General features: G+C 44.8%; 193 protein-coding genes, 2 tRNA genes, 1 other RNA gene and 1 riboswitch (2 of these 197 cut by a window edge). Of the genes, 70 read left to right on the top strand and 126 right to left on the bottom strand.

Annotated elements, in window-relative coordinates:
• On the top strand, nt 1–1,094 hold the 3' portion of the coding sequence (gene ppx / locus H2O73_RS08335; protein WP_182108380.1) for an exopolyphosphatase. Its footprint begins 412 nt before the window's first position; 1,094 of the gene's 1,506 nt are visible here — the last part of the coding sequence; the start codon falls outside the window, past its left edge; it ends in the stop codon at nt 1,092–1,094.
• Between the two features lie 52 nt (nt 1,095–1,146).
• Here the strand turns inward: ppx and H2O73_RS08330 are convergent, their stop codons facing one another.
• Genes H2O73_RS08330 through phoB form a run of 3 tightly spaced genes read right to left on the bottom strand, consistent with a single transcriptional unit; the run spans nt 1,147 to nt 4,138 of the window.
• Nucleotides 1,147–2,118, bottom strand: a complete 972-nt coding sequence (locus H2O73_RS08330) for a PstS family phosphate ABC transporter substrate-binding protein (RefSeq protein ID WP_182108379.1) — start codon at nt 2,116–2,118, stop codon at nt 1,147–1,149.
• Complete coding sequence (gene phoR / locus H2O73_RS08325) at nt 2,118–3,416, bottom strand: phosphate regulon sensor histidine kinase PhoR (RefSeq protein ID WP_182108378.1); 1,299 nt, start codon at nt 3,414–3,416, stop codon at nt 2,118–2,120. The genes H2O73_RS08330 and phoR overlap by 1 nt, the downstream gene beginning before the upstream one ends.
• Nucleotides 3,417–3,448: 32 nt before the next feature.
• Entirely contained in the window at nt 3,449–4,138 is a 690-nt protein-coding gene (phoB, locus tag H2O73_RS08320; RefSeq protein ID WP_075710071.1) for a phosphate regulon transcriptional regulator PhoB, read from the bottom strand.
• A gap of 269 nt (nt 4,139–4,407) precedes the next feature.
• Here phoB and rdgC point away from each other — a divergent pair, with 269 nt between their 5' ends.
• The 3 genes from rdgC (at nt 4,408) to H2O73_RS08305 (ending at nt 7,154) form a co-directional block, all read left to right on the top strand.
• Nucleotides 4,408–5,322 (top strand): recombination-associated protein RdgC, encoded by a 915-nt coding sequence (rdgC, locus tag H2O73_RS08315; RefSeq protein WP_182108377.1) that lies wholly within the window; start codon nt 4,408–4,410, stop codon nt 5,320–5,322.
• A 156-nt stretch (nt 5,323–5,478) separates the two neighbouring features.
• Nucleotides 5,479–6,897 (top strand): prephenate-dependent tRNA uridine(34) hydroxylase TrhP, encoded by a 1,419-nt coding sequence (gene trhP, locus H2O73_RS08310; RefSeq protein ID WP_182108376.1) that lies wholly within the window; start codon nt 5,479–5,481, stop codon nt 6,895–6,897.
• A 2-nt stretch (nt 6,898–6,899) separates the two neighbouring features.
• A complete protein-coding gene (locus tag H2O73_RS08305) occupies nt 6,900–7,154 on the top strand; it encodes a YfhL family 4Fe-4S dicluster ferredoxin (RefSeq protein ID WP_182108375.1) in 255 nt (84 codons plus the stop codon).
• A gap of 43 nt (nt 7,155–7,197) precedes the next feature.
• Here H2O73_RS08305 and H2O73_RS08300 read toward each other — a convergent pair whose 3' ends face one another.
• From H2O73_RS08300 to queA, 8 genes are all read right to left on the bottom strand, one after another.
• Nucleotides 7,198–7,506, bottom strand: a complete 309-nt coding sequence (locus tag H2O73_RS08300; RefSeq protein WP_182108374.1) for a hypothetical protein — start codon at nt 7,504–7,506, stop codon at nt 7,198–7,200.
• 292 nt (nt 7,507–7,798) lie between these two features.
• Nucleotides 7,799–8,659, bottom strand: a complete 861-nt coding sequence (gene mepA / locus H2O73_RS08295; RefSeq protein WP_182108373.1) for a penicillin-insensitive murein endopeptidase — start codon at nt 8,657–8,659, stop codon at nt 7,799–7,801.
• A 44-nt stretch (nt 8,660–8,703) separates the two neighbouring features.
• Nucleotides 8,704–9,036 (bottom strand): DUF1904 domain-containing protein, encoded by a 333-nt coding sequence (locus tag H2O73_RS08290; protein ID WP_182108372.1) that lies wholly within the window; start codon nt 9,034–9,036, stop codon nt 8,704–8,706.
• Nucleotides 9,037–9,177: 141 nt separating this feature from the next.
• Nucleotides 9,178–10,125: a protein translocase subunit SecF gene (gene secF / locus H2O73_RS08285; RefSeq protein ID WP_182108371.1), complete on the bottom strand. Its 948-nt coding sequence runs from the start codon at nt 10,123–10,125 to the stop codon at nt 9,178–9,180.
• A 14-nt stretch (nt 10,126–10,139) separates the two neighbouring features.
• The gene (gene secD, locus H2O73_RS08280) at nt 10,140–11,996 is read right to left on the bottom strand and encodes a protein translocase subunit SecD (protein ID WP_182108370.1); all 1,857 of its coding nucleotides are present in this window, start codon (nt 11,994–11,996) and stop codon (nt 10,140–10,142) included.
• Nucleotides 11,997–12,016: 20 nt separating this feature from the next.
• On the bottom strand, nt 12,017–12,343 hold the full coding sequence (yajC, locus tag H2O73_RS08275; RefSeq protein ID WP_182108369.1) for a preprotein translocase subunit YajC: 327 nt from the start codon (nt 12,341–12,343) through the stop codon (nt 12,017–12,019).
• A gap of 194 nt (nt 12,344–12,537) precedes the next feature.
• Nucleotides 12,538–13,671 carry a tRNA guanosine(34) transglycosylase Tgt gene (gene tgt, locus H2O73_RS08270; protein WP_182108368.1) on the bottom strand — a complete coding sequence of 378 codons (1,134 nt, stop codon included), beginning with the start codon at nt 13,669–13,671 and terminating at the stop codon, nt 12,538–12,540.
• 165 nt (nt 13,672–13,836) lie between these two features.
• Nucleotides 13,837–14,889: a tRNA preQ1(34) S-adenosylmethionine ribosyltransferase-isomerase QueA gene (gene queA / locus H2O73_RS08265; RefSeq protein ID WP_182108367.1), complete on the bottom strand. Its 1,053-nt coding sequence runs from the start codon at nt 14,887–14,889 to the stop codon at nt 13,837–13,839.
• A gap of 281 nt (nt 14,890–15,170) precedes the next feature.
• Between queA and H2O73_RS08260 the strand changes: the two genes are divergently transcribed.
• The gene (locus H2O73_RS08260; RefSeq protein ID WP_182108366.1) at nt 15,171–17,111 is read left to right on the top strand and encodes a HAMP domain-containing methyl-accepting chemotaxis protein; all 1,941 of its coding nucleotides are present in this window, start codon (nt 15,171–15,173) and stop codon (nt 17,109–17,111) included.
• Between the two features lie 241 nt (nt 17,112–17,352).
• On the top strand, nt 17,353–17,796 hold the full coding sequence (locus tag H2O73_RS08255) for a CBS domain-containing protein (RefSeq protein WP_182108365.1): 444 nt from the start codon (nt 17,353–17,355) through the stop codon (nt 17,794–17,796).
• 154 nt (nt 17,797–17,950) lie between these two features.
• Here the strand turns inward: H2O73_RS08255 and aceA are convergent, their stop codons facing one another.
• The 3 genes from aceA to H2O73_RS08240 all read right to left on the bottom strand — a co-directional run bounded on the left by aceA (nt 17,951) and on the right by H2O73_RS08240 (nt 22,487).
• Nucleotides 17,951–19,261 (bottom strand): isocitrate lyase, encoded by a 1,311-nt coding sequence (gene aceA, locus H2O73_RS08250; protein ID WP_182108364.1) that lies wholly within the window; start codon nt 19,259–19,261, stop codon nt 17,951–17,953.
• Nucleotides 19,262–19,360: 99 nt separating this feature from the next.
• Nucleotides 19,361–20,998 (bottom strand): malate synthase A, encoded by a 1,638-nt coding sequence (gene aceB / locus H2O73_RS08245; protein ID WP_182108401.1) that lies wholly within the window; start codon nt 20,996–20,998, stop codon nt 19,361–19,363.
• A gap of 583 nt (nt 20,999–21,581) precedes the next feature.
• A complete protein-coding gene (locus H2O73_RS08240; protein WP_182108363.1) occupies nt 21,582–22,487 on the bottom strand; it encodes a hydrogen peroxide-inducible genes activator in 906 nt (301 codons plus the stop codon).
• Between the two features lie 199 nt (nt 22,488–22,686).
• On the opposite strand from H2O73_RS08240, the gene H2O73_RS08235 reads away from it, so the two are divergent.
• The 5 genes from H2O73_RS08235 (at nt 22,687) to mltC (ending at nt 28,095) form a co-directional block, all read left to right on the top strand.
• Entirely contained in the window at nt 22,687–23,295 is a 609-nt protein-coding gene (locus H2O73_RS08235) for a peroxiredoxin C (RefSeq protein ID WP_182108362.1), read from the top strand.
• A gap of 288 nt (nt 23,296–23,583) precedes the next feature.
• A riboswitch (Fluoride riboswitch) is annotated at nt 23,584–23,659 on the top strand.
• 189 nt (nt 23,660–23,848) lie between these two features.
• Nucleotides 23,849–24,541, top strand: a complete 693-nt coding sequence (locus H2O73_RS08230; RefSeq protein WP_182108361.1) for an iron-sulfur cluster assembly scaffold protein — start codon at nt 23,849–23,851, stop codon at nt 24,539–24,541.
• A gap of 16 nt (nt 24,542–24,557) precedes the next feature.
• Nucleotides 24,558–25,550 (top strand): GGGtGRT protein, encoded by a 993-nt coding sequence (locus tag H2O73_RS08225; RefSeq protein WP_182108360.1) that lies wholly within the window; start codon nt 24,558–24,560, stop codon nt 25,548–25,550.
• Nucleotides 25,551–25,792: 242 nt separating this feature from the next.
• Nucleotides 25,793–26,824 carry a 2,3,4,5-tetrahydropyridine-2,6-dicarboxylate N-succinyltransferase gene (gene dapD / locus H2O73_RS08220; protein WP_182108359.1) on the top strand — a complete coding sequence of 344 codons (1,032 nt, stop codon included), beginning with the start codon at nt 25,793–25,795 and terminating at the stop codon, nt 26,822–26,824.
• 161 nt (nt 26,825–26,985) lie between these two features.
• Complete coding sequence (gene mltC, locus H2O73_RS08215; protein ID WP_182108358.1) at nt 26,986–28,095, top strand: membrane-bound lytic murein transglycosylase MltC; 1,110 nt, start codon at nt 26,986–26,988, stop codon at nt 28,093–28,095.
• 196 nt (nt 28,096–28,291) lie between these two features.
• Here mltC and H2O73_RS08210 read toward each other — a convergent pair whose 3' ends face one another.
• Nucleotides 28,292–29,476, bottom strand: a complete 1,185-nt coding sequence (locus H2O73_RS08210) for an NnrS family protein (protein ID WP_182108357.1) — start codon at nt 29,474–29,476, stop codon at nt 28,292–28,294.
• 384 nt (nt 29,477–29,860) lie between these two features.
• Between H2O73_RS08210 and H2O73_RS08205 the strand changes: the two genes are divergently transcribed.
• The 3 genes from H2O73_RS08205 to H2O73_RS08195 all read left to right on the top strand — a co-directional run bounded on the left by H2O73_RS08205 (nt 29,861) and on the right by H2O73_RS08195 (nt 32,695).
• Complete coding sequence (locus tag H2O73_RS08205; protein ID WP_182108356.1) at nt 29,861–30,415, top strand: gamma-glutamylcyclotransferase family protein; 555 nt, start codon at nt 29,861–29,863, stop codon at nt 30,413–30,415.
• 144 nt (nt 30,416–30,559) lie between these two features.
• Nucleotides 30,560–31,903 carry an MATE family efflux transporter gene (locus tag H2O73_RS08200; RefSeq protein WP_182108355.1) on the top strand — a complete coding sequence of 448 codons (1,344 nt, stop codon included), beginning with the start codon at nt 30,560–30,562 and terminating at the stop codon, nt 31,901–31,903.
• A gap of 126 nt (nt 31,904–32,029) precedes the next feature.
• Nucleotides 32,030–32,695, top strand: coding sequence for a hypothetical protein (locus H2O73_RS08195; protein WP_182108354.1), 666 nt, complete (start codon nt 32,030–32,032; stop codon nt 32,693–32,695).
• Nucleotides 32,696–32,747: 52 nt separating this feature from the next.
• Here H2O73_RS08195 and H2O73_RS08190 read toward each other — a convergent pair whose 3' ends face one another.
• Nucleotides 32,748–33,671 carry a LysR family transcriptional regulator gene (locus H2O73_RS08190; protein WP_182108353.1) on the bottom strand — a complete coding sequence of 308 codons (924 nt, stop codon included), beginning with the start codon at nt 33,669–33,671 and terminating at the stop codon, nt 32,748–32,750.
• Nucleotides 33,672–33,788: 117 nt separating this feature from the next.
• On the opposite strand from H2O73_RS08190, the gene chrA reads away from it, so the two are divergent.
• A complete protein-coding gene (chrA, locus tag H2O73_RS08185) occupies nt 33,789–34,931 on the top strand; it encodes a chromate efflux transporter (RefSeq protein WP_182108352.1) in 1,143 nt (380 codons plus the stop codon).
• A 51-nt stretch (nt 34,932–34,982) separates the two neighbouring features.
• Here the strand turns inward: chrA and H2O73_RS08180 are convergent, their stop codons facing one another.
• The 14 genes from H2O73_RS08180 to H2O73_RS08115 are packed head-to-tail and all read right to left on the bottom strand — an operon-like array spanning nt 34,983 to nt 47,468.
• Nucleotides 34,983–35,999 carry a tetratricopeptide repeat protein gene (locus tag H2O73_RS08180; RefSeq protein WP_182108351.1) on the bottom strand — a complete coding sequence of 339 codons (1,017 nt, stop codon included), beginning with the start codon at nt 35,997–35,999 and terminating at the stop codon, nt 34,983–34,985.
• A 30-nt stretch (nt 36,000–36,029) separates the two neighbouring features.
• Nucleotides 36,030–36,974, bottom strand: coding sequence for a type II secretion system F family protein (locus tag H2O73_RS08175; protein ID WP_182108350.1), 945 nt, complete (start codon nt 36,972–36,974; stop codon nt 36,030–36,032).
• 3 nt (nt 36,975–36,977) lie between these two features.
• Nucleotides 36,978–37,946, bottom strand: a complete 969-nt coding sequence (locus H2O73_RS08170; protein ID WP_182108349.1) for a type II secretion system F family protein — start codon at nt 37,944–37,946, stop codon at nt 36,978–36,980.
• A gap of 11 nt (nt 37,947–37,957) precedes the next feature.
• Nucleotides 37,958–39,379, bottom strand: a complete 1,422-nt coding sequence (locus H2O73_RS08165) for a TadA family conjugal transfer-associated ATPase (RefSeq protein ID WP_182108348.1) — start codon at nt 39,377–39,379, stop codon at nt 37,958–37,960.
• Between the two features lie 12 nt (nt 39,380–39,391).
• The gene (locus H2O73_RS08160; RefSeq protein ID WP_182108347.1) at nt 39,392–40,603 is read right to left on the bottom strand and encodes an AAA family ATPase; all 1,212 of its coding nucleotides are present in this window, start codon (nt 40,601–40,603) and stop codon (nt 39,392–39,394) included.
• 12 nt (nt 40,604–40,615) lie between these two features.
• Nucleotides 40,616–41,146, bottom strand: coding sequence for a TadE/TadG family type IV pilus assembly protein (locus H2O73_RS08155; protein ID WP_438696043.1), 531 nt, complete (start codon nt 41,144–41,146; stop codon nt 40,616–40,618).
• Complete coding sequence (locus tag H2O73_RS08150) at nt 41,143–41,622, bottom strand: TadE/TadG family type IV pilus assembly protein (protein WP_182108346.1); 480 nt, start codon at nt 41,620–41,622, stop codon at nt 41,143–41,145. Before H2O73_RS08150 ends, H2O73_RS08155 begins: the two co-directional genes overlap by 4 nt.
• 1 nt (nt 41,623) lies before the next feature.
• Nucleotides 41,624–42,952 carry a TadE/TadG family type IV pilus assembly protein gene (locus H2O73_RS08145; protein ID WP_182108345.1) on the bottom strand — a complete coding sequence of 443 codons (1,329 nt, stop codon included), beginning with the start codon at nt 42,950–42,952 and terminating at the stop codon, nt 41,624–41,626.
• A 21-nt stretch (nt 42,953–42,973) separates the two neighbouring features.
• Entirely contained in the window at nt 42,974–43,201 is a 228-nt protein-coding gene (locus tag H2O73_RS08140) for a hypothetical protein (protein WP_182108344.1), read from the bottom strand.
• A 9-nt stretch (nt 43,202–43,210) separates the two neighbouring features.
• Nucleotides 43,211–44,677 (bottom strand): type II and III secretion system protein family protein, encoded by a 1,467-nt coding sequence (locus H2O73_RS08135; protein WP_182108343.1) that lies wholly within the window; start codon nt 44,675–44,677, stop codon nt 43,211–43,213.
• A 7-nt stretch (nt 44,678–44,684) separates the two neighbouring features.
• Nucleotides 44,685–45,434 (bottom strand): Flp pilus assembly protein CpaB, encoded by a 750-nt coding sequence (gene cpaB / locus H2O73_RS08130; protein WP_182108342.1) that lies wholly within the window; start codon nt 45,432–45,434, stop codon nt 44,685–44,687.
• 17 nt (nt 45,435–45,451) lie between these two features.
• Nucleotides 45,452–46,762, bottom strand: coding sequence for a DUF8689 domain-containing protein (locus H2O73_RS08125; RefSeq protein ID WP_182108341.1), 1,311 nt, complete (start codon nt 46,760–46,762; stop codon nt 45,452–45,454).
• A 9-nt stretch (nt 46,763–46,771) separates the two neighbouring features.
• Nucleotides 46,772–47,272, bottom strand: coding sequence for an A24 family peptidase (locus H2O73_RS08120; protein ID WP_220457510.1), 501 nt, complete (start codon nt 47,270–47,272; stop codon nt 46,772–46,774).
• Between the two features lie 10 nt (nt 47,273–47,282).
• Entirely contained in the window at nt 47,283–47,468 is a 186-nt protein-coding gene (locus H2O73_RS08115) for a Flp family type IVb pilin (RefSeq protein WP_182108340.1), read from the bottom strand.
• Nucleotides 47,469–47,779: 311 nt separating this feature from the next.
• Between H2O73_RS08115 and H2O73_RS08110 the strand changes: the two genes are divergently transcribed.
• The gene (locus H2O73_RS08110; protein WP_182108339.1) at nt 47,780–48,496 is read left to right on the top strand and encodes a helix-turn-helix transcriptional regulator; all 717 of its coding nucleotides are present in this window, start codon (nt 47,780–47,782) and stop codon (nt 48,494–48,496) included.
• A gap of 177 nt (nt 48,497–48,673) precedes the next feature.
• Nucleotides 48,674–50,371 (top strand): AMP-binding protein, encoded by a 1,698-nt coding sequence (locus H2O73_RS08105; RefSeq protein WP_182108338.1) that lies wholly within the window; start codon nt 48,674–48,676, stop codon nt 50,369–50,371.
• A gap of 127 nt (nt 50,372–50,498) precedes the next feature.
• On the opposite strand, the gene H2O73_RS08100 is transcribed toward H2O73_RS08105, so the two are convergent.
• From H2O73_RS08100 to radA, 4 genes are all read right to left on the bottom strand, one after another.
• Nucleotides 50,499–51,623, bottom strand: coding sequence for a phosphatase PAP2 family protein (locus H2O73_RS08100; protein WP_246335866.1), 1,125 nt, complete (start codon nt 51,621–51,623; stop codon nt 50,499–50,501).
• 206 nt (nt 51,624–51,829) lie between these two features.
• Nucleotides 51,830–53,917, bottom strand: a complete 2,088-nt coding sequence (gene fusA, locus H2O73_RS08095; RefSeq protein WP_182108337.1) for an elongation factor G — start codon at nt 53,915–53,917, stop codon at nt 51,830–51,832.
• Nucleotides 53,918–54,519: 602 nt separating this feature from the next.
• Entirely contained in the window at nt 54,520–56,133 is a 1,614-nt protein-coding gene (locus H2O73_RS08090; RefSeq protein WP_182108336.1) for a GGDEF domain-containing protein, read from the bottom strand.
• 106 nt (nt 56,134–56,239) lie between these two features.
• On the bottom strand, nt 56,240–57,619 hold the full coding sequence (gene radA, locus H2O73_RS08085; protein WP_182108335.1) for a DNA repair protein RadA: 1,380 nt from the start codon (nt 57,617–57,619) through the stop codon (nt 56,240–56,242).
• 135 nt (nt 57,620–57,754) lie between these two features.
• Here radA and H2O73_RS08080 point away from each other — a divergent pair, with 135 nt between their 5' ends.
• Entirely contained in the window at nt 57,755–60,097 is a 2,343-nt protein-coding gene (locus H2O73_RS08080; RefSeq protein WP_182108334.1) for a PilZ domain-containing protein, read from the top strand.
• A gap of 89 nt (nt 60,098–60,186) precedes the next feature.
• Here the strand turns inward: H2O73_RS08080 and serB are convergent, their stop codons facing one another.
• On the bottom strand, nt 60,187–61,167 hold the full coding sequence (gene serB / locus H2O73_RS08075; RefSeq protein WP_182108333.1) for a phosphoserine phosphatase: 981 nt from the start codon (nt 61,165–61,167) through the stop codon (nt 60,187–60,189).
• Nucleotides 61,168–61,319: 152 nt separating this feature from the next.
• On the opposite strand from serB, the gene H2O73_RS08070 reads away from it, so the two are divergent.
• Nucleotides 61,320–61,922, top strand: a complete 603-nt coding sequence (locus H2O73_RS08070; RefSeq protein WP_182108332.1) for a YtjB family periplasmic protein — start codon at nt 61,320–61,322, stop codon at nt 61,920–61,922.
• A 52-nt stretch (nt 61,923–61,974) separates the two neighbouring features.
• Here H2O73_RS08070 and deoD read toward each other — a convergent pair whose 3' ends face one another.
• The 6 genes from deoD to H2O73_RS08040 all read right to left on the bottom strand — a co-directional run bounded on the left by deoD (nt 61,975) and on the right by H2O73_RS08040 (nt 69,059).
• The gene (gene deoD / locus H2O73_RS08065) at nt 61,975–62,694 is read right to left on the bottom strand and encodes a purine-nucleoside phosphorylase (RefSeq protein ID WP_038865914.1); all 720 of its coding nucleotides are present in this window, start codon (nt 62,692–62,694) and stop codon (nt 61,975–61,977) included.
• 62 nt (nt 62,695–62,756) lie between these two features.
• Nucleotides 62,757–63,977 (bottom strand): phosphopentomutase, encoded by a 1,221-nt coding sequence (locus H2O73_RS08060; RefSeq protein ID WP_182108331.1) that lies wholly within the window; start codon nt 63,975–63,977, stop codon nt 62,757–62,759.
• Between the two features lie 58 nt (nt 63,978–64,035).
• Nucleotides 64,036–65,364 carry a thymidine phosphorylase gene (deoA, locus tag H2O73_RS08055; protein WP_182108330.1) on the bottom strand — a complete coding sequence of 443 codons (1,329 nt, stop codon included), beginning with the start codon at nt 65,362–65,364 and terminating at the stop codon, nt 64,036–64,038.
• A 123-nt stretch (nt 65,365–65,487) separates the two neighbouring features.
• Nucleotides 65,488–66,267 carry a deoxyribose-phosphate aldolase gene (deoC, locus tag H2O73_RS08050; protein ID WP_182108329.1) on the bottom strand — a complete coding sequence of 260 codons (780 nt, stop codon included), beginning with the start codon at nt 66,265–66,267 and terminating at the stop codon, nt 65,488–65,490.
• Nucleotides 66,268–66,797: 530 nt separating this feature from the next.
• Nucleotides 66,798–68,081, bottom strand: a complete 1,284-nt coding sequence (locus H2O73_RS08045; RefSeq protein ID WP_182108328.1) for a NupC/NupG family nucleoside CNT transporter — start codon at nt 68,079–68,081, stop codon at nt 66,798–66,800.
• A gap of 207 nt (nt 68,082–68,288) precedes the next feature.
• The gene (locus H2O73_RS08040; RefSeq protein WP_182108327.1) at nt 68,289–69,059 is read right to left on the bottom strand and encodes a TatD family hydrolase; all 771 of its coding nucleotides are present in this window, start codon (nt 69,057–69,059) and stop codon (nt 68,289–68,291) included.
• A gap of 324 nt (nt 69,060–69,383) precedes the next feature.
• Between H2O73_RS08040 and H2O73_RS08035 the strand changes: the two genes are divergently transcribed.
• The 4 genes from H2O73_RS08035 to H2O73_RS08020 all read left to right on the top strand — a co-directional run bounded on the left by H2O73_RS08035 (nt 69,384) and on the right by H2O73_RS08020 (nt 74,145).
• Nucleotides 69,384–70,379: a BMP family lipoprotein gene (locus tag H2O73_RS08035; RefSeq protein WP_368737154.1), complete on the top strand. Its 996-nt coding sequence runs from the start codon at nt 69,384–69,386 to the stop codon at nt 70,377–70,379.
• A 114-nt stretch (nt 70,380–70,493) separates the two neighbouring features.
• The gene (locus tag H2O73_RS08030; protein ID WP_182108326.1) at nt 70,494–72,053 is read left to right on the top strand and encodes an ABC transporter ATP-binding protein; all 1,560 of its coding nucleotides are present in this window, start codon (nt 70,494–70,496) and stop codon (nt 72,051–72,053) included.
• The gene (locus H2O73_RS08025) at nt 72,053–73,177 is read left to right on the top strand and encodes an ABC transporter permease (RefSeq protein WP_182108325.1); all 1,125 of its coding nucleotides are present in this window, start codon (nt 72,053–72,055) and stop codon (nt 73,175–73,177) included. Before H2O73_RS08030 ends, H2O73_RS08025 begins: the two co-directional genes overlap by 1 nt.
• A gap of 2 nt (nt 73,178–73,179) precedes the next feature.
• Nucleotides 73,180–74,145, top strand: coding sequence for an ABC transporter permease (locus H2O73_RS08020; protein WP_182108324.1), 966 nt, complete (start codon nt 73,180–73,182; stop codon nt 74,143–74,145).
• Nucleotides 74,146–74,166: 21 nt separating this feature from the next.
• Here the strand turns inward: H2O73_RS08020 and H2O73_RS08015 are convergent, their stop codons facing one another.
• The 3 genes from H2O73_RS08015 to H2O73_RS08005 all read right to left on the bottom strand — a co-directional run bounded on the left by H2O73_RS08015 (nt 74,167) and on the right by H2O73_RS08005 (nt 76,696).
• Complete coding sequence (locus H2O73_RS08015) at nt 74,167–74,313, bottom strand: DUF5363 family protein (RefSeq protein WP_182108323.1); 147 nt, start codon at nt 74,311–74,313, stop codon at nt 74,167–74,169.
• A gap of 71 nt (nt 74,314–74,384) precedes the next feature.
• The gene (gene yaaA / locus H2O73_RS08010; RefSeq protein ID WP_182108322.1) at nt 74,385–75,158 is read right to left on the bottom strand and encodes a peroxide stress protein YaaA; all 774 of its coding nucleotides are present in this window, start codon (nt 75,156–75,158) and stop codon (nt 74,385–74,387) included.
• A gap of 101 nt (nt 75,159–75,259) precedes the next feature.
• Nucleotides 75,260–76,696, bottom strand: coding sequence for an alanine/glycine:cation symporter family protein (locus tag H2O73_RS08005; RefSeq protein WP_182108321.1), 1,437 nt, complete (start codon nt 76,694–76,696; stop codon nt 75,260–75,262).
• A 693-nt stretch (nt 76,697–77,389) separates the two neighbouring features.
• On the opposite strand from H2O73_RS08005, the gene H2O73_RS08000 reads away from it, so the two are divergent.
• Nucleotides 77,390–77,572 carry a DUF3545 family protein gene (locus H2O73_RS08000; RefSeq protein ID WP_182108320.1) on the top strand — a complete coding sequence of 61 codons (183 nt, stop codon included), beginning with the start codon at nt 77,390–77,392 and terminating at the stop codon, nt 77,570–77,572.
• A gap of 47 nt (nt 77,573–77,619) precedes the next feature.
• Here the strand turns inward: H2O73_RS08000 and H2O73_RS07995 are convergent, their stop codons facing one another.
• From H2O73_RS07995 to nfo, 3 genes are all read right to left on the bottom strand, one after another.
• Entirely contained in the window at nt 77,620–78,171 is a 552-nt protein-coding gene (locus H2O73_RS07995) for a hemerythrin domain-containing protein (protein ID WP_182108319.1), read from the bottom strand.
• 149 nt (nt 78,172–78,320) lie between these two features.
• A complete protein-coding gene (gene ung, locus H2O73_RS07990) occupies nt 78,321–79,007 on the bottom strand; it encodes a uracil-DNA glycosylase (RefSeq protein ID WP_182108318.1) in 687 nt (228 codons plus the stop codon).
• 313 nt (nt 79,008–79,320) lie between these two features.
• The gene (nfo, locus tag H2O73_RS07985; protein WP_438696042.1) at nt 79,321–80,202 is read right to left on the bottom strand and encodes a deoxyribonuclease IV; all 882 of its coding nucleotides are present in this window, start codon (nt 80,200–80,202) and stop codon (nt 79,321–79,323) included.
• Nucleotides 80,203–80,535: 333 nt separating this feature from the next.
• Between nfo and grcA the strand changes: the two genes are divergently transcribed.
• On the top strand, nt 80,536–80,913 hold the full coding sequence (grcA, locus tag H2O73_RS07980; RefSeq protein WP_182108316.1) for an autonomous glycyl radical cofactor GrcA: 378 nt from the start codon (nt 80,536–80,538) through the stop codon (nt 80,911–80,913).
• Between the two features lie 106 nt (nt 80,914–81,019).
• Here grcA and H2O73_RS07975 read toward each other — a convergent pair whose 3' ends face one another.
• The 6 genes from H2O73_RS07975 to secA all read right to left on the bottom strand — a co-directional run bounded on the left by H2O73_RS07975 (nt 81,020) and on the right by secA (nt 91,165).
• A complete protein-coding gene (locus tag H2O73_RS07975) occupies nt 81,020–81,802 on the bottom strand; it encodes a TSUP family transporter (RefSeq protein ID WP_182108315.1) in 783 nt (260 codons plus the stop codon).
• Between the two features lie 123 nt (nt 81,803–81,925).
• Nucleotides 81,926–85,156 (bottom strand): carbamoyl-phosphate synthase large subunit, encoded by a 3,231-nt coding sequence (gene carB, locus H2O73_RS07970; protein WP_182108314.1) that lies wholly within the window; start codon nt 85,154–85,156, stop codon nt 81,926–81,928.
• 16 nt (nt 85,157–85,172) lie between these two features.
• Entirely contained in the window at nt 85,173–86,312 is a 1,140-nt protein-coding gene (carA, locus tag H2O73_RS07965; RefSeq protein ID WP_182108313.1) for a glutamine-hydrolyzing carbamoyl-phosphate synthase small subunit, read from the bottom strand.
• A gap of 526 nt (nt 86,313–86,838) precedes the next feature.
• Entirely contained in the window at nt 86,839–87,648 is an 810-nt protein-coding gene (gene dapB, locus H2O73_RS07960) for a 4-hydroxy-tetrahydrodipicolinate reductase (protein WP_182108312.1), read from the bottom strand.
• Nucleotides 87,649–87,763: 115 nt separating this feature from the next.
• Entirely contained in the window at nt 87,764–88,162 is a 399-nt protein-coding gene (mutT, locus tag H2O73_RS07955) for an 8-oxo-dGTP diphosphatase MutT (RefSeq protein WP_182108311.1), read from the bottom strand.
• Nucleotides 88,163–88,432: 270 nt separating this feature from the next.
• Entirely contained in the window at nt 88,433–91,165 is a 2,733-nt protein-coding gene (gene secA, locus H2O73_RS07950; RefSeq protein WP_182108310.1) for a preprotein translocase subunit SecA, read from the bottom strand.
• Between the two features lie 322 nt (nt 91,166–91,487).
• On the opposite strand from secA, the gene H2O73_RS07945 reads away from it, so the two are divergent.
• Entirely contained in the window at nt 91,488–91,946 is a 459-nt protein-coding gene (locus H2O73_RS07945; RefSeq protein WP_182108309.1) for a DUF721 domain-containing protein, read from the top strand.
• A gap of 42 nt (nt 91,947–91,988) precedes the next feature.
• Here the strand turns inward: H2O73_RS07945 and lpxC are convergent, their stop codons facing one another.
• The 16 genes from lpxC to rsmI form a co-directional block, all read right to left on the bottom strand.
• Nucleotides 91,989–92,906 (bottom strand): UDP-3-O-acyl-N-acetylglucosamine deacetylase, encoded by a 918-nt coding sequence (gene lpxC / locus H2O73_RS07940; RefSeq protein ID WP_182108308.1) that lies wholly within the window; start codon nt 92,904–92,906, stop codon nt 91,989–91,991.
• A gap of 95 nt (nt 92,907–93,001) precedes the next feature.
• Nucleotides 93,002–94,228 carry a cell division protein FtsZ gene (gene ftsZ, locus H2O73_RS07935; RefSeq protein WP_182108307.1) on the bottom strand — a complete coding sequence of 409 codons (1,227 nt, stop codon included), beginning with the start codon at nt 94,226–94,228 and terminating at the stop codon, nt 93,002–93,004.
• A 30-nt stretch (nt 94,229–94,258) separates the two neighbouring features.
• Nucleotides 94,259–95,521: a cell division protein FtsA gene (gene ftsA, locus H2O73_RS07930; protein ID WP_182108306.1), complete on the bottom strand. Its 1,263-nt coding sequence runs from the start codon at nt 95,519–95,521 to the stop codon at nt 94,259–94,261.
• Nucleotides 95,505–96,296: a cell division protein FtsQ/DivIB gene (locus tag H2O73_RS07925; protein WP_182108305.1), complete on the bottom strand. Its 792-nt coding sequence runs from the start codon at nt 96,294–96,296 to the stop codon at nt 95,505–95,507. Before H2O73_RS07925 ends, ftsA begins: the two co-directional genes overlap by 17 nt.
• A gap of 174 nt (nt 96,297–96,470) precedes the next feature.
• Nucleotides 96,471–97,928 (bottom strand): UDP-N-acetylmuramate--L-alanine ligase, encoded by a 1,458-nt coding sequence (gene murC / locus H2O73_RS07920; protein ID WP_182108304.1) that lies wholly within the window; start codon nt 97,926–97,928, stop codon nt 96,471–96,473.
• A gap of 11 nt (nt 97,929–97,939) precedes the next feature.
• The gene (gene murG / locus H2O73_RS07915; protein ID WP_182108303.1) at nt 97,940–99,001 is read right to left on the bottom strand and encodes an undecaprenyldiphospho-muramoylpentapeptide beta-N-acetylglucosaminyltransferase; all 1,062 of its coding nucleotides are present in this window, start codon (nt 98,999–99,001) and stop codon (nt 97,940–97,942) included.
• Nucleotides 98,988–100,181 (bottom strand): cell division protein FtsW, encoded by a 1,194-nt coding sequence (gene ftsW, locus H2O73_RS07910; protein ID WP_182108302.1) that lies wholly within the window; start codon nt 100,179–100,181, stop codon nt 98,988–98,990. Before ftsW ends, murG begins: the two co-directional genes overlap by 14 nt.
• 37 nt (nt 100,182–100,218) lie before the next feature.
• Nucleotides 100,219–101,535, bottom strand: coding sequence for a UDP-N-acetylmuramoyl-L-alanine--D-glutamate ligase (gene murD, locus H2O73_RS07905; protein ID WP_182108396.1), 1,317 nt, complete (start codon nt 101,533–101,535; stop codon nt 100,219–100,221).
• A 19-nt stretch (nt 101,536–101,554) separates the two neighbouring features.
• Nucleotides 101,555–102,637 (bottom strand): phospho-N-acetylmuramoyl-pentapeptide-transferase, encoded by a 1,083-nt coding sequence (gene mraY, locus H2O73_RS07900; RefSeq protein WP_182108301.1) that lies wholly within the window; start codon nt 102,635–102,637, stop codon nt 101,555–101,557.
• On the bottom strand, nt 102,634–103,992 hold the full coding sequence (gene murF / locus H2O73_RS07895) for a UDP-N-acetylmuramoyl-tripeptide--D-alanyl-D-alanine ligase (RefSeq protein ID WP_182108300.1): 1,359 nt from the start codon (nt 103,990–103,992) through the stop codon (nt 102,634–102,636). The genes mraY and murF overlap by 4 nt, the downstream gene beginning before the upstream one ends.
• Nucleotides 103,992–105,470, bottom strand: a complete 1,479-nt coding sequence (murE, locus tag H2O73_RS07890; RefSeq protein WP_182108299.1) for a UDP-N-acetylmuramoyl-L-alanyl-D-glutamate--2,6-diaminopimelate ligase — start codon at nt 105,468–105,470, stop codon at nt 103,992–103,994. Before murE ends, murF begins: the two co-directional genes overlap by 1 nt.
• Nucleotides 105,471–105,491: 21 nt before the next feature.
• Entirely contained in the window at nt 105,492–107,216 is a 1,725-nt protein-coding gene (locus H2O73_RS07885) for a penicillin-binding transpeptidase domain-containing protein (protein ID WP_182108298.1), read from the bottom strand.
• Nucleotides 107,213–107,530 carry a cell division protein FtsL gene (gene ftsL / locus H2O73_RS07880; RefSeq protein WP_438696044.1) on the bottom strand — a complete coding sequence of 106 codons (318 nt, stop codon included), beginning with the start codon at nt 107,528–107,530 and terminating at the stop codon, nt 107,213–107,215. The genes H2O73_RS07885 and ftsL overlap by 4 nt, the downstream gene beginning before the upstream one ends.
• 6 nt (nt 107,531–107,536) lie before the next feature.
• A complete protein-coding gene (gene rsmH / locus H2O73_RS07875) occupies nt 107,537–108,487 on the bottom strand; it encodes a 16S rRNA (cytosine(1402)-N(4))-methyltransferase RsmH (protein ID WP_182108296.1) in 951 nt (316 codons plus the stop codon).
• 471 nt (nt 108,488–108,958) lie between these two features.
• Nucleotides 108,959–109,340, bottom strand: an RNA gene (gene rnpB / locus H2O73_RS07870) — RNase P RNA component class A.
• A gap of 96 nt (nt 109,341–109,436) precedes the next feature.
• A complete protein-coding gene (gene rsmI / locus H2O73_RS07865) occupies nt 109,437–110,300 on the bottom strand; it encodes a 16S rRNA (cytidine(1402)-2'-O)-methyltransferase (RefSeq protein WP_182108295.1) in 864 nt (287 codons plus the stop codon).
• Nucleotides 110,301–110,364: 64 nt separating this feature from the next.
• Between rsmI and H2O73_RS07860 the strand changes: the two genes are divergently transcribed.
• From H2O73_RS07860 to H2O73_RS07845, 4 genes are read left to right on the top strand one after another with little or no spacing between them, the layout of a single operon-like run.
• Nucleotides 110,365–112,188, top strand: a complete 1,824-nt coding sequence (locus tag H2O73_RS07860; protein ID WP_182108294.1) for a penicillin-binding protein activator — start codon at nt 110,365–110,367, stop codon at nt 112,186–112,188.
• The gene (locus tag H2O73_RS07855) at nt 112,163–112,531 is read left to right on the top strand and encodes a YraN family protein (protein WP_182108293.1); all 369 of its coding nucleotides are present in this window, start codon (nt 112,163–112,165) and stop codon (nt 112,529–112,531) included. Before H2O73_RS07860 ends, H2O73_RS07855 begins: the two co-directional genes overlap by 26 nt.
• A gap of 3 nt (nt 112,532–112,534) precedes the next feature.
• Nucleotides 112,535–113,125: a phosphoheptose isomerase gene (locus H2O73_RS07850; RefSeq protein ID WP_182108292.1), complete on the top strand. Its 591-nt coding sequence runs from the start codon at nt 112,535–112,537 to the stop codon at nt 113,123–113,125.
• 4 nt (nt 113,126–113,129) lie between these two features.
• On the top strand, nt 113,130–113,699 hold the full coding sequence (locus H2O73_RS07845) for a BON domain-containing protein (protein WP_182108291.1): 570 nt from the start codon (nt 113,130–113,132) through the stop codon (nt 113,697–113,699).
• 76 nt (nt 113,700–113,775) lie between these two features.
• Here H2O73_RS07845 and sspB read toward each other — a convergent pair whose 3' ends face one another.
• From sspB to zapE, 8 genes are all read right to left on the bottom strand, one after another.
• Nucleotides 113,776–114,261: a ClpXP protease specificity-enhancing factor gene (sspB, locus tag H2O73_RS07840; RefSeq protein ID WP_182108290.1), complete on the bottom strand. Its 486-nt coding sequence runs from the start codon at nt 114,259–114,261 to the stop codon at nt 113,776–113,778.
• Nucleotides 114,261–114,896 (bottom strand): stringent starvation protein SspA, encoded by a 636-nt coding sequence (gene sspA, locus H2O73_RS07835; RefSeq protein ID WP_182108289.1) that lies wholly within the window; start codon nt 114,894–114,896, stop codon nt 114,261–114,263. The genes sspB and sspA overlap by 1 nt, the downstream gene beginning before the upstream one ends.
• Nucleotides 114,897–114,994: 98 nt before the next feature.
• On the bottom strand, nt 114,995–115,732 hold the full coding sequence (locus H2O73_RS07830) for a cytochrome c1 (protein WP_182108288.1): 738 nt from the start codon (nt 115,730–115,732) through the stop codon (nt 114,995–114,997).
• On the bottom strand, nt 115,729–116,994 hold the full coding sequence (locus tag H2O73_RS07825; protein WP_182108287.1) for a cytochrome b: 1,266 nt from the start codon (nt 116,992–116,994) through the stop codon (nt 115,729–115,731). Before H2O73_RS07825 ends, H2O73_RS07830 begins: the two co-directional genes overlap by 4 nt.
• Nucleotides 116,994–117,587, bottom strand: a complete 594-nt coding sequence (gene petA / locus H2O73_RS07820; protein WP_182108286.1) for a ubiquinol-cytochrome c reductase iron-sulfur subunit — start codon at nt 117,585–117,587, stop codon at nt 116,994–116,996. Before petA ends, H2O73_RS07825 begins: the two co-directional genes overlap by 1 nt.
• Nucleotides 117,588–117,910: 323 nt before the next feature.
• Nucleotides 117,911–118,303, bottom strand: coding sequence for a 30S ribosomal protein S9 (rpsI, locus tag H2O73_RS07815; RefSeq protein WP_005594049.1), 393 nt, complete (start codon nt 118,301–118,303; stop codon nt 117,911–117,913).
• Nucleotides 118,304–118,317: 14 nt separating this feature from the next.
• The gene (rplM, locus tag H2O73_RS07810; RefSeq protein ID WP_182108285.1) at nt 118,318–118,746 is read right to left on the bottom strand and encodes a 50S ribosomal protein L13; all 429 of its coding nucleotides are present in this window, start codon (nt 118,744–118,746) and stop codon (nt 118,318–118,320) included.
• A gap of 247 nt (nt 118,747–118,993) precedes the next feature.
• Complete coding sequence (zapE, locus tag H2O73_RS07805; RefSeq protein ID WP_182108395.1) at nt 118,994–120,097, bottom strand: cell division protein ZapE; 1,104 nt, start codon at nt 120,095–120,097, stop codon at nt 118,994–118,996.
• 192 nt (nt 120,098–120,289) lie between these two features.
• On the opposite strand from zapE, the gene zapG reads away from it, so the two are divergent.
• From zapG to degS, 3 genes are all read left to right on the top strand, one after another.
• Nucleotides 120,290–120,733 (top strand): Z-ring associated protein ZapG, encoded by a 444-nt coding sequence (gene zapG, locus H2O73_RS07800; protein WP_182108284.1) that lies wholly within the window; start codon nt 120,290–120,292, stop codon nt 120,731–120,733.
• A 166-nt stretch (nt 120,734–120,899) separates the two neighbouring features.
• Nucleotides 120,900–122,267, top strand: coding sequence for a DegQ family serine endoprotease (locus tag H2O73_RS07795; protein ID WP_182108283.1), 1,368 nt, complete (start codon nt 120,900–120,902; stop codon nt 122,265–122,267).
• A gap of 110 nt (nt 122,268–122,377) precedes the next feature.
• Nucleotides 122,378–123,442 carry an outer membrane-stress sensor serine endopeptidase DegS gene (gene degS, locus H2O73_RS07790; RefSeq protein WP_182108282.1) on the top strand — a complete coding sequence of 355 codons (1,065 nt, stop codon included), beginning with the start codon at nt 122,378–122,380 and terminating at the stop codon, nt 123,440–123,442.
• A 70-nt stretch (nt 123,443–123,512) separates the two neighbouring features.
• Here the strand turns inward: degS and parC are convergent, their stop codons facing one another.
• From parC to nudF, 6 genes are all read right to left on the bottom strand, one after another.
• Complete coding sequence (parC, locus tag H2O73_RS07785; protein WP_182108281.1) at nt 123,513–125,798, bottom strand: DNA topoisomerase IV subunit A; 2,286 nt, start codon at nt 125,796–125,798, stop codon at nt 123,513–123,515.
• A 3-nt stretch (nt 125,799–125,801) separates the two neighbouring features.
• Nucleotides 125,802–127,682 carry a DNA topoisomerase IV subunit B gene (gene parE, locus H2O73_RS07780; RefSeq protein WP_182108280.1) on the bottom strand — a complete coding sequence of 627 codons (1,881 nt, stop codon included), beginning with the start codon at nt 127,680–127,682 and terminating at the stop codon, nt 125,802–125,804.
• Nucleotides 127,683–127,941: 259 nt separating this feature from the next.
• A complete protein-coding gene (gene yqiA, locus H2O73_RS07775; protein WP_182108279.1) occupies nt 127,942–128,523 on the bottom strand; it encodes an esterase YqiA in 582 nt (193 codons plus the stop codon).
• A gap of 67 nt (nt 128,524–128,590) precedes the next feature.
• On the bottom strand, nt 128,591–129,412 hold the full coding sequence (gene cpdA, locus H2O73_RS07770) for a 3',5'-cyclic-AMP phosphodiesterase (RefSeq protein WP_182108278.1): 822 nt from the start codon (nt 129,410–129,412) through the stop codon (nt 128,591–128,593).
• Between the two features lie 9 nt (nt 129,413–129,421).
• Nucleotides 129,422–129,862: a DUF1249 family protein gene (locus tag H2O73_RS07765; RefSeq protein WP_182108277.1), complete on the bottom strand. Its 441-nt coding sequence runs from the start codon at nt 129,860–129,862 to the stop codon at nt 129,422–129,424.
• A complete protein-coding gene (gene nudF, locus H2O73_RS07760) occupies nt 129,850–130,479 on the bottom strand; it encodes an ADP-ribose diphosphatase (protein ID WP_182108276.1) in 630 nt (209 codons plus the stop codon). The genes H2O73_RS07765 and nudF overlap by 13 nt, the downstream gene beginning before the upstream one ends.
• 233 nt (nt 130,480–130,712) lie before the next feature.
• Here nudF and tolC point away from each other — a divergent pair, with 233 nt between their 5' ends.
• On the top strand, nt 130,713–132,023 hold the full coding sequence (gene tolC, locus H2O73_RS07755; protein WP_182108275.1) for an outer membrane channel protein TolC: 1,311 nt from the start codon (nt 130,713–130,715) through the stop codon (nt 132,021–132,023).
• A gap of 67 nt (nt 132,024–132,090) precedes the next feature.
• Here tolC and truB read toward each other — a convergent pair whose 3' ends face one another.
• The 12 genes from truB to rlmE form a co-directional block, all read right to left on the bottom strand.
• The gene (gene truB, locus H2O73_RS07750; RefSeq protein WP_182108274.1) at nt 132,091–133,047 is read right to left on the bottom strand and encodes a tRNA pseudouridine(55) synthase TruB; all 957 of its coding nucleotides are present in this window, start codon (nt 133,045–133,047) and stop codon (nt 132,091–132,093) included.
• Complete coding sequence (rbfA, locus tag H2O73_RS07745) at nt 133,047–133,442, bottom strand: 30S ribosome-binding factor RbfA (protein ID WP_182108273.1); 396 nt, start codon at nt 133,440–133,442, stop codon at nt 133,047–133,049. The genes truB and rbfA overlap by 1 nt, the downstream gene beginning before the upstream one ends.
• Before the next feature lie 110 nt (nt 133,443–133,552).
• Complete coding sequence (gene infB / locus H2O73_RS07740; protein WP_182108272.1) at nt 133,553–136,246, bottom strand: translation initiation factor IF-2; 2,694 nt, start codon at nt 136,244–136,246, stop codon at nt 133,553–133,555.
• A gap of 20 nt (nt 136,247–136,266) precedes the next feature.
• Nucleotides 136,267–137,754, bottom strand: a complete 1,488-nt coding sequence (gene nusA / locus H2O73_RS07735; RefSeq protein WP_182108271.1) for a transcription termination factor NusA — start codon at nt 137,752–137,754, stop codon at nt 136,267–136,269.
• 34 nt (nt 137,755–137,788) lie between these two features.
• A complete protein-coding gene (gene rimP, locus H2O73_RS07730) occupies nt 137,789–138,244 on the bottom strand; it encodes a ribosome maturation factor RimP (RefSeq protein ID WP_182108270.1) in 456 nt (151 codons plus the stop codon).
• A 210-nt stretch (nt 138,245–138,454) separates the two neighbouring features.
• A tRNA-Met gene (locus H2O73_RS07725) sits at nt 138,455–138,531 on the bottom strand.
• A 56-nt stretch (nt 138,532–138,587) separates the two neighbouring features.
• Nucleotides 138,588–138,671 (bottom strand) — tRNA-Leu (locus H2O73_RS07720).
• Nucleotides 138,672–138,682: 11 nt separating this feature from the next.
• Entirely contained in the window at nt 138,683–139,021 is a 339-nt protein-coding gene (gene secG, locus H2O73_RS07715; protein WP_182108269.1) for a preprotein translocase subunit SecG, read from the bottom strand.
• Nucleotides 139,022–139,268: 247 nt separating this feature from the next.
• On the bottom strand, nt 139,269–140,609 hold the full coding sequence (gene glmM / locus H2O73_RS07710; RefSeq protein WP_182108267.1) for a phosphoglucosamine mutase: 1,341 nt from the start codon (nt 140,607–140,609) through the stop codon (nt 139,269–139,271).
• Nucleotides 140,610–140,629: 20 nt separating this feature from the next.
• Nucleotides 140,630–141,460: a dihydropteroate synthase gene (gene folP / locus H2O73_RS07705; protein WP_182108394.1), complete on the bottom strand. Its 831-nt coding sequence runs from the start codon at nt 141,458–141,460 to the stop codon at nt 140,630–140,632.
• 51 nt (nt 141,461–141,511) lie between these two features.
• The gene (gene ftsH / locus H2O73_RS07700; RefSeq protein WP_182108265.1) at nt 141,512–143,491 is read right to left on the bottom strand and encodes an ATP-dependent zinc metalloprotease FtsH; all 1,980 of its coding nucleotides are present in this window, start codon (nt 143,489–143,491) and stop codon (nt 141,512–141,514) included.
• 107 nt (nt 143,492–143,598) lie between these two features.
• Entirely contained in the window at nt 143,599–144,228 is a 630-nt protein-coding gene (gene rlmE / locus H2O73_RS07695) for a 23S rRNA (uridine(2552)-2'-O)-methyltransferase RlmE (protein WP_182108263.1), read from the bottom strand.
• 139 nt (nt 144,229–144,367) lie between these two features.
• Here rlmE and yhbY point away from each other — a divergent pair, with 139 nt between their 5' ends.
• On the top strand, nt 144,368–144,664 hold the full coding sequence (gene yhbY / locus H2O73_RS07690) for a ribosome assembly RNA-binding protein YhbY (protein ID WP_182108262.1): 297 nt from the start codon (nt 144,368–144,370) through the stop codon (nt 144,662–144,664).
• A gap of 64 nt (nt 144,665–144,728) precedes the next feature.
• Here the strand turns inward: yhbY and greA are convergent, their stop codons facing one another.
• Nucleotides 144,729–145,202 (bottom strand): transcription elongation factor GreA, encoded by a 474-nt coding sequence (greA, locus tag H2O73_RS07685; protein ID WP_182108393.1) that lies wholly within the window; start codon nt 145,200–145,202, stop codon nt 144,729–144,731.
• Nucleotides 145,203–145,728: 526 nt separating this feature from the next.
• Here greA and H2O73_RS07680 point away from each other — a divergent pair.
• Nucleotides 145,729–146,790 carry a porin gene (locus H2O73_RS07680; RefSeq protein ID WP_182108260.1) on the top strand — a complete coding sequence of 354 codons (1,062 nt, stop codon included), beginning with the start codon at nt 145,729–145,731 and terminating at the stop codon, nt 146,788–146,790.
• A gap of 101 nt (nt 146,791–146,891) precedes the next feature.
• Nucleotides 146,892–148,319 (top strand): serine-type D-Ala-D-Ala carboxypeptidase, encoded by a 1,428-nt coding sequence (dacB, locus tag H2O73_RS07675; protein WP_182108258.1) that lies wholly within the window; start codon nt 146,892–146,894, stop codon nt 148,317–148,319.
• Here dacB and H2O73_RS07670 read toward each other — a convergent pair.
• Nucleotides 148,298–149,143 (bottom strand): magnesium transporter, encoded by an 846-nt coding sequence (locus H2O73_RS07670; protein WP_182108256.1) that lies wholly within the window; start codon nt 149,141–149,143, stop codon nt 148,298–148,300. The two genes, dacB and H2O73_RS07670, sit on opposite strands and share 22 nt — an antisense overlap.
• Nucleotides 149,144–149,548: 405 nt before the next feature.
• The gene (gene tyrS, locus H2O73_RS07665; RefSeq protein WP_182108254.1) at nt 149,549–150,736 is read right to left on the bottom strand and encodes a tyrosine--tRNA ligase; all 1,188 of its coding nucleotides are present in this window, start codon (nt 150,734–150,736) and stop codon (nt 149,549–149,551) included.
• A 128-nt stretch (nt 150,737–150,864) separates the two neighbouring features.
• Between tyrS and shyC the strand changes: the two genes are divergently transcribed.
• The gene (gene shyC, locus H2O73_RS07660; RefSeq protein ID WP_182108252.1) at nt 150,865–152,151 is read left to right on the top strand and encodes a peptidoglycan DD-endopeptidase ShyC; all 1,287 of its coding nucleotides are present in this window, start codon (nt 150,865–150,867) and stop codon (nt 152,149–152,151) included.
• 54 nt (nt 152,152–152,205) lie between these two features.
• Here the strand turns inward: shyC and H2O73_RS07655 are convergent, their stop codons facing one another.
• The 3 genes from H2O73_RS07655 to erpA all read right to left on the bottom strand — a co-directional run bounded on the left by H2O73_RS07655 (nt 152,206) and on the right by erpA (nt 157,048).
• Nucleotides 152,206–155,328, bottom strand: coding sequence for an efflux RND transporter permease subunit (locus H2O73_RS07655; RefSeq protein ID WP_182108250.1), 3,123 nt, complete (start codon nt 155,326–155,328; stop codon nt 152,206–152,208).
• 8 nt (nt 155,329–155,336) lie between these two features.
• Nucleotides 155,337–156,443 carry an efflux RND transporter periplasmic adaptor subunit gene (locus H2O73_RS07650; protein ID WP_182108248.1) on the bottom strand — a complete coding sequence of 369 codons (1,107 nt, stop codon included), beginning with the start codon at nt 156,441–156,443 and terminating at the stop codon, nt 155,337–155,339.
• Between the two features lie 263 nt (nt 156,444–156,706).
• Nucleotides 156,707–157,048: an iron-sulfur cluster insertion protein ErpA gene (gene erpA, locus H2O73_RS07645; RefSeq protein ID WP_182108246.1), complete on the bottom strand. Its 342-nt coding sequence runs from the start codon at nt 157,046–157,048 to the stop codon at nt 156,707–156,709.
• A gap of 290 nt (nt 157,049–157,338) precedes the next feature.
• Between erpA and hemL the strand changes: the two genes are divergently transcribed.
• The 16 genes from hemL to H2O73_RS07565 all read left to right on the top strand — a co-directional run bounded on the left by hemL (nt 157,339) and on the right by H2O73_RS07565 (nt 180,814).
• Nucleotides 157,339–158,631, top strand: a complete 1,293-nt coding sequence (hemL, locus tag H2O73_RS07640; protein ID WP_182108244.1) for a glutamate-1-semialdehyde 2,1-aminomutase — start codon at nt 157,339–157,341, stop codon at nt 158,629–158,631.
• A gap of 240 nt (nt 158,632–158,871) precedes the next feature.
• On the top strand, nt 158,872–159,957 hold the full coding sequence (locus H2O73_RS07635) for an AI-2E family transporter (protein ID WP_182108242.1): 1,086 nt from the start codon (nt 158,872–158,874) through the stop codon (nt 159,955–159,957).
• 59 nt (nt 159,958–160,016) lie between these two features.
• Entirely contained in the window at nt 160,017–161,039 is a 1,023-nt protein-coding gene (rsmC, locus tag H2O73_RS07630; protein WP_182108240.1) for a 16S rRNA (guanine(1207)-N(2))-methyltransferase RsmC, read from the top strand.
• Between the two features lie 175 nt (nt 161,040–161,214).
• Nucleotides 161,215–164,619: an ATP-binding protein gene (locus tag H2O73_RS07625; RefSeq protein ID WP_438696041.1), complete on the top strand. Its 3,405-nt coding sequence runs from the start codon at nt 161,215–161,217 to the stop codon at nt 164,617–164,619.
• Between the two features lie 639 nt (nt 164,620–165,258).
• On the top strand, nt 165,259–166,941 hold the full coding sequence (locus tag H2O73_RS07620; RefSeq protein WP_182108236.1) for an ABC transporter substrate-binding protein: 1,683 nt from the start codon (nt 165,259–165,261) through the stop codon (nt 166,939–166,941).
• 171 nt (nt 166,942–167,112) lie between these two features.
• A complete protein-coding gene (locus H2O73_RS07615) occupies nt 167,113–168,099 on the top strand; it encodes an ABC transporter permease (protein WP_182108234.1) in 987 nt (328 codons plus the stop codon).
• A gap of 2 nt (nt 168,100–168,101) precedes the next feature.
• Entirely contained in the window at nt 168,102–169,127 is a 1,026-nt protein-coding gene (locus tag H2O73_RS07610; RefSeq protein ID WP_182108232.1) for an ABC transporter permease, read from the top strand.
• A gap of 2 nt (nt 169,128–169,129) precedes the next feature.
• Nucleotides 169,130–170,113, top strand: a complete 984-nt coding sequence (locus H2O73_RS07605; RefSeq protein ID WP_182108230.1) for an ABC transporter ATP-binding protein — start codon at nt 169,130–169,132, stop codon at nt 170,111–170,113.
• Between the two features lie 41 nt (nt 170,114–170,154).
• Entirely contained in the window at nt 170,155–171,150 is a 996-nt protein-coding gene (locus tag H2O73_RS07600; protein ID WP_182108228.1) for an ABC transporter ATP-binding protein, read from the top strand.
• Nucleotides 171,151–171,230: 80 nt separating this feature from the next.
• Complete coding sequence (locus H2O73_RS07595) at nt 171,231–172,949, top strand: glycoside hydrolase family 9 protein (RefSeq protein ID WP_182108226.1); 1,719 nt, start codon at nt 171,231–171,233, stop codon at nt 172,947–172,949.
• A gap of 4 nt (nt 172,950–172,953) precedes the next feature.
• Nucleotides 172,954–173,829 carry a glucosamine kinase nucleotide-binding domain-containing protein gene (locus tag H2O73_RS07590; protein ID WP_182108224.1) on the top strand — a complete coding sequence of 292 codons (876 nt, stop codon included), beginning with the start codon at nt 172,954–172,956 and terminating at the stop codon, nt 173,827–173,829.
• A gap of 12 nt (nt 173,830–173,841) precedes the next feature.
• Complete coding sequence (locus H2O73_RS07585; protein WP_182108222.1) at nt 173,842–175,761, top strand: beta-N-acetylhexosaminidase; 1,920 nt, start codon at nt 173,842–173,844, stop codon at nt 175,759–175,761.
• A 98-nt stretch (nt 175,762–175,859) separates the two neighbouring features.
• Entirely contained in the window at nt 175,860–178,268 is a 2,409-nt protein-coding gene (locus tag H2O73_RS07580; RefSeq protein ID WP_182108221.1) for a glycoside hydrolase family 94 protein, read from the top strand.
• A 48-nt stretch (nt 178,269–178,316) separates the two neighbouring features.
• Complete coding sequence (locus H2O73_RS07575) at nt 178,317–179,729, top strand: phosphoglucomutase/phosphomannomutase family protein (RefSeq protein ID WP_182108219.1); 1,413 nt, start codon at nt 178,317–178,319, stop codon at nt 179,727–179,729.
• A gap of 157 nt (nt 179,730–179,886) precedes the next feature.
• The gene (locus H2O73_RS07570) at nt 179,887–180,447 is read left to right on the top strand and encodes a DJ-1/PfpI family protein (protein ID WP_182108217.1); all 561 of its coding nucleotides are present in this window, start codon (nt 179,887–179,889) and stop codon (nt 180,445–180,447) included.
• Between the two features lie 82 nt (nt 180,448–180,529).
• Entirely contained in the window at nt 180,530–180,814 is a 285-nt protein-coding gene (locus tag H2O73_RS07565) for a ribbon-helix-helix domain-containing protein (protein ID WP_182108215.1), read from the top strand.
• Here the strand turns inward: H2O73_RS07565 and H2O73_RS07560 are convergent.
• The 7 genes from H2O73_RS07560 to H2O73_RS07530 all read right to left on the bottom strand — a co-directional run bounded on the left by H2O73_RS07560 (nt 180,811) and on the right by H2O73_RS07530 (nt 187,257).
• Nucleotides 180,811–181,842 carry an ABC transporter ATP-binding protein gene (locus H2O73_RS07560; RefSeq protein ID WP_182108213.1) on the bottom strand — a complete coding sequence of 344 codons (1,032 nt, stop codon included), beginning with the start codon at nt 181,840–181,842 and terminating at the stop codon, nt 180,811–180,813. The two genes, H2O73_RS07565 and H2O73_RS07560, sit on opposite strands and share 4 nt — an antisense overlap.
• On the bottom strand, nt 181,842–183,467 hold the full coding sequence (locus H2O73_RS07555; RefSeq protein ID WP_182108211.1) for an ABC transporter permease: 1,626 nt from the start codon (nt 183,465–183,467) through the stop codon (nt 181,842–181,844). The genes H2O73_RS07560 and H2O73_RS07555 overlap by 1 nt, the downstream gene beginning before the upstream one ends.
• Nucleotides 183,468–183,565: 98 nt before the next feature.
• Nucleotides 183,566–184,579 (bottom strand): Fe(3+) ABC transporter substrate-binding protein, encoded by a 1,014-nt coding sequence (locus tag H2O73_RS07550; RefSeq protein ID WP_182108209.1) that lies wholly within the window; start codon nt 184,577–184,579, stop codon nt 183,566–183,568.
• Between the two features lie 140 nt (nt 184,580–184,719).
• Nucleotides 184,720–185,949 carry an ammonium transporter gene (locus tag H2O73_RS07545; protein WP_182108207.1) on the bottom strand — a complete coding sequence of 410 codons (1,230 nt, stop codon included), beginning with the start codon at nt 185,947–185,949 and terminating at the stop codon, nt 184,720–184,722.
• 23 nt (nt 185,950–185,972) lie between these two features.
• The gene (gene glnK / locus H2O73_RS07540; protein ID WP_182108205.1) at nt 185,973–186,311 is read right to left on the bottom strand and encodes a P-II family nitrogen regulator; all 339 of its coding nucleotides are present in this window, start codon (nt 186,309–186,311) and stop codon (nt 185,973–185,975) included.
• Nucleotides 186,312–186,487: 176 nt separating this feature from the next.
• Nucleotides 186,488–186,859, bottom strand: a complete 372-nt coding sequence (locus tag H2O73_RS07535) for a YacL family protein (protein WP_182108202.1) — start codon at nt 186,857–186,859, stop codon at nt 186,488–186,490.
• Between the two features lie 50 nt (nt 186,860–186,909).
• Nucleotides 186,910–187,257 carry a DUF4156 domain-containing protein gene (locus tag H2O73_RS07530; protein ID WP_182108200.1) on the bottom strand — a complete coding sequence of 116 codons (348 nt, stop codon included), beginning with the start codon at nt 187,255–187,257 and terminating at the stop codon, nt 186,910–186,912.
• A gap of 191 nt (nt 187,258–187,448) precedes the next feature.
• Between H2O73_RS07530 and H2O73_RS07525 the strand changes: the two genes are divergently transcribed.
• The 3 genes from H2O73_RS07525 to H2O73_RS07515 all read left to right on the top strand — a co-directional run bounded on the left by H2O73_RS07525 (nt 187,449) and on the right by H2O73_RS07515 (nt 191,150).
• Entirely contained in the window at nt 187,449–188,600 is a 1,152-nt protein-coding gene (locus H2O73_RS07525; RefSeq protein ID WP_182108198.1) for a sugar diacid recognition domain-containing protein, read from the top strand.
• A gap of 133 nt (nt 188,601–188,733) precedes the next feature.
• Nucleotides 188,734–189,999, top strand: a complete 1,266-nt coding sequence (locus H2O73_RS07520; RefSeq protein WP_182108196.1) for a GntP family permease — start codon at nt 188,734–188,736, stop codon at nt 189,997–189,999.
• 17 nt (nt 190,000–190,016) lie between these two features.
• Nucleotides 190,017–191,150 (top strand): glycerate kinase, encoded by a 1,134-nt coding sequence (locus H2O73_RS07515; RefSeq protein WP_182108194.1) that lies wholly within the window; start codon nt 190,017–190,019, stop codon nt 191,148–191,150.
• A 133-nt stretch (nt 191,151–191,283) separates the two neighbouring features.
• Here the strand turns inward: H2O73_RS07515 and acnB are convergent, their stop codons facing one another.
• The 4 genes from acnB to hrpB all read right to left on the bottom strand — a co-directional run bounded on the left by acnB (nt 191,284) and on the right by hrpB (nt 201,352).
• A complete protein-coding gene (acnB, locus tag H2O73_RS07510; protein WP_182108192.1) occupies nt 191,284–193,872 on the bottom strand; it encodes a bifunctional aconitate hydratase 2/2-methylisocitrate dehydratase in 2,589 nt (862 codons plus the stop codon).
• Between the two features lie 287 nt (nt 193,873–194,159).
• A complete protein-coding gene (locus H2O73_RS07505; protein WP_182108190.1) occupies nt 194,160–196,454 on the bottom strand; it encodes a patatin-like phospholipase family protein in 2,295 nt (764 codons plus the stop codon).
• Between the two features lie 42 nt (nt 196,455–196,496).
• On the bottom strand, nt 196,497–198,857 hold the full coding sequence (mrcB, locus tag H2O73_RS07500; RefSeq protein WP_182108188.1) for a penicillin-binding protein 1B: 2,361 nt from the start codon (nt 198,855–198,857) through the stop codon (nt 196,497–196,499).
• 2 nt (nt 198,858–198,859) lie between these two features.
• Nucleotides 198,860–201,352 (bottom strand): ATP-dependent helicase HrpB, encoded by a 2,493-nt coding sequence (gene hrpB / locus H2O73_RS07495; RefSeq protein WP_182108186.1) that lies wholly within the window; start codon nt 201,350–201,352, stop codon nt 198,860–198,862.
• 27 nt (nt 201,353–201,379) lie between these two features.
• Between hrpB and sfsA the strand changes: the two genes are divergently transcribed.
• From sfsA to panC, 7 genes are all read left to right on the top strand, one after another.
• Nucleotides 201,380–202,099 (top strand): DNA/RNA nuclease SfsA, encoded by a 720-nt coding sequence (gene sfsA / locus H2O73_RS07490; RefSeq protein ID WP_182108184.1) that lies wholly within the window; start codon nt 201,380–201,382, stop codon nt 202,097–202,099.
• Between the two features lie 132 nt (nt 202,100–202,231).
• On the top strand, nt 202,232–202,678 hold the full coding sequence (dksA, locus tag H2O73_RS07485; protein WP_182108182.1) for an RNA polymerase-binding protein DksA: 447 nt from the start codon (nt 202,232–202,234) through the stop codon (nt 202,676–202,678).
• A gap of 86 nt (nt 202,679–202,764) precedes the next feature.
• Nucleotides 202,765–203,658: a tRNA glutamyl-Q(34) synthetase GluQRS gene (gene gluQRS / locus H2O73_RS07480; RefSeq protein WP_182108180.1), complete on the top strand. Its 894-nt coding sequence runs from the start codon at nt 202,765–202,767 to the stop codon at nt 203,656–203,658.
• A gap of 87 nt (nt 203,659–203,745) precedes the next feature.
• Complete coding sequence (gene pcnB, locus H2O73_RS07475; protein WP_182108178.1) at nt 203,746–205,122, top strand: polynucleotide adenylyltransferase PcnB; 1,377 nt, start codon at nt 203,746–203,748, stop codon at nt 205,120–205,122.
• A complete protein-coding gene (folK, locus tag H2O73_RS07470; RefSeq protein WP_182108176.1) occupies nt 205,119–205,604 on the top strand; it encodes a 2-amino-4-hydroxy-6-hydroxymethyldihydropteridine diphosphokinase in 486 nt (161 codons plus the stop codon). Before pcnB ends, folK begins: the two co-directional genes overlap by 4 nt.
• Before the next feature lie 23 nt (nt 205,605–205,627).
• On the top strand, nt 205,628–206,422 hold the full coding sequence (gene panB / locus H2O73_RS07465) for a 3-methyl-2-oxobutanoate hydroxymethyltransferase (protein WP_182108174.1): 795 nt from the start codon (nt 205,628–205,630) through the stop codon (nt 206,420–206,422).
• Nucleotides 206,423–206,433: 11 nt separating this feature from the next.
• On the top strand, nt 206,434–207,336 hold the full coding sequence (gene panC, locus H2O73_RS07460) for a pantoate--beta-alanine ligase (protein ID WP_182108172.1): 903 nt from the start codon (nt 206,434–206,436) through the stop codon (nt 207,334–207,336).
• 77 nt (nt 207,337–207,413) lie between these two features.
• Here the strand turns inward: panC and H2O73_RS07455 are convergent, their stop codons facing one another.
• From H2O73_RS07455 to H2O73_RS07445, 3 genes are all read right to left on the bottom strand, one after another.
• Nucleotides 207,414–208,184: an ABC transporter permease gene (locus H2O73_RS07455; protein WP_182108170.1), complete on the bottom strand. Its 771-nt coding sequence runs from the start codon at nt 208,182–208,184 to the stop codon at nt 207,414–207,416.
• Nucleotides 208,184–209,110, bottom strand: coding sequence for an ABC transporter ATP-binding protein (locus tag H2O73_RS07450; RefSeq protein ID WP_182108168.1), 927 nt, complete (start codon nt 209,108–209,110; stop codon nt 208,184–208,186). The genes H2O73_RS07455 and H2O73_RS07450 overlap by 1 nt, the downstream gene beginning before the upstream one ends.
• Nucleotides 209,111–209,316: 206 nt before the next feature.
• Nucleotides 209,317–210,987 carry a SulP family inorganic anion transporter gene (locus H2O73_RS07445; protein ID WP_182108392.1) on the bottom strand — a complete coding sequence of 557 codons (1,671 nt, stop codon included), beginning with the start codon at nt 210,985–210,987 and terminating at the stop codon, nt 209,317–209,319.
• A gap of 246 nt (nt 210,988–211,233) precedes the next feature.
• On the opposite strand from H2O73_RS07445, the gene can reads away from it, so the two are divergent.
• Nucleotides 211,234–211,902 carry a carbonate dehydratase gene (gene can, locus H2O73_RS07440; RefSeq protein WP_182108166.1) on the top strand — a complete coding sequence of 223 codons (669 nt, stop codon included), beginning with the start codon at nt 211,234–211,236 and terminating at the stop codon, nt 211,900–211,902.
• Between the two features lie 59 nt (nt 211,903–211,961).
• On the opposite strand, the gene hpt is transcribed toward can, so the two are convergent.
• Nucleotides 211,962–212,492, bottom strand: coding sequence for a hypoxanthine phosphoribosyltransferase (gene hpt / locus H2O73_RS07435; protein ID WP_182108164.1), 531 nt, complete (start codon nt 212,490–212,492; stop codon nt 211,962–211,964).
• Nucleotides 212,493–212,893: 401 nt separating this feature from the next.
• Here hpt and H2O73_RS07430 point away from each other — a divergent pair, with 401 nt between their 5' ends.
• Entirely contained in the window at nt 212,894–213,511 is a 618-nt protein-coding gene (locus H2O73_RS07430) for a LuxR/HapR/OpaR family quorum-sensing transcriptional regulator (protein ID WP_182108162.1), read from the top strand.
• A gap of 101 nt (nt 213,512–213,612) precedes the next feature.
• On the opposite strand, the gene lpdA is transcribed toward H2O73_RS07430, so the two are convergent.
• From lpdA to xerD, 7 genes are all read right to left on the bottom strand, one after another.
• Nucleotides 213,613–215,043 (bottom strand): dihydrolipoyl dehydrogenase, encoded by a 1,431-nt coding sequence (gene lpdA, locus H2O73_RS07425; protein WP_182108160.1) that lies wholly within the window; start codon nt 215,041–215,043, stop codon nt 213,613–213,615.
• Nucleotides 215,044–215,311: 268 nt separating this feature from the next.
• Nucleotides 215,312–217,195 carry a pyruvate dehydrogenase complex dihydrolipoyllysine-residue acetyltransferase gene (gene aceF, locus H2O73_RS07420; protein WP_182108158.1) on the bottom strand — a complete coding sequence of 628 codons (1,884 nt, stop codon included), beginning with the start codon at nt 217,193–217,195 and terminating at the stop codon, nt 215,312–215,314.
• A gap of 30 nt (nt 217,196–217,225) precedes the next feature.
• Nucleotides 217,226–219,889, bottom strand: a complete 2,664-nt coding sequence (aceE, locus tag H2O73_RS07415) for a pyruvate dehydrogenase (acetyl-transferring), homodimeric type (protein WP_182108156.1) — start codon at nt 219,887–219,889, stop codon at nt 217,226–217,228.
• Nucleotides 219,890–219,920: 31 nt separating this feature from the next.
• Entirely contained in the window at nt 219,921–220,685 is a 765-nt protein-coding gene (gene pdhR, locus H2O73_RS07410; RefSeq protein WP_182108154.1) for a pyruvate dehydrogenase complex transcriptional repressor PdhR, read from the bottom strand.
• A gap of 398 nt (nt 220,686–221,083) precedes the next feature.
• A complete protein-coding gene (recJ, locus tag H2O73_RS07405) occupies nt 221,084–222,823 on the bottom strand; it encodes a single-stranded-DNA-specific exonuclease RecJ (protein WP_182108152.1) in 1,740 nt (579 codons plus the stop codon).
• Between the two features lie 41 nt (nt 222,824–222,864).
• Nucleotides 222,865–223,611 (bottom strand): bifunctional protein-disulfide isomerase/oxidoreductase DsbC, encoded by a 747-nt coding sequence (dsbC, locus tag H2O73_RS07400; protein ID WP_182108150.1) that lies wholly within the window; start codon nt 223,609–223,611, stop codon nt 222,865–222,867.
• 34 nt (nt 223,612–223,645) lie between these two features.
• Nucleotides 223,646–224,542 carry a site-specific tyrosine recombinase XerD gene (gene xerD, locus H2O73_RS07395; protein WP_182108391.1) on the bottom strand — a complete coding sequence of 299 codons (897 nt, stop codon included), beginning with the start codon at nt 224,540–224,542 and terminating at the stop codon, nt 223,646–223,648.
• Between the two features lie 168 nt (nt 224,543–224,710).
• Between xerD and fldB the strand changes: the two genes are divergently transcribed.
• A complete protein-coding gene (fldB, locus tag H2O73_RS07390; protein ID WP_182108390.1) occupies nt 224,711–225,232 on the top strand; it encodes a flavodoxin FldB in 522 nt (173 codons plus the stop codon).
• A gap of 52 nt (nt 225,233–225,284) precedes the next feature.
• Here the strand turns inward: fldB and ampD are convergent, their stop codons facing one another.
• Entirely contained in the window at nt 225,285–225,830 is a 546-nt protein-coding gene (gene ampD, locus H2O73_RS07385) for a 1,6-anhydro-N-acetylmuramyl-L-alanine amidase AmpD (RefSeq protein WP_182108142.1), read from the bottom strand.
• Between the two features lie 133 nt (nt 225,831–225,963).
• On the opposite strand from ampD, the gene nadC reads away from it, so the two are divergent.
• Entirely contained in the window at nt 225,964–226,851 is an 888-nt protein-coding gene (gene nadC / locus H2O73_RS07380) for a carboxylating nicotinate-nucleotide diphosphorylase (RefSeq protein WP_182108140.1), read from the top strand.
• A 146-nt stretch (nt 226,852–226,997) separates the two neighbouring features.
• Entirely contained in the window at nt 226,998–227,120 is a 123-nt protein-coding gene (locus H2O73_RS07375; RefSeq protein WP_182108138.1) for a lipoprotein, read from the top strand.
• Nucleotides 227,121–227,199: 79 nt separating this feature from the next.
• Here H2O73_RS07375 and lptG read toward each other — a convergent pair whose 3' ends face one another.
• Together lptG and lptF are read right to left on the bottom strand one after the other, a co-directional pair.
• Complete coding sequence (gene lptG, locus H2O73_RS07370; protein ID WP_182108136.1) at nt 227,200–228,270, bottom strand: LPS export ABC transporter permease LptG; 1,071 nt, start codon at nt 228,268–228,270, stop codon at nt 227,200–227,202.
• A 3-nt stretch (nt 228,271–228,273) separates the two neighbouring features.
• Nucleotides 228,274–229,374: an LPS export ABC transporter permease LptF gene (gene lptF, locus H2O73_RS07365; protein WP_182108134.1), complete on the bottom strand. Its 1,101-nt coding sequence runs from the start codon at nt 229,372–229,374 to the stop codon at nt 228,274–228,276.
• A 194-nt stretch (nt 229,375–229,568) separates the two neighbouring features.
• On the opposite strand from lptF, the gene pepA reads away from it, so the two are divergent.
• Nucleotides 229,569–230,686, top strand: partial view of a leucyl aminopeptidase gene (gene pepA / locus H2O73_RS07360; RefSeq protein WP_182108132.1) — the 5' portion only. It continues 391 nt past the right edge of the window; only the first 1,118 of its 1,509 coding nucleotides appear in the window; the start codon lies at nt 229,569–229,571; the stop codon falls past the right edge of the window.

The following is a 230,686-nucleotide window of genomic DNA, read 5'->3' as shown; positions in this document are numbered from 1 at the left end:
TCGTCGATATTGGTGGTGGTAGTACTGAGATCATCTATGGCAAGGGCTTTGAACCGGAATTGGTCAACAGCAAACAGATGGGGTGTGTTAGCTTTACTCAGCGCTACTTTACCAATGGCAAGCTCTCCAATAAGAATTTCACTAACGCTATTTTAGCTGCCGAACAAAAACTGGAATCGCTGGCTCATCGCTATCGTAAAAAAGGTTGGTCTATTGCGTATGGCTCTTCGGGAACGATAAAAGCCATTCGTGAAGTACTGATCGGATTGGGCTACGAAGACGGCATCATTACCGCCAAACGTCTGCACACTCTGATCGACAAACTGTGTCAGTGGCAACATATCGAACAAATTGAACTGACAGGTTTAACTGAAGAACGTAAGCCAGTGTTTGCTGCCGGTGTGGCTATCATCTACGCGATATTTCTTGATCTAAAAATCAGCGAAATGCACTACTCCGAAGGCGCCCTACGAGAAGGGTTACTCTATGAAATGGAAGAGCGCTTTAAACGTTCGGATATTCGCATGAGAACCACAGAAAACTTGGCAAATAAACACCGAGTTGATTTGGAACACGCCGCCCGAGTAAAAGAACAAGCCAGCGAGTTGCTCGACCAAGTACATAAGAAACTCGGTATTAAAGCGAAATCGGAACTGTTTGACCTGCTTGAGTGGAGTGCTCTACTGCATGAAACGGGGCTAAGTATCAGCTTAAAAGCGTTTCATCGTCATTCCGCTTATATCTTACGCCACACTAACATGCCCGGCTTTAACGTCGAACAACAGCGAGTTCTGTCCACCTTGGCTCGCTTTCAGCGTAAAGCTCTCAAGCTAAATGAGATGGAAGAGTTTTCGCTATACAAGAAGAAACATCTCGTAGGGCTGATTCGCATTCTTCGTTTAGCCATTTTGCTCAACGGACAACGAAATGATGAACCACTACCGCACTTGACATTAAAAGTAGACGATGAAGATAAGTGGACACTTACCTGCAAAGAGCGCAACTGGCTAGAGAATAACAAACTGCTCGATGCCGACCTGCAAACAGAGCAAGCCTATTGGCAAAGTGCTGAGTGGCAATTGCATTTCAGCTAATTGAGTACCACCCTACCACATTAAAGAGATCAACGGCGCGTATTCCGCGCCTTTAGTTTTGTACTTTGATGCCCACTTTGGCTAACTCTTGCAAAGCAATTTGTGGTGAAATGGCAACATAACCATCTTTTTCCACCAGACTCTGCCCCTGCTCAGAATAGATAAAGCGAATAAACTCACGTTCCAGAGGTGACAGTGACTTACTCGGGTGCTTGTTTATATAGACATATAAGTAGCGTGATAGTGGGTACTTACCTGATAAGATATTCTCTCGGGTTGGTTCCACATAATGATTGCCTGTTTTCGCTATCGGTATGCGTTTCACCCCCGATACTTGGTAGCCTACCCCTGAATAGCCAATCGTATTAATGGATGAAGCAACAGATTGAACCACCGATGCTGATCCCGGTTGCTCATTGACATTATTTTGGAAATCACCACCACACAGCGCATTTTTCTTAAAGTAGCCATAAGTACCCGAAACCGAGTTACGACCAAACATTTGGATTGAACGCTTCGCCCATAAGTAGTCTAACCCCAGCTCAGCCCAAGTGCGTACAGGCTGCGTTGCACCACAACGTAGGGTGGCAGAGAAAATACTGTCGAGCTCAACAAAGTTCATGCCTTTCACGGGATTGTCTTGATGAACAAAAATACCAATCGCGTCAATTGCGACTCGTAGTGCGGTTGGCTTGTAGCCATGGGCACGTTCAAATGCTTCAATTTCACTGTTACGCATTGGACGGCTCATCGGTCCAAACTGTGCCGTTTGTTCCGTCAATGCCGGCGGTGCCGTTGAAGAACCGGAGGCTTGCACTTGACCATTTACACCCGGATAGAGCTGCTTAAACTCTTCCACCCACAAGGTTGTCATACCCGCTAACGTATCAGACCCCACACTGGTTAGTGCGCCACTAATCCCCGGCACTTTGTTATACGGACGAAACGACTCTTCCGCACTTGCCTGCGGAGCAGCAAACCCAAGCAATAATGAAACGATGACGAATCCAATCTTTGTTGTCATTATTTCACCACCAGTCGCTCGGGAAGAGTGAAGGTAAACTTACTGCCTACGCCGACTTTACTGGTAATCTCAAGGTGCGAGTCATGGTGAGTCAACGCGTGTTTCACAATCGCCAAACCTAAACCACTACCACCGGTATCACGTGAGCGCGCTTTATCGACTCGGTAGAAGCGCTCAGTTAGGCGATGCAAGTGTTGCGGCTCAATCCCTTCCCCGCTGTCTTCAACCGACAAACAGGCGCCTTGAGGCGTCAAATACCAACGAACATTCACTTTAGCCCCAGCAGGAGTGTATTTCACCGCGTTATAAACCAGGTTTGAAATGGCACTGCGCAGTTGGTCGTCATCACCCAAGACCAACAAAGATTCGTCAACATCAAATTTGAGTCGATGGTTTTGTTCACCACTTAAACTGACCGCTTCTTTTTCCAACACTTCCAGCATGGCTGGCACATTGACCACTTCATCCAGTTCATGCATTGGGGCGGCTTCAATTTTTGATAATGTCAGCAGTTGGTTAACTAGGCTATTCATCCGGTTCAACTGCTCGGTCATCACACCATGAGCACGGCTCCACATCGGACCGACAAGCATGTCTGGGTCTTCTGTCATTTCCAGATAGCCTTGTAACACCGTCATCGGTGTACGCAATTCATGTGAGACATTGGCAAAGAAGTTACGGCGCATACCTTCAAGCTGTTTAAGCTGCGTCACGTCACGTACCACCATCAAGTGTTCACCTTCGGTATAAGGCACAATACGCAGTTCGAGCATGCGTTCTACATTGAGTGGCGAGCGCATCTCAAGCGGCTCTGAATAATCTTGTTTGGTTAGGTATTTGATGAAATCCGGCGTGCGGATCAAATTGGAGATCGGCTGACCAGAGTCATCAGGCCAACGGAAGCCTAACAGGTGCTGAGCAAGCTTATTACACCAAACAATGTTGCCTTCGCCACGAAATACCACCACCGCATCGGGTAATGACTCGGCACCATTGCGGAATCGGCGAATTAGGTTGGTGAGTTCTTTGCGTTTTTTTCGCTGGCGCTGTTGCAGGCGATAGATGCCATTAAACAGCTCTTCCCAGTTGCCCGTACCAGCAGGTGGAGTCAGGCGCTTTTCATCCCACAACCACGCCGAAAAACGCATCTGGTTATGTAAATGCCATACAAGCTGCAAAGCCGTGGCAGCTAAAAGCAACCACGGCATATATCCGAAGATCCATCCAACAATCACCCAAGGGGTGTAAAAAAAGGCCAGCTCCCAGGCCAGCCTTTTCCAAGTTAACCTTTCAACCACTTACTTCTCCATAGAACGTTAAGCATGGGGTGTTAAGCTTTGGTTGAGAAACGATAGCCAGCACCACGAACGGTTTGGATCAGTTTATCATGACCTTCCATTTCCAGTGCTTTGCGTAAGCGACGAATGTGAACATCAACGGTACGGTCTTCAACATACACGTTAGTTCCCCAAACATTATTCAGCAATTGCTCGCGGCTGTAGACTCGCTCTTGATGCGTCATAAAGAAATGCAGCATCTTAAACTCGGTTGGCCCCATATCTAATGGTTGATCATTTGCCGTCACACGGTGTGAAACTGGGTCCAATTTCAAGCCTTGAACATCAATAACATCTTCAAGTGCCGTTGGCGTAACACGACGGATCACCGCTTTTAAGCGAGCTACCAACTCTTTTGGCGAGAATGGCTTCGTGATGTAATCGTCTGCGCCCACTTCGAGTCCACGAACTTTGTCTTCTTCTTCACCGCGTGCTGTTAACATCACAACCGGAATATTGCGCGTTAACTCTTCACGTTTCATGTGCTTAATGAAATTGATCCCGCTGCCACCTGGTAGCATCCAGTCCAGCAATACAAGATCTGGGAAGGGTTCAGCTAGTTTAGTTACCGCAGTATCATAATCTTCTGCTTCAACTGCTTGGTAACCTTTTTGCTCAAGAACAAAACACAACATTTCGCGGATTGGTGCTTCGTCTTCAACAACTAGAATCCTTCTAGACATAATAATTAACCTTTTTCGTTAAGCTTGACAAAAAGGGAGGAGCCACGCCCCCCGATGCATAAGCATTATTACTAGCAATTATGACACTTTTGTGACCTTTGCAAACAAATTTTCATAGAACTTTCTTACGACTTTGCTTGAAATTCAATCAATAAACGCTAGCGATTCACTCATCGATGACGACTCGATTCATATTTTTCACTTCCCGACAGACAAGTGAATAAAATTTGCTAAGATAGTCGCCTTCAATGTCTGAGTAGAGAAAGAGTATGTGGTTCAAAAACTGTCTGGTATATCGCGTTAACCGAGAGATCGAATTCAAAGCCGACCAACTAGAACAGCAACTGGCTGAGTTCCGTTTTACGCCTTGTGGCAGCCAAGATAAGCAAAAATTTGGTTGGGTATCAGCGATGGGGCGACACGGTGACATGATGACTCATGTCTCTGAAAACCATATCCTTATCTGTGCTAAGAAAGAAGAAAAAATGCTGCCAGCTTCTGTGATCAAAGAATCACTCAATGCCAAGGTTGATGCATTAGAAGTACAAGAAGGTCGTCCACTGAAGAAAAAAGAAAAGGACAACCTTAAAGACGACATCATTATGGATCTTCTGCCACGTGCCTTTAGCCGTAGCAACCACACTTATGTACTGATCATGCCAAAACAAGGCTTTATTCTGGTTGATGCAAGCAGCTACAAGAAAGCAGAAGATGTATTAGCATTGCTAAGAAAAACAATGGGTAGCCTACCTGTTGTACCAGCTATTGCAGAAAATGCTGTTGAGCTAACATTAACCGAATGGGTTAAGACGGGTAATACTCCGGCTGGCTTCAACATGCTTGATGAAGCTGAGCTAAAGTCAGTGCTTGAAGAAGGCGGTGTGATCCGTTGTAAAAAGCAAGAACTGACAGCTGACGAAATCCGCAGCCACATTGAAGCCGACAAACTGGTGACTAAGCTTGCGCTGAACTGGCAAGATCGTATCGAATTTATTCTGGCAGAAGACAACAGTATCAAGCGCCTTAAATTCTCAGATGAGCTTAAAGATCAAAACGATGATATTCCACGTGAAGACCAAGCAGCCCGTTTTGATGCCGATTTCTCGCTAATGTGCGGCGAACTAAGTGCCTTCCTACCAAACTTATATGAAGCACTCGGTGGTTTACCACACCCTAACGCTTAATGATATTGACTCAAAGCCCTCTTCGGAGGGCTTTTTAATTACTGCCGTTCTCCGAGTTTTTCCTAGTCACTCGTCACATTTTGGCGTAAAATTTGCGCCCCTATTCCATCAGGTGGAATTGGACTGACTTGAGATCAGATAACAGAGAATTGAGCAATGACAACAGAGAAAGTATTCGTACCCGAGCTACTATCACCAGCAGGTAGCCTTAAAAATATGCGTTACGCATTCGCTTACGGCGCAGATGCAGTATACGCGGGTCAACCTCGCTATAGCCTACGCGTTCGTAACAATGAATTTAACCACGAGAACCTACAAATCGGTATCGATGAAGCGCATGCCCTAGGCAAAAAGCTTTACGTGGTATGTAACATTCAGCCGCACAACTCAAAACTTAAAACCTTCATCCGTGATCTAAAACCTGTGGTTGAAATGGGTCCTGATGCACTGATCATGTCTGACCCTGGTCTGATCATGATGGTTCGTGAAGCTTTCCCTGATATGGCAATTCACCTATCCGTTCAAGCAAACGCAGTAAACTGGGCAACCGTTAAGTTCTGGGCAGCGAATGGCGTTGAGCGTGTGATCGTATCTCGCGAGCTTTCTCTGGAAGAAATCGAAGAAATCCGAGAGCACTGTCCTGAAACAGAACTTGAAGTGTTCGTTCACGGTGCACTTTGCATGGCGTACTCTGGTCGTTGTCTGCTGTCTGGCTACATCAACAAGCGTGACCCTAACCAAGGTACGTGTACCAACGCATGCCGTTGGGAATACAAAGTTGAAGAAGGTAAAGAGAACGACGCAGGTCAAATCGTCGAAGCCTCTGAACCTGTTGTGGCGTTTGATCCAAACGAAGCACAAGCAATTGAAGTGGCAGATGAGCGTCCTGAGACGACCATCGGTCGCGGCAAACCAATTGATGACGTAGTACTGCTTTCTGAAGCACACCGCCCTGAAGAAAAAATGGCGGCATTTGAAGATGAGCACGGTACCTACATCATGAACTCAAAAGATCTACGTGCAATCCAACACGTAGAGCGCCTGACTAAGATGGGTGTTCACTCACTGAAAATCGAAGGTCGTACTAAGTCATTCTACTACTGTGCACGTACCGCTCAGGTTTACCGTAAAGCTATTGACGATGCTGTAGCGGGTAAACCATTTGATGAGAGCCTAATGGGCACTCTAGAGAGCCTAGCGCACCGTGGTTACACTGAAGGCTTCCTACGTCGTCATACACATGACACATACCAAAACTACGACTACGGTTACTCAGTATCAGACGCACAGCAGTTCGTCGGTGAATTCACTGGTAAGCGCCGTGGCGATCTGGTTGAAGTTGAAGTGAAAAACAAATTCGTTGTTGGTGACAGCTTAGAGCTAATGACACCAAAAGGTAACGTAAACTTCACGCTAGAGATGATGGAAAACCGCAAATCTGAAGTAATTGATGATGCGAAAGGTAATGGCCACTTTGTCTTTATCCCTGTTCCACAAGATATGGATTTAGAATACGGTCTACTGATGCGCAACCTTAACGACGGTCAGGATACTCGTAACCCAACGGGCAAATAATCATGGCGTTATTGATTACAGATAAGTGCATCAACTGCGATATGTGCGACCCAGAATGCCCGAATGGTGCAATCTCAATGGGTAGCAGCATTTTCGAAATCGATCCTAATCTATGTACTGAATGTAAAGGGCACTATGACAAACCAACTTGTCAGTCAGTTTGCCCAATTACCAAGTGTATTATCACTGACCCAAATCACGTTGAAACTGATGAAGAGCTGCTAGAAAAGTTCGTCATCATTCAAGGTTTAGCTTAAAACGAAAGGCTCATCGATTGATGAGCCTTTTTTCTGTTTGACCTTAGCCAGATTTGATAATGGGGAAGATATTACAATACAGCTCTTTCTCAAACTGATACTCCAAGTGCTCTCGCCAATTAACCGCTTTACCTATTGGGACCAAATAAAAGGTCTCACGAGAGGTATCGGTAACAAATGCTATTCCATGTGCCATCAACTCGTAATGCACATCATGAACAAATCCAGGGTCTAACCTTTGCCTTCCAGTAAGATGATTTACCTCCTCACGGGAAATCGTTACTGATTCTGTAGCACTGCTAAATCTCAGCTTTAGCCACTCGGCAAAATCTTTTGCACATACCATAGTCATGGGAGTGTCCTTGCTTTCTATATCATAGGAGGTAAGCCAAGCATCCTATTTTATTATTTACACCCAAGTGCCTAGTACTATGAGGCGGTATATGGGCATACACGTCAATTCACCAACTGTTATTATCATTTTTAAAATTTGATCTCGTGGTTGCGGGAATATTCAGTTAACGCATCTAGATACATATCCATCAACCTACCTTTTAAATCTAGGTGAGGATAAGATTATTCTCCAGCCAGCACGCATCAAAACTCACAGCAGAAATGATGACTAATAAGGCTAGATAAAAAAATTAACGTGTTTGATCAACAAGCTGAGTGCATAGTTGCGGCAGGATTTTTTTTGGTTTTGGCTTCACTTTGGCAATCGATACAGGGCGATTTTCATCTTTAGCTTTGGCTCGGTACGCTTTAACGTCGGGTTTTGGGCGCCAACTGGCAACCTCCATTCCACAGCCATCCCCTTTTGGAGGCGGACTCTGCTCAACACAACTGCTCTCACCATCAGGGCAATGCAAACGAACATGCATATGATAGTTATGCCCCCACCATGGTCTGATTTTACGCAGCCAAGCTCTATCACCACCTTCAAGGTTACACAGCTTTTCTTTGATAAGTGGATGAACAAATATCCGTGCTACCTCTTCATCTTGCGCAGCCATTTTCATTAGACCGAAGTGACGACTATCCCAATGACTAGGAATTAATGTATAAGCCGACATATTGACTAAGCTTTTTGGTGTTGGCACTTTTAGAGCTGCGTCAGAAAGTTTGGCGTCAGCTAAACGGAGCCATATATCGACATCCAGACCAGTTTGGTGACTACTGTGCCCAGATGAAAATCGACCACCTTGCGGCAATGACATATCACCAATAAGAAGATGAGTTCGTAGATCTTGCTGAGCTTGAGCGGATAAACGTTGGACAAACGCTATAGTATTTGGGTGTGCATAATAACGCTGGTTCTGGCTGCGCAGTACTTGATAGCCATAACCTTTGAGGGGCAGCGCCTTGGCGCCAAATAGACAGCCATTGGCATAACTGCCAATGGCTTCTGGTGCGAGCCGATTCGGTTGTGAAAAAGACTCCCACGGTGAAGAAAGCGATGAAAATGAGACAAGAGATAGAGTGATAGCTAACCATGTCATCTTCATTGCTTCACCTCAATTTATTCGTGCATTGCGTGGTGATACTCGGCTTAGTAATGCTCAGCGTTATCGTAGTAGCCGCTTGCATTCAGAGCGGTAAAAATAACCGCAACGTTAACATCTTCACCCATCACACCACGGACTTGTTCAGTCAAGATTTTAGCTACGGCATCTTGCTTCTCTTGTCCACGATCAAACCACAATACCTCAACGAATGGGTAAGCAGCGCTCACTTCACCTTCATGATAAAACGTAGTGTAAACATACTCAAAAGTGAAATCTTCACGAGGGCAATCCATGTATGGTTGCAGTGCATCGATCAGAGGTTTTGATAATGTTTGTACCGTTTGAGGTTCAACTGCTCTAAAACGAAAATGTGGCATCTTTTGTTTCCTAATTATGGTTATGTTTTTACTTATCGCTATGATACCCATTTGCTAGGCAAAGGGTACAGCCAAACTCATACTGCTGTCGCAGAGAGATAAAAAAGCCGCTGATATCAGCGGCTTTTTTCGTTTAAATGCTTATGGCATCTCGTCGAACTCTGCACCCTCTTTTTCTACTTGAGGTGGCATTAAATGTTCTCTGGTAATACCCAACTTCCACGCCAGCGCCGAAGCCACGTAGATAGATGAGTAAGTACCAACGGTGATACCAAGTAACAATGCGGTCGCGAAACCGTGGATCATTGCGCCGCCTTGAGCAAACAATGCGATCACCACGAATAGCGTTGTTCCCGAAGTAATCAAAGTACGGCTCAATGTTTGAGTAATCGCACTATCGATGATCTCTGCAGGTCCACCTTTACGCATACGGCGGAAGTTTTCACGAATACGGTCGAAAACAACGATGGTATCGTTGAGCGAGTAACCGACAACGGTCAATAGTGCCGCAACGATAGTCAGATCAACTTCAATCTTCATCACTGAAAATACACCCAGCGTAATGATGATATCGTGCGCCAGTGCTAATACTGCACCCGCGGCTAGACGCCATTCAAAACGTACTGATACGTAGATCAGAATACAGATTAGTGACACAAGAATTGCCAAGCCGCCCGCTTCTGTCAGTTCGTCACCCACATTTGGACCAACGAACTCAATACGACGCATCTCAACTTCTTTACCCGTGCCATCTTTGATTGCTGAAATAATTTGGTTGCCTAATGTCTCACCTGAAATATCTTCACGTGGACTTAAGCGCACCATCACATCACGAGCACTACCAAAGTTTTGTACAATCGCATCACCAAAGCCATTTGCTTCTAATGATGTACGGATTTCATCAAGTTGAGCCGGTTGCTCAAAACCCACTTCAATTAAAGTACCGCCAGTAAAATCTAGACCCCAGTTCAACCAGTTAGTTGAAAGAGTATAGAACGACGCACCAATCATCAGCAGCGAGAACATAAAGGCAAATTTTGACCAACGTAAAAAGCCGATCGTTTTTTCTGCTTTTAGAATCTGAAACATATTAATTCCTAGCCTTAGATCGACAATTTATCAACGCGCTTACCACCATAAAGCAGGTTAACCACACAACGGGTACCTATGATTGCAGTAAACATCGAAGTCAAAATACCAATAGATAACGTTACCGCGAAGCCTTTCACCGCACCCGTACCTACTGCAAATAGAATAATTGCAGTCATCAGAGTGGTAATGTTGGCATCGGCGATGGTGCTAAATGCATTGGCATAACCTTGGTGAATGGCTTGTTGTGGCGAACGCCCTTCAAGCAACTCTTCTCGAATACGTTCAAAGATAAGTACATTGGCATCAACCGCCATACCGACCGTCAAAACAATACCGGCAATACCTGGTAAGGTCATCGTCGCCCCCGGAATCATCGACATAATACCGATAATCAACACAAGGTTTGACATCAGAGCTAGGTTCGCAATCAAGCCAAATTTACGGTAGTAAACTGCCGTGAAGAGCATAACTGCCAACATACCCCAAATACACGCCTGAATACCCATATCGATATTCTGTTGACCCATAGATGGACCTATCGTACGTTCTTCTACAATCGAGATTGGCGCTATTAGTGCACCAGCACGAAGTAGCAACGCAAGGTTGTGTGCTTCAGCCGTTGAATCAATACCAGTAATACGGAAGTTACGACCTAGCGCAGATTGAATCGTTGCTTGGTTGATCACTTCTTCATGCTTAGACAAGATAACTTTGCCTTCAGCTGTCTTGCGACCACTGTCTTTGTATTCAGCAAATACCGTTGCCATTAACTGACCGATATTTTTCTTCGAGAATGCCGACATCTTGTTACCACCTTCGCTATCCAGCGTGATGTTAACTTGAGGGCGACCATATTCATCCACGCTTGAGCTTGCATCCGTGATGCTTGCACCGCTTAAGATGATACGTTTCTTCAGAACAACGGGACGACCGTCTGTGTCGAGTTTAATTTCAGAACCCGCTGGCGCGCGACCATTTGCCGCCGCTGCAAGATCCGCTTTAGAATCGACTTCGCGGAATTCTAGCGTTGCCGTAGCACCTAGAATTTCTTTAGCGCGAGCAGTGTCTTGAACACCAGGCAACTCAACCACAATGCGGCTAGCGCCTTGACGTTGAACCAATGGTTCAGCAACACCTAACTCGTTCACACGGTTACGAAGAATGGAAATGTTCTGCTCAACAGCGTAGTTACGAATCTCTTGCAGACGTTGCTCTGTGAATGATGCACTTAGCGCAAAACGACCATTGCTATCAGATTCGGTAAACACCATATCTGGGTGATTCTTTTCAAGTAACGTTTTTGCTTGTGCCAGTTGCTCTTCATTACGAAGTAACACTTCTACTGCATCTTTACCTGAAGGACGAATAGCTCGGTAGCGAATTTTGTCTTCACGCAGTTCACTGCGGAAAGCTTCTTCCTGCTGACCGACCAACTTCTCCATTGCCGCGTCCATATCCACTTCCATCAAGAAGTGAACACCACCACGTAAATCAAGACCCAATTTCATTGGTGAAGCACCAATCGCTTCGAGCCAGTTTGGAGTAGCTGGTGCAAGGTTAAGCGCCACGATAGTATCTTTACCGAGGGCTTCACTGACCACGTCACGCGCACTGATTTGAGTATCAGTGTTGTTGAAACGTACAAGAATCGATCCATTCTCTAAAGCAATGGATTTAAAGGAGAGGCTCTGTTTATCAAGAGCTTGAGTGACAGAATCCAGCGTAGCCATATCTACAGAGGCGCCGCGCGCCCCTGTAACTTGAATTGCCGGATCTTCACCGTAGAGATTTGGAAGTGCATACAATGCCGCGATAGCGATGGTAAACATCACCATCAAGTACTTCCATAACGGATAACGGTTTAGCACAGCGAGGATCCTTTAGCTGTCTATAGAGATTTCAGTGTACCTTTTGGTAGCACTGCTGATACGAAGTCTTTCTTGATAACTACTTCGTTGTTCGCATTAAGCTCGATAGTGATGTAGTCGTTCTCTTCTGCGATTTTAGTGATCTTACCAACCAAACCACCGCTTGTTAGAACTTCATCACCTTTGCCCATTGAAGCCATTAGGTTTTTGTGCTCTTTAACGCGCTTAGATTGTGGACGGTAGATCATGAAGTAGAAGATCACTGCGAACATCGCTAGCATGATAATCATTTCGAAACCGCCACCTGCTGGTGCTTCTGCTGCTGCGTGAGCTTGAGAAATAAACATGAAAAAATCCTCTATTATATTTTTGATTATCCAACAAATTGGGCTTTCGCTTTTTATATTCAAGCATGCATATCTCTATTAGAGATCGCACTCTCAAAAATATCGAGCTTTTGCTTATTTGTTAGGCTGATATGTCGATTAACAGACCAGCCATTAATAAAAGCCTTAGGTAATAACCTAAGGCTTAAATCTGATTACTGTTTGCCTAGTGGCGGCACTTCGCGGTTGCGGCGAGCATAAAACTCTTCCACAAACTGTTCGAAGCGATCTTCGTCAATCGCCTTACGAATGCTTTCCATCAAACGTTGGTAGTAACGTAGGTTGTGGATAGTATTTAGGCGTGCACCTAGGATTTCGTTACAACGATCCAAATGGTGTAGGTACGACTTAGAGTAATGCTTACAAGTGTAACAGTCACAATGCGGATCTAATGGTGTTGTATCTGTTTTATGTGTCGCATTACGGATCTTGATCACACCGCCGGTCACAAACAGGTGTCCATTACGTGCATTACGCGTTGGCATTACGCAGTCAAACATGTCGATACCACGACGTACACCTTCTACTAAATCTTCCGGTTTGCCAACACCCATTAAGTAACGAGGTTTGTCTTGAGGAAGTTGCGGACAAGTGTGCTCTAGCACGCGGTGCATGTCTTCTTTAGGTTCACCAACTGCTAGACCACCAACGGCATAACCGTCAAAGCCAATTTCAGTTAGACCTTTTACCGAAACATCACGTAGGTCTTCATAAACACCACCTTGAACGATACCAAATAGGTTGTTCTGGTTCTCTAGCTTATCAAAGTGATCGCGTGAGCGTTGTGCCCAACGTAGAGACATCTCCATTGATTTCTTGGCTTCATCGTGTGTCGCTGGGTATGGCGTACACTCGTCGAAGATCATAACGATGTCAGAACCTAGGTCTTTTTGGATTTCCATCGACTTTTCTGCGTCCATGAAAATCTTGTCACCGTTTACAGGGTTGCGAAAATGCACACCTTCTTCAGTGATTTTACGAATATCACCAAGGCTAAATACTTGGAAGCCGCCTGAATCGGTCAAGATAGGACCTTGCCAGTTCATGAAATCATGCAAGTCACCGTGCATTTTCATCACTTCTTGACCAGGGCGTAACCATAGGTGGAAAGTGTTACCTAGCAGAATCTCTGCACCGGTCTCTTTCACTTCTTCTGGTGTCATACCTTTTACCGTACCGTAGGTACCAACAGGCATAAATGCTGGAGTCTGAACACTGCCGCGCTCAAACGTTAGCTGACCACGACGTGCATTGCCGTTAGTCTTTTTTAAATCAAATTTTAACTTCACGAAGCCTCCAATGTCAGAGAAACAGTCTGACTTTGATGTCGGGCATTAAGCCCAATAAGGAGCGGTCGCACATTCCCTGCGAGATATGAGAAGTTGCCTTCTCATCCCTAGCCTACTGCTAGCACTCGTAAACTTTTAAAACTGCTATTCAAGCATAAGACAGCGCTAAACTGTCTTTTTCTCAATAAACATAGAATCACCGTATGAGAAGAAACGGTAGTTATTCTCTACCGCATGCTGATACGCATTCATCGTATTCTCATAACCTGCAAACGCACTGACTAACATAATCAGCGTCGATTCAGGCAGGTGGAAGTTAGTGATCAAACAATCCACTAACTGATATTCGTAACCTGGGAAAATAAATATTTCAGTGTCACCAAAGAAAGGCGCAAATTCAGTGCCTTTTTTCAACGCATCTTGCGCTGCACTCTCTAGCGAACGTACCGACGTCGTCCCCACAGCAATCACTCGACCACCGCGAGCTTTGGTTGCTTTGATTGCCTCAACGACGTCTTGCGTCACTTCAACATATTCTGCGTGCATGTGGTGATCATGGATATTGTCGACTTTCACGGGTTGGAAAGTACCCGCACCCACATGCAGTGTAACGTAAGCCAGCTCTGCGCCTTTGGCTTTAATCTTTTCAAGCAGCACTTCATCAAAATGCAAACCTGCTGTTGGCGCAGCGACTGCACCCGGCTTTTGGTTATAAACCGTTTGGTAACGCTCTTTATCTGCGTCTTCATCAGGACGGTCAATATAAGGCGGTAAAGGCATGTGACCAATTTGCTCTAGGATCTCTAGAACGGTTAGGTCTGAATCAAATTTCAATTCAAACAATGCATCGTGACGTGCAACCATTTGTGCAGAAAACTCGTCGTTTTCACCAAGAATAATGGTAGAACCCGGTTTTGGTGATTTAGAACAGCGGACATGCGCGAGAATGCTTTTCTCATCCAGCATACGCTCCACCAGCACTTCAAGCTTACCGCCAGACTCTTTACGACCAAACATACGAGCGGGAATCACTCGGGTATTGTTAAACACCACTAAGTCACCAGCTTCAATATGGTTTAAGACATCATTAAATGTGCCGTCAACTAGTTCACCGCTATTGCCATTGAGTTGCAATAAACGACTCGAGGTACGCTCCGGTTGCGGATAACGTGCAATTAATTCATCAGGAAGGTCGAAATGGAAATCAGATACTTGCATGTCTTTGGTCTTAAATCGAGTTAACAATAGGGGTCACGAAGCTTTTCGCAGCCGACTAGTATATGTCGAGAAGGCGCAATAGCAAGGAGAGATGTTGTAATCAAATTTGATCAACGAGCAATTACTCTCACTTTATCGAGTTCAATAGAAAATTAAATTGTAAAACGGTAGCACTGACGCTCGCTTTGTAACAAAATATTGCAACTATTAATAAGAATAATAATAACGATAGCTATTTTTAATGGTTAGCCATCACAATATTATTAAGGTAGATGATCAATATGACATTAAAACAGCAGCTCACGTATGGTTTTGGAAGCATCATACTATTGCTACTAATAACCAGTGCTATCTCGATATTTCGTTTCAGCGATACCAGCCAAGGTTTTCACTCCTATCGCAACCTCGCACTTGCTAGCGTCAACAGTGGCAGAATCCAAGCCAACTTGCTCGACGCACGCCTCGCGGTAAATAAATACATAAAAAAACAAGAACGTACGACGTTAAACACCTTTGATGATCGCATCAAATCAACACTTAGCTTGATCGAACAGACTGAGCACTTAGATCTCAAAGATACACATACGCGAGAATTCAAAGCAATAAAACAACAAATTAATCAGTACCAAGCGACATTTCAAAGCGTTATGGAACTGATCAAGCAGCGCAATGCATTAGTCAGCCAAGATCTCGATCCAAATGGCTCTACCATGCGTGAAACCCTATCATCAATGATGACAGTCGCACACAACTCAGGCGATACCGAGCTGGCACTCTATGCCAGTGAGTTACAAGAAAGCGTCCTCACCGCCCGTCTGTACGCCAACAAATTTTTGATTAACAACGCAGCTTCCGACGCAGAAGCAACTCAAAAAGAGTTTGCTCATATTAGACAGAGAGAAACAGCACTAAAAACATACCTTGTTACGACAGCACAAAAAGAGCAATTCACTCAATACCAGCAAGCTTTCACCGCCTACAGCCAGGCATTTGACCGTATCTCTGCGACAATCAACAAGCGCAATCAACTCATCAGCGCTCAGTTGGACGTGATTGGAGCTCAAGCTGCTCAAGCTGTTGAAAACATCAAGTTAACCACCAAAAAAGAACAAGATACCGTTGGTCCTAACATGGTTCAGCAACTTAGCAGTGCCGAAACCATCATTCTTTGGTTAGCGTCAATTGCAACCTTAATTGCCCTTGCGGTTGCATCATTCATCTACCGCAATATCAACCGTGTAGTGGGCGGTGAACCGACCGAAATTCAGCAACTGGTGCAAGATGTTTCAAAAGGCGATCTATCAACCGATATAAAAATTACCGGTAAAGAGAGTGGTATTTACGCCAACATTTTAGAAATGCGCGCTGAACTACGTCGCATCATTGAAGGCTTCCACACTATCTCAGAAAGTGTTTCTTCAGCCTCTGTTGAACTGGCAGCGGTCATGACACAAACCGAAGCGAATGCCCAACAAGAACTTAGCCAAGTTGAACAGATTGCAACGGCAATCAATGAGCTTTCAAGCACCGCAAGTGAAGTAAGCCATAACGCTTCATCGGCAGAACAGGCGGCAACAGGCGCTACAGACAGTGTGCAAAGTGGACAAACCGCGCTGCGCTCATCGGATGAAGTCTCACGTGACGTTGAGCACTCAATTGAAGAAACGAATAACATTGTTAACCAACTTAGAGAATACTCAATTGAAATCGGTACCGTGGTTGAAGTAATCAATGGCATCTCAGAACAAACCAATTTGCTCGCGCTAAATGCAGCGATAGAAGCGGCCCGCGCTGGTGAGCAAGGACGTGGCTTTGCCGTCGTTGCCGATGAAGTGCGCTCTCTAGCTGCAAAAACTCAGCAGTCTACAGTGGACATACAAGAGATCATTTCTCGCTTGCAAACTCAAGCAGAAGAAGCGAATAAGTTTATGGCGACCAACATGACCTTAGTGGAAGGCTCGCGAAGCATTAGTCAACAACTTGGTGATTCATTCGTGGCCATTGCTCATTCTGTTTCACTGATTTCTGATATGAATACTCAGGTAGCGACAGCCTCTGAAGAACAATCAAGTGTGACTCAAGATATTTCACAAAATGTCAGTTTAACCTTTGATATCGTCAATCAGAATGTGACGGGAATTCAAGAGAGCCAAAAGGCGAGTGAGGAACTATCAAACCTTGCTGCAGAGCAAAAACATTTACTTAATTTCTTTAAGTTGTAAGCCTCACTATTAGAGCAAAACACTCATCTTTTCTGGTGAGTGTTTTGCTTTCAAATCAATACCACCGCGCCCCTATTCCTTTGAAAAATTTACTTACCTTTAACGCGATTTATTTTGATTAGAAAATTGGGACGGCTCCCAAAATAATGCGTCAATTACTCCTATAGTATTAAGAGAGATTACTGAATTTTAGCTATTAGCTTTGCGGTAATAATCTGCGCAAATAACTAGGGAGGTTGCCATGATCAAAGTCGAAGATATGATGACTCGTAACCCGCATACATTGTTACGTTCTCACCAACTTGTCGATGCAAAACACACCATGGAAGCATTAGACATTCGCCATATTCCAATCGTTGATGGTGACCGACATTTACTCGGTATCATTACTCAACGCGATGTACTCGCAGCACAAGACTCAACCCTGCATGAAGTACAAGAAGAACAATCCTTCACCCTCAACACCCCCATTTACGAAGTGATGTGCACTAACGTCATGAGTGTGACACCAAAAGCAGGCTTAAAAGAAACCGCGCTCTATATGCAAAAACATAAAGTCGGTTGTTTACCTGTGGTCGATAAAGGTCGATTGGTTGGCATTATTACCAATAGTGATTTTGTCTCTATTGCTATTAGCTTATTGGAACTACAAGAGGAAGTAGAACCGGAAGAGATGGAAGACTAAACAAAAAAAAGAGCGGCCCGAGCCGCTCAAAGAACATCAAAATTATGCCTAAATTTATATCTCTATCCTAGGGGTGTATTAGGAACAGAAATGACATCTCGTTAAGTGATTGTATACGTCCGACTCGAACAATCACCTAACTAGATTTGTTTGACTAGAACTGGTCTTCTTCTGTAGAACCAGTTAGAGCCGTTACTGATGATTTACCACCTTGAATAGTGTTAGTCATCTTATCGAAGTAACCAGTACCCACCTCTTGTTGGTGCGCAACGAAAGTGTAACCCTTCTCTGCCGCTTCGAATTCTGGACGTTGAACTTTCTCAACATAGTGACGCATACCTTCGCCTTGTGCGTAAGCATGTGCCAGTTCAAACATGTTGAACCACATGTTGTGAATACCTGCCAGAGTAATGAACTGGTATTTGTAGCCCATGTTCGCTAGCTCTTGCTGGAATTTTGCGATGGTTTCAGAATCTAGATTCTTCTCCCAGTTAAACGATGGCGAGCAGTTGTACGCCAATAGCTGATCTGGGTACTCCGCATGAATTGCTTCAGCAAACTTACGCGCTTCCTCCAGACAAGGGGTTGCAGTTTCACACCAAATAAGGTCTGCGTATGGTGCGTAAGCTAGACCACGAGAGATAGCTTGGTCGATACCTGCGCGAACGCGGTAGAAACCTTCTTGTGTACGCTCACCTTCGATGAAGTCTTTATCATACGGGTCACAATCTGATGTTAGTAGGTCAGCTGCGTTCGCATCGGTACGAGCGATAACTAGCGTTGTTGTGCCTGAAACATCCGCAGCAAGGCGCGCTGCTACCAGTTTTTGAACCGCTTCTTGAGTTGGTACAAGTACTTTACCACCCATGTGACCACATTTTTTCACTGACGCTAATTGGTCTTCAAAGTGAACACCTGCAGCGCCCGCTTCAATCATAGACTTCATTAGCTCGTATGCGTTTAGCACACCACCAAAGCCTGCTTCTGCATCAGCTACGATAGGTAGGAAGTAATCAATACCACCTTCGTCTTCTGGAGATTTACCGCCAGACCATTGAATTTGGTCAGCACGACGGAATGAGTTGTTAATACGCTTAACTACCGATGGTACTGAGTCAACTGGGTACAGAGACTGATCTGGGTACATGGTTGAAGCAGTATTGTTATCTGCAGCCACCTGCCAGCCTGACAAGTAAATCGCTTCGATACCTGCTTTTGCTTGCTGTACTGCTTGACCACCCGTTAGTGCACCAAGGCAGTTCACGTAGCCTTTCTTAGAGCTGCCATTGACCAAGCCCCAAAGTTTATCAGCACCACGTTGAGCGATAGTGTTTGCAGGCACCATAGAGCCACGCAGTTCTACAACTTCATCAGCAGTATAAGGACGTTTTACATTGTTCCAGCGTGGGTTGGTTGCCCAATCTTTTTCAAGAGCTTCGATTTGTTGGCGTCGAGTAAGTGTCATCGGTCTATCCCTCATTTAATGCGCGTTGCGCTTTTTATCTTTGCTGGTGGTACATCCATATCCACCAGTATTCCTTCACGTTATTTGTTCGTTACGGCACTAGTCTAAGTAGTCGTAACCTGGAATGGTTAAGAAGTTAGTTAGCTCATCACTGGTGGTTAACTCTGCCATCAACTTAGCCGCTTCTGTAAAGCGCCCAGCTTGATAACGAGCTTCTCCCACCTCTTGCTTCACTACTTCGATCTCTTCTGATAGGTATTGCTCAAACAAGGCTTTAGTCACCACTTGCCCATTATCTAGGTCTTTACCGTGTTGAATCCATTGCCATATTGACGCACGGGAGATTTCAGCTGTTGCCGCATCTTCCATTAAGCCGTAAATCGGTACACAACCGTTGCCTGAGATCCAAGCTTCGATGTATTGCAGCGCAACACGGATATTATGTCGCATGCCTTGCTCAGTACGTTCACCCGTACAAGGGGCGAGCAGTTCTTCAGCAGTAATCGGCGCATCATCGGCTCGGCTCACATCCAATTGGTTGGTTCGCTCACCCAGAACATTGCTAAATACATCTATGGCAGTGTCTGCAAGTCCTGGATGAGCTACCCAAGTACCATCATGACCATTGTTAGCTTCCAATGATTTATCGTTATAAATTTTATCGAGTACTTTTTGGTTTTCTACTGGGTCTTTAGCCGGAATAAACGCAGCCATCCCACCCATAGCAAACGCACCACGCTTGTGACAAGTACGAACTAATAGTCTTGAGTAAGCATTAAGAAACGGTTTTTCCATCGTTACAACTTGGCGATCAGGCAGCACGCGGTCTTGATGTTTTTTCAATGTCTTAATGTAACTGAAGATGTAATCCCAGCGACCACAGTTCAGACCGACAATATGCTCTTTCAGTGAGAACAGAATTTCATCCATTTCGAATACAGCAGGTAATGTCTCAATCAAAACCGTCGCTTTGATCGTGCCGGTATTTAAACCAAAGTAATCTTCCGTAAAGTGGAATACTTCACTCCACCACTTCGCCTCATGGTGAGACTGCAACTTAGGTATATAGAAGTAAGGACCACTGCCTTTCTTCAATAGGGCTTGATAGTTGTTATAGAAATAGAGCGCGAAGTCGAACAGAGCACCAGGGATGATCTGGTTATTAAAAGTGACGTGTTTTTCTTTGAGATGTAGCCCACGAACACGACAGATCAGTACCGCTGGATCTTCGGCCAGTTCATAATGCTTGCCATTGCCTGGATTGGTATAGCTAATCGTGCCACGAATTGCATCACGCAAGTTCACTTGACCATCTAATACCTTCTCCCACGCTGGTGACATTGAATCTTCAAAGTCAGCCATGAACACTTTCACATTCGCATTTAACGCATTGATGACCATTTTACGATCCGTCGGACCGGTAATTTCTACACGACGGTCCTGAAGATCACTTGGAATACCAAGGATTTTCCAACTACCTTCGCGGATATCCTGCGTCTCTGGCAAAAAGTCTGGTAGCACTCCTGCATCAATACTTGCTTGTTTTTGTTCTCGTGCCGCGAGCAACCCTTCAATTCTTGGCGCAAATTGCTCACACAGTAATGCGAGAAAAGTTTGCGCTTCCGCAGGGTAAATCGCTTGATGTTGTGGGGCCACCTCACCAGTGGTCTTTAACAAGGATAGAGTTTCTTGGGCTTCCTTGGTTGATTGTGTTTTATCAGGCGTTTGAGCAAGCATGGTTTCTTCCTTTAAATCTGTCACCGTAATTACATTTGTAACTTACAGACGACATTTCCATTTGTATTTCCGACATTCTAAGACGACTTCGACTGCGCTCTTAGGCTCTACAATTGATGATTTGGTTGCTGAAATCAATCTAGACATAAGTCTTACTGAGCCTTTATTTAAATTACCTCAGCAGAGTTATTAGAAAAAGGGGGGAAGTGAAGTTTGAAGTTTTATTCGGTAGTGGAAAAACGGATACCCAACCACCTCAAAGTGTTACTGGTTACGTAATTTAATTTCAGTGTAATTTGGGGTGTAAATTTTATTCAAACACACGTTTGAATAATGACATGACTAGTTTTAATCTTTTAACTCAAGCAGTTAAGTGAAGTATCAAATAGAAATTCAAACAGCGATGGAAATTTTATATGTAAAATTAACAATGTGAAATTCCACAATTTCATGAAATCTTCAAAAATTAATTGCTGTAAAATTTTACAAGTTAAAGTTGACCATTAGAATAAAAAACTAAAAAACGCACCAGAAGCAGTGCGTTTAAGTGTCATATGTGCGATTCGTCGGCTAATACTTATTGCTAAAGTAACTCTGATACCACATCAGCCAACTGATTAAATGTGTTAACTCGTGAAGAACTTGGTCGCCAAACCAACCCAATATGTCGATGGGCCTGCTGACCTGGTGGATCGACGACCACTAAATTCTGATTATCAATCAAGCCATGATCAATCGCCATTTGCGGAATAAAGGTGGTACCCAAACCATTCGCCACCATTTGCACTAAGGTATGCAGGCTCGTCGCGGAGAATGGGTTTATCTTCTCTTTAGCGGTCAGTTGACACGCAGATACGGCGTGCTCAGTTAAACAGTGCTCTCTCTCTAATAGAAAAACAAATTCATCAGGTAAGTCGGCGTAACGGATCGGCACCTTAATCGCTTCGGCTTGATTACGGCTAATGATCATACGAAACGGATCACTACCAACAATCTTACTGTCCATACCGTCTATTTCTACGGGTAAAGCTAAAATAAGCACATCAAGCTCACCGTGGCGCAAAGCCGCTAAAAGGTTCGTGGTTGTATCTTCCCGCAGTAACATATTCAAACTAGGAAAGCGTTGGTTAACCTCTTGCACTAAATCACACAGCAAAAAAGGGGCAATAGTCGGAATACAGCCCACTTTGAGTTGCCCTTCCATATCTCCGCCTTGGCAAAGCAGACCGAGTTCAACTAAATCTTGACCTTTTGCCAATAAATCTCGCCCTTGCTGCACCACTAGCTCTCCCGCATGGGTAAAAACCAGTGGGCTCTTTTTGTCTTTCTTTTCATACAGAGGGCAACCAATCAACTCTTCAAGGTTTTGGATACCTTTACTTAATGTCGACTGGCTTACAAAGCACTTCTCTGCCGCATCACTAAAGTGGCGAGTTTCATGCAAAGTGACTAAATAATGCAGTTGCTTAAGGCTGGGCCATTTATTCATAGTTTTATCGTTACCTTTTGCTCAGGCAGTGATCGAATCAGCAGAATCAAATCTTATCGCTTTTTTCGATTAACTTAATCTATTTATTTCGCTTTTTTCAATACTACAATCTGTACTATAGTTTGTCTCGTACAAACACGGACTGAATCGAAACAGAGTTTATCGATTCGGAACTAACCATATATTTAGGAGCAAAAAAATGGTACTAGTTGGTCGTCAAGCCCCTGACTTTACTGCAGCAGCTGTTCTAGGTAACGGCGAAATCGTTGATAGCTTCAACTTTGCAGAATTCACTAAAGGTAAGAAAGCGGTTGTTTTCTTCTACCCACTAGATTTCACTTTCGTTTGCCCATCAGAGCTGATCGCTTTTGACAACCGTTTTGAAGATTTCAAAGCAAAAGGCGTTGAAGTAATCGGTGTTTCTATCGATTCACAGTTCTCTCACAACGCATGGCGTAACACGCCGGTTGAGAACGGCGGTATCGGTCAAGTTAAATACCCTCTTGTTGCTGACGTTAAGCACGAAGTATGTAAAGCATACGACGTAGAGCACCCAGAAGCTGGCGTTGCTTTCCGTGGTTCTTTCCTAATCGACGAAGATGGTCTTGTACGTCACCAAGTAGTGAATGACCTACCACTAGGTCGTAATATTGATGAAATGCTACGTATGGTTGACGCTCTAAACTTCCACCAGAAACACGGTGAAGTATGCCCAGCACAATGGGAAGAAGGCAAAGCAGGTATGGACGCATCACCTAAAGGTGTAGCAGCGTTCCTATCTGAGCACTCTGCTGACCTAGCTAAGTAATTTAGCCAGCGACGCAAAACCGAGTTAAGTAATTAACTCGCTATTACCCCCGCTCAACGGGTAATCGGTTGGACAAATAAAGCATAAGCGCGAAAAAGCGCAGCGCCAATCAGTAATAGTAAAGTCTCAAGTAAAAGCCCGATGTATCGCATCGGGCTTTTTTATTTCTACTGAACTAAGCATATTGAGGTTACTTGGTTATATATTGATTTCCACATAGCGCCATTCGTTTTTAGATCAATACGGTCTATAAAAGCCATTGTAGATCACACTTTATCGGCGCTATGATGCTTTCACGGTGATGGGGTTCCACCTTAACCTTTGGGTTAAAACCGCAACAATAGCTGATGACTCCTACAGAAACGAAAACAGGTCTGCCTGTTGGATCGGCTATTTATAAATAGCTGAACGAGTTCTGTAGTGATCAAGCTAACTCTCCTCCAACCCCACCTGTTTTCTCAACATCAAAAAGATATCCAGCGACTGGCTTATCCAAAAGCGAATCGCCTGTTGTGCCTACTACGGCATAGATTTCTTATACTGGGAAAACATTATGCAATACTCACACGAAATCCAATCTATGTGCCCTATTCAACGGGGTGCTCTCCATGCTTCAGCACCTATTCCTATTGAAGGGGCAATGGTCAGCCCTAAAGATGTGATTGCAATTTCTGGTTTAAGCCATGGCGTGGGGGCGTGCGCACCGCAGCAAGGCGCGGCAAAACTCACCTTGAATGTTAAACACGGCATCATCGAAGAGGCGTTAATTGAAACCATTGGCTGCTCGGGTATGACCCAATCGGCTGCAATGGCGGCTGAGATCCTCACTGGTAAAACCATTCTTGAAGCACTCAATACCGACTTAGTCTGTGATGCAATAAACGTCGCGATGCGTGAGATTTTCTTGCAGTTTGTTTATGGTCGTAGCCAATCTGCCTTCTCTGAAGGTGGGCTAGAAATTGGCGCTGCATTGGAAGATTTAGGGCAAACTCAGCGCAGCCAAGTGGGCACAAGCTATGCCACCAAAGCCAAAGGCGTCCGCTATATGGAACTGGCAGAAGGCTACGTGACTCAACTGGCATTAGACGACAACAGAGAAGTAATTGGTTATCAATATCTCAATTTAGGCAAGATGATGAAAGCCATCAATGAAGGCGTGCCCGCAGACCAAGCAGCCATAGCGGCAACTGGTACTTACGGTCGCTTCGATGAAGCCATCACTACCATCAATCCACGCCAAGCTTAATTTGAGGAGAAGCCAAATGAACACTCAATATACCCCAGCCATCACTCAACTACTTAATGAAATGCAGCTTACTTCTCTTCAACAGGCACAACACTACTGTTTGGAACATGGTATCGATGCCAAAGCCTTAGTGCTTGATACCCAACCCATCGCATTTGAAAGCGCTGCTGACGCTTACGCTCTCGGTACCGCACTGGCTATTTATCGCCAAGCACGTAGCGCTGAACAAGCCGCGCATATCATTGGCGAGGGTTTACAAGCGGTCACTAAAGCTGGCAGTGTTGCAGAACAGCGCCAAGTAGGTTTAGGTCATGGTGCACTTGCCGCTAGACTACTCAATGAAGAGAGCCAATGCTTCGCCTTTCTTGCTGGACATGAATCCTTTGCCGCCGCCGAAGGGGCTATCAAAATTGCACTTAACGTCAATAAGTCTCGTCGTTCACCATTAAAAGTGATCCTAAATGGTTTAGGTAAAGATGCGGCATATCTTATCTCACGCATCAACGGGTTTACTTACGTTCGCACTCAATTTGACTATCAAACCGGAGAGTTGCATGAAGTAGAACGTCGTCGATTTTCCCAAGGTGTGAGAGGCGAGATTCTTTGTTACGGCGCTGACGATGTTCGCGAAGGGGTTGCTATTATGCACCGTGAGCAAGTTGACGTCAGTATTACTGGGAACTCCACTAACCCTACTCGATTCCAGCACCCTGTGGCTGGCATTTATAAAACTGAGCGGATCCGTCAGGGTCACCCTTATTTCTCGGTCGCCTCTGGCGGTGGCACAGGCAGAACATTGCACCCTGACAATGTCGCAGCAGGTCCAGCGTCTTATGGCATGACCGATACTCTAGGTCGAATGCACGCCGACGCACAGTTTGCTGGCAGCTCTTCAGTCCCTGCGCATGTTGCCATGATGGGCTTTATCGGCATGGGCAATAACCCAATGGTGGGGGCAACAGTGGCGCTGGCTGTAGCCGTTGGAGAGTTGAATCGAGCAAAAGCTTAACTCTTGTTTTCATCTCTATATGGAGAGCCTTCATTGGCTCTGCATATAGACTTTTTCTGCGATTGATTAAACCTCTAATCGGACAAAACTATCGCTATTCAGACAAAGCGTATCCTTCTACGGACTTTCTTGTTTATATCTCTTTTCACTGTTCCTTAGTGTCATTATGATGCTCATACAAATTCCAAGTTCTTGCTATTGAATCGGCGAGGATCAAAAAGACTCAACAGATGGAGATGACTATGGCTTTCTTTTCCCTAGCATTTGGTACTGCAACAAAAAACCGTGATGGCAAAATCATTGAAGCATTTTTCCCACACCCAGCGCTTAACCCTACAGACGCAGTTGTTAATGCGCTAGCTGCAGTAGCAGGCTATGAGCAAGGTAACCAAGCAATTGAAATCTCTGCTGAGCAAAGTGCCGAACTTGCGGCAGTTTTTGCTGCTAATGGGGATGCTGCTAACGCATCTTTTGCAGCGAAAGCAGCGGAGTCAGCACAGCCACTTGTACTGGTTATCCTAGCAACGGATGAGCAACCTCAATCTGTTGCCGAAGGTTTCCTAAAATTACAGCTGATCTCTAACCGCCTAGTGAAGCCTCATGGCACAGTACTAGATGGTATCTTCGGTCTACTGCACAATATCGCTTGGACTAACGAAGGTCCTATTGATCTACCTGAGCTGGCTGAGCGCCAAATCGAAGCGCGTCTTGCAGGTCGTGCGCTAAGCGTTGATTGCGTCGACAAATTCCCGAAAATGGTGGACTACGTTGTACCAACTGGCGTTCGTATTGCTGATACTTCTCGTGTACGTCTTGGTGCGCACGTGGGTGAAGGCACAACGGTTATGCATGAAGGCTTTATCAACTTTAACGCCGGTACCACAGGTGTGAGCATGGTTGAAGGTCGTATTTCTGCGGGTGTGGTTGTCGGTAACGGTTCAGACATCGGCGGTGGTGCCTCTATCATGGGTACACTATCTGGTGGCGGTAAAGTGGTTGTCTCTATTGGTGAAAACTCACTACTAGGCGCAAACGCAGGCCTTGGCTTCCCAATGGGTGACCGTTGTACGATTGAATCAGGTCTATATGTAACCGCTGGCTCTAAAGTGCGCATGCTTGATTCACAAGGCAACGAAGTCGAAATGGCGAAAGCTCGCGACCTTGCTGGCGTCTCTGATCTGCTGTTCCGTCGCAACTCTGTGACTGGTCAAATTGAATGTTTGGCAAACAAGAGCGCGGTTGAACTCAACGCTGAACTACACAAAAACAACTAATATTGCTGCCAAGCTAAATTAGATTGAGATCCCTACACTTCGGTGTGGGGATTTTTATTATTACCATAGAAAAATTTAATTATCACAACCCCTCTGCGCTACTTATTATCAACCCGCTTAACGTTACCAATAACCTAGGGTCTGATAACCAAATCATTACAATGAAAAAATTCACCTATTTGCTGCTTGCGCTGCTTGGAGGATGCTCCCTTTCTCCTGAACAAGATTCATCTTGCTACTGCCCAGCGACACCACCATCGGTTGTCGCTCCATCGACCAACAACCAACAGAGCATCAACCAGCTATTAGCTTATGTCGCCAAACTGGCGAAAGACCGCTGGGGTGAAGATGAATTCGTGGAAGCCGGTAAACATCGCTATGTTAAGTACCTTGACGGCTACAATACTCGTGCTCATATCGATTTTGATGCGGGTAAGATTTATGTCTCGACCATCTCTCAGACTCAACCAGAACAAAAGCTACAAAAAGCGATCGTACAAACGTTATTGATGCCAGCGGATCCTGCCCATGCTGAACTATTTAGTGACAAAGAAGCGATACTGCGTGGCAAGCCTTTCTTGCTAGGTCAAGTTTTGGATCATGAAGGTAAACCGATTGAGTGGGAATGGCGTGCCAATCGATATTCAAACTATTTAATTGAGAATGCTCTGCGCACCAAACCGATTAAACGCGGGCAGGCTCACTACGTTGAAATCACCATGGTGAATGATCACCTAGAGCAACGGGAATACCAATACGCTGGGCTTATTCGTGATGCTGCAAAGCGTTACGATATACCTGAAGATTTGATCTACTCGATCATCAAAACTGAAAGTAGCTTTAACCCTTACGCGGTGAGCCACGCTGGTGCCTATGGCTTGATGCAGGTGATCCCAAAAACCGCAGGGGCTGACGTATTTAACTTAGTGAAGAAAAAGCCGGGCATTCCAACCAAAGAGTATTTGTTTGATCCCGCCAATAACATTGATACCGGTGCCGCTTACTTCTACATCCTTAAGAATCGCTACTTAAGGGAAGTAAAGCACCCAACCTCAATGCATTTCAGTATGATTTCAGCCTACAACGGCGGAACGGGTGGCGTATTGTCAGCTTTTGATAGCGATCGCAAGCGTGCAATGGTGAAGTTAAACAATTCGACACCAAGACAGGTATACGACACATTAACCACTAAGCACCCTAAAGGGGAAGCTCGTCGATATTTGCAAAAAGTACTCTACTTCCAGAAAGATTTTAATCTCGGCAACATTTAATCTTTCTTGGCACTCTAGCCAAGAAACTTGGAGGTACAGGTAGGCGGCAAGTAAGAAAGCCCCTGAGCATAGGTGAACTATGTGATTGCGGCGCACGACCACAGCCAACACCGCTGCAATTTCAAGTATGACGGGTATAGAAATACAAAAGGCTTGGCGCAATGCCAAGCCTTGATTGTATTAGAAGGGGGAAATATCAACCCGGATGACCGTCGACTCGAGGGGTAACGAGCATATAACCAAACTTGGCAATAAACAGCGCAAATGCCAATGCCCACAACCCCGCGCTGATATCAATCATCAGCAACATTTGCGCAGGGAACATGGCAACCCCAAAGCTACGTATCAATGCCGCCAAGATTATCATGGCAAAGGCTAAGCCCATTTTTGGTCCTTGATAGATAGCGCGCCCAGTATGCCCCATCGTCACACGAGCTATCATTGCCAATATCACACCACTTAACGCACCAATCGCAAATAAGTGAATCATATTGTGCTGAGCAAAAGCGTTTTGCCATAAGCCACGCACCAACAAACTGGCTGGAATACACAAATACGCCGCATGCAGTGACCACACTAAAGGCTCACTCACGGTTTTCCATGGCTGCCAACGAACCACTCGGATTAACTGCGCAGCCCCGGCAATAACCATCAACCAAGAACCCAGTTGATCCATCGCTAATGGGAAAAAGCTCAAAAGAAACAGTGCCACCAACGGTAAGTTAGCCAACCACTCTAACCACATCAAGGGTTGCGGCTTTTCAAAATTAAACCGTCTTGCGGTAAAGAACGGAATGACTCGCCCACCCATAACAGAGAGTAGCAAAGTAAACCACCAAAGCATGGCTTGCCATACTGCAAGCGCAGGAAACGGAGGCATACCTTTAACACAAGCGTAGCTGGCAAAGTTAGCGATAATAGCCAACACGAATAGCGGTACAAAAAAGAGGTTTTTATACCCTTTTGCCTTAATGACTCGCCATGCAATTTCATAAGCAGCAACGGCTAAGAAAAGTGCATCAATGATAGAGATTAGCCAAAGTGGTACGGGTGTCCAGAGCAGCAAGCGCGGTGTCAACCAGAGCACCACAATGGCTAAAAGTCGATAATTTTTGGTGCCATTGATTCCCGTCCAATTTTGCACCGCAGTAAGCACAAAACCGACAACAATGGCCATAGCAAAACCAAACAGCATTTCGTGTACATGCCACCATAATGCAGGCACGCTCAACGCTTGTGGTTGACCAGAATTAAACATCCAAACCCAAAGAGGAATAGCAATAAAGGCATAAATAGCACCCAAAAAGAAGAAAGGGCGAAAACCAAGGCGCAAAATAGCGGGTATTTTTTCTTCAACCCGCTTGTCAGTAATATTGAGCACTAAAAAACTCCTATAGTGGTATCCATTATTACACTGCATCTTTCATGCCAAACAAAAATACACTACATATCAATAAATTAAATTGATAAAACAATAAAAAGAAGTCAATGTGACACATTTAAAATCAAGTCATTATGACCCAATAGGATCCAAATGACTTATAACTCATTGCGATATTGCTAAACAGAAAGCACTTTGGCGAAATTGAGATAAGTCGATATCATTACGCCATGACTCATGGCTTGAAGCTTCAAGAAAGAGCTTAACGATAAGTGTGTGCATCCCATCAGTATAGATGAACACTATGCTAGGGAAATAAAGCATCTACAACATCACTGTAATGCCCAATAGAACGACATAATATTCATTAGTAAGAGTAGCAATATGACACAATATATCTTTGGTTACGGCAGCTTAATGAACTCAGCATCTCGCCAATTGACCGGTCAAACATCCGCTGCAACACCCGCTGTGGCGCATGGTCTATGCCGATACTGGGGCAAAGTTGATGAAAGTTATATTCTGGCACCCTTGGTTGTAACCAAAGGCGATGGTCTGGTGAATGGTGTATTGCTACAGGTCGACGACACGCACTTGGTTGAATTTGATCGACGTGAACGGGGTTATACGCGCATTGCGATCGCTCATCCCCAATTGGACAGCGATCTCTCACTGGATGAACAAGACCAGGTGTGGATTTACGTTACCGAACAAGCAACACCTCCCTGTTCAATGAGCCCTATCGTACAAACCTATGTCGATACTGTCTTAACTGGCTGCTTAGAAGTGTCTGAGCACTTTGCTAAACAGTTTATTGAACACACGATTGGCTGGCATCATCCATTCGAAAATGACCGTGATAAACCGAAATACAGTAATTTGGCTGGGGTGACGTCGGCACATCAACTGAAAATCGATCAACTGCTCGCCAATCGCTAAATAACGTTGTGTAAAAAGTAGCAAATCACAACATCAGTACGATTTATCACTAAGTAAGAAAAAGCCTATACGCTCACTTTTTCATCGATATAATAGCCCACCTTTTTTAGGGCTATTATATCTAACTGCTGAGCACTCACCGACATGTCATCACTCCCGAACGCAATTGATAAGCGCATGAACATTTTTGCGCTAACTTGGCCTCTGTTTATCGAGATCATGTTGCGCACCGCCTTAAATACTAGTGATGTATTCATGTTAAGTGGCTATTCAGATAAAGCCGTTTCTGCTGTTGGCGTTATTACCCAAATCTCTTTCTTTTTGATCATCATTTCCTCGATGGTTAGCAGCGGAACTGGCATCTTAATCGCCCAATATAATGGTTCAAACCGTGAAGACGAATCCACATATGTCGCGGTAGCAAGCATCATTATGTCTGCCATTGTCGGGATATTTTTAAGCCTTTTTGCCGTCTCTGCCGCCTACTTTTTACTGCCGTATTACGGCTTAGAAGCTCAGGTTGAAAACTATGCTCAGCAATACCTCTTCATCAGTGGGTCGATGACATTCAATGTCACCATGGGGATTGTGCTAACCACCATCTTGCGTAGCCATGGCTACTCTCGTTCACCAATGGTGATCAACCTAATTGCTGGCGTGCTCAACATTACAGGTAACTATATTGCTTTGTATCAGCCTTTTGGCTTGCCTGTATATGGCGTACAAGGTGTGGCTATTGCGACTGTCACCAGCCAGTTATTCAGCACCTTGATGCTGTGTTGCAAACTGCGCAGCACGGATATTCGCGTTCCTCTATCCAATTGGAAAACGGTTCCTCGTGCTACCTATCAGCGTATTATGCGCATAGGCATGATGAACGCGGGGGAAATGCTCTCTTACAACCTCGCTCAACTGACTATCATCTACTTCATCGTACAAATGGGAACCGCATCTTTAGCCGCATTCACCTACGCACAAAACATTGCCCGCATTTCCTTTGCTTTTGCTCTAGCCATTGGACAAGGCAGCCAAATTCAAACGGGTTATTTTATCGGTCGTGGTTTGATTGATGCGATATTGATCCGAGTACAAAAATACTTTGTGGTCGGTTTCATCGTGACTAACATTGTCACCATCACCATTTTCCTATTGAGCGATAACATTATTCCGCTCTTTACCGATCAACCTGAAATTGCAGCACTAACCGCCAGTTTAATAACTGGTTCTATCCTTCTTGAAGCCGGACGAGTCTTCAACTTAATCTTTATCTCAGCACTCAAAGCGGCTGGTGATATTAAATTCCCAGTAAAAATGGGCATCCTAAGCATGTGGGGGATAGGCGTGGTATTTAGCTACTTGCTTGGTGTTCATTGGGGTTATGGTGTATTCGGTGCATGGATGGCTATCGCAATGGATGAATGGTTTCGTGGCGTAATTATGGCGAGACGTTGGCGCAGCAAAGTATGGACTCGTTATCAACTCACTTAGTTTTACATATGAATCTAAGTGCTTTCCATTAATTGCACACCGTTCAATTGATGACATTTTTCTGACAACAAATCGTTTTTCAGCTCATAAACTGAGCAGCACATTGTTACAAAATCTGATGCTGCTATGAAAACGACAACCTATACCAATCAAGAGAGCCTAGGCTACGAATTTTCACTCCAACGTTCTGCCTCGGAAATCATTTTAAAACGTAGCTTAACCGCGTTGATTGGCGTGGCTATCTGCTTACTAGTCAATGTTGCATTGCGCCTTGATTATATTGTGTTGGGGAACCAAGTAGGGGAACTCTCGATTACTGAGGGATTAGAACAGTTGATGCTTGTGCTCTCCGCGGGTTCTTTCTTCTACCTAGCAAAGCGACAAACAAAACTAAAGCACGCCGCCACGCTGATGGGAGCATTTTTCTTAGTGATGTTAATTCGTGAAAATGACGCTTTTTTTGACTACATCGTACACGGTTTTTGGGTCTATCCAGCATTAGCGGTCACCTTTGCCGCCATCACCTATGCCGTTCGCAACGGCAAACAGACACTCGACCAACTTGCCGTAATCCTCAGCAGTTCTTATATGAACATGCTGGTTTTGGGCTTGATCATGTTGCTGGTTTTTTCTCGATTATTTGGCATGGGCAGTTTTTGGCAAGGTGTTATGGCTGAGCATTACGTTCGCGATGTAAAAAACATTGTCGAGGAAGGCTCTGAGCTGTTGGCTTACTGCATCATCGCCTTTTCTTCCTTTAAGATTTTGCGTAGTTTTAAAACCCAGCACTAATTTTTCACCAAGCATATTGTCGCGCTACCAAGCCATCGGCATTGTTAGCGCGCTATTTTGTAACTATCACCCCTTGCACCAACTCACGTAACCAGACATTTTTATCTTCACTATTGCGGCTGGTATGCCAGAGCATCGCTATATCAAAATCGGCGACGGGCACTGGAGGTTCAAACGTTGTTAAGTGGTCATCAAAGCCTTCAGCAAGTGCCATCTTCTCCGGGACAATAGCAATCAAACGACGCTGATTAAGTAAACTCCGAATGGTCAGGAAATTGCGTGATGCCACCGTTACTCGGCGAGATAAACCATGCTCTGCTAATTTCTTATCTACTTGGGTGGTTAAGCTGCCATCCGGGCTCACTAACGCTTGCTCGATTCCCGCAAACACTTCTTTGGTCAGCTCAGACTTCAAAGCAAGCATGCGCGGATCAGCAAGACAAACATGCTTCTCGGTATAAAGATAATGGCTTTCAAACTCATCATCTAACGCCGGCATACTGCCAATGACAAGATCAAGTTTCTCTTGTTCTGTTAAAGCCACATAGTTACTGCGATTAACATTGATAAAACTGATTTGGGCATTCGGTGCTTGCTCGCGGATGCTATCGTAAATTGCCGGAGCAAAAATAAATTCCGCGTAATCCGTTAAACCAATTCGACACACCCCTGAATAATTGGTCGGGTCAAAATGCGCCTTGGTCAGTAGATTATGCGTAATCGCATCTAATAACTGACTAATGGTTGGGGCGATATGGTGGGCATGCTCCGTCGGATCCATCCTATGCCCCTTGCGCACAAACAGCGGATCATCCAACAATAGGCGTAAACGCGCCAAGCTATGGCTCATTGCCGATTGGCTAACGAAACTTTTCTCAGCCGCAATACTGACACTACGGTAGCGATACAGATAAGAAAAGGTCACTAACAAATTTAAGTCGATGTTGCGCCATTGAAGATCTTCAGAACCTGCCATGTTTAATCCCATTTGATTCATAAATAAAATTAAAACTATCAATTTGAATCATCTTACTCTTTTTTTTACTCTAGAGGCAGCAACAAGCAGTAATGAAATTAGAAGGACATGACTCTGATGCTCGCAATTTTTAAAACCTTTTTCTGGTTAGGCTGGATAAGCTTTGGCGGACCTGCGGCGCATATTGGCTATTTTCGCCAAACTTTCGTCGAAAAACTCAATTGGCTCGATGACAGTGAGTACGCACAAATTGTCGCGCTTAGCCAGTTCTTGCCCGGTCCAGGCTCAAGCCAAGTGGGGTTTGCACTTGGTTATAAACGTGGCGGCTTAACAGGTGCTTGCGCTGCTTTTATCGGCTTTACCCTACCCTCGGTAATGATCATGGTATTGCTGGCTGTCGTTTCAAGCCAACTCACTGAAACCACCGCATTCCAAAGCATTGTTCACGGGTTAAAGCTACTAGCCGTTGTAGTGGTTGCGGATGCAACATGGGGAATGTACAAAAACTTCTGTAAAAATACGCTTTCTGTCAGTCTCTGCTTGATCACGGCAATTGCTTTACTGACACTACCCAGTATTGCCACGCAAATGGTGGTACTCGTCATTGCCGCACTTATTGGTGCTAAGTACCTAAAAGGGGAAACTCCAACGGATCCCAAACCATTTAAGCCAACTGTTTTACCGCTGGCACTATTTGTTGCCATCCTCGTCGGCTTACCTCTGATTGCACACCTTACGCCAACGTTGGGGTTATTTAATGACTTTTTCCAAGCGGGTAGCCTAGTGTTTGGTGGTGGTCATGTGGTTTTACCGCTGCTGCAAACAATTGTGGGAGACCAACTTAGCCAAGATACATTCTTAACCGGATACGCAGCCGCGCAAGCCGTACCGGGTCCCATGTTTACTTTTGCTACCTATATTGGCTACGAACTACAACCTAACGCACCAATAGTTGGCGCGCTAGTTGCCACTGTCGCGGTGTTTTTACCTGGCTTCTTATTGCTACTCGGGGTATTAAAAAACTGGCAATCATTGGCGCAAAAGCCTCAGGTAGCGGGTGCAGTTAGTGGTGTAAATGCCGCCGTAGTCGGTTTACTGGTTTCAGCACTTTACCAACCTGTATTTACCAGTGCGGTAATGAACCCATTTGATGTCGCACTGGTTTTGGTTGGATTCTACTTAATGAAGCAACTCAAGCTGCCTATTATCTGGATGGTGATTACCTTCATTATCGCGGGTTTAGTCAACGGCATGCTTTAAAGAGCAACACCAAACTAAAAAGAGACGCTTGATGCGTCTCTTTTTTACTTGCTACTGAACAGTAATTGATGAGGTTGATCCACCTTCTCTCACCATGGATAGCGCGCGCTCTAAGTTTTTGTTCGCCACTTCATAGTAAGACGGGTTTTTATCAATCGCTTGCTGCAAATATGGGATAGCCTGTTCGGCTTTCCCCTGCAAAATCAGGAAATAGCCGACATTATTGAGTGCTTCAGGCATCGAAAGATGACGACTAAAGACATTCAATGCTTGGCGTACTTGATCTTGTGCTAAATAGATAAGCGCGAGATTATTGAGCGCCTTTTCACTATTGTTGTCACGCTTAAGCGCCGCTTTGGTGTAGACCGATGCCTTAGGGTAATCTTGTGACATATAGTACGAATAGCCCAGATTAATCAGCGCATCCATATTACCGTTATCAATTTCAATAGCATCGACAAATAGAGATTGAGCTATTTCATGTTGCCCTTGCACATCATAAAGCACACCTAAGCCATTGTAGGCTCCGTCAGGTGACATATCATCGTATTTCAGTTGTGAGATCTGCTCAATACTCAAGGTTTCTTTGCTTAGATTTGGCGTCGCTCCCATGCGAATCAAATCCGCATTAATCGCTTTAATAAAGTAACTCATCCCCTCATCAGTGCGCCCACTACGACTATACAACGACCCCAGCTCTTCCAAAGCGCCAACATTGTCTGGGTTCTCTTGCAACGAGGCTTTGAAAGCTCGCTCTGCTAACTCAAAATCTGGTTTTGATAGATGGATTTTGCCGACGGTATAGAGCGTTTTGTCTTTGTATTGTGCCTTAGCAAAGCTCAGTGAACGTAAATACTCATATAAAGCTAAGTCGATATCTTTGTTAGCTAATGCCATGTCTCCGCGAGCAAGGGCTTCCTCCTCATTTTTTGGTGGTTCAGCATTGGTTAAACTTTCTATCGGCTTACCTGCATACAGAGAATTATTAAATTCATCGGTATTATCTGATGCTGCGCAGCCAGATAGTAAAGCAATGGTTAGCGCTATCGTTTTAATTTTAATCCACATAATCTTCCCTACCTTCTGCCTTGCTTCGCCCTATTTGGCAAACGCATCCATCAATGAAATTAATGCTGGTCCAATTGCTACAATGAAAAAGCACGGCCATATACACAACACCATCGGAAACATCATTTTTACAGGCATTTTAGCGGCCACCTCTTCTGCGGCTTGGTATCGCTTGTCTCGATAATCCTCGGTGTATTCTCGTAGCGACTGCACTAAGCTCCCCCCTATGCGAGAGGCATGGCTAAGCATACTAACCAAACCACTTATCTCATCAATCCCTGTACGTACCACTAGCTCTCGCAGGGCTTCGGGCATGGTCTTACCTGCCTGAATTTTCACACAAACGGTGTCCAGCTCATCCGCAAGCTCAGGATGAGATATCACTAACTCATCTGCCACGCGTCGAAGAGCAGCGTTGAACCCTAGACCTGACTCAGTACACACCACCAGCAAATCCAACATATCGGGGATACCTGAACGAATCTGAGCTTGGCGTTTTTTCACCATCCGACTCAACAGGTAATCAGGGAGAAACAACCCAACCCCTACAGCAAGACATAGGTAAGCATAGACATACTCAGAATCAGGCGCAGTCAAGTAAACCAATGTGGCGACGATTAAACCCAAAATTGTTGTGACAAATTTGATTGAGTAGAACAGTGTTAGCGCGTTGTTTTGATGGTAACCAGCATGCATTAAGTGATGACGTGCTGTTTGGCGTTCTTTCTCATTTTTGGGGGACATGATCGGCGCGGCGAAAGACTCTAGCGTATCGACCATTTTATTGGAACTCGGCACACTTTCCTTACTATCCCCAGTGATCTGCATCAACCGACGTCGCAATGGTGAGTTAATGCCCATGATGATTGAACCGACGGTTAACACAACTAAAATGGTGGTCACCAACACTAACAGCATAATTAGCATTTCTTGAGTGATGCTAATGTTATTGACCCAATCGAGTAGCTCTTCCATATATTACACCTCGATATTCACTATCTTACGAATCCACAGCGTGCCGATAGCCAAAGCGATCATACCCGCGCCAATCATTTTCAACCCTCGAGGATCTGAATGGAGTGCTTGAATATAGCCAGGATTAATTAAATAAATAATGGCATACATACCAAATGGGGCGAGAACCAGTACCCAAGCCGACATACGTGATTCAGCGGAAATGGTTCGAATTTTTCGTGTTAACTTGAAGCGAGCACGCAATATGCGCGAGAGTTTGTCGAGGTTCTCAGTTAGATTACCCCCTGTCTCTTTCTGTAGCAGCACCGCACTTGAGAATGCCAACATTGAAACCGTTGGTGTTCGCTCTGACATCTGCATAATCGCTAAGCGTAAGTCATAACCATAATTAAGTAGGTTATAGGTATTAAGAAATTCAGGTCCAAGTGGTGCCGGCATTTCTTGCCCCACTTCATAAAAGGCATGATTCAGTGGTTGCCCGGCTTGCAGTACTCGTTTGATGATATCTAGCGCTTCTGGCAGTTGCTCTTCAAACGCCTGTAAACGGTCGTTTATCAATTTCTGGATAACAAAATACTCAATCACCCAAACAACAAACATCACCCCAATACTGAGATACCAGATCTGATTTAACAGCAGCAATATCAACAAGAAAGCAAGACCAGCTAATAGCGATAAAAACAGAAACTTACTAAAACCAACGTTGATGCCCGCCAAATCCAATTTCTTTTTAACACTTTCAAAAAATGGGAAACGAATCAGCCATTTCTCTAAAGGAGTAAGATCTTTTAATGCATTCTCACGCAGTAAATTGACACTCTCATCATCGATATTCTTGTGGCTCTCGCGCAGTCTTTTCATCAACTGCTTATGACGAATTTTTTTACCAACTGATGGCAGAATTAACGCTTGGCTTATTAAAAAAACCGAGACAAAAAGCAATATAAAAAACAGCGGCATCTGACTTTGCATAATGGACTCCTTTAAGGTTTCTCATTGAACAATTCAAACGGCACATCTAAGCCACGTTTTATCAATTGGTCATGGCAGCTTGGGACAATCCCGGTCGCGACGTATCGACCAATCACATTGCCATGCTCATCAACCCCTTGACGTTTGAAAGAAAAGATTTCTGACATGGTGATGATTTCACCTTCCATACCGTTAATCTCTTGCACGCTCACCATGCGGCGCTTACCATCTTCTTGTCGATCCATTTGCACCACCAGATGAATCGCTGAGGCAATTTGCGCACGTAAGTTCTTAGTCGAAATGTTCCACCCCGCCATTGAGAACATATTTTCAATTCGGCTTAATGCATCTCTGGGGGTATTAGCGTGAATAGTGGCAAGAGAGCCATCGTGACCGGTATTCATCGCAGATAACATATCCACCGCTTCACTACCACGAACCTCACCCACTACAATGCGATCAGGGCGCATACGCAGCGAGTTTTTCACCAGTTCACGCTGAGTAATCTCACCTTTGCCTTCAATGTTGGCAGGGCGAGTTTCCAAACGAATAATATGCGGTTGTTGCAACTGCAATTCTGCCGAGTCTTCGATGGTGACAATGCGTTGGTCACTAGGTATAAAGCTAGAGAGAATATTGAGCGTGGTGGTTTTACCTGAACCCGTACCGCCGGAAATAAGAATATTCATTTCACCCACAACCGCCGCATTTAAGAAGCGTGCCATTGGTTCCGTGAGAGAGCCTAACTCAAGTAAGTTATCCATACTTAAACGCTCTACCGCAAAACGTCGAATCGACACCGAAGGACCATCAATCGCTAAGGGTGGAATAATGGCATTGAATCGCGAGCCATCTTTCAAGCGCGCATCGACCATGGGTGAAGATTCATCAATACGTCGCCCAACTTGGCTAACAATACGGTCAATAATATTCCGCAAGTGGCGATTGTCTAAAAAGGTATGCGGTGTGCGTTCTAATTTACCAAAGCGTTCGACATAAATATTTTTGGGACCATTAACCAAAATATCCGAAATCGTACCATCGTCTAGTAGCGGCTCGAGTGGCCCTAAACCAAACACTTCATCTTCAATTTGCTTGATAATTCTCACTCGAGCTTCGGAGCTTAGTGGGTGTGTTTTATCGTCGCTGATTAAGCGAATTATTGCCTCACGTAGCTCTTCACGACCTCGCTCTTCTTGCAACTGAGAAAGCACACCCAGATCAAGCGTATCCAGTAGCTTCTTGTGAAAGTAATGTTTTATTTCTTGTTCTTGTTCAAGTTGCTTTGCTTGCTCTGCAATGATTTTTAATTTGGCATCCATTGGCGACAAATTTTCGGTCTTTTTGATCTCTACTTGGCTAAGCACCTCTGGCTCTTGGCTTGGCTGAACATCCTGTAGGTTCTGACTGACGTTTTTGCGTTTAAAAAACATAGCTATCCCTCATTAACTAAAAAGTTTGCCAAACCAACCTTTGGTCTCTTCCTTAGGTATTTCAATTTTGTGCGACAGATCCTCTAATGATGTTTTTATCGCACTACTTTTCTTTGCTTGTACTATTGGGCTACCTAAGTTGGCGCATTCCATGGCCAGCTGAAAGTTGTTTGGAACCAGCAGTACCGATTTCCCCTCTAGCGTTTCTTCGATATCTTTTAGTGAAATCGGGGCTTTTTTCTCATAGCGGTTAACGATTAAATCAAGTTGCTCACTTTTCAAACCATAGTCGAACTCTAAACTTCTTACTAACTCAGTTGCATGCTTTACTGACGTAATATTTTGCTGGAGAACCAAATACACATGGGTGGCTGGTGAGACAATCTGTTGAAATGTATGCTCAATACCACGCGACATATCGATAACAATATGGCTGTAATATTGGCGAAGAACCGGAAGCAATTTGCTTACTTGGCTAGCAAGCTTATAGTTTTCTTGCCTAGAGTCAGGGCTAAAGCTTAGGCAACTCAAGCCCGACGAATGTTTGTAAACCAACCCTTCTAATGACAATTCATCCAAGTCGCCCAGCGCGTTGATCACATCATTAATGCTGTATTTCGGGCGGCTATTAAGGTAATCCGCAACGTCACTAAACTGTCGATCAAGATCAACCAGCAACACGTTCCCTTGCGAGTATGACGCTAACTCAACGGCCGTATTCGCCGCTAAAGTCGTGGCTCCAGCCCCCCCTTTGGTATTAATGAACAAGGTTAGACTGCCCATTTTTCTCGCCGCTACCTTATCTTCAGCTGTCACCTTGAGCATAGGGTAAAGCTCACCAAATTCTGCCGTTTGTGAAAAGTAATCAGACGCGCCTAACCGCAATGCCATTTTCAATGAAGCCGTATCATTCTCTTCACCAAAAACGATCAAGGTACTGTTTTCATTCGCAAGGTGTTTATTTGAAGAAAAAACATGAGCTACTTTTTGTGCCCATCCATCGCCAACCTCAATATAAACCAGGTCGGGAGCCGGTTTATTTTCCAACATATCGGACGCAAAATGGGCGAGCTCAATCCATTCAATATTGATATTAATGCAATCAGACAACACCTTATCGATGTGTTGTTTGAATGGCGAACTCGCATAAACGACCCACAATGTTAAATTGGTTTTGAGCGTTTGATAGCTTTTCTTCTCTTCTATATTCACGGGCTTTAGCATCACGCTACTCCTTTAGCAATCGGTCCTAACATCACCAGTGGATGTCGCCTGTCTTAAAATACCAAGGCTCTCTGCAGGCAAAATAGTTTCAAACGATGGGGTATTACCCGTAATGCTTAATAACGTTGAGAGCACAACAAAGTTGTAGTTGTAGTTAATCGCACGAGCTTGTACATAACGAACTTGGTCAAATTGAGCTTGTAAAGTGGCACTATCTGCTGGTGGGGTGGTCAGAAAACCAGATACATCGACAGCTTCCCCATCAGCATCCAAATATGAGATCTCTATATTGTCAGCGGTAAAACCGGCTGGGTATAAAGCGGTTAGAGACCCAAGTTGAGGAATGTCATCTCGATCACTGATATGGCATACCGCGGCTAGACGTGCAGCACGACGCGTCACTTCATTGACCATTTGAGTGGAATAAAAGTAGGCAGCAAATTCAAGTATCGCGAACAACAACAATAAGACCGTGGTGGCAATGATAATAAACTCCACCTGAGTCACCCCTTTTTGTCGCTTAGTCATCATGGAATGTTTCATGGGGACGTCCTCATTTTTGCCGCAGCATCAAAAGAAAATGCCAACGAGGTATCGGTGAATGGCAACTCCGAAAAGAATGGGGTATAGGTGAATGAGGCATTGAGTGTCACCTCTTTGGTTGCTGGCGTTGGAGAAACAAGCGATACATTCTCCAAGTTGAGGAAATCTAAAATTGGTTCAGCCGTATCAGAAATTGTCGGTTTGCCATACACCACGATATTTTTGATTTTTTCCTCATCCGCTATCGACCCAAAATCTAACGTGCCGTAAGTGTCTACCACGGCGTAGCGAGCGCCATTTTGCAATGCCTTATTCACTTGAGTGTATTGAATCAAGGCTTGACCAACATCAATGACCAGTACAGCAAGCATCAATAGAACAGGTAGCGTGATAATAAATTCCAGCGCAGCGAGCCCCTGCTGTTTACGGCGGGTATTCGCTAGCGACACGGCGGTGATCTTTGTATTAATGTTCATATCACGATGCCCCACTAAACGGGTCTTTATACAATTGAATGCGATACAAACCGGCATCTTCTGGCTCGAGACCTGTTGACCCATTATTGATTAAGCAATCAAAAAGAAATTGACCAAACACTGAACTATTCCCAGACTGTCCGACACTCTGCAGTAAGAAGAAACAACCAAAGCCAAGTACGTCATAAGTCGTTTTCCCGCCGGCATCCGTGCAATCAACAATGGGGATACGCAATATTCTTCGACCACTGGAGCCGCTCTCAGGTAAGTAACTGCCTTGGTCACAAATACCGCCCCCGTCTGGGTCTTGGCAACTTGCTAGTTGTTCCACGTAATTGCTGTAGTAAAAGTTACCCGCATAGCTCTCTCCCTCTTCCGCTCGTGTGCTTGGCTCTTTAACGTATTTATCTGGCGGAACAGTGCCGTCATCCTTCATTGGACCTTGGAATTTATTAAGACGAGTGTTCAAACCTTGGGCTACTGGACCAATACTGTTACCCGGCTTGGTTAATACTGTTTCACCAACAGCCGCACAACCATTGTAGGCTCCGGCTAAAGCCTGACGGACGAGAGCAGCACCACCGCCTCCGCCACCATTTCCGTTGCCATTGCCATTGCCATTTCCACCTGAATCAGCAACTTGACCGAAGTCGAGCAGATGGAAATTCCCTGGTCCCATCTCTGTGCTACCTTGCGAACCAATTTTCAGCTCATGTATTTGATCGGCTGAATTATCCGCAGTGTTGAGAATATCTATCCCTTCTTGCTGGTAACCCCAAGCATCATCCGCATCTCCTAATGGGTTGCCACACATGGCAATTGGTGTGATATTACAAACCTCACTGATCGCCGCACTTCTTCCCGCTACCGCACTCGCCGAGACATCTTTTCCAAATCCGAATATATGGCTTAAAAACTGTTGTAGTTCGATATCTTGCACTAAAACTCTGACATAAATATCATCATCACCTGCCGGAGGTGAGAATGCGCCAGCAAGGGAAAAGGATTCCAAATCAGATGAGAAGGTAACCGTGGTTGACTCATCACTTATCGCTAGCTCACCATTGCCGGATTCCCCAATAAAGCTTGTTAACGTAGCCCTTGCGGCCGCCTCGGCTAACGACACATCACCGGTTTCATCCGCCACCACCGCCGCAGACAACGCGGCTGAATCAACCGCATTTTGCAATCGTGTTTTATTTAAAACTTGGTGGTTAAGATCGATACTGAACCCCGCCATCCCTAATAGAAACAACATGACTAAACTGACTAGCACCAAGGTAATACCTTGCTGTTTCCTTCTTGGTGTTTTTTGATTGAGAACTAACATAGTCCCTCCCAAGTGAATCTATCACTTGCGTTTTTTTGCTACACCAGCGCTAGGGTATCCTTTAAGGCTAGTTTGTGAGCGCGGTCCATGTCCTTCTGGCACATATCCCAAGTTCTCTTGCGATGCATTAGGGTTGTAGGTTTGCTCTGCTCTCAACTGGCTTACGGTGATGCCAAGCTCTGGGTCATTCGCGCAGCCGACAAGGCTTAACGAGATGAAAATCATGCTTATTGTGATTGTGCTTTTCATTTTCGTCTCCTATAGACTGTGCCCAAATTTACCCTCTGAGCCACCTTCAGCCGAACCAAATTCCATGGTGTCATTGTTATTATTTTGCGTATTTGCAGGTAATTTATACTTATCAAAATCCAAGCGAGCCCCCTGACCAAGCAGGTAGAATTCCACATCATTAGGACTAACAAAGCCGTCAGTTGGCAAAGTGATATTGCGGCGATCTATCGGCTTCGCGAGTCTAGGTGTGACTAGAATCACCAGCTCAGTTTCACCAGAGGTATACTCTTCTGATTTAAACAATTGCCCAAGTACTGGGACATCGGATAAGCCTGGAATACCGTCCGATACGTTGCGGGCATTTTCACTTAACAAACCGGCAATACCGATGGTTTGTCCATCCGCAAGTTCAAGAGTACTACCCGCACTACGCTTAGTGATTGGTGGAACAAAAAACGTCGCATTAACGTCACTCGGGTTATAAGTCAGTACCCCTGAGTTCGCCACTTCACTCACATCAACCATCATTTGCAGATTAATTTTCTGGTCACTTAACACGTAAGGAATAAAATCAAGCGATACACCAAACTCTTTGTAATCGATAGTAATTCCATCTTCGTTTGGTACTGGAATCGGGAACTCGCCCCCAGCCAAAAATTCTGCTTTTGTACCACTTAGTGCGGTTAAACTTGGCTCTGCTAGTATTTTGGCCACACCATTTTGCTTGGCGATATCGAGGGCAAACGTGAACAGTGTATTGCTATCAACAAACGAACCTAAGAAACCAAAATTATCCACTGATGGTACATTGAGTATAGGGCCGATATCGGTAATACCTGCGCCTGTCGTTGTCGCCCCCCAGGTAAAATCGCCACTTTGCTGGAAGAAATGGAAATTGGAATCAAAACGACGAACTAAAGAGCGTTGAACCTCAGCGACCGTCACCTCAAGTGTGACTTGTTGTGCTCCACCGATATTCAGTAAATTGATCACAGAACTTTTTTCAATTTGCTCATCTTTTCCATCATCATTTTCATCTGCCGACTCACCCAGTGAAAACGTTTCGGCTAGCTTAATCGCGGTCTCCATATTCTGTTGGCTACTGACCAAGCCTTTAAGCACAATTTTGTCTTGTGAGCTGTGTACTTCTATCCGCTCATTGGGCATAAATTGGTGAAGCTTTGCTTTTAAGCTATTGATATCGTGGGTTACTTCCACATTGAATGACTCAATAATCCGACCGCGAGAATCCCAGACAGTTATGTTGGTGGTCCCGAGTCGCTTACCTATAAGAAACAGTTCGTTAGAGCGCAAAATAACCATATCAACCACAGCAGGATCACCTAAGGTCACTTTCTTCGCTTTACCCGATATCATCAGTTGTGTTGACTGATGATGCGGAACGCTCACTACCTTGCCAGATTGCGCCGTCGCTGCCTGGGCAGAAAAGCTAAGCAAAAGCAGCGGATATAACAGAAATATTATTGTTTTCATAAGTCACCTAATTGCTCACTCGGACTTTCGATGTCTGAGCTCCTTTAATTACGGTCACACTTGGCGCTGGAGCTCTGCGTTTTGCAACAACTGGCTTGTCCACTTCATGTGGATTACGTAGAGCAAGTTGAATATCACCTTTACTATTTTCAGTAAGTAACTTCTCTGCTTCTTTCGGTGTTACTTCTAAAGTAACTGCGCGCACAATCACGGGTTTGTTGTCTTTCGTTTTTGCGGTTTGGTCGACGGCGAGTACCTTAATATTTTTCAATACTGTCCTCGTGTTTGCACCGCCCCGAGAGCTAATTGTATTAAGCACATCCACTTTGTTTCCTGGTAATAGGAAACCAGCCACACCGACAACATCGTTAACACGAATGGTCACTGCACGTTTATTTTCAGGAATTAGCGCCGCTAATGTGGCACCTTCACCCTTTACGGCTATGCGATTGGGGCTAATTAACTCCCCAGCATAAATAGTGTTGGCGACTATTTTACCTACGGCTTCTTCAGGAGATTTCAGTGTTGTCTCATCAATCCAATCCACTTCCATTTGCTTAGTAGAAAAGTGCTTTTCTTGTAAAATCGTTCCTGGTTCCAATACATTGGCAGCAATCAGTACTGGGTGGCGCTCAACTTCTTCTAACTCAACGGTCGGTTGAGATTGAGTATCCATCCAACTTTTTGCTACATAAACTGCACCTAACCCAAAAACCACTGATAGGAGCAATAACATTAAAATCTGACTTCGGCTCATAAGGCGAAATCTCCCTGTCAATCAATGGTGAAATATAATCCCCAAGCACTACGCAATATCATTGGAGACACTAATCTCTCTTGTTCATCAAACACTAATATATCTCGACTAATTCCAAGTAAATCTTTGGGTAAACAAGGATAAAACTCGACTTGGCGGTCGCGATGAAGCTCAAACAGCACATCAAAAAAACCGTCACATAGCTCAAGCTGCTTTTCTTTAGCAACGGCATTCCACAATTCGATATAGTCCGACTCATCTAGAGGGTTAAACTCAATTTTGTAGCCAATACGTCGTAAAAATGCAGGGTCTGCGATAGAACTTGGCGGCAAATTTGATGAGAAGGCGAGCGTTAAGTAAAAAGGCACACTGATTTGTTGACCATTAGGCAAACTTAAATGATCGACCATGTACTCCATGGGGACTATCCAACGATTGAGTAGCGCTTCCACGGGCATACTTTGCCTACCCAAATCATCAATAACCAAAATGCCATTATTAGCCATCATCTGCAGTGGTGCGTTCCAAACACGGTTATGCTCATTCTGATTGACCTCCAACATCTCCATGGTCAATTCACCGCCCACTTGAATGTTTGGTCGCTCACAAAGCACCCAGCGTTTATCGTAATGGCTCTCCAAACTGGCAAACTTCTGACTGTGATTGTCATCCAATCGACGGTGATGTTGAGCAGAAAAAACACGGATGATGTTGCCATCGGCATACACTGCGTATGGAATAAAAACGGAAGTGCTTAACGCATTGAGTACTTTAGAAGCAACAAAGCTTTTACCTGTACCAGCATGCCCATAAAGAAGTAATGCACGACCAGAGTTAATCGCAGGACCTAATATCGGCACTAAATGATGAGAACCATAAACATCAGCTAAAGCTCGATTTACATCACTGCGGGTAATAGGTTGCACTCGAATATCTTGCGCTTGTATCACGTCGATGTATTCACTCAAAGCGATAGGGAGCGGTCCTAAATACGCATCTTTGTGGTAAGCCGTATCCGCTTCTGAAATACCTAGTTCGGTTAATCCATAGCGAACATCGGAATAGACACTGCTGGAAAAATCAGTTGTTGGCTGATAAACCGCCACTAAATTTCGATTTCTTAATTGCACTAACGCATCTTCAACGATATGTGACACCACTGCCAAACGCTGTGTTAATTCGATCAAATCGCTCTTAGGGTAGGCATATAAGAACTTAAGTAATAGGTTCTCAACAACCACCGCAGGAATACCTAATGCTTTACTATTTGCCGGTACTTTAGGAGGTGAAATTTGCGGCACCAGTTCATTTTTTAACGATGATCCCATCTAATCCCCCTAATAAAAGTAGTTGTAACTTGCTAGCCCTATCACCACTGCTGGAGCAAAAGGAATAACCAATCGAGTTTGATGTTGAAACTTAAAACTCACTCTTTGGTAGTAGTAGCTCTTAATGTTGTGTTGCCAAGAGATGCCTGATAAAGCTAGAAACTGAACCAAGTAAAAACAGCCAATTACGCCACCAGCTAAAATGATGCAAGCCGAGGCTCCTGCGAGTTTATCCATCCCAAGCCAGAGCCCAACAACAAACAGCAACTTCACATCCCCTGCGGCCATTGCTCGCTTCCAGTAAAAGAGAAGCGAAACAATGAAAGCAAGCAACCCACCCAATAAGTGATCCATCCACTGTTCAATGCCGTACAAGAAAATATGGCAAATGGTAATAATCAATAACAGTAAAACCATCTTATTGGGGATTCGGTGCCTCTGTGCATCAGAGACACCAATCGCCAGAAGTAAGCCCCAAAAAGCAAAAATGAATGTACTGTATATCGCCATAATCTATTGGTTACTCTGTTGGCTCTATGGAACCAATCTCACTCGCAACGTCGGTAAATTTATCAGCCAACGCTTGCCAAAAACCAATCGATAATAATGCTGCAACGATGAGTGCCGCACCCAAGATGTACTCCAAAAGGGTTAAACCTTCTTCGTCTTCAATAAACTTTTGGATTTCATTGCGTATTGCTTTCATATCCCTGTCCCTCAATTAATTTGACATTTTCCTCACATTCTGTTCATCAAAACGGAAATGCTAATTAACTGTAGGACACCAAGAAATTCTACAGTTAGGACTTTCTTGCCAACCGATTGCACTTTTTTGCTGACACGATAAACACCCCTGTCAAGCAAATAAGATCACACTTTTCGGGAACTTTACTAGACTTGTTATAAATAGCGTCTGTTGAACTATTCAATTAGACACCTAAAATAATAACTACAACAAACGATCCACTATCGTCAGTAATGGTTAGGAGGAAATAATAAGAATTTAGGAGAGTGGGGATGAGAGAAAATCTAGCCACGGTACACTGGCTTGGAGCACCACTACGACATTGCTCCCCTTATTTTGTTAGCATGATTGAAAAGCACTTCAATGTGATTGATTGTCAGCAAGATATTGCAATCCTGAGTGAAAAAACGATTCGATATTGTTTCTTTTTTTACCGACCGCAATACGCACAGTGCTTAAATAGCGCCATTATGATGTGCCAAAACCTTGATAAACAGTTGATTGTTATTCATGCCAACGATGTGAATAGTGATCTTTTATCCAACCCTGTTGTTGTCGAGCGCTATCAACTTAACCCGCGTAGCGCACAAGAATGGCTAAACAAAATCGAGATTCGTTTTTTCTTAGATCTTGCTTCACACCCAAGCTTGCGTTCTTTTCAAGGTCATATCGATCTGGATATTAGCCCTGCGCTGCTATACGTTTCTGAAAATATTCAAACCGAAATTCGCGAAGAAGAAGCCGCAGCACTTTGCCACTACTCAGTGACTTATTTTTCAAAAATTTTTAGTAAGAAAGTCGGTATGTGCTTTAGAGATTATGTCATCCATCAACGGATCGGTATGGCTAAGCGCATGTTGACCCTCAATGAACACACTAAAATTGCTTATATTGCCTATCTATGTGGCTACCAAGATGTCTCTTATTTCTCTCGTATATTCAAAAAGAAAACAGGAGCGACGCCTGGCGCATATCGACAAAATTACTAAGTCACAATTCTTCGCGATAATGCTCCCTAAATGATTACCACCATGCTAAAGTTAACAATGTGTTAACAAATAATTTCTCTTTATGCTTTGATACTGTGGTACACATGGTCTTGCTCTCCACCTTGTTGTATGTATTGAAAATTCGAGGGAATATCATTAATAACAGGGAGTTAACCAATGAATCAGCCTCGCGAGTTGAAAATAAAAGGATGTACCTTACCACCACCTAACGAAATGATTTTAAAATGGGCCGCAGAACGCCCAAATGAAATCTATTTGAAGCAAATCATCAACCGACAATTTGTCGAATACACCTATGCTGAAGTCGCCGACAAAGCACTTCGCCTCGTCACGGCGCTACGTGGGTTGGGTATTCAACCTGGCGACAAAGTCGCACTTATATCAAAAAATTGTGCTGAGTGGTTTATATGCGATATTGCGATGATGCTCGGTGATTACATTAGCGTTCCGGTCTTTCCGACGGCAGGTGTAGACACAATAGAACACTGCATTACCCATAGCGGCAGTAAGGTATTAATTGGTGGTAAGCTTGATGATGCCACAGCAACTGAACAAATTATCGATAAGTACAGTGATCTAATCACGATAAGCTTGGCTTACGATAGCGCACCGAATAACTGCCAGTATCAGTTCAATCAGCTCATTGAAAATTCAGAACCTAGCCAAGAGCGACCAATCCACTACGACGACAAATTGATGTCGATTGTTTATACCTCCGGTACTTCTGGTTTACCAAAAGGGGCGATGCTTACTTACGGGGCTTTTTCATGGTCAGCACAACAGTTGATCAACCACATTGGCATCGAATATGGCGACCGTCTTTTCTCTTACTTACCACTGGCTCACATCACTGAACGAGTCTATATCTTTGGCTCTTCTATTATGGGTGGGGTGCAAACTGCATTCCCAGAATCGCTGGATACCTTTATTGAAGATGTGAAAATGCAGCGCCCAACGCTCTTTATCTCTGTACCACGCTTATGGACGTTATTCCAACAGCGTATTCAAGATAAATTGCCACCGAAAAAACTCAATCTTCTACTCAAAATTCCATTTGTGAACACTTTAATTAAGAAGAAATTAGCGGATGGTCTCGGGCTTGATCAAGCGCGCGTTCTTGGCTGCGGCTCGGCCCCCGTCTCACCAGCTTTGCTTCAGTGGTATCACAGCGTCGGACTTAACATTACCGAAGCTTGGGGGATGACCGAATCTTTTGCTTACAGCACGCTCAACTACCCCTTCCGCGCCGATAAGATTGGCAGCGTCGGTAATGCCGGTCCAGGAATTGAGCTAAAAATAGCCAGTGATGAAGAAATCATGGTGCGAGGTAAAGGGTTGTTTTCTGGCTACTACAAAAATGATCAAGCAACACAAGAGACCTTTGACGATGAAGGTTGGCTACATACTGGCGATATCGGCTTTTTAGATGATGAAGGCTATCTCACCATTCAAGGTCGTAAAAAAGACACCTTTAAGTCAGCCAAAGGGAAATTTGTTGCGCCCGTTCCGATTGAGAAAAAACTATTTGAATATAGCCGAGTAGAGATGATGTGTTTGATTGGTTCAGGTCTTCCTGCGCCAATTCTTCTGGTTGTACCGCATGACTTCCCTAACTTTGATCGAGAGCGTTATGAACGTACCACTCAAAGAGTCGTGACAAGAATGAACCAAGACCTCGAATCTCATGAGCAAATCAAAGGGGTGTTGATGATTAAAGACCCTTGGAGTATTGAGAATGGCATTCTAACCCCTACCCTAAAAATCAAACGTCATGTGTTAGAAAAAAATTACCATGATATCGGGGCTAACTGGCCTAAAAATCAGCTAGTCGTCTGGGAAGACGATCTAAAATAAATGGCTATGGCTGAAGTTTAGCCAACGCTAGCTTTAGAAATATTTTAAATAATAAGGTCAAAGTAATCCTCCTTACTTTGACCTTATTTCCATAAAACTATTTTTTACATCGGCAATGCAAACCCATCTATTTAACGTTACTTTGCACTATTTCGTTAGGTTGCCAGGTTTTATCGGTAATAATCTTAGATAGTTTCCAAATCATGATGGTAAGTACCACACTGACTAAACCGTCAATGAAATAATGCCAAGCTAATGACACAGAGCCGACAAGAATAAATAACCCATAAACATAAAATGCATAGCCTAAGTAACGATTAACAGCATGCATACTTAAGGCCATCAACATCGCCATGGATACATGCAGACTTGGCATTGCTGATATTCCACTACCCAGCATTCCTTTATTACTTCTATACGACTCCCACAATAAATCTTGTGTATTTAATGCCCATACACCGGAATAACCGTGTGAATTTAACCAATCATGCTGCTGCTGTAGTAGCAACATCAATTGATCATAATGTTGATTGCCGATATCAACTCGTGCAACAAAAGCAGGACCAGCACTTGATAGCATCGTCGCCAGAACCATACCTAGTATGGACCAGCATAATATCCAGCTAATGAGAAAGCGGCGTCTTAACTTAGATTGTGGTGCGAGTAAAAAGTAGCAAAGTATTATCCACTTAAGGAAAAACCACATGTTGTAGCAAATATTGGTAAACAGAGTAAAAAAAGGCTTATCAAACCAAGAGTGGACTATTTTCCAAGGAGCTTGACCAACAAAAAGCCACTCATCTATTTCATAAAAAAGCAGATCGAATTGAAAAGGTTTGACCAAAGGAATCATTGCTTTAGCGGTAGTAAAACTAGATAGGAATAGACTAAGGGCGGTTAATAATACAAAAGCAGCAATAATTTTCGCACGACAGTGATAAATTTGCTTAATTTTGTTCCAGTAACATAACAGTGGTCGTCGTTCTCTATTTTTAATCAGTACAAAATAATACACCGTCGCAGCAAGTACGATGGTAAGAACAACAACATATTGCATAGTATTGACGTAAGCAAAAAGTGATAACTTGGCATTATAACCGTAGCTCTTTGCATAAAGGGTGACTATTAAACAAGTCATACTGATCATTAAATAGATAATTCGATCATGCCAAATATGCGCGACGATTGGCTTTGTTTCCTTTTTTAATAGTTCAGAAAACTGGCTTACCCTTTTAGTCAATATGAGCAACATGTTACCTCTCGACTATTTAGCTTATGCATTTCTGCTTACATAAAATCATAATGTATGAATGATTTTATGACAAATAAAGAGGTCAATTAGATTTTCTCGCTTTCAACGAGCCAACGAATCATCGCTGACGGATTGATTGGTAAATTAAATATATAAAAAAGCCCCGCTATCGCGAGGCTTTTTTTATTAAGCAATTAACTTAAGAATTACTTCTTAGCGTTACGCTCTTTAACTTCTGCAATCACTGTCTCTGCAACGTTGTTTGGACATGCTGAGTAGTGAGAGAATTCCATAGAGAACTGACCACGGCCAGAAGTCATAGTACGTAGAGTACCGATGTAACCAAACATTTCTGAAAGTGGTACATCACCCTTGATACGTACGCCAGTAGTACCAGCTTGTTGGTCTTTGATCATACCACGACGACGGTTAAGGTCACCGATTACATCACCAACGTGGTCATCTGGAGTGAACACGTCAACTTTCATGATTGGCTCAAGAAGTTGCGCGCCAGCTTTAGGCATAGACTGACGGAATGCGCCTTTAGCAGCGATTTCGTAAGCGATAGCTGAAGAGTCAACTGCGTGGAAGCCACCGTCGAATAGTTCAACTTCTACGTCTAGAGTAGGGAAGCCAGCTAGAACACCGTTGTCCATCATGCTAGCGAAGCCTTTCTCTACTGCAGGCCAGAATTCTTTAGGTACGTTACCACCAACTACTACAGAGCGGAACGTGAAGCCTGAGTTAGGCTCACCTGGTTTGATACGGTAGTCGATCTTACCGAACTGACCTGAACCACCAGACTGTTTCTTATGCGTGTAGCTATCTTCAACTGCTTGAGTGATAGTTTCACGGTAAGCAACCTGTGGAGCACCTACTTCTAGCTCAACGCCGTAAGTACGCTTCAGGATATCAACTTTGATGTCTAGGTGAAGTTCGCCCATACCTTTAAGGATGGTTTCGCCTGAATCTTCGTCAGTTTCAACTTGGAAAGATGGATCTTCTGCAACCATTTTACCGATCGCGATACCCATTTTCTCAGAACCGTTTTTATCTTTAGGCTTAACAGCGATAGAGATTACTGGTTCTGGGAAGATCATTGGCTCAAGAGTTACTTCGTGCTTAGGATCACATAGAGTGTGACCAGTCTTCACGTTCTTCATACCAACAACAGCGATGATGTCACCAGCTTGTGCTGAATCGATCTCGTTACGGTCGTTCGCGTGCATCTCAACCATACGGCCGATACGCTCAGTTTTACCAGTTGCTGAGTTAAGGATCGTGTCACCTTTCTTCAGTTTACCAGAATAGATACGGATGAACGTTAGTGCACCGAAACGGTCGTCCATGATTTTGAACGCTAGCGCTTTTAGTGGCTCATCTACTGATACAAGTGCGAATTCGCCAGTTGGTTCACCAGTTTCTGAATCTGTTAGTGGTTGAGGATCTACTTCTGTTGGAGAAGGTAGGTAATCAACTACTGCGTCAAGAATAAGCTGGATGCCTTTGTTCTTGTACGCTGAACCACAGTAAGTTGGGAAGAACGCTAGATCACGAGTACCTTTACGGATACAACGCTTGATGTCTTCTAGAGAAGGCTCTTCACCTTCCATGTAAGCCATCATTAGCTCATCGTCTTGCTCAACTGCAGTTTCGATTAGCATTTCACGGTATTCAGCCGCTTGATCTACTAGATCAGCAGGAATATCTTCTACTGAGTAGTTTTCTGGAAGACCAGAGTCATCCCAGATGTAAGCTTTTTGGCTTAGTACGTCAACAACACCACAGAAGTCATCTTCGATACCGATTGGTAGAGTCATAACTAGTGGAGTAGCACCTAGAACGTTTTGTACTTGGTCAACAACTTTGAAGAAGTCAGCACCCATACGGTCTAGTTTGTTAACGAAGATTAGACGAGATACGTGAGACTCGTCAGCGTAACGCCAGTTAGTTTCTGACTGAGGTTCAACACCGCCAGAACCACAGAATACACCGATACCACCGTCTAGTACTTTTAGAGAACGGTAAACTTCGATTGTGAAGTCAACGTGTCCAGGAGTATCGATGATGTTTAGGCGGTGATCGTTCCAGAAACAAGTAGTAGCTGCAGACTGGATTGTGATACCACGTTCAGCTTCCTGCTCCATGAAGTCAGTAGTAGTTGAACCGTCGTGTGTATCACCGATCTTGTGGATTTTACCAGTTAGCTTAAGGATACGCTCTGTAGAGGTAGTTTTACCCGCGTCTACGTGAGCAAAAATACCAATGTTTCTGTATTTTGATAAATCAGTCATTGTCTTACTCTGTTAATAAGGTATAAAGTGCGCGCAGAGTATATCATATTCTGTCAAGACTGATACCCTTGCGTGCTGTTGTATGAAAAAAAATGTTTCGCCCTCTTTGACCCAGTCAAAGAATAGCTAATTTTACCCAATTTGACTTAAAAACACTCAGAATTTAAGCCCTATTGCTTCTCAAGTAATGCGGAGTTTTAATCTTAATCCGAGTCAGAAAAAGGACCAGTGGTAAGGCTTGGCTATCGCAAATGTTCTGCAGTTACAACGCGAAAAACGTCGTTCACTATTCAGTAAAGTAATAAAACTCACCAATAAAAACCGCTCAATTTGAGATAGACTCTTTCTTCCTATATCTGCCAATTTCCAGCAAAAGATAAGTGCAAGTACACCTACCGCCATTCATTTTTAATCGAGATGGCGAGAGTATGAGCTAACAGAGTTTGGAGTTCAATCTTTAACAGCAAGCGAAATAGTAACTATCTGCTCTTTTTGCATTAACCGATGCTGTGATTGCCGATAGATCTTAGCGAAATAGCGAAATCATTGAGCTTTATAACCCACTCAAGCAATTACGCCGTTAGAGTTGGTTTTAATTCATATTAGGATGTCACTGCTTTCTTGCGTTTTTTATTGCTGTACATATCTTCATCAGCGGCTTGTATCGCTTGATGATACTGCAAGTATTCGCCAAATTTGGCACGACCAAAACTCACTCCTACATGAACATCAAAAATGAGTTTAAGCTCAGATTCAATGTAGTAAATAGCTTCGACAACCTGCTGCTCCAAATCATTGTCTAAAATAATGCCAAATTCGTCGCCAGAGATTCGATACAACCGGCAACGGTTTGGCAAAGCTGCGAGCATTTTTTGGCTGAAGAGTCTAAGCAGTTTATCGCCCATGTCATGACCGTAACTATCATTGCAAAGCTTTAAACCATCCAGATCGATATAAATAAAACTGTTTTGCTTACCAACTTCAAGTAAATGCTTTTCCATAGCATATCGATTCGGTAAGCGTGTCAAAGGATCGGTTTGCGCAATACTGAGCATTTCTTTCGCCTGCTTAAGTGCACGGGATTTATCCGCTTCAAGTATCACCATTTGATAAGCAATAACAAATGAAAGCAGCAACACTTCGCACACCACTGCCAACAAACCAATGTGAGACATATAAATAGTCTGCAGACCTTGTATCTGTTCTTGGGAAATCGCTATACCACCCAAGACAACAAAGCCAACATTCGCCAATAGATAGAGCTGAGCAATCGTACGACCTTGGAAACTGAATCGAAGCCCTACAGTGATACCATAGAGAAGAAATACACCAACAGAGAGTCGATTGAACTCATTTTGATAATGAGGAAACCAGATGGATGCAATCAACACAGAGGTAAATACAGTCAGTATCCCGACACCGATATACCAGAGAATGGCATTTTTTGTACGCGATACTTGCAACAATGACATGACAAAAACAATGTAGGCGATATTGGAAAAAAGAATAGGCCAGCTTGCCCCACCAAACCAACGTAAACCAAACAGATCAGCAGCAACTAACAGAGACGTACTGTTAAACAGTAAATTACCCAAGATGAACAGGGCGTAAGTTAAGTCAATGAGACTCGCTCTCACCATAGATAAGACTAGGTAATAAAAAAACAGCGCAGTCAAAATTCCTAACCCAATTAAGGTGATTGAGTTTCCCACTCTTAACTGACTAATGTACTTTGATTTCTCAATGATAAAGGGTGTAGGTGGAGCGATATTAAACTGAGATGTCTGGTAGGTAATTAATGTGTACTGACCTTGCCCTAAGCGGATATTTTGTCCATTGCGCAGAAAATACTCACTAGGCTCGGTACGTAGCATTCCGCCTTGGCGTAAGGTAACGAGCTTGTCGTTACGATCAAAAAGCAAATGCTTATACTCCCCAACTAGAGTGGAATTACGAAAATCTATGACGTATTCGTCTGCCACTTGGGTTTTAAATTTGAGTACGCTGATTTGCTCGCCACCCGTCAAAGAGAACTTTTTTTGGGGTGTCAGTGTTTGTAGGTACATCGGCAACGATGTCCCTACAGACCAATGCTTGCCTGTATACCAAGCGATGTTCTGATCAGTGGCATGCCCTTCAAGCTCATGACCACTAACCAAGCTAGAAAAAGTGAGTGCCGCTAGCACAACCAACGTCACCCAATATCGTAACAACATATCCCTTTGCAGTACGCCGTGGTGATTTAGCCACTATTATGCAACAGCTCATTACGGTTGTATAATTTTACGCCAACTTTCGTTACATATTTGTTCGATTTCTTATTTATAGTTCATCAAAAGCTTCTATCGCTTCCGAAAGCTTCTTCACGCCATGGATTTGCATCCCTTCAATACCACCTTTAGGCATATTCGCAGCCGGAACAATCGCTTTCTTGAAACCATGTTTGAAGGCTTCATTTAGCCGCTCTTGTCCACTTGGGACCGGCCGAATCTCCCCTGCCAAACCAACCTCACCAAAGACCACAACATCTTTTGGTAATGGACGATCTCGAAAACTCGACAATAGAGCCATCACTAAGGCTAGATCGGCGCTGGTCTCTGTGACCTTTACACCACCGACAACATTTACAAAAACGTCTTGATCGGCCATTTGTAGACCGCCATGTTTATGCAGTACGGCAAGCAATAACGATAATCGGTTTTGCTCTAAGCCCACCGCCACTCGTCTTGGATTTGCCAACTGTGAGTAATCAACCAAAGCTTGTATCTCAACCAATAACGGGCGAGTCCCTTCCCATACCACCATTACCGAGCTACCAGAGGTCTCTTCTTCTCCGCGGGAAAGAAATATTGCTGAAGGGTTGCTGACTTCACGTAATCCTTGCCCCGTCATAGCAAACACACCTAATTCATTCACCGCACCAAAACGGTTTTTGTGGCTGCGCAATGTGCGGAATCGGCTATCAGTTCCGCCATCAAGCAAAACTGAACAGTCAATAATGTGCTCCAGCACTTTAGGACCTGCTAAGGTGCCATCTTTGGTGACATGGCCAACCATAAAGACGGAGACATTATTCTGTTTAGCATAGCGAGTTAATGCCGTGGCGGATTCACGCACCTGAGCCACTGTCCCCGGAGACGATTGAACGTCTGAAACATGCATCACCTGAATAGAGTCAATAACCATGATCTTAGGCTGCTCTTTTTCAGCAATCTGACAGATACGGTCGACGTTTGTTTCAGACAGCATCTTTAAATTGTCTTTCGGCAAACCTAAACGAGATGCACGCATCGCCACTTGTTGTAATGACTCTTCACCAGTGACATATAACGTCGGCATTTGAGCGGAAAGTAGACACATAGTCTGGAGTAGTAAAGTCGATTTACCCGCACCAGGGCTACCACCAATTAAGATTGCTGCTCCAGGGACAATACCGCCGCCTAACACTCGATCTAGCTCTTTAAAGCCACTACTAAAGCGAGGCACTTCTTGTAGATCAATATCAGCAAGTGTCTGAACTTGGCTTTCTGCCCCTGACCCAGCATAGCCAGCAAGACGTTCATTTCTAGCCGCGGCAGGTGATGCCGCTAACCGAACTTCACTAATCGTATTCCATGCGCCGCAGGCACTACACTGCCCTTGCCAGCGGGGAAAGTCTGCACCGCAATCATTGCAAACATATGCGCGTTTTGCTTTTGCCATGTAACCTCAATTGAATTTTGTGATGGTGGCAGCTTAATAAGCCGAGTTATGGGCTTGATTCGCCGTAACATATCACTAAAGATCTATTAATCAAGGCCGATATGATTATGACTAGGTAGGACACGCCAAAAAAGCATGCAGCAAACTGAAATTCTCTCCATCGCTGAAAGACTCATTCCCGTTTATAACACGGGCGATTTCGAGCTCCTGCTATCTAAGCTTACCGATGGCGAACCTCCATCACTAAAGATTTTAGTTAAGATGGAGTTGAAGCGTTTGATGTCACCTTGCTATCGCTCTATCGATTTGCGAGGTCGCGTGAAAGGAGAGTGTCGAGAGTACGAACTAGATGGCATTCTCCACTGGTTCGATGATGTTGCATTCAATACCTACCATAAAAATGTACGCAAGTTTAATGGCTATACAGAGGGCGTATTTGACGCATTAAGTAATACTCGTAATAGCTTTAAAGTCATGAACCAAAAAGGTAAGCCACAAGGCGCAGACCTCACCAATACCTCGATCAATTTTTTTGCTGAACCCATCGTGATGGGGTATGACTTAAAGCGTAAAGAAAACCGCCTCAAGCTCTCCACTCAAATCGCGATCCTTCTTGCCAATGATCAGCATGTGCATGGTGTAACGGTTGATGTTTCTCCATCGGGCGGTAAGTTCAAGGTGCCATCGGCATTTGATTACAAGCTTGGTGAAATCATTACTGTGCAGTTTTCAGAGCTGGCGCGCTCAAGCAACATACCGGGCATATCCAATTCAATTTGCTACCGTATTGTTGGTATTGATGAATCGATTGAGAATGATGCGATCAATTTTCTTCGTGTCATCAAAATTGATGATGCGGTATTAATCGACGATATCATGACGCACTGCTTGCAAAATGATGCGCAAAGAGCACGCCATGACAACCAAGATAAGGTCATACGTGCCCGCTCTCGTGGTTACGAACATAACCATCTAAAACATACCTGTAACTTACCTATATTCTTTAGCGGCAATGAACTCAAGCTCGTCTTGATGACAGAGAATAATCAAAACATTTGGCAATATTGGAATGATGAACGTAATCAACTTACCTTAGCCAATTTGTTTAGCCCTGAACGAATGGCACAGCTCACCCAGCCGGGTATTCGCGGAAGCAACAGCGTCCTTTATTCCTTCAAGCATCAGCATAATGGTAAAGATCTCTTCTTCTCGATGATGATCCCTGAAGCTAATCGCGAGTTACGCCAATTGTTCTGGCATATTGGAGCGCGCAAAGAGAGCTGGAAAGTATTTCGCGTTTCCGTGTTTGAGTTATCCGCTGAAGAGCGCGATCTTTTTAGTGTCGATTCAGCAGAGTCTCAAGAACTCACCAAAGATTTAACGCACTTTGCTATGTTGCAAGAGATCTCTGATGTATGTTCGGGTAAAGATTACTTGCTCAGTGAAAAACCAAGACTCAATAGCTCTGAACTAAACCAATTCCGCCACAAGCGCAACTGTACTCACGTGCCTGTCAGTTTGTATTTTGATGCGCAAAATCGCCGCAAAGAGCCTCGCTATCAATTTCGTTCACCGCTTTTTCTTACCGCCGGTGATCAGCAAGCATCTGGGACGACATTAGATATTTCTAAGCATGGTCTTTATGTGGCATTAAGTTCTGCCATTGATCTTAAAGCTGGAGATTTATGCACCATCAATTTCAACGAATTGCAATTGTATGATAAGTCTCTGCCGCTAAACTGCGTCCCTTACAAAGTGATCCGTATTAGCCCAGGAGGCAAACGGGTCCAATTGGTCATTGATAACAATGTTCAAACACTCAAAACCATGACCTTCTTTGGTAGTTTAATTGAACACAACCAAAACAAGTTGATCGCCAAGCAAGAGACACTGCCAAGTCACGATATGTTGGAAAACCTCCACAATATCTTACTCGACAAGATGATCAGCACGCCGCTGTTTATTGAGAAGAAGGGAGCAAACCTCAAACCTAAAGTGATTGGGGTTAACTACCCATTGCCACCTTATCTCACCTTGTTTGCCAAGATGGGGCAAAACAATCGGTTTTCACTTGAAACCATCTATAAAGGTCGGACTACCACCCTGCTCGCGGCACCGATGAAACGCATTGAAGGTGCTCAGCCTCAAGCGCAAGAGTTGTATATCTCCGCAATTAAGTTCGGGACACGGTTACAAACGTTAGAAGTCAAATTGTGTTCAGAGTTCGAATCGACTAAAGAGCGGATCGACTTCATTAAAAAGAGCCAAAATATGGGCGAGTTCCATTCATTGCGTATCTGCTCCACACCCGTTTTTGACCCTATCACCGCTTTGTTACGCAAAGATCTTGAAGAGTTAAGCAGCATTAGCATGCATCAAGCTCGCAGCTTAGAGAAAGAGATCTGCACTGTAGTTGGATACAGTGAATTAATTGATGTTACCGAAGAGGTGCTGATCCGTTTGGAACTGACCCAGTAAAACTTTGATAATAAAATTAGACAGTAAAACACAGGCACAAAAAAACGAGCTAGGCTCGTTTTTTTTATCTTTCAACTGACTAAGCCCAATTATGGCAATGGTTTAAAACTGATCTTTTGCTGCTTAATCAGTTGCGCAGAAAGAATACATAACACCCCACCCAAACCAATATAACGCACCGAAGTTTGCGCCAGCTTTTCTACTTTTGGTTTCGCATGATAAGCGATACCTAAACCCGCAGCGCCCATCATGACTAAGTCATTCGCTCCATCACCAACCGCGACCGTATTGTGTGGCTCAATCTGGTAATGTTCGGCCAATTGCAACAGAATATCCGCTTTAGTTTGCGCGCCAACCACATCACCAATGACTTTGCCTGTTAGCTTGCCATCAACAATCTCCAATTGGTTCGATTGAGCATGGTCAAGATCAAGCATCTGTTTTAAGTGATCAGAGAAATAAGTGAATCCGCCGGAAGCAATTGCTGTTTTCCAGCCAAATTGATGCAGTGTTGCCACCAGTTCTGGTAAGTCAGGCATTAATGGTAGAGATTGGCGAACTTGTTCTAAAATCGCTTCATCAGCCCCCGCCAATTTACCGACTCGCTGGCGTAAACTCTGCTCAAAATCTAACTCGCCTTGCATCGCACGCTCAGTGACCGCAGAGACTTCTTCTCCTACACCTGCCAGTTTGGCAATCTCATCAATACACTCAATTTGAATCGCCGTGGAGTCCATATCCATCACGATCAAACCCGGCTTGGTTAAATCTGGGAACTCACGCAAAGGCGCATAATCGAGTTCAAGCGCTTGTAAGATCTCTTCTAGTTGTTCGCTAAGTTCTCCCGCCATTAACGCAACTTCGTATGAACCCACTTTCCACACATCAACGATGGTATTGAACTCACCAGTAAAGAAATCGATATCTTCAAATTGCTTAGCGCTTAGGTAATGACCAAAGACGATCCATCCTGCTTTAGTTCGATCAAAATTGGTGGAAGTTTGCGTCTCAGGCAGACGGTTAAGTAGCGTCGTATGACGTCTTATCGCTAATTTTTTCAACATATCCATGTAAAATATTCCTATTAAAGTTGCTTCCAAGTTACCCTATTGCAATTTGGTAGCGCAAGTCTCAATATGCGCACTGTACGCGATAAATTTAGATTTATACCCATTTATCACTACCATAAAAGGGTGTAGTCGTTAGGTATTAGAAGGTAATTATGGACTCTTCTTTGTTTTCATTTCGAATGGCGATGCGTGTGCTGGCAATCCTTTCTTTGCTTGCTGGCGGTGCCATGATAGCGGTTAACAGTGTCAAAATTACCAAGGGTAATGAGCAAATCCAAGCCAACCAGCTTGAAACGTTAACCAAAGTACTGATCTCACAAACATCACTTTCTGCAGGTTCAATGATTGCAGAAGCGGATCAAGAACGCTTGCTCAATCTAACCAACCAACTGGCGAAGGATAATCTGGTATTCGATGCCACCATTTATGATGCAGAAGGGATTCGATTAGCGTCAAGCGACAAAGCAAAATCGGTTCGAGAGATCTTGGGCTTAGATACGCCATTAGAGACCGCGCGTATTGGACGTCAGCAATTGGTTGAACCGATTGTGCATGACAATACGATTGTCGGTTTTATTCGCGTTACCTTTGAAACAGGAAAACTGACGGCATTTTCTGACCATTACTACCGTAAAAGCGATCGCTATATGTATTCAATGGTTGGGGTGAGTTTTATCGCCGGTTTCTTACTGGCGTTTATTATCCGCCGCAAGCCGCAGAAGAAAGGTGAAAACCTACTACTGAAAAACGTATAAGCAAAAAAAACCTCAGTTTAAAACTGAGGTTTTTTCATTTAAGGAGAAGAGATTACTCTTCATCACCTAATAGAACTGAGTCTAATGCGATTAGCATCATGTCGTTAAACGTGTTTTGACGCTCTTCTGAAGTCGTTTGCTCACCGGTTTTGATGTGGTCAGAAACAGTACAGATAGTCAGTGCTTTTGCACCATACTCAGCAGCAACACCGTAGATACCAGCCGCTTCCATTTCAACACCAACGATACCGTATTTGTCCATTACGTCGAACATTTCTGGATCTGGCGTGTAGAACAATTCAGCAGAAAATAGGTTGCCCACTTTTACGTCAACGCCACGTGCTTTTGCTGCTTCTTCAGCGGCACGTACCATTTTGTAGTCAGCGATTGCAGCAAAGTCATGGCCTTTGAAGCGGATGCGGTTTACTTTAGAGTCAGTACAAGCACCCATGCCGATCACTACGTCGCGTACTTTGATGTCTTCGTTCACAGCACCACAGCTACCCACGCGAATCACTTTCTTCACGCCGAAGTCTTTGATTAGCTCAGTTACGTAGATAGAGCATGAAGGAATACCCATGCCGTGACCCATTACAGAGATTTTACGACCTTTGTAAGTGCCTGTGTAACCAAACATATTACGAACATCACATACTTGAACTACGTCTTCTAGGAAGGTTTCAGCAATGTATTTAGCACGTAGCGGGTCACCCGGCATTAGTACGACATCTGCAAAAGCGCCCATTTCAGCGTTAATATGTGGAGTTGCCATCGTGTTTTCCTTTTCAAAATAGTAGAAAGGCGTTACGGCTATCCGCAACGCCATTAAGTAATTTACAAGAAGCTCTTACCGTAATCCATTGGAGATGTAGCAAAATATCCTGCTAACGTCTGACCAATATCAGCAAACGATTCACGCAAGCCTAATGAACCAGCAGGGATCTTTTGCCCATAAACCAACACAGGGATATGTTCACGAGTATGATCCGTACCTGGCCATGTTGGGTCACAACCATGGTCTGCCGTTAAGATCAAAATGTCATCTTCTTGCATTAATTCTAGTACTTCGTTGATGCGACCATCGAAGTATTCTAAAGCTGCAGCGTAGCCAGCGACGTCACGACGGTGTCCGTAAGCTGAGTCAAAATCAACGAAGTTAGTGAAGACGATGGTGTTATCACCAGCGGCTTGAATTTGCTCTAACGTTGCTTCAAACAGTGCAGGGATTCCCGTTGCTTTCACTTTCTTAGTGATACCACAGTTGGCATAAATATCGGCAATCTTACCAATAGAGACCACTTCACCTTGCTTCTCTTCAGCAAGCTTTTGCAACACAGTCGTTGCCGGTGGTTCAACCGAAAGATCGCGGCGATTACCTGTACGTTCAAACTGACCTTTACCCGGACCAATAAATGGACGCGCAATCACTCGACCAATGTTGTAGTCAGCCAATTCTTCACGTGCGATTTGACAAAGTTCTAGCAAACGATCGAGACCAAAGGTCTCTTCATGGCATGCAATTTGGAATACTGAGTCAGCAGAGGTATAGAAAATCGGCAAACCCGTTCTCATATGCTCTTCGCCTAAATCATCCAACACTTGCGTACCCGAAGCGTGACAGTTACCTAGGTAATCTTCTAAGCCAGCACGCGCTAAAATGCGGTCTGTCAGCTCTTTAGGGAAACTATTGGTTTTATCGGTAAAGTAACCCCAATCAAACAATACTGGCACACCGGCGATTTCCCAGTGACCAGACGGAGTGTCTTTACCTGAAGATAGCTCAGCGGCGTGACCGTAAGCACCAATGATTTCAGCGTCAGCATCCAAACCCGGAGCAAAGCGACCTGTTGACTCTTTGTGTGCCATTGCCAAACCCAGTTTCGATAGGTTTGGTAGCGTAAGTGGACCACTGCGCTTATCGTTATCCGCTAAGCCTTTGTCACACTGATCTGCAATATGACCGAGTGTGTCCGAACCTACATCACCAAATTTATCAGCATCAGCGGTTTCGCCAATACCAAATGAGTCTAGGACTAAAATAAATGCTCTTTTCATTACTCATACCTCAGACCCACTTGGCTGTTATTATTACGTTAAGCAGGTCGTATTAAAATTAAACGTCTTCGGCGCGAATTTGGCAGTATACATTTGGTGTTGGCGTGTAATCGCCACCAATGATAATCGCTTTACGCAGCGCTGTTGCGGCTTCTTGCCATTGCTCTTCACTACGAGCGTGGATAACGGCTAGTGGCTTGTTCTCATCGGCTACCTCGCCTAAGCGGATAAAGCCATCAAAACCTACTGCATAGTCAATTGCATCTGTCGCTACTCGGCGACCGCCACCCATAGAAACCACCGCCATGCCAATAGCACGAGTATCCATCGCTGAAACCAAGCCACTTTGCTCGGCAAAAACCGGTTTAACGATTGGTGCTGTTTCTAAATAGTTGTCGTAGTTTGCAATGAAATCCGCAGGGCCACCCAGACCGGCAACCATTTTGCCGAAACACTCAGCAGCTTTGCCATTATCAAGCACTTCCATTAACTTCGCGTTTGCTTCGTCAGTGTCTTTGGCTAACTTGCCAAGTACCAGCATTTCAGCACAAGATGCTAGCGTCACTTCAAGTAAACGAGGGTTACGGTATTCACCTGTCAGGAAGCGAACCGCTTCACGTACTTCAACGGCATTACCTGCAGATGAAGCCAATACTTGGTTCATGTCAGTTAGAATTGCCGTGGTCTTAGTACCTGCGCCATTGGCAACAGCTACTATCGATTTTGCTAGCTCTTCAGACGCTTCATAAGTTGGCATAAATGCGCCAGAGCCTACTTTTACGTCCATCACTAATGACTCAAGACCTGCTGCCAATTTCTTAGATAAAATAGAAGCCGTGATCAGTGAGATGTTGTCGACTGTAGCTGTGATATCACGCGTTGCATAAACACGTTTATCCGCTGGCGCTAAGTCACCCGTTTGACCGATAATCGCCACACCAGCATCTTTGGTCACTTGACCAAACACTTCATTGGTTGGGGTAATATTGTAGCCTGGAATCGATTCCAGTTTGTCTAGCGTACCACCAGTATGTCCAAGACCTCGACCAGAAATCATTGGTACAAAGCCACCGCACGCCGCAACCATAGGACCGAGCATTAGTGATGTCACATCACCCACGCCGCCTGTCGAATGCTTATCAACGATTGGACCAGCAAAATTCATATGGCTCCAATCAATCACCATGCCTGAATCACGCATTGCACACGTTAAGGCAATACGCTCTGGCATCGACATTTCATTGAAGAAAATAGTCATCGCAAACGCCGCGATCTGACCTTCTGAGACAGTGTTGTTGGCAACGCCTTGAATAAAAAAGTTAATTTCGTCAGCGGTAAGCTCTTCGCCATCACGCTTTTTACGAATGATCTCTTGAGGTAAATACATTAGATCCTCCCATACTCTAAAGAGTAAGGTTGTAGGGTAAAGAGGTAGAGATTGAAGTGGTGGCTAGCACCACTTCATCAAACAGACAGAATTTTCACGCCATCTTCACGTATGGTGAAGATATTAATATGCTGTTGGGTCAGCTTTCTCGTCTGTTACTTCTAATGTATTCAGAAGGCTAGTTAGTAGGCTTGATGCACCAAAACGGTAATGACGAGCGTCAACCCAGTTATCACCAAGAATATCATCCGCCATTGCTAAGTAAGCTGCTGCATCTTCAGCGGTACGTACACCACCAGCTGGTTTGAAACCAACCGTTTCTGCAACGCCCATGTCACGAATAACTTCAAGCATCATACGTGCGTATTCAGGTGTTGCGTTTACTGGCACTTTACCCGTAGAAGTTTTAATGAAGTCTGCACCCGCTTCAATACAGATTTGCGATGCTTTCTTGATTAGCGCTTCTTCTTTAAGTTCACCAGTTTCGATGATTACTTTTAGTAGTACGCCTTCGCTACACGCTGCTTTACATTGCTTAACTAGCTCAAGACCAACGTTCTCATCGCCTGCGATAAGCGCACGATATGGGAATACTACGTCTACTTCGTCTGCACCGTATGCAACAGCAGCTTTTGTTTCCGCTACTGCGATATCGATATCATCGTTACCGTGAGGGAAGTTTGTTACCGTTGCAATACGTACTTCAGGTGTACCTTGCTCGCGAAGTGTCTTCTTAGCAATAGGAATAAAGCGAGGGTAAATACAGATTGCAGCCGTGTTGCCTACTGCTGTTTTCGCATCATGACAAAGTGAAATTACTTTCGCATCTGTATCGTCGTCATTTAACGTCGTTAGGTCCATCAGTTGAAGTGCACGTAACGCTGCTGCTTTTAAATCGCTCATTTCTATCTCCGATCAATATTCAAAAATGTGACTGCTTCTCTTGCTCTCTGATTATAGGCAAAGAAGACAGTTATTAATGAACGGACTTGGTTCCTTGAAGACTCGGTGGCAAACAGCGAATTTGCCCCAATTGCTTTCCTTGTCACCGCACAGTACCAGTTTGGCCTATGGCACAACAATCTATGATTGCGGTGTCTTTAATAGCATAGAAAACAGCGCGAGGCATGTTCAATATGCTGAGTCAGGTAATTCATTTACCCAATAGTGAGAATTAATCGCGAAGTTGCACGCAATTTAATCCAAAGTCTATCTATGGTTATTACCTTATAAAGAAACCCCTCAAAACTGTAGTTGCAAATAGAGCGCAAACGGTTTGTATCTCAAAAAACATCTTGCTCAGCCTCTTTAGTATCTACTGTACGCAATGCGCTAACAGTTAAGGGCTGGCAAAAACAAAAAATGCCCCGCAGCAAACTAGTGCTACAGGGCATATATTCAATTGGCGTCTATAAATTAAAAGCCGAATCTATTTAAAATGCCGCAAGGCTTAAACAGAAGCCTGCAATTGTCGCTGCCATAAGGTTAGACAACGTACCAGCAAGAACAGCTTTGATACCCATGCGAGCGATATCATGACGGCGGTTTGGAGCCAAGCTACCTAGACCACCTAGTAGAATCGCAATTGAAGATAGGTTTGCGAAACCACATAGTGCAAATGAGATGATCGCAGTTGTCTTCTCAGACATCACTAGACCAGTCGCTTCAATGATTTGCGCATTCTCACCAATGTATGGCGTGAAGTTTAGGTACGCTACGAATTCATTGATTACCAGTTTTTGACCGATAAATGAACCAGCCACGATAGCTTCATCCCATGGAACACCGATTAGGAATGCCAGTGGTGAGAATAGGTAACCAAGAATTAGCTGTAGTGTTAGTTCTGGCATACCGAACCAATCACCAATACCACCTAGCATACCGTTCACTAGAGCAATTAGACCTACGAATGCGATTAGCATTGCACCTACGTTCAGTGCTAGTTGTAGACCAGATGCTGCACCACCTGCTGCTGCGTCAATAACGTTTGCAGGTTTGTCGTCACCACCGTCCATTGCCTCTTCGAAATCTTCGTGAGGCGTGTCAGTTTCAGGGTGAAGAATTTTAGCGAATAGTAGACCACCCGGTGCTGCCATGAATGATGCGGCAACTAGGTACTCTAGAGGTACACCCATAGATGCGTAACCCGCTAGTACACCACCAGCTACTGATGCCAAACCACCACACATTACTGCAAATAGCTCAGACTGTGTCATCTTTGGAACAAACGGACGAACCACTAGAGGCGCTTCAGTTTGACCAACGAAAATGTTAGCTGCTGCAGACATAGACTCGGCGCGAGAGGTACCCAGTGCTTTTTGTAGACCACCACCAAGGATTCTAATAACCCATTGCATGGCGCCGATGTAGTAAAGAACTGAAATTAGCGCAGAGAAGAAAATCAGTGTTGGAAGTACACGGAATGCGAAGATAAAGCCGCCGCCGCCAAATACTTCGAACATCTTGTCAGAAACAAGACCACCGAATAGGAAAGAGATACCATCGTTACCGTAGTTGATAACGTTAGATACACCTTGAGAGAAACCGTTTAACAGGTCACGACCCCAAGGCACGTAAAGAACAAATGCACCAAGTGCAAATTGGATAGCGAATGCGCCACCCACAGTTCTAAAGTTGATAGCTTTACGGTTATTTGAGAATGCAAATGCAATAGCAAGAAGCACTACCATACCGACTAGGCTCATAAACAGGCTCATAGTTTATGACTTCCTTATATTATTTGTTGGCGTGTTACAAAATGGAGCTCAAAAGCGCTGTGGATTATACTTATCGAACCAATTTAAAATAGTACCCAACTCGCACTTTTTACTAAGCAACACATCTTGTACATTTACTAATGAGACATTAATCACAAAACGCAACCGATTAAATGGCGAAGTTAACAAAAATAGCACTTTTCAACCTCATAATTTAAACAATAATTTTGATGATTTTTCTATCATTAGGGTAATCGTTTGCTCCGGTTCGTTTCGCAGCAATATAAAAGAAGATAGAACATTTTTTACGAACTTGGGTTGATTCGGCTCTCCTTGATAACCATAAAGTGGCATATCTGGTGAGTCCGTTTCCAAAATGAGCTTATCAAGTGGTAATCGAGCAACGGCATCTCGAGTTTTTCTCGCTCGTTCGTAAGTGATGGAGCCCCCTACCCCAATATATAAACCTTGTTTAATATATTGCATCCCTAGTTCATAACTACCCGTAAAACCATGTAATACCCCTCCTTTTGGTAAAGGGTATTGCTTTAATAACTGCAACAATTCTTGGTGCGCTTTTCGTACGTGAAACAGAACAGGCAACTCATAGCGCTGGGCTAACTTTAGTTGCTCAGTCAATACTTCTATTTGCAGCCTCTGCTCATCTTTTCCGTGATAAAAATCGAGCCCACATTCACCAATCGCAATGCAATCTTCACCTTGATCTAACCTTATTTTCATCAACTCAAGCTGGTCACGGCTCTCAGCAGAGACAAACCATGGATGAATCCCCATAGCCCACTCCACCATCGGGTGCTCATGCGCATATTGCTGAATAAGATTCCAGTTATTCGCATCGACTCCAGGTACGATTATTCGCTCAACACCCGCTTTACGCGCTTGCTGCAAAGCCGTATCAATTCCAATGCCTTTTTGCACCATCAAGTCCAAATGACAATGCGTATCAAACAAGCACATAAGCACTTTTACCTCTATAACAATACCACCACCCACTCATAACAAATGCGTACATCACAATTATGATCATGGCATTACCCACGGTAACGTTTTCCCTTGATCTAGCTCACATTTTCACACAAGAGAGTGGTGTTAAAAAAATCAAGCAAACGATAAAATGCTCGATTGATAGACGGTGCAAATATAGCTACCGCCAATCCTGCAGACAAAAGTCTGACCTTATTTACTCTACGTAGCGAAACATTGATTCTCACAAATGTTAATAAAAAGTGAAAACAGAGCCGCTACTTTCATGTCGCATTTTGCACTACTAAGGATTTGATAGTGAAAAACCAAATTTTGAAACTCTCTACTCTGGCTCTTGCCATGTCGTCATTCAGTGTTTTCGCCGCGAAGCCAGCTGTAGTCTACGACACCGCGGGCAAGTTTGATAAATCATTCAACGAAGCGGTTTACCAAAATGGCGTGAAGAAATTCAATGCGGACAAGGGTGTTACTGTACGCGAATTTGAACCTCAAAACGAAGCGCAGCGCGAGCAAGGTCTACGTCGCCTAGCAAGCCGTGGCTTCTCTCCTATCGTAGCAGTTGGCTTCAACATGTCTTCTGCGGTAGAGAAAGTGGCAACAGAATACCCAGACATTCAATTTACTATTATCGACTCTGTAGTAGATAAGCCAAACGTACAGTCAATCGTATTCAAAGAGCACGAAGGTTCTTTCCTTGTAGGTGCACTAGCAGCAAAAGCGTCTGCCAATGGTAAAGTCGGTTTCGTTGGCGGTATGGATATTCCTCTTATCCGTAAATTTGAATGTGGTTACCGTCAAGGTGCTAAGTATGCAAACCCAAATGTTGAGACTTTCCTAAACATGACAGGTTCAACACCAGCTGCATTTGCTGACCCAGCAAAAGGTTCTGAGCTAGCAAAATCTCAATTCTCTAAAGGTGTTGACGTAATCTACGCAGCCGCTGGCGGTACAGGTATGGGTGTATACCAAGCAGCGAAAGATGCGGGCAAATTTGCCATTGGTGTTGATGCAAACCAAAACCACCTACAACCTGGCACAATGCTGACTTCAATGGTTAAAAAGGTAGGTGTTGCAGCTTACAACTCATGGGATCAAGCAGAAAAAGGCTCTTGGAGTGCTGGTATCAAAGTTCTAGGTCTGAAAGAAGGCGCTGTTGAATGGGCTTACGATGAGTACAACAAAGATCTTGTTTCAGCTGAAGACCGCGCTTACTTGGAAAAAATCCAAGCAGACATCGTAAGCGGTAAAGTTGCTGTACATGATTACATGTCTAACAACTCATGTGACATCTAAACCTATCTGTGACGCACAAAACCAGCACTGTTTAAGTGCTGGTTACATTGCAACACGATAAACGCCGCTGCTGCTGTAGTAGCGGCGTACTGTTATCTAAAAAGGCTTTATCCTGTGACACAAACTATTGCGATAGAACTAAACAGTATCGATAAACGATTTGGCTCGGTTCATGCCAACCGCAACATCGATTTGAAAGTCCCGACAGGCACAATTCACGGCATTATCGGTGAAAATGGGGCAGGTAAATCAACTCTAATGAGTATTATTTACGGCTTCTATCATGCAGACTCAGGCACGATGACGGTCAACGGCGCACCTTATAAACCCAATAATTCTCAAGATGCAATTCGCTCTGGAATCGGTATGGTTCACCAACACTTTATGTTGGTTGAAACTTTTACTGTCCTTGAAAATATCATTCTTGGCGCAGAAGAAGGTTGGAAGCTTGATGATACGCTATCAAAAGCGCGTCAAAAGCTCGAGGAGCTCGCTAAAGATTATGGGCTTGATGTTCCCTTAGATACCCCCGTTGGACGTCTACCTGTTGGTTTACAGCAGCGTGTTGAAATACTAAAAGCACTCTATCGCGGCGCTAAGATTCTGATCTTAGATGAGCCGACCGGTGTGCTTACCCCACAGGAAGCTGATCACTTATTCCGAATTCTCGATAAATTAAGAGAGCAAGGCACTACGGTGATGATCATCACCCACAAGCTACGTGAAGTATTGGCTATTACTGACAATATCTCCGTGATGCGCCAAGGTGCAATGGTTTCTCATGTTGTAACCGCAGAAACTGACAAAGAACAACTGGCTGAATTAATGGTTGGACGTAAAGTTCGACTCAAAGTCGACAAACAACCGGCACAACCAAAGAAAGAACTCATCACAGTTAAAGATCTACAGTACTTCGACCAATCCGGTGTAGAGCGTATTAAGAAGGTGAACTTCTCTGTTCGCCAAGGTGAAGTTGTCGGCATTGCTGGCGTTTCCGGCAATGGACAATCTGAAATTCTTAGCCTACTGTCTGGCATTATTGCACCAAGCTCAGGTTCTATCGAACTTAATGGTCGCGAAATTTCACCACAGTCGCCACTCGATCCGCAGCAAATACGAGCTATCGGCGTAAGCCATATTCCAGAAGATCGCCACAAACAAGGTTTGGTGAATAAATTCTCTGCGAAAGAGGCCTTCATTCTAGGTCATCAACATCTTAGCCAATACAACCAAGGTTTCTTGCAGAACAAAAAAGCGATTGAAGAAGCTTGCCAATCCAGTATGGATAAGTGGGATGTACGCCCTAACGACCCATCATTGAAAACCGCGAACTTCTCCGGTGGTAACCAGCAAAAACTGGTCATCGCCCGCGAAATGGAACAGGACCCAGATGTACTGCTTGTTGGTCAACCGACCCGAGGTGTCGATATCGGTGCAATTGAATATATCCACCAGCAAATCATCTGTGCCCGAGATGCAGACAAAGCGGTATTGCTTGTCTCTGTTGAACTGGATGAGATCTTAGCGCTTGCTGACCGTATTTTGGTGATGTTTGACGGCATCATTGTTGGCGAAGTTCCCGCAGCGCAAGCGGATGAGAAAACCTTAGGCTTGATGATGGCAAACATTCTCCCTGATCACCTTAAACAACCTGATACGCAAGGAGCGCAATAATGAGTCAAGCGAAAGTACCCGCTTGGGTAACCATGGCGCTGCTGCCTGCAATCAACGTATTGGTTGCGTTTCTTGTTTCAGCACTACTGTTTATCTACATTGACATCAACCCTGTTGATGCAGCAAAAGTGATGTGGACCGGAGCATTTGGTTATGCTGAAGGTCTTGGCTACACCTTGTATTACGCCACAGGTTTTGTCTTTACGGGGCTTGCCGTAGCAGTCGCCTTCCACGCTGGTCTGTTTAATATCGGTGGTGAAGGTCAAGCGTATATTGGTGGTCTAGGTGTTGGTCTTGTCTGTTTAACACTTGGGGAATACGTTCCTTGGTGGATCGCCTTTCCTGTCGCCATTGTTGTTGGTGGTGCTTTTGGTGCGGCATGGGCGTTTATCCCTGCTTACTTACAAGCGAAACGTGGTTCACATATCGTAATCACCACCATTATGTTTAACTTCATTGCGTCTTCGCTAATGGCTTACCTTCTGGTTGATATCCTTAAACCTGATAACACCATGGCAACTGAAAGCCGCGTATTTGCGGTCAGCAGCTGGCTACCAAAGATGCACGAAATCCTCGCGATATTTGGTATTGAAAGCGCGCCTAGCCCACTCAATTTGAGCTTTGTTTTCGCCCTACTTTGCTGTGTGTTTGTCTGGTTACTCATGTGGAATTCACGCTGGGGTTATGAAATCCGTTCTGTGGGTGCAAACCCAACGGCTGCCGGCTATGCGGGTATCAAATACGTCAAAGTAATCGTTCTCACCATGTTGATATCAGGCATGCTAGCGGGCTTCTTTGGCTTAAACGTACTGCAAGGTGAGCTACACCAAATCAAACTCAACTTTGTTGAAGGCTTCGGCTTTACCGGTATTGCCGTGGCGCTTATGGGGCGTAATCACCCAATTGGCGTACTACTCGCCAGTCTACTGTTTGGTTTCTTATACCAAGGTGGCGCTGAACTGAGCTTTGAATACGGTGTTGACCGTAATATCGTCGTTGTTTTGCAAGGACTGGTTATTCTATTCTCTGGTGCATTAGAACATATGTTCCGACCTCATCTAGAACGCGCATACCTCAAGCTTGCTGCTAAAAAGCCACAACAACCAGCTGAGCAAGGAGTCTGAGCATGTTTGAAACGATAATCTTAATGCTGGATGCAACGCTACGTGTTGCGACACCATTGATCCTTGCGGCCTTAGCTGGCATGTTCTGTGAGCGTGCTGGTATTGTCAACATCGCCCTAGAGGGTAAGCTGCTTGCCTCGGCATTCACAGGTGCGGCTATGGCGCATGTGACAGGCTCAGCTTGGCTTGGTCTCTTCGCTGGTATTGGTATTTCAGTACTGCTTTCATTGCTGCATGGTTTTGCTGCTATCACTCACCGCGGAGATCAAGTGGTCAGTGGTATGGCGATCAATATTCTTGCCGCTGGATTAACCGTTACCTTAGGGCGCCACTGGTTCCATCAAGGCGGACAAACACCTGCGCTATCCGGTGATGCACGTTTTGCCCCAATCAACCTTCCAGGAGCAGAAGCGCTGAGCGATGTCCCTGTGATTGGTCTGCTTTACTCGGAACTGATCAGCGGTCACTCAATTTTGATTTACATGCTCGTGGTAATCGTACCGGCAACTTGGTATTTACTGTTTAAGACGCGCTTCGGCTTGCGTTTACGCGCCGTTGGTGAATCCCCTTCAGCCGTCGATACTGCGGGTATTTCGGTTGCCAAAGTACGTTACTCAGCCGTGATCATTTGTGGTGTATTAGTCGGTATTGGTGGGGTTTACTTGTCTGTCGCACAAACTGCACAGTTCATTCCAAACATGAGTGCAGGTAAAGGCTACATGGCATTGGCGGCACTTATTTTTGGTAAGTGGCGTCCATTCACCGCAATGTGGGCATGTTTACTGTTTGGTTTCCTTGATGCGCTAGCAATTCGCATGCAAGGGGTGACGATTGGCGACTTCCCAATTCCAGTTCAAGCGATTGAAGCGGTCCCTTACATCCTGACTGTCTTCCTACTGGCTGGCTTTATTGGCAAAGCCGTTGCACCGAAAGCTATCGGTGTCCCTTACAGTAAAGAACGCGAATAAAAAGCAAAAGGGAGTGATAATTCACTCCCTTTCTTCTTTCACCGGTTGGTCTTTGTTTTCTGGATCAGAGCGATAAGCTACACAGCTGCGCTTTTGCTCCGGTGTCAGCCCCATGGATTGACACCATGCATCGTACTTAGCGACCAACGCTTTAATCCATGCCCACATACGCCATCCCTCGAAAATCGAGCCCTCAAGTCAGCGAGGCGACTTGAGCAACTCTTACATTGTTCTGCTACTTACTGCTCTTCGCGTTTGAACATCAACTCAGTTGGTGATGATTCCTCTTCGACAAAGTAGTAACCCGCCATATCAAACTGCGTCAAATCGGCCACACTACTAATGCGTTTTTCAATAATATAGCGCGCCATCATACCGCGTGCTTTTTTCGCATAAAAACTGATCACCTTATATTGACCGTTCTTACAATCTTTAAAGATCGGAGTGATGACCTGAGCGTCGAGTGCTTTGGGTTTGACTGCTTTGAAATACTCATTGGATGCTAAGTTGATCAATACATTGTCGCCTTGCTCTGCAATGGCTTGATTCAATTTATCGGTGATCACATTGCCCCAAAATTGGTAAAGGTTGCTGCCTTTATCATTCGCAAGCTTAGTGCCCATTTCTAAGCGATATGGCTGCATCAAATCGAGCGGTTTTAGCAAGCCGTACAAACCTGACAACATGCGCAAATGTTGTTGCGCGTACGCCAAATCCTCATCCGTTAGCGTTTCCGCCTCTAAACCCGTGTATACATCGCCCTTAAAGGCGAGAATAGCTTGGCGAGCGTTTTCTTGAGTAAAGGTTTCACTCCACTCTTGAAAGCGCCCTGCGTTCAAATCAGCGATTTTATCGCTCACCTTCATCAAACTTGCAATATCTGCAGGCGTCAACTTGCGGCAAACGTCGATCAACTGTTTTGAGTACTCAATCAGCTCTGGTTGAGTGTGCTTTTCAGTGGTAAGAGGCGACTCGTAATCTAGAGTCTTTGCAGGAGAAACAACGATCAGCATGACTTTACTCTATCCTTATAGATTTTTTAATAGAGTACAAAAAAAGCCATGCATTGTCTGCATGGCTTGATTGATTAGTTCAATAGCTGTAAACGATGACGTTACTCTTCCGTCTTCTTACTGTTGTACCAAATACCATCTTCTAACTGAGATTTCAGTTCAGGGTAGTCATTGGCATCAAACGTTGGCAACTTACCTTCTTTCAACTGACGGTTGTAGTCGTTTGCAAGTTTGATCACTGTACCTGACAGCAAAATAATTGCGACTAAGTTGACAATCGCCATCATACCCATTGATACATCAGCCAAAGACCAAACAACAGGTAATGACGCTAGAGCACCAAACATAACCATACCTAAAACGACGATGCGGAAAATGCCTAAGCCCGCTTTGTGGTTATGTTCAAGGAACAACAAGTTCGTTTCAGCGTATGAGTAGTTGGCAATAATCGAAGTAAAAGCAAAGAAGAAGATTGCTACAGCGACAAAAATACTGCCCCACTCACCAACTTGAGAGCTTAAAGCCGCTTGAGTTAGCTCAATACCGGTTAGCTCGCCACCAGGTACAAACTCACCTGACATTAGAATAATCGCCACTGTTGCTGAACAGATAACGATGGTATCCATAAATACACCTAGCATTTGCACGTAACCTTGCGATGCAGGGTGTGGCGGATAAGGTGTAGCTGATGCCGCGGCGTTTGGCGCAGAACCCATACCGGCCTCGTTCGAGAACAGACCGCGCTTGATACCATTAATCATCGCTTGGGCAATTGCATAACCCAAACCACCGGCTGCTGCTTCTTGGAAGCCAAATGCGCTCTTAACGATCAGCGTAAGGATTGCTGGTAGTTTCTCAATGTTTGAGAACATAACGAATAGAGCCAGCGCTAAATAAGCCAGCGCCATCACTGGAACAATCAACTCGGCAACGCGCGCAATACGCTTAATACCACCAAAAATGATGATCGCCGAAAGGACGACAACAGCAGCACCAACGTACTTGTCTTCCCACCCAAACGCAGTGTGCATTGCGTTAGCAATTGAGTTCGCCTGTACAGCATTGAACACAAGGCCAAAAGCGATAATCAAGAAGATTGAGAAAAGCACGCCCATCCAACGCATGCCCAGACCTTTCTCCATGTAGTAGGCTGGACCACCGCGGTAATTGCCATCGTCATCTTTTGTTTTGTATAGCTGTGCTAGTGTGCTTTCTGCGAATGCGGTTGCCATACCCAACATGGCAATCAGCCACATCCAGAAAATCGCGCCAGGACCACCAGCCGTCAGCGCCACTGCTACACCGGCCATGTTACCGGTACCTACACGTGCAGCAAGACTGGTACAAAGTGCTTGGAAAGAAGATATACCTGCTTTGTCTGCTTTACGGCTGTTCTTAAGAACAGAAAACATATGACCGAAATGACGGAACTGAATGAAACCAAGTCGGATTGTAAAGTACACGCCCACACCGACTAAAAGATAAACAAGAATAGACCCCCAGAGCAGGTCATTCATTAAATTAATTAAATCTGTCATAACATCCTCAAAGTGAGTTTCGCCAATCCCTGCGTCCCTGCCATCCATCTAGTTGCGTACTAAGTGTCAATATAATTCTTAGTAGTTATGTTTTAATTTTTAGCAACTGAGACATGTAAAACTCGCTTCGTGCTTCCCTTTTACGTATCGACGTATTTTTTGACGGAGCGGATAATGCAGTGAAGCATGGTAAAAATCAATATGCATCAACATGCATTGTTATGTTATTTTTTACTATAAACTCACCATCGATTAACACAATTCAAGACAGTGAATTAACATATTTGTCTCATGGCTATTAACCATTAACAACAACCCACCCTTACCATCATATTGGTGGCACCTACTTTGAAACACACTGCAATCCCTTGTTGGATCTAGCAATTATGGACACATTGCGCCTAACTTAAGCCTATCTGCTGCGTACATTCGATAATATGCTCAGTTCAAAGCGATTCGCTTGAGAGGGGAAGCAATTTAAAACAGCCAGTTAACATCAAAAATAGACAACAATAGCGAAATTAACATTACTGAACGGTCATTTTTTATTCTTTTGTTACCCATAAAAAGCTAACTGGAGCACAAAAAAAATAAAAAATTCATTGGATCGCAACAAATGAGAAATCAATCATAGATAGGCTTTTATCTCGATGGTATTAAACAGAAGATAACAGCGTAGAACAGAGGTAGCATATGGATGGCTTGAACTTTGACGATATGATTGAGATGAATTTCTCCAGAGGGCGCTCAACAAGAACAAAACCGGTAAAACGTAAATGGCGCGAAATAGAAGCAATTAATGACCGACGTCGATTAGAGAAAGAACTACGAGATATGGATATTGGTCTCGACAGCTTAGACGATTTAGAACTATAGAAAAAAGAGGCGATTACGCCTCTTTTTTATTTTCAGCAACCAATGTTCTAAGTGATCTCATTATCGGTTTCACGCACACGCTGCGCGAGCTGAGCATAACGTTCGGCTATCGTATCGCCAAAAACTGGATCGTCATCGTCATGAGAGAATAATAACTCAACTTGCTGCCAATCTTGCACCGTGAAACGCTCACATATCATAGGCAGAATGCGTCGCTCTTCAAACTCAAGATGTTCACGTTGTGCTTTAATGAACTCTTGCAATTGCTCAATGAATATTTGGTGAGGAACCACCGCGTCTTGCAAAATCATTTCAACGGTATTTTGAAATGAGCGTGTTTTACACCCTAACAGCTTATGTTCGAACTCCAAGTTCTCCATTTCATCTTTCTCACCATAATTTTCTTGGTAATAGTGATAAAGGATATCTTCTTTAGGGTGATGAGAGTTCTCTGAATGTTCAGATAAGTAGTCAACCACCTCTTTAATCAAGCTGTAATTAACGGGTTGCTCTTGCTTCAACCGCTCAACTTTCTCCGCCAAAATAGCAAGCAGCCTGACCATATAGCCATGCTCACGCCTGATTCTTTCAATCATCATTGCGTCTCTCCTTAAACACACACTCTAAGTAAGTGTATATAAGAATAGAGTGAAAGGCTTGGAGTGTGTTCAAGAAAAACGAATAAATATTAAACACTTTTCAATCAATGGAGTTGCCTACTTGATCATCTATACGACGTAATATCGGCTTACTCAATCGTTGCAGCTAATGCCCAATCAATTGCAGTTACCCCTTGTTTCTCAAGTAATTGATTCGCTTGAGAGAAGTGTTTACAACCAAGAAAGCCTCTGTGCGCTGACAGCGGGGATGGATGCGGTGCAGTTAACACATAGTGCTTGTCACGGTCGATAAAACGCCCTTTCTTCTGAGCGTGCGCACCCCAAAGCAGAAAGACGACACCAGAGCGATGTTGATTGATCGCCTCTATGACTTTATCGGTATAGGTTTCCCAGCCCGTGGTTTTCGCATGGGAATGCGCTTTACCTTGCTCAACAGTCAATACCGTATTGAGCAACAATACCCCTTGTTCAGCCCAATGCTGTAAATAACCGTGTTGGGGGATCTCAAAACCCGCAATGTCTTGCGCCAACTCTTTGTACATGTTCACTAAAGAGGGTGGCGTCTTAATACCAGGTAAAACAGAAAAACATAAACCATGAGCTTGATTGGGACCGTGGTATGGGTCTTGCCCTAGAATCACCACTTTAATTTGATGAAACTCGGTGGCACGAAAGGCATTAAATACATCGGCAATAGGAGGAAAAATCGTTTTACCGCTGGCACGTTCATGCTCAACGTAAGCGAGCGTTTGTTGATAATACTCTTGTTGCTCTTCACTTCCGATTACATCTTGCCAAGTCAGCGTCGAGTTCATGCTTTGTTCCTTCTACTATATAGCCAATATCTGGTTCAATTCATTGTCGCAAAAACCAGTAGAGGAACAAAGCCATAGTTTGAGGGGGTAGATTGAATTAACTCCGTTGCGGTGTTCGATAATGCCCCTGCCCTGTAACATGACGATTAGGCACTGGCATACGGACAGAACGTGAAGAACTTACTTGGCTAGAGCGTAATTTAAACATGGCAGCACCTTCTATATTGGAGAAACTCACTTAAGCTTCACAATGGAAGCTTTACAATAATTCCTCTTGAAAGATTAGTGCCACCTTAGCTCTCTTCAAACTCAGTTATGCATTTTCACGTAAAACCTGTTGATGAAAAGCACGTAACTGATTGATTTCCTCTTTCCACTTTTCAGGCTCAATTGTTTCTAAAATCAGAGGCATACCATCAAACATTGCCTGTTTGGCTATGTACTCAAAACAGCTCCAGCCTATTTCACCTTTACCCAATGCATGATGCCTATCAACGCGACTACCTAACGCAGATTTAGAGTCATTAATGTGCATTGCTCTTAAATAGTGCATTCCAACAACACGATCAAATTCAGCAAACGTTGCCTCACAAGCCTCAGTACTCGATAGATCATAACCTGCAGCAAAGGTGTGGCAGGTATCTAAGCAAACACCAACTCGACTTTTGTCTTCGACCTGGGCAATGATTTCTGCTAGATGTTCAAACTTCCAGCCCAAATTTGAACCTTGGCCAGCGGTATTCTCAATCACGGCAATCACTTCGGGAACCGCTTGGTGCGCCAAGTTGATTGACTGTGCAATTTTTGCCAAACACTCTTGTTCTGAAATTTTGTTTAAGTGGCTACCTGGGTGAAAGTTCAATAACGTCAAACCCAGTTGATGGCAACGTTCCATCTCATCAATAAACGCAGCGCGTGATTTCTCCAGCTTCTCTTCTTCTGGAGCGCCTAAGTTAATCAAATAGGAATCGTGCGGTAGAATTTGCTCAGCGGTAAATCCGAGCATTTTGCAGTTTGCTTTAAAGGCGCTAATGGTTTTTGCTTCCAGCGGTTTTGCTGCCCATTGACGCTGATTTTTGGTGAACAGTGCAAATGCATTGGCGCCAATCTCGCGCGCTCTCATTGGCGCTTGGTCTACCCCACCTGCGGCAGATACATGCGCACCAATATACTTAATTTGTGATCTATCACTCATTGTCATTTAACCACTTTTTCTCTTTCAGTTTGCCAACCTAAACACAAGAAGTTAGCCCAATTAATCACCACAAAAACGACCATTTTGTCGTAAATTTACAACAAAATGTCGATTTAACTATTTTTGAATCTATAAAATAAATTGTAATTCTTAGTTTTTAAAGGCTTTATTGATTTAACTCAATAAAATCACCTTCAGAAAATTAAGGTTTTTAGTTGTAATTTGACCTAAATCAATATTATTATAATGGATATTAGCTATATAATACTTAGCTCAACAAAAAACTGAAAAATAACACCATTAAATCCACTCATTGTGGAAAAGGAGAAAGTTATGATCCAAGGTATTCAAATTACTAAAGCAGCTAACGACGACCTACTAAACTCAATCTGGTTACTAGACGGTGAGAAAAACGAAGCACGTTGTGTTGCGGCTTCTGCTGGCTACCAAGCTGACCAAGTTGTAGCAATCAACGAGCTAGGTGAATACGAGAGCCGTGAAGTGGCAATCGAAATGGCTCCACGCATTGAAGGTGGTCAACACCTAAACGTAAACGTACTACGTCGTGAAACTCTAGAAGACGCAGTTGCTCACCCAGAGAACTACCCACAGCTAACTATCCGTGTATCAGGCTACGCTGTGCGTTTTAACTCTCTAACGACAGAGCAGCAACGCGACGTTATCGCACGTACTTTCACTGAGTCTCTATAATTCATCTCGTTTTAACGAGGTCAATTTGACCCTATTTAAGAAAGCAGGCTTTGGCCTGCTTTTTTTATCTCTACGTTCAACACCGCTAGTCCTGATCACGCATTAATCAATTAAACCACAACACAATCGTATCTTGATGCTGCTGCCAAAGCAGCTTAATTGCCATCACCATCGACATAGTGATCACTAAAGGACGAACCCACTTCTGCCCTTTACTTACCACCACTTTTGCGCCCATTCGAGCGCCAATGAAACCGCCAACGGCCATGACTAAGCCAATCTCCCAAACCGGAAGTCCCGCGAGTATAAAAAACAGTAGCGCAGCAATATTAGAGGTAAAATTGAGCACTTTTGTTCTCGCAGTCGCATCCACTAAGGAAAAGTGTCCAATCGCCACAAAACAAACCGTAAAGATAGACCCCGTACCCGGACCAAAAAAACCATCATAGAAACCAACTCCACCACCAACAGAGAGTGCGAAAGCCGCTTCAGACAGTTTGCTTTCACCTTGATCGGCTTTGGTTGTTGGGGCTAATAAAAAATAGAGCGAAATAGCAATTAGAAGTAGGGGAATTAAACTGGTGAGTACACTGGCATCAACATACTGTACCGCCTCAGCACCAATCGCAGAGCCGACAAAAGTACATACAATCGCCAATCGCATCTCTTTAAGGCTGACGATACCACTTCTTACGAAATACCATGACGCTGAAAAGCTACCGAACGAGCTTTGCAGCTTATTGGTCGCTAACGCTTGAGTTGGACTCATACCTGAAGCGAGTAACGCAGGCAGAGTCAACAAACCTCCCCCGCCAGCCATTGCATCAATAAAGCCCGCGGCACCTGCAACAAAAAACAGCGCCAGTAATAGTTCGAATGTCACTTCCATGAGAGATACTTAAATAAGAGATACTTAAAATGAGTTGGTCGCTCAGTATGGCATGATTAGAGACTGATTTTGATAAAAAAAGCCCGCTCAATTTGAGCGGGCTTTTTATCAACAGTGTCGCTATTACGCTAAATTTGCTTTCACTTTCGCGTGCAGCTCTTGAACTGACGTTACTGAGCTTTTCGCATCTGCCGTATGCGCCATACAAGTCGCAAACGCTGCGTTCAACGTGGTGGTGTAGTTTACTTTCTCAGCCAAAGCGCCACGACGAAGAACTTTCGAATCTTCAATCGCTTGACGACCTGATGCCGTGTTAACAATGTAGGTGTATTCATTGTTCTTGATTCGGTCAAGAATATGAGGACGACCTTCATGTACCTTATTCACGAGACGAGGGTTAATGCCCGCTTCACCAAGGATAACCGCTGTACCGTGTGTTGCATCTAACTGGTAGCCAAGTTTGGTTAGCTTAGATGCTAGGTCAACAACGCGCTGCTTATCACCTTCACGTACAGAAAGCAGTGCACGACCACCTTCTGGATAGACGCTACCACAACCAAGTTCCGCCTTCGCATACGCTTCAGCAAATGTTGCACCCACACCCATAACTTCACCAGTAGAGCGCATTTCAGGACCTAATAGAGGGTCAACTCCTGGGAACTTATTGAATGGCAATACCACTTCTTTTACTGAGTAGTAAGGCGGGATAATCTCTTTAGTAAAGCCTTGCGACTCTAGAGATTGACCTGCCATGACACGAGCAGCGATTTTCGCCAGTGGAGCACCCGTTGCTTTCGACACGAATGGAACCGTACGTGCAGCTCGAGGGTTGACTTCAATCAGGTAAACTTCGTTATCTTTCACTGCAAACTGTGTATTCATCAATCCACGAACACCCAACTCAAATGCTAGCTTCTCAACTTGCTCACGCATTTTGTCTTGGATTTCTTGGCTTAATGTATAAGCAGGAAGCGAACATGCCGAGTCACCTGAGTGAACACCCGCTTGCTCGATATGCTCCATGATACCGCCGATAACCACACGCTCACCGTCACAAATAGCGTCGACATCAACTTCAGTTGCGTCGTCTAGGAAACGGTCTAGCAAGACTGGTGATTCATTCGACACGCTAACGGCTTCATTGAAGTAGCGACGTAAATCTTGCTCGTCGTATACGATTTCCATCGCACGACCACCCAACACGTATGAAGGGCGAACAACCAATGGGAAACCAATGTCTTTTGATTTCTCAATCGCTTGTTCCATTGTTGTTACTGTCGCGTTTTCTGGTTGCAATAAGCCTAAACGCTCAACCGCCGCTTGGAAACGCTCACGGTCTTCAGCACGGTCGATTGCATCAGGACTAGTACCAATAATTGGCACACCAGCCGCTTCAAGTGCACGCGCCAATTTCAGTGGCGTTTGACCACCGTATTGAACGATAACGCCTTTTGGCTTCTCAACGCGAGCAATAGCAAGTACATCTTCAAGTGTTACTGGCTCAAAGTAGAGACGGTCAGAGGTGTCGTAGTCAGTTGATACAGTTTCTGGGTTACAGTTAACCATGATGGTTTCGTAACCGTCTTCGCGTAGCGCTAGTGATGCGTGTACACAACAGTAGTCAAATTCGATACCTTGACCGATACGGTTTGGACCACCGCCCAATACCATGATCTTGTCTCTATCTGTTGGGTTCGCTTCACACTCTTCATCGTAGGTTGAGTACATGTACGCTGTATCAGAAGAGAACTCAGCTGCACAGGTATCAACACGTTTATACACTGGGTGAATATCGAATTGGTCACGTAGGCGACGAATTTCACTTTCAGAAACACCAAGCAACTTAGATAAACGAGCATCAGCGAAACCTTTACGCTTCATCTGACGAAGAACATCTTGGGTTAAGCCAGCAAAACCGCCCGCTTTCACTTGCTCTTCAAGTTTGACGATATCTTCAATTTGAATCAGGAACCAACGGTCGATGTTAGTTAAGTTGAAGACTCCATCTACTGACATGCCAGCACGGAATGCGTCGGCAATGTACCAAATTCGCTCTGCACCTGCTTCTTTTAGCTCGTGACGAATCTTAGTCAGCGCATCTGGCGAGTCTAGATCGACCATTTCATCGAAACCATTTGAACCAACTTCCAAGCCACGTAGTGCTTTTTGTAGTGATTCTTGTTGGTTACGACCAATCGCCATCACTTCACCTACCGACTTCATTTGAGTCGTTAGACGGTCGTTAGCACCAGCAAATTTCTCGAAGTTAAAACGAGGAATCTTAGTCACAACGTAATCGATAGTCGGCTCAAACGATGCTGGCGTTGCACCGCCCGTGATGTCGTTTTGTAACTCATCAAGTGTAAAACCTACGGCTAATTTCGCTGCAATCTTCGCGATTGGGAAACCTGTCGCTTTTGATGCTAAAGCTGAAGAGCGAGATACACGTGGGTTCATCTCGATGATAACCATACGGCCATCTTTCGGGTTAATACCAAACTGTACGTTCGAACCACCCGTTTCAACACCAATTTCACGTAGGACCGCTAGCGACGCATTACGCATCAGCTGGTACTCTTTATCTGTCAGTGTTTGAGCGGGTGCAACGGTGATTGAGTCACCAGTGTGAATGCCCATTGGGTCAAAGTTTTCAATCGCACAAACGATGATGCAGTTGTCGTTTTTGTCACGAACCACTTCCATCTCGTACTCTTTCCAACCAATCAATGATTCATCGATAAGCAGTTCGTTGGTCGGAGATAAGTCCAGACCACGACGACAGATTTCTTCAAATTCTTCTTTGTTGTATGCGATACCGCCACCAGTACCACCCATGGTGAACGAAGGGCGAATGATACAAGGGAAGCCAACCATTTCGAGAACTTTGTAAGCTTCTTCCATGCTTTTCGCAGTATCAGCCGTTGGACATGCCAGACCAATCGATTTCATCGCTTTATCGAAGCGAGAACGGTCTTCCGCTTTATCAATAGCGTCAGCAGTTGCGCCGATCATTTCAACACCAAACTCTGCTAATACACCATGGCGTTCAAGGTCAAGCGCACAGTTCAATGCCGTTTGACCACCCATGGTAGGCAATACCGCATCTGGACGCTCTTTTTCAATGATCTTACGTACCACTTCCCATTGGATTGGCTCGATGTAAGTTGCATCCGCCATTTCTGGGTCAGTCATAATAGTGGCAGGGTTCGAGTTCACTAGAATAACTCGGTAACCTTCTTCACGCAGTGCTTTACATGCTTGTGCGCCAGAGTAGTCAAACTCACATGCCTGACCGATAACGATCGGACCAGCACCTAGAATAAGAATACTTTGAATGTCAGTACGTTTTGGCATTATCTACTACTCCGAATTAAGCGCTGTGTTTTTTAATTAGTTCGATAAAGTGGTCAAATAGCGGTGCCGCGTCTGTTGGACCAGGGCTCGCTTCTGGGTGACCTTGGAAGCTAAATGCTGGCTTGTCAGTGCGGTGGATACCTTGCAATGATCCGTCAAATAGCGATACGTGAGTAGCACGTAGGTTTTCCGGTAATGTTGCTTCATCCGCCGCGAAACCGTGGTTTTGAGAAGTAATCATTACAACATTACGATCTAAATCTTTTACTGGGTGGTTTGCACCATGGTGACCAAATTTCATCTTCACTGTCTCAGCACCTGATGCTAGAGCGAGGATTTGGTGACCAAGACAGATACCAAAAATTGGTAAGCCTTTTTCTAGGAATACTTTGGTCGCTTCAATGGCGTAAGTACAAGGTGCAGGGTCTCCTGGTCCGTTAGACAAGAAAACACCATCAGGATTAAGCGCGAGCACTTCTTCTGCTGAGGTTTCAGCAGGAACAACCGTTAAGCGGCAACCGCGGTCAACCAGCATTCGTAAGATGTTACGCTTGGCACCGAAGTCGTAAGCAACAACGTGGTATGGCAGTTCGCTGTCATCCTTCGCTTCAGGAAGTGCACCTTCAAGCGTCCACGAACCTTGTTTCCATTGATACGCTTCTTTTGTTGTAACTTCTTTCGCAAGGTCCATACCTTTTAAGCCAGGGAATTCTTTCGCTTTTGCTAACGCCAGTGCTTCATCGAGGTTGTTACCTGCGACGATACAGCCATTCTGGGCGCCTTTTTCACGAAGAATACGAGTGAGCTTACGAGTATCAATGTCTGCGATGCCGACAATGTTTTGCGATTTTAAGTAATCAGAAAGGGATTGTTCGTTACGGAAATTAGAAGCGATAAGAGGGAGATCGCGAATCACAAGGCCTTGAGCATGAATTGAAGAAGATTCTTCGTCTTCGGAATTGGTTCCGGTATTGCCTATGTGAGGGTAAGTGAGTGTAACAATTTGTTGGGAATAGGAAGGATCAGTGAGGATTTCTTGGTACCCCGTCATCGAGGTATTAAAAACGACTTCACCAACGGAAATACCATCTGAACCAATGGACACTCCGCGGAACACTGTCCCATCTTCCAGGACTAACAGTGCTAATTTACTCAAGACAACCTCCAGAATAAAAATGCATAAAAAATAAATTAATTTGCAACTTTGCCTTCCATTTCGCAATAAAAACGCGTTTTTTGGTCTTACAGACAAATTGGCGTAATTCTAAAGACGCTGACGGAAAGTGTCAACATTGATAATAAAATAAAATGCATTTTTTGAAAGATTAACCAGCAAACCAGTCAAAAAGCCTAAAATCATAACTTTAATCGTCGTTGTAACTGTGAATTTGAAGACATAGTTCGATTAAGATAAAAATAACTCCAACAAAAGCACAAAAAAACAAAACACCCTAAAGCAAACGTTACACCTATAAGATTAAGTGAGTTTTATAGAGTTATACTGTAATTTCCAATCAAAACAACTAAAATACACAGTTTAAATAAGGGTTATTGGCTTTGCTAGGAGAGATAAAATAGAAAGGTATATATGGCAGATAAAGAAAGCGCCAGCCTTGGCTGACGCATAAATATCTATTTTGGCTTATTGAGGAGCTCAATAAACTTTATGTGCAATTTGATGATTAAAGTTCGTTTAATCCTAACACATCCGTCATAGAGTAGAAGCCTGGCTGTTTGTTATTTAGCCACACTGCAGCCTTAACCGCACCATTGGCAAAAGTCATACGATCAGTTGCTTTATGAGTAATTTCAACTCGCTCACCAATATCAGCAAACATCGCGGTGTGCTCGCCCACAATATCACCAGCACGAATCGTAGCAAAGCCAATCTCATCTTTGGTACGCTCACCTGTGATGCCCTCACGCGCATAAACAGCGACATCACTCAGTTTGTTACCCATTGCTCCTGCAATCGCCTCACCCATACCAATAGCCGTACCGGAAGGGGCATCAACTTTATGGCGATGATGCGCTTCGACGATTTCAACATCACAGTAGTCACCCATAACTTTCGCTGCTTTTTCAAGCAACTTAAACACGAGGTTAACGCCTACTGAGTAATTTGGCGCCATCACTACAGGTACTTCTTTCGCAATCTCATCAATCAACTGGCGCTCTTGCTCAGTAAAGCCCGTCGTACCAATAACAATGCTCTTACCGTGAGCTTTACAAAGCTCTAGGTTCGCTAAAGTGCTAGTCGGTGCTGTGAAATCAATAATGACATCAAAGCTATCAACTGCTTTCGCTAGGTTATCAGTTAGAACAACTTCCAATTTTCCTTCACCACACAACTCACCAATGTCGACACCGACTAAAGATGATTCAGGGCGCTCAGAACCAGCTCCCATCTGAGAGTCAGGGTTAAGCTGAGTTGCCTTAACTAAATTACGGCCCATACGACCGGCTGCTCCTGCGACTGCAATTCTAACCATTGCGAGATTTCTCCATTGTTATGCAACAAGGCGGGAAGATCCTGCCTTGTAAAAACGATCTTCGCGTCTAAACTACCAATAAACGCTTGGACTGGCTAGTATTTTGCGACATTGATCATAAAAACTCTCTGATCACGCGCTGTAAAATCGGCACATTGGCTTCGGGAAATGCGTAGTTATCTAGCTCACTGATAACCACCCATTTTCCTTGCTGTCCCTCGCGTCCAAAGGGTTCACCGTTAAATTGGGTAACTAAGATGAAATCAAATTTTAGTGATTTATCTGGATAATCATACTCAAGATGTTCAAAAGGAGATTGTTGCGTCACTTGAATACCAATCTCTTCTTCTAGCTCTCGTACCATTGCTTGCTCAGTACTTTCCCCTGGCTCAACTTTACCACCGGGAAACTCCCAAAACCCACCTTTATGTTTATCATCTGGGCGCTTAGTAATAAAAATCTGCGACTTATCCTGATTAAAAATCACCGCCGCTACGATATGAATTCTTTTCACCGTTTCCGTTCTCTTCAAATTGCTTGCTCTCTAGAGAGTCCAATCCACTACGATTTTCCTACTCCGCATACACTTCAACTCATGAATGACAAAGACCAAACTCAAATTTTACTTAAAAAAAGAGCCGCCTAAGCGACTCTCTTTATTTTATTAACTTGGTTAGAAGCTAAGTTGTGTGGTTTGAGTGCCAGGAGATGACGCGCAGTTTACAACCGTAAATGAGCATCATCGACGCAGTAATCAAGCGACACAACGATGATTCCAACAAAGTTAGGCAATCTTACCGTGACACTGCTTGTACTTCTTACCGCTACCACATGGACATGGCTCATTACGACCCACTTTACGCTCATCACGCACGACTGGTTGCTGAGTTGCATCTGCGACGCTCTCCTCACCATCCGCTAGCTGGTTTTCTGCTGTTGCGTGTTGTGCTTTCGCATGGCGAGCCGCTTCTTCAGCTTGAGCTACGCGCTTCGCTTCCATACGTTCAACTTCTTCTTGTTGCTGAACACGGACACGAGATAGCACGGTAACAACATCTGTTTTTAGTGACTCTAGAAGACCTTGGAACAATTCAAACGACTCACGTTTGTACTCTTGTTTCGGGTTCTTTTGAGCATAACCGCGTAGATGAATACCTTGGCGCAGGTGGTCCATCGCTGCTAGATGTTCTTTCCAAAGCGTATCAAGCGTTTGTAGCATGACTGATTTCTCGAAGTTGCGTAGTACTTGCTCACCCACTACCGCTTCTTTCGCTTTGTATACTTCCAATGCTTGAGTAAGAATCTTCTCACGCAACGCTTCTTCATATAGCTTGTCGTCAGCTTCTAACCACTCTTTCACTGGTGCGTCGATGTCAAAGTCATTCTTCAGACGATCTTGCAGACCGCTGGTATCCCACATTTCTTCTAGAGATTGTGGTGGAATGTATTCATCAATAATCGCGTTCAGTACGTCATCACGGTTCTGCTCAATCATTTCACTGATGTCTTCAACGCTCATCAGTTCATCACGTAGCTCGTAAACCACTTTACGCTGGTCATTCGCCACATCATCGTATTCAAGTAGCTGTTTACGAATATCGAAGTTGCGACCTTCAACTTTACGTTGTGCTTTTTCAATTGAACGAGAAAGCATTTTCGATTCAATCGCTTCGCCTTCATCCATACCGCTTTGAATTAGGCTTGCCATGCGTTCTGAAGTAAAGATACGCAATAATGCGTCTTCCATCGATAGGTAGAAACGAGATGAACCCGCATCACCCTGACGACCAGAACGACCACGTAACTGGTTATCGATTCGACGAGATTCGTGGCGCTCAGTACCAATGATATGCAGACCACCTGAAGCAAGAACTTGGTCATGAACCACTTTCCATTCCGCTTTGATCTGATCAACTTGCTCTTTTGATGGGTTGTCTAGCTGCTCAACTTTTGCCTGCCAGCTACCACCCAACACGATATCAGTACCACGACCTGCCATGTTAGTCGCAATCGTTACCGAACCAGGCATACCCGCTTCGGCAACAATTTCAGCTTCTTTTTCATGGAATTTCGCATTCAATACGTTGTGCTTAATTTTTGCTTGTTGAAGAGCATTAGAAAGCAACTCAGACTTTTCAATTGAAACGGTACCAACAAGGATTGGCTGACCTTGTTCTACGCGCTGTTTGATGTCTTCAATGATGGCAGCAAATTTTTCTGGCTCTGTACGGTACACCATATCTGGCATATCGTTACGCACCATTGGTTTGTTGGTTGGGACTACCACTGTTTCCAAACCATAAATCGATTGGAATTCGAATGCTTCAGTGTCGGCAGTACCTGTCATACCTGACAGTTTTTCGTATAAACGGAAGTAGTTCTGGAAAGTGATCGATGCCAGAGTTTGGTTCTCATTCTGGATCTTAACGCCTTCTTTCGCTTCTACCGCTTGGTGTAAACCTTCTGACCATCGACGACCTGGCATAGTACGACCAGTGTGTTCATCAACGATAACGACTTCGCCTTGCTCATTAACGATGTAGTCAACGTTAATCTCAAATAGAACGTGAGCACGAAGTGCTGCGTTTACATGGTGCAATAGGCTAATGTTCGTTGGTGAGTAAAGCGTATCACCCTCTTCCATTAGACCATTTTTGATCATTAGCTCTTCAACAAACTCTTGACCTGTTTCGGTTAAGTAAACTTGTTTAGATTTCTCATCAACCGTGTAGTGACCATCACCACGATACTCTTCTGAGTCTTCCTGATCTTGCTTTTGCAGCAATGGAATTAGAGTGTTGATGCGAGTGTATAGATCTGAGCTATCTTCAGCCGGACCAGAAATAATTAGCGGGGTACGAGCTTCATCGATAAGGATCGAGTCAACCTCATCCACAACAGCAAAGAAACGATGCTGTTGAACACGGTCTTCCGGACGGAATGCCATGTTATCACGCAGGTAATCAAAGCCGAATTCGTTGTTAGTACCGTAAAGAATGTCTGCTTGGTAAGCTTCTTTTTTCTCTTGTGGTGGCATGTTTGGTACGTTAACACCAACACTCATACCTAAGAATTCAAACAGTGGGCGGTTTGTTTCCGCATCACGCTTAGCTAGGTAGTCGTTCACCGTTACAATGTGAACACCTTTACCTGGTAGAGCGTTTAAATAAGCTGGTAGTGTTGCGGTAAGAGTTTTACCTTCACCTGTACGCATTTCCGCGATTTGACCCGCGTTCAGTACCATACCACCAATAAGCTGTACGTCGAAGTGGCGCATGCCGTACACACGTTTAGAGGCTTCACGTACCGTAGCAAATGCTTCTGGTAGTAGCTTATCAAGGGTTTCACCCCCTTCTAGACGTTGACGGAATTCGACCGTTTTTGCTTTTAGTTCTTCATCAGATAGAGCTTCAAACGTTGGCTCGTAATTATTGATTTCTTTTACAATCTTCTTCAGGCGACGCAATGTTCTGTCGTTGCGACTGCCAATTACCTTTGTCAGTAGCTTGGTTATCATCTTGTATGAATCTCTCTATCAGTCGATCGGGCACGATCTCTACTTAATGCCTGCAGTCTCTTTCAGTTTTAAACTAAGAATACTGTGTTAAATCATTAAACACAGATATTGTGGTGAGAACTTAGATTTTCAAGGCATTAGTGTTTATTTATAGCCGTGTAGTGTAAGGATTTTTGCCGCAAACAACCAATCTCTTCGCAAATTGTTTGAAGCACTTGTGATTTTTTGTCATCGAATGGCGTAACTTTATCCACAGAAAAGACTATTCGTTGCTTTAACGGTTAGCTAAAATGAAATTGAACCTGAATTTAAAGGCACTGTAATGCGCGATCATCGCCCAACTTTAAGTAACGACATTATCTCAGACTCACGCTTAGCCAACTTGCAAAAGCATGCGCAGGAGATCATGACGATCAACCAGTTGTTAAAAACGATCTTGCCAACAAACATGGTCGATCATTGCCGGGCGGCAAATCTGCGTGACAACCAACTGGTGCTCGAAGTGGCTAGTGCCGCGATCAAAATGAAGATCAATTATGATCGACTCAATATTCTTAGCCAACTTCGATTACAAGGGTTTGCCCGTATAATCGCGATCGAGGTGCAGATTAATCCTGAACTCTATCGAACTAGCACGCCGAAAAAGAGTAAACCCGCAAAGCCCCGCGATCCTATTTCAGATACTGCGGCTGAATACCTTAAAGCCGTAGCTGAAAATGCGCCGCCAAAAATCAAAGCCAGATTAGAAAGGCTCGCTTCAATGGCAAACAAGAAGACATAAAAAAACCAGGCAATGCCTGGTTTTTTTTAATTCGGATGTCGCTTACGCAAGAACCATATTTGGATCTGCAAAGGCAACTGGAGATGTCTGTTCTTCTTCGAACGTAACCCATTCCCATGCTTCTTGGTCAGCCAATACTGAGCGCAGTAATTGGTTATTTAGACCATGACCTGATTTAAATGCACGGAACTCACCAATAATAGGGTGGCCACACATATAAAGATCGCCAATCGCGTCTAATACTTTGTGAGTAACAAACTCATTTTCAAAGCGCAGACCTTCTTCATTCAAAATGCGGTAATCATCCAACACAATTGCGTTGTCAAAACTGCCACCTAGAACGAGGTTTTGCGATTGTAAGTACTCGATATCACGCATAAAGCCAAAAGTACGTGCACGTGAAATTTCTTTCACGAAACCTTTGGATGAGAAGTCGAACACTAAGCGTTGTTCATCAGATTCAATCGCTGGGTGGTTAAATTCAATCTCAAAATCCATTCGGAAACCGTTAAAAGGCTTAAACTCAGCCCATTTATCGCCATCTTCAAAGCGAACTGGTTTCTTGATTCGGATAAAGCGTTTTGCTGCATTTTGCTCTTCAACGCCCGCTTGTTGTAACAAGAAGACGAATGGGCTAGCGCTGCCATCCATAATAGGAATTTCTGGTGCGTCCACTTCAACAATAATATTGTCGATACCCATGCCAGCAAGTGCAGCATTTAAGTGTTCTACCGTTGAGATACGAATACCTTGATCATTCACAAGTGCGGTACAAAGCATTGTGTCACGAACAGATTCTGGGTCTGCCGGAAAATCGACAGGTGGATTTACGTCAGTACGACGGTAAATAACACCTGTATTTGTAGCTGCTGGGCGAAGAGTCAAAGTTACTTTACGACCAGAGTGTAAGCCTACACCCGTCGTTTTCACTATTTCTTTCAGAGTACGTTGTCTGATCATCTACTTGCCTCAGTAATGGTGCTACAAATCGCGGTCGATGTAATCATCGGTCGCGCATCGTATCACATTTTAGAACCATGTCAAATTTTGACGCTTTAATCAGCCTGGCGACGAAGGAAAGCTGGGATATCTAAATAGCCATCTTTCTCTACTTTTGGCGCCGTGCTTTGACCTGAGCCATTGCTTGCTGATGTAGATTGAGTTGCCGGTTGAGAAGTCACTTGTGGTTTCTCTTGCAATGTCTGTGCCGGTTTCTCTTCTACTTTTACCGCTGCTGGTTGCTGTGTTGCAACTTGTGACTGAGGTTGTGCCACTGGTGCAACTTTTGCCTTTCCACCTGCAACCAAAGTAATGTCAGGTTTTTTCTCGTTGCCGATACCTGTCGCTACAACTGTTACACGGATTTCGTCCGCCATATCAGGGTCAAGTGAAGTACCAATAACTACAGTCGCATTGTCTGAAGCAAACGCTTTAACTGTATTACCGACAGTTTCAAACTCATCAAGACGCATATCTAGACCTGCAGTGATGTTAACAAGAACACCACGAGCACCAGCAAGATCGATATCTTCTAGAAGTGGGCTTGAGATTGCCATCTCTGCCGCTTCTTCAGCACGGTCTTCGCCTTTCGCGACACCGCTACCCATCATTGCGTGACCCATCTCTGACATTACAGTACGAACGTCGGCAAAGTCGACGTTGATCATGCCAGGACGAGTAATCAATTCAGCAATACCTTGTACTGCATTCTTTAATACGTCGTTCGCGCTAGCGAAAGCTTCAAGTAGCGTAATACCGCGACCCAATACTTTCAGTAACTTTTCGTTTGGAATAGTAATTAAAGAGTCAACATGCTTAGAAAGCTCTTCAATACCTTGTTCCGCAAACGCCATACGCTTCTTACCTTCGAAGCTAAATGGTTTTGTTACAACAGCAACGGTTAGAATACCAAGCTCTTTTGCAACTTCAGCGATAACTGGTGCTGCACCTGTACCAGTGCCACCACCCATACCAGCTGCGATAAACACCATATCGGCGCCACAAATTGATTCTTTAATTCTTTCGCGATCTTCGAGAGCAGCGTCACGTCCCACTTGTGGGTTTGCACCGGCACCAAGACCTTTTGTCATGTCGCCACCAATTTGGATGACGCTATTTACGCTAGTTTTGCGTAGTGCTTGTGCATCAGTGTTAATGCTGATGAATTCAACACCTTCAATGGACTCACGTACCATGTGTTCAACGGCGTTACCGCCACCGCCACCAACCCCAACGACTTTAATTACCGCATCGTCAGACATTTCCATCATCGGTTCAAACATGTGTTATCTCCGTTTTTCCTGCTGCTCAGGTTAAAACTCTTTTTGTATCCAGTTACGCAAGCGATCAAATAACGAACTTACCGGCTGACGCTTTGGCTCGTTATATTCAGTATCTTCGTTTATCTGACTGTCTCTTGCATAATGAAGTAAACCAACTGCCGTAGAATGATACGGCTCTTTAACGTAATCAGTTAAGCCACTCACCTCTAAAGGCTTGCCAACTCTTACTTGATTGCGGAAAACACGTTCCGCACATTCTACCAAACCTTCAATGCGCGCGGCACCACCGGTTAAAACGACACCAGCAGCGAGATGGTGTTTTATGCCATCTTCACGCAATTTTTCTTGTACGGTATCGATGGTCTGGTTAACTAAGCCCATAAGTTCAGTATATCTCGGCTCAATCACTTCCGACAAAGTTTGTCGTTGTAAACTGCGCGATGGACGTCCACCGACACTTGGGACGTTAACCGTATCATCTTTACTGACTAGCTCACTAAGAGCACAGCCAAATTTTACTTTGATCTCTTCAGCATCACTGACAGGCGTACCAAAAGCGAATGCAATATCACTCGTTACTGCATTGCCAGCATAAGAAAATACTTCTGTATGCCTCAATGCACCACCGGTCCAGATTGAGACATCCATTGTGCCCGCGCCGATATCAACGACACACACACCTAGCTCTCGCTCATCTTCAGTGATCACCGCGTTGCTCGCTGCCAACCCTGAATAAACCAAATGTTCTACTGTTAAGCCACAACGCTCAACAGCCTTAATAATGTTTCTTGCCATATCATTGTGACAAGAGATTAAGTGCACACTCACTTCCATGCGCACTCCTGATAAACCTAGCGGATTTTTAATCCCTTCTTGGTAATCAATTGTAAATTCTTGCGGAATTACGTGAAGAATGCGCTGCTCATCACCAATTTTAATTGATTTTGCAGTATGAATCGCGCGATCCATATCTTCTTGAGAGACTTCTTCATCAGAAATAGTTCCCATTCCTTTTTCTATGCGGCTCGCAATATGTCGCCCTGAAATAGAAATGAAGACATTACGAATCTGACATTCCGCCATCAGCTCCGCTTGATCTACAGCTCTTTGCACCGATTTCACAACGGACTCAAGATCGTTTACGCCACCCTTATCCATACCACGTGATGGACTGGTACCGGCGCCAATAATGTTGATTTGACCGTCAGGTAGTATTTCACCTACCAATGCTGATACGGTGGCAGTGCCTATATCAAGACCAACAATAATGTTGTCATCAGCGGTCTTCGTCATCTGTACTCTCTTGTTCTGACTCTTGTCCAGGGAACCAACCAACTGCGGCTCCCGTATCGTATCTGAGGTCGATGTAACTGACTCGTTGAGCGTCACTACCTAGGCTATTGTACAATGAGATGAAACGATTAATTCGCTCATCCAGTGATTCTTTGCCTAACTCTAATCGAATGCCGTTATCGAGAATAATTTGCCATGCTCGTCGATCATTGAGTACCAACGAAGTAATGGTTAAACCTAGTGGTTCAAATAACTGGTCAATTTTCTGCCAAGTTTGCAATACTTCAATGCTGGTGCCTTCAGGACCATAGAGCTTAACACGCTCGCCTTTTAGCTTGCCTAAATCACCATCAAATACCTGACCGCTGTCATCCAGCATCGCGTCACCATTCCAAATGGCTTTGGCGTGATGCTCGGTTAAAAATACTTTAACGGTATCTGGCCACTGTTTGCGAATAGAGACATGGGAAACCCATGGAATCTGCTCAATCGCATCCTGCAGCGCGTCGACGTCTTGTGACATAAACGTTCCCACATGTTCTAGTGTGGAAAATGCGCGCTGTACATCCAGTGCGGTGACATACTCGAGCTCACCCTGTAAGACAAGTTTGGACAAAGGAAGACGTTGATCGTCCCACATCCAAGAGATGGTAGAAACGAGAAGTGAGCCAATTAAGACAATCACCATAAAAAAGAATCCACCTCCGATAAGGTGCTTTTTAATGGTAGGAAAGTCTCGCAAACGACGGTCTTCGCTAAAAGTTGTACTAATCAAAGTCCGTTGCCCTTGTTATATGCTCGCAATTCTTATTTCTATCCTTTCGTATAGGCTAAAGCAATCACTATAACCGTCGGATTATACTGGGGTCGTTCAAAGTATCAAACCTTGAAAGTAATAAATATTTTTTTTAACACGAGAAATGCGCTAAATCTTCAAAAAACACACAATTTAGCTCTGCATTTTCTCGATGTTTAACTCTAAGGCAGCTAATTGCTTGGCGATTTTACCGACATCACCAGCTCCTTGCGTTAAAACAAGGTCACCGTCTTGTAATACATTCGCCAATACCGCAGGCAACGTGGTGCTATCAGGCACAAAAATTGGATCCAATTTACCACGGCTACGAATCGTTCGACATAAAGCACGACCATCAGCCCCTGCGATCGGTTTTTCGCCCGCCGCGTAGACATCCAACATAATTAGAACGTCAACTTGTTCCAATACATTGGCGAAGTCATCATACAAGTCTCGAGTACGACTGTATCGGTGCGGTTGGAAAATCATCACCAGTCGTTTGTCGTCCCAACCACTTCTTGCCGCTTGGATGGTAACGCCAACTTCAGTTGGGTGGTGTCCGTAATCGTCCACTAGCATCGCTTGGCCATTACCCGTTTCAAACTCACCTAAATGGTCAAAACGACGCCCTGTACCTTGAGTACCTAACATCGCACTTAGGATCGCTTCGTCAGCGATATCATCTTCTGTCGCTACCGCGATTGCTGCCGATGCGTTAAGTGCGTTATGGCGACCTGGGATATTCAGCGTGATGTCTAAGTTGGCACGACCTTGGCGTACAACAGTAAACTTACCTTGCTGACCATTTTGATGGTAATTCTCGATTCGCACGTCAGCATCTTCAGAGAAACCATAGGTGATCACTTGGCGGCTAATTCGTGGGATAAGCTCACGAACAACCGGATCATCAATACACACGATCGCTTGACCATAGAAAGGCAAGTTATGCAAAAAGTCGATAAACGTCTGCTTAAGCGTTTCAAAGTCACCACCATAGGTATCCATGTGATCCGCTTCGATATTAGTCACAATACTAACCATAGGTTGCAGATGTAAGAATGACGCATCACTCTCATCAGCCTCTGCGATAAGAATACGGCTTGAACCCAAACGTGCATTGGTACCAGCGCTTTTCACCAAACCGCCATTGACAAACGTTGGATCAAGACCAGCTTCTGAATAAATCTGTGTGACCAGTGCTGTGGTGGTAGTTTTACCATGCGTACCAGCAACAGCAATACCATGACGAAAACGCATCAGCTCAGCGAGCATCTCCGCACGACGAACCACCGGAATACGCGCTTCTCGCGCAGCTTTCACTTCAGGGTTTTGCTCATTAATCGCCGTAGAGACGACAACAACGCTTGCTTGCTCGATATTTTCAGCTTGATGTCCAATAAAGACTTTAGCGCCCTTTTCGGTCAATCGTTCAGTAACGGCATTTTCTGCAATATCAGAACCGGTAATTTGGTAACCTTCATTAAGCAGTACTTCAGCGATACCGCTCATACCCGCACCACCAATACCGATGAAGTGGATAGACTTAACGCGGCGCATTTCAGGCACCATAGCTCGAATCTGAGCCAAATCTTGTGTGTGTTTAATGGTCATTGTCTGTCTCGTTATTTGGTTAGAGCAACGATAGCGTCGGCAACGACACGATCCGCTTCTAACTTAGCAGCACTTCTCGCTTTAATCGCCATTTGTTGCAATTGGCTACGATCCAACGACTGGATCTCATTAACCAATTTCTCGACGGTCAGCTCTGGCTGCTCAATCATTTTTGCTGCCCCACACTCTACCAGATGGTCAGCATTTAAGGCTTGTTGTCTGTCTTTATGCATGAACGGAATGAAGATAGCGCCCACCCCTGCTGCAGAAACCTCTGAAACCGTCAACGCACCAGAGCGACATACCAATAGGTCTGCCCACTCATATGCGGCGGCGACATCATCGATAAATTCGACAGCTTCCGCTTGTGTCACTTGTTGTGCTTGGTAAGCCTCAGCCACTTCTTGTTGGTTGTTCTTACCCGCTTGATGACGAACTTGATAGTTGTCGCCCAATTGCGCCATTACCGTTGGCATCGTCTGGTTTAAGATGCGAGCACCTTGACTGCCACCCATCACCAAAATACGAATCGGTCCTTGGCGCTGCGCAAATCGCAGATCTGGGTCTGCTAAGGTCGTTACGTCTTCACGCACTGGGTTACCCACGACATCAGCATTAGGGAATGCACCAGGGAATGCTTGAAACACTTTTTTAGCGATTTTTGATAACCATTGATTGGTTAGACCTGCAACGGCGTTTTGCTCATGCAGAACCACTGGAATACCCAATGACCATGCCGCAATACCACCCGGACCGCTAACGTAACCACCCATACCAAGTACCGCATCAGGTTGCCATGCTTTCATATGTGCTCTGGCTTGAAAAATCGCGTTGACGATTTTGAACGGAGCAGCAAGCAAACGGCTAATACCTTGCCCGCGTAAGCCTTTAACTTTGATAAAGTCGATTTCAATGCCGTGTTTAGGTACTAATTCAGCTTCCATCCTATCCGCTGTGCCTAACCAACGAATTTGCCAACCTTGTTGCTGTAGCTTCTTAGCAACCGCTAGCCCTGGGAAAACGTGCCCACCAGTACCACCAGCCATTACCATCAAACGTTTATTGTTGTTCATCTTCTGTATTCTTTTCTCGTTGTTGTGCCTTGAGACGGCACTCATGATCGATGCGCAATAAAATCGAAACGGCAACCGACATAACAATCAAACTGGAACCACCGTAACTGATCAGCGGCAAGGTCAAACCTTTGGTGGGTACAATACCTGCTGCTGCACCGACATTCACTAAGGTCTGAAACGCAAACCAAATACCAATACCGAATGCAAGATAACCGCCGAAAAACTCATCGCTCTCAAATGCTTTGCGACCAATAAAAATCGCTTTCAGTACTAGGCTGAAAATCAACATCAATACTAGCACCACGCCAACAAAGCCTAACTCCTCTGCCAATACGGCAAAAACAAAGTCAGTATGTGCCTCTGGAAGATAAGCCAATTTTTGAATCGAGTTGCCTAGCCCTTGTCCAAACCAATCACCACGACCAAACGCCATCAATGATTGAGTTAGCTGATAGCCGCTACCAAATGGGTTTTCCCACGGATCAAGAAACGAAGTCACACGCTTCATTCGGTATGGCTCGGCTAAAATCAAACCAATTACCGCGCCGATACCAACGACCACCAAAGCGAGAAACTGCGTCAACTTCGCGCCGGCAATAAACAGCATGCCAAACAAGGTGACCAACATTACAATCACGGTGCCTAAATCTGGCTGGAACAATAACAATACCGCCAGTGTACCAAACACCAAAATCGGCTTGAAAAAACCGCCAAAGAACGTGGCGCGAACTTCATCTTGCTTGCGGACCAAATAGCCAGACATAAAGATAAACAGTGACAGTTTTGCCACTTCGGCTGGCTGTAGGTTAAACAAGCCAAGAGGGATCCAACGGGATGCACCGTTAACCGATTTGCCCCCCACCAGTACAACAATCAATAGGAATATAGCTACGCCCAATAATAACGAGCTGTACTGAAACCAACGTTTAGTCGGCACTTGCAAGATCACCGCCGCAGTAGAGATCGCCAAAATAAGGAAGATGGCATGACGGAACATAAAGTGAAACGGTTGCCCCGTAAGACGGTAACTGATTGGAAACGAAGCCGATGTCACCATCACCAGACCGGTTAACATCAAACCGAGCGATATCCACACTAATTGACGATCAAAGAGCGCTTCAGGAGCTGGCTTGGTAAACCACTGTTTTAAATTGGCGAAGCTTTCTCGCAACGGCATCGTTTTGTTTTATCTCTTATAATATGGGTAAATAATGCTAGGCAAACTGCTGTGCCAGCTCGGCAAAAGCATCGCCGCGAGCCATAAAGTTATTAAATTGGTCAAAGCTAGCACAAGCAGGTGAAAGCAACACCATATCACCACTTTTCAACTGTGGAGATGCCCAATTAACGATTTCTTGCATGGTATCAAAGCGTTTTGCCGAAGGGTGCAAAGGCATAAACTGATCGCCATCTTCACCGAAACAACATAATTGAACGTTCAAACACGCCAGTGCTGGTAACAGCTCACTAAAATCAGCACCTTTACCGTTGCCACCGACCAGCAAATATAACTTACCTGCTAGGCTCAAACCTGATAATGCCGCCAACGTACTGGCGACATTGGTCGCTTTCGAATCATTGACCCACTTAATACCTTGATTATCGGCAACAACTTGGCAGCGATGTGTCAGACCAGCGTAAGATTTCATTGCATCAAGCCCTGCATGGACATTAATGCCCGCTTCCACCAGCAAAGCAATCACCACTAAGGCATTCGCTACGTTGTGGCGTCCTACAAGGCTTAATTGCTCAACGGCTAGAATTCTTTCACCATCAAAGCTGAGATACTCTTTACCATCAAACTCTGTCACGCAAGCTTTTGCCATACGTTGAGTAGAGAACTCAACCAGTGAGTGTTCTGCGTCAGGGTAGGTTTCGCTATCATCAGCATTAACGACACACGCTTTGGCGTGATCAAAAATGCGCAGTTTAGCTTGGCGATAATCTGCCATGCCTTGATAACGATCCATATGGTCTTCTGACAAGTTTAAAAACGCTGCCGCCACTAAAGGTAGTGAGGACGTCGTTTCAAGCTGGAAGCTCGATAGCTCTAATACGTATAAGTCAGCATCTAACTCAAGCAGATCTAATGCTGGCACACCGATGTTTCCACCAACGCCCACATTTAAGCCTGCCGCAGTAGCAACAACACCGGTTAAATCGGTCACGGTGCTCTTACCGTTCGAACCGGTAATAGCAATAACTGGCTTGTCTACTTGCCATGCAAAAAGCTCGATATCACCAACCACTGCAATACCAGCGGCTAATACTTGTTGGATCTCAGGCGTCGCCAAGGCGATACCTGGATTGGTGACGACCAAATCGGCGTCAGTTAACCAATCATTTCGCCAACCACCAGCATGCAGCTCTACATCTGATGGCAATTGTTCTGACCCCGGCGGATTCTCACGGGTATCTATCACCTTCACCTGTAAATCAACAGGTAAGCGCATCAGATGCTTAACAACAGAGAGCCCGGTGATACCGAGCCCTACAACCACAACTTTCTCAATACCTTGCCAATGCTGCATGGTCATGGTGTGTATTTCCTTAACGTACTTTCAGCGTCGCAAGACCGATAAGAACAAGAACAATAGAGATGATCCAAAAACGCACAATAACGCGAGGTTCTGGCCAACCTTTTAACTCATAGTGATGGTGAATCGGTGCCATGCGGAAAATACGTTGCCCACGCAGCTTGTATGAACCTACCTGCAAGATAACCGACAAGGTTTCCATTACAAAAACACCGCCCATAATCACTAATACAAATTCTTGACGAACCAAGACTGCGATCGTACCTAGCGCGCCACCTAAAGCTAACGAACCAACATCGCCCATAAAGACTTGAGCTGGGTAGGTGTTAAACCATAAGAAACCAAGACCGGCACCAACAATAGCGGTGCAAACCACCACAAGCTCAGAGGCATAAGGTACGTGAGGAATATGTAAGTAACTGGCAAATTGAACGTTGCCGGTTGCCCATGCAATAGCAGCAAAACCAGCCGCCACCAGCACAGTTGGCATGATTGCTAAGCCATCAAGACCATCCGTTAGGTTTACCGCGTTACTGGTACCAACAATAACAAAGTAAGTCAGTACGATGTACATCAAGCCTAGTTGAGGCATTACTTCCTTGAAGAAAGGCACCACTAGCTGGGTTGCACTGGTATCATGACCGTGAGCATAAAGTGCAAATGCCACCACTAATGCAATGACCGACTGCCAGAAGTACTTCCAGCGCGCAATCAAGCCATCAGTATTCTTACGTACAACTTTGCGATAATCATCGACAAAACCGACGGTGCCGTATCCACCGAGGACAAAAATCACCGCCCATACATAAGGGTTGCTCAAATCAGCCCATAACAAAACGGTAATGATGATCGCCGCAAGGATCATCACGCCACCCATGGTTGGGGTACCGCGTTTACTGAAATGAGATTCAGGACCTTCGTTACGAACCACTTGACCAATCTGTAACATTTGCAGACGACGGATCATTCGAGGTCCCATCCACAATGAAATACCCAGTGCAGTTAAAACGCTGACGATCGCACGAAACGACAGGTATTCAAACAGACGGAAAAATGAGAAATATGGCTGTAGCAGCTCTGCAAGCCAAATAATCATGAATAGATCTCCTTCAACGCAGTTGCAATTTTACTCATACCTGCGCTATTCGCGCCTTTTACTAGCAGAGTGTGGGGAGCAGAATGATTAGGCAACTGCTGTACAATAAATTCAATCATGCTGTCATGTGAGGCAAAGTGTTTACCCTGACAAACTTCGCTGATCACTTTCGCATCAGCGCCATACGTCAGTACTTGCTCGAAATTAAGTGGGGCTGCATGTTCCCCGACTTGACGATGAAGTTCAAGACTTTGATCACCTAACTCTGCCATATTGCCCAAAATAAGCCAGCGAGTGCCGCTAAATCCAGCTAACAGATCCGCTGCAGCCTTCATGGCAGGAACACTCGCATTATAGCTATCGTCAATTAGCTTTAGAGTATCGCTTAGTTCGACAACTTCCACTCGACCTTTCACTTTTGATAAGTGAACCAAACCTGAGGCTATCATTGTGAGATCTGCCCCCAGTTCTACCGCTAATGCCGTCGCCGCTAATGCATTGGCAACGTTATGTCGACCGATGATCCCCAACTGGATATTTTGACTACCAATCGGACTATGCAGTGTAAAATTAGCTTCTCCCGACTCATTCACCGAAATGTTATCGGCATAGTAGTCAGCACTGGCATCTTGTGTAGAAAACGTCTTTACCTGTTTATCTGCAAGGGCGGCTTGCCAATGCTCACCGCCATGGCTCTCCAAATTCACAATCGCCACGCCTGCGGGTTTTAGACCTTGGTAAATCTCACCTTTGGCTTGTTTGACACCATCGATGGAACCAAAACCCTCTAGATGCGCTGCCGCAACGTTATTGACTAGCGCGACATCCGGTTTCACCAGCTCAGAAGTGTAAGCAATCTCACCGATATGATTGGCACCCAGTTCAATCACTGCATAATCATCACTTAAGGTTGAACGCAGCAGAGTTAAAGGTACACCAATATCATTGTTAAAATTACCCGCGGTAAACAGCACTTGTCCTTGTTGCGACATGATACTGGCAACCATCTCTTTCACCGTCGTTTTACCGCAACTACCGGTAATGGCAACGGTCGGTGTCGCACACTGTTGATGGATGTAAGCCCCTAACTGACCTAACGCCAATTTACTCTCTTCAACCACTAACTGCGGAATATCGAGTTCAAGCACACGGGAGACGAGTAACGCAGAAGCGCCCGCCTCAACCGCTTGATAAGCAAAATCGTGCGCGTCAAATCGCTCACCGACTAGGGCAACAAATAGCGCACCTGATTCAATATTTCGCGTGTCAGTGGAAACATGAGTAATTTGGCAATCTTGTCCAATCAGCTCAGCATCAAGTACATTTGCAAGCTGGCTTAATGTCACTGCAATCATCACATTAATCCTAATAATTGTTGAGCCGATTCACGATCTGAATAATGAATGGTTTCATTGGCAAGAACTTGATAATCCTCATGCCCTTTGCCCGCCAATAAAATAATATCTTGAGCATCAGCATGCGCAATTGCGTATTGCAGCGCTTTAAAGCGATCGTGCTCTACTACTGCGTTTTGCGCAGAGTGCATGCCTGCCAACATATCTTTGACGATTTCAGCCGAATCTTCACTGCGAGGGTTGTCATCCGACAAAATCACATGATCGGCCAAACGCTCACCAATTTCAGCCATCATAGGGCGCTTACCCTTGTCGCGGTCACCACCACAGCCAAAAATAACCCATAGTTGACCTTGGCAATGTACGCGTAAGGCTTGCAGTGCTTTTTCTAATGCATCTGGCGTGTGAGCGTAATCAACAACCACTTTGGCTTTACCATGATTGGCAAACAACTCCATCCGCCCTAATACAGGGACAAGTTTCGGTGCCGTTTCAAGCAGTAGCTGCTTATCGAATCCGAGCGCTAGAAGCGTAGTAAGGGCAAGCATCACATTAGAAGCATTAAACTCACCGATCAAAGCAGCATGGAATTGACCGGTACCAAACATGCCATCAAATTCAATATCAATACCTTGCTCTGAATAGCGAACTTGTTTTGCCCATACCGAATGAGGGGTGTTTTGCTCTTGCAGTGAAACCGCAATGGCGTTATCTAGCTTAGTAAACCACTTCGCACCAACCGTATCATCGACGTTTATAATCGCACGCTGACAAACATGTTGAGTAAACAGGGTGAATTTTGCCTCAGCGTACTCTTCCATCGTGCCATGGTAATCAAGGTGATCACGGCTTAAGTTCGTAAAAACGCCTGCTGCAAATGGAAGCGCTTTTACTCGCCCTTGTACCAACCCATGAGAAGAGACCTCCAGGGCGGTATATTGAGCGCCTTGTTCGGCAAGCTCTGCAATGGTGCGTTGTACATCGACCGCATTACCCGTGGTATTTGCCGCTGGCAGAAGATCATTTAAAAAACCGTTACCCGTGGTGCCCATCACCGCCGCACGGTAATTGACCAACTCTAACCATTGAGCAATCAACTGAGTGATCGTGGTTTTACCGTTGGTCCCTGTTACACCAATCAACTGGTTGTTGTGTTGCGCGTAAAGTCGACCCGCAAGTTGAGAAAGGAGTTCTCCTAAGTCAGTGAGGTAAAAAATCGCGACGTCATCTTGCAGCTCTACTAACCCATGCGGTTTCGCTTGGCATGCTTGTGCAATAATCGCGTTGGCACCTTGGTGGATCGCAGAATCAATAAATTGGCGACCATCGATAGCGTGCCCTTTTATCGCCACAAATGTGGTTCCGGATACCACTTTTCTGCTATCGAGTTCTAACTGTTGAACTGCAATTTCAGCAAAAGCTTGGCTTACATCTAGCCAAGGCGCGAGTAATTCTTTCATTGTGAGGCTTAACGACATTTAAACGATCTCACTCTATTTCTACTTAAATTTGTTTTCATCAGGAGCAATGTTCAGAATTTGCAATGTTCCTTTCATGATCTCTGCAAATACAGGACCCGCTACAGAACCACCGTAGTAGTTGTCACCTTGCGGCTCATTGACAATCACCACCAAAGCCACTCGAGGGTCGCTCGCTGGCGCCACCCCAGCAGTATAGGCAAAGTACTCATCGCCATAACCACCGGCAATCGCTTTTCGTGATGTCCCTGTTTTTGCCGCAACGCGATAACCTGGAACGGCTGCTTTTGTCGCAGTACCGCCTGGCTGGGTTACTGTTTCGAGCATTGCCAGCACCATGCGGGCGTATTTCTCGTCAATCACCTGACGAGAGAAATCCTGTTGATTGTTTTCAATAATATGAACTGGCTGATACTCACCATAGTTACCCAAGGTGGCATACGCATGCGCCAATTGTAATGGGGTAATCGTTAAGCCATAACCGAATGAAAGCGTCGCAATTTCAAACTGTGACCAGCGGCGGCGATTAGGGAAAATACCTTCGGTCTCCCCGACTAAGTTCAAGCCAGAACGTTGACCAAAGCCAACGGAACTATACATACCAAGCAAGGCTTCCAGCGGCATCTGCAATGCCAATTTGGTCACACCGATGTTACTCGATTTTTTCAAAATCGTGGTTAAATCCGCTTTACCTACCTTAGAGGTATCTCGAACACGGCTGCCGCCAATTTGCATGATGCCATTACCGGTGTCGATAACCGTATTCTCATCCGCCACACCATTTTCTAAGGCTGCAAGCACCACAAAAGGCTTAATGGTTGAGCCTGGTTCAAATGCATCGGTAATGACGCGGTTACGCATTTTCGCTGATTGTAGATCGTCACGATTGTTGGGGTTATAAGATGGCGCATTCACCATTGCCAATACCGCCCCCGTTTTTACATCTAGCACCACGGCAGAACCTGACGTTGCACGGTAGTCGGCAACGGCTTGTTTTATCGCGCGGTAAGCAATAGATTGAACTCGCTGGTCAATGGTGAGCGTTAACGGTTTGCCCTCTTCTCGCTCTTCTAGGGCGATATTTTCAACCACTTTTCCGTAGCGATCTTTACGTATAATGCGTTTACCTGCTTCGCCGGTAAGCCATTTATCGTAGCTTCTTTCAACCCCTTCTAAACCATGACCATCAATACCCGTCACACCCACTAAGTGCGCACTAACCTCTCCGGCCGGATAGTAACGACGTGATTCAGGCTTAAGACCAACACCCGCCAATTTCAGCTCGCGAATGTAATTCGCCATCGCAGGGCTAACCTGACGCTGCAAGTAAATAAAGCGACGAGACTTATTGTTATTAATTTTGTCTAGCATCTGTTGACGATCTAAGCCCAGAACGTCTGCTAGCGCATGCCAACGATCGACATCACCTAAACCTTCTTTTTTGAAAATGGTGACGGGATCAGCCCAGACAGCTTCCACTGGTACACTCACCGCCAGTGGCTCACCACTACGATCAGAGATAATACCGCGCGCTGAATAGAGGGTTTTAGCACGAATAGAGCGCATATCACCTTGCTTGATCAGGTTGTCTGGCTCAACAATTTGGATATAACCAATTCTCGCTACTAACGCGGCAAAAATAAGAAAAACGAAGAAAATGACGAGATAAAAGCGCCAACGAATCAATTGCGGCGGCTCGGTAGTTGCGGGTTTGGCTACTGGTTTGACTTTTTTTTCAGAACTCATGGTAAATCAATCACCACTTCTTTATCAGAATCAGGGCGCTTCATTTCTAACTCTTGTTTTGCCACCGCTTGTACTCGGCTATGCTCAGCCAGCGCCGTTTCTTCCAACAGTAGGTTGCGCCACTCATCATCAAGACGTTCCCGTTCCACTAAGGCTTGATCTTTGTCTGTGATAGCTGAACGAGTAAGGTGGGTAGTAAAAACCACAGCCATTGCACTGGCAAAAATCAGCAGCAACATCCCCAAAGGAACGCGTCCTATGGTAATCAAGTCGAGTCCAATCAATTTTGCAAGGTTGGGTGTGGTTTTGTTCATCATTGACTATAGTTTTTCTGCAATGCGCAACACTGAGCTACGAGAGCGCGTGTTCACTTCCACTTCGTCTTGGCTTGGCTTAATGGCTTTACCGATCGCTTTTAGGTTGGCACTGCCCATCGCTTTGATTTGCGCTTCAGTCAAAGGAATACCATGTGGCACTTCAGGACCTTTGCTTTCTTTGCGAATAAAACGCTTCACCATGCGATCTTCCAACGAATGGAAACTGATCACTGATAAACGACCTTCAGGAGCGAGAATGCTTGCAGCACCTTTTAATGCCGTATCAATCTCTTCCAATTCGCTGTTGATATAAATACGAAACGCTTGAAATGAACGTGTGGCTGGATGCTTTTTCTCTTTGAAGCTTTTTGGCGCCGCATCAGAGATCAATTTTGCTAGTTGACCTGTGCGGGTCAATGGTTCATTTTCTTCGTTTTCACGGTAAGCAACAATGGCTTTGGCGATACGGCGAGCGTGTTTGTCTTCACCAAACTCACGAATAACCCAAGTGATGTCATCCAAATCCGCTTCCATTAACCATTGCGACACAGAGATGCCTGAAGTTGGATCCATACGCATATCGAGCGGACCATCTTTCATAAAGCTAAAGCCGCGCTCTGCATCATCAAGTTGCGGTGAAGAAACACCTAGGTCGAATAGAACGCCATCAACTTGACCAACTAAACCGTGCTGTTCAGCATATGTCGCAATACCTGAAAACGGACCATGGACAATAGTAAAGCGAGGGTCATTAATTTTCTTTGCTTCTTCAATGGCTTGAGGATCGCGGTCAATACTAAAAAGGCGACCATTCTCACCCAGCTTAGATAAGATTGTACGGCTGTGACCGCCGCGACCAAATGTGCCATCGATGTAGGTACCATCAGGTTTGATCGCCAATCCATCGATTGATTCATTTAGTAATACAGATATGTGTTTAAAAGCTTCTGTCATAGTTATCTCATCTAGCTAGCGTATGGATACGCGCTCACTCTCAGTGTACTTATTTCACCACGTAGCGCCACCTTACAAAAGGCGGCATCACGTGATATTGCGCTAAGTTTATTGCTTACGAAATAATTTTCGTCAATATAAAGCAAAAAACCCATTATAACGAAAGCGTCACAATGGGTCTCGAAAAGGTGTTGCTGCACAATAAACCAATATTCAGCCCGTTTATTGACAACATTCAGAAAAAACGCCCAACAGTAAGACTCGAGCATTTCTTCTATCAGTATGAACAAACCACCACCGTTCAAGTGCGAAGGAGGTTACCATACCTCGCCTGTATGGGTAAATGTTCGCTTTAGCTAATCTCCAACAATGGTCATTGAGACACTAGATGAAGCAGCAAAACGGCGCTAGTTTTTTTGCTTCAGGATCACAAAGGCCTCACATAAATGCGAGGCCTTGTGAATCCAAAAGGATGAGAGCCGACACATAAGCCGGGTTCTGTTCCGCTTGCGCGGCGGTAGCCATTCGTCTAGGCCAGCAATCGCTCACTGGCTCGAGCAACCTACCCGCCTCCTTACGCGAGCAACGCAATGTGGAGGCCTATTTGGTCTTGCTCCGGGTGGAGTTTACCTTGCAACGAACTGTTGCCAGTCGTCCGGTGCGCTCTTACCGCACCCTTTCACCCTTACCTGATCCCTTGCGGGCCATCGGCGGTCTTCTCTCTGCTGCACTTGTCGTAGGCTTGCGCCCCCCAGGCGTTACCTGGCACCCTGCTCTATGGAGCCCGGACTTTCCTCCCCTTTGTCAGTCTCCCTAAGGACATCAACAAAGCAGCGACTACCCAGTCAGCTCCGGAGCGGATTGTATAGAGTTCTCCCAACAGTGTCTAGGAAGATCACACAATCTGCTGTAATTGATATTCAACCGCTCAATTTACCAACAACTTAGATTAATCTAAGTTCTCTAAGCCCCACTTATAAAGTGCATTTTTCTTCAAGTTATAAATTTCTGCGGTTAGAGCTGCCGCTTTTTTCAATGGTAGTTCTTTGCTCATGATTGCTAAAGAACGCGTGGCTTCATCAGGTAATGAATCGTCTGCAACTTCACGATGACCATGAACCAGCAATACCATTTCACCACGCTGTTGGTTATCATCAGACTTAACCCACTCAACCAATTCACCTAACGGTAACCCTTGAAAAGTTTCAAATGTCTTGGTTAATTCGCGGGCAAGTACCACTTCACGCTCAGGACCAAGAATGTCGAGCATATCGTCTAAAGAGTCTAAAATACGATGAGGTGACTCATAAAAGATACAAGTACGCTCTACTTTGGCAATTTCTAACAACTTATCTTTTCTTGCCTTGCTCTTTGGTGGTAAAAAGCCTTCAAAGCTAAAACGGTCCGACGGCAGACCTGCTGCACTTAGAGCAGTAATGACGGCACAAGCACCAGGTAACGGAACAACTTTGACTCCAGCTTGACGACATTGTGAAACGAGATGGTATCCTGGATCACTAATCAGTGGAGTACCAGCATCTGATACCAATGCAATAGATTGACCTGACAATAATTTTTCAACCAAAAACTGGGCTTTTTGCTGCTCATTATGATCATGCAATGGAAAGGTTTTGGTCGAAATATTAAAGTGAGCTAAAAGCTTACCAGTATGACGAGTATCTTCCGCAGCAATGAGATCGACACTTTTTAGAACGTCAATGGCACGCAGGGTAATATCACCTAAATTGCCAATTGGTGTTGGAACAATAAAGAGAGTTGGGATCTGTGCAGGTAAGGTTTTGTTATCTGTCATTTGTTTAGCATCACTTCAACGATTAATATAGACATAATCTTATACGGAATTTAACGAAGAACTCATGGCCATAAATAACCACAAGCGACTAAGTGTACCACGCTTACTGACTCCTGTAGCCCTCGCGGTCGTTTTAGCAGCGTGTTCATCTACCTCATCGACGTCAAAATCTGTCGATATCACGCTCGATCCGACTCAGTCTGTGACCAATTACCTAATGCGAGCAGACAGCAGTGAAGGCAGCCTACAAAGTGATTGGTTGATCATGGCGTTAAAAGCCGCCGTTGAAGCAAATGACATGAATCAGGCGGAACGACTAATTACTCGCCTTTCTCGTCAACCACTGACTGACATACAACAGGCAGAGTGGCAATTAGCCCGTGCAAGCCTACTGTATAATAATCAGCAATTTGACCAAGCTAGCGAATTACTGAACTTTCGCCCTACTTGGCGTTTAGCCAACGAACAGTGGAAAGACTACCACCAGTTACGTGCTGATATTTTTGCAAAACAGCAAAACTACTTTGCTGCTGCACGCGAGTTATCTCAGCTATCTGAGTTTGAAGATAAATCTCAGCAAGCTTTTCTTGCTCAGGCTATTTGGGAAAACTTATCTCAATACCCTGAAGCGGAAATCACTCAATTTACCACCACAGCCAACGAAGCTGAGTTTGATGGTTGGTTACAGTTAGCTATCTACCAAGCCACATTAGCCAACAACATTCCGCAACTAAAAAACACTTTAGAGCAGTGGCTGACGGAAAACCCGTCTCACCCTGCGGCGCTTTACACTCCACAATCGATCCAAGATATCTTAGCGCTTGAGATCACTAAACCGGTGAATACCGCACTATTGCTGCCTTTATCTGGCAAGTTTGCCAAGCAGGCACAATTGATCCGCGATGGCTTTATCTTGCAGATGATGAACGATAAAGAGCGCGATCCTAACGCGACCTTGACGGTTATCGATACCAACATCACCGATCCTGCAGGTTTGCAACAGACATTTATTGAAAAGAATATCGACTTTGTTGTTGGTCCATTAATCAAAAATAACATCGTCAATTTGCAACAAGCGCAAACTTATACGGGCAGTCCTTTGCCGATGCTAGCGCTGAATATTCCTGATGAGATTCAACCAGGCACTAATATCTGTTACCTCGCTCTTTCTCCAGAGCAAGAGGTTGCCCAAGCAGCGAAACACTTATTCAAAGAAGGCTACCGCTATCCATTGATTCTTGCCCCACAAGGCAAGTTAGGTCAGCGCGTAGCAGAAGCCTTTGAACAAGAATGGAAAAAATACAGCAGTAATAAAGTGGCAGTAAATCTGTTTACGGATAAACGTCAGCTGCAACGCAATATCAACTCTGCATTTGGTCTGCAAGATAGCCAGCAGCACATCGCGCAGATGGAATCGCTACTTGGTATTCCATTAGAGAGCCAACCGCGTAGCCGACGTGATGTTGATGCGGTCTATATTGTCGCTGGCAGCAGTGAACTCACACTGATCAAGCCGTTTATTGAGGTGGCAATTAACCCGGATACCAACCCACCGAAATTGTTCTCAAATTCGCGCAGCAATAGTGGTCGTCAGCAATACGAAGACCTTACCGGTGTGATGTACAGTGATATCCCACTGCTGATTCAACCAAACTCTGCGATTGAAGCGCAAATGACACAGATGTGGCCAAAAGGCTCAAATGCAGAAAAACGCCTGCAAGCACTTGGGATGGACGCTTATCTACTCATGGAGCAACTGCCACAAATGAAAGTAATTCATGGTGCGACAGTATCTGGTAATACGGGTGTACTCAGCATTGATGATCATTGTGTTGTACAACGAGAGATCAGCTGGGCTGAACATGGCACTGCTGAGCAAACTCAGTAAAGGGCTTTTTTTTGAGTCCCAAGCAGAAAAATATCTTGCTGCTTGCGGACTCAAACTAATTGGGCGAAACTTTCGCACCAAAGGTGGCGAGATCGATCTCATCATGCGTGACAAAGAGTCGATCATCTTTGTCGAAGTGCGCTACCGACAGAATAAACAATATGGACACGCTGCCGAAACGATTACTTTTAGCAAACAAAAACGTATAGTAAAAGCAGCCAATATCTGGCTACTAAAGCAAGGCTTGTCTATTCACTCAACTGATATTCGTTTCGACGTTATTGCTATTCACCAAAATGGCGAACAAGTCGAATGGATAAAAAACGCTATTACACAAGGATAACTGATGCTCGAAAGCATTAAAGAGAGCTTCACTGAAAGCATTCAAATCCAAATCGCTGCTGCAGAAGCGTTACCTGATGCGATAACACACGCAGCGCAAGCGATGGTTTCTAGCTTACTCAACGGTAATAAAATCCTATGTTGTGGTAACGGTGGCTCCTCATCCAATGCGCAGCAGTATGTTTCCTGCTTGCTTAACCGTTTCGAAACAGAACGCCCAAGCCTACCAGCGATGGCGCTGACCTCGGATAATACCACCCTGACAGCGGTCGCAAATGACTACCACTACGAGCAAATTTTTTCCAAGCAAGTACGTGCCTTTGGTCAGCCTGGTGATATTTTATTGGCCATTTCAACCAGTGGTAACAGCAAAAACATCATTAAAGCGATGGAGGCTGCCGTTACTCGCGATATGACTATTATTGCCTTAACCGGTAAAGACGGTGGTGAAATGGCTGGACTACTGGGTGAGCATGATGTCGAAATTCGTATTCCATCTCACAGAACGGCAAGAATTCACGAAGTACACATGGTGACGTTACACTGCTTATGTGATTTGATAGATCAGGTTCTATTCCCAGCACACGAAGAGTAACCCAATGAAATTTGTTAAAGCCCTATTTGTTAGCCTTATTCTGCTTTCTACTACCGGATGTGCAGGCTTGTTCGTCGCTGGTGCAGCAACCACTGTCAATATCGTCACTGATACACGCACAACCAAAGAGATTTGGAATGACAGTAACATCGAATTTGAAGTTGCCGGTCTAACAAACAAAGCACCTTATAAAGGTCATGTACGCATCACAGCAAGCTCTTACAAGGGAATTGTGGTGTTAATGGGGCAATCCAGTACCGAACAATTGCTGAATGAGTTCGAGCAGCAAGCTCGTCAGGTTTCCGGAGTCACACAAATTCATAACCAAGTGCGCATCAAGCAACCACTATCTCTCGGTGAGATCAGCCATGACAGCTGGATTACCACTAAGGTTAAATCAGCTTTAGTTACCGACGATGATCTTAGCGCTATCAAAATCAAAGTCATTACCGAAGATGGTGAGGTGTTTTTGCTTGGCTACGTATCTCGCCAGCATGCTGACCAAGCCGCAGAAATCACACGTAATATTTCAGGCGTGAAGCAAGTTATCAAAGCATTTCAATACGGCGATTAATCCATAAATCACCGGCAACAAAAAAGCAGCGTTTTCACGCTGCTTTTTTTAATCTCGTTTAGCAAATCACATATCGTTATTTAACTACGCGAAGGCTTGGACGCCCTTTAGGTCTTGGTGGCTCATCATCAGGAAAGGATGACTCTTCAACAGTCTCTTCCGCCAAAGATAAACCAGCACTTTCCTCAACTTCTTCAATAAAGCCCTCATCAGACTCATCAAAAGAGCCCATGTATGCCTCTTCTTCATCAAACATAGTACCAGCACCATTTTCACGGGCATAGATTGCTTGAACAGCATATAGAGGAACAATAACAGTATGAGGTCGACCACTAAAACGAGCACTAAAAGTAACTTCGTCATCGCCCAGTTGTAGATTACCAACCGCACGAGGAGCCACATTAAGAATGATTTGTCCGTCTTGAACAAATTCTTGTGGTACTCGTACACCTGGTAATGTTGCAGCAACAACCAGGTGAGGCGTCAAATCATTATCCACCAGCCACTCATAAAATGCGCGCAGCAAATATGGTCGGCGTGGTGTCATGTTTGATATATCCATTAGCGCATTAAACGCATTTCGCGTTCAGCTTCTGTCAAAGAAGCTAAGAATGAATCACGCTCGAATACACGGTTCATGTAAATTTTAAGCTCTTTAGAACCTGGACCTACTAGTTCGATACCAAGTTGCGGTAAACGCCATAGTAGCGGAGCTAGGTAGCAGTCAATTAGGCTGAACTCTTCGCTCATAAAGTATTCAAACTCAGCAAAAACAGGACCAAGAGTAAGTAAATCGTTACGTAGTTTGTTACGTGCAGCATCTGACTCTTCAGCTGTACCGTTAACCACTTTCTCTGCTAGTGAGTACCAGTTCTTTTCAATACGGTAGATCATTAGACGACTGTTACCACGAGCAACTGGGTAAACAGGCATTAGAGGTGGATGAGGGAATCGCTCGTCTAGGTACTCCATGATGATTTTTGAATCATATAGAGCAAGCTCACGGTCAACTAGCGTTGGAACAGTTTTGTACGGGTTTAACTCAATCAATTCCGCAGGCAAGTTTGCTTCATCAACTAGCTCAACCTCAACGCTTACGCCCTTTTCAGCGAGCACGATTCGTACCTGATGGCTATACATATCAGATGCACTTGAAAACAGAGTCATTACGGAACGTTTATTGGCAGCTACAGCCATGGAGCCCTCCAGCATACTTACAGAAATAAAAAACAATGGAGGCTAAGCCTCCATTGTAAACAGTTGAATATGGTTTTTAGCACGCCATGATAGCACAATTAATGCACATCACGCCAATACTCTTTCTTAAGCAGCACAACCACGATAGTAAGGATGACCAAGAAGCCCATCACCCACCAACCTAAGCTGTGGCGTTCTAGCTTCACAGGGTCACCAGAATACTCAAGGAAATTAACCAAATCACGCACTGCTTGGTCATATTCTTCCGAGTTTAGTTCACCTGAACCGTTAGTCTCCGTGGCAACAACCACTTGTTTCTCGTTGCCATCCACTATTTGGGTTTCAAAAACAGCCGTAGGAATACCCTGCAACTCTTCAAGAACATGCGGCATACCCACACTTGGGAACACAACATTGTTTACGCCAAACGGTCTTGCTGGATCTTCATAGAAAGAACGTAAATACGTGTATAGCCAATCGGTACCACGAACACGTGCGACCAATGTTAAGTCAGGAGCCGGACCACCAAACCATTTTGCAGCGGATTGATCAGGAATAGCGTTTTCCATCAAATCACCCACTTTCGCGCTTGGGTCAAAGATTAAGCTCTCTTTCATCAGCTCCACTGGGATACCAATGTCACGCGCAACACGCTCATAACGTTGGTATTGAGCAGAGTGACAACCGAAACAGTAGTTCATGAATAACTTAGCACCATTTTGCAGTGATGCCTGATCGGTTAAATCATTATTGGCTTTATCTAAAGGTACGTTTGCTCCTGCTGCCATCGCCAAAGATGGCAACATTGCAAATAAAACTAAAATCCACTTTTTCATTTGAATGTCACCCTCTCTGGTAATGGTTTCGTCGCCTCATTCTTGCTGTAGAAGAACAGCAATACGAAGAACATGAAGTAACCTAAGCTAAAGATTTGCGCTAATAGCGTATATAGAGATGTCGCTGGAAGCGCACCCAGAATACCTAACGCAACAAAGCAGATGGTGAATTGAATGATATTAAATAAGTGGAACTTACTACGGTAGCGGTAAGAACGAACTTTACAACGGTCTAGCCATGGCAGAACGAAAAGCACCGCAATCGACGCACCCATAGCAATAACACCAAGCAACTTGTCAGGAACAGCACGCAAAATTGCATAGAATGGCGTGAAGTACCAAACAGGCGCAATGTGCTCTGGTGTTTTAAGTGGGTTTGCCGCTTCAAAGTTTGGTGGCTCAAGGAAATAGCCGCCCATCTCTGGGTTAAAGAACAGTACGTAACAGAATAAGAATAAGAAGCCTGCGACACCAACCAAGTCTTTCACCGTACCGTATGGGTGGAACGGGATAGAATCAATAACGTCATACTTCTTCGTATAGTAGTCATGGAACTTAAATTGCGTTTGGTAATCGTCACCCATGCTACCTTTAGGCAGTTTGGTTTCAATACCATCAGGGTTATTTGAACCCACTTCATGCAGCGCCAATACGTGCAGCACGATAAGCAGTAGTAACACAATTGGTAGCGCAATAACGTGTAGAGCAAAGAAGCGGTTTAGCGTTGCGCCAGAAATAACGTAATCACCACGAATCCATAGTGTTAAGTCATCACCAATAACCGGAATCGCACCAAATAGTGAAATGATTACCTGAGCACCCCAGTAAGACATTTGCCCCCAAGGTAATAGGTAACCCATGAATGCTTCAGCCATCAACACGAGGAAGATCAGCATCCCAAATAGCCACAGTAGTTCACGCGGCTTTTGATAAGAACCGTAGATTAATCCACGGAACATATGCAGATAAATCACCACGAAAAATGCAGAAGCACCAGTTGAGTGCATATAACGCAACAACCAACCATACTCCACATCACGCATGATGTATTCAACAGAGGCAAACGCACCTTCTCCAGAAGGCACGTAGTTCATCGTCAGCCAAATACCGGTAAGTATTTGGTTAACCAGCACCAACATTGCAAGCGAGCCGAACAAATACCAAAAGTTGAAGTTCTTTGGCATCGGATACTCAGAAAGATGCTTCTTGTACGCATTCATTGCAGGTAAGCGTTTTTCTACCCAATCAAGTAGAGCTTGCATTATGCCTCCCCTTCTTCATCAACACCGATCATGATCTTGGCGTCACTTAAGTACATATGCTTAGGCACAACCAAGTTTAGTGGCGCTGGAACACCTTGAAAAACGCGTCCAGCCATGTCGAATTTAGAGCCGTGGCACGGGCAGAAGAACCCAGATTTAACACCTTGAACCTGTTCATTAAAACTGTCAGGCAAATAAGTTGGTGAACAGCCAAGGTGAGTACAGATACCAACGGCAACAAAGTACTCAGGTTTAATCGAACGGTAGGCATTCTGTGCGTATACAGGTTGCTGTTCCGCTCCAGACTCAGGGTCACGAAGTTGTCCATCAAGTTCTTTTAATGTATCAACGACGGTTTGTGCGCGACGGACAACCCATACAGGTTTGCCTCGCCACTCCACTCGCACCATTTGCCCTTCTTCCAGCTTGCTGATATCAACTTCAACTGGGGCTCCTGCTGCTTTTGCTTTCTCACTTGGGTTCCAAGATTTTATAAAAGGCACGGCAACCGCTGCAGCTCCTAAACCACCAACAACAGCTGTTGTTGCAGTTAAGAAGCGTCTACGACCGTTATTTAAAGGCGCATTGCTCATCCAAACATTCTCCCATTTGCTCCCTATGGATTGTTGTTATTCCCTACCAAAGAGCATGGCTAACAAATTGAGTTTTGTTGTATTTATTTGATGGCAAATGATAATTAAAACCTTACTTTTTAACAAGGTAAAGCTACTTATTTGTAACATTTATGGATACAAACGCTAAAGTCGTCACAAAAGCAGAACATTGATAAAAAGAGTATTTTGAAGTTAAGAGAGATAAAGAGAATTATTATGCGCAGAAAAACAAAAAGCCTGGCATAAGCCAGGCTTTTGAAACCACGTCCAGTATAACTGGAAGCGAAATCTTTGAAAAAAGATTAACGCTTAGAGAACTGTGGTTTACGACGTGCTTTACGTAGACCAACTTTCTTACGTTCAACGCAACGAGCGTCACGAGTAACGTAACCAGCTGCACGTAGAGCAGGACGGAAAGACTCATCGTATTCCATCAGAGCGCGTGTGATACCGTGACGGATCGCACCAGCTTGACCAGAAATACCGCCACCTTTAACAGTAACGTATAGGTCTAGTTTCTCAGTTAGTTCAACTAGCTCAAGAGGCTGTTTAACAACCATGCGAGAAGTTGGACGACCGAAGTATTCATCAAGGCTACGCTTGTTGATTACGATGTTGCCAGTACCCGGTTTGATAAAAACACGTGCAGCTGAGCTTTTGCGACGGCCAGTGCCGTAGTATTGATTCTCTGCCATTTCGAAATCCCCGATTAGATGTCTAGTACTTGTGGTTGTTGAGCAACATGGTTGTGCTCAGCACCAGCGTAAACTTTAAGCTTACGGTACATAGCACGGCCTAGAGGACCACGTGGCAACATACCTTTAACAGCAAGTTCAAGAACCATCTCTGGTTTACGATCGATCAACTTTTCAAAAGTGATTGATTTAAGACCACCAGGGAACTCAGAGTGACGGTAATACACTTTACCTTTAGCCTTGTTACCAGTTACAGTAACTTTCTCAGCGTTGATAACGATGATGTAATCACCAGTGTCAACGTGAGGAGTGTATTCAGCTTTGTGTTTGCCACGTAGGCGAGATGCAATTTCACTTGCTAGACGGCCAAGAGTTTTACCTTCAGCGTCTACAACATACCAGTCGCGTTTTACAGTTTCTGGTTTAGCAACGAAAGTTTTCATGCTAATAATAACCCGTTAAATTAAGATTAAACTTTACAGGAGTACCCATTGTACTCCCACACTGTCTAAGAGCCCAGTCATCACCCCTTCGAGCGGTTGGCACTCTCGACCATAATTTCGAATCGCTTCGATATTAGGTCTGCAGTAACGGTGGGTCGCAGGATTATAGAGAAGTGAGCTGAAAAAATCATCTCTTTTTTTTAATTAAAATCCCACTTTTTAAATCTATTGATTGATTAATTCCCTTCTACGCCAAATGCTCAAGGGCTAAATAGTCATGACTTTGCATCTCAGTTAAGCGCGATATACAACGTTTAAACTCAAACTCAAGCTGACCATTAGTATAAAGTGCCTCAAGAGCCACTTCCGATGAGATAATCAACTTTACATTCCGCTCATAGAACTCATCCACTAAGGCAATAAAACGACGCGCTGCATCGTCTATTGTTCTATCCATTTGGATAACCTCAGAAAGCAAAACGGTATGATAGATACGTGAAAGCTCTATATAGTCATTTTGGCTGCGTGCAGTTTGACACAGTTGCTCAAACGTTGCGTGCAGAACGCCATCAGATGCTTTTTCCACCTTTAATTGACGATGGTTTATTTCAATTTGCGTATGCAGCGCTTTGCCTTCTCCAACCAGTTGTTGGTAATAGCGCTGCATGTTGTCTTGGGCAGCTTGGTCTAGTGGATAATGGTAAATCTCGGCTTGCTCTAACGTTCGTAATCGATAATCAATGCCGCTATCGACATTCATCACCAAGCAATTCTCTTCTATTAATTTAATTGCTGGTAAGAAACGTGCTCGCTGTAGACCATTACGGTAAAGATCATGCGGCGGAATGTTTGACGTTGCGACAAGAATGACGCCTCGTTGAAACAGCGCTTGGAATAAAGTCCCCAAAATCATCGCATCGGTAATATCCGAGACAAAAAATTCATCAAAGCAGATAATCTCTGCTTCTTGCTTAAATTTATCAGCGACGATATCCAACGGATCGCTTTCATCCCCCATCGCATTTAGCTCATCATGAACTCGCAGCATAAAACGATGAAAGTGAACGCGCATTTTCTTATTAGTTGGAAGTGCATCAAAAAAAGTATCCATTAAATATGTTTTGCCACGCCCAACTCCGCCCCAAAAATAGAGACCTTTAGGTGCTTGAGGCTGTACTTCTTTTTTGCCAAACCAACTCTTCCACCTAGGTTGTACATCGATGGGGGTTTGTAGGTAATCAATATATTGATGATAGAGGGTATCGAGGGCTTCGACGGCTTGTAGCTGAGCATCATCTTGCTGAAAGTCATGCAGCTCAATATCCGCTCGGTATTTTTGTAATGGTGTCATAACTAGACCTTTCATTGACCACTGTGCCTAGATATCCAATCACTCTGCTCTATAATAGTTTTTGCGCAGTTTCGCTGGATAGGGTCACACGCATTTTTCTTTATTGGTTTAATTTCTCATAGTACCATGTCATTAGAGCATGTGTAACCACTTGGTAAACAACATGTAAAAACAAAATAATAAGGAGCAATTATGCCTTGGATTTATGCCCTTGTAGGTCTGCTTGCTGGCGCAGTGATTGGATTCATTATTTCTCGCCTTACAGCACCTAATTACAAAAAACAAAAAAACATCTACAAAGACTTAGAAACCGCTAAGTTCCAACTTGAGCAGCAAAAACAAGAACTAACGGATCACTTTGCGCAGAGTGCAGAAATGCTCGATTCACTGGGTAAAGAATACACCAAGCTTTATCAACATATGGCTAAGACCTCTTCTGAGCTGCTACCAAACATGCCTGAGCAAGACAATCCATTCGCACAAAAGGTCGCAGAGCACAACACCGCGCAACACGCTGATGATTCTTTAGAAGATGCACCAAAGGATTACGCGTCAGGTGCGACTGGTCTACTGCGAGAAGAGAAAAAAGAGTACCTTGATTCTCCTGGCGACGTTTCGGAGAAAAAAGCGTCGTAAACGAATAAAACATCTTTGTTGTGAACTAAGTCTTTTTTTTCGAGTCATATCTCCCATAAGTAACTGCTGTCCTACTATTTTTCATATCAATAGTAGGACAGTGATGAGCGAGCCTACCTGTAGCGTATGCCGCTCATAGCGTTTTTCACTTTATAGGAGTTATTCGATGAAAAAACCTTTGCTTGCCTTAACCGCCCTATCTTTAAGCTTAAGTTCTATCATCACGCCTCTGCCAGTACTTGCAGCCATGCCAGTATCCGTGGGTGGAGAACAATTACCTAGCCTTGCACCTATGTTAGAAAAGGTGACTCCAGCGGTCGTCAGTATTGATGTGGAAGGCACCCAAGTTTCACGCCAGCGTATCCCTGAGCAGTTTCGTTTTTTCTTTGGTCCAGACTTCCCAGCCGAGCAACTTCAAGAGCGTCCTTTTAGAGGGCTTGGTTCTGGTGTTGTTGTCGACGCCGATAAGGGACACATTGTGACCAACTATCATGTCATTAAGGGCGCAGAAAAAATTCGCGTCAAACTGCATGACGGGCGTGAATATGACGCAGAGTTAATTGGCGGTGATGAAATGTCAGACATTGCACTGCTGAAACTCGAAGAAGCAAAAAACCTAACTCAAATCGTCTTAGCTGATTCCGATAAATTGCGCGTGGGTGATTTCACCGTCGCGATAGGCAATCCGTTCGGACTTGGGCAAACCGTCACTTCTGGTATTGTATCGGCGCTCGGTCGTAGCGGTTTAAACATCGAAAACTTTGAAAACTTCATTCAAACTGATGCAGCGATCAACAGCGGTAACTCCGGCGGTGCGTTGGTCAACTTAAACGGTGAGTTGATTGGTATCAATACGGCTATTTTAGGACCAAATGGTGGCAACGTTGGGATCGGCTTCGCCATCCCCGCCAATATGATGAAGAACCTAACGGAACAGATCCTCGAATTTGGTGAAGTAAAACGCGGTATGCTCGGCGTCCAAGGTGGTGAAGTGACTTCAGAACTCGCGGAAGCACTCGGCTATGAATCCAGTAAAGGCGCATTTGTTAGCCAAGTGATGCCTGACAGTGCCGCTGAAAAAGCCGGGTTAGAAGCGGGAGATATTATCGTTTCGGTGAATGGTAAGTCCATCAGCTCTTTCCATGAGTTACGCGCAAAAATCGGTACGCTTGGCGCCGGTAAAGAGATCGAGTTAGGTGTGCTGCGTGATGGCAAAGAAAAAAGTTTCGATGTCATACTGGGTGAACAAACCAATGTGAAGACCACCGCAGATAAACTCCATGATGGCTTAGCGGGTGCGGAACTCACCAATACTAACGCCAACGAAAAAGTCCAGGGTGTTAGAGTCTCTTCTGTCGAAAAAGGCTCGGCTGCCGAAGGCTACCAACTGCAGAAAGGTGACATCATTATTGGTGTAAATCGTCAGCGAGTGAAAAATCTTGCGGAGTTTAGAGCCGTTGTCGAAAATTACTCGGGTGTTCTTGCGCTTAACATCCAGCGCGGCGAACGTACCCTCTACCTAGTTGTCCGTTAATTAACCAAAACGCGATATGGATTAAAAAGGACAGCGGAGATGTTCGCTGTCCTTTTTATATAATGCTATCCTTCTGATTTTATTCTATCTGTGAATTGTTTGAGGAAGATATGCTCAATTTTATTTTGCGCTCAGTTGGGCTCGGTCTGGCGACTGCAGCACTGCTATTACTAGCAGTTCCGTCACTGCGCACAAACCTACTTCCAGAAAACATTACTAAACCGATTAGCGATTTAACCTCTCTACAGCTTTCTTTCAACGAAGCCGTTCGTAAAGCCGCCCCTGCGGTTGTTAACATATACAGTCGTAAGTACACCGAAGAAGATCGCTCTAAGCTGCTAACCCAAGGCTTGGGTTCCGGCGTTATTGTCAGCGAAAAAGGCTACATTATTACCAACTACCACGTCGTTGCTCAGGCTGACCAAATCATTGTTGCCTTGCAAGATGGTCGTGTCGCAGCGGCTCAACTGGTGGGTAAAGATCGTCGCACTGATATCGCCATTTTACGTGTTGAAGGGTCTAACTTGCCCGTCATCCCACTCAACCAAGATTACAAAGCCAAAGTTGGTGATGTGGTACTCGCGATAGGCAACCCTTATAACCTCGGACAAACCACTACATTTGGTATCATTTCTGCCACTGGTCGCTCTTCAATTAGTGCTGATGGTCGACAGGCTTTCATCCAAACGGATGCCGCCATCAACGAAGGCAACTCTGGCGGTGCATTGGTCAATACTCAAGGTGAATTAGTCGGTATCAATACCGCTTCTTTCCAGCAAGCCACTGATCTTGAAACCTATGGTATCTCTTTTGCGATTCCTTACTCACTTGCCGATCTGATCATGGAAAAAATCATTGCTGATGGACGAGTTATTCGCGGCTACATTGGCGTTGATGGACAAGATATTACCTCGGTTACTGCTAGGTTATTAGGCAATGAGCATCTAGGTGGTATTGTCGTTCTAGGTGTAGATCCAAATGGTCCTGCTGCAGAGGCTGGGTTCCAAGTTCAAGATATCATTTTGAAGATTGACGGGCAGAAAATTAATGGTCGACACAGTGTGATGGAGATTGTGACGGAACTGCGTCCGGGCACTAAAGTGGATGTTCTGGTGCTTCGTAAAGGTGAAGAGTTAAACCTACCAGTAACCATTGCTGAAGATACTCGCGAGTAACATAGATACCTCCTTGGTTGCATCAATCTGTTATTGATAAAAAAATCCCAGCCACGTGGCTGGGTTTTTTTTAGTCTAATGATTCACTAGCGTCATCACTTGGCTCATCATTTGAGTCGATCTCAATCCGAGTCACTCGCTGAAGACCTCTTGGTAGCAAGGCACCTCGACGCCCACGCTCACCGCGGAAGTTCTCTAAATCCGACGGTTTCAAGCCCAGCTTACGCTTACCTGCGTATAACGTTACCGAACAATGTTGCGGTATCGACATAAGATGAGAGACAATTTCTTCACGCTCTTTGGCTTTCGCCGCAGGAATGTTGATGATCTTATTACCTTTACCTTTACCCAGTTGCGGTAGTTCCTTAATAGGGAACAACAACATACGCCCTTGGTTGGTAATAGCGAGAATCTCGTCACTGTCCAAATCTCGGATCGTTTGCGGCGTGATCACCTCTGAGTTTTGAGGAAGAGAAACCAGAGCTTTACCACTGCGGTTCTTCGACAACAGTTCGCTGCCTTTACACACAAACCCATAACCGGCATCAGAACCGATGAGCCATAGCTGATCATCTTCACCCATCACCACTTGGCGAACTGAGGTGCCAGGTGCAACGTTTAAGCGCCCGGTAATTGGTTCACCTTGGCTACGTGCAGACGGAAGTGAGTGTGATTCCAGCGAGTAGCTTCGACCATCACTACCTAAAAATACCGCTTGTTGGTTACTCTTACCACGCGCATGAGCGAGGTAATTATCACCCGATTTGTAGCTTAAGCTTTCGGCGTCAACGTCATGCCCTTTGGCATGGCGAATCCAACCTTTCTCAGATAGCACCACTGTGATTGGCTCACTCGGCACTAAATCACGCTCAGTGAGTGCTTTTGCTTCTGCACGCTCAATCAGTGGTGAACGACGATCATCGCCATACTTTTCTGCGTCAGCTTGGATCTCTTTCTTCATCAAAGTATTGAGACGACGCTCAGAGCCAAGGAGTTTTTCTAGCTTCTCACGCTCTTTTTCCAACTCATCTTGCTCACCGCGAATTTTCATTTCTTCCAATTTCGCAAGGTGACGAAGTTTTGTATCTAAGATTGCATCGGCTTGAATATCGGTAATACCAAAGCGAGCGATCAGTACTGCTTTCGGATCATCTTCAGTACGGATAATCTCAATCACTTCATCTAAGTTAAGGTAAGCAACAAGTAAGCCTTCTAAGATGTGCAAGCGAGCAAGCACTTTATCCAAACGATATTGTAGACGGCGAGTAACCGTTGAACGACGGAACTCTATCCACTCTGACAGTATCTGTACCAAACCTTTAACTTGTGGTCGATTATTCAAACCGATCATATTCAAGTTAACGCGGAAGCTTTTTTCAAGATCCGTTGAAGCAAACAGGTGGTTCATCAACTGATCGCAATCAATGCGGTTCGAACGCGGCACAATAACGATACGCGTCGGATTTTCGTGATCCGATTCATCACGAAGATCATCAACCATTGGTAGCTTCTTAGCTCGCATTTGGTTGGCAATCTGCTCAAGCAATTTCGCTCCTGACACTTGGTGCGGTAAAGCAGTAATCACTAGATCACTGCCTTCTTTGTGCCACACAGCGCGCATTTTGATGCTGCCACGACCAGTACGGTAGATCTTCTCAATTTCCGCCTGTGGTGACGTAATCTCAGCTTCTGTCGGGTAATCAGGACCTTTAACAAACTGCATCACATCTGACAATTCCGCTTTCGGGTTGTCGAGCATGTGAATCGCTGCTTCCGCTACTTCGCGTACGTTATGTGGCGGAATGTCGGTAGCCATACCAACCGCGATACCAGTGATGCCATTAAGCAAAATGTGCGGCAAACGTGCTGGCAACATTTGTGGCTCTTTCATTGTGCCATCAAAGTTTGGCTGCCAATCGACCGTTCCTTGACCAAGTTCACCAAGCAATACTTCCGCAAACTTCGACAGTTTTGCTTCGGTATAACGCATCGCAGCGAATGATTTAGGATCGTCTGGCGCACCCCAGTTACCTTGACCATCGACCAATGGGTAACGGTAAGAGAACGGCTGTGCCATCAACACCATGGCTTCATAACAGGCAGAATCACCGTGTGGGTGATACTTACCCAACACGTCACCAACGGTACGTGCTGATTTTTTATATTTTGCTGATGCCGAAAGACCAAGCTCTGACATTGCATAAATGATACGACGTTGAACCGGTTTTAAGCCGTCACCAATATATGGCAAAGCTCGGTCCATAATTACGTACATTGAATAGTTTAGATAAGCGTCTTCAGTGAACTTGCGCATTGGCAACTGTTCAACGCCATCATAGGTAATATCTGTAGACATCCGTTAAACCTCTGCCATATCGCCGTTGCTTTGTAACCATGCGCGACGATCGTCTGAACGCTTCTTACCCAGCAACATATCCATCATTTCCATGGTGGCTTCGTTGTCATCAATCGTTAGCTGAACCAAGCGACGGGTATTAGGATCCATCGTTGTTTCGCGTAGCTGCAGTGGGTTCATCTCACCCAGACCTTTGAATCGCTGCACGTTGATTTTGGCTTTTTTCTTCGATAGGCGCTCTAGTACACCCTCTTTTTCGTCGTCATCAAGGGCATAGAACACTTCTTTGCCACAGTCGATACGATACAGAGGTGGCATCGCGACATAAATATGCCCAGCTTCAACCAAGGTGCGGAAATGGCGGGTGAATAGCGCACACAGTAGCGTGGCAATGTGAAGACCATCCGAGTCCGCATCGGCAAGGATACAGATTTTACCGTAACGCAAACCTTCTAGGTCATCGCTGTCAGGGTCAATACCCAAGGCAACCGAAATATCGTGAACTTCTTGCGATGCCAGCACTTGATCGGCGGCGACTTCCCAAGTGTTCAAGATCTTACCACGCAGTGGCATCACTGCTTGGAATTCACGATCACGCGCTTGCTTAGCCGAACCGCCTGCTGAGTCCCCTTCGACAAAGAAGATTTCAGTGCGGTTTAAATCTTGTACCGAGCAGTCAGTGAGTTTCCCCGGTAGCGCAGGGCCTGAGGCTACTTTTTTACGCACCACTTTTTTGCTCGCGCGCATACGGCGGTGAGCATTAGCAATACAGACTTCTGCTAATTGTTCTGCTAGTTGTGGTTTTTCATTTAGCCATAAGCTAAAGACATCTTTCACCACACCCGAAACAAATGCCGCGGTTTGACGAGATGAAAGGCGCTCTTTGGTTTGACCTGCAAACTGAGGATCTTGCATCTTGACTGATAGTACGTATGAACAGCGGTCAAAGACATCATCACCGGTTAGCTTCACGCCGCGAGGTAGTAAGTTGCGGAACTCACAAAATTCTCGCATGGCGTCTAACAAGCCCTGACGAAGACCATTCACATGCGTACCGCCTTGAGCGGTTGGGATCAAGTTAACGTAACTCTCGGTGATCATCTCACCGCCTTCAGGCTGCCAAATAACCGCCCAATTCGCCGCTTCTGTTTCAGCAGAAAACTCACCGGTAAACGGCGCTTCAGGTAAAACTGGGTAACCTTTCACCCCTTCCGCTAAGTAATCAGTTAAGCCATCTTCATAAAACCAACGATGATCTTGATTGTTTACTTTATCGGTAAAGGTAATTTCTAAGCCCGGACACAGTACCGCTTTCGCGCGCAGGTTGTTGACCAGTCGCGTAACAGAGAAATTCGGTGAATCAAAGTAGCTAGTGTCAGGCCAAAAGTGAACGCTGGTGCCTTTATTGCGGCGACCACAGGTACCTGTAACAGTCAGTTCTTCAACTTTGTTACCGTGCTCAAAGGCCATTTCATAGATTTGGCCATCACGACGCACAGTCACTTCAACGCGTTTTGAAAGGGCGTTAACTACTGAGATGCCCACGCCGTGCAAGCCACCTGAGAACTGGTAGTTTTTATTAGAAAATTTGCCACCGGCATGCAGCTTACAAAAAATCAGTTCCACACCTGAGATTTTTTCTTCAGGGTGAATATCAACAGGCATGCCTCGACCATCATCAATAACTTCTAAAGATTGGTCTGCATGCAGAATCACTTGTACCTTAGAGGCATGTCCGGCGAGCGCTTCATCGACACTGTTATCGATGACTTCTTGGCCCAAATGGTTTGGACGCGCTGTATCCGTATACATCCCTGGTCGGCGACGTACTGGCTCCAAGCCATTAAGAACCTCAATGGCTCCAGCATTATATTGTTCAGTCATAATACGGAAATTCGTTATAGAAATTGAATTGGTTACTAGGTAGAGCGCTTAATATGCAAGGATGGTCGAGGAAAAAACTTCACTCAATCGCTGATTATCTAAGCGTCTTACAACTACAATAGTACAGGGTCAACATAGTCTGGAAGAGACTTGTTTATGTCAAGCGAGATACGTAAGTAACGAGTAAATTTATGACTCTTCCCTCAATGAACGGCAATTTTTTGAGCAACTCGCCGATAAGAAGAAATCACTTTTCGAGCTATAAGGATAAAAACTCGACGATCTGTTTTGGGTAGCGTTCGAAGTCGACAAAACTGTGATCACCACCTTGTTCTACGGTTTGTTTTGCCAATGCAAACTTTGCCACCGCTTGGCGATAATCTAAAACTTCATCTTCCGTTTGTTGCAGCAGCCAAAAATCGATTGGATTGAGTAACTGCGGTACATCTAACGCTCTTAACTCATCAACATGATGGGCTTCAAGAATATAGCGTTCATGAGTATACGGGTTTTCTTGTTCACCTAAGTAATCAAGTAACAACTCGTAGGGTTTAACCGCTGGGTTAACAAGCACCGCTTTAAAGCCAAATTGAGCATTAAGCCAGGTCGACATATAGCCACCCAATGAGCTTCCTACCAAGCCAATTTGATAATCATCCTTATACTGGTTGACTAAATCGAGTAATAACTTAGACGCCTGTTGTGGAAAACAAGGAAGCTGAGGGACTACCACTTTAATATCGGGGCGATGTTGCGCACAGTACTCTTTCATCACATTGGCTTTATGCGACAAAGGGGAACTGTTAAAACCATGGATATATAGCAATAAGGAGGGTTTCATATCTCTACTCTGTGGCTATCAGGCTTAATAATGGCAGATACAATCATTAAGCCCCGTTGTAACAATCTTAATAGCCGTTGGAATCAAAATTCGGAGCAAAAACCCCTTCTTCTAAGCGCTTAACTCGTGTTTCGAAACGACCATCGGAATGAAGCTCTAATTCTCGCCAACCTGGTGCACAGGTATCAAGCGCGAAATCATCACTGTTTGGTTTAAACTGAACACACGTTGATGGTGTAGCAATGACTGTTGCACCGCTGCGTTCTTTTTGCATATCTTGATGAACATGCCCACATAAGATAGCGCGTACATTCGAATGTTGCTCTACAATTTGCCAAAATTGTTCAGAATCTTTTAGCGTATGTTGATCGAGCCAAGCACTACCCACTAACAAAGGATGGTGATGTAGCAATACAAGTGTATATCGCTCCGGGTATTGGCGTAATTTACTGTCAAGCAGATCCAATTGTTGTGGGCTTAAACGACCATGAGGCACGCCTTCAACTTGAGAATCAAGCAGTACCATTTGCCAATGTTCACCCAGTAATACGTGTTCAGCTTGAACTATCTGTTCTGATGGCAGAACAGAATTCATACTCGGCTTGTAGTCATGATTGCCAGGCAACCAATAACATGGCTGTATCAATGACTGTATGCCTTGGGCAAATTTTTGATAAGAAGCATCGCTGTGATCTTGCGATATATCCCCTGTTGCCAAAATAGCTTCAAACTGGAAACTTTCTTGCATAACAGCATCCACAACAGCATTAAAGCTGTCGCTAGTACAAACGCTGAGCAAGCTCCCGTCTTCCGCTTCAAACAGATGAGTATCGGTAATTTGCAGTAGTTTTATTGTGTCTTTCACTGTTGTGTTTGACGTTACTTTCAAAATTTTAACCTAGATATTCAAAGGCGTTCGGCTAATTCCGTATTTTAAACAAAACGACAGCCAGTCACCTAGAAAACGGTTCAATTGTGCTTTTTCGTCTTTTTGAACCATTTTGTCATTCGGGTAATCATATCGAGCCTTTACTCGACTTAAATCTTCACTGCTACACACTTCAGCCACTCTGGCATCGTGATAAAGCCTGACAGACATTTTCGGTAATGGAAATATTGGTACGTCATCGCTTTGACAAATATCGACCAAAGTTGTGTACTTTGTGACTTCAGCCACTCGTATTTGGTACGACATACTGGATGCTTGATAACAACGTACATCATCTACACTTGGTTGCGTAGGCAACAGCGCATTTAATTTAGCGTAATTTGTCTCATAAACCCGCATCAATTCAGCTAAGTCAACATGATACGGTTTTCTAACGGCTACTTTTCCCATTTTACTCGTAAACGCTGATAGTTGAGCTCCAACCATTGTAACGCAATAATTGAGGCACCATTTTCAAAACGCCCATTTTGCACCCACAAATAAGCTTGCTCACGAGGTACAACATGAACTCGAATATCTTCACCTTCATAGTCTAAACCATGAACGCCATGCGCGGTTGAAGCATCGACTTCACCCACAAACACGTCCAACCGTTCAGAACAGCCCCCAGAAGATGGGTAATATGAGGTTACTTTTGATAAGCGACCAATATCAATACCAGCCTCTTCAACTGATTCTCGACGCGCAACTTCTTCTGCGGTTTCGTTGCTATCAATAATCCCAGCAACAATCTCTAACTGCCATGGCTGTGCATGTTCCAATGCCCCTACTCTGATCTGCTCAACCAGAACGACTTGGTCGGTAACAGGATCATAAGGCAAAAGCGCAGCGGCATGACCACGATCAAACATCTCTCTTTCAATAACTTGACTCCATCCACCTTCAAACAACCTATGCTTAAAGCGATATTTCACCATTTTGAAATACCCTTGAAATAGAGTCTCTTTTGAGATTATTTCGACATCTTCTGTGGTAAATAGGGATGAATCCTTATTTGACTGTTGCATTTGGCACCTCTGTCAATGAACCTTATAGTTTACGCAGAGAGTTTGAGTTGTTCCATCGACGAAGCTCAACTTTTTGTATAAATTTTCTAAAAAAATTTAAATTACCGACACTTTTATTGCACAACCGGACAATTAAGTGTAAAAGATTGCAAAGTTTAGAGTGAATTAGCGTCAATTTAAGTTAAACTCTTGAACAACAGAACTCATATTTTAATTTAGCAGGAATCGAACCCATGAAAAAACTGCTTCCACTATTTATCAGTGCGGCGCTTGGTAGCCTTAGTACTTCCGCGTGGGCTGATACGCTGGCAGATATCTACAATCAAGCAAAAGATAATGATCCAAAGCTATTGAGCGCAGCAGCAACTCGTGATCAAGCCTTTGAAGCGATTAACTCATCTCGAGCATCCCTACTACCGCAAATTGCTCTTACTGCAGGTTACGATGTTAACCGTGGTGAAGTAAATAATGTAGATAACGACAGTGACGGCTGGAAAGCAGGCATTAACTTCACGCAAGAACTTTACAACCGTTCTAGCTGGATCACGCTTGATACTGCTGAAAAAGGCGCACGTCAAGCCGATGCTGCCTATGCAGCAGAGCAACAAGGTCTGATCCTACGTGTATCTCAAGCTTACTTTGAAGTATTACGTGCACAAGATAACCTAGTCTTTGTTCAAGCAGAGAAAGCAGCAGTTGGTCGCCAACTAGAGCAAACAAAGCAGCGTTTTGAAGTGGGTCTATCAGCAATTACTGACGTACATGATGCACAAGCGCAGTACGATGCGGTATTGGCGGATGAAGTATTAGCACAAAATAGCCTAGTCAATAGCTATGAAGGTCTACGCGAAATCACAGGTCAAGAGCACGCCAACCTAGACGTTCTGGATACTGCTCGTTTCTCTGCAAGTAAAACCGCAGCAACGATCGACAGCATGCTTTCAGAAGCTCAACAGAAAAACTTAAAACTTCTTTCTGCTCGTATCGCACAAGACATCGCTAAAGATAACATCTCAAATGCAAGTTCTGGTCACCTACCTACGCTGAACCTAAAAGGTGGTTACAACCTCTCTGATACAGATACAGATTTAAATGGCAATCAAGAAGTTGACAATCTAAACCTCGGTATCCAACTTGATGTGCCGCTATACACAGGTGGCTCGGTCACTTCTGCAACCAAACAAGCCGAGTTCGGTTATGTTGCTGCAAGCCAAGATCTTGAAGAAACTTACCGTAGTGTCGTAAAAGATGTGCGAGCTTCTAACAACGACATCAGCGCTTCTATTGGCGCATTACGTGCTTATGAGCAAACTGTAGTGTCAGCTCAATCTGCACTTGAAGCAACCGAAGCGGGCTTTGATGTAGGTACTCGTACCATTGTTGATGTATTAGACTCAACACGCCGTCTCTACGATGCAAACAAAAACCTATCTAACGCTCGCTACAACTATATCCTAAGCGTACTGAACCTGCGCCAAGCGGTGGGTACGTTGAGCGAACAAGATATCTTGGATATCAATGCTGGTCTTAAGCCTGCAAAGTAATTCCTGAAATATAAAAAAACCTGCTCAATGAGCAGGTTTTTTTGTTTTCACAGTTTCTCAACCTAACTTAAGCATTAGAGAGTTCTGGTTCGCGAAACACCACTAGACGTTTCGGCGCTACACGGCCATTGTCGTCGATTTGTGCGACGCCAATAAAGAGTCTCTCAACTCCGCTGGTCATGCGTACTGTTCCTTCTGCAGGGGCACCAGAGACTTGAACTGGCATGCCATGTTGAACCAAATCGGTCAACTCTGCATTCATATTCACTTCTGGTAGGTCTTCCACAGCGCTATCCATTGGCATTAGCAACGGATCAAGCAATTCGCGAGGAGCAATCTCTTCACGATGTGCTTGCTCAAGCAATTCGTTTAACTGCTCAAGTGTCACCATTTTCTCATACGGATACTTAGCAACCGCAGTGCGACGAAGCATCGTCACATGAGCGCCACAGCCAAGTAATTCACCTAAGTCATCAACGATAGTACGAATATAGGTGCCTTTCGAGCAGTGTACTTCCATCTCCACTTCATCGCCTTCAAAGCGGTGAAGCACAATTTCGTACACGGTGATCTTGCGCGATTCACGAGGAACTTCAATACCTGCTCGTGCGTATTCATACAAAGGCTTACCTTGGTATTTTAGCGCTGAGAACATTGAAGGTACTTGATCAGATACGCCACGGAATGTATCAATGCAAGCTTCAAGCTTGGTCAAATCAACATCGACAGGACGCGTTTCAACCACTTCACCATCAGAGTCAGAGGTGTTAGTGCGCTCGCCAAGTTTGGCGATCACACGGTAGCGCTTATCCGAATCAAGAAGAAACTGAGAAAACTTGGTCGCTTCACCCAAGCAAATTGGCAGCATGCCTGTTGCTAAAGGATCTAGAGCGCCAGTATGACCGGCTTTTTCCGCAAAATAGATACGTTTTACTTTTTGCAGCGCATCATTAGACGAAATACCAGTTGGCTTATCCAGCAGGATAACACCATCAATTGGACGACCTTTGCGACGACGAGCCATTACTCTTCGTCCTCGCGACCTGCTTCTTTCTGCTTACGCTTATCTTCGTTCAACACGTCACTTACTAAGCTAGACATACGCATACCTTCAACAAGAGTGTTGTCGTAAGTAAAACGAACTTCTGGCGTTAAGCGATGACGAATACGCTTACCTAGCATCATGCGAATCGGCACTTCGTGCTCTTTCAGTGCCGCTAGACAGCTTTCTGGAGTTTGTTCACCAACACATAGGAAAGTAACGAATACTTTTGCGTAAGCAAGGTCACGTGATACTTCAACGTCTGAAATGGTAACCATACCTAAACGTGAGTCACGCACTTCACGTTGAATGATCATCGCGAGTTCTTTTTGCAGCTGCTGTGAAACACGCTGCGTGCGGCTAAATTCTCTTGCCATAATATTTCTCTTAAATAGAAAGAATGGGGGGATGGTTATCCCAGCCCCCCATGGTGTATTCAACAACCAATTACTAATTACCTTTCAGGGTATTAAGTAATTTTAGTCTATTAATCTAGTGTACGTTTGATTTCGATGATTTCGAATACTTCGATTTGGTCGCCTACGCGAACATCGTTGTAGTTCTTAACGCCGATACCACACTCGTAACCATTTTTAACTTCTTGAACGTCATCTTTAAAGCGACGTAGTGACTCTAGTTCACCTTCGTAGATAACAACGTTCTCACGCAGTACGCGGATTGGGTTGTTACGCTTAATCAGACCTTCAGTAACCATACAACCAGCAATTGCGCCCAGTTTAGGTGACTTAAATACGTCACGAACTTCAGCAAGACCAATGATCTCTTGCTTGAATTCTGGAGCAAGCATACCGCTCATTGCTTGTTTAACTTCGTCAATCAATTGGTAAATGATTGAGTAATAACGTAGGTCAACGCTTGCAGTTTCAATTGCACGACGCGCAGACGCATCAGCACGAACGTTGAAGCCTAGGATGATAGCGTTTGAAGCTTCAGCTAGAACAGCATCAGTTTCAGTAATACCACCAACACCAGAACCTACGATGTTTACTTTCACTTCGTCAGTTGACAGTTTCAGTAGAGAGTCAGCAATTGCTTCTACAGAACCTTGTACGTCAGCTTTCAGTACTACATTTAGCTCAGCAACTTCACCAGCAGCCATGTTCGCGAACATGTTTTCTAGTTTAGATTTCTGCTGACGAGCAAGTTTCACTTCGCGGAACTTACCAGCGCGGTAGTTTGCAACTTCACGTGCTTTACGCTCGTCACGAACAACTGTAGCTTCGTCACCTGATGACGGCACACCTGAAAGACCTAGGATCTCTACAGGAATAGACGGACCAGCTTGAGTAATTTCTTTACCTAGCTCATCACGCATTGCACGTACACGACCGTACTCTTGACCACAAAGAACGATGTCGCCTTTGTTTAGCGTACCAGACTGTACAAGAACAGTAGCAACTGGACCACGACCTTTATCTAGGCGAGATTCAACAACCACACCTGATGCCATGCCTTCAGCAACAGCAGTCAGTTCTAGTACTTCAGATTGAAGAAGGATCGCTTCTAGAAGACCATCAATGTTGGTACCTTCTTTTGCAGAGATGTGAACGAACATGTTCTCACCGCCCCATTCCTCAGGAATAACATCGTACTGAGCTAGCTCATTCTTAACGTTATCTGGGTTTGCGCCTTCTTTATCGATCTTGTTCACAGCAACAATCAGAGGTACACCCGCCGCTTTCGCGTGCTGGATTGCTTCTACTGTTTGTGGCATTACGCCATCGTCAGCTGCAACAACAAGAACAACGATATCTGTCGCTTGAGCACCACGAGCACGCATAGCAGTAAACGCTGCGTGTCCAGGAGTATCAAGGAAAGTGATCATACCGTTTTCAGTTTCAACGTGGTATGCACCAATGTGCTGTGTGATACCGCCCGCTTCGCCTGATGCAACGTGAGTACGACGAATGTAGTCAAGTGTTGACGTTTTACCGTGGTCAACGTGACCCATGATAGTAACTACTGGAGCACGAGGTACGGCTTCAGCGTTGTTATCACGATCGTTTAGTACCGCTTCTTCAAGTTCATTCTCTTTACGAAGAATAACCTTGTGACCCATTTCTTCAGCAACTAGTGCTGCAGTTTCTTGGTCAATGACTTGGTTGATAGTCGCCATGGCGCCCATCTTCATCATCACTTTAATAACTTCAGTCGCTTTAACAGACATCTTGTTTGCAAGTTCAGACAGTACGATTGTTTCACCAATCACAACATCCGATTTTGCAACAGAAGCAGTCTTGTCAAACGCTTGCTGCATTGAGCTAGGTTTCGCCATTTTACCACGACCACGACCACCGCGAGCATTACGTCCGCCGCGCTCTTGTGAATCGCTCTTCGTAGACATTTTTTTCTGTTTACGACGACGAGTAGTACCAGCGCCTTCTTCTTTAAGGTCGGCAGCGTCTTCCGCTTCACGAGCGTAAGTAGAAGTCGTTACGTGGTAGTCAGAATTCTCTAACTCTTTCTTTTTCTTTTCTTCTTCAGTCCAACGCTCGCTGTTTTCTTCAGCAAGTTTACGCGCTTCTTCAACAAGCTTTGCAGCTTCTTCTTCAGCTTTACGTTGAGCTTCTTCTTCCTGACGACGTTTTAGTTCGTCAGCTTCTTTTTTAGCTTGCGTATTCACATCCGCATTTTTTGCATTCATGTCTTTCTTAGCCTTATCAGCTTGTACGCGTTGGGCCTTCTCTTCAGCGTCGCGTTTTGCATCCGCTTCTCGCTTCGCTTTCTCTTCGGCCTCGCGTTGTGCTTTCTCTGCAGCTTCGCGTTGTGCTAGTTCCTCAGCCTCACGCTTCGCTAGCTCTTCCGCTTCTTTCTTCGCTGCTTCTTCAGCTTCAAGATTCGCTTGATCTTCAATAGAGCTGCGTTTTACGTAAGTGCGCTTTTTGCGCACTTCGACTTGAACATCTTTACTCTTACCGCCGCCAGCGTTCACACTCAGTGTGCTACGCGTTTTACGTTGCAACGTTAAACGAGTAGGCGCTGAATCGCCCGATGAATCGCCGTGTTCCTTTTTAAGATGACTTAGAAGTTGTTGCTTCTCGTCTTCTGAAATTGCATCGCTTCCTGACTTATTAATTCCAGCATCAGCAAGTTGTTCAATCAAGCGGTCAACTGGCGTACCAATCTCTTCACCCAGAGTTTCTACTGTAAGTTGTGTCATTCCGCTTCCTCCTTGCTGAGTTATTCTTCTTCTCCGAACCAACAAATGTTACGCGCAGCCATAATAAGCTCACCTGCTCGCTCGTCCGTTAGTCCTTCGATACCTTCTAAGTCATCGATACCCTGGTCAGCTAGGTCTTCTAGTGTAGCGACACCTTTAGCTGCCAGTTTGAATGCCATTTCACGTTCTAGACCTTCAAGGGCTAGTAAGTCATCTGCAGGTTCCAAACCGTCAAACGACTCTTCTTGCGCAAGAGCAAGCGTAGTTAGTGCTTCTTTCGCTCGGCTGCGCAATTCTTCGATGATCTCTTCGTTAAGACCGTCGATTTCTAGAAGCTCACCTACAGGTACATAAGCGATTTCTTCTAGAGTAGAGAAACCTTCTTCAACAAGTAGTTGTGCAAAGTCTTCTTCAATATCTAGATACTTCATGAAGTTTTCTAGTGACGCTTGAGATTCTTCAGCGTGTTTCTTCTGTAGATCTTCAACCGTCATTACGTTCAGTTCCCAACCAGTTAGTTGAGATGCTAAACGTACGTTTTGACCGTTACGGCCAATTGCTTGCGCTAGATTATCAGCTTCAACAGCGATGTCCATTGCGTGTGCATCTTCATCAACGATGATTGATGCTACATCAGCAGGAGCCATTGCGTTGATAACGAATTGCGCTGGGTTATCGTCCCAAAGAACGATATCAATACGCTCACCGCCAAGTTCGCCAGATACTGCTTGTACACGCGCACCACGCATACCAACACACGCACCAACTGGGTCGATACGACGGTCATTGGTTTTTACTGCAATTTTCGCACGTGAACCTGGATCACGAGCCGCGCCTTTCAATTCGATGATTTCTTCAGCGATTTCTGGCACTTCTACGCGGAACAGTTCAGCCAGCATTTCTGGCTTAGAACGTGTAATAAACAGCTGGAAGCCACGAGCTTCTGGCGCTACTTTGTAAAGTAGACCACGAACACGGTCACCTGGGCGGAAGTTTTCACGTGGAAGTTGGTCATCACGTAGGATTACCGCTTCTGCGTTGTTACCTAGATCCAGTACGATAGTTTCACGGTTAACTTTCTTAACCACACCAGTCACTAGCTCGCCTTCGTTGTCCATGAACTGTTCAACGATTTGTGCACGTTCAGCTTCACGTACTTTTTGTACGATAACTTGTTTCGCTGTTTGAGTTGTAATGCGGTCAAATGTTACTGACTCGATTTCATCTTCAACATAATCGCCCAATTGAACAGTTTCGTCATCATAACTTGCTGCTTCAAAAGAGATCTCTTTTGTTGGGAATTCAACTTCTTCAACAACTAACCAACGACGGAAAGTTTCAAATTCGCCAGTTTTGCGGTCAATAGCAACACGAACGTCGATTTCGATTTCGCGTTTTTTCTTAGTAGAAGTAGCCAGAGCGATTTCTAGTGCTTCGAAAATACGCTCACGAGGAACACCTTTCTCGTTTGATACTGCCTCTGCTACCGCTAAAATTTCTTTACTCATTTTAATTAGCCTCTAAGCTTTAATTTTTAGGGACCTAAAATTTAGGGATCAGGTTAGCTTTGGAAATGTTGCTTAACGCAAACTGCTCTTCGTTACCTTCAACAGTAACAGAGACGGTTTCACCATCGATAGATTGGATAGTACCTTTCCATTTACGACGATTACCTACAGCCATCTTCAAAACGATGCTCACCTCGTGACCAATAAATTGCTCGTAGTGCGCAGCTTTAAATAGTGGTCTTTCTAGACCAGGAGATGAAACCTCAAGGTTATACGCTACTGAAATAGGATCCTCTACATCTAGTACAGCGCTTACTTGATGGCTAACTTCTGCACAAGCGTCCACATTAATACCATTTTCATGATCAATGTAGATACGAAGTGTTGAGTGCTCACCTGCACGAATAAATTCTAATCCTACTAACTCGTAGCCTAATGCTCCTACTGGAGCGTCAAGCATTTCAGTAAGTTGTCTTTCTAAACCAGTCATTTGAACCACTCCAGAAACAAAAAAAGGGCATAGAGCCCAATTTAAATTCCAAGCAAGATCTAAAAATTCTGTTACGAAAATTTAGATAATAAAAAACCCCGAAAAAGTCGGGGTTTTTTATTGCTGGACCCTGATGCGTTAAACAGTAGCTGTTTAACTCGCAAAACAAAAGTAAATCGCTTTGCGCAAACTTGACCTATCCAGAAGGATTGGTTGCGGGGGCCGGATTTGAACCGACGACCTTCGGGTTATGAGCCCGACGAGCTACCAAGCTGCTCCACCCCGCGTCCGACTTGCTGAGCATTATACGCTCAATAAGAGGTTTTACAAGTTTGTAAATCAATGGTGCCGAGAGAGGGACTCGAACCCTCACACCATAGGCACTAGCACCTCATGCTAGCGTGTCTACCAATTTCACCATCTCGGCAGCGTAATCGCTTATTGCGGGATTTCTTCGCTCAAAGGAGCTGGAACATCACTCGCTACATCATCAGCAACTTGCTCAATAACTTGACCTTGAGTCGGGTCAACCCACTGAGATTCAGTTTTATGAGTTGACATGTTACCTAGCACTAGGCTGATGACAAAAAATACTGTTGCAAAAACTGCAGTCATTCGGGTTAAAAAATTACCTGAGCCGCTTGCGCCAAACACTGTGTTTGATGCGCCTGCACCGAATGAGGCTCCCATATCTGCGCCTTTACCTTGTTGAATCAACACGAGGCCGATTACACCAACCGCTGCCAACAGGTAAATCACAAGTAGAACTGAAAACATGTTGTCCACCTATGTTCCAAATTGTTAGGCCAGCGCCGCTCGAAATTTAATTCCAGAACAAGGCTAGCGACCTCCTTTATGAAGGCGGAGCAATACTAGCGAAACAGACCAACGCTGACAAGAGAAAATTACCAAAAAAGCACAACTTGAGATTCAAACGGTCAAAAAAAGGGCAATATGGAATTTCTTCCATCAATAAACAGATAAGGGGCTTAATATTCCCCTTATCGTTATTGAGGTTAGTGTTCTAAAAACTGGCCTTCACTGCGTCGGCAATTTTAAGTGCTGAGCTTTGTACCAATTCCGCATCCTCACCTTCGACCATAACACGGATCAATGGCTCGGTACCTGATTTACGCAGCAGTACTCGCCCTTTGTCGCCTAAAGCGGTTTCAACATCGATAACTGACTGTTTTACTGCTTCCGCTTCCAATGGGTTTGAGTCACCACTAAAACGTACGTTTTCTAGTACCTGCGGGTACAAGGTCATGCCTTGAGACAACTCATTTAGTGATAGATCACTGCCGACAACCGAAGCTAGGACTTGCAGCGCAGCAACAATGGCATCACCCGTTGTCACCTTATCGAGCAAAATAACATGACCAGAGTTCTCTGCACCAATCTTCCAGCCCTTCTCCATCAGTTTTTCCATCACGTAGCGGTCACCGACTGCTGCGCGTAGAAATGGAATTCCCAACTGTTTAAGACCGTTCTCCATGCCAAGGTTGGTCATTAAGGTACCAACGACACCACCTTTTAACTCGCCACGGCGTAGTGCATCACGAGCAATGATGTAAGCAATTTGGTCGCCATCCACTTTGTTTCCTAGGTGATCAACCATAATAATACGGTCACCATCACCATCAAAAGCCAAACCTAGATGAGCACTTTCAGCGACAACGCGCTTTTGTAGTGCACGTACATCCGTTGCACCCACTTCGTCATTGATATTGATACCATTTGGCTCAACACCCATAGCCACCACTTCTGCACCAAGCTCTGAAAATACTGCTGGGGCAATGTGGTAAGTCGCACCATGAGCGCAATCAACCACGATTTTTAAACCTGCTAGGCTAAGCTCTGAAGGGAATGTGCTCTTACAAAATTCAATATAACGACCTGCCGCATCTGTTAAGCGAGTTGCTTTACCTAACAAGGCTGACTCAACGCATTCGATGTCTTTATCCAGCTCTGCTTCAATTGCCAACTCAACATCATCTGGCAGTTTAGTACCTTCAGATGAAAAGAACTTGATGCCATTGTCGTAATAAGGGTTGTGTGATGCCGAAATCACAATGCCCGCTTCCGCACGGAAGGTTTGGGTTAAATAAGCAACCGCTGGGGTTGGCATAGGACCGGTAAAGGTCGCTTTCAAACCAGCCGCCGCTAAACCAGCTTCTAATGCCGATTCCAACATGTAGCCTGAAATACGAGTATCTTTACCGATGATGACTTTTTTGGTGCCTTGCTTTGCCAATACTCGACCTGCAGCCCAGCCAAGTTTTAGTACGAAATCTGGAGTAATAGGGTACTGTCCAACTTTGCCACGAACTCCGTCGGTACCAAAATAACGTCTTTTGTCAGACATGATATTTCCTTTATTTTTATTTATTGATTGTCCAAGGTGGCGATCACCACCTTGATTGCATCAAGCGTTTGTTCAAAATCGTGCACTCGAATAATCTGCGCGCCTTTCATGGCGGCTATGGTAGCGCAACTTACACTGGCTGCAACACATTCAGCTGGCGTTTTATCCAATAGTTTAAACAACATCGATTTTCGGGACATCCCTGCGAGCACAGGTAAGCCAAATTGATGGAAAGCTTCGAAGTTCGCCAGCATGTGGTAATTATGCTCTAAGGTTTTACCAAAGCCAAAACCCGGATCTAAGATGAGTTGCTCACGCTGGATACCAGCCGCTTCACAAGCCGCAATGCGCTCTTGTAGGAACTCACCCACCTCCTGCATCAAATCATCGTAGTGAGGGGCTGATTGCATGGTACGAGGCTGACCTTGCATATGCATCAAACAAATAGGTAAACCGGCTTCGGCAGCCACTTCTAATGCACCCGGCTCTCGCAGAGAACGCACATCATTGATCAAATCAGCACCGGCTGCGATAGCTTGTCGCATCACTTCAGCTTTACTAGTATCAATAGAGATCCAGACATCATGCTGCTGACGAATCGCTTTGATAACCGGAATCACCCGTGCGAGCTCATCTTGCAATGACACATCAGGCGCCCCAGGTCTAGTCGACTCGCCACCAATATCAATAATGGTCACTCCCGCCGCAATCATTTTCTCAGCTTGAAGCAGTGCATTATCAAGTGTGCTGTACTTGCCACCGTCTGAGAATGAATCAGGCGTTACGTTGAGAATCCCCATCACTTGTGGCTGAGAAAGATCGAGGATTTTATTATTGGCTTTAATTTTCATCATAAATAGAAAAACCCCGGGTTTCCCCGGGGTTTATTGTTTCATACTCAATTATTCAGAGTCTTTTTTCTCTGCCGCTTCAGTAGAAGTGCTTTCTTGAGAAGGCGATTGCTCAGTTGGTTCAACTGGCTCATCTTGCTTCTCTTGCGCTTCTGGTTTCGCTTGAGGTTTCTCTGATGGTTTATCGTCAGATTTATTGCTTGGGCTATCACCCCAGCCTGCTGGTTCGCGAATCTCTGCTCTACGTTCCATTAAATCATCGATTTGACCAGCATCAATAGTTTCATACTTCACCAGCGCGTCTTTCATCGCATGCATAATATCCATGTTTTCTTCTAGGATTTTACGCGCACGATCATAGTTGCGGTCGATAAGAATACGAACTTCATCATCAATCAGCTTAGCCGTGTCATCAGAAACGTGTTTCGTTTGCGTTACGCTACGACCCAAGAACACTTCGCCTTCATCTTCTGCGTACAATAGTGGACCCAATTTTTCAGAGAAACCCCATTGTGTCACCATCTTACGCGCGATATCAGTTGCACGTTCAATATCGTTTGAAGCACCCGTTGATACATTGTTTGCGCCGTAGATAATTTCTTCAGCCAAACGACCACCGTACAAGCTAGAGATCATAGACTCTAGATGTTGGCGAGTCATGCTCACACGGTCTTGCTCTGGTAGGTACATAGTTACACCCAACGCGCGACCACGAGGAATGATAGACACTTTGTACACTGGATCATGCTCAGGAACTAAACGACCAACAATCGCGTGACCTGCTTCGTGATAAGCCGTCGACTCTTTAGTTTCTTCAGAAAGAACCATTGAGCGGCGCTCAGCACCCATCATGATCTTGTCTTTCGCCAGTTCAAATTCAACCATTGATACATTGCGCTTGTTACCGCGCGCCGCAAACAATGCTGCTTCGTTAACTAGGTTAGCAAGATCTGCACCAGAGAAGCCTGGTGTACCACGAGCAATCAGCGACGGTTCAACACCATCACCAAGTGGTACTTTACGCATGTGTACTTTAAGAATCTGCTCACGACCACGAACGTCTGGTAAACCAACGACCACTTGACGGTCAAAACGACCAGGACGAAGTAGTGCTGGGTCAAGTACGTCAGGACGGTTGGTTGCAGCGATAACGATGATACCTTCGTTACCTTCAAAACCATCCATCTCAACTAGCATTTGGTTCAGTGTTTGTTCACGTTCATCGTGACCACCACCAACACCAGCGCCACGTTGACGACCCACAGCATCGATTTCATCGATAAAGATGATACAAGGCGCGGCTTTCTTCGCTTGTTCAAACATGTCACGCACACGAGATGCACCCACACCGACAAACATTTCAACGAAGTCAGAACCTGAAATAGTAAAGAACGGTACTTTAGCTTCACCAGCAATCGCTTTTGCTAACAAAGTTTTACCTGTACCAGGAGGACCGACCAACAAAATACCAGTTGGAATTTTACCACCTAGTTTTTGGAATCGGCTTGGATCACGTAGGTAATCCACCAGTTCTTTCACGTCTTCTTTTGCTTCATCACAACCTGCAACATCAGAAAACAGTGTTTTGATCTGCTCTTCGCTCATCATTCGAGCTTTGCTCTTACCGAAGGACATAGCGCCTTTGCCGCCACCGCCCTGCATTTGACGCATGAAGAAAATCCATACACCAATCAGTAAGATCATTGGGAACCAAGAGATGAAGATAGTACCTAGTAGGCTTTGCTCTTCTGGTGGAGTGCCTTGTACTTTCACATTTTGATTGATTAGGTCATCAAGAAGCTTCTGATCGTAAACTGGCATGTAGGTAACATATTTAGTACCGCCGCCACGACGAACGAAAGAAATCTCGCCATCTTTAAAAGTTGCTTCCTGAATCTGGCCTTGGCCAACTTCCTGTACGAATGTAGTGTAATCAACCGCTCTGCCGCTATTTTCACTAGGCCCAAAGCTCTGGAAAACCGACATCAACACTACAGCGATAACAAGCCACAGAATTAAATTTTTTGCCATGTCACTCAAGGTGTCAGCCTCGCGATAACTAATTGTAATTAAAGGTAGGGTACTACAGTTCTTAGACTGTAGCTATAGTGTTAACGACCGCTTAGATAAGCAAATAGTTAACCTTTGTAACCAGTGGCTACAATAAAGACTTCTCTTGAGCGAGCTCGCGAAGAGTCTGGTTTTCTAATCTTTACGGTGTTGAACATTTCACGAATATCTTTCACGTATTGATCAAATCCTTCTCCCTGAAAGACTTTTACGACAAAGCTACCATTTGTGGCTAGAACTTGTCGACACATATCCAACGCTAGTTCAACTAAATACATAGCTCTTGGTTGGTCGACTGAGTTATTACCCGCAATATTAGGCGCCATGTCTGACATTACAACATCCACCATTGCTGGTTGGATTCTTTCGAGAAGCGCTTCTAGTACAGCATCGTCGCGAAAGTCACCTTGTAGAAAACTCACACCAGCAATTGGGTCCATTGGAAGCAAATCACATGCAATGATTTGACCTTCTTCTCCTACAATCTTAGCAGCATATTGAGACCAACCGCCTGGAGCTGCACCTAAATCGACGACAGTCATCCCAGATTTCAACAATTTATCTTTTGCTTGGATCTCTTCGATTTTGAAATAAGCACGAGAACGGTAGCCTTTTTTACGCGCTTCATTCGCATACTTATCGTCAAAGTGTTCCTTTAGCCAACGACCCGAACTGGCCGAATGTTTTTGTTTACTCATTTTAATCCCAATAAGGCACAAATTTGGAGCTATTGTTGTAATAGGCCAAGCCTATTGCTCAATAAATTATAGTCTTCCGCAATAGATGGCGCTAAAATAGCTTTTTTCAACCCTTATTCTATAGAAAATTGGCCGCGTAATGAACCTAAGCACCAAACAAAAGCAGCACCTAAAAGGCCTAGCGCACAGCTTAAAACCTGTCGTGCTACTAGGCGCAAATGGACTAACGGAAGCTGTTCTAGCGGAAATTGAAATCGCACTGAATCATCATGAACTAATTAAAGTTAAGATTGCCTCTGAAGATCGTGAAACTAAAGTTTTGATCGTAGACGCTATTGTTCGTGAAACAGGTGCCGAGAAAGTACAAGTGATCGGTAAGACACTTATCCTTTTCCGTCAAACTGAAGAGCGCAAAATCGAGTTACCACGTAAGTAATAACTTGTTTTTGTCGCAATAAAAAAGGTCGCCTAGGCGACCTTTTTGCGTTTTGAAATAACGATTAGATGTAAGCAACTTGATCGATTTCAAAATCACGCTCGCCACCTGGCGTAGAAATGACAACTTCGTCACCTTCCATCTTACCAATCAGACCACGAGCAATAGGAGAGCTTACAGAAATGCGTCCGCTCTTAATGTTAGCTTCATCTTCACCAACGATTTGGTAGGTTTTTTCTTCTTCCGTGTCACAGTCAATCAGAGTCACGGTTGAACCGAAGATAACTTTACCTGTGTTTTCCATTTTGGTTACGTCGATAACCTGAGCCACTGATAGCTTATATTCGATATCACGAATTTGTGCTTCGCAAATACCTTGCTCTTCACGAGCTGCATGATACTCAGCATTTTCTTTCAGATCACCCAACTCGCGAGCTTCAGCGATCGCTTCAGAAATTTTTGGACGAAGCTTTAATAGTCTGTCTAATTCTAGGCGAAGTTGCTGTTCGCCATTTGCAGTCATTGGAACCTTTTCCATCATATACCTCTATCCCAAAGCATGCTTTGGACAAAATAAAACTACCCAGCTCCAAGAAGCTAGGTAGTCGATACACTCATTAATTTATTCTAGTGTAAACAAACTTGCCTGCTAAATCATCTTAATTCCATTTGTGTCTTTGCTGTTCTTACCTCTCGTCACATTTCTCTCAATGAACAATGTAAGCGCTTACCTTTTGTTAACTCAAAAAGAATAAAAAAAACAAAATTCTCACTCAAATCCAAACCCAGCAAAAATCCAATAAAAATAGTATAAAAACAAACAGCTAATACACTTCTAAATAAAATAAAACACTGTTCATAATCCAAATTTATATCGTTTTACTAACCCAGTAAGGAACTTTGACGGTAAAACTTGACTCACGAAATGCCACGCTCTCAACGTATTGATTTATAAAACACCAAACGTATGCGTGACACCCAGTGGAGAGATTGAAGCTTGAATGGACAATGCGGCTTCATTTCTCAATTACATGATTTATGGACAATAAATTAGGACTTATAAGATGAACAAAACTCTGATTGCCTTAGCAGTATCAACTGCTGCTCTTGCTGCCGGTGCAAACGCTACTGAACTCTACAACCAAGATGGTAATTCTCTAGAGATGGGCGGTCGTGCAGAAGCGCGTCTATCTTTAAAAGATGGCAAAGCTGAAGATAAAACGCGTGTACGTCTAAACTTCCTAGGTAAAGCTCAAATCACCGACAACCTATACGGTATCGGTTTCTACGAAGGTGAATTTAATACCAATGACGACGGTCGAGCAACAGATACAGATGCCAACGACCTAACTAACCGTTACGCATACGCTGGTCTTGGCGGTACATTCGGTGAAATCACTTACGGTAAAAACGATGGTGCACTTGGCGTTATCACAGATTTCACTGATATCATGGCATACCACGGTAACTCTGCAGCATACAAAATTGCTATCGCAGACCGCTCTGACAACATGATTTCATACAAAGGTCAATTTGCGGACCTAGGCGTGAAAGCAAGCTACCGTTTTGCTGACCGTATCGATGATGCTCAAACTGGCGGTTACACAGATAACGATGCCGATGGTTACTCACTATCTGCAATCTACGCGCTAGGCGATACAGGCGTTAAGCTAGGTGCAGGTTACGCAGATGGTAATCAAGCAGTTAAAAGCGACCCTTCTACTGATAACTACGATGTACTACTAGATCGTAGCGAATACATGCTAGCGGCATCTTACTCTATCAATGATCTATACTTCGCAGGTACTTTCGTTGATGGTCAAGACAAAGACAAAGCAACTGGTGAAAAAGTTGATAACACTGGTTACGAGTTCGCAGCTGCGTACACAATGAACCAAACTGTGTTTACGACTACTTACAACTACCTAGAAGCGAAAGACAAAACAACTGGCGACAAGCACGATGCAGCGGACAACATTGCTATTGATGCAACTTACTACTTCAAGCCAAACTTCCGTGGTTACGTATCGTACAACTTCAACCTGCTAGATGAAGATACAGCGAAAGGTATCACTAAAGCAGATGCAGAAGACGAACTAGCACTAGGTCTACGTTACGACTTCTAATTGCTGACTATAAGTCACAAACATTAAACGCCTGCTCGCTTGCAGGCGTTTTTTTTATATACTCAAAACACAACTCGTCTAATTGGCTAATCAAACTCGCTATGTTTGCAACTCTACGTCTGCTTTTTACCTGTGCTACAGGTTTACTTTCATTAAATTGCTTCGCTTACGCACCACTCGACCATTTACCGTCAGGCAGCCGAGTTTCAATCGCGATTGAACCTTTGAATAGTGAAACGCCCTACTTAACCACGTCCAATCGTGAACAGTTTTTCCCCCCTGCAAGCACGCTTAAAATCGTCACGGCACTAGCAAGTAAACTCGCCTTGGGCGATGAATTTCAATTCAAAACAGAGCTGCAAAGCAATCAGCGAGATTTAGTTATTCGATTCAGTGGTGACCCCACTCTTACCCGCGATCATCTCAAACAATTGCTGCAGCAAGCTAAGCAACAGGGTATCAGCCATGTTCGTGGTGATATTTGGTTAGACAATAGTGCCTTCACTGGCTACGAAAGAGCCATTGGTTGGCCATGGGATATTATCGGTGTCTGTTATAGCGCACCGTCTTCGGCGATCACCTTAGATGAGAACTGTGTACAAGCGTCAATTTATAGCAACGATAATGGTACCACTCGAGTTTATACACCTGAGCACTTTCCAATTTACGTCACTACCGCCGCTAAAACTGTCTCCAAACAGCAGCAAGAGTCCACACGCTGTGATCTTGAATTACAAGTATCCCCTGACAATCACTACCAATTACAAGGGTGCTTAGTTGAGCGCAGCAAGCCTCTTCCGCTAAGATTTGCCGTGCAAGACCCGTCGCTATACACGCAAAGAACGCTGCATAGTTTGCTCACTCAGCTTGATATCAAACTGGATGGCAATATTCGCATCGGCTCACCAACGCAAAATCACTTTCAATCGGTTGCTACTCATTACTCCGTCAAACTACCTGAGTTGCTGCAAACCATGTTGAGAAAATCGGACAACCTCATCGCTGATAACTTAACTAAGACGCTTGGCGCACAACACTTTGCATTACCAGGCAGTTATGGCAATGGCACCCAAGCAATCAAAGAGGTGATTTTACAACACACGGGTATTGATCTGGCTCGTAACAAGATTACTGATGGTTCAGGCTTGTCACGCAACAACCGATTCACCAGTGAAGATATGGCGTCGATCTTACGTTATATATGGCAACACGATGAGCAACTGGGCTTGATTGCACTGATGCCAAGTTCTGGCGAGAACGGTACGCTTAAATATCGCACTAGTATGCGAAAAGCTCCGATTAAAGGGCAACTGATCGCCAAAAGTGGTTCAGTTTATGGCAGCTACAATATGGCAGGGTTTGGCTTAGATAAGAATGGCAAACCATCAACACTGTTTATTCAGTTTGTCGCGGATTACCTACCGATGAAAAAAGGCGATGGTAAACCTACCATCGCCCCTATTAGTCAATTTGAACAACTGTTCTATCAAGATGTGATTAAGTTCAGTCAGCTCAAACCTAAAAAGTAGTTAACCACGCTGAAATAAATCCACATTCCTGAAATATCGACGATTGATGCAAGTACTGGGCTCACCAAAACGGCAGGGTCCAGTTTGCATACTCGAGCAAGGATCGGTAGCACCCCACCCAATGTGGTTGAGATGGTCACTTGCACAAATAAAGCAATCGCAATCGCTAACGCAACGGTATTAAGGTCAAACCCACCAGCACTATTCGGTTGGCTGAAGAACAGCACTCTAGCCACAATCACCAGTGCAATCGCCAGCCCTAGGCAGATCGCCACACGGCTCTCTTTCCATACGACAGATAACCATTGGCGTTTACGTAGCTCACCTGTCGCTAGAGCTCGTATCACCAAGGTGGCAGCCTGTGTGCCCGTATTACCACCAGCAGCAGCGATAACTGGCATATACACCGCCAGCAATACCAACTGACTTAACGTATCTTCGTATTGCGCGATGATCAGCCCTGAGACAATCCCCATCAACGCCAAACCGATGATCCAGCCAATTCGCTGTTTTACATGATCAAGAACCGACGTCGCCAAATAACTTTGGCTCGGCATCACTTCAGAATAAATTAAACCTAATTGATGCGCATAATGGCGCGCGAGTTTGTCTTTTCCTTGCAGCTCAAGCTGCGAGATAAGTTGTTGAACATAACCCAGCGAGCAGTGCTGCAAAATAGCCACAGCTTCTTCGATAGGCATTACCGTCAGAAGATGGACTTGTTGGGGTTGCTCATATTTTAAAAATGCATTCCGTGCCGCACCGATTTCCTCAATAGAGAAATTGGCTGCGTTTTCCATATAGATGTCATTCATTACCGTCATGGCGAATCTCCCGATTAGCTTAAGGTAACGACCATCAAATATAACGTTAAATAGGCTCTCGCTATCACGCGCTATTGCTTAATTCAAGGCACACAAAGAGCCCCGCTTACAATAGTGCAAACGCTATATTGGAATCTAGAAAGAGTGGAGAAAAACAGAGAGGATCAATAGAAACTCTACCCGATGGGCAGAGACGGAGAGTCGCAATACCAAAGCGGGTTTATTTTTCTCCCTTCATACTAGGGGGATGGTCGGTATTGTTCATAAAAATCTCCAATTCACTGCGTTTTTCGCAGCGCGCGAATAATAACAAAACTGTGCTGAAAATACAGGCGGTTTTGTGCTATTTAGCGATAAAAAAAAGCGCCGATAACGGCGCTTTATCAATCTGTGTATATCGATTCGTTATTTAATCGTAATACGAGCAAATTTACGTTTACCTACTTGGAATACATAGGTGCCTGACGCTGGAGTCAGTTTGGCATCGGCTACTTTCTCACCATCCATCTTCGCCGCGCCTTGCTTAACCATGCGCATTGCATCAGAAGTAGAAGCACAAAGACCCGCCTCTTTTAGCAAGTTAGCCACAGGTGTTTCCGCGTCGAATTCAAACTCAGGCATTTCATCTGGAATTTGGTTCTTAGCAAAGCGGTTAATGAACTCTTGCTCAGCTGCATCAGCGTCCGCTTCAGTGTGGAAGCGAGCAATGATCTCTTTTGCAAGTAGGATCTTGATGTCACGAGGGTTTTTACCTTCTGCAACGTCAGCTTTGAACTGCTCAATTTCACCTAGTGGGCGGAATGATAGCAACTCATAGTAGCTCCACATTAGATCATCAGAAATTGACATGATCTTACCAAACATTTCGCTTGGTGCTTCGCTGATACCAATGTAGTTATTTGCCGACTTAGACATCTTCTTCTCGCCATCTAGACCAACAAGAAGAGGCATCATCAATACCGCTTGAGGTTTCTGACCATTGGCTTTTTGCAGTTCGCGACCCATTAGTAGGTTGAACTTCTGGTCAGTACCGCCAAGCTCTACATCAGTTTCCATTGCAACTGAGTCATAGCCTTGAAGCAGCGGATACATAAACTCATGAATTGCAATTGGCTGACCGCCAGCATAACGCTTTTTAAAATCATCACGCTCAAGCATGCGAGCAACAGTTAAGCTCGATGCCAAGCGAATCATACCCTCAGCGCCTAGTTCAGATAGCCACTCAGAGTTGAATGAAATCGTCGTTTTAGCAGGATCGAGAATCTTAAATACCTGCTCTTTGTAGGTCTCTGCGTTTTGTAGAACTTGTTCGCGGCTTAGCGGTGGACGAGTGGTATTTTTACCAGACGGGTCACCAACCATCGCAGTAAAGTCACCAATCAGGAAGGTCACTTCGTGTCCAAGCTCTTGGAACGTGCGCAGTTTATTAAAAATCACTGTATGACCCAGATGGATATCTGGAGCTGTTGGATCGGCACCAAGTTTGATGCGTAGAGGGCGACCCTCTTTCAGCTTTGCAATCAGTTCATCTTCAGGGATCAGTTCTTCTACACCGCGCTTAATCTCGGCCAGTGCTGCTTCAATACTCGCCATTCTTGTTCACTCCCACAGATTTGGCAAAAATTTGATAATTTCACATCTTACTTGAATAGCGATGCTTTTTGAAACCAGTTAGACTAGTCAGCTAGCTTTTTTTGTCGAATTTTTAATACGGACATACGATGTTGTCTCATTTTGCTCGCCTGCCAAGGGTTCATCGAGTTTTAATCATCCTGTTTATCGTTTTGATTGGCGCCGCTTTGGCATTGCCAGAACCTAAATCCTTACGCGAAGAAAAAGGGTTATATCAATTGGGTCAGGCGTACCCAGTAGAAATTAACCCTGCCAATCTTGCCATTCAAGCAAGTACCACATCACTATCTCAACTTCGCTGGGAAAAATTTACCGTTGGCTCTGGTGAGAGTGCTGCGATTGTCTTCCAGCGTGCTGACCTTTCATCTCGACTGCTTTACAACCTTACGACCGCCAGCAAAGAGATCAAACAGCAATTAACCAAACTGAGACCAGGCGACGTACTTAAATTTGGTTTTAACGCCGATGATGAACTGATCCAAATTAAGCGTCCGATTAATGCTTACCAAGCCTATGTCATCACCAAAACCGCTGACAGTTATAAAGGCGGCATCGAAGCAAAAGAAGTTAATTACCAATATAACTATGCTGAAGCCTCTATTACCTCCAACTTCTGGAATGCTGCTATCAGCGCGGGGCTAACCGCAAACCAAATTATGGAATTAGCTGGCATCTTCGGTTGGGATATCGACTTTGCACTTGATATTCGCTCAGGCGATAGCTTTAAAATTCTTTACCAAGAAAAGATAGTGGAAGGTGAAGTGGTTGAACGCGGTCAGATCATTGCGGCTATTTTTACCAACCAAGGTGATACTTTCAAAGCCATCTTAGATGATAAAACGGGTAACTACTTCGATGAGAATGGTCGAGCAATGAAGAAGGCATTCTTACGCTCCCCCCTCGATTTCCGTCGAGTGACATCTAATTTCAACCCAACCCGCCGCCATCCAGTGACGGGGAAAGTTCGCGCTCACCGAGGCACAGACTACGCTGCACCGGTTGGTACACCTATTTGGGCTGCAGGTGATGGTATCGTACAGAAGTCGAGTTACAACCAGTTCAACGGTAACTATGTGTTTATTAAACACAGTAATACCTACATCACCAAGTACCTACACTTAACTCGCCGCATGGTTAAGACCGGACAACGAGTGAAGCAAGGACAAACTATCGGCACATTAGGCGGGACAGGTCGAGTGACCGGACCTCACCTTCATTATGAATTCTTAGTGAATGGCGTACATAAAAACGCGAGAACAGTGAAACTGCCGCAGTCGAAATCTCTGGTAGGTAAAGCCAAGCAAACCTTTATGGCCAATGCCGATATCAGATTGAAAAAGCTTGATCGCTACCGTGAGCTACTGGCTTATAACTGATTCAATACTCTATGTATGACTTGTAAAAAGCGCTGGATAACCAGCGCTTTTTGTTTAGTTAGCCTCAACGAAATCAGGCTCACTCATTTCCTCTTCTGGTATTTTATTTCGCCCTAACATCAACAAGCACGGCGTTAATACCAAGGTCAGCAATGTCGCAAATGCCAAACCACCAGAAACAGCAGTGGCGAGTTGTGACCACCACTGCGTGCTTGGTGCACCAAACTCAATTTTCTGATTGAGCAGGTCGATGTTCATTTCCAATACCATTGGAAGCAAACCAAGAATAGTGGTCACTGTGGTGAGCAATACTGGTCTCAAACGCTGTACGCCCGTGCGTAGGATAGCTTCTTTTTTCTCTAAGCCACGACGACGTAATTGGTTGTAGGTATCAATCAATACAATATTGTTGTTAACCACAATACCCGCAAGAGCGATGACGCCAATCCCAGACATAACCACACCAAACGGTCGCTGGAAGATCAGCAAACCTGCAAATACCCCTACCGTTGAGAACAATACCGCACTCAAAATAAGAAATGCCTGATAGAAGCTGTTGAACTGAGTAATCAAAATCAGCGCCATCACTACTAAGGCGACTAAGAAAGCATTTTGCAAAAACGCAGAGGAGTTTTGCTGCTCTTCATTTTGCCCACGTAGCTTAAACTCAACCCCACTGGCAAATTCAATTTCACTCAATGCCTGCTCAATCTTAGGCAACTCTAGAGCTAGGTTATAGCCTTCTTTGATATCCGCCTTAATGCTAATAATACGGTGCCCGTCAACGCGATGAATCGTATCTTGTTTGTGGTCAGGCACAATACTGGCAAAATTGGTGATCGGCACCATACCAAGTGCGGTTTTGACACGCAGCTCATCAAACTTACCAATGTCGCGCTTATCCTCAGGGTAGCGAACGATGATATCGACTTCTTCGGTTGAATCATCAGGCAAGTAATCCCCTATCGTGAGTCCATTGGTAACAAACTGAACCGTATTGCCCACTAAGGTAGCATCTGCCGCAAAACGAGAAGCATCGTCACGTCGAATATCGATCTGCCAATCAATCCCCTCTTTACTAGAGTTATCGCTGATATTGGTCAACGCAGCATGATTATTCGCCCAATCTCGAACTTGTTTTGCCGCTGCGTCCAATTCACTGAGGTTAAGTGATGACATTTCAATCACCAAATCACTTTCCACAGGCGGTCCGGCATCTGGGAATTTGTATTCGATTTCAACCCCGGCATATTGATCAGTTTGGTGCTTAAGCTCTTCAATAATATCTTTCACTTTGCGGCGATACTGCCAATCGACAGGGGTAATTTGGATTTGACCAATTTCATCGTCGCCACCTGTTCGGGTATAGACACTTTCAAATTCATCATGCCCCAACATCAACTGCTCAATATCACGCATGATGTTATCTTTCTCATTGATCGAAAGATCACCATAAGAACGCACTTTGACAGTAAAAAATGGCGGATCGACTTCAGGGAAAAATTCTGCTCCTAAGCCCGCTTTGTTGTACGCTGCCCCCACACCAAAGGCCAGTGCTATGGCGAGCAACAAAATCTTAATTGGGTGTTTAAGTGCAACATTGAGGGTGTGGAAATAGAGCTTGGTAATGCCAGTGGCTTGCGTGAAGTCACCATCATGTAGCGCAACCATTTTCTTGCGGCTCTCTGATGTAACATTTTGTGGTTTACCAAATAATCCACCCAATACCGGTACAAACAACATTGCCATCACCAGTGACGCCGCTAGTGTCGCTATCAGAGTGAGCGGCAAATATTTCATAAACTCGCCAGTGATATCAGGCCAAAACAGCAGTGGCGCAAAGGCCGCTAACGTTGTTGCTGTGGAGGCGGTAATTGGCCATGCCATCCGTTTGGCTGCATCTCGATACGCTTGCTTCCTTGGCGTGCCTTCTTGCATCCGCCTATCTGCAAACTCCGTTACCACGATAGCGCCATCAACCAACATCCCGACCGCCATAATAAATGAGAATAGGACGATGATATTGATAGTGATACCGAACACGGAAAGCGCAAGTAGCCCTGCCAAAAATGAACCGGGAATTGAGATACCGACCAACATCGCCGTACGCATTCCCAAGATGGCGATAATGACAATTACCACCAAAATGATCGCCGATAAAATGTTGTTTTGCAGATCATTAAGCATCATTTTAACGTCGTCCGACTGATCCCAAGTGTATTTCACCAGCAGATTATTCGGCCATTCTGGGCTTTTTTGCGCTTCAGTCAGCACCGCTTTAACCAGCGCGACAGTTTCAATAATGTTCTCTCCCGCTCGCTTGCTGACATCAAGCACGACGGCGGATTCGCCATCTAAGCGGGCGTAACTTTCAGGGTCACGAAATGCACGGCGCACAGTGGCCACATCGGCAAATGTGATCACTTGCTTACCATCGACTTTGATCGGCAGTTCAAGTACATCTTTGATTGAGTCGAACACCGATGGGACTTTGACCGAAAAACGTCCATAGCCCGTATCAACAAAACCGGCAGCAACCACTCGGTTGTTCAGCGCAACCAAGTTATAAATATCAGCCTGATCGAGACCATAGCTTTCCATCAATAGCGGGTCGACAATGATCTCAACGATGTCTTCACGATCACCAGCAATATTGACTTCCAGAACTTGGCGATAGCTTTCCAATTTATCTTGTAATCGACGAGCAATTTGCACAATGGTCCGTTCCGGCACTGTGCCATATAGAACCAATGACAATACCGGCTCTTCCGATGCCAACGTTACTTCATTCACGGTTGGCTCATCGCTATCAGCTGGCAGTTTCGGCTTTGCCAAATCCACCGCTTCACGCACATCAGCCATCGCTTTATTGAGATCCATGCCAACGGAAAATTCCAACATCACTGACGCGTGACCTTCAGAAGCCGTTGAGGTCATTTCCTTAACCCCTTCAATTGAACGCAGTTCTTGTTCTATCGGACGAACCAATAATCGCTCTGCATCAACAGGAGATATTCCTTGGTGACCAACAGAAACGTAGATAATTGGAATAGTGATATCAGGGCTAGATTCTTTAGGAATGGTGATATAAGTGATCACGCCAGCGATCAGAATGAACACCAGCAATACCAACATAGTTCGCGTACGCGACAAAGCAGCATCAATGAGAGTAAACATACTGCCTCCTACTGGTAAGATTCCTGATTTTGATTTAGAACAGCAATCACTTGATCCCCGTCCCTAACAAAACCTTGCCCTGTGGTGATGATGCTCACTTGCTCCCCAAGCCCAGTCAGCCACACCCCATCTTGCTCAGCTTTCACGAGCTGAATGGGAATAAACTTGATTTTGTCGTCATCGACCAGGGTTTTAACGCCTAAATTGCCCACTTCATCCAATGCCAACATGGCAGGCGTCACCTTAACTGCCAACTGATCTTTGAGGTTCAATTCAACTTCGGTGCTTACACCTGCTGGAATGAGTTGTTGAGGGTTATCCACTTCAATTTCGATTGGGAAAGTATTGGTCGCTGTGGAAGAAACGCGTGCAATATAGCGAACACTCCCGGTAGTCTCTTGACCGTTGATAAAACGAACCATCGCACTCTGGTTCAATTTGAGGTCTTGAATGTGACGTTCGCTTACATCCGCCTCAATGATGATTTTTTCGAGATCGATCAGAGTCGCAACCGGGTCTCCGACGCCAACAAAATCACCTTTTTCAATAAATAGATAATCAACAATGCCATCAAATGGCGCTGTCACTCTGGTATTACGTAGTGCCAGTTTCGCGTTAGTCACCATTGCTTTGGCTTCCACGAGCGACGCTTGTGCGTTAGCAAAAGCAACTTCACCTTGCAGTCCTTTACGCTTTAAGGATTGTGCCGCTTTAAATTCCTTTTCTCTCACCGCCAGCATGGCTTGTGCGCGCTGCAATTGTATTTCAAGATCACCGGTATCTATCCGTGCAATCACTTGATTCCGCTCAACTCTATCGCCTTTCTTTACCTGCAAAGATATGATTTTTCCTGCAATCTCTGCCCCCAGCTTAGCTTCACGATCGGGCGCGGTTCTACCATAGAGGTCGATAGTCTTATGGGTCGATTGGGCTTTAAATGTTTGAAAGGCAACTTTTGCCAGCGGAACGGGTGTCTCTTTACCTTGCTTAGGTGGTGGATTCTCTTCAGAGTTCGAGTGACCCAGCGCTAACCAAGTCCCCAATATCACCACCAAAATTAGCGAGATAAAATAAGGTCTTACTGATAAAAAACGAAAGAGAGATAACTTAGCCATAATAATCCTTGTACTTCAGAAGCAAACATCCAGTGCGCTTAAGATCCCTTTTTACTGTTTTTTATCATTTTTTGTTCAAAAAGGACGAAGCTAGTTCTTAGCTAGGGCTAGCATAACAAGGCTGAGCGAGATGACAAGTTTACAAAAAGTACCGTTTAGTTTAACAGACGCAAACATGATACTGGTCGTAAAATAAACAGCTTTATGCTGTGGCGTAAAAAAAGCTGCCTATGGCAGCTTAATCAATTAATGACACTTCTTGCTTACACGCTAAATGACGCACCGCAACCACAAGTTGTTGTGGCATTTGGGTTGTTAACAAAGAAACGCGAACCTTCCAAACCTTCCATGTAGTCAACTTGACCACCGATTAGGTATTGAAGACTCATTGGGTCAACCACTAAGGTCACACCACTGTTAACGATTGTCGTATCACCTTCGTTAACGTTTTCATCAAATGTGAAACCGTACTGGAAACCACTACAGCCACCACCAGTGATGTACACTCGTAGCTTCAAATTTGGATTTTCTTCTTCAGCAATCAGAGTGTTAACACGCTTTGCTGCCGCATCAGAAAATGTTAGGGGAATATTGGCTTCGCTCACACCGACCTCTCTCACTTGTCTCTACTGCTTACTAGCACCAATGTTTGGTCGTCTTTTGCACAGCAGTTTTGTTTTATTGATTTAGATGATTATCTAATACCTGAGTGCAGCGTTCAAGTATTCACCACGAATGATTGATTTCAGACTGTTTCAACCAACTTTCTAAACCATCAATACGCCACTTTGGTCTAATTTTACTCAGAATATGTGGGAAAACGTTTTTCATGGCTTATTTGGCAGGTACAATGCCCTCCTAAATTGGTCCGAGCAATCATAAAGAGGATATATCAATGACCAAATCAGCAGACCTGTATGAAAAAGCGCAAAAAACTATTCCTGGAGGGGTCAACTCTCCCGTTCGTGCTTTTAACGGTGTTGGTGGCGCTCCCATTTTTGTAGAACGCGCTGATGGCCCTCTTATTTTTGATGCCGACGGTAAGGCTTATATTGATTACGTTGGTTCTTGGGGACCGATGATCTTAGGTCACAACCACGCTCTGATCCGTGAAGCGGTAATTGATGCAGCTCAACGCGGTTTGAGCTTTGGTGCACCAACTGAACTAGAAATCAACATGGCTGAGTTGGTGAGCGAGCTTGTACCTTCAATGGAACAAGTTCGTATGGTGAGCTCAGGTACAGAAGCGACCATGAGCGCGATTCGCTTAGCTCGTGGCTTCACTGGTCGTGACAAAATCATGAAATTTGAAGGTTGCTACCATGGTCACGCTGACAGTTTGCTAGTAAAAGCAGGCTCTGGTGCCTTGACTCTAGGACAGCCTAGCTCTCCTGGCGTACCTGCTGATTTTGCAAAATACACACTAACAGCAACATTCAACGATCTTGAATCAGTACGTGAACTATTCGCCGCTAACAAAGGTGAAATCGCTTGTATCATCGTTGAACCTGTCGCGGGCAACATGAACTGTATTCCACCAGTAGAAGGCTTCCACCAAGGTCTACGTGAAATCTGTGACCAAGAAGGCGCACTGCTGATTTTTGATGAAGTCATGACAGGTTTCCGCGTTGCTCTTGGCGGCGCTCAAGCTCACTACAATATCAAACCAGATCTAACCACACTTGGTAAAGTGATTGGTGGCGGTATGCCAGTAGGGGCGTTTGGTGGTCGTAAAGAAGTGATGCAATACATCGCACCGACAGGTCCGGTTTACCAAGCTGGCACACTTTCAGGCAACCCAGTCGCAATGGCGGCGGGCTTTGCTTGTTTGAACGTACTTCGTGCAGAAGGTAATGAAGAGCGTTTAGCATTAATCACCAAACAACTAGCAACAGGCTTCAAGCAGCTAGCCGACAAACATGGAATCCCACTTGTGGTTAACCAAGTTGGCGGCATGTTTGGCTTCTTCTTTACAGAACAAGAAAGCGTGACTTGCTACGACGACGTGACGAAATGTGATGTTGAACGCTTTAAGCGCTTCTTCCACCTAATGCTTAAAAATGGTGTTTACCTAGCACCTTCAGCATTTGAGGCGAGCTTTACTTCTCTTGCTCATGGCAGTAAAGAAGTCGAAGCAACATTGAATGCTGCCGATCGCTGTTTTGAAATTCTAGCTCAAGAAGCTTAATTATATTTCGGTGAAATCAAAGGCTGCTTCGGCAGCCTTTTTACTGCCAATTAAAAACCACTAACAGCCCTATCGCAACCAAGCACAACGCAAACCACGGGATACGTTTTTTACCCAATGTGCTTGTCTCACTGCTGCATTTTTCTTTGTTACAACACCCCATCGAATTAACTCTCCGTTGATAAGAGCCTGAATTAGAGCCATTATACTCTATATCTTGGTTACCTATTGGACGACATTGTGTCAGAAAAAATCAAAATCACCTCAGGACACTGGGTGCTAGTCGCCGCGTTGCTTGCCGCAGCCACCGCCTGTTTTTTATTAGTTGAGCCTTATGTAAACTCAATTGTAATGGCCTTTATCTTGTCATTGCTGATGTTCCCTATCCATGAATGGATTGAGAGCAAGCTACCAAATCACAAAAACATCGTTTCGCTGCTTTCCTGCGTCGTACTCACTTTTATTATTGTGATCCCATTACTGTTTGTTTTCGCAGCCATTGTCCAGCAAGGTACTCTATTCTCACAAAACGTCTATTACTGGGTGACTCATGGCGGCATCCAAGAAGTGTTTGCTCACCCTTGGGTAGTAAAAACACTCTCAGTGGTGAACACCTACCTGCCATTTGAAGAGATCAAACCACAAGAAATCGCTCAACGTGTGGCACAATTTGCGACCACTTTCGGCACCAATATCGTTGGCTTTAGTGCCAAGATATTAGGCGATGCGACTAACTTTTTGATGTCGTTCTTCTTGATGCTGTTTGTGTTGTTCTTCTTGCTGCGTGACCACGATAAAATCATCTCAGCGATGCGTCATATTCTACCGCTGTCGAGAAGCCAAGAAGACAAACTGCTTAACGAAGTGGAAAAAGTCGCTAAATCAGCGGTAATGGGCTCATTCCTCACCGCAATTGCGCAAGGTCTTGCCGGTGGTTTTGGTATGTGGCTAGCTGGCTTCCCTGGGCTTTTCTGGGGCACTATGATGGGCTTTGCTTCATTTATTCCAGTCGTGGGAACCGCTCTAATTTGGATCCCTGCGACCCTCTACCTATTTATCACCGGTGATACATCGTGGGCTATTTTCTTGTTAGTTTGGAGTATCGCGGTAGTGGGTTCAATCGATAACCTGCTGCGACCATTGCTAATGCAAGGTAGCGGTGGCATGAATACGCTGATGATTTTCTTCTCACTATTAGGTGGTTTGCACCTGTTCGGTTTAATTGGTTTGATTTATGGTCCGATCATTTTTGCCGTCACTATGGTGCTTTTCTATATCTATGAAGAAGAGTTCTCTGACTTCTTAGACCAACAAGATAAGAGTTAGCACGCACGGGAGGATTATGAGAGAATCCTCCCTCTTTATTTATTCAATCGAGCAACACCATGTCTGCCTATATCGCACCAAGTCAGATTGCACAACGTCAGCTTGCTTACTTCGAAGGTAAGCATGTACTCGTCGCTGGCGAAGCCGAAGATCTTTTTCCAGTAGAGCTGTCTAAGCATTGTGAATCTGTCACTGTATTCACCACTAACTACGGTTATTACCGACAGTTGCAAACGAACTCAAGCATTGCGTCTGTATTTGGTGCAGAATTTGATCAACCAACTCAAGCGGATTTGGTTCTTCTGTATTGGCCAAAAGCCAAAGCCGAAGCTGAGTACTTATTGGCCATGCTTATGTCGAAGCTTGGCAATGGTACAGAGATCGTGGTAGTTGGTGAAAACCGCTCGGGTGTAAAAAGCGTTGAGAAGATGTTTCAGCCGTATGGTTTAATCAATAAATATGATTCTGCTCGCCGCTGTTCATTCTATTGGGGTCAATGTACCCAAACAGTTGAACCATTCAGCTTACAAGACTGGTTTAAAACCTATAACGTTAGCTACCAACAACATAATTTAACCATTAAGAGCCTACCAGGCGTATTTAGCCACGGTGAATTTGATATTGGTAGCCAGTTATTGCTTGATACCCTGCCAAACCTACAAGGCAAAGTGCTCGACTTTGGCTGTGGTGCGGGAGTAATTGGTAGCGTAATGGCGATTTTAAACCCAACGATTGAACTTGAAATGTGCGATATTAGCGCGCTTGCGATTGAGTCATCAAAAGCGACCTTAGCAGCAAATAACCTAAAAGGTCATGTTTTTGCCTCTGATGTTTACTCTGATTGTGCACAAGATTACCAATTCATTATTAGTAACCCACCTTTTCATTCAGGGTTAGATACCAGCTACAGCGCAACTGAAATGCTATTAACTCAAGCGCCAAAGCAACTGAATGCCTCTGGTGAGCTACTGATTGTTGCCAATAGTTTTTTGAAATATCCGCCAATTATTGAGCAAGCATTTGGCCATTGCGAGACGTTAAACAAGACCAACAAGTTCGCCATTTACTACGCTAAAAAATAACAAAAAAGCCCAGAGAGCTGATGTTCACTGGGCTTTTTACCACTCTCATACAAATTTCTGCGCTATTTACCACGCTTTAAGTCTGACTTACTTGTCAAAGTAAAAAAACTCGTTAATTTTGTCATTTAGGGAATATCTACATTATTAACGCCGGCATTTTTTCTATCCGGTTTTCATGGAAAGTCATACTCTTATTATGTTTAAGTTGTATAAAAAGCAGAGATTTAAGCGTCTTCAGAATACGTTAATGGCAGCGTTTTTAGCGTTGAGTATTACGCCGTTAACCGTAACCGCACTTTTTTTCTTACATTCTCATAGCCAAGATCTGCAAGAACAGAGCACTTCTTATCTTATTTCCGTGCGTGATAGTAAACATCAACAAATCACCGATTATCTCAATGCACGAGAGTCTGAAGTGATGGGGTTTGTCCGCTCTGAATTGGCTTATGCCAGTGGCGGGCGTTTTTATGGTCTGGTCAATGCGTTTCAAAGCCTCGGTCTCGATATCGAGCAAGCCCGAGAATTCGCCCAAAAACGTTACATTCAAGGCTCTGGCAATCAGATAAAAACGTCAATTTTGCCGGAATCTCCGGTTTTTAATGGTACCGAACGTTATCGCCTATTACATAAACGCTACCATCGCGCCTTTTTGGAACTGCTGACACGTTCAGACTTCGACGATATTTTGCTGGTTGATATTAATGGCAACGTTACCTACTCCATTTTTAAATATGACTACTTCGGTACCAATTTACTCGCTGGCAAGTATCAACAAGATAACCTAGGGCTTGCCTTTCAAAACCTGCGCGAAGAAGTCACCAATAATCGCAAATCAAGTCAGGACTACACACCTGTGGTTTTTTCTGACTTCGAAAGTGACCAAGACAAGAACTACGCATGGATTGGCGCACCGATTATTCAGCAAGGTTACTTACACAGCTATGCCATGTTTAGGCTACCAAACAACAGCTTAACTAAGTTAATCGCTGACAATAGCAATGTCTGGGCAACAAAAACGTTGTTAGTGGGAAAAGACAAAAAACTCCGTACCTTATCTTATGAACAAAAAGATGTTGATAGTAGCCAATCAATCATCGATCGCGCTTTCAACCAACCCACTTCAGTTGGCACATTCATTAACTCATTCGGTGAAGAAATTATCGCTGCTCACAGTCATATCGAAACCAAAGGATTGGACTGGGCGTTAGTGGTAGAAGTGCCAGAAAAAGAGGCATTCTCGCGCATCAGGCAGTTAGAAACTTTATTTGTATTTGCGATGTTATGCGCCATCGTACTAGTTATCATCGCTTCTCACTATCTATCGAATTTTATTACCGCACCGCTACTAAAATTAACTTGGTCTGCTGAAAAAGCTTCTGCTGGTGATCTCAATGCTGAAATCAACACTGCGCGTAAGGATGAAATCGGTCGACTCGCGATTGCCTTTGAGCGAATGCAACGCTCTATTCGAGAAAAAATGCAGCTCATTAAGGAGCAGAACGAAGAGCTTGAAGATAACATCAAGCTCATCCAGAAAAAAAATGAAGAGCTGCAGCTTGCCAATAAACTGAAAGATGAATTTTTGGCAACGACATCCCATGAACTACGCACGCCATTGCATGGCATGGTGGGTATTGCCGAAGCCTTAGTATCTGGTGCTAATGGCCCTATACGCGCAGAACATAAGTATCAATTAGATATCATCATCAGCAGCGGTCAGCGCTTGGCAACATTGGTTGATGACCTACTCGATTACCACAAAATGCGCTATGGCAACATGGATATCGACACCAGTGCGGTTGATCTATCCAGTTCAACACGTTTGGTTTTGGAGCTCTCATCTCACCTGTTGGGCAATAAGCAAATTCGAATTATTAACCAAATCCCCACAGAGCCAGTATGGGTTGCTGCCGATCCACAGCGCCTTGAGCAAGTACTGTATAACTTAGTTGGCAATGCGATTAAATATACCCGTGAAGGCAAAATCGTCATCTCCGCCAATATCGTCGACGCTAAGATGCGGGTTCAAGTAGTAGATACTGGACAAGGTATTCCTGCTGACCAACTTGAACATATTTTTGAACCTTTAATTCAAGCGGGAAGTGATACCAGTCGCTATCGCCAAGGCGCTGGACTTGGTCTTTCTATTAGCCGACAACTGGTTGAGTTAATGGGCGGCTCATTATATGTGAGCAGCCAACCTATGGTTGGGACAACGTTTAGTTTTACCTTGCCACTTGCTAACGAAGAGCAAATTACGCAAGCCAGCCATAACGACAGCATTCACTTTAAAGTGCCAGAAAATCACGAAATAGAAGAAGCTGATATAGTCAGTTTATCCGAGAACCCTGACGGTGAACTGCTGTTGGTTGTGGATGATGAACCCGTCAATTTAAGGGTACTTGATAGCTTTTTAAAACTGGCTGGCTACCGTGTCCGCACGGCTAAAGACGGTTATGAAGCTTTACAGTGTATTGAACAAGAGAAACCTGAATTGGTGTTACTTGATGTCATGATGCCTGGACTAAGCGGCTATCAAGTGTGTGAAACTATCCGTAATACCTACGACAGTATTGAACTACCGGTCATTATGTTGACTGCACTCAATCAAGCTGACGACCGAATTAGAGGCTTCAATTCGGGAGCCAACGATTACCTATCAAAACCTTTCAATAAGCAGGAATTGGCAGCGCGAATTTTAGTTCACCTTGCCGCTAGCCAAGCTGAAAAACGTCGCTTGGAAAATCAAGTTCTGCAAGATGAACTACGTCAACGTGCCGCTGTAGAAGCCAGTCTAATAGAAACTCAAGGGCGTTTGCTTGAACAGTTAGAGTCAGCGCCTGAAGCGATCATCTGTACCCGTGAAGACAGCCGTATTCGATTTGCCAATGAAGCAGCAGCAAGATTGTTTAAGCGCTCCGTCGAGCAATTAAAGCGCTCATCAGCAGAAGAAATTCTTGCACCACGCTTTATTGATATTGGGCAAGATCATTACTGCGGTAAAGTTGATATCTATATTGAAGATACTCGCCAACACATTGAGGCCGATATTCTACGCCTCCCTGATGCCTCCGGCTTAAAATCAATGTATATCTTTGACAATGGTGGCGGAGTGAATGCACACCGTATCAATAACCTCGAAACAGCTGTTGACGCATTATCAAGCTACGCCTTTGATGGTGATAAAGCCAAACTACAGCAGCTTAAAGAGCTCGGTGGCGAATTTACCCGTATTGCTGACCGAGTGACGGGTGAGCAAAAGTCGAAACAAGACTTAATGCGTGAAGTTTTAGTTGATGCCATGACAACCGCCCTCGATTACTGGGAAAGCTCATCCGGTCATAGCAAGTTTACTTTCGCTGAGCAAAGCGGTTTATGGCGAGTCTATCTTGACCGAAGCACGCTACAAACGCGCACACTTGATAAATACTTGCGTATCGAAACGTTGCCAAAAACCCCCCGTTGGCGAACCGTGCTCAACTCACTTGAATACATCTTAGCCAACTGCACTGAGGCAAACAAAGAACGCAGTAAGATAGAAGAGCTACGAGATCAATTACAGCATCTGCTCACCACTTAGTATCGATAAAGACGAAAAGCTCACCTTTATCGGTGAGCTTTTTTTATGCCCAAAATAGACTGATTTTTAGTTTTTACACGTTAAAAAACAACTCATTTTTTATCGTTAAAAACGCTGGAATTAACCTTACCTGAGCACTAGAAAATAGGATTTTTTTAGCTTTATTCTAACTATGCAACGTAATTGAGAGAACAATCACAACAATTCGGCAGTTTCTAATTAGTGAGTGAAATTAACGTTCACTCGTCATGGTGATAAAGATCTCAAACAATAAGCAAGGCTTCAAAGTCATTATAAGTAAAGAAACCAAGCGTAAGTAGCCACTAACATTCAAGTTCGAATAGGAAGCATTTTGCGAGCGAGTTCAAGGTCAAAAAAGCAGCAATATCGAACTTCACCCACTCGTTATTAACGTTATTGACGTAATGACGGGGGTTTTTAACGTTTTTAACGGGAAACGAAATTGCTAAACGATCAAATTCGGTGTTTTCTTAACCTCGCATAAGGTCTACAGGCCACTCAAGTTAATTGACCCCCTCCGACGTCAATTATTCATAGAGGTAGGTCTTAGTGAGTTTTCATAAATTGAGAACATTCGTATCCATTTAGTGAAATGAAAGCAAATAGTAAGGAACAGCTATGCTTGCCAACATAAAAAAAACTGCACTAGCAACCGCGATTATCGCAACTGCAACTACTGGTTTTGCATCAGTAGCAACAGCAGCTGAGCGCAGCGAACTAACTGTACACCCTAAAGAATATACGACTTTTGTTCGTAACTTTAACCCGTACCTAGGGGCGACTAACCTTCACACAACACGTGACTTCATGTATGAGCCATTGGTTGTATTTAACGAAATGCACGGTAATACACCAGTATTTCGTCTAGCAGAGAACTACACCATTGCAGACGACCTACTAAGTGTTGTATTTGACATTCGTAAAGGTGTGAAGTGGTCAGACGGCGAAACCTTTAATGCAGACGACGTTGTCTACTCTTTTGAGCTAGTTAAAGCGAAACCTGAACTAGACCAAGCGGGCACCAATGCTTGGGTAACAAAAGTAGAAAAGCTGAACGATTACCAAGTGAAGTTCTATATTTCGGAAGCGAACTCAAACGCGCCTTACGAAATTGTTAAGCTACCTATCGTAGCTGAGCACATTTGGAGCAAAGTTGACGATCCTGCAACTTTCACTAACCAAAACCCTGTTGGTACTGGTCCATTTACTGAGATCGCGACTTTTACTCCACAGCTTTACGTTCAATGTGAAAACCCTAACTACTGGGATGCAGACAACCTAGACGTTGACTGTCTACGCGTTCCTCAAATCGCGAACAATGATCAATTCCTAGGTAAAGTTGTTAATGGCGAAATGGACTGGACTTCTTCGTTCATTCCTGACATCGACCGTACTTATGCTGCGGCAAGCCCTAAGCATCACTACTGGTATCCGCCAGCGGGTACTCAAGCATTCTTGGTTAACTTCAAACACCCAGATGCAGTGAAGAACGAAGCGCTTACTAACGTTGATTTCCGTCGCGCATTCTCTATGGCGATTGACCGTCAAACTATCATCGACATCGCATTCTACGGTGGCGGTACTGTGAATGACTTCGCATCAGGTCTAGGTTACGCATTCAAAACTTGGTCAGACGAAGAGACGCATAAGAAGTACCAAGGTTTTAACACTTACAACGTTGAAGGCGCGAAAGAGCTTCTAGCGAAAGCGGGCTTTAAAGATGTAAACAAAGATGGTTTTGTTGACACGCCATCTGGTAAGTCTTTCGAACTGATGATCCAATCGCCAAACGGTTGGACTGACTTCAACAACACGGTTCAACTTGCTGTTGAACAGTTAGCTGAAGTTGGCATCAAAGCAAAAGCTCGTACACCTGATTTCTCTGTGTACAACCAAGCAATGCTTGAAGCAACATACGACGTAGCGTACACCAACTACTTCCACGGTGCAGATCCACACTTGTACTGGGATAGCGGCTACAACTCGAAGCTTCAATCTGGCGATGGTATGCCTCGTTTCGCAATGCACTACTACCAAAATGCAGAGCTAGACAAGCTACTAAACAGCTTCTACAAAACAGCGGATAGAAAAGAACAGCTAGATATCGCTCATGGTATCCAGAAAATCATTGCTGCTGACCAAGTAACGATCCCTGTAATGTCTGGTGCATACATGTTCCAGTACAACACAACTCGATTCACTGGTTGGTGGAATGAAGAAAATCCTCAAGGTCGTCCAAACATTTGGGACGGTATCCCTGAGCGTCTACTACACGTACTGGACCTAAAACCAGTTAAGTAATAGACAAGCAATATAGCGGCGCACTTTCTGTGCGCCGCACATCCCCCCTCCTCGACATCATTAAAGGTATGGCGCTTAGCGTCAGGGGATTTTTACGCTCAAAATTGTAGTTTCGCTATGAGCGACCTGACTCCAGGAACAGGGAAAATCTGGGTTAGTAAGGTGTAAGTTATGGGTTATTTTTTAAGACGTTTGTCATTTTATTTTGTCGCTCTTTTAGTTGCGGCGACTTTAAACTTTATTATTCCGCGAGCAATGCCTGGTGATCCAGTTACCATGATGTTTGCTAACGCTTCTGTTCAAGTAACACCTGAACGTATTGAAGCAATGAAACAACTGCTAGGTTTTGTCGATGGTCCTATTTGGATGCAGTACTTTGCCTACATGAAGAATATTTTAAGCTGGGAGCTGGGTACTTCAATTCAGTTTTACCCACTGTCTGTAAATGAACTACTAGGTGGCGCTTTTGGTTGGTCACTGTTCCTTGCAGGTACAGCGGTTATTCTTTCTTTCTCTTTGGGTTCAATCTTAGGTATTTATGCGGCTTGGAAACGCGGCAGCAAATACGATGCATTCATCACTCCTGGCATGCTGGTTATCCAAGCGGTACCACAAGTTGTAATCGCGATGATTGCACTGTTTACCTTTGCCATTGGTCTTAAGTGGTTCCCTACAGGTTATGCCTATACCGCAGGAACAATGCCTGACTGGACAAGTTGGGAATTCATTAAAGACGTCGGTTACCACGCGGTACTTCCTCTTGTCTGTGCAACCATCGTTCAAATTGGTGGCTTCTTAGTTAACATGCGTAACAACATGATTAACTTGCTAGCAGAAGACTACATCACTATGGCAAAGGGTAAAGGTCTTAGTGAGAAACGTATTGTCTTCAACTACGCTGCACGTAACGCAATGCTTCCAAGTGTCACGGCTCTCTCCATGGCGTTAGGTATGGCGATCGGTGGTCAGCTTATCATCGAAATCATCTTCAACTATCCAGGTCTAGGGTCAGTACTGTTTAACGCAATCAAAGCGCGTGATTACCAAGTTCTTCAAGGTCAATTGCTGATCATGACTCTATTCATGCTGTTCTTTAACTTACTGGCTGACATGCTTTACGTTGTTCTTGACCCTCGCCTACGTAAGGGAGGCAAATAATTATGAAAGGTTTCCTAAAACTCGTTGTCGGTAACCCGATGGCTCTTGCTGGTAGCATCATTTTATCTGCCTTCGTCTTTATCGCGATATTTGCTCCATTTCTTGCAGAACACGCACCAGACAAACGTTCGGGTAATCCTCACGAGTACCCTTCGCTTGTCGTAAAAGCTGCGCAAGCAAACCCTGATGGTTGGATCGCAACCAACCTAGCGGATGACCGTCGTACGCTAATTATGTCAAAGAAAGCGGAACACGTTATGGGAACAAGCCGTATGGGGCGTGATGTTTGGTCACAGTTCGTACACGGTGCACGCGTATCTCTCGCAGTAGGCTTTGGTGCCGGTATCACGGTTTGTTTTCTTGCTACAGTCATTGGTATCTCTGCTGGTTATTTTGGTGGTCGAATCGATGACATTCTCACCGCAGCGATGAACATCATGTTGGTCATACCCCAGTACCCATTGTTGTTCGTTCTTGCCGCATTTATTGGAGAAGCTGGTCCTCTCACCATTGCCTTAATTATTGGTTTCACCGCCTGGGCGTGGGGAGCGCGCGTTATACGCTCTCAAACAATGGCTCTGCGTGAAAAAGAGTTCGTTAAGGCTGCTGAAGTATTGGGTGAATCTTCATGGCGCATCATCTTTGTTGAGATTTTGCCAAACCTAATCCCTATCGTAGGTGCTAGCTTCATTGGTTCTGTTATGTACGCAATTATGATGGAAGCCACTATCTCGTTCTTAGGTCTAGGTGACCCGAACACCGTTAGCTGGGGCATCATGCTTTACAACGTACAAACGTCATCATCTATGCTAATTGGCGCTTGGTGGGAACTATTGGCTCCTTGTATCGCCCTTATTCTATTGATGACTGGTCTTGCACTGCTTAACTTCGCGGTAGATGAAATTGCTAACCCGCAGCTTCGTTCACACAAAGGCATGAAACGCTGGAAGAAACTTGCTGAGCAAGAAAAGAAAGAGCGCGAGCCTGAACTACCACCACAAAATGCACTTTGGAGCGGAGATAAATAATCATGACTGCACCACTAATTTCTATCCGCAACCTTTGCGTTGACTACATTACAGCCTCGGGCGATGTCCGAGCTTGTAACAACGTCAGCTTTGATATCGCACCAGGCGAGGTATTTGGCCTAGCTGGTGAATCAGGATGTGGTAAATCAACTGTTGCCTTCTCGCTTATGCGTTTACATAAGCCGCCCGCATTTATCACTGGTGGTGAGGTTATCTTCAACGGCGAGAACATCTTGGAATACAGTGATGAGCGCATGCAATCGTTCCGTTGGAGCGAGATGTCGATGGTATTCCAAAGTGCAATGAACGCGTTAAACCCTGTTCTAACAATGGAAGAGCAGTTCTGCGACGTCATCATGCGTCATACCAATATGACCCGTGAGCAAGCCCGCAAACGCGCTGAAGGTCTACTTGAAATTGTTGATATTCACCCTAATCGTTTGACTGACTACCCACACCAGTTCTCGGGTGGTATGCGTCAGCGTCTCGTTATTGCAATAGCTCTGGCTCTGAATCCAAAGATGATCATCATGGATGAACCAACCACTGCATTGGATGTTGTCGTTCAGCGTGAAATTCTACAGAAGATTTACGCACTGAAAGAAGAGTTCGGCTTCTCGATTCTGTTTATTACACACGACCTGTCATTGATGGTCGAGTTCTCAGACCGTATCGGCATCATGTATTCAGGTGAGTTAATTGAAGTTGCTCCTTCGAAGGAAATTTTAACCAGCCCATATCACCCTTACACCAAAGGGTTGGGTAGCTCATTCCCTCCTCTCACAGGGCCAAAAACTAAGTTGACCGGTATTCCAGGTAACCCGTTAAACCTACTTGAAGTACCACAAGGCTGCCGTTTCCAAGCTCGTTGCGACCGTGTACATGACAAATGTACTCAAGTTGCCACTCATCTGAGAGAGATTGAGCCAAATCGCTTATCTAACTGCCACCTATACGGTGAGCCAATTGCCCAGACCAAGATCTAGCAATGTAAAAAAGCAAAACTACAAAATTTCTGGAGACAATTATGAGCAAACAGTACGGCGACCTACTGGTAGAGGGTAAAAATCTAATTAAGGATTTCCCTATCAGTAGTAATGCCCTTAAACAACCGATGATGCGTGCGATTAACGACGTGTCATTCAAAATGTACAAAAGCCGTGGATTGGCTGTCGTGGGAGAGTCTGGTTCAGGTAAATCAACCACCGCTAAGATGATCGCAAAAATGTACGCACCGACCTCAGGCACCATTGAGTATAAGGGGCGTGACATTCTTGATATCAATTCAAAAGCGGACTTAATGCGCTACCGTGAAGGGGTGCAAATGGTGTGGCAAGACCCATTCGGCTCGCTAAATCCAACTCACAATATCTTCCACCACATTGCACGCCCGCTGCTTATTCACAAAAAAGTGAAACCGGGTAACAAGAAAGAACTGGAAGAGCGCGTATACGATCTACTTGAACAGGTTGGTCTAATCCCACCAAAAGAGACCGCGGAAAAATTCCCGCATCAGCTTTCTGGTGGTCAGCGTCAACGTATTAACTTGGCACGCAACATCGCCGTTGGTGCAGAAGTAGTGCTAGCGGATGAACCAACCTCAATGCTTGATGTTTCGATCCGTGCTGGCGTGCTTAACCTTATGGAAGAGATGAAGTTCGAAAAGCAAATGTCTTTGCTTTACATCACGCACGACATCGCCACTGCACGTTATATCGCCGAAGATATCTCAGTGATGTACGTTGGGCACATGGTTGAATGGGGTGATACCGAGGAGATCATCCATGACCCTCAACACCCATACACGCAGCTATTGGTTTCTGCCGTGCCTGATCCAAGCAAATCCATTCATGAACAGCTTAAGGGCAATAAGGGGGATATCCCTCTTTGGACACCAAACTCTGTCGGTTGTCCGTTTGCTGGTCGTTGTACTCATGTCACAAACAAGTGTCGTGAGCGTCTGCCAGGCGTAACACAACTGTCTGAGAACCATTTTGTGCGTTGTTACCTTTACGAAGATTAAGCGCCAATGAGCCAAGAGATATCGCTCTTGGCTCTCATCATCTGACTGATGTTATTACCACCATTTTTGCGGAGACAGCAATGCTGCTAGTTACTAACCATATTGGTTATGAATCCCTTGGGCCTAAACAGGCTGTACTGATGACGAGAAAGCCTCGCCTGTCCACTACCACTGCCTTACTGGTGTGTGCTGACAGTCATCAAACTGTTGCGTCTATGGAAGTCAATAAGGGCGGAAAAGTCGCACATTGGCACCAAGGGAATTTTTTTCGCATTGATTTCTCTCCATTTGAAAAACCTGGGCGCTACTATCTGCGCTTCGATAACATTCGTTCAGAAGTATTTGAAATTGGTACTGGCGTACTGATGCAACGAACTTTTTCCGACGTGTTGCACTATTTTAAATCACAGCGTTGCGGCGGTATTTTTGATAAACAAGACCAACAGGTCCCTATTCTTGGCAGCGAGCAAACTATTGATGCTCGTGGTGGTTGGTATGATGCATCTGGTGACGTAAGCAAGTACCTCAGCCACCTCTCTTACGCTAACTACTTTAATCCACAGCAAACACCGATGGTGGTGTGGAATATGCTCAAAGGGTTAGAGCTAGTCGGTCATAACGAAAAATTCGCACAATACTCATCGGTTCGTTTAGTGGAAGAAGCCCTGTTCGGCGCTGACTTTTTAATGCGTATGCAAAACCCTGATGGTTTCTTCTATATGACCGTGTTTGATAAATGGTCAAAAGATATCAAACAGCGTGAGATTTGTGCCTACGCAACTCAACAAGGCCATAAGTCTGAAGATTACCACGCAGGCTTTAGACAAGGTGGTGGTGTCGCAATCGCAGCCCTAGCGAAATCTGCCACGATTGGCGTTGATGGTGAGCACTCATCTAAAGACTACTTACAAGCGGCAGAAAAAGGCTACTGGCATCTTAAAGAGATGAATAACCATTACATCAATGATGGCGAAGAGAACATCATTGATGAATATTGTGCGCTACTGGCGGTCGTTGAACTGTATAAAGCCAGTAAAAATGACGTGTATCTAGCAGAAAGCCGCGTATGGGCAAAGCGCTTATCAGAGCGACAAACCTCTGATGAGCATATTAATCATTATTGGTCTGCTAATCGAAATGGTTCACGCCCTTACTTCCACGCCGCTGAAGCAGGCTTACCTGTGATTGCATTGTGTGAATACCTCGCCATCGAACAAGACTCCACAGCCATTGACGCAGTGACTCAAGTTGTTACCCAAGCAGTAGATTTTGAGCTGACAATTACTCAGCAAGTTGCCAACCCATTTGGCTACCCACGCCAATATGTGAAACCCGTCAATGGCGAAAAACGCTCTGCGTTCTTTGTCGCGCACGATAATGAGACTGGTTACTGGTGGCAAGGTGAAAACGCACGTTTAGCCTCACTTGCGACCATGGCCTTTATTGCTCAGCCCTTTATTCAAGACAGCTACCAACAAAAACAACTCAACGAGTTTGCACAAAATGCATTGAACTGGATCGTTGGGCAGAACCCATACGATATGTGCATGCTCGATGGATTTGGTCACAACAACCCTGATTACCTTCCTCACTTAGGCTTCTTTAATGCCAAAGGTGGTGTTTGCAACGGCATTACTGGCGGATTTGAGGACGAGGAAGATATCGCCTTTAATCCGGCAAATCAGAAAGATGACATGTTGCAAAACTGGCGATGGGGTGAGCAATGGATTCCTCACGGAGCGTGGTATTTGCTTGCCATCATTTGTCAATTTAACCATTTTGACCGCATAAAGGACTAAAGATATGACGCTATACCAGGTTGGTATTGATGGCGGAGGCACCTCTTGCCGAGCAAGGATTCGCGATGAGCAGAACAATTTAATTGGTGAAGCCAAAAGCGGTAGCGCCAATATTATGCTGGGTGCTGAAATTGCCATGGCTTCCATTATTGAAGCCATTACACAAGCCGCTAAACAAGGCGGATTGAGTAAAGATAATTTCGCACAAATGCATGTCGGTTTAGCCCTAGCGGGTGCCGAACATAAAAATTCTTGGCTCGCCTTTATGGCTCAACCTCACCCATTTGCCTCATTAGTGCTCAATACCGATGCTTACGGTGCTTGTCTTGGTGCTCATAATGGCGATGACGGCGCGATCATGATTGGCGGCACAGGCTCTTGTGGCATTTTCTTGCAGTCAGGTCAGCAACATGTGGTTGGTGGTCGTGAGTTTCCTATCTCCGATCAAGGCGGTGGCGCAGTCATGGGGCTACGCCTGATCCAACAAGTGCTATTGGCTTATGACGGTATCGTTGAAAAAACACCACTCGCAGAGCATGTATTGAATCACTTCAACAACGATGTTGATGCCATTGTTGAGTGGTCAAAAGGGGCGATTCCTAAAGACTACGGTCAGTTTTCTCCAGCAATATTCGAGCATGCCTTTAACGGCGACGCTCTCGCTATCTCTATGCTCAAACAAACCGCTGCCGATATCGAAATGTTTCTCATCGCATTAAACAACAAAGGTGCTACGCGCATTTGTTTAATGGGCAGCATCGCCGAACGCATTCAAGATTGGTTGTCGCCACCAGCGCAACAATGGATTGTAAAACCTCAGTTCGATGCCATTGAGGGTGCAATCATGATGGCTGGTAGCGCTGAGCACAATCTGTATTAAGGATCTGTAGATATGAGCTACCGCATTGATCTCACCGTACTCTCCGAGCAGAAACAATTCTGTCGATTTGGCGCGACCTTACATAACTTGTCAGATCAAGATCTCATCAACTGGAAACTGCAGTTTATTATCGATCGCTATATTCTGCCTGATAGCTTTACCAATGGTGATATCGAACAAATTGGTAGCTTTTGTACCGTCACACCTGAAGTGTCGACGCTAAAAGCCAACCAACACTATTACTGTGAATTCAGCATCAATACTGCGCCACTGCGTTACTACACTGATGGTTTTAAAGACGCCTTAGTTCTGGAATGCGATGGGGAAATAAAACATCCCGTTGTTGTGACACCAATAGCACTGGCTTCTCCGTACCGAGAGCGCAGTGAGCTGCCCGAAGTTGAAGCCTGTCAGTTAGCTCTAGTTCCAAAACCCAATAAAGTGGATCTGCAAGAAGGTCATTATCTGTTATCACCCAACAGCCAAATCACCTTGCAGTCAATTCGTGCAGAAAAAGCCGCGACTTGGTTACAAGTTGAATTGGAGTCACTTTATGATTTTAAGACCAACCCCATTGGTCACAGTGACATGTTGTTCCGCGACAACCCGACCCTAGATGAGGGCGAGTACATTTTGACGGTGAGCGGGAATGGCATTCGCCTTGAAGCGGGGTCAGCCGCAGGCTTTGTTCATGCTAGCGCAACTTTGTTGCAGTTAGTTGAAGTGACCGAGCAAAGCAATACGCTGAAAGTGCCATGCATACGCATTGCTGACAGACCACGCTTTCGTTATCGAGGCATGATGCTTGATTGCGCACGCCATTTTCATTCAGTTGAGCGTGTAAAACGACTCATCAACCACTTGGCACACTACAAGTTCAACCACTTCCATTGGCATTTAACCGACGATGAAGGTTGGCGAATTGAAATTAAAGCCTTCCCTGAATTAACAGAGATTGGTGCCCGACGCGGTGTAGACATGGAGCTGGTACCACAATTTAGTACCCTCAATGATGTCCATGAAGGTTACTACAGCCAAGATGAAATCCGTCAAGTGATCAGTTTTGCCGCAGAGCGTGGCATTACCGTGATCCCTGAAATTGATATTCCCGGTCATTGTCGTGCGGCATTGAAAGCCCTGCCGCACCTTTTACAAGATACTCAAGATCAATCTCAATACCGCAGCATCCAGCACTACAACGACAATGTATTGTCGCCAGCCTTAGAAGGGACGTATCAGTTTTTAGATACCGTACTAACTGAAGTTGCCGAGCTGTTTCCATCACCTTGGATTCATATTGGAGCGGATGAGGTCCCCGATGGGGTTTGGGTGAATAGCCCAAGTTGCAAAGTACTCATGGCGCAACACGGTTACCACAGTAGTAAAGATCTACAAGGTCACCTACTACGTCATGCTGAAAAACATTTGCAAGCACTGGGCAAACGAATGGTGGGCTGGGAAGAAGCTCAACACGGCAATAAGGTCAGTAAAGACACCGTCATTTACTCATGGTTGAGTGAAGAAGCCGCACTAAACTGCGCAAGCCAAGGTTTCGATGTGATCTTGCAACCGGCGCAATACACCTATTTGGATATGACTCAAGATTATTCACCTGACGAGCCAGGCGTAGATTGGGCTAGCACCATTCCATTGGAAAGTGCTTATCACTATGAGCCATTAAAAGCGATCCCGGATAGCGACCCAATTCGTAAACGCATTTTAGGCATTCAATGTGCGCTATGGTGCGAAATTATCACCCATCAAAAACGCATGGATTATATGGTTTTCCCTCGTTTAACCGCGATGGCAGAAGCCTGCTGGACTGACAAATCTCAGCGAGATTGGACTGATTACTTATCCCGTTTGAAAGGACATTTGCCGCTATTAGACAGACAAAGCATCAAATACCGTCAACCGTGGAAAAACAAATAACAGCTAATAGGCACCATTCAACAACGCACTGTTAGTAGTTTTCTCTAGCTTTATATTTTTAACCACCTAAGAGTGGCTTGGTAAAAAAGGAAATTAAGATGAAATACGGCTATTTCGATAATGACAATCGTGAATATGTCATCACACGCCCAGACGTGCCAGCACCATGGACGAACTACCTAGGTACAGAAAAATTCTGTACTGTAATTTCGCACAACGCTGGCGGCTACTCTTTCTACAATTCACCTGAATACAATCGCGTCACTAAGTTTCGCCCGAACGCGACATTTGATCGTCCAGGGCATTACGTATACTTACGTGATGATGAGACGGGAGATTACTGGTCGATTTCATGGCAACCCGTAGCAAAAAGCCTTGATGAGGCAAGCTACGAAGTTCGCCACGGTCTCTCTTACTCTAAATTTAAGTGTGACTACAACGGCATTGAAGCGACTAAAACTCTATTTGTGCCTAAAGGTGAAGATGCTGAAGTTTGGGATGTCGTGATCAAGAATACATCTGATAAGGCGCGTACCATCAGTGCATTCTCATTTGTTGAGTTCTCGTTCAGCCACATTCAATCTGACAACCAAAACCATCAAATGTCTCTGTACTCTGCGGGGACATCGTACAACCAAGGCGTGATTGAGTACGACTTGTACTACAACACTAACGATTTTGAAGGTTTCTACTACTTAGCTTCAACGTTTGATCCAGATTCATACGACGGTCAACGTGACAGCTTCCTCGGTCTATACCGTGACGAAGCAAACCCACTAGCAGTAGAGCAAGGCAAATGTTTCAACACCGCGCAAACTTGCTACAACCACTGTGGTTCTCTGCACAAGCAATTCACTATCCAACCAGGTGAAGAAGTTCGCTTCGCTTACATCTTAGGTATTGGTAAAGGCAACGGTGAGCGTCTGCGTACTAAGTACCAAGATCTAGCAGAAGTAGACAACGCATTCGCTGGCATCAAAGCACACTGGGATGAGCGTTGTAGCAAGTTCCAAGTGAAATCGCCAAATGAAGGGCTAGATACCATGATCAACGCGTGGACTCTATACCAAGCAGAAACCTGTGTGGTCTGGTCTCGCTTTGCATCTTTCATCGAAGTAGGTGGTCGTACTGGTCTGGGTTACCGCGATACTGCGCAAGACGCGATCTCTGTACCTCATGCTAACCCAGCAATGACCCGTAAGCGTATCGTTGACCTACTGCGCGGTCAGGTGAAAGCGGGCTACGGTCTACACCTATTCGATCCTGATTGGTTTGATCCAGAAAAAGCCGATGTGAAACCATCTAAATCACCAACGGTTGTTCCTACTCCTTCTGATGAAGATAAGATCCACGGTATTGAAGATACCTGTTCTGACGATCACTTATGGCTCGTACCGACCATTTGTAAATACGTCATGGAAACTGGTGAGCACAGCTTCTTCAACGAAGTCTTCCCATACGCTGACGGCGGTGATGCCACTGTATACGATCACATGAAAGCCGCACTTGATTTCTCGGCTGAGTACGTGGGTCAAACCGGTATTTGTAAAGGTCTGCGCGCAGACTGGAACGACTGTCTCAACCTAGGTGGCGGCGAGTCTTCAATGGTCTCGTTCCTACACTTCTGGGCGCTGCAAGAGTTTATCGACCTAGCGAAATACCTAGGTAAGGAAGCGGATGTTGAGAAATACACTGAAATGGCAGCTAACGTTCGCGAAGCGTGTGAAACACACCTTTGGGATGATGAAGGCGGCTGGTACATCCGTGGTCTAACGAAGAACGGTGACAAGATTGGTACCGCACAACAAGCAGAAGGTCGTGTGCACCTTGAGTCAAATACTCTCGCGGTATTGTCTGGCGCGGTCTCACAAGAGCGCGGTGAACGTGCGATGGATTCAGTTGATGAAAATCTCTTCTCTGAATACGGCTTGCACCTCAACTCGCCATCATTCGCGACACCAAATGATGATATCGGCTTTGTTACCCGTGTTTACCAAGGCGTAAAAGAAAATGGTGCCATTTTCTCTCATCCAAACCCATGGGCATGGGTAGCGGAAGCAAAATTGGGACGTGGTGACCGTGCAATGAAGTTCTACGATGCACTTAACCCATACAACCAAAACGACATCATTGAGAAGCGTATTGCTGAACCATATTCATACGTACAGTTTGTGATGGGGCGTGACCATCAAGACCATGGTCGTGCAAACCACCCATGGTTAACCGGTACTTCAGGTTGGGCTTACTTTGCGGTAACGAACTTTATCTTGGGTGTGCGTACGGGTTTCGACGGTCTTACAATCGATCCTTGTATCCCAACTAATTGGCCAGGCTTTGAAGTCACTCGCCAATGGTTAGGTGCCACTTACAATATCAAAGTTGTTAACCCTAACTCTGTGAGCAAAGGCGTGAAGTCTATTACGCTAAACGGCGAGCCAGTGAATAGCAGTGCTATTCCTGTTCAAGCAGATGGCAGTATCAACGACGTAGTGGTTACACTAGGCTAAACCGAAGGGCAGCTCCTCGGGGCTGCCCTACTTTCTAAGGAAGATCCCATGATCCAATTTGGTACAGGTGGCTGGCGCGCCTTTATTGGTGAAGAGTTTACCAAGGACAATGTTCGTCTAGTTGCCCAAGCGGTTGCCAATATTATTAATGATGAGCACGTCGCTGATCGCGGTTTTGTTATTGGCTATGACCGCCGATTTCTTTCTGACAAAGCAGGCTGCTGGTTTGCTGAAGTCCTAGCGGCGAACGGGGTGAAAGTCAGCTTTATCGACAAATTCGTACCGACCCCTATCGTGATGTTTAAAGCCAAAGAGATGAACTGTGCTTACTCGGCATGCATCACCGCTTCACATAACCCGGCGGACTACAACGGTATCAAAGTATTTATCGAAGGTGGTCGTGATGCGGATGAAATCATTACGCAAAAAATTGAACTGCAAGTTGCCACTCTCACCTTAGCTGAAGTAAAAAGTGTCGACTTTGAACAAGCCGTTGATGACAAGTTAATTGAAATTATCTACCCAATGAACGAGTTCGTTGACTCGATCATCAACTTTATTGATATCGAAGCGATCAAAAAAGCCAACTTACGTGTCTTAATCGATCCTATGTTTGGTGTGGCTAAAAACGCACTGCAAACGGTTTTGATTAATGGTCGCTGTGAAGTTGACGTGATTCATGATGAAAAGAACCCAGATTTTGGTGGGCTAATGCCTTCACCTAATGCCGCAACACTGTATCGATTAATGCACCTTGTTGCTCATGAAGGGTATGACATTGGTATTGGTACTGATGGTGATGCAGACCGCCTTGGCATTGTTGACGAAAAAGGTCACTTTATTCATCCGAATGAGGTGCTGATCCTGCTGTATTACTACTTGCTTGAATATAAAGGCTGGAAAGGCTCGGTGGTACGCAATATCGCAACCACACATATTCTCGACAAAATCGCTGCCGATCATGGTGAAAATAGCTTTGAGGTTCCAGTAGGCTTTAAGCACATTAGCTCACAAATGGAAGCCGATGACTCACTAATTGGTGGCGAAAGCTCAGGTGGTTTAACCATTCGTGGCCACATCAAAGGAAAAGACGGCGTTTTTGCCTCAAGCCTACTAGTGGAAATGATCTCGGTAACCGGCAAGAAACTGTCGGAAATGCTCGATGAAATCTACGCCAAGTACGGCTATGCCTACACGGCAGAAGGTGACTGCAAATTCAAACCCACAGTGAAACAAGCTCTCTACGATAAAATCTACGTAGAAAAACAGTTACCTGAATTTGAGTTTGAGATCGACAAAGTTAGCTATGAAGATGGCGCTAAAGTCTACTTCAAGAATGGTGGCTGGGTAATCGCTCGTTTCTCAGGTACTGAACCTTTGCTACGTATTTTCGCTGAAATGGCTGATCAGCCGACAGCTGAACATATCGTGCAGCAGATGAAAGATTTTCTGCAGCTATAAGCTTTACCAAGCTCCACGAGCACCCTATAGGTGAAGAGCTCTTGCCCAGCAATCCGCTGGGCTTTTTTATTTCCTTTTCTTTGTAGTACTCCATTGCTACCACCAAGTGTAAATAAATTGTTAATTTAACTTCTCCAATTACAGAAGGAGAGACCACATGGCAAGAGTACTGATTATCGCAGGCGATTTTGTCGAAGATTATGAGCTGATGGTGCCATTCCAAGCACTTTCAATGCTTGGTCATGACGTCAGTGTCGTGTGCCCTGATAAACAAAAAGGTGAGCAAATCAAAACTGCGATTCACGACTTTGAAGGGGACCAAACCTACACAGAAAAAGTCGGTCATAACTTCACTCTCAATCAAAGTTTTAATACTGTGCATTCCACTCAATATGATGCCTTGCTGCTACCGGGAGGCAGGGCCCCGGAGTACCTAAGACTCAACCCGCAAGTGATTTGCTTAGTGCAAGCCTTCTATCAAGACGTCAAACCAATCGGTGCCATTTGTCATGGTGCTCAACTGCTAACAGCAGCAAACATCATTGAGGGGGTTGATATCTCGGCTTATCCTGCCTGTGCTCCTGAGGTTGCTCTTGCAGGAGCTAACTACATTGAATTGGAGATGGATCAAGCGATTACTTCTGGGCAATTTGTCACCGCGCCAGCTTGGCCAGCGCACCCAGCTTGGCTTGCTCAATTCAACCAACTGCTGCCCTAGCTAATCACTTAGACCAAAGGCGTAATGCGTTTTGAACAAAAACCTTTAAGCTAAAGTTAAGGGATACTAAGTGGTGTAAGTGATGTGTGAAATTTATTCTGGAACCGAAGTGGAACTGTTTGAATTAAAAGCGAAGTCCGTGCGCATTGACGGGGTCGTGACCAGTATTCGACTTGAAGCGGTATTTTGGAAAGTGATTGATGATATTGCCGCAGAAGCGGGCATAACCGTTGCTGAATTTCTCACTCGTATTTACAACGAAGTGATAGATAAACGAGGTGAAGTAGGCAACTTCACCTCGTTATTACGTGTGGCTTGCACCACCTATCTCAATGGCGGTCAGCGAATTTCGTTAGCGAATACTTAGAACGCTAAAATGCCCTGAGTTTCCACTTTAACTGCCACTCTTTGCCCAATATCCAAAGGCTCTGAAGAGCTCGCAAATAGCTTGTTACCGTGAGCATCAATAACATATCGACAATGATCGCCCATAAATTGTTGCTCTATAACCACCACTGCGCTCTCTTCTTCGGCACTAATTTGGACATGCTGAGGGCGAAGTAACAATTCACATTGCTCGGCAATTTCTATCGCTTGTTGAGCTGTCGCTTCAACTATGCCCAGCTCAGTTTCAAACTCAGTTTCAGACACTCGCTTAGCGCTAAGATAGCTCCCGCCGCCTAAGAAATCTGCTACGAATTTACTGGAAGGCTGATAGTACAACTCACTTGCCGTACCATATTGCTCAATCACACCATGGTGCATCACCGCCATTTTATCGGCAAAAGCAAACGCTTCCTCACGACTATGAGTCACGAAAATTGCCGTCACGCCCTGCTGCTTAAATAGCTTACGGATTTCACCAATCAGCTCATGACGAACCTGGGTATCAATATTAGAGAATGGTTCATCTAGTAACAGTAAATCTGGCTTGTAGGCCAATGAGCGAGCAATCGCTACACGTTGCTGCTGTCCACCAGATAGCTGATGCGGATAACGCTCACCAAACTGTTCCAAATGAACCAGTTCAAGCATCTGCTGCACTTTGGCTTTTTGCTCACTGATCGCCATATCCCTCAAGCCAAAAGCAACGTTTTGCTCTACGGTTAAGTGCGGGAACAGGGCGTAATCTTGGAAAATCATACCGATATTACGCAGCTCTGGTGGCGTCCAGTTTTCACCATCATCAATGGTCATACAGTTAAGTTTCATCGACCCAGAACTTAGCGGTAATAGACCGGCGATGGCTTTGAGTAAGGTAGTTTTACCACAACCACTCGCCCCCAACAGACAGACAATTTCACCTTGTTCAACTTGCAAAGAAAGCTCTTTTAAGATGGTCGTTTGCTCATCATATTTACAGGTAAGGTTATTTATAGAAAGTGCACAGCTCATCAATGTTCCTGCTCTAATGAACGGTTGACCAACACCAAAGGAACCAGCCCCACCAGTACCAGAAGGACTGCGGGCATAGCGGCTAATTCAAGATGTTCATCGGAAGCGAAGTTATAAACGTATGTCGCCAGTGTCTCAAAGTTGAACGGGCGCAGCAACAAAGAGGCATTGAGTTCTTTCATTGACTCAATAAATACTAATAGAGCCGCAATCAAAGCACCACGACGAATTAATGGTAAATGCACTCTACGCAACATTTGGTTCGAGTTACATCCCATGGTGCGCGAGGCCATATCGAGTGATGGTGAAACCTTACTTAAACCACTTTCAATGCTGCCAATTGCCACCGCTGAAAAACGCACCACCAGTGCAAAAATAATGGCAAACATCGAGCCTGAGAAAATCAGACCTGGACGCCCCCACTCCATCGCTTTGGCAATGTCATTCACCAAGTGGTCCATAAACAACACCGGCACCATCACACCAATCGCCAGTACCGTTCCCGGTACTGCATAACCGAGCGAAGATAGACGCATAAACGCCACCGCTGTTCGCTTAGCGGATAAACGTTGATAAAAGTTAACCACTAAAGCTATCGCTACGGCAATTACTGCGGCTGTCAGTGAGACATACAAACTATTAAGTGCGTATTGTTGAAACTCAGCAGTCCAACTTTGAGCAAAATATTTATAGGCATAGATCAGTAGCTGACCAAGAGGGAAAAGAAACGCAACCGACACTAAGCCCCAACACCACACCAGCGCCAGCCATTTTTTCCAGCCATGCAATTCATAACGAAAATCTTCACGGCTGCTGAAGTGATTTTGAAACAACTTCTGCTTGCGACGGCTATAACGTTCGGTGGAAAGCAGCAAAATCACAAACACCAACATAATGGCTGAGATTTTCGCCGCTGCCGTTAAGCTTGAATAACCTAGCCACGTATCGTAAACCGCCGTCGTCAGTGTATTTACCGCAAAGTAGCTTACCGTACCAAAGTCACCAATGGTCTCCATTGCCACCAAAGACAAGCCCACAGCAATTGCAGGGCGTACTAACGGCAAAGAGATACGGTAGAAGCTTTCCCAAGGAGAACACTTCAATAACCTTGCAGATTGCAGTAGGGAGACGTTTTGCTCCATAAATGCCGCACGACAGAGTAGGTAAACATATGGATAGAGCACCAAAGCTAATACAACTATCGCACCACCTAAAGTTCGGATATCAGGGAACCAATAATCCCCCGCTTGCCACCCCATCAGATCGCGCAAAACAATCTGTATCGGTCCAGCAAAATCAAACCAATCGGTAAAAATATAACCAACGATATAACCCGGCATAGCCAGTGGCAAAACCAACGCCCATTGCAGAATTTTTTCACTCGGCAAGCGGCACATCGCCATTAGCCAAGCGGATGGGATACCAAATAGTAGGGACAACAACATAACGCCCACAGCAAGAGCCACCGTATTAAAGGTGTAAGTAGGCATTACTGTCGACAACAAATGAGAAAACAGCTCGTTAGTTTCACCAACAGCTGTAAAAAAAATTGCAAAAATAGGCAAAACCAGCAGCAAGGTAAGCGCCCCGCTACTGGTTTTCCAAAAATAACTTTTTTCTTTCATCGCCTAATCATTTCAGGCGGAATGAGATACCACTACCGTGGTAGCCATATCTCATATTCCTTAATTAAAGTAGGGGTCTTTTATACCCTTATCGGAGATTAAAGGTCAAATTTCACTTCATCTAATAGTTTAATTGCTGCTTCATGATGATCAGCAATGTCATCTAGAGAAATTGGGTCTGCCTTAAATTCACCCCAAGATGCCACCAACTCAGATGGTTTTACATCCGCTTTTACTGGGTATTCGTAGTTCACTTCTGCGTACATGCTTTGCGCTTTGTTGCCCGCAAGGAACTCCATTAACTTCACTGCATTCTCTTTATTTGGCGAGTACTTAGCCAGTGCCATACCAGAGATGTTTACGTGAGTACCTGTGGTATTTTGGTTAGGGAAGTTAATGTAAACCGCGTCAGCCCAAGCTTTTTGCTCTTTATCGTTAACCATTTTACCTAGGTAGTAGCTGTTACCTAAAGCAACGTCACATAGACCTTCTTTGATCGCTTTTACTTGCGCTCGGTCATTACCTTGAGGCTTACGAGCAAGGTTTGACTTAACGCCTTCTAACCACTCTTTTGTTGCCGCTTCACCGTTCTCTGCAATCATTGCTGACACTAGAGAAACATTGTATGGGTGCTTACCGCTACGGGTACAGATTTTGCCTTTGAACTCAGGCTTAGCAAGGTCTGCATAAGTGAATTCATCACCTAACTTGCCGACGCGATCGCGTGAAGAGTAAACGCTACGAGTACGAGTTGTCAGTGCAAACCACTCGTTGTCTGAATCTTGGTATTGCGCAGGAATATTTTTTTCTAGAATGTCGCTGTTAACCGGTTGAACCAAATCTTTTTCAGTTAGGTTTGAAAGGCGGCTGATATCCACAGTCAAAATAACGTCTGCCGGGCTATATTCGCCTTCTTGAACCAATTTTTCGGCCAGACCTTTTTTCGCAAACTTCACGTTTACTTTGATGCCAGTTTCTTTAGTGAACTCGTTGAACATAGGTTCAACTAGGAAAGGTTGACGGTAAGAGTATACGTTCACTTCATCAGCAGCCATTGCTGTTGGGGCTAGAGTTGCACAAGCCAGTGCAGATAGAGTTAACAGCTTTTTCATTATCGAAATCCTTCGCTTTAATTGTAATGATAATGTTTATCAGTTGCGTTATTATATTCATCTTCCTTTGGATTACAATTGCTGAAAGCAAAAAACCTGCTAACTAAAGCAGGTTTTTTCGGTAAAGACTTTGTAACACTTTATTTCAATGAGACAAATTCTGGATAAGCACCTACGCCACAATCATGCATATCCATGCCTTCTAGCTCTTCATCTTCCGTCACGCGAATACCAATGGTGGCTTTAATCACTGCCCATACCACAAGACTGGCACCAAATACCCAAGCAAAGATAACAAATGCACCCAGTAGCTGTGCACCAAATGTTGCATCGACGTTACTAAGAGGGACCACCATCAAGCCAAACAAACCACAAACACCATGGACTGAAATCGCTCCAACTGGATCATCAATTCTCAGTTTATCTAAAGCAACAATACTAAAGACCACCAGCACACCTGACACTGCACCAATTGCCAATGAATAAAGTGGTGACGGCGATAGCGGATCTGCTGTGATAGCCACTAAACCAGCTAAAGCACCATTTAGAATCATGGTGAGATCAGCCTTGCCCCACGTCGTTTTACATACAAGCAGTGCCGCAATTGCACCAGCGGCAGCCGCTGCATTGGTGTTTAAGAAGATTTGACCCACTGCCGTGGCGTTTTCAAAATCTGAAACCATCAACTGAGAGCCACCGTTAAAGCCAAACCAACCAAACCAAAGAATAAACGTACCGAGCGTTGCTAATGGCATGTTTGAGCCTGGGATTGGGTAGATCTCGCCATTTTTGCCGTATTTACCTTTACGAGCTCCCAGTAGTAAAACCCCAGCAAGAGCAGCAGAAGCGCCAGCCATGTGTACAATACCTGAACCTGCGAAGTCACTAAAACCGGCTTGTGATAAGAAGCCGCCACCCCAAGTCCAATACCCTTCCATTGGGTAAATAAATGCAGTTAAAACAGCTGAAAAAATTAGGAAAGACCAAAGCTTCATACGTTCAGCAACGGCACCGGAAACAACCGACATTGCCGTCGCCACAAACACAACTTGGAAGAAAAAGTCAGACTCAAGTGAGTGATCCGCCCCTTCAGCTTGAGTGCCTATCAGTGCGCCGAACGAAGGTAACCAACCACCTTCTCCATTATCAACATACATAATGTTGTAACCGACAATGAGATACATGGTACAAGCAATGGCGTATAGACAGATGTTCTTAGTAAGAATTTCAGTGGTATTTTTAGAACGAACCAATCCCGCTTCTAACATGGCAAAACCGGCTGCCATCCACATAACAAGCGCACCAGAAATGAGGAAGAAAAAGGTGTCGAGTGCATAACGTAATTCGCTTACCGTCAGTGATAATTCCATAATAGTTCTCCAATCCTTGGGTTTTACAGTGCTTCAGTATCCATTTCACCAGTACGAATTCGCACGGCTTGGCTTAGGTCATAGACAAATATCTTGCCGTCGCCGATCTTGCCTGTGTGAGCAGCCTTGCTCACCGCTTCTATCACTCGGTCAACATTCTCTGCTTGCGTTGCTATTTCGAGTTTCACTTTAGGGAGAAAATCCACTTGATACTCTGCGCCTCGGTAGAGCTCAGTATGTCCCTTTTGACGACCAAAACCTTTTACTTCAGATACCGTCATCCCTTCAATGCCAACATCAGCAAGTGCTTCACGTACATCATCTAATTTGAATGGTTTGATTATCGCGCTTATTAATTTCATGCTTCCTCTCTCAACTCTTTTGTCCTTTTTACTCTTACAATCCAAGTGGCGTGCCAACTCTATAACTGATTGTTTTAAAAGAATTTGAAACAAAATCGATGTTCGAGACATAAAAAAAGCGCACCACTCTGGTGCGCTTTTTCACGAATATAAAGCAAACTTATCGACAATAGATTCTAGCGAGTAGTGAGAAAACTTTTCCACTGTTCAATCGCTAAAGAAAAGTCGTCAATGCCACAACTTGCGGTACTTTCACAATCGTAAAAATCAAACTCACTGCCATCATCCAGCTCTTCGCCATGTGCCAAGACATTTTCCTGCACCGTCACTTCATCACTTTGGATTGATACACTAATTTCTTTACCTAACAAAAAGTGTTCCTGTTGAGGGTTAGTCAGTGCTTGAACTATAAGCTGCTCAACCTGTTCAATTTTTTGCCAGTCATTACCCACTTCATCTTGCAGCCAGCGCCCTACTATTTCATGCCCCATGCTGCACTTCACGTAGTATTCACCCATTAGAGTGTTGCGAATAAATTCAAATTCCATCGTGTTACTCTTTACTTGAGAACTAATTTACTTAAGGGCTAAGCTAGCCGTCATTCATCTTGTGTCATTGGACGGCAATCATAAGCATTGCCTAACATGGTCACCGAGCTACTAAAGCCTAATGGTTGGTAGAGATATAAAGTATCTCCGCCAAGATCAGTCACTTTGATTCGCATCTGATTTAGTGTGCCCCAAACCATATCACTATCGGCATGTAACCAATAGTCGTAGAAATGCCCTTCAGAACCGAGCACGGTGCCTATATATCGGCAATCTTTCAAAGCGGCTTCATTGTCCCAAATAACATTCACTTGATTAGATTCATCGGTTGGAAACGTCACGCAACCACTGAGAATCAATAGCGTGCTCATGCACAGCAAACGCAACCTATTTTTCATCAGAACCCACCATAAAATTAGTTGGCGGAGTTTACCGAGCTGCATTTCAAAAGCAAGTAATCTCTTAATTCTCGGCGATATCCAAATCAAGCCCCCCCCCCTCTCACCTTCATTTTGCTTTAAGCGGGAGGATTGTTCCCATTATATGCCAATGGTATCGTGCAGACTTTGCTACTGAAAACTCACCGTATATGCAATTAAACGAAACTATTGCGCGACAAATTGTTGAGCGCACGATGAAGATCATCACTTATTCCGTCAATGTAATGGATGAATTTGGGCGAATTATTGGCTCAGGCGACCCAACCAGACTTCGTCAACGTCACGAGGGGTCGATTCTCGCCATTGCTGAACAGCGCGTCGTCGCGATTGACTCCGCCACAGCTGAGCACCTAAAAGGGGTGAAACCGGGGATCAACTTCCCGATCATCTATCAAGATAAAGTGATCGGCGTGATCGGCATCTCCGGTGAGCCAGAAGCAGTGCAACAATATGGTGAGTTGGTCAAAATGACTGCTGAGTTGATTGTTGAACAGGCTGCGTTAATGTCGCAAGTTGAATGGCATAAACGTCATCGAGAAGAGTTAGTCATGCAATTAATCCAAGGTGCTCAATTGGATGACGGGCAAATACGCGTCATTGCTGAGCGTCTTGATCTCGATTTAAGTAAACCTCGCATTGCTGCGGTAGTCCAAGTGTTGCCTGATGAACACAGCATGCCGCTCTCTTTAGCGCACTTACAGCAGCTAGTGCATCTTTTGGAGTTTCCCGAACGCGATAACTTAGTCGGTATTTTATCCGTTTCAACCAATGAGGTGGTGGTACTCAAACCGATTGAGTTAAATAAAACTGGCTGGTCGCTAGAAAGCGAACGTAAACGCGTAACCAAGTTACTTAAACGAGTGCGCCAACTGGGTAAATTCAAAATTCGGATTGCTTTGGGGGATTATTTTGCGGGCAGTGATGGACTGAGTAAATCTTATCAAACAGCAAAACTAACTTTAGATGCGATTGGTGACCAAGAAGGCGAAGTGTTTTTCTACCAAAATCACCGCTTGCCAGTATTGCTAAGTAGCTTGTTTGAAGAGTCTTGGAAGGTGGAACAACTCAAAGCACCTTTTGATCTACTGATGAAAAAAGACACTAAAGGCACCTTAGTAAACACATTGAAGGCATATTTTGCACAAAACTGTGATGCTTATCAAACTTGCCAACTACTGCATATTCACCGAAATACCCTCCGCTACCGACTAGAACGAATTGAAGAGATTACATCATTAAATATCAACACCTTAGATGATAAACTTCATCTCTACTTAGCCCTAAATCTATTTCGCCATTAATGCCATTTTTGTGCAAATGCACAAAAATGGTGAAGTAATCACGCCAATATTTGTTACCCAATCTAAAGACGCCTTCCGCCTAGCTGTCTATAGTCGGCAAAAAATAACTCTTATCACTTGGCTGGAAACTACAATGGTTGAAGTCTCTACTCTCGGTGCCTTAGCTGCACTAGTTGTCGCGATAGCACTTATTCTAAGAAAAGTACCACCTGCATACGGCATGATCATCGGTGCATTAATCGGTGGTGTGGTCGGTGGTGTCTCACTGACCGATACCGTCTCACTGATGATTGGTGGTGCACAAGGTATCGTGACTGCGGTTCTGCGTATTCTTGCTGCCGGTGTACTGGCTGGCGTATTAATTGAATCAGGCGCGGCAACGTCGATTGCTGAAACCATTGTTAAGAAAGTGGGTGAAACACGCGCTCTACTTGCATTGGCACTGGCTACCCTTATTCTGACGGCTGTAGGCGTATTTGTTGACGTTGCCGTTATCACCGTTTCGCCAATTGCACTCGCTATTGCACAGCGTGCCAACATCTCTAAAGCTGCAATCCTACTGGCGATGGTCGGTGGTGGTAAAGCGGGTAACGTCATGTCACCAAACCCAAACGCTATTGCCGCAGCTGACGCATTCAACGTTCCACTGACTTCTGTGATGGCTGCTGGTGTAATCCCTGGTCTATTTGGTCTAGCGGTTGCGTACATGATTGCAAAACGCCTAACCAACAAAGGCAGCATGGTTGAAGCACACGAAGTCGTGTCCGTTGACCACAGCAAACTGCCAACCTTTGGCGCTGCCATTGTCGCTCCACTCGTAGCGATTGCCCTATTAGCTCTGCGCCCAATCGCTGGCATTAACGTTGACCCACTGATCGCACTTCCACTTGGTGGCTTTATTGGTGCGGTAGTGATGGGACGTTTTAACGACACAAACCACTTTGCCGTATCAGGTCTAAGTCGCATGGCTCCAGTCGCCGTGATGCTACTAGGTACAGGTACCTTAGCCGGTATTATTGCCAACTCAGGTCTTAAAGGTGGGTTAATCGAAATCCTAACCGCTTCGGGTCTGCCTTCTTACCTATTAGCACCAATCTCAGGTGCGATGATGTCGTTAGCAACCGCTTCAACTACAGCAGGTACAGCAGTTGCAGCAAGTGTCTTTAGCAACACAATTTTGGAACTTGGTGTACCTGCACTGGCAGGCGCCGCAATGATCCACTCTGGTGCAACCGTGTTAGACCACATGCCACACGGCAGCTTCTTCCACGCAACAGGTGGCGCAGTACACATGGATATTCGTGAGCGTCTTAAGCTCATTCCTTATGAGTCAGCGGTAGGTCTAATGATCGCGTTTGTCTCAACCATGATGTTTGGTGTGTTTGGTTTATTTGTTTAAGGCGTTTAGGTATCACTATGAAAATTGTTATTGCTCCAGATTCTTACAAAGAAAGTCTTAGCGCGATGGATGTCGCAGTTGCAATTGAGCAAGGGTTCAAACAAATCCTGCCAAACGCTGAATACATCAAACTACCAATGGCCGATGGCGGTGAAGGTACGGTTCAATCTTTGGTTGATGCAACGGGCGGCGAAATCCTAGAGCATGACGTGACAGGTCCGCTAGGCGAAACAGTCACCGGCTTCTACGGATTAATGGGCGACGGCAAAACCGCAATCATCGAGATGGCAGCCGCTTCTGGTTTGCACTTGGTCGAGCCGGCAAAACGTAACCCTCTGATCACCACCACACTTGGGACAGGTGAACTGATCAAAGCAGTACTTGATAAAGGTGTTGAACACATCATCGTTGGTATCGGCGGTAGCGCAACCAACGACGGCGGTCTGGGTATGGCGCAAGCGCTTGGTATCCGTCTACTTGATGAAGCAGGTCAATCACTAGGCTTTGGTGGTGGCGAACTGAGCAAGCTACACACCATTGATATGAGTGGTCTTGACCCTCGCCTTGCACACGTTCGTTTAGAAGTGGCGTGTGATGTTGATAACCCACTGTGTGGCCCTAAAGGTGCTTCGCAAGTATTTGGTCCACAGAAAGGTGCAACACCAGAAATGGTTGAGCAACTTGATAGCAACTTGGCGCACTACGCAGCGATTATCAAAACACAATTAGGTCAGGATGTCCTTGAACGTGCTGGCGCTGGTGCTGCTGGTGGTCTTGGCGCGGCATTAATGGGGCTACTTAATGCTGAGCTTCGCCCAGGTATTGAAATTGTCATGGACGCTGTTAACTTAACTGACGTTGTGGCAGATGCTGACTTGGTCATTACTGGTGAAGGTCGTATCGACAGCCAAACTATTCACGGTAAGACGCCAATCGGTGTTGCACGCGCGGCGAAAAAGCACTCTGTGCCTGTGATCGGCATTTCGGGTTGTTTAACCCAAGATTGTGGTGTGGTGCATGAGCATGGTATTGATGCGGTCTTCGCCGTGGTAAACCGCTCGGTTGATCTACCAACCGCAATGGCTGAAGCGGCAGAGAACATTGAATTGACCGCGCGTAATGTCGCGGCGATGTTCACGATGAAGCTGTAATCGCCTCCCCCTTAAACCACAACGACTTGATGCTCCAATTTCAAGTCGGACGGATAAAAAAAACCGCAGCCAATCGCTGCGGTTTTTTGTTTCTCTCATCCAACTAAACGTTGTTCGGAGTACTATTTAGAGCTTAAGCCGGCTCTTGGAAAATCACTTCATCCGCTTTCTTGGTGTAATCTGCCATCTTATGGAAGTTCAAGTAACGGTAAGTATCCGCCGCTGTTGCATCAATTTGCTTAGCGTATTCTAAGTACTCTTCCTTGCTTGGAATCTTACCTAGAATTGCGCCGACTGCAGCAAGCTCAGCTGAAGATAGGTAAACGTTAGCCCCAGTACCTAGACGGTTCGGGAAGTTACGTGTCGAAGTCGAGATTACGGTTGCTTTGTCTGCAACTCGAGCTTGGTTACCCATACACAATGAACAGCCCGGAGTTTCAATACGAACCCCTGCACGCCCAAAGATACCGTAGTAACCTTCTTCCGTTAACTGATCTTTATCCATCTTAGTTGGTGGGGCTACCCATAGGCGAGTATCTAGCTGACCACCATATTGCTCAAGCAGTTTACCTGCCGCACGGAAGTGACCAATATTGGTCATACAAGAACCGATAAAGACTTCATCGATTTGTGTGCCTTGTACTTCAGACAGTAGACGAGCATCATCTGGATCGTTTGGTGCACATAGAATTGGCTCATGGATATCCGCAAGATCAATCTCAATCACGTGTGCGTATTCTGCATCTGTATCCGCAGTCAGCAGCTCTGGATTCGCTAACCACTCTTCCATAGCGATAATACGACGTTCAATCGTACGACGATCTCCGTAACCTTCTGAAATCATCCACTTAAGCATGGTGATATTCGAGTTTAGGTACTCTTCGATCGACTCTTGAGATAGCTTAACAGTACAACCGGCTGCAGAGCGCTCTGCCGAGGCATCTGAAAGCTCAAAGGCTTGCTCAACGCTTAAGTGTTCGACACCTTCAATCTCTAGTACACGACCAGAGAACTCATTGATCTTGCCTGCTTTTTCAACCGTCAGTAGACCTTGCTTAATCCCGTAGTAAGGGATGGCATGAACCAAATCACGCAGAGTAATACCCGGCTGCATTTCGCCTTTAAAACGCACCAAGATTGACTCTGGCATATCCAGCGGCATAACACCTGTTGCGGCAGCAAAAGCCACCAAGCCAGAACCGGCAGGGAAAGAAATACCAAGAGGGAAACGAGTATGCGAGTCACCACCAGTACCAACAGTATCAGGCAGTAGCATGCGGTTTAACCATGAGTGGATAACACCATCACCAGGGCGAAGTGAAACACCAGCACGGTTCATAATGAAATCAGGCAATGTATGGTGGGTATTTACATCAACTGGTTTTGGATATGCTGAGGTATGACAGAAGGATTGCATCACTAGATCAGCAGAGAAGCCAAGACATGCAAGGTCTTTTAGCTCATCACGCGTCATAGGACCTGTGGTATCTTGCGAACCTACTGTGGTCATTTTTGGCTCACAGTATTGTCCCGCACGCACCCCTTCTACACCACACGCTTTACCGACCATTTTCTGTGCAAGCGTATAGCCTTTGTCAGAAGCAGTAGGATCAACCGGTTTAGCAAATAGATCGGTCTCTTCTAGACCTAAAGATACACGAGCACGGCTTGTTAGACCACGTCCAATGATAAGTGGAATACGACCACCAGCACGTACTTCATCAAGTAGAACTTTGCTTAGTTCAAAACTTGAAATCTCAGTACCTTGCTTACAAACAACACCTTCATATGGGTAGATATCAATAACATCACCCATGTTCATTTCTTGTACATTCAGTTCAATCGGCAGGGCACCTGAGTCTTCCATTGTGTTGTAGAAGATTGGCGCAATCTTGCCGCCTAAACAAATACCGCCAGTGCGTTTGTTTGGTACGTAAGGGATATCATCTCCCATAAACCACAGCACTGAGTTTGTTGCCGATTTACGAGAAGAACCGGTACCAACCACATCGCCAACATAAGCCAGAGGGATACCCTCTTTTTGCAGTTCTTCGATTTGGTTGATAGGACCAACACTACCCGGCTCGTCTGGATTAATACCATCACGCTCCATCTTAAGCATGGCTTTAGCGTGAACTGGGATATCAGGACGAGACCAAGCATCCGGTGCTGGTGACAGATCATCAGTATTGGTTTCACCCGTCACTTTAAATACTTTAACAGTGATTTTTTCCGCGACTTTCTCTTTAGAGGTAAACCACTCAGCGTCCGCCCATGACTGGAGAACTTGTTTTGCATACTGATTACCGGCTTTCGCTTTCTCTTCTACATCGTAGAAAGCATCAAACATCAGTAGCGTATGAGACAGAGCATTAACAGCGATAGGTGCCAACAACTCATCTTCTAAGAATTCTACGAGCGGAGCGATGTTGTAACCACCCTGCATTGTTCCAAGCAATTGAGCCGCTTTCTCACGGCTAACTAGTGGCGAAGCAACCTCACCCTTAGCAACAGCAGTCAGAAAACCCGCTTTAACATAAGCGGCTTCATCTACACCAGGTGGAATGCGGTTTTCTAATAGGTCAAGAATGAACTCTTTTTCACCTTGTGGTGGTGTCTTTAACAGATCAACAAGTCCAGCAACTTGTTCTGCATCTAAAGGCTTCGGAACAACTCCTTCAGCAGCACGCTCTTCGACGTGTTTACGGTAGGCTTCAAGCACGACTTTTTCCTCTCATTGCGGTCTCTCCTCGATTTATGTTTGTTTTAAACATGAGGAGTAAACATCCTTGGAAACTTGGCTCTCCATTGCCATATGGTCGTTATTTTTCGACTGATAAACAGCGCCAGAGAGGCCAAACTGTGGGCGGCATAATAGCAAATTTAACGATAAATTAAAATCTCGTCATTTTGACCAACATAGCAACTTAAGACTAAAGTTCTACGATTGGCAGGCTAATTTTGCCAAATACAAACGATTGTTTTGATTAATCCCAACCTATCACTCACTTATTTAAATGATGTACCAACAATCAAATACACTGAATCAAAATTACTTTCTGTGCGGCCATATGCAAAAGTGATAGGACCGATTGGTGAATCTATTCCGGCAAAAACTGAACCGGCAGTATAAAGCGGTGCATCTGACAGTCCGATATCAGGATCAGACCATACACCACCGTACTCTATGGAAGCGCCTAAGTAGAATGGTGACGTAAATAGACCAAAATCGTTATCAAACCAACGGTAGCGATAGACCAAACTACCAAACACTTTGTTTTTACCAATTAGACTATTTCGTGGGATACCTGATAACTGTAAGAACCCGCCAATCTCTTGTGGGTCGATAGGTAAAGTGGAGTTTTGGCTTTCAACCAGTCCAGCTTCAATATTTGCGACCAAAGTATGGCGAGAAAAACTGGTTGCAGCGGTAAAAGTGCCACCCAACTCATAAGAAACGTCCGTTTCACTGCCGGCAAAAATGGAGGAAGCATCCCCCTCTGTTTTATCTCGTGATACCAAATAATTGAGATCGAGGTAAATACCACGAGTAGGCAGGCTATAGTTGTCTAAGGTATCAATACGGTAGTTGGCAAAAACACCGTGACGCTTAAAAGTGACATCCCCCAAAGAAGGAAGGGTTGAAAACAGCCCGTCACCATTGGTGTAGCGCAAGCCAACTTTAAACTCACGCCATAGCGTTTCTTGGTAACCGAGTGTCCATTCCGCCACCCACTCATTGTAACTGACGGGAAGAAAGTCCTTGGTTGCTTCAAGACTTGTATCTTCAAAACCGGAGAGAGGGGCATTACGCTTTTGTTTGCTGTACTCAAGCCCGACGGTGGTAAACAACTTCTGGTTAAACAAAAATGGGCTATAAAACTCCGCTTCGACCAACTTATCGGTACCCACTTCAACGTTGGTCCGTAGTTCGCCGCCATTTTGATTAATATCCGTAAAATTGGTTGAAACGCCAATGGAGTATTGGCTATCGGTATTGAAATCATCTTCTAAGAAGAAGCGAAAATTCATGTAGTTTGGACCCCATGATTTTTCATTCACATCAACGACGAGAGCATCTTCGCCCTCTTGCTCGGCATAGCGATAATTGATGAGTTCAAAACGGTCCAGTGCGTATAAATCTTGGATACTTTGTTCAAGTTCTTCGGTGGTAAAAACTCGCCCCGTTTCCAAATTCAAACGATTCTCTAATAAATCGTCACTGTAGTGCGTATTGTTATTGATCACCACATCATTGATGACAGTTTCATCGCCATATTTTAGCTGCTTGCGCGCAGCTTGCTTGGCATCAACATAGCGTTGATACTCTGCGCTGCTTAGTGCCAATGACTGCAGGCGCGGCTGTTGCTCCATAGCAATACGTAAGCCCTCTTGATACGCCTCAGGCATACGCTCAAATTCGGTGGTCTCCATGTCACCGACCTGTGGCTGCAACAATAGGTCTCGTTCAGTTAACGTATCCGCTTGAAGGTTAGTACTGCGACGAACTAAGTAGTTAGATAACTGATCAGCAATTGACAGCAGATCGGTAAACTCTTCTTCTTGCTTATAATCCGTACTGATATCAACCGCAATCACCACATCAGCACCGAGTTCACGTGCGATATCAACCGGCATATTGTTGGTCACCCCGCCGTCAACCAATAGCTGATCACCAATACGGTAAGGCGGGAGAACTCCGGGAACCGACATACTGGCCATCATGGCATCCACCACATAGCCATGGTCGATAACAACAGGCTCAAGTTCGATAATGTCAGTGGCGACAGAGCGATAAGGGATAGCGAGATCATCAAACGAAGCAAAAGCGGGCAAATTACCGGTAGTTTCACGCAATATACGCAGCATACCTTGCCCTTGAACCACACCACGAGTGCCTTTAATGCCACCCCAATCAATACCAATGTCGGTGGTCAGCTGGTAACGGTCTTCATATTCTTTATCGCGCACTCGGCGTTGGCTGCGATCAACGCGATCTCGGTAGCCACTATTCCAATCAACACTGACGATCAGTGCTTCAATCTCATCAGCACTCATACCGGTGGCATATAAGCCACCGACATAAGCACCCATGCTGGTTCCGGTAATATAATCGACAGGAATATGCATTTTTTCTAATGCTTTCAATACGCCGATATGAGCTGCGCCTTTTGCTCCGCCCCCTGCCAACACCAGTGCCACTTTAGGTCGTTCAACATCCACTGATTGCTCTGCAGCGACTGCTGTCGTAGAGATAAACGAAACTATCGTTAATAACAGCCCAAGCTTTTTCACTGGTGACATTTCCTTGTTAATTCAAACTCATCTTTCGGGGGACTTTTAAATCTACCAGGTGAAGATTTTCTTCAACCAATCTGCAGGCTGGTTACTGCACTCTTTTTGCAACTTACCATGTTCATCCCAAACTGGCAGCTTAAAATTGTTATCGCAATCAAGGACTAAATTACCGTTAGCAGTTTTAGCAAATCCAATCGTAGAAATATCTTTTGGCCACGGTAATAACAGTTTGGTTGGAATACGGTGCTGCAAATATTCAGCATAAACGCGCAATGCACCGCTAGAGCCTGTTAGTTTGGTGGTTTTGTTATCATCTCGACCAAGCCAAATGGTGGTCACTTCTCTGCCATCAATACCCACAAACCAACTGTCTTTGGTGTCATTACTGGTGCCGGTTTTACCGGCTAATGCCGCAAAAGCAAACTGGCTATTGAGGAAACGTCCCGTCCCTTCAGCCACACCTCGTTTCATTGCGTAGGTGGTTAACCAAGCTGCACGCTGATCGACTGTCTGCTTAGCAACAGGCAAAGATTGATAGAGCACATTACCTTGCATATCAACCACTGAACGCAGCGCAGAAAGCTTTGCTTGTTTACCCGAATTAGTCAGGGTTTGATACATCTGCGCCACTTGGAATGGCGTCAAACTGAATGAGCCAAGGAACATTGATGGTACCGGACGGATTTCTTGTTTATCGACACCCAGCTTGGCAAATGTGTCCATAACATTAGGGATACCCAACTGCATTCCCAATTGCACTGTTGGTACATTAAGTGATTTTGCTAAGGCAAGATAAAGCGGTACATCACCACGATATTTTCGATCATAGTTACGTGGCGACCATACGTTACCTTTTGAGCCTTTAAGGCTAATTGGTTTGTCATTTAACGTGGTGGCTAAGTTGTAGCGATCTGGCTGCTGCAATGCGGTTAAGTAAACGGCCGGTTTAGCAAGTGAGCCGATCTGGCGACTGGCATTGAGCGCTCGGTTAAAGCCATCGTAGCCAGTGCGTTTGCCCCCAACCATAGCTCGTATTTCACCACTATGTCGGTCAACGGCAATCGCAGCACCTTCTAGTGCTTTGCCTGCTACTTTTGCCAGTTGAGGAATCTTCTTCTGAATCGCTTTTTCCAATTGATGCTGCGACACCGGATCAAGTGAAGTAAAGACTTTTAAACCTTTGTCGGCTTCAAATGCACTGCCCACTTTTTCTTTAAGCTCGATATTAAGCTGTTGGAAATACGCAGGCTGGCGGCTGGCAATGCGCGGATTGTCTTGAATATCCAGCGATCGACTTGCCGCTTGATCAAATTCGCTCGCAGTTAAATAACCTTGTTGCATCATCAAACGCAGCACGAGATCACGGCGAGTTTTCGCTCGCTCTGGGTAACGCACCGGATTGTAGTAAGAAGGTCCTTTCACCATCCCCACTAATAATGCCAGTTGATCAATACGTAACTCTTGGATCGGCTGACCAAAATAAAGACGCGCGGCCAAACCAAAGCCATGTACCGCTTCACCACCGCTTTGACCCAGATAAACCTCGTTCAGATAAGCTTCTAAAATACGATCTTTGTCATAACGGTAATCTAAAATAATGGCGATATACGCTTCGCGGATCTTACGCCACAAAGTGCGATCACTGGTTAAAAATAGGTTCTTCGCCAACTGTTGAGTTAGGGTACTTCCCCCTTGCACGGTGCGACCGGCCTTAATATTGACCACCATTGCTCGCGCGATCGCTAAAGGCGAAACACCATCATGCTTATAGTAATCTCTGTCTTCGGTGACCAGAAGGGCATCAACCATCACTTCAGGGAACTGCTCACGGCGCAGAAACAAACGCTGTTCATCACGATTTTTCTCTAGCATACCGAGCATTTTAGGCTCGATTCTTAGGTAGCCAAGATCACCTGTTTTCTCTAGCGATTGAATGCGAGTTAAACCTGATTGATCAAAATGCAGCATCACATGACGGTCTGGCTCGGGACCATCGTTAAACTCAAACGGTCGACGGATCAACTCAATCTTGGTTGAGGAAGAGGAGTACTCGCCCGGATATTTAGGCTGGCTCACCTTGCGATAATTCAGTACATCCAACTCGTTGCGTACTTCTTTAATGCTAATTTCATCGCCTGGGCTCAAATTCAAAATGCGCGCATAAACAACGGTCGGCAACTCAAACAGTTGCCCTTCAAATTTTTGTTTAACCAAGCTATCAAGGTAAATACCAATAAATAGCATCACAGCTAGCCCGACAAGACCCAATTTCCAGGTAATGCCCCACAGCGTTTTTAACCAAGTCTTGTTCGCTTTAACAGGCTTCTTCTTTCTCGGGCTTGGCTTGCCACGCTTTGCGGGCGTTTTTGCAGCGGGTTTACGCGGCGTTTTCGTTGTTTTATTTGTCATGGCTACTGATTGAACTGTCTCTTAGTTTTGGTTGTTGCAATATGGTTAGCCGGATCATCAGGCCAAACGTGCTTAGGATAACGACCTTTCATCTCTTTTTTAACTTCTAGGTACGCTCCTGACCAAAAACTTGCAAGGTTGCTGGTCCTTTGTAGTGGTCGCTGTGCGGGTGAAAGCAGTTCTAGTACTACGGTTTTCTGCCCCAGAGCCACGGTTGGCGAGCTGTGTTCACCAAACACTTCTTGCATTCGAACAGATAACATCGGTTCATGACCAGGCTGATAAACAATTTTTTTCTGACTGCCCGTAGGGAGTTGGAAGTGAGTAGGTAACCACTGGTCAATCTCCTGATTCAATGGCCAAGCTAAATACGCTAATAGCGCTTGCGCAACATTAACCTGCTTGAGCGCTTTGGCTGAGTTAACCCCAACCAAATAAGGTGACAGCCAATCTTCCAAGCCATCTAACAGTGCTGACTCATCAAATTTTGGCCACGCTTGTTCAGGCATCCACTCACAGCCGCAACGAATACGCGCTAACAATTCGTTGGCGGCGTCGGTCCAATTCAGACACGCTAATCCCTGTCGGCGTACGTAGTTTAACAGTGCTTCGGTGATCTTTTCTGCCGCTGGCTGCGCAAGCGTGCGAGATTCAACGATTAACCCCCCCCAATAAACTCGTTCTTCTGCGATAAGTCGCCCGCGCTTATCATCCCAATCCGCCACTTCTTTCGCGATGAAATGATCACTCAGTTGATCGCGCAATTGATTGATATCCAATTCACAGGCTAAGTAAATAAAGGCTGAATCCCCATGGCTACGCATCAAATCAATCGCAACGATGTAGTCACAATCAACAAGAGGCTCATCCTCTCTCATTTGCGCACCGTGATTATTGGCGAGTAAAAAACGGCTTCCTTGCGAGCGACGCTGGGCAACACGATCAGGAAAGGCAATGGCCAATAACAGTGCCACTAAGCCTTCATTGATAAGCGATAACTCAAACTTCACCTTCAATCTGCTTGCTAGGGTCTGGGCTCTTTGTTGTACGACTCTCTGCTTACTGTGTTTACGTTCTTTAAAACGTTGCACACTATGAGAAAAATCAACCACATTCCGTTCAGGTTCTTCAATCAATGCCGCGACAGCAATAGCGGTATGACTCCAGCCATCATGCTCCATGGCTTGTACCAGCATCGAACCAATACGGGGTTCCAAGCCCAACATCTGCGTGCGCTGCCCTTGAGGTGTCAATTGAAGTGTGTCGTCGATAAGTCCCAATGAACACAGTAGCGTGCGCGCTTGTGCCAACGAGCTGCTTGTCGGTGTATCAAGCCACTTTAACTCGTTTACGTCGTTACACCCCCACAGTGCCAGTTCCATCGCTAGTGGCGCTAAATCGGAATGCAACATCTCGGCACTAGGCACATTAGGCTGCTGATTTAATTGGCTTTCACTATAAAGGCGCACGCAAGTACCCGGCTCCATACGCCCTGCTCGCCCAGCGCGCTGCTCCGCCGATGATTGAGCTATTCGCACTTGCTCTAATTTAGTGATACCGGTTTTAAGATCAAATTTTGCCACTCGCTCTAAGCCCGAATCGACCACCAAGCGAATCCCTTCAATCGTCAGCGAGGTTTCTGCAATATTGGTCGCCAATACCACTTTACGTCTGCCAGACGCCGCAGATTGAATCGCAGCTTGCTGCTGCTCAAAACTCAGTTGACCATACAAAGGGCAAACATCAATATTGGGAGTAAGCCCGCTCAATCGTTCTTGCAGTTGATGAATACTGGCTACGCCGGGAAGGAACGCCAACAGCGATCCCTGTTCCGAGACCATCAAGTTTTGGATCTGTTTTGCCATCGCATCAACAAAGCGCTCATTGCTTTTTAGTGGCTGATAGCGAAATTCAACCGGAAAGCTACGACCTTGCGACTCAATATATTGCGCCTGTGGCATTAATAATTCGAGTGCGTTTTTCTCTAATGTCGCCGACATCACCACCAGCTTTAAGTCATCGCGAAGCGCTTCTTGGATTTCTAAACAGAGTGCCAGCCCCATATCAGCATGAATACTGCGCTCATGAAATTCATCAAAGATGATCAAATCAATCCCATTGAGTTCTGGATCGCTTTGGATCATCCGCGTCATGATCCCTTCGGTAACGATTTCTAATTGCGTCACACTGCTGACTTTATTTTCGCCACGCACACGGTAGCCAACACGCTCCCCGACAGACTCACCCAACTGCTGCGCCAAATAACGCGCAATATTACGTGCCGCCAAACGACGAGGCTCAAGCATCACTATTTTGCCAGTGACAACACCTTGCTTAAGTAACTGCAATGGGAAATATGTTGATTTACCAGCACCGGGAGCGGCTTTAAGTATCAACTGGGAATGGTCGCGCACACCGGAAATAAGAGCCGGCATCACGCCTTCAATGGGCAATTGTGACAATGGAAAAGCCTTGTGGTGTAATGTTGGCAACATTGTACATAAAACCAGTCTTAGTCCTAAATGAAGTTTGAACCTTGCCTACAATCAGCTACCTTAATTAAACGCTATAAGCGCTTTCTTGCCGACATTACACTTGCTGATGGCAGCGAGCGTACCATCCATTGTGCCAACACAGGGGCAATGACTGGCTGCGCCGAGCCCGGCAATACCGTTTGGTTTTCAACGTCGGATAATCCCAAACGAAAATACCCGAATAGCTGGGAGTTGAGTGAGACAAAAGCGGGCCATCAAATCTGTATTAATACCGCTCGTGCCAACCAGTTGGCGGTAGAAGGGATTGAGCAAGGTATTATCCAAGAGTTATTGGGCTACCAAGAGCTGCGCACTGAAGTAAAATACGGCAATGAGAATAGCCGCATTGATGTGTTGCTCAATGATCCAAATAAAGCCGCCTGTTATATTGAAGTAAAAAGCGTGACACTATTAGATCAAGACAAGCAGGGGCAAGGTTATTTTCCAGATGCCGTGACCACAAGAGGTCAAAAACATCTGCGTGAACTGGCAGAAATGGTCAAAAATGGGCACCGCTCAGTACTTTTATTCATTGTTTTGCATTCAGGTATTGAAAAAGTCTCTCCGGCACACCATATAGACGCCGAATATTCACAATTACTTAAAATTGCGATAGAACAAGGAGTGGAAATCCTGTGCTACAGAGCTCAGATTTCCCAGCGTGAGATTAAGCTCGCAAAGGCTGTCGATTTCAGTTATCGCAGCTAAAAAATGATGCAGTCTTCACATAGGCGTTAACTTTACTCAACAGTATTTGCCTCCTAAAGTTCTTTTTGCTATAGATACCCGCCTTAAATTAGCTGCTCTAGCAGTTGACTAGGTGTTAGTAGGAGATACTGCATGCCAGAATCGAAGAAAAAAGCGCTAGGCATCCTAGCCATTGCAGGTGTTGAACCGTATCAAGAGAAGCCAGGTGAAGAATACATGTCACCTGTGCAAGTGGATCACTTTAGAAAGATCTTACAAGCTTGGCGCAACCAGCTCAGAGAAGAAGTTGAGCGTACTGTGCACCATATGCAAGATGAAGCGGCAAACTTCCCTGATCCAGTTGACCGCGCTTCTCAGGAAGAAGAATTCAGCCTAGAACTGCGCAACCGTGATCGTGAGCGTCGTTTGATCAAGAAAATTGAAAAGACACTGAACAAGCTAGAAGATGACGATTTCGGCTTCTGCGAATCTTGTGGTGTTGAAATCGGTATTCGCCGTCTAGAGGCTCGTCCTACAGCTGATCTTTGTATCGACTGTAAAACTCTTGCCGAAATGAAAGAGAGACAGATGCAAGGTTAATTCTTTGCAAATGACGATTTAAAAGGGAGCCTATACGCTCCCTTTTTGGTTTCCTTAGTTCTAACCGCTATTTATTTGGTGCAGCTATGACATCATATATTGGTCGCTTTGCTCCCTCACCTTCAGGTCCTCTTCATTTTGGTTCGCTTGTGGCCGCTCTTGGCAGTTATTTTCAAGCAAAGTCCAACCAAGGCACTTGGCTCGTCCGTATCGAAGATCTCGACCCGCCAAGAGAAATGCCCGGCGCTGCCGATCTTATTCTGCGCACTTTAGAAGCCTATCAACTGGAGTGGGATGGTGAAGTGGTCTATCAAAGCCAGCGCCACCACCTCTACCAACAGCAGATAGATGCTTGGATTGCTTCAGGTCAGGCCTATTTTTGCCAATGTACACGTAAAGAAATTAAGCAACATGGTGGCTATTACCTTGGCACTTGCCGTGATAAAAAGCTGACTGGCGAAAATTTAATGGCAACACGTCTTCGTATGACGGAACCCGTATATGAATTTGTCGATCAAAAGCATGGGTTATTGAGCATTCCAAAAGCACTGGCAGATGAAGATTTTATTATCAAACGTCGTGATGGCTTATTTGCTTACAATCTTGCCGTAGTATTGGACGATATTGACCAAGGCGTCACAGAAATTGTTCGTGGAGCCGATTTAATAGAACCAACAGGTCGCCAAATAAGCTTATACAAAATGTTGGGTAAACAAACGATTAGCTACTTGCACCTACCGCTTGCGATGGGTGAGAATGGGCAAAAGTTGTCAAAGCAAAACCATGCTCCTGCAATTGATAATCTCAACCCTAAGCCAGCACTGTTAGAAGCCATGCACTTTTTAGGCTTTAAGTTTGAGCAAGATATTGCAAGCGCTTCCATAGCAGAAATCATTGCTTGGGGAGTTAAAAATTGGCAGATTAACCAACTGCCAAACACAACAGAGATCACACCAAGATTCTCAAATCGTCCTTGGTAAGCTATTATTAGCCGCAAATTCGCCCTAAGGCCTCAGAATTCAGATGGAAGCATAGCCGGTTTAACGACCGCATTTTGCCAAAAGCACATGAATAGAAACGACTATACACCAAGCGAGCCAATCAGCTGTCCTGAGCTCGCTCTAAACATACTCACTCGTGAAGAGCACAATATTTCGCGTAAGCAAATCAGTGATAATGCACTGAAGGTGCTATACCGACTTAACGGTGCAGGCTTTGATGCTTATCTTGTAGGAGGCGGTGTACGCGACTTATTGCTTGGCCAAACCCCAAAAGATTTTGACATTGCGACGAACGCAACTCCGGAACAAATTCGTCAGCTATTTAAAAACTGCCGCCTAATCGGTCGCCGTTTTCGCTTAGCTCACATTATGTTTGGCCGCGACATTATTGAAGTTGCCACTTTCCGTGGTCACCATCAAGAGCCAAGTAAAAATGTCGCCATGCAATCGAAAGAAGGCATGCTGCTACGTGATAACGTTTACGGCACCATCGATGAAGATGCCGAACGTCGTGACTTCACCATTAATGCGATGTATTACAACATCGCCAATTATGCGATTCACGACTACGCGGGTGGCGTTGAAGATCTCGAAGATAAGCTGATCCGCCTAATTGGCGACCCAGACACACGTTACCGCGAAGATCCAGTACGTATGCTGCGTGCGATCCGTTTTGCGGTGAAACTCGACTTTGACATCGAGGAAGACACGGCTGCGCCTATCGAAGACCTTTCTCATTTATTGAAAGAAATTCCTGCCGCACGACTGTACGAAGAGTCGTTGAAAATGCTGCAAACAGGTCACGGTTTAGAAACTTACCACCTGATGCGTGAATACAACCTATTCCAACAACTTTTCCCTTCGGTATCTGAATTTTTCACCGACAGTTATGACTCAAAAGCTGAGCAAATGCTGGATTTAGTGCTGGACTCAACCGACATCCGCGTCGATGAAGGGAAGCGAATCAACCCTGCATTTATGTTTGCGGCGATGTTGTGGTACCCGCTACAAGCCAAAGCCGATGAATTGATGGAATCGCGCAACCTATGCCACTACGACGCGGTAATGGAAGCAAGTAACGACATTCTGGATGATCAAGTCCGCAGTATTGCTATCCCACGTCGTCACACTGCGACTATCCGTGAGATTTGGCAGTTGCAAATGCGCCTACCTCGCCGTAATGGCAAGCGTGCATTCCGCTTAATGGAACTGAATAAATTCCGTGCGGGATACGACTTCCTCGAAATGCGTGGCGAAATTGAAGGTGGTGAAACCGCACTACTGGCGAAATGGTGGAATACGTTCCAAAATGCGGGGCGTAACATGCGCCAAGCAATGGTGGCGGATCTCGATGATGCAACAGCATCAAAACCAAACACCCGTCGTCGTAAGAGCAACAACAGAAACAAGCGCAGTTTCCGTAAGAACAAAAGCGAATCATGATTACTGTCTACATCGCTGTCGGCAGTAATCTCGCCGATCCGGTAGCACAAGCGAACGTGGCCATTGATGCGCTTAAGCAGCTACCAAAATCAGAATTTATTCAGGCTTCAAAGCTGTACAGCAGTACACCAATGGGGCCTCAGAATCAGCCTGACTACATTAATGCTGTCGTGGCGATTCAAACCGAATTGACGCCTCTCGAATTACTCGATTGCACTCAAGCAATTGAGTTAGAACAGGGGCGCGTGCGTAAAGAAGAACGCTGGGGCCCAAGAACCTTAGATTTAGATATCCTACTTTACGGCAATGAAGTTATCGATTCCGAACGATTAATCGTCCCACATTATGGGATGCGTGATAGAGAGTTTGTTCTCTACCCGCTTTCGGAAATCGCACCACTTTTAACGCTCCCGGATGGGACAGAGCTATTGCAGTTGCTTAAACAAGTTGATCGCAATGGACTCAGTGTTTGGCAGTCGTAGCCAGATCCTAGTAAGGAACTAAAATGAAAAAAATTACCATCAACGACCTAATGAAGTGGAAACACGAAGGTCGCAAATTTGCCTCTTCTACTGCGTATGACGCAAGCTTTGCTCAACTATTTGAGCAACAAGAAATGCCTGTTCTTTTGGTGGGTGACTCACTAGGCATGGTATTACAAGGCGAATCAAGTACTTTACCTGTCACTGTTGACGAGATTGCTTACCATACGCGCTGTGTGCGCGCTGGTAGCCCAAATTGCCTATTAATGGCTGATATGCCATTTATGAGTTATGCGACGCCAGAGCAAGCCTGTGAGAACGCTGGTACGCTGATGCGAGCGGGTGCGAACATAGTCAAAATTGAAGGTGGCGACTGGTTAGTCGATACTGTAAAGATGTTGACTGAACGCGCTGTACCTGTTTGTGCACACTTAGGCTTAACTCCGCAATCAGTCAATATTTTTGGTGGTTTTAAAGTTCAAGGTCGTGAACAAGATAAAGCTGATCGCATGGTTCGTGACGCTTTGGCTCTACAAGAAGCGGGGGCACAAATTGTCTTACTTGAATGTGTACCGCAAGAGCTAGCCGCGCGTATTACTGAAGTACTGGATGTGCCTGTGATTGGTATCGGTACCGGTAATGTCACTGATGGCCAAATCCTAGTAATGCACGATATGTTCGGTATTGCGGCGAATTACATGCCAAAATTCTCGAAAAACTTCCTTGCAGAAACTGGCGATATGCGCAGTGCAGTAACAAAATACATTCAAGATGTGGAAACTGGCGCTTTCCCTGACGAAGCTCATACGATTGCCTAAAGGGGTAAATAATGCAGACATTTGCTGATATTTCAGCTCTTCGCGAGCAGATCAAACAGTATAAGCGTGAAGGTCGTAAAATCGCTTTCGTCCCAACCATGGGTAACCTACATGAAGGTCACCTAACACTGGTACGCAAAGCTCGTGAACACGCTGATGTCGTTGTGGTAAGCATCTTTGTAAACCCAATGCAGTTTGAACGTGCCGACGACCTCAACAACTACCCTCGTACGCTAGAAGATGATTTGAACAAGCTAAATGGCGAAGGCGTAGAATTGGTGTTTACGCCAACACCTGAAACTATCTACCCTGAAGGATTAGATAAGCAAAGTTGTGTTGAGGTACCCGGTCTTTCAAACATGCTTGAGGGCGCTTCTCGTCCAGGGCACTTCCGTGGTGTGTCGACCATCGTCACTAAGCTGTTCAATATTGTTCAACCTGACGTTGCCTGCTTTGGCGAAAAAGATTTTCAACAACTCGCGATTATCCGCAAGATGGTTGAAGACTTAGCGATGGATGTTGAGATTGTTGGTGTGCCAACAGTTCGTGAAATGGACAGCTTAGCGATGAGCTCACGTAATGGTCTATTGACGATTGATGAACGTCAGCGTGCGCCCGTGTTGGCTCGTACTATGCGTTGGATAAGCAGTGCGATGCGTGGTGGGCGTGATGACTACGCTTCTATCATTGAAGATGCTAGCGATCAGTTGCGCGCAGCTGGTTTACAGCCAGATGAGATCTTCATTCGCGATGCTCGTACGCTACTACCTGTTAGCATTGACACGACCCAAGCGGTGATTTTGATGTCGGCTTTCTTAGGCAAAGCTCGTCTTATCGATAACCAAACGGTTGATATGAACGCAGACAGCAAAGAAGAAGCCACGAACGAAGATAGCTCAGAAGAGAGCAACTAAATCGCGGTTATATCATGTTAGATGAGATAGCGAAGTAGAAAGCAAAAGGGTTGGCATCATGCCAACCCTTTTTCATGTTATGAACGTAAACCTATACCTTTAGTCACCAGGTAATGGGCAATGCTGTACAGCGCGACAACAAACACTGTCAGTACTGCAAACGAGGTACCAATCCCCACATCTGACACGCCTAAGAAGCCATAACGGAATGCATTAACCATATAGACGATCGGGTTGATTTTCGAGACACCTTGCCAGAACTCAGGCAATAGACTGATGGAATAGAATACCCCGCCAAGATACGTCAACGGTGTCAGAATAAAAGTCGGAATAATTGAAATATCATCAAATGTTCTGGCATAGACAGCATTGATTAAGCCCCCAAGAGAGAAAACGACCGACGTCATAAAGACCGTGGCAATAATGATCCCCCAATGCTCAACTTGCAGATCAACAAACAGTAACGAAACGAAAGTCACGATGGTACCAACCAATAAACCACGTACCACCCCGCCCATTACAAAGCCTAAGATAATGACGTAGTTTGGTACGGGCGCAACCAGCAGCTCTTCTATATTTCGTTGGAATTTGGCACTAAAAAAGGAAGAAGCCACATTAGAATACGAGTTGGTGATCACCGACATCATGATCAAACCCGGCACGATATATTCCATATAACTAAAGCCCCCCATCTCGCCAATTCTCGAGCCAATCAAACTGCCGAAAATAATAAAATAGAGAGTCATGGTGATCGCTGGCGGTACCAGAGTTTGCACCCAAATACGAGTGAAGCGATTAACCTCTTTAGTCAATAAGCTAACAAAAGCGGTCCAATACAGTTGGTACATTAACTTTCACCTCGTGCTTGTTGTTGAACAATGCTCACAAATAGCTCTTCCAAACGGTTAGCTTTATTACGCATAGACATGACTTGAATACCTTGCTCGGTTAATTGGCTAAATACATGATTCAGCCCTTGAGTCTTCTCAACCTCGATCTCAAGTGAACCATTCACCAATCGCTGAGAAACCACGCCATCTAGTGGCGGCAATTCACCTTCACCGGCAATATCTAAAATAAAGGTTTCCACATGCAATTTAGACAGCAGTGATTTCATCGAGGTATTTTCAATCAGCTCACCACGGTTAATGATGCCGATATTACGACATAACATTTCCGCTTCTTCTAGATAGTGAGTGGTTAAAATGATGGTGATGCCTTGCTGTTGGTTGATCTCTTTTAAGAAATCCCACATTGAACGACGCAGTTCAATATCAACCCCGGCAGTAGGTTCATCAAGGATCAGCAAATGAGGCTCATGCATCAAGGCGCGCGCTATCATCAAACGGCGCTTCATCCCACCAGACAAGTTGCGAGCGCGCTCTTTGCGCTTCTCCCACAAATCGAGTTTGGTTAGATACTTTTGTGCACGCTCTTTTGCTAACGTTTTAGATACCCCGTAATAGCCCGCTTGCTGCATCACAATCTGCTCAACGGTTTCAAACTGGTTAAAATTGAACTCTTGCGGCACTAAACCAAGATTTTGTTTCGCCAGTTCAAGATCCGTATCAATATCAAAGCCAAAAACTTTTACATTACCGGACGTTTTATTGACCAGTGAAGATATCACGCCAATGGTGGTCGATTTACCCGCGCCATTTGGTCCAAGCAGTGCGTAAAAGTCCCCTTTTTCAACATTAAGACTTATTCCTTTCAAAGCCTCAAAGCCACCTGCGTAGGTTTTACGCAACTGGTCAATTTCTAATGCGTACATAAATTCTCGTTATTTTTTATTACTATATTGCCACTAAACAGTCGCTGACTTGCTCACTTTTAAATTAGTTTATCGTCGAGTGACGATGATTACAATTAAACCTTTCGGTTTTTTTCGAAATATAATCTTTTACAAAACCAAACCGCACCTATAAAAAAGCGCCGCGAGTTAATCACCCGCAGCGCCAATTTCATCTTCTCAATCCGTTAGATTGAATAGTTTTGGTACTCCTCACCATCCACCTGCTTAATGGCGGCACGCAGTGCTTCATAGCGGAAAGAGTAGGTGTTCTCGATCGGAACCAAGTCCAAAATGTGGAATTTCTCTAATTGTTGCCAAATCTGTTTATTCGGACATAGCAGATAAACGGCGCACTTGGCATCGAGCGCATCGTTAATGGCATTTTCCAACGCCAAGCCTACAGTGACGTCTATCATTGGCACATCGGTCAAATCCAAAATCATCGCCTCGTAATCGGCAATACTGGAATGCTGGCGAGAAATCGCTTTTGAAACACTAAAAATCATCGGTCCGGATAGATAGAAAAACAGCACTTTGCCATTGGCTTTATCCAACAGCGCACGCTCACTTTCGGTAAGCGGCACATCATCTTCATCCGCATCACTGATCGCCTTCACTTGGCGTGCTTGCTCTCGGCTTAAACGTTCAATGATAATGATATTGGAAATAAACACCCCTAATCCCACCGCGGCAATCAAGTCAACAAACACCGTCAACATCATTACCCCATACATAATCGCCATGCCCTGCACGCTGACTTTGTGCGCACGTTGGATAAAGCTCCAATCGAGGATATTAAAACCAACGTAAACGGCAATACCCGCCAACACGGCCATGGGAATTGGTTCGGTTAAGCCACCAGCGACCAATACCACCAAAGCCAGCATTAACGCACGAACCACCCCTGATAGCGGTGAACGAGCTCCAACTTGAATATTGGTTACCGTACCCATCGTCGCGCCCGCCCCTGGCAGTGCGCCAAATAAACCGGAGATCATGTTGGCTAAACCTTGCCCGCGCAGTTCTTTGTCTGAATCATGCTCTTTTCGAGTCAAGGAGTCACCAATAACCGCCGTTAACAAAGTATCAATACAACCGAGTGTGCCTAGCACTAGAGCATCAATCACCATAGTCGTAAACATTTCTGAATTGATATGCGGTATAACTAACGAAGGTAAGCCTGCTGGGATTTCACCAATTCGGCGAATCGAATCCGTGTCAAATAAGATCACTGACAATAGCGTCACTGCCACCAAGGCAACGAGCTGAGCGGGAACATATTTTTGATAATGCTTAGGAAAGAAAAACAAAATACCCAGTGTCAGCGCACCAAGAAGCAGTTCACTAAACTGAATGTTCTCAATGAGCTCAGGAAGCGCAGAGAGTGTCCCCATTACACCACCAGAGGGGGCGGCATGCCCTAATAATGGTGAAATCTGTAAGATAATTAAGATGACGCCAATCCCCGACATAAAGCCAGAAATCACACTGTAAGGCATTAAGGTGACGTATTTACCCAGTTTTAATGTACCGAGCAAGATCTGAAAAGCCCCCGCCATCATAACCACGGTAAAAGTCATCGCCATACCCGTTTCAGGGTACTTCGCCATCATACTGGTTAACACCGCCGTCATGATCACCGTCATCGGACCGGTCGGCTCTGAAATAAGTGTTGAAGAACCACCAAAAAGAGCGGCAAATAGACCGACCATGATGGCGCCCCAAAGACCCGCTTCGGCTCCAGCCCCAGAGGCAACACCAAATGCTAACGCTAGTGGTAACGATATTATCGCGGTAGTGACACCACCAAAGAGATCCCCTTTAAGGCTGATGTCTTTAAAACGCTCTCCGAACAACATATTGCTCCCTGTAATATGCGAAAAGTTTTTCTCACTGTAACAAATGTATTGAGTCAGTTAGAAGTGTTAACTAACCGCAATGGCAACTTTAAAGCGAAACGGCAAACCATTTCGCCGCAAAGTCTAAGCATTTCAGTACTTGAACTCGTCAGATGAGTCACCTAAAGCTAATTTTTTGGAAGATTGCATTTGTAACATTGTGTATATTGTCACCAAGAAATATTAGGGATACGAGTGTCAAACATGCCGGAAATTAAACAGTTATTTAAAAATAACTCAAAGTGGTCAGAGTCAATTCGCTCTGAAACGCCTGAGTACTTCACCAAGCTAGAAGAAGGGCAAAATCCGGGATTCCTGTGGATAGGTTGTTCTGATAGCCGAGTTCCTGCCGAGCGTTTAACTGGTTTGCACTCAGGTGAACTTTTTGTCCACCGTAATGTTGCTAACCAAGTTATTCATACCGACCTCAACTGTTTATCTGTTGTTCAGTACGCCGTCGATGTACTTAAAATCAAACACATCATTGTATGTGGGCATTATGGCTGTGGTGGGGTTAACGCCGCGATTGATAACCCTCAACTTGGTCTTATTAACAACTGGTTACTGCACATTCGTGATCTTTACTTCAAACACCGTACCTACCTAGATAGCATGCCCGTCGAAGATCGCGCAGACAAACTTGGTGAAATCAACGTTGCCGAACAGGTATACAACTTAGGCAACTCAACCATTATGCAAAACGCATGGGAGCGCGGGCAAGACGTTGAAATTCATGGCGTGGTGTATGGCATTGCCGATGGTAAACTGGAGTATCTCGGGGTGCGTTCATGTTCAAGAGATTCTGTTGATGCCTCTTACAAAAAGGCAATGGAAACGATTTTAAACCCTGAACAAAAATTGCTGTGTCGCTAAACTGAAAAAGACAAACTAAAACGCCCGCATTTGCGGGCGTTTTTACATCTGATTTTAGATTAATCGAGAGGAACGACTCGACCAATGTAAGGAAGATGGCGGTACTTCTGCGCGTAATCAATACCCACACCGACAACAAACTCATCCGGGATTTCGAAACCAATCCATTTAACTGGCACATCAACTTCGCGACGAGATGGCTTATCAAGCAAGGTACAGATTTCAATCGACTTTGGCTCACGCAAAGAGAGGATCTCGCGCACTTTATTCAATGTGTTACCCGTATCAATAATATCTTCAACCAGTAGTACATCTTTGCCTTTTATGTCGTCATCCAAATCCTTCAAAATACGTACATCGCGAGAGCTTTGCATGGTATTACCGTAACTAGACGCTGTCATAAAATCGACTTGATGAATCAAATCAATACTACGCGCTAAATCTGCCATAAAGACAAATGAGCCACGTAACAGCCCCACCATCACTAAATCTTCACTACCTTGATAGTGTTCGGTGATTTGCTTGCCTAGTTCACGTACACGTTCCTGAACTTCCTGCTCAGAAATCATTACTTCTACTATGTGTTTCATACCATTCTCGTTTGTCGTTTCAGCGTCTAAATAATAGTAGTTCAGGTGCTGACAAATAAAATTTTTGAGCGCGTAGTTTAGCATTCCCGTCAGTAGAGGAAAAACCTTAACCAATGAGATTTCATTCTAACCAGTTAAACAATATGACCTCTCGCACGTTACTAACAAAAGTGATTATTAAATATACTGAATTTATTGACCACACGCATATGCACCATTACACTCATCAACGCAATATCAAATTAAAAAAATAATTATTAGGGCAAAGCCCAATTAACCTCGAAATCGCTCCCACACTTGTCTTGTACTGTTCTTACCCTGTGAGCCGTCTAGGTAAAAACAATAGCCAAGTATTTTCGAGCGCATGGAAGGTATCAACTCTATTGGCAAGGAATAAAATTATGGACTCAATAGCAAAAAGACCTCGAACTCGTCTTTCGCCCAAAAAGCGTAAACAGCAACTGATGGATATCTCTCTTGAGGTATTTGCACGCCGAGGAATCGGTCGCGGTGGTCATGCCGATATCGCTGAAATCGCGCAAGTTTCAGTCGCCACGGTCTTTAACTACTTCCCGACTCGTGAAGACTTAGTTGATGATGTACTGAACTACGTTGTACGCCAATTCTCTAACTTTCTGTCAGACAATATTGACCTTGATCTGCATGCAAAAGAGAACTTAGAAAATATCACCGGCGCAATGTTGGATCTTATTGCTGAAGATAGCCACTGGCTAAAAGTATGGTTTGAGTGGAGTGCCTCCACTCGTGATGAGGTTTGGCCGCTATTTGTGAGCACTAACCGCACTAACCAACTATTAGTGAAGAACATGTTCATTAAGGCAATGGAGCGTGGTGAGGTTTGTAATGATCATGATGCTGCCGATCTAGCAACACTGTTCCATGGCATCTGCTATTCACTATTTGTGCAAGCGAACCGTAACCAAGATCGCAGTGATTTAGTCAGATTAGCGAACAGTTATTTGAACATGCTGTGCATCTACAAAACCGAAGAGCACTAAACTTACACATTCAATCAGAGCTCTGCCGATAAACATCGGAGTGTAGGAACAAAAAAACCGCTGTATAACAGCGGTTTTTTATTATCTGCGATTAAGAAAAATTACTTTTTCTTCTTCACTGCTTTTTTGTTTGGCAGGTCAGTGATTGAACCTTCAAATACTTCAGCAGCTAGACCAACAGACTCGTGTAGCGTTGGGTGAGCATGGATAGTCAATGCGATATCTTCTGCATCACAACCCATCTCGATCGCTAGACCGATTTCACCTAGTAGCTCACCACCGTTAGTACCAACGATAGCACCACCGATAACACGGTGAGTCTCTTTATCAAAGATCAGCTTCGTCATACCGTCAGCGCAGTCAGAAGCGATTGCACGACCAGAGGCTGCCCATGGGAATGTCGCAACTTCGTATTTAATGCCTTCTGCTTTCGCTTCTTTCTCAGTCTTACCTACCCAAGCGACTTCTGGCTCAGTGTAAGCAATTGAAGGAATCACTTTAGGGTCAAAGTAGTGCTTCTTACCAGAGATAACTTCAGCCGCTACGTGACCTTCATGCACACCTTTGTGAGCAAGCATTGGTTGACCAACGATGTCGCCGATTGCAAAGATATGTGGAACGTTAGAACGCATTTGCTTATCTACGTTGATAAAGCCACGCTCATCCACTTCAATGCCGGCTTTTTCAGCATCAAGCAATAGACCGTTTGGTACACGACCGATAGCAACGAGTACAGCATCATAACGCTCAGCTTCTGCTGGCGCTTTCTTGCCTTCCATTGAAACGTAGATACCATCTTCTTTCGCTTCAACCGCTGTTACTTTCGTTTCTAGCATCAAGTTGAATTTCTTCTCAATGCGCTTAGTAAATACTTTAACGATATCTTTATCCGCTGCTGGGATAACTTGGTCGAACATTTCAACCACATCAACTTTCGAACCTAGTGAGTGGTAAACTGTACCCATCTCTAGACCGATGATACCGCCACCCATGATAAGCAGTTTTTCAGGAACTTCTTTAAGCTCAAGTGCGTCAGTTGAATCCCAAATACGTGGATCTTCATGTGGGATAAATGGCAGTTTAATTGGACGAGAACCTGCCGCTACGATTGCGTTGTCAAAGTTCACAACGGTTGTTTCGCCTTCACCTGTCACTTCGATCGAGTTAGGACCAGTGAACTTACCGAAACCATTTACCACAGTAACGTCACGCATTTTCGCCATACCAGCGAGACCGCCAGTAAGCTGAGTCACTACTTTTTCTTTCCAGATGCGGATCTTGCTGATGTCAGTTTGAGGCTCACCAAACACAACACCATGCTCTGCCATCGCTTTCGCTTCTTCGATGACTTTCGATACGTGCAGTAGTGCTTTTGATGGGATACAACCTACGTTAAGACATACACCACCAAGAGTGCTGTAACGCTCAACTAATACAGTCTCAAGACCTAGGTCTGCACAACGGAATGCAGCAGAGTAACCAGCAGGACCAGAACCAAGTACAACAACTTGGGCTTTAATTTCTTTGCTCATTTTGACCTCTTTTAGTCATTATCCCTAACAGGCTAAGTGGGTATTGATGTTATGTGTTCAAACTTTATTTTTGGTTTTAAACCGCTTTTCAGACCGTCAATAGTTTACAGAGATGTTAACGATGTGAAAAGTAAATCAATTTAGCCTGTGAGCTAGACAGCAATTCGACTGTAGATATACCTGCGTTTGCTAGGTAAACAGTCCAATTTTTGGGTAATAATGTTAATTGAGGCGGCAATAATGCCGCCTCTCATTCGTCTTGTCTAAATTACAGAACGAGACGACGGATATCTGATAGCGCGCTGTTTAGGTAAGTAATGAAACGCGCACCTTCTGCACCATCAATCACACGGTGATCGTATGATAGTGATAGCGGAAGTTGTAGACGCGGTTCAAATTCTTTACCGTTCCAAACTGGCTTCATTTCAGACTTAGATACACCAAGGATACCCACTTCTGGTGCATTTACGATAGGCGTAAATGCAGTACCACCAATGCCACCTAGGCTAGAGATAGTGAAACAGCCACCTTGCATATCAGCCGCAGTTAGCTTACCAGAACGTGCTTTCTTAGACACAACCATTAGCTCTTCAGAAAGCTCGTAAATGCCTTTTTTGTTCACGTCTTTAAATACAGGAACAACCAGACCGTTTGGCGTATCAACGGCAATACCTACGTTCACGTATTTCTTCAGAATGATGCTTTCGCCATCTTCAGAAATTGAAGAGTTAAATGCAGGGAATGCTTCTAGCGCTTTCGCTACCGCTTTCATGATGAACACAAGTGGCGTGATCTTCATGCCTGTGTCGTTCTTCGCTTCGATAGCATTTTGTTCTTTACGGAATGCTTCTAGCTCAGTGATATCAGCATTATCCCACTGTGTAACGTGCGGGATCATTACCCAGTTACGGTGCAGGTTAGCGCCTGAAATCTTCTTGATCTTAGAAAGAGGCTTAACTTCAGTCTCACCAAACTTGCTGAAGTCCACTTTTGGCCATGGAAGTAGACCAAGCGCGCTGCCATCGCCTTTGCCAGCTGCCGCAGCACCAGACTCTAGACGCTTTAGTGCATCTTTAACGTAAGACTGTACGTCTTCTTTAAGGATACGGCTCTTACGACCAGTACCTTTAACCTTCGCAAGGTTTACGCCAAATTCACGAGCTAGACGACGAACCACAGGAGATGCGTGTGCGTAATCACCGTTCTCTTGGAAATCACCGGCTGGAGCCGCTGACGCTTCAGCTTTTGGTGCTGGAGCCGCTGCTGCCGCTTGTGCTGGAGCTGCTTGAGCAACTGGAGCCGCTGCCGGAGCTGCACCTGCCACTTCAAACACCATGATTAACGAGCCAGTCGTTACTTTATCGCCCGCTGCAATCTTGATTTCTTTGATCGTACCAGCAAATGGTGCAGGAACTTCCATTGAAGCCTTGTCGCCTTCCACAGTAATTAGAGATTGCTCTTCTTCTACTGTATCGCCAACAGCAACCATGATTTCAGTTACTTCAACTTCGTCGCCACCGATATCAGGTACGTGCACGTCTTTCGCTGCAGAGGCTGCTGGAGCCGCTGCTACTGGTGCCGCTGCTGGAGCTGCAGGTGCTGAGCCCGCTGCCGCGCCAACTTCAAAGATCATCACTAGAGAGCCAGTTGATACTGAGTCGCCGACTGCGATTTTGATCTCTTTTAGCGTACCTGCAAATGGAGCTGGTACTTCCATAGAAGCTTTGTCACCTTCAACTGTCAGAAGAGACTGCTCTTCTTCAATTGAGTCACCAACCGCTACCATGATTTCTGTTACTTCTACTTCATCACCACCAATATCTGGTACGTGAACTTCTTTCAATTCTACTGCCGCTGCTGCCGCAGGTGCTGCTACTGGAGCTGCTTCTACTGCTGGAGCAGGTGCAGCTTGAGCTGCACCCTCGGCTTCGAAAATCATAATTAGAGAACCAGTAGAAACCGAATCGCCAACAGCGATTTTGATCTCTTTAACGATACCCGCTTGAGAAGCCGGTACTTCCATAGAAGCTTTATCGCCTTCAACTGTGATTAGAGACTGCTCTTCTTCAACCTTGTCGCCAACGCTTACAAGAATCTCAGTAACTTCAACCTCATCCGCACCGATGTCTGGTACATTAATTTCGATTGCCATTGCTTATCTACCTTTTAATTAAGCGTTGTGTTATGCGTATTGTGGGTTGGTTTTTTCAGTGTCGATGTTGAATTTCTTGATTGCTTCAACAACCACAGATTTCTCAATATCACCACGTTTTACAAGCTCAGTTAGAGCTGCAACTACCACGTAACCTGCGTTCACTTCAAAGTGACGACGTAGGTTTTCACGGCTGTCTGAACGACCGAAGCCATCAGTACCCAACACTTTGTAAGATTCAGCTGGAACGAATGCACGTACTTGTTCAGCGTAGTTCTTCATGTAGTCAGTCGCTGCGATTGCAGGCTCAATACCGAGAACTGTCGTGATGTACGGTACTTTTGCTTCCGCTTCAGGGTGTAGCATGTTGTCACGCTCTACAGCTTGACCATCACGAGTAAGCTCGTTGAATGACGTCACAGAGAATACGTCAGATGCTACGCCATACTCATCGCTAAGGATTTGAGCCGCTTTACGTACTTCGTTCATGATAGTACCTGAACTTAGTAGCTGTACTTTCGACTTGTCACCAGCGTAAGACTCAAGCTTGTAGATACCTTTACGAATACCTTCTTCAGCGCCTTCTGGCATTGCTGGCATTGCGTAGTTTTCGTTCATTACTGTTAGGTAGTAGTAAACGTTCTCTTGGCTTTCACCGTACATGCGACGGATACCGTCTTGCATGATAACCGCTAGCTCGTAAGCAAACGTTGGATCGTAAGAGATACAGTTAGGTACTGTGTTCGCCATAATGTGTGAGTGGCCATCTTCGTGTTGCAGACCTTCACCATTTAGCGTTGTACGACCAGCCGTTGCACCCAATAGGAAGCCGCGTGCTTGTTGGTCACCTGCTAGCCATGCCATGTCACCAATACGTTGGAAACCAAACATTGAGTAGTAGATGTAGAATGGGATCATTGGTAGATCGTTGGTGCTGTATGATGTTGCCGCAGCTACCCAAGATGCCATTGAGCCTAGCTCATTGATACCTTCTTGTAGAACTTGACCAGACGTTGCTTCTTTGTAGTAAGAGACTACGCCGCGATCTTCAGGTGTGTATTCTTGACCGTGTGGGTTGTAGATACCAACCTGACGGAATAGACCTTCCATACCGAATGTACGCGCTTCATCACAGATGATTGGTACGATGTTCTTACCAATGTTCTTGTTCTTTAGAAGAATATTTAGTGTACGTACATAAGCCATAGTGGTTGAGATTTCACGTTTTTGCTCACCAAGTAGCGGCGCAAACTCTTCTAGCTCAGGTACTTTAAATTCTTGAGTGAATTTAGGCAGACGCGCAGGTGTATAGCCGTGTAGCGCTTTACGACGAGCGTGCATGTATTCGTACTCAGGCGTGCCTTCTTCTAATTTCAAGTATGGAAGCTCTTTGATCTTCTCATCTGAAAGAATGTCTTGTAGACCTAGGCGATCACGTAGGTGCTGAACATGTGTCATGTCCATTTTCTTCACACCGTGCGCGATGTTTTTACCTTCTGCAGCATCACCCATACCGTAACCTTTTACTGTTTTCGCTAGGATTACAGTTGGTTTACCGTTGGTTTCTTTTGCGTTGTTGAACGCTGCAAACAGTTTAGATGAATCATGACCACCACGCTTAAGAGCGAAGATTTCGTCATCAGTCATATCAGCAACAAGGGCTGCTGTTTCTGGGTACTTACCAAAGAAGTGCTCACGTACATACGCGCCATCTTTCGATTTAAATGTCTGGTAGTCACCGTCGATAGTTTCGTTCATTAGCTGAAGAAGCTTACCTGTGGTGTCTTTAGCAAGAAGTGAATCCCAGTTGCTACCCCAGATAACTTTAACAACATTCCAACCTGCGCCTTTAAATAGACCTTCAAGCTCTTGGATGATGCTACCGTTACCCATAACAGGACCATCTAGGCGCTGTAGGTTACAGTTGATAAGGAAACATAGGTTGTCTAGCTTCTCACGCGCAGCGAAAGAAATAGCACCACGTGATTCTGGCTCATCCATCTCACCGTCACCTAGGAAGGCATAAACACGTTGAGCTGATGTATCTTTCATGCCACGACCTTCAAGGTATTTCAGGAAGCGTGCTTGATAGATAGCCGAAATTGGACCTAGACCCATAGATACAGTTGGGAACTGCCAGAATTCAGGCATCAATTTAGGGTGAGGGTATGAAGGAATACCTTTACCATCCACTTCTTGACGGAAGTTATCTAGCTGTTCTTCAGTTAGACGACCTTCAACGAATGCGCGAGAGTAGATACCAGGAGAGATATGACCTTGGTAGTAAACCAAGTCACCACCGTCCGTCTCATTTGGAGCACGGAAGAAGTGGTTAAAACATACTTCGTAGAATGCAGCGGCTGACTGGTAAGAAGCCATATGACCACCAAGGTCTAGGTCTTTCTTAGATGCACGCAGTACAATCATGATTGCGTTCCAGCGAATGATCGAGCGAATACGACGCTCTAGCGTGGTATCACCAGGGTAAGCTGGCTCTTGTGCTGCTGGAATTGAGTTGATGTAGTTAGTGTTGATGCCTGTTGGCATATCAACGCCATCTAGACGCGCTTTATCTAGAACTTGCTCTAGTAGGTACTGAGCACGTTCTACACCTTCTTCACGTACAACTGACTCAAGAGCTTGAAGCCAATCTTGAGTTTCCAGTGCATCTACGTCATGCTTCATATCAGACATGGCGATCTATCCTTCTATTGGTTGGATCTACTTATTCGTTACTCTGCTGAATTCGTCTTAAAGAGCGCTCTCTTCGAGACTCCTCTTTAGTCAAGTCCAACAATGTTTCTTCAATATAAGCCAAATGTGAATGTGACATTTCACGTGCCTTTTCAGGCTGCCCAGAAACAATCGCGTCCACGATGTTAGCTCTATGTTTACTTACTTTTTCCACCACTTCTTGTCGGCGATGCAGTAATTTTAAATTCTGTAATATGTTTTGCTCTAGCAGAGGGGCAAGGCTACGGACGATGTGCAATAAAACCACATTGTGAGCGGCTTCAGTCAATGCAATCAAAAACTGCATCACTGCCACAGCTTCCGCCTCCACATCTTGCTTCTCTTGCTCTGCACTAATTATTTCAAGTGCCGCTTGAATTCGAGCAAAATCTTCATCAGTACCACGCAAGGCTGCAAAGTACGCCGAAATACCTTCCATCGCATGGCGCGACTCCAGTAAATCAAGCTGCGTTTCAGAGTGGCTAGACAATAAATTTAGCAGAGGATCAGAAAAACTCTGCCAAATGGACTCGCTAACAAATGTCCCACCGCCTTGACGACGGGTAAGAAGACGTTTTGCTTCTAAACGCTGAATAGCTTCACGAATCGAAGGACGAGAAACATCGAACTGCTTTGCGAGTTCTCGCTCTGGTGGCAATTGCTGCCCCGGAGACAATGTTCCTTCTACAATCAACCTTTCTAGCTCTTGTTCAATCACATCTGAGAGCTTTGGCTGACGAATCCTTTGATAAGCCATAGTTATACTGTTTTCTCTCTGCAGTTAATTGGTAATACCAATTTTTGATGGAGTAGAAATTAACATAATTGGCACGTAAGTTCCAGCCAAAAGTTGACCTAAATCATAGAACGGATGTTAACAATACAAATATTTAACATTAGTTAATAGATACGGCAAAGATATTGGTCTTACCAATTACAAAATATAAACAGAAGGGAATAAAACGTGCTAGCGGTCACGTTAAATCTGGTAAGTTTTATAGAAAAATGAATAAATGTTGAAAAATATACAGTTATTTTGGAAAGAAAAGTAATGGTGACATTGCTATAAAAAGCCATATCAATGGTTTGATTTCTGGGGTTTATTTATAAAATTCAACACTCTAGATAAATTTAGAGTGTTGAACCTGAGGGGAATTACTTGGCTTCAATACAGTCAATCAACAACTGCAAAGATTGATTACCGCGAAATTCGTTAATATCCAGTTTATAGGCTAGATGAACGGTTTTAACTGAGGCATCAGGCCAGCGGCGGAGATCGACATTAAACGCGATACCGTCAATCATGATGTTAGTCGGGTGACCTTTAAAAAGCGGTTCCAACATTAATTTGAGGTGTTTCTCTCCAACCAATTTTTGATGCAATACTTTAAATTCACCATCAAAAACAGGTTCTGGGAAAGCTTGCCCCCAAGGACCACCAGCGCGGAGCATTTGCGCCACATGCATCGAAAACTCTTCTGGTTTTAAATCGCCATCAGACAATACAACGCCTTTCAATGCCGCATCATCAAGCTCCGTTTTAACGACTTGGTCGAACAACTGAGCAAAGCGTTCAAAGTTTTTTTCTTCAATAGAAAGGCCCGCCGCCATCGCATGCCCACCGAACTTGATAATTAACCCAGGGTTTTGGGTATCAATACGGTCCAGCGCATCGCGCATATGCAAACCAGGAATCGAGCGACAAGAACCTTTAATGGTTCCTTCGCCGCCATCAGCGAAGGCGATGACAGGACGATGGAACTTCTCTTTAATGCGCGACGCAAGAATACCAATCACTCCTTGGTGCCAATCGCGTTGGAATAAAACCAAACCATGTGGCAGCTTTGCGTTTTCGCCAAACTGAAGCCGTTCACAAAAAGCCATCGCCTCTTGTTTCATCCCCTCTTCAATCTCTTTGCGCGTTTGGTTTAAGCCGTCCAACTCACTCGCCATTCGGCGTGCAGCGTGAATATTATTACTCAGCAGTAATTCGACACCAAAAGACATGTCATCTAATCGACCCGCCGCGTTAATGCGAGGTCCTAGAGCAAAACCAAAATCAGAAGCAACCAATCGGCTGGCGTCTTTTTTTGCCACTTCAATCAGTGCTTGTATTCCCGGCCTTGCGTGCCCCGCGCGAATACGTTGTAACCCTTGATGAACTAGAATTCGATTGTTCTCATCAAGCGGAACTACGTCAGCCACCGTGCCAAGTGCAACCAAATCAATCAGCTCCATTAGCTTAGGTTCCGCAACTCCGTGCTGTTTGAACCACCCAAGGTTTCGCATATGAACGCAAAGCGCCATCATCAGATAAAATGCAACACCTACCCCTGCTAATGCTTTAGACGGAAATGCACACTCTTGCAGATTTGGATTCACCATGGCATCGGCTTCAGGCAAGGTGGAACCTGGCAAGTGGTGGTCAGTAACTACGACTTGTAGCCCTTTCTGCTTGGCGTAGCGAACACCTTCAATCGAAGAGACGCCATTATCCACCGTCATGATCATCTGCGCGCCGAGTTCAATGGCTTGATCGACCACTTCAGGGCTTAGACCGTAGCCATCTTCAAAGCGGTTGGGTACCAAGTAATCAACATTTTGGCTACCCAACATACGCAGTGCGAGCACCGAAAGCGCGGAACTGGTGGCGCCATCAGCATCAAAATCCCCCACCACAATAATGCGTTGGTTGGTTTTAATGGCGTCAAACATAAGCTCTACCGCCAATTGAATACCGTGCAATTTTTGGTATGAGTGCAACCCGCGAGCCCCCGTCTCAAGCTGCTCAACTGAAGTGATGCCCCTAGTGAGGTAAATACGCTTTAGTAACGGTGCAATGCTATCAGGTAGGAGTGACAGGTCTGGTTCGGGACGACGTTGAATTTCTATCATGGCAATATAAAAGTAGGCTCAATTGAGCCTACTTCCTTATGTTATTTCTGTTGTAAACGTTGCAGCAGTTGTTGTGGTGCAAGGTAACCGCCAACCATCTCACCATTAGGTAAGAAGATTGCTGGTGTGCCGCTAATACCAAGTTCGCGACCTAGCATGTATTGCTGTTTAATGGTCTCTTGGCATTGGGCAAAATTTTCGCCTTTGGCTGGGAATTTGCGGTTTACTTTACCATCATGCATCGCCGCTTGTTGGTCATCGGCACACCAAATTGACGCCATTTGATCAGCGACAGAGCCTACCGGTCCTTGGCGAGGAAATGCCAAGTAACGTACGGTGATACCCAAGTCATTATAGCCTTGCATCTCATTGTGTAATTTTACACAGTAACCACAGGTTATGTCGGTAAAGACCGTCACGACATACTTTTCATTGTCCGCTTTAAACTCAACCGTTGAGTCTTTCATCGCTTCAATTTTGGCGGCATTAATAGGTGCTTGGCGTTTAGCAAGTACATCTTGATAACCGCCATTTCCATCCAGTTTGTACAGTGAACCTGCAAGGAAATATTCACCATCGGGTGAAGCAAAGAGTACACCACCATTGGTTTTAACTTCCACCAAGCCTTTAATGTCAGCAGGCACAACATCCGTCACTTGCAAACCAAGCTTGGCAAATCGCTCTGCCAATTCCGCTTTGTTGAATTCACTATCAGTATTCGCACTTGCGAAAGAAGAGACTGCTAAAAGAGGCAGCGCAAGTAATGTCATTCGGCGTAATACGCTCATTCTATTCACCTTAAATAGTTTTCAAAGCAAGAGCTTACGCCCTTGGGTGGTGCTCGCTATGAAGCTGTTTCAATCGCTCAGTTGCGACATGAGTATAGATTTGTGTGGTCGACAAGTCACTATGTCCCAGTAACATCTGCACCACTCGGAGATCCGCCCCATAATTTAATAAATGCGTTGCAAATGCATGACGCAATACGTGAGGCGAGAGTAGCTCTGTATCAATCCCGGCAATCACAGCGTAATGCTTTATACGATGCCAAAAGGTTTGTCGTGTCATTTGGCGGGCACGTTTACTAGGAAAAACCACATCAGAGGTTTGTTGCCCAAGTAACTCAGACCGCCCTTGTTGGATAAAAGTTTCAATCCAATCTATTGCATTTTCACCCATAGGCACCAAGCGCTCTTTACCACCTTTACCCGTCACCCGCACCACCCCTTGTCGCAGGCTGACATTTTCCATGGTCAAACTCACCAATTCCGTCACACGTAAGCCCGTCGCATACAGCAACTCAAGCATCGCTTTATCGCGTAATTCGATCGGGTCGTTAGGGTCAGGCGCGTTAAGTAGATCATCCACTTGGGCTTCACTCAAATCTTTAGGCAAGCGCTTAGGAAGTTTAGGGCTAACGAGTAGCGCACTCGGGTCATCACTGCGTATCTTTTCACGATGAAGGTACTGAAATAGGCGTCGAATAGCAGACAGCATCCGCGCGCGTGATGTCTGCTTATAATCTTGATCAGCTAACCATGTTTGGTATTCGTGCAAACCAGACAAACTAATAAAATCAAGTCGATAGTTATGTACTTGCATCCACGTCAGCAGTTTTAACAGATCGGTACGATAAGATGACAAGGTATTTTCTGATAAACCTCGTTCCATCCACATCGCATCAAGGAACTGCTCGACAATACCATGATCTGGCGACATTACTTCTGACACAACAATTCTCTATATTTAGGCTAACTAACTCGCTTCACTGTAAATGCGTACAGCAAATATTGCCATAAAAAACTCAATTACAGTGGATATTCGCTGCAAAGCTCGCCATTTTATGGTTAGAATTCGCCAACCGCTCAACAACAAAGAAACACAATGATGAAAATCGGTCTATTTTATGGTTCAACCACTTGCTACACCGAAATGGCAGCAGAAAAGATGCGCGCCATCATTGGTGAAGAGTTGGTCGACATTCACAACGTGAAAGAAACACCGCTAGAAACAATGACACAGTACGACCTATTGCTGCTCGGTATCTCGACATGGGATTTCGGTGAAATCCAAGAAGACTGGCAAGCCATCTGGGACACCATCAACGGCGTGTCACTACAAGGAAAAACTGTGGCGCTGTTTGGTTTAGGCGATCAAGAAGGCTATGGCGAATGGTATTTAGATGCGATGGGTTTATTGCATGATGAAGTGAAACACGCCGGTGCAACTATTGTGGGCTATTGGCCAAACGACGAACAGTATGAGTTTGAAGCGTCAAAAGCACTCACTGAAGATGGCAGCATGTTTGTTGGCTTAGCCTTAGATGAAGACTCTCAATACGAGCTAAGTGATGAGCGCATCGCCACTTGGATAGAGCAAGTGCTAACGGAATATCATCAGTCATTGTAACGTTTTTCAGGGGATGGATTTCATCCCCTATCTGCTGCGCAACAATGTCCGCTTACTTATCGATCAGTCCTCGGTATTTTACCCAATCAAACACCAAACCTGGATCTGTTTTACGTAGCGGGGCAATGTATTGATGCCCTGTGATACGTGGCAAAGTAATGTCCGGATATTGCCCCATCAAAGCGTGTGTTAATCTTGCTAGCGATTGATACTGCGCTTCGGTGTAAGCGATAAAATCACTGCCTTCCATCTCAATTCCGATTGAGTAATCATTGCAACGTTCACGCCCCGCAAAGCTCGACGCACCCGCATGCCAAGCTCTATCTAAAAAAGAAACAAACTGCACGATTTCCCCACCTCGTCTGATAAGACAGTGCGCCGACACGCCCATTTTATGGATCACTTTGAAAAAGGGATGTTCATCAGGGTTGAGATTACCGAGAAAAAACTGCTCGATGTAAGGACCGCCAAACTTACCTGGGGGCAAACTGATGTTATGGATCACTAGCAATGAAATATCTTGTTTATCACTGCGCTGATCAAAAAATGGCGAAGGTACATGGCGAGCTTTTTGGTACCAACCTTTACTATCAATCATTTGCTCATTCTCATTTTCCATAACAAGTGTGCATTTTTAATCATTTGCTATCGAAATGCGAGATTAATGGCTGAATTTCACTCGCAGTCAGCGTATCATGCCCACCTCTGTTTAACTGCGTATTAGATTTGCGATGAAAAACACACACAACAGCCAAGAACGCCTTGAGTTTTTAAAGCAGCAATTGCCTCTAGAAATCACTCGCTCAGTCAGCGAAACGTTAAAAGAAGATCTGGGTGGTACACTCGATCCTGCTAATGACATTACCGCAAGTCTAATTCCTGCTGATGCGCAAAACGTTGCCACTATCATTACCCGTGAACACGGTGTGTTTTGTGGTCAAGCTTGGGCAGACGAAGTGTTTAAGCAGTTAGGTGGTGAAGTGAGCATTGAATGGCATGTACAAGATGGTGATGCGGTTGAACCCAACCAAGTCCTTTGTACGCTTTCTGGTCCCGCGCGCATTCTTTTGACGGGTGAGCGCAATGCGATGAACTTTATTCAAACCTTATCGGGTTGTGCAACAGCAACCGCAGAATACGCAGCAAAACTAGTAGGAACCGATTGTCGCCTACTGGATACGCGCAAAACCATCCCAGGCTTGCGTAGCGCCCTAAAATACGCCGTGGCTTGCGGTGGTGGCTTTAACCACCGTATCGGTGTGTTTGACGCTTACTTAATCAAAGAAAACCACATCATCGCGTGCGGTGGCATTACTCAAGCTATCAAAACGGCTCAACAGCTGAACCCAGGTAAGCCAGTGGAAGTTGAAACTGAAAGCTTAGAAGAGCTTCAGCAAGCGATTGAAGCAGGTGCAGATATCATCATGCTCGATAACTTCACCACCGAAATGATGCGTGAAGCAGTCGCGATTAACGCTGGTCGTGCGGCGCTAGAAAATTCAGGTAATGTTACACTGGAAACTATTCGTGAATACGCTGAAACGGGTGTTGACTACATCTCTGTCGGTGCGTTGACTAAACACCTAAAAGCGCTTGACCTATCGATGCGCTTCCAGTAATTCCAACTGAATATCTTCTTATAGTCGATTCTCAAAATTAAAAAGACCGCTCATCGAGCGGCCTTTTTATTTGTGCCACGCAAAAACATCGCTTAGATTTATACTCAATCAAACGCTCTCTAAGCTTAATCTTCAAAGGATACACTATGAAAAAAACGCTATTGGTTATTTGCACCCTACTTGCCCTATCTGGCTGTGCAACCTTTGATGACGGCGTTCAATCTATCGCTGACGATCTCAACCGCAAGGTTCATGGTGACTTTGACTAACGAGTCTGAGTCGATAGCACGTATCACAAACATCAAAAAAGCCCTCAACTGAGGGCTTTTTAATATTGAGAATAACGCGCTACAACTTACGCCTTAGCAACATCACCGCGATGGTCAAGAAGGCGATACTTGGCATGATCGCGCCAATCGCTGGCGGGATGTTATACACCAAACTCAGTGGTCCAAAGAATTCACTTGAGATGTAGAAGGTAAAACCTGCAACCACACCGGATAGAATTCTCGCCCCCATGGTCACGCTGCGCAGCGGGCCAAAGATAAACGATAGTGCCATCAACATCATTACGGCAATCGAGAATGGCTGAGTCATCTTGCGCCAGAAAGCAAGCTCATAACGAGAAGCATCTTGCTCTGAAGCTTTCAAATATCCGACATAGTCATACAACCCGCTCAAAGACAGCTCTTCTGGTTTGACCGTAACCACCGCTAACTTGTCTGGTTCTAATGATGTAGTCCAACGGTACTCAGGTAGGCTCACTTTAGATAGCTGTACCTCGTTATCCATTTCTGAAAGTTGCACATCTTTCATTAACCACTCATTGCCACTCAAATACTCCACTTCTTCAGCAAAGTAGATATTCTTAAGCTGCTTGTTGTCATCAAAGCGCCACATGTTAAGACCGTACAATTTGTCATTTTCGATCTTACCAATAAAGATAAAGTCATTGGCGTCTCTTGCCCAAACCCCGGTTCTAACCGAAAGGATTGCACCATTTGAGGTTGAAAATGCACGTAAATCACGCGCCATTTTCTGTGCTTGTGGTGCTCCCCATTGCCCCAATAAGGTCACGACGATCATCAGCGGAACCGCCGTTTTCAACACTGACATACCAATATCAAGTTTTGAAAAGCCCGCCGCCTGCATCACCACCAGCTCAGAACTTGAAGCCAACATACCAAGACCAATTAACGCACCAAGCAATGCTGCCATTGGGAAAAACATCTCGATATCACGTGGAATGCTTAACCCAACGTAAAACAAAGCTTGCAGTAAATCATAACTGCCTTGACCTACTTTACGTAGCTGCTCGACATACTTAATGATGGCAGAAAGCCCGACAAAGGTCGCCAGTACCAATGACGTTGTAGCGATAATGGTTCGACCAATATAAAGGTCTAAAATCTTAAACACGACTTAGGCTGCCTTCTTCTGTCTCAATTTATCTTTAAAGCGTCGCACTGGAATACTGTCCATTAGGTTCACCCCAACAGCCGTTACCAGCAGAGCAAAGTTAATTGGCCACATACCGATATAAGTCGGAATACCGCCATCTTCGATTGCCGATTTAGTGGCACTAATCGCTAGGAAGTACGCAAGGTAAATCAATATTGCTGGCCCCATTTTCGCAAAGCGACCTTGACGCGGGTTTACTGCCGATAAAGGCACAACCAACATGGTCAATAGCGGAATACAAACAACCAACGAAATACGCCATTGTAATTCAGCTTGCGCTTTAGGATCTGGATTACCCAACAAAGCTAAGGTCGGAATGGCTTCCCAATCTCGCCCTTTGCGTTTCACCTTACTTTGACCAATGACCCCTTGGTATTGGTCAAACTCAGTCACCATATAATCAATACGCGTTGGAACACCCTCATAGCGAGTACCATCAAACATACGAATAACTTGGCGACCATCGCTCAACTCTTTCACTTCACCTGACTGTGAGAACGACACACTAGGGAGAATGGAATCACGCGGACGCATTTGAGCAATAAACACATGTTTAAGCTGATCACCTTCAATATCATCAATAAACACCACTGAAGAACCATCAGGTGTGCCTTGAAAATGTCCCTTTTTAAGCAAATCAACACTGTTCTCTGCTTGGACCTTCTCTTCTAGCTGAATGAGCTTTTCTTGGCTATACGGTGATAATACAAATGCATTCAGTGCCGCAACCGCACCAGTAATTACAGCTAAATAAAGCGCCGCTCGGATCAAGAATTTATTGCCGATCCCCGTCGCATTCATTACGGTAATTTCACTTTCCGCATACAGACGCCCAAAAGTGAGCAAGATTCCTAAGAACAGACTCAAAGGCAGCATTAATAGCCCCATGGTTGGCATACTCAAACCAACATAGTGCATTACTAACCCTGCGGGTATTTCGCCATCAGAGGCCTCTGCCAAGACACGAATCAATTTCTGGCTCAGAAACACCAGAAATAGGATAAAAAATATCGCAAATTGGCTTTTGAGTGTCTCGCGGATCAAATATCTAACAATAATCACGCTGAAATTACCTATACAAAACTTGTTTTTTTAATTGAATCACTATAATTTCCCGTTGAACCCTTTATTTTTTTAAAAATTCTAACTGACTGTTAGCTTGCTTAATTTAAAGGTAGTTCCGATTATGGAATCAACAAGTAAGCAGGCATTATCTAACATTTAGTTCTATTTGTCTTCAGGATGTAGGAGTACGCATGGAGTTCAGTGTAAAAAGTGGTAGCCCTGAGAAACAACGCAGCGCTTGTATCGTCGTGGGTGTATTTGAACCACGTCGCCTTTCTCCAGTTGCCGAACAGCTAGATAAGATTAGTGATGGCTATATTAGTTCACTGCTTCGTCGTGGTGATCTAGAAGGTAAACCTGGTCAGATGCTTCTTTTGCATCAAGTACCTGGCGTACTCTCTGAGCGCGTTCTACTGGTTGGTTGTGGTAAAGAACGTGAGCTCGGCGAACGTCAATACAAAGAAATTATTCAGAAAACGATCAACACTCTTAACGAAACAGGTTCGATGGAAGCGGTATGTTTCCTAACTGAACTGCATGTTAAAGGTCGTGATACTTACTGGAAAGTTCGCCAAGCAGTTGAAGCCACTAAAGACGGTCTATACACATTTGACCAATTTAAAACGGTTAAGCCAGAAACTCGCCGTCCACTACGTAAGCTTGTTTTTAACGTTCCAACGCGTCGCGAGCTCAACCTAGGTGAGCGTGCTATTGCTCACGGTCTTGCTATTGCCTCAGGTGTGAAAGCATCAAAAGACCTAGGCAACATGCCACCAAACGTAGCGAACCCTGCTTACCTTGCCTCTCAAGCTCGCCGTCTCGCTGACGATTACGAGACTATCACCTCTAAGATCATCGGTGAACAAGAGATGGAAAAACTGGGTATGACATCATACCTTGCTGTGGGTCGTGGTTCGAAAAATGAATCGATGATGTCTATCATCGAATACAAAGGCAACCCAGTAGCGGATGCAAAACCAATCGTTCTTGTCGGTAAAGGTCTGACTTTCGATTCAGGCGGTATTTCTATCAAGCCAAGCGAAGCGATGGATGAGATGAAGTACGACATGTGCGGCGCGGCTTCAGTATTCGGCACCATGAAAGCATTGGCAAAACTGAACCTACCGATCAACGTTATTGGTGTTTTAGCCGGTTGTGAAAACATGCCAGGCAGTAACGCTTACCGCCCTGGTGACATTCTAACCACCATGTCTGGTCAAACAGTTGAAGTCCTTAACACCGACGCGGAAGGTCGTTTAGTTCTTTGTGACGCACTAACTTACGTTGAACGTTTTGAGCCTGATTGTGT

The organism is Vibrio marinisediminis, assembly GCF_014050145.1.
Taxonomy (GTDB): domain Bacteria; phylum Pseudomonadota; class Gammaproteobacteria; order Enterobacterales; family Vibrionaceae; genus Vibrio; species Vibrio marinisediminis.
This window is presented reverse-complemented; position numbering and strand designations above follow the sequence as displayed.

What these genes read in the sequence shown, in the direction of transcription:
- H2O73_RS08330 (WP_182108379.1), bottom strand. Translation starts at nt 2,118, where the DNA reads ATGACAACAAAGATTGGATTCGTCATCGTTTCATTATTGCTTGGGTTT.
- phoB (WP_075710071.1), bottom strand. Translation starts at nt 4,138, where the DNA reads ATGTCTAGAAGGATTCTAGTTGTTGAAGACGAAGCACCAATCCGCGAA.
- rdgC (WP_182108377.1), top strand. Translation starts at nt 4,408, where the DNA reads ATGTGGTTCAAAAACTGTCTGGTATATCGCGTTAACCGAGAGATCGAA.
- trhP (WP_182108376.1), top strand. Translation starts at nt 5,479, where the DNA reads ATGACAACAGAGAAAGTATTCGTACCCGAGCTACTATCACCAGCAGGT.
- H2O73_RS08305 (WP_182108375.1), top strand. Translation starts at nt 6,900, where the DNA reads ATGGCGTTATTGATTACAGATAAGTGCATCAACTGCGATATGTGCGAC.
- H2O73_RS08300 (WP_182108374.1), bottom strand. Translation starts at nt 7,506, where the DNA reads ATGACTATGGTATGTGCAAAAGATTTTGCCGAGTGGCTAAAGCTGAGA.
- mepA (WP_182108373.1), bottom strand. Translation starts at nt 8,659, where the DNA reads ATGAAGATGACATGGTTAGCTATCACTCTATCTCTTGTCTCATTTTCA.
- H2O73_RS08290 (WP_182108372.1), bottom strand. Translation starts at nt 9,036, where the DNA reads ATGCCACATTTTCGTTTTAGAGCAGTTGAACCTCAAACGGTACAAACA.
- secF (WP_182108371.1), bottom strand. Translation starts at nt 10,125, where the DNA reads ATGTTTCAGATTCTAAAAGCAGAAAAAACGATCGGCTTTTTACGTTGG.
- yajC (WP_182108369.1), bottom strand. Translation starts at nt 12,343, where the DNA reads ATGTTTATTTCTCAAGCTCACGCAGCAGCAGAAGCACCAGCAGGTGGC.
- queA (WP_182108367.1), bottom strand. Translation starts at nt 14,889, where the DNA reads ATGCAAGTATCTGATTTCCATTTCGACCTTCCTGATGAATTAATTGCA.
- H2O73_RS08260 (WP_182108366.1), top strand. Translation starts at nt 15,171, where the DNA reads ATGACATTAAAACAGCAGCTCACGTATGGTTTTGGAAGCATCATACTA.
- H2O73_RS08255 (WP_182108365.1), top strand. Translation starts at nt 17,353, where the DNA reads ATGATCAAAGTCGAAGATATGATGACTCGTAACCCGCATACATTGTTA.
- aceA (WP_182108364.1), bottom strand. Translation starts at nt 19,261, where the DNA reads ATGACACTTACTCGACGCCAACAAATCGAAGCTCTTGAAAAAGATTGG.
- aceB (WP_182108401.1), bottom strand. Translation starts at nt 20,998, where the DNA reads ATGCTTGCTCAAACGCCTGATAAAACACAATCAACCAAGGAAGCCCAA.
- H2O73_RS08240 (WP_182108363.1), bottom strand. Translation starts at nt 22,487, where the DNA reads ATGAATAAATGGCCCAGCCTTAAGCAACTGCATTATTTAGTCACTTTG.
- H2O73_RS08235 (WP_182108362.1), top strand. Translation starts at nt 22,687, where the DNA reads ATGGTACTAGTTGGTCGTCAAGCCCCTGACTTTACTGCAGCAGCTGTT.
- H2O73_RS08230 (WP_182108361.1), top strand. Translation starts at nt 23,849, where the DNA reads ATGCAATACTCACACGAAATCCAATCTATGTGCCCTATTCAACGGGGT.
- H2O73_RS08225 (WP_182108360.1), top strand. Translation starts at nt 24,558, where the DNA reads ATGAACACTCAATATACCCCAGCCATCACTCAACTACTTAATGAAATG.
- dapD (WP_182108359.1), top strand. Translation starts at nt 25,793, where the DNA reads ATGGCTTTCTTTTCCCTAGCATTTGGTACTGCAACAAAAAACCGTGAT.
- mltC (WP_182108358.1), top strand. Translation starts at nt 26,986, where the DNA reads ATGAAAAAATTCACCTATTTGCTGCTTGCGCTGCTTGGAGGATGCTCC.
- H2O73_RS08205 (WP_182108356.1), top strand. Translation starts at nt 29,861, where the DNA reads ATGACACAATATATCTTTGGTTACGGCAGCTTAATGAACTCAGCATCT.
- H2O73_RS08200 (WP_182108355.1), top strand. Translation starts at nt 30,560, where the DNA reads ATGTCATCACTCCCGAACGCAATTGATAAGCGCATGAACATTTTTGCG.
- H2O73_RS08195 (WP_182108354.1), top strand. Translation starts at nt 32,030, where the DNA reads ATGAAAACGACAACCTATACCAATCAAGAGAGCCTAGGCTACGAATTT.
- H2O73_RS08190 (WP_182108353.1), bottom strand. Translation starts at nt 33,671, where the DNA reads ATGGCAGGTTCTGAAGATCTTCAATGGCGCAACATCGACTTAAATTTG.
- chrA (WP_182108352.1), top strand. Translation starts at nt 33,789, where the DNA reads ATGCTCGCAATTTTTAAAACCTTTTTCTGGTTAGGCTGGATAAGCTTT.
- H2O73_RS08180 (WP_182108351.1), bottom strand. Translation starts at nt 35,999, where the DNA reads ATGTGGATTAAAATTAAAACGATAGCGCTAACCATTGCTTTACTATCT.
- H2O73_RS08175 (WP_182108350.1), bottom strand. Translation starts at nt 36,974, where the DNA reads ATGGAAGAGCTACTCGATTGGGTCAATAACATTAGCATCACTCAAGAA.
- H2O73_RS08170 (WP_182108349.1), bottom strand. Translation starts at nt 37,946, where the DNA reads ATGCAAAGTCAGATGCCGCTGTTTTTTATATTGCTTTTTGTCTCGGTT.
- H2O73_RS08165 (WP_182108348.1), bottom strand. Translation starts at nt 39,379, where the DNA reads ATGTTTTTTAAACGCAAAAACGTCAGTCAGAACCTACAGGATGTTCAG.
- H2O73_RS08160 (WP_182108347.1), bottom strand. Translation starts at nt 40,603, where the DNA reads ATGCTAAAGCCCGTGAATATAGAAGAGAAGAAAAGCTATCAAACGCTC.
- H2O73_RS08155 (WP_438696043.1), bottom strand. Translation starts at nt 41,146, where the DNA reads ATGAAACATTCCATGATGACTAAGCGACAAAAAGGGGTGACTCAGGTG.
- H2O73_RS08150 (WP_182108346.1), bottom strand. Translation starts at nt 41,622, where the DNA reads ATGAACATTAATACAAAGATCACCGCCGTGTCGCTAGCGAATACCCGC.
- H2O73_RS08145 (WP_182108345.1), bottom strand. Translation starts at nt 42,952, where the DNA reads ATGTTAGTTCTCAATCAAAAAACACCAAGAAGGAAACAGCAAGGTATT.
- H2O73_RS08140 (WP_182108344.1), bottom strand. Translation starts at nt 43,201, where the DNA reads ATGAAAAGCACAATCACAATAAGCATGATTTTCATCTCGTTAAGCCTT.
- H2O73_RS08135 (WP_182108343.1), bottom strand. Translation starts at nt 44,677, where the DNA reads ATGAAAACAATAATATTTCTGTTATATCCGCTGCTTTTGCTTAGCTTT.
- cpaB (WP_182108342.1), bottom strand. Translation starts at nt 45,434, where the DNA reads ATGAGCCGAAGTCAGATTTTAATGTTATTGCTCCTATCAGTGGTTTTT.
- H2O73_RS08125 (WP_182108341.1), bottom strand. Translation starts at nt 46,762, where the DNA reads ATGGGATCATCGTTAAAAAATGAACTGGTGCCGCAAATTTCACCTCCT.
- H2O73_RS08120 (WP_220457510.1), bottom strand. Translation starts at nt 47,272, where the DNA reads ATGGCGATATACAGTACATTCATTTTTGCTTTTTGGGGCTTACTTCTG.
- H2O73_RS08115 (WP_182108340.1), bottom strand. Translation starts at nt 47,468, where the DNA reads ATGAAAGCAATACGCAATGAAATCCAAAAGTTTATTGAAGACGAAGAA.
- H2O73_RS08110 (WP_182108339.1), top strand. Translation starts at nt 47,780, where the DNA reads ATGAGAGAAAATCTAGCCACGGTACACTGGCTTGGAGCACCACTACGA.
- H2O73_RS08105 (WP_182108338.1), top strand. Translation starts at nt 48,674, where the DNA reads ATGAATCAGCCTCGCGAGTTGAAAATAAAAGGATGTACCTTACCACCA.
- H2O73_RS08100 (WP_246335866.1), bottom strand. Translation starts at nt 51,623, where the DNA reads ATGTTGCTCATATTGACTAAAAGGGTAAGCCAGTTTTCTGAACTATTA.
- fusA (WP_182108337.1), bottom strand. Translation starts at nt 53,917, where the DNA reads ATGACTGATTTATCAAAATACAGAAACATTGGTATTTTTGCTCACGTA.
- H2O73_RS08090 (WP_182108336.1), bottom strand. Translation starts at nt 56,133, where the DNA reads ATGTTGTTACGATATTGGGTGACGTTGGTTGTGCTAGCGGCACTCACT.
- radA (WP_182108335.1), bottom strand. Translation starts at nt 57,619, where the DNA reads ATGGCAAAAGCAAAACGCGCATATGTTTGCAATGATTGCGGTGCAGAC.
- H2O73_RS08080 (WP_182108334.1), top strand. Translation starts at nt 57,755, where the DNA reads ATGCAGCAAACTGAAATTCTCTCCATCGCTGAAAGACTCATTCCCGTT.
- serB (WP_182108333.1), bottom strand. Translation starts at nt 61,167, where the DNA reads ATGGATATGTTGAAAAAATTAGCGATAAGACGTCATACGACGCTACTT.
- H2O73_RS08070 (WP_182108332.1), top strand. Translation starts at nt 61,320, where the DNA reads ATGGACTCTTCTTTGTTTTCATTTCGAATGGCGATGCGTGTGCTGGCA.
- deoD (WP_038865914.1), bottom strand. Translation starts at nt 62,694, where the DNA reads ATGGCAACTCCACATATTAACGCTGAAATGGGCGCTTTTGCAGATGTC.
- H2O73_RS08060 (WP_182108331.1), bottom strand. Translation starts at nt 63,977, where the DNA reads ATGAAAAGAGCATTTATTTTAGTCCTAGACTCATTTGGTATTGGCGAA.
- deoA (WP_182108330.1), bottom strand. Translation starts at nt 65,364, where the DNA reads ATGTATTTACCTCAAGAGATCATTCGTAAAAAGCGTGATGGCGAAGAG.
- deoC (WP_182108329.1), bottom strand. Translation starts at nt 66,267, where the DNA reads ATGAGCGATTTAAAAGCAGCAGCGTTACGTGCACTTCAACTGATGGAC.
- H2O73_RS08045 (WP_182108328.1), bottom strand. Translation starts at nt 68,081, where the DNA reads ATGAGCCTGTTTATGAGCCTAGTCGGTATGGTAGTGCTTCTTGCTATT.
- H2O73_RS08040 (WP_182108327.1), bottom strand. Translation starts at nt 69,059, where the DNA reads ATGTGCTTGTTTGATACGCATTGTCATTTGGACTTGATGGTGCAAAAA.
- H2O73_RS08025 (WP_182108325.1), top strand. Translation starts at nt 72,053, where the DNA reads ATGAGTCAAGCGAAAGTACCCGCTTGGGTAACCATGGCGCTGCTGCCT.
- H2O73_RS08020 (WP_182108324.1), top strand. Translation starts at nt 73,180, where the DNA reads ATGTTTGAAACGATAATCTTAATGCTGGATGCAACGCTACGTGTTGCG.
- H2O73_RS08015 (WP_182108323.1), bottom strand. Translation starts at nt 74,313, where the DNA reads ATGTGGGCATGGATTAAAGCGTTGGTCGCTAAGTACGATGCATGGTGT.
- yaaA (WP_182108322.1), bottom strand. Translation starts at nt 75,158, where the DNA reads ATGCTGATCGTTGTTTCTCCTGCAAAGACTCTAGATTACGAGTCGCCT.
- H2O73_RS08005 (WP_182108321.1), bottom strand. Translation starts at nt 76,696, where the DNA reads ATGACAGATTTAATTAATTTAATGAATGACCTGCTCTGGGGGTCTATT.
- H2O73_RS08000 (WP_182108320.1), top strand. Translation starts at nt 77,390, where the DNA reads ATGGATGGCTTGAACTTTGACGATATGATTGAGATGAATTTCTCCAGA.
- H2O73_RS07995 (WP_182108319.1), bottom strand. Translation starts at nt 78,171, where the DNA reads ATGATGATTGAAAGAATCAGGCGTGAGCATGGCTATATGGTCAGGCTG.
- ung (WP_182108318.1), bottom strand. Translation starts at nt 79,007, where the DNA reads ATGAACTCGACGCTGACTTGGCAAGATGTAATCGGAAGTGAAGAGCAA.
- nfo (WP_438696042.1), bottom strand. Translation starts at nt 80,202, where the DNA reads ATGAGTGATAGATCACAAATTAAGTATATTGGTGCGCATGTATCTGCC.
- grcA (WP_182108316.1), top strand. Translation starts at nt 80,536, where the DNA reads ATGATCCAAGGTATTCAAATTACTAAAGCAGCTAACGACGACCTACTA.
- H2O73_RS07975 (WP_182108315.1), bottom strand. Translation starts at nt 81,802, where the DNA reads ATGGAAGTGACATTCGAACTATTACTGGCGCTGTTTTTTGTTGCAGGT.
- carB (WP_182108314.1), bottom strand. Translation starts at nt 85,156, where the DNA reads ATGCCAAAACGTACTGACATTCAAAGTATTCTTATTCTAGGTGCTGGT.
- dapB (WP_182108312.1), bottom strand. Translation starts at nt 87,648, where the DNA reads ATGGTTAGAATTGCAGTCGCAGGAGCAGCCGGTCGTATGGGCCGTAAT.
- secA (WP_182108310.1), bottom strand. Translation starts at nt 91,165, where the DNA reads ATGATAACCAAGCTACTGACAAAGGTAATTGGCAGTCGCAACGACAGA.
- H2O73_RS07945 (WP_182108309.1), top strand. Translation starts at nt 91,488, where the DNA reads ATGCGCGATCATCGCCCAACTTTAAGTAACGACATTATCTCAGACTCA.
- lpxC (WP_182108308.1), bottom strand. Translation starts at nt 92,906, where the DNA reads ATGATCAGACAACGTACTCTGAAAGAAATAGTGAAAACGACGGGTGTA.
- ftsZ (WP_182108307.1), bottom strand. Translation starts at nt 94,228, where the DNA reads ATGTTTGAACCGATGATGGAAATGTCTGACGATGCGGTAATTAAAGTC.
- ftsA (WP_182108306.1), bottom strand. Translation starts at nt 95,521, where the DNA reads ATGACGAAGACCGCTGATGACAACATTATTGTTGGTCTTGATATAGGC.
- murC (WP_182108304.1), bottom strand. Translation starts at nt 97,928, where the DNA reads ATGACCATTAAACACACACAAGATTTGGCTCAGATTCGAGCTATGGTG.
- murG (WP_182108303.1), bottom strand. Translation starts at nt 99,001, where the DNA reads ATGAACAACAATAAACGTTTGATGGTAATGGCTGGTGGTACTGGTGGG.
- ftsW (WP_182108302.1), bottom strand. Translation starts at nt 100,181, where the DNA reads ATGCCGTTGCGAGAAAGCTTCGCCAATTTAAAACAGTGGTTTACCAAG.
- murD (WP_182108396.1), bottom strand. Translation starts at nt 101,535, where the DNA reads ATGCAGCATTGGCAAGGTATTGAGAAAGTTGTGGTTGTAGGGCTCGGT.
- mraY (WP_182108301.1), bottom strand. Translation starts at nt 102,637, where the DNA reads ATGATTATTTGGCTTGCAGAGCTGCTACAGCCATATTTCTCATTTTTC.
- murF (WP_182108300.1), bottom strand. Translation starts at nt 103,992, where the DNA reads ATGATTGCAGTGACATTAAGCCAGCTTGCAAATGTACTTGATGCTGAG.
- murE (WP_182108299.1), bottom strand. Translation starts at nt 105,470, where the DNA reads ATGTCGTTAAGCCTCACAATGAAAGAATTACTCGCGCCTTGGCTAGAT.
- H2O73_RS07885 (WP_182108298.1), bottom strand. Translation starts at nt 107,216, where the DNA reads ATGAGTTCTGAAAAAAAAGTCAAACCAGTAGCCAAACCCGCAACTACC.
- ftsL (WP_438696044.1), bottom strand. Translation starts at nt 107,530, where the DNA reads ATGAACAAAACCACACCCAACCTTGCAAAATTGATTGGACTCGACTTG.
- rsmH (WP_182108296.1), bottom strand. Translation starts at nt 108,487, where the DNA reads ATGACAGAAGCTTTTAAACACATATCTGTATTACTAAATGAATCAATC.
- rsmI (WP_182108295.1), bottom strand. Translation starts at nt 110,300, where the DNA reads ATGACAGATAACAAAACCTTACCTGCACAGATCCCAACTCTCTTTATT.
- H2O73_RS07860 (WP_182108294.1), top strand. Translation starts at nt 110,365, where the DNA reads ATGGCCATAAATAACCACAAGCGACTAAGTGTACCACGCTTACTGACT.
- H2O73_RS07855 (WP_182108293.1), top strand. Translation starts at nt 112,163, where the DNA reads ATGGCACTGCTGAGCAAACTCAGTAAAGGGCTTTTTTTTGAGTCCCAA.
- H2O73_RS07850 (WP_182108292.1), top strand. Translation starts at nt 112,535, where the DNA reads ATGCTCGAAAGCATTAAAGAGAGCTTCACTGAAAGCATTCAAATCCAA.
- H2O73_RS07845 (WP_182108291.1), top strand. Translation starts at nt 113,130, where the DNA reads ATGAAATTTGTTAAAGCCCTATTTGTTAGCCTTATTCTGCTTTCTACT.
- sspB (WP_182108290.1), bottom strand. Translation starts at nt 114,261, where the DNA reads ATGGATATATCAAACATGACACCACGCCGACCATATTTGCTGCGCGCA.
- sspA (WP_182108289.1), bottom strand. Translation starts at nt 114,896, where the DNA reads ATGGCTGTAGCTGCCAATAAACGTTCCGTAATGACTCTGTTTTCAAGT.
- H2O73_RS07830 (WP_182108288.1), bottom strand. Translation starts at nt 115,732, where the DNA reads ATGAAAAAGTGGATTTTAGTTTTATTTGCAATGTTGCCATCTTTGGCG.
- H2O73_RS07825 (WP_182108287.1), bottom strand. Translation starts at nt 116,994, where the DNA reads ATGCAAGCTCTACTTGATTGGGTAGAAAAACGCTTACCTGCAATGAAT.
- petA (WP_182108286.1), bottom strand. Translation starts at nt 117,587, where the DNA reads ATGAGCAATGCGCCTTTAAATAACGGTCGTAGACGCTTCTTAACTGCA.
- rpsI (WP_005594049.1), bottom strand. Translation starts at nt 118,303, where the DNA reads ATGGCAGAGAATCAATACTACGGCACTGGCCGTCGCAAAAGCTCAGCT.
- rplM (WP_182108285.1), bottom strand. Translation starts at nt 118,746, where the DNA reads ATGAAAACTTTCGTTGCTAAACCAGAAACTGTAAAACGCGACTGGTAT.
- zapE (WP_182108395.1), bottom strand. Translation starts at nt 120,097, where the DNA reads ATGACACCATTACAAAAATACCGAGCGGATATTGAGCTGCATGACTTT.
- zapG (WP_182108284.1), top strand. Translation starts at nt 120,290, where the DNA reads ATGCCTTGGATTTATGCCCTTGTAGGTCTGCTTGCTGGCGCAGTGATT.
- H2O73_RS07795 (WP_182108283.1), top strand. Translation starts at nt 120,900, where the DNA reads ATGAAAAAACCTTTGCTTGCCTTAACCGCCCTATCTTTAAGCTTAAGT.
- degS (WP_182108282.1), top strand. Translation starts at nt 122,378, where the DNA reads ATGCTCAATTTTATTTTGCGCTCAGTTGGGCTCGGTCTGGCGACTGCA.
- parC (WP_182108281.1), bottom strand. Translation starts at nt 125,798, where the DNA reads ATGTCTACAGATATTACCTATGATGGCGTTGAACAGTTGCCAATGCGC.
- parE (WP_182108280.1), bottom strand. Translation starts at nt 127,682, where the DNA reads ATGACTGAACAATATAATGCTGGAGCCATTGAGGTTCTTAATGGCTTG.
- yqiA (WP_182108279.1), bottom strand. Translation starts at nt 128,523, where the DNA reads ATGAAACCCTCCTTATTGCTATATATCCATGGTTTTAACAGTTCCCCT.
- H2O73_RS07765 (WP_182108277.1), bottom strand. Translation starts at nt 129,862, where the DNA reads ATGGGAAAAGTAGCCGTTAGAAAACCGTATCATGTTGACTTAGCTGAA.
- nudF (WP_182108276.1), bottom strand. Translation starts at nt 130,479, where the DNA reads ATGCAACAGTCAAATAAGGATTCATCCCTATTTACCACAGAAGATGTC.
- tolC (WP_182108275.1), top strand. Translation starts at nt 130,713, where the DNA reads ATGAAAAAACTGCTTCCACTATTTATCAGTGCGGCGCTTGGTAGCCTT.
- truB (WP_182108274.1), bottom strand. Translation starts at nt 133,047, where the DNA reads ATGGCTCGTCGTCGCAAAGGTCGTCCAATTGATGGTGTTATCCTGCTG.
- rbfA (WP_182108273.1), bottom strand. Translation starts at nt 133,442, where the DNA reads ATGGCAAGAGAATTTAGCCGCACGCAGCGTGTTTCACAGCAGCTGCAA.
- infB (WP_182108272.1), bottom strand. Translation starts at nt 136,246, where the DNA reads ATGACACAACTTACAGTAGAAACTCTGGGTGAAGAGATTGGTACGCCA.
- nusA (WP_182108271.1), bottom strand. Translation starts at nt 137,754, where the DNA reads ATGAGTAAAGAAATTTTAGCGGTAGCAGAGGCAGTATCAAACGAGAAA.
- rimP (WP_182108270.1), bottom strand. Translation starts at nt 138,244, where the DNA reads ATGACTGGTTTAGAAAGACAACTTACTGAAATGCTTGACGCTCCAGTA.
- secG (WP_182108269.1), bottom strand. Translation starts at nt 139,021, where the DNA reads ATGTTTTCAGTTCTACTTGTGATTTACCTGTTGGCAGCGGTTGGTGTA.
- glmM (WP_182108267.1), bottom strand. Translation starts at nt 140,609, where the DNA reads ATGTCTGACAAAAGACGTTATTTTGGTACCGACGGAGTTCGTGGCAAA.
- folP (WP_182108394.1), bottom strand. Translation starts at nt 141,460, where the DNA reads ATGAAAATTAAAGCCAATAATAAAATCCTCGATCTTTCTCAGCCACAA.
- ftsH (WP_182108265.1), bottom strand. Translation starts at nt 143,491, where the DNA reads ATGGCAAAAAATTTAATTCTGTGGCTTGTTATCGCTGTAGTGTTGATG.
- rlmE (WP_182108263.1), bottom strand. Translation starts at nt 144,228, where the DNA reads ATGAGTAAACAAAAACATTCGGCCAGTTCGGGTCGTTGGCTAAAGGAA.
- yhbY (WP_182108262.1), top strand. Translation starts at nt 144,368, where the DNA reads ATGAACCTAAGCACCAAACAAAAGCAGCACCTAAAAGGCCTAGCGCAC.
- greA (WP_182108393.1), bottom strand. Translation starts at nt 145,202, where the DNA reads ATGGAAAAGGTTCCAATGACTGCAAATGGCGAACAGCAACTTCGCCTA.
- H2O73_RS07680 (WP_182108260.1), top strand. Translation starts at nt 145,729, where the DNA reads ATGAACAAAACTCTGATTGCCTTAGCAGTATCAACTGCTGCTCTTGCT.
- dacB (WP_182108258.1), top strand. Translation starts at nt 146,892, where the DNA reads ATGTTTGCAACTCTACGTCTGCTTTTTACCTGTGCTACAGGTTTACTT.
- H2O73_RS07670 (WP_182108256.1), bottom strand. Translation starts at nt 149,143, where the DNA reads ATGACGGTAATGAATGACATCTATATGGAAAACGCAGCCAATTTCTCT.
- tyrS (WP_182108254.1), bottom strand. Translation starts at nt 150,736, where the DNA reads ATGGCGAGTATTGAAGCAGCACTGGCCGAGATTAAGCGCGGTGTAGAA.
- shyC (WP_182108252.1), top strand. Translation starts at nt 150,865, where the DNA reads ATGTTGTCTCATTTTGCTCGCCTGCCAAGGGTTCATCGAGTTTTAATC.
- H2O73_RS07655 (WP_182108250.1), bottom strand. Translation starts at nt 155,328, where the DNA reads ATGTTTACTCTCATTGATGCTGCTTTGTCGCGTACGCGAACTATGTTG.
- H2O73_RS07650 (WP_182108248.1), bottom strand. Translation starts at nt 156,443, where the DNA reads ATGGCTAAGTTATCTCTCTTTCGTTTTTTATCAGTAAGACCTTATTTT.
- hemL (WP_182108244.1), top strand. Translation starts at nt 157,339, where the DNA reads ATGACCAAATCAGCAGACCTGTATGAAAAAGCGCAAAAAACTATTCCT.
- rsmC (WP_182108240.1), top strand. Translation starts at nt 160,017, where the DNA reads ATGTCTGCCTATATCGCACCAAGTCAGATTGCACAACGTCAGCTTGCT.
- H2O73_RS07625 (WP_438696041.1), top strand. Translation starts at nt 161,215, where the DNA reads ATGGAAAGTCATACTCTTATTATGTTTAAGTTGTATAAAAAGCAGAGA.
- H2O73_RS07620 (WP_182108236.1), top strand. Translation starts at nt 165,259, where the DNA reads ATGCTTGCCAACATAAAAAAAACTGCACTAGCAACCGCGATTATCGCA.
- H2O73_RS07615 (WP_182108234.1), top strand. Translation starts at nt 167,113, where the DNA reads ATGGGTTATTTTTTAAGACGTTTGTCATTTTATTTTGTCGCTCTTTTA.
- H2O73_RS07610 (WP_182108232.1), top strand. Translation starts at nt 168,102, where the DNA reads ATGAAAGGTTTCCTAAAACTCGTTGTCGGTAACCCGATGGCTCTTGCT.
- H2O73_RS07605 (WP_182108230.1), top strand. Translation starts at nt 169,130, where the DNA reads ATGACTGCACCACTAATTTCTATCCGCAACCTTTGCGTTGACTACATT.
- H2O73_RS07600 (WP_182108228.1), top strand. Translation starts at nt 170,155, where the DNA reads ATGAGCAAACAGTACGGCGACCTACTGGTAGAGGGTAAAAATCTAATT.
- H2O73_RS07595 (WP_182108226.1), top strand. Translation starts at nt 171,231, where the DNA reads ATGCTGCTAGTTACTAACCATATTGGTTATGAATCCCTTGGGCCTAAA.
- H2O73_RS07590 (WP_182108224.1), top strand. Translation starts at nt 172,954, where the DNA reads ATGACGCTATACCAGGTTGGTATTGATGGCGGAGGCACCTCTTGCCGA.
- H2O73_RS07585 (WP_182108222.1), top strand. Translation starts at nt 173,842, where the DNA reads ATGAGCTACCGCATTGATCTCACCGTACTCTCCGAGCAGAAACAATTC.
- H2O73_RS07580 (WP_182108221.1), top strand. Translation starts at nt 175,860, where the DNA reads ATGAAATACGGCTATTTCGATAATGACAATCGTGAATATGTCATCACA.
- H2O73_RS07575 (WP_182108219.1), top strand. Translation starts at nt 178,317, where the DNA reads ATGATCCAATTTGGTACAGGTGGCTGGCGCGCCTTTATTGGTGAAGAG.
- H2O73_RS07570 (WP_182108217.1), top strand. Translation starts at nt 179,887, where the DNA reads ATGGCAAGAGTACTGATTATCGCAGGCGATTTTGTCGAAGATTATGAG.
- H2O73_RS07565 (WP_182108215.1), top strand. Translation starts at nt 180,530, where the DNA reads ATGTGTGAAATTTATTCTGGAACCGAAGTGGAACTGTTTGAATTAAAA.
- H2O73_RS07560 (WP_182108213.1), bottom strand. Translation starts at nt 181,842, where the DNA reads ATGAGCTGTGCACTTTCTATAAATAACCTTACCTGTAAATATGATGAG.
- H2O73_RS07555 (WP_182108211.1), bottom strand. Translation starts at nt 183,467, where the DNA reads ATGAAAGAAAAAAGTTATTTTTGGAAAACCAGTAGCGGGGCGCTTACC.
- H2O73_RS07550 (WP_182108209.1), bottom strand. Translation starts at nt 184,579, where the DNA reads ATGAAAAAGCTGTTAACTCTATCTGCACTGGCTTGTGCAACTCTAGCC.
- H2O73_RS07545 (WP_182108207.1), bottom strand. Translation starts at nt 185,949, where the DNA reads ATGGAATTATCACTGACGGTAAGCGAATTACGTTATGCACTCGACACC.
- glnK (WP_182108205.1), bottom strand. Translation starts at nt 186,311, where the DNA reads ATGAAATTAATAAGCGCGATAATCAAACCATTCAAATTAGATGATGTA.
- H2O73_RS07535 (WP_182108202.1), bottom strand. Translation starts at nt 186,859, where the DNA reads ATGGAATTTGAATTTATTCGCAACACTCTAATGGGTGAATACTACGTG.
- H2O73_RS07530 (WP_182108200.1), bottom strand. Translation starts at nt 187,257, where the DNA reads ATGAAAAATAGGTTGCGTTTGCTGTGCATGAGCACGCTATTGATTCTC.
- H2O73_RS07525 (WP_182108198.1), top strand. Translation starts at nt 187,449, where the DNA reads ATGCAATTAAACGAAACTATTGCGCGACAAATTGTTGAGCGCACGATG.
- H2O73_RS07520 (WP_182108196.1), top strand. Translation starts at nt 188,734, where the DNA reads ATGGTTGAAGTCTCTACTCTCGGTGCCTTAGCTGCACTAGTTGTCGCG.
- H2O73_RS07515 (WP_182108194.1), top strand. Translation starts at nt 190,017, where the DNA reads ATGAAAATTGTTATTGCTCCAGATTCTTACAAAGAAAGTCTTAGCGCG.
- H2O73_RS07505 (WP_182108190.1), bottom strand. Translation starts at nt 196,454, where the DNA reads ATGTCACCAGTGAAAAAGCTTGGGCTGTTATTAACGATAGTTTCGTTT.
- mrcB (WP_182108188.1), bottom strand. Translation starts at nt 198,857, where the DNA reads ATGACAAATAAAACAACGAAAACGCCGCGTAAACCCGCTGCAAAAACG.
- hrpB (WP_182108186.1), bottom strand. Translation starts at nt 201,352, where the DNA reads ATGTTGCCAACATTACACCACAAGGCTTTTCCATTGTCACAATTGCCC.
- sfsA (WP_182108184.1), top strand. Translation starts at nt 201,380, where the DNA reads ATGAAGTTTGAACCTTGCCTACAATCAGCTACCTTAATTAAACGCTAT.
- dksA (WP_182108182.1), top strand. Translation starts at nt 202,232, where the DNA reads ATGCCAGAATCGAAGAAAAAAGCGCTAGGCATCCTAGCCATTGCAGGT.
- gluQRS (WP_182108180.1), top strand. Translation starts at nt 202,765, where the DNA reads ATGACATCATATATTGGTCGCTTTGCTCCCTCACCTTCAGGTCCTCTT.
- pcnB (WP_182108178.1), top strand. Translation starts at nt 203,746, where the DNA reads ATGAATAGAAACGACTATACACCAAGCGAGCCAATCAGCTGTCCTGAG.
- folK (WP_182108176.1), top strand. Translation starts at nt 205,119, where the DNA reads ATGATTACTGTCTACATCGCTGTCGGCAGTAATCTCGCCGATCCGGTA.
- panB (WP_182108174.1), top strand. Translation starts at nt 205,628, where the DNA reads ATGAAAAAAATTACCATCAACGACCTAATGAAGTGGAAACACGAAGGT.
- panC (WP_182108172.1), top strand. Translation starts at nt 206,434, where the DNA reads ATGCAGACATTTGCTGATATTTCAGCTCTTCGCGAGCAGATCAAACAG.
- H2O73_RS07455 (WP_182108170.1), bottom strand. Translation starts at nt 208,184, where the DNA reads ATGTACCAACTGTATTGGACCGCTTTTGTTAGCTTATTGACTAAAGAG.
- H2O73_RS07450 (WP_182108168.1), bottom strand. Translation starts at nt 209,110, where the DNA reads ATGTACGCATTAGAAATTGACCAGTTGCGTAAAACCTACGCAGGTGGC.
- can (WP_182108166.1), top strand. Translation starts at nt 211,234, where the DNA reads ATGCCGGAAATTAAACAGTTATTTAAAAATAACTCAAAGTGGTCAGAG.
- hpt (WP_182108164.1), bottom strand. Translation starts at nt 212,492, where the DNA reads ATGAAACACATAGTAGAAGTAATGATTTCTGAGCAGGAAGTTCAGGAA.
- H2O73_RS07430 (WP_182108162.1), top strand. Translation starts at nt 212,894, where the DNA reads ATGGACTCAATAGCAAAAAGACCTCGAACTCGTCTTTCGCCCAAAAAG.
- lpdA (WP_182108160.1), bottom strand. Translation starts at nt 215,043, where the DNA reads ATGAGCAAAGAAATTAAAGCCCAAGTTGTTGTACTTGGTTCTGGTCCT.
- aceF (WP_182108158.1), bottom strand. Translation starts at nt 217,195, where the DNA reads ATGGCAATCGAAATTAATGTACCAGACATCGGTGCGGATGAGGTTGAA.
- aceE (WP_182108156.1), bottom strand. Translation starts at nt 219,889, where the DNA reads ATGTCTGATATGAAGCATGACGTAGATGCACTGGAAACTCAAGATTGG.
- pdhR (WP_182108154.1), bottom strand. Translation starts at nt 220,685, where the DNA reads ATGGCTTATCAAAGGATTCGTCAGCCAAAGCTCTCAGATGTGATTGAA.
- recJ (WP_182108152.1), bottom strand. Translation starts at nt 222,823, where the DNA reads ATGATAGAAATTCAACGTCGTCCCGAACCAGACCTGTCACTCCTACCT.
- dsbC (WP_182108150.1), bottom strand. Translation starts at nt 223,611, where the DNA reads ATGAGCGTATTACGCCGAATGACATTACTTGCGCTGCCTCTTTTAGCA.
- xerD (WP_182108391.1), bottom strand. Translation starts at nt 224,542, where the DNA reads ATGTCGCCAGATCATGGTATTGTCGAGCAGTTCCTTGATGCGATGTGG.
- fldB (WP_182108390.1), top strand. Translation starts at nt 224,711, where the DNA reads ATGAAAATCGGTCTATTTTATGGTTCAACCACTTGCTACACCGAAATG.
- ampD (WP_182108142.1), bottom strand. Translation starts at nt 225,830, where the DNA reads ATGATTGATAGTAAAGGTTGGTACCAAAAAGCTCGCCATGTACCTTCG.
- nadC (WP_182108140.1), top strand. Translation starts at nt 225,964, where the DNA reads ATGAAAAACACACACAACAGCCAAGAACGCCTTGAGTTTTTAAAGCAG.
- H2O73_RS07375 (WP_182108138.1), top strand. Translation starts at nt 226,998, where the DNA reads ATGAAAAAAACGCTATTGGTTATTTGCACCCTACTTGCCCTATCTGGC.